Genomic DNA, 230,686 nt, shown 5'->3' on the forward strand with positions numbered 1-230,686 from the left:
TGAAAGCCGCAGCAAAATGGGCGATACGCTTAACTTAAACAGTGAGTTATCAGAGGCGATTACGGCGGTGAGTAAAGACATTCAAAAGCTTCGCGATATGTCGCATAGCATTAATACTGCCACCGAACAGCAGCGAGAAGGTGCTGCCAGTATCACTCAAGAAATGGGCTTACTGGCGCAGCAAGCTAAAGAAAATAGCTTAACTTTAGATACCCTTGCCGCGGAAGGGCAACGCTTAAATGCGCTGTCTAACCAGCAAGAAAGTAATGTAGGCAAGTTTAAACTGGTAGGCTAAAGCAGCCATATACTACAATCAGCAATCGTATCAATGTAGTAAAAAGAGCACTCGGCATTATTATCTTGTCGAGTGTTTTTCGTTTTCGGTAGCCAATTTCCAGTATGTTTGCCAATGCATAAGCGTGATGTGTTGCAGCTATGCTCTTAAACCCAGTAAATACGTGGGCCAAGTTAGATAAATACAAGCCACTTGAAATTGTTAGGGTATTGGCAGCTATGAACTCATTGACTGAATTAGTGACTTGATTCTGCGTGTGCAGGCATCAAAACGCTCAACAACGCTTGGCTATGGCGGCACTAGTTAAGCTAGTGGTTCGCACAGGAATTAGTATTCAAAAGAACGTCGGGAAGCTATTTGCCGATTGTTTCATTGTTGATAATTAGTTATAACCATTCTACGTAATTTGCAATAACGCATAGAAAATATGAAAAGCTCTCCAACACATAAGCCACGGCCCTTAGTTGATCTAGTTGTCAGTATCGTTTTACCGTCTTTTGTACTCATGAAATTAAGTGGCGAAGATGCCTTAGGTGCTAGTGGGGGTTTGATTGTAGCGCTTGCCTTTCCACTTGGATGGGGGCTTTTCGAGCTAATTAGATATAGGAAATTTAATTTCATTGCCTTACTTGGCTTGGTAAGTGTTTTGTTAACGGGTGGTATTGGTTTATTTGAGCTTGATACCAAATGGTTAGCCATTAAAGAAGCGGCCATTCCTGCTGTGATAGGCATTGCCGTTTTAGTGTCTACCTTTACTCCTTATCCTTTGGTTAAAGCTTTGCTGTTTAACCCAGACATTATGGATGTGGAAAAAATCCAACAACGTTTAGCAGAACATAACAGCGGTGCTGCCTTTGAAGTTCGCCTGTTAAAGGCTACCTATTTTATTGCTGGTTCCTTCGCCTTTTCAGCGACGATGAACTATATCCTTGCCAAATGGCTAGTCACTAGCCCTGCCGGAACGTCTGCATTTAACGAAGAGCTAGGTCAGTTAACCCTATATAGTTACCCGATGATTGCCTTGCCATCTATGGTGATGATGATGGCTGTTTTCTACTACTTGTGGCGTACTATTCATAGCCTAACTGGGCTTGAGCTAGAGGACGTTCTTGCTGCTAAGAAATAACTCGCTATCTAAGGTAGGTCGGGCTATTGGGCTCTACAATTAGAGCATGTTAAGGTTAGCAGTCGTTCAGAAAACTCATAAGAATGGGTGGGGTGCGTAGGCCTTAAGCATGACTAAAAGCTGGCTAAAATATCAAATTGAACGTTATTGTAATTTTTTGCACAGCTTGTAAAAGCATCGATATGTCATACAGTCGTAGTATACGAACCTCTTTTTTGGTGGCCAAAGGCAAGTCAAATGCTTAAAGCTCTATCCTTTGTTTTTTTAGTTCTGCTTCTTTATTCTGAGACGGTGTATGCCGAAAAAATTGTTCTTGCTGCCGCCGCTGACAGTATTCCTACCTCGTATATAGAGAACGGTGAGCAAACAGGTATTTTAGTTGATGTTATAAATGAAGCATTTGAAAGAGCGGGTTTCACCGTTGAAATAAAGTTAATGCCTTGGGCTAGATGCTTAAAGTCGGTTCAAGAAGGCACTGTCGATGGAATATTCTCAGTATATTTAACAAATGAACGGCAAACATTTTTGAGTTATACGAACGAAGTACTGATAACACAAATACAGGCATTTTTTGTTTCTGTTAATTCATCCATCACCTTTGATGGTGATATTCAACAATTGGCAGATAAATCAATCGGCGTCATCAATGAGACTAGCTATGGCCCAAGGCTTGACGCTGCTTTGGAGAAGCGGTTATTCAAGAACGTTGATGAAGCTCAAAGCTCTAAAAGTAATGTTCGAAAGCTGCTGGCTGGCCGCGTGGACTTAATACCTTCGTATCGGCATGTGGTTTTTAGTACAGCAAAATCGTTGGGGGCAGCCCATAAAATAAAGCAGTTATCCCCTCCTTTAGAAGCCATTCCTAGTTACTTGGCATTCACCAGAAAACGTGACTTTTCCACAGTTATTCGTGAATACAACAAAGCGCTTTCAGCCATGAAGGAAGATGGCACCTACGATATGATTTTTGATAAATATCTTCAATAGTCACCCTAGCATGTTGTATCCGCTAAGCCTTGTGTTAAGTGTCGCTCTAGATTGCTACGCCATACATCCCTGATATTACTTGAACACGCTTTGCTGCTATAGACTGTCTTGCAAAATGCAATACCCTCTAGATTTCAACTTGAAACTATCATTAAGTGCATGATAAATAGCAATTAAAAATGTTGGTACGGATTTCGCTATTCAAAGCTTGAATCAAGTGGAGAATACAATGGGCGAATTACTACCAAGAATATATTTAATTGTTGATGCCCTATGGCGTCGACGTTACTTAATTGCTCTACCTATTCTATTGATGCCGATTGTTGGGGCTGTTGTGTCACTAATGTCGGACAAACAATATGCGTCGCATACCAGTATGTTAGTGCAGGAAACTGCCAGCCTTAATCCATTTTTAGAAGATTTAGCCGTATCGGCCAATGTAGAAGGCCGAATGGAAGCGCTGACCACCTTGCTGCATAGTCGCCACGTATTGAGCGAAGTGGCTATTGAGCAAGGCTTGATGTTTGAAACCGACAGCCCACAGCGTAAAGAGCAGGTGATTGCGCGTTTATCGTCGGCCTTAACGGTTCGCCAAGTGGGTAAGGATTTGATTCGAATTGATTACAAATCAACCACTCCGCAGGGCATGAGTCAGTTATTAGAAACGGTGTCTAAACATTTTATTGAGCAGCTTTTAGCCCCTGAGCGCTCGTCTATTCAAGAGTCTGAACGCTTTCTTCGCGAGCACTTAAGTACCAGTAGTATAGAGCTTGAAGAAGCAGAGCAAGCGTTAGCGAATTATCGCACGCTACATTCTGATGGTTTGCCCGAGCAGCATGCTGCAAATACAGAGCGGCTATCGCGAGTGCGCCAGCGTCTAATTGAACGCGAGGCCGAATTGGCGGGCGCTAAGCAAAGCTTAGGCAGCATTGACCAACAGTTATCTCGCACTAATCCTGTGTTAACCCGCCTAGAAGAACAAATTGTGCTTAATCGTGCTGAGCTGGCCACCTTAATGTCTCGCTACACCGAGGGGCACTCTAAAGTTTTGGCGATTAAACGGGTACTGCGCCATTTGGAGCAAGAACGAGAAGAAGTGCTCGCTTTACCCGAATCTGCGGTAAGCAAAACCGACAGCTCTGCCTTACTGCAGCAGCAAATCTCAATTACTGAATCCAATGGTGAAATGCTAATTGTGCAAGTTGAGGCCTTAATGATTGCTCGCCAGCGAGTAGACGCCTTAGCAGCAGAGGTATCGCAATTAAAAAGTTTGGCAAATTCTATACAGCAACAAATTGGCTCGGTGGGTGAGCAAGAGAAACAACTCCGTATTCTAAATCGCAATTTGCGAGTGAAACGCAGCCTGTATGAAAACATGTTAACCCGCTACGAAATGGCACAAGTAACCGGTGCGTTAGGGGTGTTTGAGCAAGCTGACCGAATCAAAATTATTGACCGCGCTTATACACCTAGTGGCCCGTCTACCTTGCCATTATGGATGTTTGTTGTTGCTGGTTTTGTGGGTGGCGTTGCTATCGGTATCAGCTTAGCGGTGATGGCTGAGTTAACTGATTCAAGTTTACGCACCATTAAAGATATTGAAGATATAGCTGGAGTGTCGGTGTTAAGCCGTATTCCTCCGCTTAATGAATCGCATTAAAGAGGATTACATGATGAGTATTTGGATCCAAGTCGTACAGCACTTACAGCCCGGTGGTATAGAAACCATGGCCTTAGATTTACAACGCATGGAAGAGACGCATGAGCAGGGGGTAATTATCTCACTGGAAGGCAACAAAGAAGAAGCACTGGCGGCATGGCCGCGCCTTCGCCCCTTTGCTGACCGCTTGATGTTTTTAGATAAAAAGCCGGGTTTTCGACTTTCAACCTTGTGGAAGTTGGTTAACTTGTTTCGTCGCTGGGCAGTGCCAGTGGTGCATACCCACCATATTGGCCCGCTTATTTATGGTGGCATAGCCGCGCGTTTAGCTGGCGTGAAAGTAGTGATTCATACCGAGCATGATGCATGGCATTTACGCCAGCAACGCCGCCGCTTGGTACAAGCTGCCGCACTCAAATTTGTTAAACCTATGCTGGTCGCAGACGCCAACTTAGTGGCTGGTGAGTTAAAGGCTGCCTTAGGCTTTGATGATGAAAAAGTGCAGGTGATTAAAAATGGTGTAGATACCCGCAGCTTTGCACCAGGTAGCAAAGTAGTGGCTCGCCGTGAGCTGGGTTTGCCAGAGCATTTTCGTTTAATAGGTTGTGCTGGCCGCTTGGAATTAGAAAAAGGCCAAGCAGTATTGATCGAGTCATTGTCGTTTTTACCAGAAGATGTGCATTTAGCATTTGCAGGTGATGGCAGCCAACGTAAGCAATTAGAACAATTGGTTGAATCTTTACACTTACAAGAACGCGTGCACTTTTTAGGCTCCATTGAGTCAATGCCGCGCTTTTACCAAAGCTTAGATCTGTTTTGTTTGCCTTCTTATTTCGAAGGTTTGTCGTTAGTGATATTAGAAGCACAGTCTTGCGAGGTCCCCGCCGTTGTGACCAATGTAGGCGCATCTACCGAAGCCTTATGCCCGCGCACTGGCACATTAGTTGAGCCGGGTTCAGCGTTTGCTATGGCCCAAGCTTTAGAGCTTAAGCTAGAAAAGCCAGCTACTGGCAATCCGCGCCAGTTTGTTAAGCAATCTGGTGATTTACGCACCACCGCGCGTAACTACGCCGCACTTCGCCATCGTTACTTATAGGGGCATGATTATGAATACTCTTATTTACTTAACCCTGATCGCGATGTTTTTGGTGGTTTATCATCATGCACTTTATCCTTTGCTGCTTAAGCTTCTCAGCAAAGGGCATAAACAGCCAACGCAGGCGGTACCTGTTTCAGTGGTGCGCAAATATCACCATTGCGAAGACGATGATCAGTTACCGCTTATTGAGTTGTTGATTCCGGCTTACAACGAGCAAGATTACATTGCCGCTAAGTTAATTAACCTAGCCACGCTGGATTACCCAGACGACCGTTTAACGATTAAGATTATTTGCGATGGCTGCACAGATGATACCGCTGCAGAAGCGCGAGCGTGTTTGGAAGAACTCACTTTTTGCAGTTTTGAAATAGAAGTCTGTGAGCAGTTACAAAATCAAGGCAAGGTGGCGGTATTAAATCAGCACATCAGTCAAAGCAAAGCCGACATTGTGGCCTTGTCGGATGTATCAGCCCTTATCTCGGTAGATGCTATGCTCATTGCTGCGAGCCAATTCAAGCAAAACGATGTTGGTGTGGTATGTGGTTATTATCATTTGCTTAGCCCAGGTTCGGTGGGTGAGCAGGCATATTGGAACTATCAGCGCGAAGTGAAACGTTGTGAAGCTGAAATGGGCGCGCCACTAGGCGCGCACGGGGCTTTTTATCTAATTCGCAAATCGCTATTTAGACGTATGCCAGAAGACACCATTAACGATGATTTTGTTATTCCTATGGATATTGTAGCGCAAGGTTACCGCGCCATATACGAGCCCAATATTCGCGCCTTAGAGCTTGAGCATGCGGCCGATAGCCAAGATCGTAGTCGCAGAAAACGCATTGGTGCCGGTAACTTGCAGCAATTAATTCGCTTGCGTCATATGTTGTTACCGCGTTTTAAAGGTGTGGCTTTTACTTTCTTCTCGGGCAAGGCTTTACGCGTAACCATTCCTTTGTTTATGTTAACTAGCTTCTTTGGTGCAATGATATTAAGCACTCAATCTACCTTGTTCGCGGTACTCTTTACCTTGCAACTGTTAGGTTACAGCCTTGCCATGTTGCCAAGAATATTGCCTAAGCTGACGTTGCCTGGTGCCATAGGTAGCCTTAACTATTTAGTCGAAGGCCATTTTTCTAGCATGTTGGGCTGTGTGGATTATGTGGCTAAAAAGCTTAAGAAAAAGCGTTTAACGTGTTTTGTTAGTCCATGGGTTAGTGCAGGCAAGCGGTTTTTCGACATAGTGGGCGCCAGTGTATTACTGGTTGTGTTTAGTCCCTTATTTCCGCTAATGGCCTTAGCGATAAAGCTAGATTCAAAGGGGCCTGTGTTTTACCAGCAAACCCGAGTAGGGTTAATCACTAAAGACTATGTGCAGCTATTTGAAATTTATAAATTTAGAAGTATGCGCAGTGATGCTGAGCAAGTGAGTGGGGCGGTGTGGGCCACCAAGCAAGATAAGCGAATTACTTGCGTAGGTAAGTTTCTCCGTAAAACACGCATCGACGAATTGCCGCAGTTAATCAATGTACTTAAAGGTGAAATGTCTTTGGTAGGGCCGCGCCCAGAGCGCCCAGTGTTTTATCAAAGCTTGGAGCAAGCCATTCCTTTTTATAGCGAACGCACGGTAGGCATTAAGCCAGGGATCACCGGTCTAGCACAAGTGAATTTAGCTTATGACTCAAGCATTGAAGACGTAAAACAGAAGCTAGCTTATGACCATTGTTATGCCTTAAGCCTAAGCCAATGTGGTAGTTGGTTAATACAAGATATGGGAGTGTTAATAAAAACAGTATGGGTGGTAGTGGCTGGTAAAGGGCAGTGATAAGGGCTGTTTGTTCTACAAACCGATGTCGGCTGACCGTATCTCTGCTTTACGGGCTGAAAATGCCCGCGAACCAGATGCAGAATGTGTGTTGTAGTTGAAATATGTTTGTGAGACGTTAAAAGAAGGTATTTACTCTGCAGTCATAGAGTTTCATTTTGTTGAAGTGTTTAACATTAAGTGTCACTTAAAAGTAGTATTATTAAATATATAATATTACAAATGGTGAAAATGGATGAATCGCTTTGGCTTTAAATCAAGCTTGCTGTCGGCTATGACTTTTATGCTTGTTTTATCTTTATTAGTAACAGGTTACCTTTCTTACACTCTGCTAAAAGATCAGATTACCAATAGTTTGTTAAGGGATATTCATCATACTATTGAACAAAAAACTACAGAGATTAATACCTCGTTTCAGCGCACAACCGGCGCGGTTAATCAGCTCGCTAAGTTATACCAAGAGAAAAACATAAACAGTAACCACGTTGCTATGACCGAATATACCGCTCGCTTAGGTGGCGTGTATAAGGTGATTATTGGCTTTGACGATGGTTCTTCGTTTGTATCTAAAGCTTCTGAGTCTTTTCCAGAGGGCGTGGGGCGTTTAGATAAATACGATCCTCGTACTCGCCCGTGGTATAAAGCCGCTAAAAAGACCGCTACTTTGTCACTCAGCGATGTGTTTTTTACGCGCAGCGATGGCGTGCCAATGGTTGGCGTGATGCACCCAATCAAGCAAGGGGTGATTATGGCTGATTTGCGTTTTGACCATCTGCAAAAGCAGTTGAGTTCTTTAAGCGAAATTGCCGGTGCAACAGGTTTAGTGGTGGATAAAAGTGGCTTGGTATTAGCCTCTACTAACGAGTGGGTGAAGCAAAAAGACAATATTGCTGATCTGGATGTATTTAAGCAGGTTTATCGTGGCTTGATAGGACAAGATAAAGCGATTCAGTATGCCGATGTTAATCAGCAATCAACGTTGTTTGTCAGCCAGCGAGTGAGCTTACTAGGTGATAACGAATGGTATGTATTGATTGCGGTAGATGAATCAACAGCGTTTGCGCCCCTGCAAGCAACCACCTATAAAGTAGCAACCATTATTACTGTTGCAACCTTAGTGTCGGTTATTATTCTATTGTTTGTATTGAATCAGCTTTACCAGCCGATTATTAAGCTTAGAGATTTAGTGACCGAACTAGGCCAAGGTAGTGGTGATTTAACCCAGCGCTTAGAAGTGAAAACCGACGATGACATTGGCATCATTGCCCAAGGCATCAACGGTTTTATCGCACAGTTACAAACTATGCTATTAGAAATAAACAGTGCCCGCTCTAAGCTTTCTGACGGTATTGAAACGCTGGATAAATACAGCCAAAGCAGCAGTGAGATTCTTAATCAGCATACCAACGAAACTACCCAAATTGTGGCCGCTATTGAAGAGTTATCTAATACTGCTGAGCTAGTAGAGGGTAATACTTCAGCCGCAGCCAAATACGCCAATGACGCCAATCAAAGCGGTGAAGACTCGGTACAAACCATTAAAACTACTCAACAAAAGATTGAAGCCCTAGCCACTGAGATTCATGAAACTTCTAGCAACGTAGAGAATATGAATAATGAAACGGCGAGTATTCAAAATATTGTTGAAGTGATTGGCAGTATTGCCGAGCAAACCAACTTGTTAGCGCTTAATGCATCGATTGAAGCCGCGCGAGCAGGAGATCAAGGACGAGGGTTTGCAGTGGTGGCCGATGAGGTTAGAGCACTCGCCAGTCGCACTCAAACCAGTACTAGCGAGATCGGCTTGGCCTTAACCAAACTTAAGCAAGAAGCTAGCTTAGTGGTGTCGTCGATTGGCAGTACCGAACATACCTGCTCAGATACGGTAGAAGAGGCCGATAAAACTTCGGTCAGTTTGCAAAAGCTGGGTGACTTTATTCACCAAATTAACGAATTGAATAGCCAGGTATCTACCTCGGCCAGCGAGCAGAATATTGTTATTCAAGACATTAATAAAAGCATGCACCAAATCCACGGCATGGTAGAAAACCTAAACAACGAAGGGAAAAGCCAGCGTAGCGAAACCCAGCGTATTGCTGCCATCAATAATGAATTGGGTGACATGATTAATCAGTTTAAACTCTAAGCAACACCGCTTCGTTTACCAAGCCTGAGCCCAAAACGCTCGGGCTTTTTTATGGCCTAAATTGCTATTACCCACTAATTAAGCATTGGCTGTTAAAGCCTAAACTAGCCAAATTGCAATTTGCGAAAGCACTGTTAATCCCATCTGAAATTACTGTTCTACTTTGAGATTTCACATATAACCCATTGTTTATAAATACTAATTTGTAAGTGGCACAGAACTCGCTTTAACAGTCTTGAGAATCAAGAATTGTGGAGCGAATTATGAATATGCAACTAACTACTTCAGACCAAGGCGACGTAACAGCATCTATCAATGGTGCCTTTGATGCTAAGTCTTGTGCTCAGCACAAAAATCAGTTTGAAAACATTTGTCACCAAGCGGCCAGCAAGCTGGTTATCGTGAACTTGACGCATGTCGATTTTCTAGATGCTTCTGGTATTGGCGCGTTGGTATTTATGTTCAAACGCATAAATGCAGCGGGTGGTCGTCTTATTATTGTAGGCGCTCAACAACAGCCGCGGGATTTACTCGTGATGCTTCGTGTTAACCACATCATTACCATGTTAGACACGCTTCCTAGTAAACCAAACAGTGTTGACACCTTACCTTCTATCGCCGCTTAAGCAGGACTCAAGGAGCCTATCATGCGTAGCATTATTATCCCCGTATTGTTAACAATGACCTCAGCTTGTACCAGTTGGCCAGAACAAGGACGCGGTGGTTTTGCTGAGCATCAACACGCTATATTGGCTTGGATGGACGGCGACACTGGCACTACCGATCTTCGCGAATTAGGCCCAGAACACGGTCTACATTTTGAAGCGGTATTAGTTAAGCATCAGCTAGATTTGTTGGTGTTAGAAGGTGCCGAATTATGTTTCCCTGCTTCTGTCACTCAGGCTCGTTTGCAGCAGCAACGCATTGTTCGTGAATTAGAGGGTGGCTTAACCTTTGATGCTGCCAATGATATCGAAATTCAACAACACTTTGTGAACATGCTTGAGCAGCGCCTAGACCGAGTAACCGAAAGCGGTGCTTGCCAAACCGACCGCTTAGGCCACATTCAATCTTCACAATTAATGGTCAGCATTAGCGACGCGCTAAACAGCAATAATCAGTTTGCTTTTGATTCAAGCGAACTGACTCCAGCCTACAAAGACCAACTCACTAATCTCACGCCAATTATTGCTGCGAGCAAAGTAGCGTTAATTATTACCGGCCATAGCGACAGCAAAGGTGATGAGGCTTATAAGCAGCGTTTATCTTTAGCTCGCGCCCAAGCGGTGGCTGATTACATGGCTGAGATGGGTATGAACGAACAACAGATTAAGCTAGCAGCAGTGGCTGATTCACAACCTTATTCTGAAGGCGAAAGCGACGCGATTCGCCACTCTAACCGTCGAGTTACCATTAGCGTTATCGACGCCGACAATCACTTTTTCGCTCAACGTGGTCAATAAGGAGCACGCTCATGAATACTTCAAAAGTATGTAAAGGCATTGTGGCGGCATGGATGATTCTAGGTTTTGTTATGAGCATTGTGTTTAGTGCCAATGCATTAGCGGCTAGCCCTCAAGTACAGGCGGGTGACGTGGTACGCATTATTCTTCCTGGTGAAGCCTCGCTCGATAAAAGCTTTGAGGTAGACCGAAATGGCCGATTAATTCTGCCAGAAGTGGGTCCAATCATGGTATCGGGCTTTACCGAGCAGCAAATGCAAGAAAAGATTAAGCGTGAGTTATCTAAAGCTTATCGTGATTTAGCCGGTTTGCGTGTGTTACTCGAAGAGCGTCGTATCCGCATTAGTGTATTAGGTTTTGTTGGCCAGCCAGGCGAAGTGGTGTTAGCCGAAGGTGCTGGCATTCAAATGGCGATTCAAGCCGCTGGTGGTTTACGTTCTGGCGCGCAGTTAGACCGCATGCAACTGCGCCGCGACAGCTTTGAGCAAGCCAAAATATTTAACTACAAGCGTTACTTAGATTCTGGCGATTTGAGTGTATTGCCTGAGCTGGAATCTTTAGATGTATTGTTTGTGCCTGCATCGCCAAAAATTGGCAATGTCGCGGTGGATTTTGACCCTAAAACGCTTAACGACAAAGGCGACGCAGCAGAAGATCGTACCGCAGTTAAAGTATTTGGTGAGGTATATAACCCAGGCAGTTTTTCATATAAAGAATCAGCCTCGTTAGTGGATATGTTAATGCGTGCTGGTGGGGTGACTCGTTATGCCAGTGTGGAGCAAATTCGCGTCATCATTAATGGTGAGCCAAAGCTGTTTAACTTAAAGCGCTACTTAGATACTGGTGACAGCAACTTGCTGCCACAGTTAAGCGCCGGCACTACCGTGTTTGTGCCTAAGCAAGAAGAAGAGATTAAAGCCGGTGCAAATACGGTGTATGTAATGGGTGAAGTATTTAAGCCTGGTGCGTACGAGGGTAACAAGTCAGCTGGATTTTTAGATGTATTAGCTAACTCTGGCGGCCCAACGCGCTTTGCTGAAACCCGCCAAATTAGAGTGATTCGCAGCAACGGAACGGTTGAGCGTTTTGACTTGCAATCGTTCACCGAAGGGCGCACAGCCCAGCTGCCAAAAATCACACCTGGTGATGCGATATTTATTCCTGAGAAAACCGACTTAAATGAAAAGTCGTGGACCAAGGTATCACCAAACCGTGCAGTAAAAGTAATGGGTGAAGTAAACCGCCCAGGCCGCTTTGAGTGGGCCAACGAAATGAACTTAATGGACCTATTAGCGCATGCTGGCGGGCCTAAACCTAATGCCGATATGGCTAAAATCACGGTGTTGTTTAGCGATGCTAACGGCAATACACGCTCGGTTAACTTTGATTTAAATGCTTACCTAGCGGGTAAGATTAGCAATAAGCGTTTACCTCAGATTGTGGCGGGTACCACCATTATGGTGCCGCAGTTGCCAGATGACCCAAGTGACAATAAATCACAATGGGTGCGCCAAGCCAGCGAAGATTCAATCTACGTATTTGGTCAAGTGGTTGCCCCTGGTCGCTACCGTTTTGACCCAAGCATGCACTTTCTGGATATTCTTGCAGCGGCCGATGGCCCGTCGGAAAAAGCCGACATTAGCAATGTGCGAATTAGTCACCGCAACGGTAAACACTCACAAGTATCAAAGCTAGATTTAGCGATGTACTTCGAAACAGGTGATGAGTCTTTGCTACCAAACGTAGTACCGGGCGACTCAATCTACATTCCTGAAAAAGACCGCAACTGGTTGTCTGAAAAGAAAGAACGCACCGTGCGGGTATTGGGCTCGGTAAACAAACCTGGTCGCTACCGCTTTAACGATGATATGACCTTGTTGGACTTATTAGCCGAAGCGGGTGGTGTAGATAACGATGGTTTCCCTGAGAAAATCACCGTAGTAAACCTGTCTTGCTGTAAAGACCAAGCGCGTACCTTCAACCTATTAGAGTTTTCTAAAACCGGTGACTTTGGCATGTTGCCAGTGATTAGAGCCGGCGACACTGTTTACATTCCATCACGTGAAGAAAGTGGTTGGCACAAAGCTCGCCAGGGCATGGAAGATGTATTCCGTATTGTTACCATTAGCGCATTGTTGGGGTTCCTATGATTAATTTACCGTCAACTTATCAAGAGTTGGAGCGCATATATCAGCGCATACCGATTCAACAAAACACCTGTATTGGGGTGAGCTCAAGTCAACCAGAGGAAGGGGTTTCCACCTTGGTAGATGCCATTGCAAGGCGCGCAGCCGGAGCTGGGCGTAGCGTATTAGTGGTTGATTTTAACTTGCACCATCCCCGTCACTTTGACCAACCCGTGTTTGATTTAGGCTGGGACAGAGGCAAGGTACAAGGAATGATTAAAGACCCACAATCGGGCATTGATTACTTGCCAGTACCCTTAGACAAAGTATCGCTGTTGTCGTTAAAAGAACCAGGAGTGATTGAGCAATGGACAGAGCAGTGGAAACAAAGTTACCAGTTGGTGCTGATTGATACTTCAGCAGTTAACCAAAACAACTGTGGCAACGTATCAGCGCAACGCGCTCTTGCGGGTTGTGATGCCAGCATTATGACCATGATGGCTGGAGTGACTTCTCGCCCGGCGTTTGAAGCGGCCATTGCAGACCTACGAACCGAAGACATTCGTTTACTCGGAGTTGTGATGAACGATCGCTTTAATCCCAGCCTGCAATCTGAGTTAGTGAGAGAAACCTCACGAATTACCATTTTCTTTCCTCGTTTCCAGCGTGTGCTGCAAAGAATTCTTGTTAACTCTCAATTACTTTCGATAAGGGTATGATATGTTTTTTATATTACAAACCAACAATGGAACATCAGCCACATTGAGTAAGCAGAAACCAGATATAGCGTTTCTCGAGATTAAGAGTAAACAGTACAAAGCAAAGCGAAAAATGCAGATTAAAGTCACCGTGTTGTTAGTGGCTATTTTGCTGGTGATCTTGGCGATTATTAGCAGCAGTGCTGAAGCAAAAAGCTATACCTTTGGCATAGTGCCACAGCAATCGGCTACCCGTTTAGCACTGCAGTGGAGCCCCGTGTTAGATGCGGTTAGCGACACCAGTGGTTATCAAGTGGAGTTTAAAACCGCCCCCAGTATTCCTGAGTTTGAGAAGCGTTTAGCCAACGGCGAATATGACTTTGCCTACATGAATCCTTTTCATTACCAAGTGTTTTCTGCTTCGCCAGGATATAAAGCTTTTGCTAAAACTAAAGACAAAAAGCTAAATGGTATTATAGTGGTAAGGACTGATAGTGATATCAATATCACCGATGTTCAACAATTGAATGGTAAAACCTTAGTCTTTCCGGCTCCACGGGCTTTTGCAGCGAGTGTAGTCACTCGAGGATACTTAGAGCAACAGGGTGTTGAGTTTGTACCCAAGTATGTTGGTTCGCATGACTCGGTATATCGCGCGGTAGCGGCAGGCTTGTATCCAGCTGGTGGCGGAATACCGCGCACTTTTGCTAATGGTGACGCAGATGTCACCGACCAATTGAAAATACTGTGGGAGTCGCCAGATTATACACCTCATGCCATTGCTGCCCACCCAGAGGTGCCAGCAGAGGTGGTTAAAAAAATTCAGCAAGCTTTGGTTGAAATGGAGAATAAACCTGAGCAGCAAGCCTTATTGGATGGCCTTAAAATGAAAGGTTTTGTGGTCGCCAAAGACAAAGATTGGGACGATGTGCGCCAGCTCAGTATAGGTGATACACATCATTAACTAGCCTTAATGACAAGCATGGAAAGGCGCGATGAATCTAAGCTTTAAAGCGAAAACCGTTCTCGGCGTGGCCCTAATAGAAGCCGTATTATTAGGGGTATTGGTTTATAGCAGCATTGGATGGCTGTACGATTCAAATGAGTTACAAGTGGAACAGCATGGCAGAATGATGTCGTCGCTGTTTGCGTCTACCACTAAAAATGCCATTATCACCACCGACTTAGCCACACTTGATAGCCTAACTGAAGAATTTTCCTCGCAAAAAGATGTCGCCTATGTGGTGATTACAGACCAGAACAAACGCTTATTGTCTAAAGGTGGAATCGAACCACATCAGCATCCTTCGGTTGATCCCAATCTTGGTGACCATGAACACAAGATATTTGTTAATGAAAGTGATGTTGTTATCGGCAACAAACTCTATGGTCACATTCAAATTGGCATTTATGATCATGGCCTACACGGCTTAATTTCTGAAGCGAGTTCCTTTGGCGTAAGCATTGCGCTGTTAGAAATTAGCTTAGTGGCTTTGTTTTCGTTTTTGCTTGGCACTTACCTTACCCGCCAACTCGGTGGCCTGCGCGATGCTGCTAAAACCATTACCCAAATTGGACCGGGCATTCAGCTTGATGTGAAGGGTAAAGATGAGATCTCAGAAGTCTCGCGAGCCTTTAACAAAATGTCTGCTGCGTTGGAGCAATCACATTTAGAGTTTAAACAGGCCATAGAGGTACAAGAAAAATTAGCCTTAGAGCTAGAGCAAAACCAGTCGATATTAAAAGCAACCATTAGCTCGGCCATGGACGCGGTAATTACCACCGATCGCCATGGTTATGTGCTGGAGTTTAGCCAAAGTGCCGAGCGTATTTTTGGTTTTACTCACGATGAAGTGGTGGGCAAAGAACTGGCGAGCTTTATTGTGCCCGAGGCCTTTCGGGATGCTCACCGCAATGGCATGAAACACTTCAGAGAAACCGGCGAAGCCCCGGTGCTTAATCAACGTTTAGAGTTACCTGCATTGCATAAAGATGGCCGAGAGTTTCTCTCAGAGCTCACCATTAGCTCGGTTGAAGTGGGCGATGACACAATATTTACCGCGTTTATGCGAGATATCTCCGATAGAAAACGCACCGAGCAAGAGTTGCAGTTAGCCGCTGAAGCCTTTGACGCCAACGAAGCCATTTTTATCACTAATCAACACGCAGAAATTGTTCGAGTGAACCACGCTTTTAGCCGAATCACTGGCTATTCAGAAGAAGAAGCCATTGGCCAAACACCATCTATTTTAAGCTCCGGTGAGCATGATCAAGCCTTTTTCAACAACATGTGGTTGCATCTCAAACAGCAGGGCGAGTGGTCGGGTGAAATCGTAAATCTTCGTAAAAATGGTGAGCGACTGCCTGAGTGGTTAAGCATTTCTTCGGTTCAAGACAGCGAAGGCGAGGTGACGCATTACGTTGCGCACTTTACCGATTTAAGCGAGCAGAAAGCCGTTGAGCAATCCTTAGAGCGCGCCAGGCAAGACGCCGAAGCGGCCAGTTTAGCCAAGAGCCGTTTCCTTGCCAGTATGAGCCATGAAATTCGTACCCCGCTAAATGCCATTATTAATATGAATCAAATCCTTAAAGACACAGACTTAAGCTTAGAGCAGCAAGGCTTTGTTGATACCGGCAACGAAGCAGGCCATACCTTAATGGCCTTGGTAAACAACGTATTGGATTTTTCAAAAATTGAAGCCGGTCAGTTAGAGTTTAACAATGAGTGGTTTTCTGCAGCGGAGACCTTAAAAAGTATTGTTAGGCTATTTAATACCACCGCTCAGCAAAAAGCCTTGAAATTTGAATTGCAGATAGACGATGACATTTTCCCCGAGTACTTTGGTGAGCCGCTGCGCTTTAGGCAAATTGTATTTAATTTAATGGGCAACGCGATTAAATTTACTTCTGAGGGTGGGGTAACGTTGGCTCTAAAACCTATCCAGCCTTATGGCATGGAGCTAAAAGTAAAAGATACTGGTATAGGCATTGAGAAAGAAGATAAAGAACGTTTGTTTGAAGAGTTTTTCCAAGTAGAAAGCGGTGTCACTAAACGATACTCCGGCACCGGCTTAGGGTTGGCGATTACCCGTCAGTTAGTGGAGAAAATGGGGGGCGAAGTTGAAGTAGAGAGTGAAGTTGGCCGCGGCACAACCTTTACTGTTCGTTTGCCATTTAGAGGGCGACACGCGCCTACTATTCAACTAGACGATGCACTGGAGCAGAAAGAGCCTAATCCCGAATTAGCCAAACATGCGCGCATTTTATTGGTGGAAGATAGCGCCATGAATCGCGCTGTGGTGACTCAAGTGCTTAAAGACTTTATTAAAGAATTGAGCAGCGCTGAAAACGGCCAAATAGCCGTAGAAATGTGTCAGCATAATCATTACGACATTATCTTAATGGACATGGCCATGCCGGTGATGGATGGATTGGCTGCCACTAGAAAGATACGAGAAGCTGAGGGCCTTAATCAGCAAACGCCAATATTAGCCATGACCGCCAATGCCTTTGCCGAAGACAAACAAGCTTGTTTTGCAGCAGGTATGAATGATTTTATCACTAAGCCTATCGATATCCCCTTGCTTAGAGCTAAACTAGTGCAATGGTATAAGGAAAAAACACCAACACTAACCGTTTTTGAAGCTCCTTTAGTCAGTCATACGCTTGATCAAGTTGACGTTGATACAGAAGTAGCAAACGATGAACCCGAACAAGATCTTAGCTTACTGCTTAACCGACAAGTGCTTGAGCAGTTGGTAAAAGACGCAGGTTTAGACGCACTGCCAGTAATGCTTTCGTTGCTTTACCAAGAAACTGAGGCTCAATTGGCCACCATTACACTGGCTCATCAGCAGCAAGAGTTTGATGATGTGGCCTTAGCTGCCCACACCATGAAGGGGAATGTGGCAACATTTGGTGGCGAGCGCTTACGTAAGTTAGCGTTGGCTATTGAGGTAGCAGGTAAAGCTTCCGACATATCAGCGTTAGATGAACATGTGCCAACATTGGCGAACACCGTAGAACAAACGCTTACTGCAATTAAGCAGTATGAAAAAACAGTTATTGCCTAGGGAGATGCTATGGGAACTGAGCTTAAAGCCTCGGTATTGTTAGTAGAAGATAGCGAAACATTGGCTGCCACTTATCAAGCGTATCTTAGTAAAGAAAACCTTAAACTAGAGCGCGTAGCTACCGGCAGCGCAGCAATAGACTTCTTATCAAAACAATCGCCTCAGGTCATGTTACTTGATTTAAACCTACCCGATATGGGCGGTATGCAAGTGTTAGAGTGGATGGTTGAGCGCAGCTTACCGACCTCGGTGATTATTATTACCGCCTATGGTTCTGTGGATGTAGCGGTTGATTCAATGCGTTTAGGGGTGGTGGATTTTATAGAAAAACCCTTTGATGCCAGCCGCCTAAAAGTGACTGTGAACAATGCCGTTAACCTGCACAAACTAAAATCGTTAGTAGAAGACTACCAAGCCGATGCGGGGCGCGACAGCTTCCATGGCTTTATTGGTGGCAGCTTAAGCATGCAAAATGTGTATCGTATGATTGAAGCAGTAGCGCCCAGCAAAGCCACAGTGTTTATTACCGGAGAGAGTGGAACAGGTAAAGAAGTGTGTGCAGAGGCAATCCATAAACAAGGCGGCAGAGCCGACAAACCTTTTATTGCTATAAATTGTGGCGCCATTCCAAAAGACTTAATGGAAAGTGAAATATTTGGCCATGTAAAAGGTGCCTTTACCGGAGCATCATCCATGCGTTCTGGCGCGGCTTCGCAAGCTCATGGAGGCACCTTGTTCCTTGATGAAATTGGTGAAATGGACATGGACTTACAAACAAAGCTACTGCGCTTTGTGCAAACGGGGCGATTTCAAAAAGTAGGAGGCAGCCAAGAAGAGCAAGTTGATGTGCGTTTTTTGTGTGCCACTAACCGAGACCCATGGGAAGAAGTGCAAGCAGGGCGTTTTAGAGAAGACTTATACTACCGTTTGTACGTTGTGCCTATTCACCTACCACCACTGCGTGAACGTGGCTTAGATGTACCGGGCATTGCTCAAAAATTTCTGCGCCGTTATGCCAAAGAAGAGGGCAAACAATTCCGCCGTTTTTCTAGCCTAACTGCTACGGTAATGAGTAATTACGATTGGCCGGGCAATGTTCGCCAATTGCAAAATGTAATCCGCAATATTTGCGTTTTGCATGACGGTAAAGAGGTGTTAGCTAGCCAGCTTCCACCACCTATTAACACCCTAGTGCCTGAAGGAGCGATTGGTAAAGATGGTCGCCATCAGGAAGAAGTAGAGGCGGCTGAAATTAGCGCAAATGTAGTGGGTGGCAGCCAATACCAAATTCAACCTTTGTGGATCACCGAGAAAGAAGCCATTGAACATGCGATTGATCACTGCGATGGCAATATTCCAAAAGCCGCCGAGCTATTAGATGTAAGCCCTTCAACCATTTACCGCAAAAAACAATCATGGGAAGAGGCTGAGGCTATTTAGTTCACTTATTGCTTGCTGGTGATAAAAGCCCTGTTCGCAGGGCTTAGCGCCGGTAAACAATAAAGTTTGAGTATGCACAATAAGCTTGAATATTATTGCTTTAAAGAAACTGTTGGGCATTTGTGGTCTGTCTCATTTCAGCCCCAAAACATGTTGAGTTTTCTTACGACCATCTCTCCCATGAATGAGCGTTCCCGATTAAAACTAATGGCTTTGTTTTTGATTTACGAACCAAGTTTAATCGCCAACTAGAATGCATAATCGCTTTGAAGCGCTTTAAATAAATCATCTATTTTGCAGCTTGAACTAAGCACTCTAAAGGGCTTTTGACGCCCGTGGTATGACGACCGATAACATGTGTGTAAATTTCGGTTGTTGTTACATCTTGATGGCCAAGTAATTCTTGTATAGTTCTTAAATCAGTCCCTTGTTCTAAAAGGTGGGTGGCAAAGCTATGCCTAAAGGTATGACAACTTGCAGGCTTATTTATTCCAGCATTACGCACGGCTTTGGTGACAGCTTTCTGGAGCACACTATGGTGAATATGATGACGCTTGAGCTCACCTGTTCTAGCATCGATACACAGGCGAGTAGAAGGAAACAAAAACTGCCAAGAAAACGATCGTTGAGAATGTGGATACTTACGGGCTAACGCGTAAGGCATTGTTGCTCCGCCATAATGTAGACTCATATCGTGGGTAAAAACACTTTTGCTCAGGAGAATGTTATCGCGAAGCGTTGGGATCAAGTTAGGGGGTAATAGAGTCACGCGATCTTTATTACCTTTGCCTTGCCGTACGGTAATTGTATTTTGATCAAAATCTAAGTCCTTAATCCGTAATCTCAAACATTCACTGAGTCTTAATCCCGAACCGTATAGCAGTGAAGCCATGATCTGATAGTCCGCCGGTAAATTCGCAATTACCTGGCTCACTTCTCCTCGAGTAAAAACCACGGGAATGTTGACTCTTTTTTTCGCGCGTTTAGCCTGAATTCCAATCATTTCGATACGCAGTACTTTGTTATAGAGAAACATTAAGGCATTAAACGCGATGTTTTGAGTCGCTGGAGCAACTTGTCTATCGACCGCTAGGTGAGTGAGAAATCGCTCAATGTCAGCAGCTCCGAGTTTTTCCGGGTGTTGTTTGTGATTAAAATACAAAAAACGTTTTATCCAATGCCAATAGGTTTGCTCGGTGCGAATACTGTAATGGTGCTGATAAATCGTATTTCTAAATCGCTGCTGGAGCCGCAGTGGTGTGTTTGACATGTTGCGCACTTTTTAGCTGTATATTTATACAGTATTTGTAGTTTCATTTGCGTCTTTTGTCAAAGTAATCAATGATAGAAATGGATTGACGATTGATTGATTCCGAGTAAAAAACTAAGGTAGACAATGAGTTAATATCAAATCAAGAATTGATGAGCGAATGTGATTAAGATCATATTTTTTGTGATAGGCCGCGCGCTCATTGAATGGGATAGGTCGCACGTGCGGCCTACTTAGCGTTATATTTTTCTGGGGGATATGTGATATCCAAGTTAAAGTTGTTTTTTATCTGTACTTTAATGTTGATTGTTATTTTCAGTTTAATCAGCTTTATACATGTTCCTTATATACAAAGTGAACTAATTGAAAATATTGCATATTATGTAGTTTTACCAATTACCCTTGTGCCTATTTTAATATTGTTTGCTAAAGAGCAAGAAGAAGAGCTATTTAAGGTGGCTTTGGTTGGGTTGCTATTAGCAAGTGCTTTTATTACTTGGTTTAGTTTATATGCAATGGCTTGGCCTACATTTTGGTGGGCAAGTATTGAAAGTAATAATCTAGCAATTATTGGTAGTAATGTGAGCAATAGCAAGGGTGGTTATAACTACGATCTTCACCTGTCTAAATATGGAAACGACAAAAAACACGTTATTAGTACCACAGAGGACATTTACAACATATATAAAGAAAGGTGTGATAATTTCAATATGGTTCCAGTACAATCCAAAGAGTGGTGGGCTGGGAGTGTAGTCACTGATGAGACAATAAAAAAAGCTATCTTTAATTATTGCAGTTAAAAATATAACAAGGCACTTAAACGGAACTAAAACAGTGGGTTAGGTTTCGCTTCGCTACACATTATAACCCACTATTTTAGTCCGCTTAGTGCGGCGTTAGTAGGCCTTCATAGAGTGCGAATTTGGTTTACGTTATGCGTTTAAAATTCACTTTAAACTGAATCATGTGTAGTTTTTGTCGTTGCTTTGGTGTTTGTATTTATTTGTAATATCGAGTTGTGCGGAGTCTACGCAAAATTAATAGAATCGCTCGTCACATTGCGTCGCTAATCACCTGTTTTTAATATAACTATTTCAGTAATATCATGAAAGTGGTCTCAATTTGAGGCGTCAGTGTTGAATGGCCTACTAACAAGGGCATTCAAGTGGAAAAATAACAGTTGGCCATCGCTTCGCGATTATACGCCAACCATTATTTTCCACTTAATAGCAGCGTTAGGCTACTGGAGAATATGGTGTTAAATCTGATAATTTCGTTTTTACTATTATCGTTGTCCATTTCAGTTGTTGCCAACGAAGATAAATCAGAAGCACAGCTCACTATTGAGGTTTTGGATGCTTTTTGTATCCAAAATCAAACTGACTTTAGTAACATTACATTAATGGCTAAATCTTCAGGTGGTAAAGTATTACCTAATGAAATGGCAGATCCTGTAATGAGAGAGTTAGGTGGTAGTACTGTATATATTCCTTATCAAGGACGTAACTACCTAATAGCCTACGCTAATGGTGGTGGTTGCTCTGTTGGAACAAAATTCATTGATGAAGTTAACTTGAAAAACTTATTAAATAAGCATTTCACTCTATCGTTACTAGATACCCAACGCTCATTATCACAGGCAAATGAAATATTTGAGGTCAAGTCATCGGGTTTACTATTAGGTGCTATTTTTTCAATAACATACTCACTTGCAGATACTGGTTACAAAGACGGTTCTATATCTTTTATACCTGCAAATACAGTTAATAAGGCTACTGGCAATTAACGTAGCCTAACAAGAAAATTAAGCGGGACTGCTAACAGTTGGCTCGGTTTCGCTCCGCTTCACATTTTAGCCAACTATTAATCAGCCCCTTATTTGGGCGTTGGTATGACTCCCCATGTCAAGTTGAGCGCCTAAACCCCTAGCTCGTGTGAACCATTGCTCTTTGCCTAAAGGGCGAGTTAATGCATGAGCTTGAAGCAAGTAAGTTCGTCGGTTCTCATGCTGATATCCGTAGATTACCCAAACAGCGGGCAGCGCTAACCTTACTTATTCCGTCGTGGCACCTGTCTTCAGTCTATGCTCGTGGGTCAATTACTTTTCGATAACTGCCATCCTAACGCCGTCGGTGGTTGTGCCACAGCCGATGCTTAAGCTCATACATCAACTCTATTTTTGTCATTATGCGGGGACCCTAGCTAAACGATGTTTGGGGTTAACATTAATTAATACCACTTGTTTTGCTATGGCCCAGATATAGGCAATCATTTCACGTGCAATGGCGGTGACCACCACATTGTAATGTTTGCCTTTGTGCATTAAACGCTGATAACGACGGCATAAACGTAGTTGTGCTTGCCACGCCTTATCAACAACTGTTTTGGGTAAGCCCTCCTGCCTTAGCTGTAAATCTGTAGAGATGTTTGCGGGATAACGGTAGCTATGGGCCCCTTCAATAAGTAAACGCCTTGCTCTGCCATTACCACATTTGGTGATGGCGCCTATATGCCGTTTCCCTCCGCTAGAGTGCTCACTGGGCACTAAGCCTAAATAACTCATGAGCTTACGTGGGTGGTCAAAGCGGCGTATATCACCGAGCTCTGCTATCAAGCCAGTAGCCACCAATAATCGAACACCACGCATGGCTTGTACGGCTTTCACTACTGGGTAATAACGCCATGCTTGTACCTGATGCGCTAATTCATTATCAAGACGCTTTAGGCGAGCAATACGTTCATTAATGGTGTGTAAGTATTCTTGTAGCGCAATTTGTTGTGCTGGGTGGGGGAGCACTAACTCGGTGAGCCAGCGTAGGTGCTTAGCCGACCAATTGGCAGTGCCCGCATAGTTAATGTTATTACGTAGTAGCAAGGCTTTTAACTGATACTTGGCATCCTTTAAGTCTTTCATAGCGGTCTCACGCGCACGCGATAAATCCCGTACGGCTTCATCCTCAGGCTCTGGGACGTAAATAGGTGTTAGGTCTTCGGTTTTTAGCAGCTTGGCAAGTTTGAGTGCATCACGCTTATCGGTTTTTATCTTATCGCCTGGCTTTTTAGGGATAAGTGACGGGGCGACCACATAGCAACAATGGCCAAGGCTGGTGAGCAGGCGGTATATCCAGTAACCGCAAGGCCCCGCTTCATAGACAAAGTGTAAGGTGGCTCTTGGGTATTTAGAGTGAAGCTGTTTGGCCAGTTTAACAATGGCGGCTTTAGCGCTAGATATTCTGCCGAAGTGAACCGCTTGCGCCCCGCGTTGGTCTTCAATATAGGCGACTTCAACAAACTCTTTGTGAGTATCTAGGCCAATAAAAAGTATGTTATGTTTATTCATGCTGATCTCCAATCTAGTTTATTATCATTAACTATTATGGCTCTGGCTTTCAGCTAACCCACGAAGTTGGAGATCAGCACCTTCTTGGGGAGTCATTATGTCTAAATGTAATCAATGAATAAGATCGTAGATATAGTCAATTTAAGGTTGTTTTTAAATTCAGTGGCCTTGCTATGCTTCAGTACTTTGCTTACGTGGGGCGCGACGGTATATGCAGTAGCTGAATATATAGGTAAAACGGGAAGCAGCGTGAACGATCATGGTGGCTATACCAATATCGCGTATACAACAATCGATGCAACCGTAATTGTATTTGCTATTGGCCTGTTTTTAATCGCTGGCCTGCTTACGGGCTTCGTTGCTATATTTGCAAAAACAATTAAACAAACTCCCTATTTGCAGGTTTTCTGGGGGTTGTTAATAGTGCTAGGTGTGGTTGTTGCTAAAATCCTAGCGTAAAACATTTAACAAAGCGCTCTACCAACAGCAGCAAGCTGCTTGGACTCAAAAAAGCTGCGCTTTTTCTCGCCGGTAAGCGCGGCGTTAAATTTTCACAGGAGGTGAACTATGAAATCATGGATCATTATTTTGGCCGGTTTGTGGTCAACATGGCACTTCATGGACATTGAGTCTGATAGTGGGTTTTTCAGTGTGCTTCTTCCAATCATATTTGGTCTTTTTGTTCTTGCCTTAGTAATAAAACTTACTGGAGTTTCCGGTAAAAGTGGTGGCGGTTATTGCGGCGGTGGCTTTGGTGGTGGAGACTCAGGCGGCGACTCGGGTGGTTGTGGCGGTGGTGATTAACGCTACACGATTTAACAATCGTTTCTAGCGGAACAAATAGCGCCGCTTAGCAGCTAAATACAATTGTCTGCTAAAGGTGGCGTCAGCGACTATTATAGTTCACACACATTGTAAAGATTGAGGGATTTATGAAAGGTAAAGGAACGTGTCTATGTGGTTCGGTTAAGTTGGAAGTAGAGTACGTCAGTAACGAATTGGCCGCTTGTCATTGTAGTATGTGCAGAAATTGGTCTGGCGGCCCAATGTTAGCTATTGATTGTGCTGATTCAGTTAAAATATCAGGTGAATCAAACGTTGTTAGGTATCAGTCATCGGATTGGGCTGAAAGAGGTTTCTGCGGTAAATGTGGTACTCACTTGTTTTACTATTTAGTGCCAAGTAACCAGTATCACCTTCCTGTTGGGTTATTGATATCAGAGGATGATTACACGCTAACTCATCAAATATTCATTGATGAAAAGCCCGAATACTACGAATTTAAAAATGAAACACAAAATATGACGGGTGCGGAAGTTTTTGCCCACTTTGAAAGTGGAGAGTAAATGGCTAATTGGGCGTTAACCCCGCCTATTCAATGCTTCCGTTAATCTTAATCCCTTTTGAATAAGAGAATGCGCTAACGCATTTCTGTACCGAAACGCGTTTGAAATGACCAGTATTTATTGTCTTCCGGCACTTTGTTGTTTTACTTAAAGGCTATTGCCAATAACGCTTACTCGTCAAAACAAAGCAAGCAAATTCAAGTGGTAGCAGCAAGCGCTTGCAGAAATTTGTTCGATAACTTTTCCGTTTAATATTTTAACGTATCGTCTGTTGCAAGATGCAAAAGGCTTTAGTTTTTCTTTTATTTACCTCATTTAATTTCTTACTAATCATATTGTTACAAGTTTGGCTCGGCTCTTGCTGATAAGCAGTATCTGACCTAAATCAGTAAACGATAGGATTACTTATGAAACCATGGAAACCTTTAGCTTTTGCCTTACTCTGCTCACCCTTGAGTAGTTATGGTGCAGCATTTTCTAGTTGCCCTACACAGGCATTTCTCGTGCAACAGAACGTGGCGCAATTGTATGGCGTTAATCTCGCCACTGGCTATTACCAAACGCTATCTGAAGACATGGGAACCACCGGTAAACTCAATGCCATTGGCTTTAATCTGCATGACGATTATTTGTATGCTTGGAGTTACCAGCACAAGACGCTGGCGCGAATTGGCGACGACTACCAAGTAGAGCCTTTAGCGCTGAATTGGAATGGCTTTGCTAGCGATGTGAGCTTTTATGTTGGTGATGTGGCTGTAGAGAGCAATGCCCATTACCTTTACCGCAGCGGTTCGGCATATGGCTTGTTTAGAGTGTCGTTAGACTCAGCAGATGCAGATTATTTAAGCATGCAACGTGTGATTGATGGCAGTGCGCTTAATCTTAGAATTTTTGATATGGCGTTTCACCCTGATAACGGCATGCTTTATAGCGTAGATAACCAAGGGCGTTTATGGCGAATTAACCCAGAAACTGGCGCCAGCGAGAACCTTGCCAATGTTGGCCAAGTAGGTACGTTTGGTGCGGTGTATTTTGATGTGAGCGGTCATTTGTACATTAGCCGTAATTCAGACGGTTTAGTGTTCCAAATTGATATTGCGTCTAACTCTCCTGAGGCTCAGCTTTATGCTCAAGGACCTGCATCAAGCAATAATGACGGCGCACGTTGTGCTATTGCTCCTATAGTAGCCGCCGATGATGCCAATATTGACTTTGGTGATGCACCAGACAGCTTTGGCACTTCATTAATTAACAATGGTGCTCGCCACCAGTTAGTTGATGGGGGGATTCAGCTTGGTTCAAATGTTGATGGTGAAGCAGATGCTTATGTTTACCCTGCTAGTGATGATAGCTCACGCTTATTTGATGATGAAGATGGGATCGCATTTGTTACCGATGTGCAAGTAGGTTTGGACTCTGTTATTCAAGTGGACAGCTCGGCGAATGGCTTTTTAAGTGCTTGGTTCGACCTTAATGGCAATGGCACTTTTGATAACGAGGAGCAGTTGCTTACCGACCAAGCAGTGGTGGAAGGAGTGCAATCACTATTAGTATCGGTGCCCGAAGGCTACGAAAGTGGCGACCGTTGGGCGAGGTTCAGAATCAGCTCTGGCGGCGGAAACGCTGCTACAGGTGGTGCGCCAGACGGTGAGGTAGAAGATTATCAAATCTATGTGGGCGACTCTGCTACGCAAGTGAGTTACTACCCAAGTGCTGATGGTTATGCCACGGTAGCGTTTGAAGATAACTGGCCGGCTGCCGGTGATTACGACTTAAATGATTTAGTGGTTAATCTGCAAACCAAGGTACTGAGCTTTGCTAACGGCCATGTAGCCCGCATTGAGCTGCAAGGTGAAGTACGTGCAGTAGGTGCCAGCTTCCATAATGGTTTTGCTATACGCATACCGGGGATTGATAAGTCACTAGTTGATGTTGCCGCCATTCGTTATGAGATAAACGGTGAATTATTACAAGCCAGTGTATTGGACGAGAATACTAACGATATTACCGCCATTATTGCCGCTGACGTACGTGAATACATTAACAATCAAAATCAATGTGACTTTTATAAAACCCAAGCTGATTGTAGAGGGGCCGGGCAATTGCACTTTAAAGTGTTACTACCGATGCATGAGGGCTTAGCTAAAAATGCTTTACCGAGTGCGCCGTTCGACCCATTCATTTATGCCACAGAGCATTCTCGTAACCCTTATTTTGCCAGCTCGCCAGGGCGTGGTTTAGAGATTCATAGTAAAAATCAAAGCCCAAGTTCTGCTGTAGATAGCAGTTTATGGGGAAGCTTTGATGATGTATCAAATCCCTCTGCCAGCAGCTACTACCAAACAGGTAACGGCTTACCGTGGGCGATTATTGTGCCGTACAACTGGCAGTATCCATTCGAGCGTATCAGCGTGGCTGATGCTTATCCAAAATTCCTAGAGTACGCCCAAAGCGAAGGCCAACAAAGCAGTGATTGGTATCTGCTTGAAAATGCCCGCGGCGAACTTATTTATCAAGATTAGGAGCAAGATGATGACTCAGTTAATTAAGCTAAAACAGTGTGTAAGCAATAGCCTATTGGTATTAAGCGTTAGCGTATTGGTGGCCTGTGGTGGCGGAGGCGGGGGTGGAGAGAGCGCGACAGTTGTTGATACCACAGAGCCTAGCCCTGAGCCGGTAACAACAACGCCAACCGAGCCTACTACGCCAGAACCAAGCCCAGAGCCAGTGGCAACGAGCTTAGAAGAAGTACAAGTAGCAGAAAGTTTTACGTTTAGTAACCAGCAAGATGTGGCGGTAAATGTCTCTTACCCCTATCAAGAAAGTGAGCGTGCTTACTTAAACATTTGCACTCAATGGAAGGATCTTGCTAATAACAGTGTTGAATACAGCTCTTGTGTATGGCGTGGTCAAATTAGCCAAGCACAAATGGCAATCAACTTTACATTGCCTGCACATGCTTCAACCTTAGTTGCCGAAGTGTGGCAGCTATCTTCGGGCAATGTAACACGTATTCATCAAGAGCTAAGTATTGATGAGCTTAGTGCTGCTACACCTACGTTTAGTTTTTAATAGGTGACCACTATGCAAGCCTATATCACCAGCATCACTAAGCCTCGACAGGATGCTGTTTGGCTGTTTATCGACAGCCAAACAGTGGGGGGCATTGAGTCTCATGTGGCTAATTTAGCCATTGCGCTACACCAGCGAGGTCATAAGGTGTCGGTGGTGTTTTGGCGAGATTACGCCCAAACACACCCGATGTTGCAGCAGCTTAATCAGCAAAAAGTACCTTGGCTGATTTTAGATGGCAGCGTTGGCAGCTTATTGCATGCGGTGAACGACTTGTTACCTAGTGTGATACATAGCCATGGCTATAAAGCGGGTTTAATCAGCCGTATGTTACGACTCATCAAACCCATTAAGCTGGTCTCTAGCTTTCATGCTGGCGAAGTGAGCAAAGGGCGCTTAGCCTGGTATGACTGTATCGATCGTTATTCTGCGGGTCTGTCTCATGTAAGAATCGCAATAAGTGAAGACATTGCGAACCGTTTAGCGGCTAGCTCAGAGATCATCAATAACTTTGTTGAAGTGCCAAACCAAGTGCCTGCAATCGATAGCCAAGATAAACCCACCATAGGATTTGTTGGTCGTTTAACCCACGTTAAGGGGCCTGATCGTTTCTACCAGTTAGCGAAAGCCTTACCGCAGTTTAACTTTGTTGTGTTTGGCGAAGGTGAGCTTAAGCCCAGTAAATCATATGCTTTGCTGGAAAACTTACAATGTCGTGGAAAGCAAAATTGTATGGACGCCTGTTGGCAGGAGATTGATTTGTTGTGTATGCCTTCGCGAAACGAGGGATTACCCTTAGCGGCACTTGAAGCGATGGGGCGGGGTATTCCGGTAATAGCGAGTGATGTTGGCGCGTTGCCTACGCTAATTTCAGATCATAAAAATGGCTTTTTGTTAGCGGGCTTTGATTTACAGCAGTGGATCTCTTCTATTGTTGAGTGGTCTGAGAATGCAGCACTAAGGCAGTGTGTAGCCATTCAAGCCAGCAAAACGGTAGAGCAGCATTATTCTGCGCAAGCGGTACTGCCGCAATTTGAAAATATTTACCAATGTTTAAGTGATGCGTAGCAGGCGGTTGAGCTGAAGAGTATTGCCTTATAGTGGCTTAAATCATGTAAAAAAGCAGTGAATTCATCACTGCTTTTTTGTTTATGCTCGACGCTAGTTTTTCATTTTCATCTTGCAATCATCTATCACCGCTTTTGTGATAGGGCCACGAGACTGCTCGCTTTTAAGTACCTTAGTACAATCGAAATCTTGATTGAAAACGTAAATACCGACTGCTTGAGCAGAGCCCGCTGCAAAGGCAAGCGCTAAAAATAAACTTAATACTTTCATAGTTATCCCTTTTTCAAAGACCTCTTTTTGCACAACTACCAAGAGGTAAAACCGTTAAGTAGATTGAGAGGCCAATGCGTTCATTAACGATACTGCAATGATCCATCATGCAGTGTAAGTAATGAGTTAACTTACAGTTAAATGTTAGGTTAAAGATTCAAATTTGTGAAATAAAATAAAGGTTAAGTATTAGTCTTTTCTTTTGAGGTGGGTTGGTTTACTTTTTATTTTTATTAAACATGGGGTTGAGAGGTTTGGTCGATACTAATATTTTATATTGGTGGGTTTCAATAAACGATATTTCATAACTCGCTTTACTTTTTAGTCTTTACTTAAAAAGCAAAGCGAGTCATGCATGCTTCATTTTAATAGGAGTAAGTTGCGAGCATCTGCCAAAGTTTCGATGAAGCGGCGTTTATCTGGGGATAAACTTAAGGCTTTTATTCTCATCATCATCGCTGACATTCGTTGTTTCCTCTCATTGAATAACTCTGCTTCTGCAGTGGCTATTCTGGCTTTCGCTTGGGTGAGAGCGGCAGTGGATTGGCTGCTGATGTTTGTAGCATAGCGCTGATAAATAATATGCATTGCGTTAAGTCTCTGCTGACTTTTGCTGCTTTCAGAACCATCGCGCATTAGGTATTCGCAGTCACAATAGCTACCCACAGCCACCGGCCCGGTTAAGGCGAGTTTTAACCAAAGATCCCAGTCTTCTGCAGACGGCAGTTGTTCGTCAAAACCGAAGCATGATAACAAGGCCTCTCTAGACGCTAGCACGGTTGATGTGCCCACTACGTTTTCAGCAAATAACTTACCCGCTGCATTAGTTTGGAATTGGTATGATTTTTTTTGTTGGCTAAGGTGGCGGTAGCTGGGCCAAAACTCAAAGCAGGTTCCGCGGTCTTCGCCTTGTTCGCTTACGTGGCGATAGTCGGTAAAGCTAAAGCTAAGTTCGGGGTGTTGTTGATGGTAGTCAATTTGGCGCTGTAACTTACCTTCCAGCCAAATATCGTCGGCATCTAAAAAGGCAATGAGTGGGGCATTAGCTTGTTTTATCGCAGTGTTTCGCGCATAGGCTGGCCCATTGCCGCTTAATTTTATACTGCGTAGGTGAGGGTGGCTGTGTTGATACAGTTGTAGCCATTGCCAGGTTCCGTCACTGGAATTGTCGTCGACAACAATGATCTCTAAGTTGTCTACGCGTTGTTGCTCTACGCTCGCTAAAGCTTGCTTTAAATAGTTTAAGCAGTTGTAGCTAGGAATTATCACACTACAAACGGGGCTTGGCTTAGTGGGCTTCGACATATTGGTGTCCTTGGCATTGAGGTTGCTTATGTAGCTACATAAGCACGACTTATGCCAGAGAGATAGAAAGATGAATTTAAGCCTTAAGCAACATGCAAGCATTCCCCGTAGTTACTTAGCAGTAGTGAGCGCTTTGTTAGCGGTAGCCTTAATTAGCTTAGTGTGGCTTAAGGTCCCTAACTTACTGATTCCAATGGCTTTAGGGGTTATTCCTTTGTGTGTTGTGGTTGTATTTAAGCTGCCTTTTTGGGTTGTGTTAGGCTTTGTTTGCTTCTCATTTTTTCGTATTCACGAGGCTTTTCCGGCACTGTATGTATTACGAATTCCGCAGCTTTTGGCGCTAGGTTCGCTAGCCTGTTTAGCTTGGCATTTGTTTATCTCTCGCAAATTGCAAATCTTCTGGAGTAGAGAGTTAAGCTGGTTAATGGCTTTTTTTATTTTGTGTGCAATTGGGGTTGTTTTTGCAAGTAGCAGACCCGTAGCCATGGCTTACTTTAATGGTGTATTTAGTAAAATTGGTTTAATGACGGTAGCTATTGCATGGTTAATGCGTAAGCCGGAAGACTTTAGTAAAGCTGCAATCGCCTTTTTTATCTGCGGTTTAATGATTGCCATTGTGGCCTTGCAAAATGCTGCTGCTGGCAGGGAGATGGTAGAGGGGACTCGCGTTACTATTGGTCGATCTATGGGATCGGTACTGGGAGATCCTAATGACTTAGCCTTAACCTTATTGTTTCCTTTAGGTTTTGCCTTAGCATTTAGTTTGCAGCGAGGATCTTGGTTTATTCGGCTGTTAGCCGTTTGCAGTACCATTGCGATTATTGCGGCTATGTTAGCCACTCAGAGTCGCGGCGGATTGCTCGGCATTGCTACCATTAGCGCGGTATTGGCGTGGCGACGGGTTGAAAACAAAACCTTACTAATCAGTATTGGCGCCTTAGCTCTACCCATTTTGTTTGTGCTAGCCGGGGTGTCAGAGCGCAGCTCGGGTGGTGCCGGCGAAAGCGGTATTGACGAATCTTCAATGGGGCGTATTTATGCCTGGCAAGCGGCATTTAAAATGGCCCTGTATAACCCCTTAACCGGGGTAGGTTTAGATAATTTTTATGCCAATTACTATTTCTTTTCATCGCATTGGGATGGAAAAAACCATGCTGTTCATAGCACATGGTTTGGGGTATTGGCTGAAACAGGTTTTTTAGGGTTTACGGTCTTCTGCATCTTAGTATTTAAGGTGTGTCGCTTGGCTCATGGGAACCTGCATTTGTTAGCCAAACAGCAAGCCAATGCTAATCTAGGTTTGCTTGCATGCGCAGAAGGGGTGTTTGCTGGCTTACTCGGCACCATTGTATCTGGCACCTTTTTAACTCAAGGCTTTACTTGGCCAGTGTATATTTTTACCGCCTTAGTGGTGGCTATTGCTCAACTACTTCGTCAACCATTGCAGAATGCAAAACCCGCCATTTAGTGTAAATGTAATTTGCTATTTCCCTCCTTATCTTACTGAAATTATTAAACTTTAAATTAGTGGTCTAGCTCTTGCTGTATTGCTGTTATAGGCGCTGCTTTATTAAGTTTAACCATTATCGGCAGCATCATAACAATGAGGGCTATCCCATGTTTAATGTGTCGATAATCGTTCCGGTATATAAATCTGAACAATACCTAGCCAGCTGCTTAGATTCGCTAGCCAAACAAACCTTAGAAAACGTAGAAGTAATAGTAGTGATAGATGCTTCTCCAGATAGCTGTGCCGCTATTGCGGGAGAGTATTGCTTAAACTACCCGGAGCGTTTTCGAAAAATTGTTTTAGAGAAAAATGTCGGTGTATCAATGGCTCGTAATATTGCCATGCAATCAGCTCAAGGTGAGTACATTGGTTTTGTAGATAGTGATGACTACGCTGAAGCCAACATGTTTGAACTGATGTTTTCCGAAGCGCTAAATAGCAACGCTGACGTAGTGAGTTGCCAAATGCGTTCATTTGAAACACATGACTCTAGTGTTGAGTATCACAACCTTCCTACTAAAGAGTATTACGACGATACCTTTGTTACCAATAAGCTATTTCGTCGAGTGTATCTGCTGTCTAAGCAAATCAATTTTTACAGCAATGTGATTTTCGAAGATGAACCTTTTGCTTACACGGCGCGTTTCGCCACCGATAATCTCGCAGAGGTGAACCAGGTTCTTTACAACTACCGTATGAGCCCCGAAGGACTATGTAGGGGTGACAATCATGGCCGATTTAACCTTTACGACAAGCAATTAATGCTGGCGCGTTTTCTAGCTGACATGGAACGCCGAGGTGCGATTGATGCTCACGCTGAAGAGTTATTGCAGTGTTTAGCTAATCACGCTTTAAGCGCACTTTACTACCACATTTCTGCGATTGATTTGGTCGGCTTCTTTAGTTTTGTTGATCATTTAGTGATTAAGTATCAACTATTAGAGCGTGCTGGTGATTGCTCGCAGGACTATAAGGTGAGTCGCTACCTTAAGTTTAGAGGCTCTGCTCCCCGCATCATTTTGCTCAGCTATTTTGTGAAGGCTCGTCAAGCAAAGCAAAAATTCTTAGACAATATTGATCTTGCCAACCTCACCGCACAGGGAGCGAAGTAATGAGTGTGATTCTTAATCGTTCGCCTAGTGTTTCAATTGTGGTGCCGGTGTTTAATACCGAACAGTATCTGTGGCAATGCCTAGAAAGCCTAGCCGAACAAAGCTTAACGTCAATTGAAGTGATTGTGGTGATTGATGCTTCGCCAGACAATGCTTATCAGCTAGCTAAACAGTTTGCCGAGCAATCAAACTTGGCGATGAGAATAGTCAACCTTACTACCAACGTAGGATTAGCTCAGGCTCGCAATATTGGAATGAGTCACGCCAAAGGGCAGTACCTTGGTTTTGTGGATAGCGACGATTACGTAGATAACCAAATGTATAGCCATTTGTTTAACCAAGCGGTTGCTAACAATGCTGATTGGGTGAGTTGTGGTTTTAGTAAGTTCTCTGCTCAAGGGGTAGAGCAATACGCACATAGCAACATAAGTGAGAATACTTCGGTATGTAACAAGTTGTTTCGTCGTAGTTTTATTCATCAACACCAAATCTGTTTCCCTGCAGGGGAATTATTTGAAGATGAAATCTTCTCTTATATGGCGGAGCTATACGCCCAAACAATATTGCATATTGAAAACCCGTACTATTTTTATCGCCATAACGCCAACGGTATTTGCCGCAAACCGGGGGCTGACAAAAGCCGTTTGTATGCGCGTATGTGCTCAATTGGCGACTTTATGCAACGCATGGAACAAAGCGAGTTATTGCCAAGTGCAGCGCCATTATGCTTAGAAATGCTTTGTCGACATGCCTATTTGCAGTTACGTACCCAGGTGAGTTGGTTTGATTTACTATGCTATTGGCGCTTCACTCAACATTTGATCGAGAAGTATCAATTAGCTCAAAGCATCGACTTGGTGAAAGACAATTATTTTGTGAGCAGCTTTAACAAGTGGCAACATCGCGAATGGGCTTTATGGCTAATTCGCCTTCGAGCGGGGAGAGCCAATTATGCTGTGGAATAAGATACGCAACGCTCGCCAATCGCTGCAAGAAATGGGTGTGTATGGGCTACTAATGGTGCTGCAAAAAGGCATGGGGCTGATGATGCTGCCTGTCACTACGCGTTATCTGAGCTTGCATGAATATGGCCTGTTAGAAAGCTTAGTTGTGGTATTTTCTCTGTGTTCATTACTAGAAATTAGCGCGGGCGCTTTGCCGCGCTTTTATCCAGAATGCAAAACGGCAGCGGCAAAAAGTAATCTTATTTCGTCTTCATTATTACTCAGCCTCACTTATGGTTTATCACTGGCTGTTTTAGCCGCTGTTAGCTTGGCAATGTTGCCTTTTGATTTGTTCTCGGCTTTACACTTTTGGCAGTTTGCTGGGGTAGCTGCGGTGATTGCTTTTTCGATTGCCCTGCAGCCTTTAATGATGTGGTTGCGAATTGAGCGCCGAGCCGATTGTTACTTCTATTTGGTTGTTTGCCAGTGCCTTACCCAAGTAGGGCTTACTTTGTGGGGGCTGCAACAAGGCTGGGCTACGGACGCCGTTATCGTCGCCAGCGTTGCAGCAAATGCCGTGGGGCTAAGTTTAGGAATTTGGTTTTGTCGGCAACAACTCAAGCTTAAACTTGATTGGGCTTTAGCTAAATTAACCATGAGTTACCAACGCTGTTTAATTGGAGCGTCGTTAGCCTTGTTTGTTATGCACGGTCTTGACCGACTGTTATTAGCTGAATGGTTGGGCGCAGAAACGCTGGCGCAATATGCCATTATGATTAAAGTGGTAGAAGCAACCGCGATGGCATTTGGCGTATTAGAAAGCTGGTGGTTACCGCGCCGATTTGCGGTATTGCAGCAAGCCAATGGCCAAGCGGAAGTGGCCTTAACTCATCAGCGTTTAATGTTGGTGATTATGTTATTGCTATTAAGCGCTGCACTATTTGCCCCCTTACTGATTAAACAAGTGCTGCCGGTAGCTTATTTGGGCGGTATAGATTGGCTGCCACTAATGCTGCTAGCGCTAGGCTTTAAATTAGCGACAGCGGTAACAGACATTGGCTGTTATTTACCTAATAGCCCAGTATGGCTACCTAGAATTAATATTGCTTCTGCACTATTGGCGGTTGTGCTTTATTACAGCTTGATTCCTACTTGGGGAGTGTGGGGCTTAATTGTTGCCTCAAACATTGTCTTTGCGTTGCGCTTTGTATTGTTCACCACCATTAGTTTGGTTCTACAACCTTTGCGCTATCGCGTATCGACTTTGCTAAGTGCTTTTGTTCCTCCCTTGTCTGTGTTGCCTGCATTGGCCTGGTTAAATCACAGCATGTGGTTACACATTCTGCCCGCTTTGGCGTTATTGTGGCTGTTGGTGTGGGCTGTTTGGATCATAAAGCCTAGCCACGATGTACCCAATGCTGCCTTGGGCACCGTTGCTAATCAGTGATTTTATTTAAGGCTGCACCAATGGGCGCTTAGTCAGGTTTTAAGTGCTTTGTGTTTTGTCTGTGTCTTCTTTTTATCTTTGTGTAAGCACTGTGAGTGCTTACACGTTCCTTCCCCTTTCTCACTCCTCGTTTTAGCTAAAGCTCGCTCTAGGCGTAATGCGTTTGGTAGATAAAACTTGGTCATTTAGCCCTTATTGCGACCTTAACTTATCAGTTAGCCGCTGATTTTCATTTTGCAAAACCACTTTTAGAAAGGTTGTAAGTAATTGTTTTGACATTGATTTATTTGCTGGCACGGATGCTGCTAATACCTATTCACTAGCAACAATATGATGAATAGAGGAAAAGCGGATGAGCAGCCTTTTTTTGCACAATACCAAGTTATGGTTAAAACGTAGCGAATCGCCGTTAGCGAAAGCAGTGTTTTCATTCTTAAAAAACCTACGGCTTTTTCAATTACCTAAAATCCCCGTGTTTTTTAGCGGCTTGTATCGTTTACACAAACTGTTGAGTGGTGTGATGCAAAGTACGCTGAGGATCTTATGGTGGACTCCGCTATTTAGAAGCAAAACTCTGGGGCCGTCAAAACGCCTCTACTTATATGGTGGAATGCCGTTGCTCGGAGAAGGCTTGGTTGTTCACTTAGGCAACGATTGCCGTGTATCGGGCGCAACCACATTTAGTGGTCGCTGCAGTGCTACGCAGCAAGCGGTATTGCGCATTGGCAATAATGTTGATGTGGGTTGGCAAACAACTATCGCAGTGGGTAGCAAAGTAACGATTGGGAATAATGTACGTATTGCCGGACGCTGCTTTATTGCGGGTTATCCGGGCCATCCATTAAATGCCGAGCAGCGAGCGGCCGGATTACCAGAAAAAGACGAGCAGGTAGGGGATGTAATACTGGAAGATGATGTTTGGTTGGCTACGGGAGTGTCTATTATGGCCGGCGTCACTATCGGCAAGGGAACCGTTGTAGCGGCGGGCAGTGTAGTAACTAAAAGCCTGCCAAGTGGTGTTATGGCTGCTGGCGTTCCTGCCAAAGTAATAAAAGCGATTGAGGAGAAGTGATATGAAACGCGATCTCATTGTATTTGGTGAAGATTGGCAACGTCACCCTAGTAGTAGCCAACATGTAATTACCGAGTTGGCTAAAAACCATCGTATTCTTTGGGTTAATTCTATTGGTTTACGTCGTCCGCGTTTAAGTTTTCGCGATGCAAAGCGGGTTATAGAAAAAGCTAAGTCGATGTTAAGGACAACTAAAAAAGCATCTGGAGTAAAGGAACCGTTGACGGAGTTTTCGGGTAAGCCTTCAATTAAACCAAGCAGCATTCATGTGTTATCTCCGATTGCATTTCCCGCACCTCGTAGTCGCTTTTTTCGTTGGTTAAATCGATGTATTTTGAAAATGCAGGTTAACAAACAGGCAGAACAGTTGGGCATTAGTAAACCTGATCTTTGGATAGCGTTACCTACAGCAGTAGATATGCTGGGGCACCTTAACGAGCGCCAAGTGATTTATTATTGTGGCGATGATTTTAACGCTTTAGCGGGAGTGGATCATCAGCACGTGACCCATTGCGAACGAGAGCTTGTGAATAAAGTTGATCATGTACTAGTGGCTAGCGATATGCTGTTGCGTAAATTTAGTAAACAACCTGCGGTAGCAGCAAAAACCCGAGTACTACCTCATGGCGTTGATTACAATTTATTTGTACATCCATCAAGTCCTGCGCCTTCATTGTTGGAAGGTGGGCCTGTAGCAGGATTTTACGGCAGTATTGCTGCTTGGTTAGACATTCCGCTAATCGTAAAAGTAGCGAAAGCACTGCCAGAATGGCGCTTTGTATTTATTGGCGATGTACAAACCGATGTATCCGCGTTTAAAGCGGTGAGTAATATTGAAATTGTTCCAGCGATAGCGCACAACGAGTTACCTCGTTACGTACAACATTGGCAGGTCTCTTGGTTGCCGTTTAAAGCCTGTAAGCAAATTACGTCGTGCGACCCACTTAAGTTGCGCGAATATCTTGCAGCGGGTAGGCCGGTGGTGAGTACGCCATTTCCGGCGCTAAAACCTTATGCCGGAATGGTGACTCAAGTGAAAGAAGCTTATCAAATGGTACAGGCTCTAGAAGATAGTTTGAATACACCACAAGCCTTGCAGCATCGCAGAACCTCATTCCAACGGATGAGCGTGCGGTCTGAGAGTTGGTATGAACGGGCTAAGCAAGTGAATCAATTGCTATCTTGTTAGCTATAACATAGCCATATAAAAGGTGAGGCTTTGCAAATGAGCAAAGTCTTGGCTTTATTAAGCCACATTTTGCTGGTTCTTTTCATCGAGTGAGGAGGGGTTTATTAAGCTTTTCGAATCTTGTTGATTCTCCGCTTGCTGAGGAATAGCTTGGTTGTTTACTGTTGTGGTTGCCGGTCGAGCGATGAACTCGCCACCACAATTGGGATGAGTTAAACCGGTAGCAATGCTATGTGGTTCATGTTGTTGCCAAAACTGCTCGATGAGGTTGATTGACGAATTAATCACTGAAACCTCTAGAGAGCCACAGCTTATACATTTGGCTTTATTGGAACGCTGCCTAGCAACATCTAGCTCAGCTCCTAGCGTTAGTAATGTTTCCACCGAGCGGCGGCGCATACGGCGTAGCTTTCGGTTAAACAAGCGTTGCCAATAATTAGTTTTAAGGGTGCCCTCGTAAGCGGCAACCTGTTGTACCAATTCACCCATTTCTTTAATGATAAGGTTGAGGTCTCTCAATTCCTCTGCGCTAACCAGTTGTTCACACTGCTTACACCAGCCTAAGGTTCTACGTAACGGTAACGCCAAACCATGGTGTAAAAATACTCTCCAGCCATTCACTTGTTTAGTGGTGGTTTCACAATCACAGCGGTTACAAAGTATTTGGGTAAGCGGCTTCGGCATAGCGTCATCCTTTAGTGATACTGATTTAAGTGTGGCTTATGATTGATAGTTTTGAAACCGCTTACTGGTTTTAGGGGGGAGATTCAAAATATTATTTTTTGAATAAGCGCTTTTCGACCCGCCAGTGGTATAGTATTTGGCAAAAATAGCTGGAGATGAACATGGCTAATATTCCAAATAATTATGCAAGCTTAGAACAAGGGTATCGCGAGAAAGCGCTAAAGCTGTTTCCTTGGGTATGTGGGCGTTGTGCTCGTGAATTTCCTTATTCAAATTTACGCGAATTAACGGTTCACCACATTGACCATGACCATACCAACAACCCCAACGATGGCACTAACTGGGAGTTACTGTGTTTGTATTGTCACGATCACGAGCATTCTAAATATACCGAGGCGGCACAATATGGTTCAACGGTAGAAGCAGGGGCCGACTTAAAACAAGAACAAGCTACTTCTAATCCTTTTGCTGACCTTAAAGCAATGATGGCAAACAAGAAGTAAATACCTCTCTGTGCCTTTCATTTATGTTGAGTTGCGTTGCTGCTTAAGCCCACTATGCTATTTAGTGGGTAGGGGAGTCGTCCAATTATTGTTATGACAGATTGAAAAAAGGCTTTTTAGGCTAAAGTTTGCTAGTTATTGCGTTTTTAATTAACCAATTGCTGCAGTTTGAGATACTTTTTTTAAGAAAATTTGCAATAAATCGCTCAAATACAGTTCACCCTCTCGCCTTGTGCGACAGTAGTGGTATACTCCCCGCGAATTTGAAACAATTGATTAGAGTTGAACAATGGCTGATTTATCAAAATATAGAAATATTGGTATTTTTGCTCACGTTGATGCAGGTAAAACTACCACAACTGAGCGTATCCTAAAACTTACTGGTCAGATCCACAAAACTGGTGAAGTACATGACGGTGAGTCTACTACTGACTTCATGGAACAGGAAGCTGAGCGTGGTATTACTATTCAGTCTGCAGCAGTAAGCTGTTTCTGGGATGACCACCGCTTCAACGTTATTGACACTCCTGGACACGTTGACTTCACTGTTGAAGTATACCGTTCACTTAAAGTGCTTGATGGCGGTATTGGCGTATTCTGTGGTTCTGGTGGTGTTGAGCCTCAGTCAGAAACTAACTGGCGCTACGCGAACGAATCAGAAGTTGCACGTATTATCTTCGTTAACAAACTAGACCGTATGGGCGCTGACTTCTACCGTGTTGTTAAGCAAACTCAAGACGTACTAGCGGCTAACCCGTTAGTAATGGTTCTGCCTATCGGTATCGAAGACGATTTCGTTGGTGTTGTTGATCTACTAAGTGAAAAAGCGTACATCTGGGATGACACAGGTCTTCCAGAAAACTACGAAGTAACTGATATCCCTGCGGATATGGTAGAAAAAGCGGCTGAATACCGTGAAATGTTAGTAGAAACTGCCGTTGAGCAAGACGATGACCTAATGGAAGCTTACATGGATGGCGTAGAGCCAACTATTGAGCAACTTAAAGCGTGTATCCGTAAAGGTACGCGTACTATGGACTTCTTCCCAACTTACTGTGGTTCAGCGTTTAAGAACAAAGGTATTCAATTAGTACTTGATGCTGTTGTTGATTACCTACCAAGTCCAACAGAAGTTGATCCACAACCTCTTATGGACGAAGAAGGCGAAGAAACTGGCGAAAAAGCTATCGTTTCTACTGATGAAACATTCAAAGCATTGGCATTCAAAATTATGGATGACCGCTTTGGTGCATTAACCTTCGTACGTATCTACTCTGGTAAATTGAACAAGGGTGACACCATCCTTAACTCGTTTACTGGTAAAACAGAACGTATCGGCCGTATGGTTGAAATGCAAGCTGATGACCGTAACGAATTAACGAGTGCGCAAGCTGGTGACATTATCGCCATCGTGGGCATGAAGAACGTACAAACTGGTCACACCTTATGTGATCCTAAAGACCCTTGTACGCTAGAGCCTATGGTTTTCCCTGTTCCAGTAATTTCGATTGCTGTTGCGCCTAAAGATAAAGGTGGTTCAGAGAAAATGGGTATCGCAATTGGTAAAATGGTTGCTGAAGATCCATCTTTCCAAGTTGAAACTGACGAAGATTCAGGCGAAACCATTCTTAAAGGTATGGGTGAGCTTCACTTAGATATTAAAGTTGATATCTTGAAGCGTACATACGGCGTAGATCTTGTTGTTGGTCAACCACAGGTTGCTTACCGCGAAACTATTACTCAAGAAATTGAAGATAGCTACACGCACAAGAAACAATCTGGTGGTTCAGGTCAGTTCGGTAAAATTGATTACCGTATTAAGCCTGGTGAAGCAGGTTCTGGTTTCACTTTCACCTCTTCGGTTGTTGGTGGTAACGTACCTAAAGAATTCTGGCCTGCAGTACAAAAAGGCTTCAATTCAATGATGGAAAACGGTCCTCTAGCGGGCTTCCCATTATTGGATATGGAAGTTGAATTGTACGATGGTGCATTCCACGCAGTAGATTCATCAGCCATTGCTTTTGAAATTGCAGCTAAAGGCGCTTACCGTCAATCTGTTCCTAAGGCGGGACCTCAACTTCTTGAGCCAATCATGAAAGTTGACGTATTCTCTCCAGAAGATCACGTTGGTGATGTTATTGGTGACTTGAACCGTCGTCGTGGCATGATTAAAGACCAAGAAGCTGGCGTAACCGGTGTACGTATTAAAGCTGACGTACCACTAGCAGAAATGTTTGGTTACATTGGTTCTCTACGTACTATGACTTCTGGTCGTGGTCAGTTCTCTATGGAATTCTCGCACTACGCTGCTACTCCACAAAACGTGGCTGAGTCAGTAATTGCTGAAGAAAAAGAGAGACAAGCTAAAAAGTAACTTAACTTTTTAGTACGAAGCCGCTCCTAGAGCGGCTTTTTTTATGCCTAAAATAAGGTTCTATCTATTTAAGTTAGCGATTAAAAAAAGCAGCCACTGGCTGCTTTTTTTGAATTGATAAGGATGAAGGTTGCCGGTTAAAACTTGATGGAGTGGCGGCCGGTTTTTTGATTCTTTTTAGACGTATCTGCCGGTTGTTGACATGCTTTGGTTGATGGCTTTTTGCTCTTGGCTTGTTTGGTCGCTTTATTATTGGTTTTAGACGCGGCCTTTTTTGATGTTTTATCTTGGGGGAGCATCGCAGGCGTTTTTGTCTCTGTAACAGCTTGATCGCACACGACATACAAAAATTGGCCATTAAACTCAATGATGTCGCCAGCATAGATCTTCTTACGCTTTTGTTGCTCTAACTCACCATTTACACCAACGTAACCCTCGGCTATGGCCAGTTTAGCTTCGCCACCACCGTTCACTAAGTTACCAATTTTCAGTACCTTATAGAGCTCAATGGGCTGTTGTTCTACAAAGACTTCAAGTGCTTCTACTTCAATTTCTTCGGGAGAGTCTTCGTATTCGTTCATTGATTATTGGCCATTCTTTTAAAGTGCAGGGATTATCGCGAGCCGCTTTGCTGGGGTCAAGCGAGTAATCGCGTCATTAATGATGAAATAATAGTAGCCGTTTGGCTTTCTAGTGCGTTAAGGACTAATAATATGTTCAGCTAATAGTGTATCGAGGGCCAAGTAGAATGGGCGTACGCCACGGATTAAGCATACTCGTTTTGGGCGTTCTGACAGCTTGTAGTCCAATGCCTGAGGCGATTCAGCAGCAACAAGACTTTATTAAAACAAACTTGTTAAATAACCCTAGTGTTAACCATTACCAAGTAGTTGATGGTGAATTTTCTCTCAGCGCACACAGCAATGGGCGGGCTAAAAAAGCGGTGATGCTTTGGGTACATGGCACGCCAGGTTCTTGGCAAGATAGCGCTTATTTGATCACAGAACCGAGCTTGCTTGGTGAGGTATTAGTGGTCAGTATCGATAGGCCAGGCTGGGGGGAATCGCAATACACATCTGCTCCTCAACCTGTTGCGAGTATGTTTGACCAAGCGCGATTGATAAGCCCTTTTATTCAACAACTAAAACGGCAGCATCCTGATGTGCCGTTGATTGTTGTGGGCCACTCTTGGGGTGCGTCTTTAGCGCCTATTTTAGCCCAACAACATCCTAGTGAGATAGACGGCTTACTATTATTGGCCGGAGGTCAAAGCCCTGAGCTCACCGTGCCTCGCTGGTACAACAAATTTGCCGCTAGCGGTGTGGGCCACTTTTTGTTGTCTCTATCTGAAATGGGGAGGCAACTTAATCAAGCTAATTTAGATATGTACGCTTTACAAGATGGATTAGCAAACTCTGCTGAGCGTTTAGCATCGATAAGCATTCCGGTCGTTTTGGTGCAGGGCGGTGAAGACCATTTGGTTGATCCTAAAAATGCCGATTTTGCAGAGAAGTTTTTATCAACGGAACACAGCAAGGTGATTCGCTTACCCAAGCAAGGGCATTTTATGCAGGTTGAACAAGTTAGCTTAATTGTTAGCTGCACATTAGCATTAGCAGCCAATCAGCTTGACGATTGTAATCCCGTTTAGCCGCTATTTGTTAGCAAACTGCTTGACCTGAAAATTAGCAAAGTCGACATGCGTTTCTAGCTTGAGTTTGTGCGCTTCGACTGTTGAGCGGTAGATCCCCCATTTCGGGCGCACAAAGTGCTTGCTACTGTTACCACGCCACATATCAAGGTTTCTCTTGTGAAGATTTAAAATCTGATGGCCGTCGCTCAGTCGAGTGAGGGTTAAGCTAAACCAACCTTGGTCACTGTATTGAGCTTTTACCACCGCTTCTAGCCATTGACCTTGTACCAAATGCCAATCGTTACGGGCCAACATGTTGGTTTTTACTAAAGGGCTATGGCGAACCTCTATGCCTGCTTTACCATTTCGGGTACTGCCGGTGAGGGTAATAATTGGCATTGAATCCTCGCCCCCCACGGCTTTTAGCTGAAATATGTGCGTAAACTTGTTGGTTACTTGCATTTGCTCACTGATTCGAAACTTCCAAGAGTATTCGAAAACGCTATTTTCATAGCCTTTTAGCTTGTCTGGCGAGCCACCGTATATTTTGATCTCGTTGCGTTGACGGTCAATGAACTTACCTTTGTTACCATCTGCATCACGATGCAAGATAAAACGAAAGTAAGGACCTATTTCTGGGTCACTGTGTTCTTCAATGTGGGCTACACCTTGATGGTCGCCGCTAAATCTATCGGGAGATTCTGCGGCGTTGCTTCCAAACTGTGCTTGCACTAACTGGTAAGGTGTTAAACCGCTATTTTTGCCATCTGCGTTTAAACGAGCATTGGCTATAACTCTTTCACCAAGCACTTGGCTTGAGGACTCAAGCTTAAGCGCTGAGTGAGTAGGTATTGCGCTACTGCAAGCCAGTAGCGCAGGTACACTAACCAATACCAATAAATACCTAACGGTGTGTTTAGCCTGAACATTCATCCTGTTTACTCTTGTTTAAGTGTATGTGCTTAGGTGGTTAATGGTTGCTCAGAAGCTGCAATGCAGTCTTTAAGTTTAAAGATGGCTAGTTGGCCAAGCTGTTGCTCAGACTTAACCTTTAATGATTCACTGGCTTGCTCATTGTGCTCCGCGTCTTTATGAGCCGAATGACCGAGTTCTACTATTTTTTGTACATTGTTTGCAACTTGCGAAGCTACTGCCATTTTCTCTTCAGCAGTGCTGGCAATTTGTTGGCTATAGGCGCGAATTTGCTCCAGCATTACTGCAATATTCTCTAATTGCTGGTCACTTTGCTCGGCTTGGCTTAAGCATTCAGCCACCATTGACTCACCTTGTTTCATTAACATAACCGCAGCGTTTGCACCTTTTTGTAGTCCGTCTATCACACTGAAAATCTCGGTCGTTGAGTTTTGGGTTCGGCTAGCCAGATTGCGCACCTCGTCTGCAACGACCGCAAAACCGCGACCTTGTTCACCTGCACGGGCTGCTTCAATAGCTGCATTTAGCGCAAGTAGGTTAGTTTGCTCGGCGATGCCTTGAATAACATCAAGGATAGAGCCAATGTCGTCGGAATTCTGTTTTAAGGTATCTACTTTCTTGGCGGCATTTATGATGGTGGCTTTAAGTTGAGTGGTTGTATTGCGAGTAGTATGTGCGGCTTTTCGCCCTTGCTCAGTGAGTGCTGATACATCGCCAATATCATCGCGCGAGGTATTAGCTTGCTGGGAGACATCTTGTACGCCTTCTTCCATGGCTTTAACGGCATCGGCCACAATGTTGGTTTGAGCGCGTTGTTCGGAAATAATGGTGCGAGAATGTTGGCTAGCATTTAGGCCGGTTTCGGCACTGCTTTCTAGTTGCTTGGCACTGTTTACCATAGAGCTTATAACTTGGTTAAATTGCTCGGTGAGTAAGTTCAGTTGTTGGGCAATTTGGCCAAATTCATCATTCTTCTCAATAGTAATTTGCTCACTAAAGTCACCGTCGACTAACTTTTTCATTTGTGCCAAAGTGCGCTTTAGTGGCCCTTTGATGCTAGACGTTACGCTCCATGCTACCACCAGTGAGATAGTTAACGAGGCTAACACCACCGCTATCATGGTTGTTATGGCAGTTTGAGAGGTATAGCTTACTTGGGCTTTGGCCTTAACAATCATGGATGACACCGCATCGCTGGCGAGTGTTAGCTGTTCTAGGGCTTCTGCGGTTTGGGTATTAATTACCTCAAAGTTATTGCGTTGTTGTTGGCTCAAATGAGCTAGGCGATCAATTTCACTAAACAAACCATTTTTGTTAATGGATTCATTGAGTAACACAAAGTAGTTCACGACACTTTCAATATCATCTTCAATGTAGAATTCAAGCTCGTCGCGCTTTTCTATCATTTGTGCATAAAGCTTTTTAAGTTGAACCAATTGCTCGGTGGTTTGTTTGACCGTTTTGGCATAAAAGGCTTCGTCTAGCTGGCGTTCTAAAATGGCACCATCGGCTTGTAAAGCAATGGCTATCCATTGAGCGTCACCATCTACAGAGTCAGTAATAAACTGAAGATCCTCGTGGTAGCCACTCCATTGCTGCTTAAATTGGCGACGCAGGCTTTGAACGGCTTTGTTGGTTTTTACCCACTGTTGGTGATTGGCAAACTGGGTATTGGCTGTTGTAAAGGTTGTTTCAGCGTGGGCTTTAACGGGTTTAAGTATTTGGTTTAGCTCAGGGTAGCTTTTAGTGAGTGTAAGTAAATCTTGATAGGTGTTTTGATAAGTGAAGGTGAGGGAGGCTGCTTGGCCTTCTAACTGATTCATTTGCTCAAGAGATTCGGTGTTGCTATGTAAGCCAATCACCCAGGCTGAGTTAAGCAGCAAGCCCGATAAACGGTTGGATAGCTCTGCAGTGGGCGTTAGCCTGTCAACAGTCTCGTTGAGTTGAGACTCCAAACTTCTAATATTAAATTGGCCAATCAATGCGATGGCAATTAACAGCACCAGTAGAGTGGCAAAACCGATTAGCGTTCTCATCACAACAGAAATTTGCATGGGCCATCCTTAGCGTTCAGTCAATTTACAGCTTGTTTATTGCGCAATGTATTTTTGTTATTATGGTATTACAATTAAATTATTGCGCAGATGTGATTAAACCAACACTTATGCCATAAATGAAAAGCGTTAAAGAGAGCTAACGCAGGTGCTTTGAGAGCGATATGTTTAGAAGTGGGTCAAGAGAGCTTAGATAGAACTTGAAACAGTTTGAAACAGCAGACTTCATACAAAGTCTGCTTACAGTTTAGTTTACTTTGGGGTGTATTCTAGATAATCGTAGTAAGCCCAGTTGTTTTGATTGAAGTACTCTTGTGGAAAGTACTGTGCATCTGCTGAGTTATCACCATGCCAATGATTAATCATTATACGCGTGGGATCGACTGGCCAAGCATATTGTGGAACTTCATTTGCAGCGATATAACCATCTCCATTGTCTTTATACAAGCTGCGAATGATTCGCGTATTTCCTGAAGAGTCTATTAAGTACCAATCGATTTTCCAGCTCGACCAATCAAAGCCTATATGGACCATATCTTGGTGAATGTTGAGTCCGTATTGGCCTAAATCTATATCTTGCTCCCAACTCTGATATTGGCCTCCTTGGGGTTGGTAGATAAGATTAGTGTGCACCACGTTGCCAAGGCTAGGCAAAAACTCGATATCAATTTCTTGCCAAGCTCGGCCTGGAACATCGTGCCATGAGGTGTACGTAAAGATTGAAGATACGGTGCCGCGCGCGTTACCTGTTTTTAGGCTCGATTGCACTTTGCCATAACTTAGTAACGATTTTGTTCTAAGTTCGGCGCATTGGTTTGGCGCTACGTTAAGTGTAATTCCGTGTGAACTGGGTGAGATTTTGGATGGGGTAAACTTACAGCCAAAGGGGCTGCCGTTACTGCCATCGCGAGCTTGCCAAATGCCAGACTTGTACCCCCAGCTAAAATCATCTTTAAAATAATTAGCATGCGCTGGTGCGACCGTCACTACGGTTAATGCAATTGCAAATATAGAGGTAACTTTCATTTCTATCATTTTCCTTATGTAGAGTTTGTTGTTTTTTAATGGTGTTACTTTTGTCTAAACGTCACTAAACCCAATAAATACTGAGCTTGAGTAGCGTTTGGGACTCGATGCAGCCTTGCCTAACATAAGGTCAACAGCTCAACATTAACTGAAGAGGTATTGATTTAGGCACTGCTTTAAATGCGTTGTTGATAGCGATTAACCACTGACTGCGTAATGGCTTAAACCTTTGGTTATCGACACGTAAAATAGCTAGCCGAATGAGTGAAGCGGCTAGATAATCTATCCACTCAGTAGCGTTAAATTCTGTAAATGAGTTCATTAGTCGTTAATAGCGTTCATAAATTCTTAACAATTGGTTAATACTTTTATCTTGAACGCTTGGTAATACAATTGTTGTTTTATTAGGCTGTGACAGTTTTAACGATTAAGAGCGTTTGCCTGAAACACCATCAAGAAACGTAGCTTTTGCTGATCTTAAGAGTGCAATACTCTAGAAAATGCCCTGCCAATAGATTTAAGCAGTAGCGTGAGAACACTTGTCTCAGAGAAATTGTTGGAATGCCCAAATTTAGCTGGGCTAATATTCTTGGTATGTATGGTTTTTTAGATTTACTTACTATTTTTTTACCTAATTGATATAAATCAATTTTTGACTTGGGTGGTCGGAGTAGTCTGATAGTTGAGCTTAAACTGAAATTTTCATCCTTGGTTGAGCATAATAATTCTAATAAATTCAAACTAGTATTTGATACGCGTAACTAAACCTTGTCGATTGTTTTTGCAATTAGTTAAGGCTCCAGAATGCATTTATCTACTGCCCAGTTACTAGAAATCGTTTCAGCATTTCCTGATTCGACTCTCGTGTTCACTGAAGACGGCTATTGTATCGCTCACCTTGGCGATCAAGAAACGCACTCTTTTTCCTGTAGTCGCTTGTTAACCGGACGTTTTGTTGCGGACGTATTTTGTGAAGAAAAAGCTAAGTGGTTTATGCAGCAAATACGAATGAGTATCTTTGAGCAAAACTTACGCGTATCTGAATATTCCATCTCTCCCATGGATATGAGACTGCCTTGCAGCGAGAGCAGCAAACTACAGCGTGAAGAGTGGTTTGAAGCTCGAATTTTGCCATTACAGTCCTTTATTGATGGGCATCGCGCGGTGGTGTGGGCTGCACGCAACATCAATGAGCGCTATAAGTTGGAGCAGCAGTTGCGTTTTTTGAGCGAAACCGATGCGCTAACAGGCGCTTTTAATCGTCGTCGATTTTTCGAAAGCTTAGCGAATCATTTTCAAACCTATCATCGCCATTATTTGGATTGCAGTTTAATAATGATCGACATTGATCACTTTAAAGCAATTAACGATGAGCATGGTCACCCTTGCGGTGATCGTATTTTGAAGCAGTTATATGAGGTTATTAAATCTCAGTTAAGAGATGTAGACCTATGCTCACGTATGGGCGGAGAAGAGTTTGCGATTTTGTTACCGCATACTGAGGTTAACGACGCGTTCGTTAGCGCTGAGCGAATTAGAAAGGCCGTAGAACAGCAACTGTTTAGTTATCAGCAAGGTTGTTTACATGTCACCGTTAGTATTGGAGTTAGTAGTATTGAATCAAGTGATATTAGTCGTGATAGTGTTTTACAGCGGGCTGACGATGCCCTTTACCAAGCTAAAAAATCTGGTCGAAATCGTAGCTGCCAACATCGCCAATTAGTGAAGGTTTAACTATAACTTTCAATAGCTTGTTTATTATTTTAGCAATTTTAAATCTCCGCCAACATTATTAGTTTGTGGTTTTCCTTGATCTATTTCTTTGAGATAAATACTATCAATTTTTGCTGAATAAATGCTCATGGCCTTAGCCATTTCATACCCTTGTTACCTCGAGCATTTTTGTTTCAGATACTAAGGATAGTTTTAAAGACCAAGGAGTTGTCTTGTTGAAGCCTTCAACTAGTGCTTGTTTTTTGTTGTTTTGCGCAAGCAGTCTGGTCGCAGAAGAAAATAATCCTCTGTCGAGCTTAGAATTAGAATCGCTAATGGCCACCGATGTGCAAGCTACGTCGGCCATGAAGCGTGCCCAATCTGCGTTTACCACAGCCGCCTCTTTATATGTGTTAAGCAAAGAGGACATTAAAGCATCTGGTGCGGTTACCGTTGCGGAATCTTTAAAGCTGGTTCCTGGTTTAGAAGTGAGGCAGCTTGATAATAATCAGTGGGCTATAACAGCAAGAAGTGTGGCCGGCCGCTATACCAGCAAACTGTTAGTGATGGTAGACGGACAAAGTGTATATAACCCAGCTTTTGCCGGCGTCTACTGGGAAACCTTAGATGTGCCTTTATACGATATTGAACGTATTGAGGTGATCCGCGGACAAGGTGGCTTGTTATGGGGCAGCAATGCCACAAATGGGGTGATTAACATCATCACTAAAAGCAGCCTGGATACCCGAGATACATTGGTACAGGTGAGCAGCGGTGACCAGCTTAACTACGATGTGGATCTGCGTCATGGCGGCGATTTGGGTAATAACGGCAGTTATCGTGTATATGGTAGTGTACGTGATTCCGATGCGTCGAAACATGGCACTAAAGCAGAACCTAACGATGATGCTAAGCAAAAAAGCATCGGCTTTCGTTTAGATTTTGCGCCGAATGATGATTTGTCTATTCTTACTCAGCTGAACTATACCCATACCGACATGGGTCAGAATTTAAAAGCTTTATCAGTAGAAACTAATCAAAACACACTTCATCAAGACAGGTTTCAGCGCCAAGATGGGCGGGTAATGGCAAGAGCGGAACACCGCATGTCGAACTCCTCTAATCAAATGTTACAAGCTTCGTGGGCAATTCAAGATGGCGAGCAACTTTATTTAGATGAACGCTTTCAGTCATTAGACATCGATTATCAAATGAATACTTTATTTGGTCGTACTCAGTTTGATTGGGGGCTAAATTACCGTAATAGTGACCTACCTTTCGAAGAAAATGCGTTAATTAGCAGCGACGCAGACCTATCGCGTTTGCAACATTATGGCGCATTTGTTCAAGCTCAGTTTCCGCTTGTTCCGGAAACCTTAAATTTAATTGTGGGTAACAAGTCTGAGCACAATAGTTTTACTGGCTGGGAACACCAGCCAGTGGCACGATTGCTATGGCAACCAAGTAATAACCATGTAGTTTGGGGAGCCGTATCGCAAGGGGTGCGCATACCTTCGTTGGCCGAGTATGATTACGACTCGGCGCTCAACGGCACCCGCGTAGGGGAGTTTATACAAACCGGTATCGATGCTATTGATCAGTATCACTTGCGAACGGTTTTAAATGGTAACCAACAAGTCGAGCCCGAAAAGTCCCTGTCTTATGAATTAGGCTACCGTTTTAGCCAGTCTAACTGGTCTTTAGATGTGGCGCTGTTTCATACCCAATCTAAAGATGTATTTGCAGTACAGCCTAATACGTCTCCTGAAGGCGTTGATGAAATTTTTGCGTTGTTAGCGGCCGGCAAATACCAAGAGGCGCAGCAAGCGCTTACCGAAACGGTCGTAGAGTTTGATGTTGTATCTAATGCAGAACTCAATGTGAAAGGCGGCGAGGCCTTAATTGCTTGGCAGCCTAACCCTCGATTTACCAGTGAGTTGGGCTATAGCCAAATGTCGTATCGCTATAATTTACAGCCAGATACCCAACCGGCCATTGGTTACGATTCTGATTCAAAGCAATTGTTTGCTAAAGCAGGTTGGCAGGTATTTAAACAACATTCTTTATTTGCGCTATTCCGTTCAATCAACAGCGATGCCTATAGAGTGGATGACTATGATGTTTTAGATCTTAGTTGGAATTGGCAGTTCAAACCCAGCACCCAATTATCTCTTAGCGGTAAAAATCTGTTAGCTGGTAGCCATGTTGAGTATAACAATACCTCGGAAACATTTACTGTCCCAAACTATATTGAGCCCAGTGTAGTGATTCGTTTAATGGCTGAGTTTTAGGTTGTTTAATGCGATTAATTAAGCGCTTTTGCAAATCAATGGGTGTGCTATTACTGCTACACGTAGCGGCAGTAAACGCAGAACTCAATGATAAAGAAGCGGCGCTAAAAGCTGGCTTTTTGTTTAACTTTGCGCGTTATAGCGAGTGGCAAGTACCGGCGACTCCGGTGGGGTATTTTAAGTTATGTAGCCCCGATAGTGACTTTTTGGATACTGCGAGTTGGGTATTACACCAGCAAACTATTCATGGTTTAGACATTAAAGTCGCCCTTGTAGAGCTAGACTCATTAAGTATCAACCAATGTAACTTATTGTTTGTTACTCATCGTTATCGTGAGCAATGGTTCAACACCGATAAAAGTTTGCTGCTACATACTATGCTAGTGGGCGAAACCCCCGATTTTATTAAGCTTGGCGGTCATATACGATTTTTCTTAGCATCTGGGAAAATTCGCTTTGAGGTTGCTCCAGAGTCGTTGAGAAAGGCTGACATTGTTATGAGCTCCAAGGTATTAAGGCTGAGTAGAATTGTTAAAGGGGGCGAGCAATGAAATCCTTTTTTAGCATGAATACCATGAGCAAAAAATTGCTACTGATATTAATGAGCATGGCTATTTTTTCCAGTGCGATGGTGGCGGGTGTATTTAGTGCTTACGAAGTTGTCAGTGCCAAGCGCGATCAAACCGAAAGTCTGCAGAATATGGCTGACATTTTGTCACCCAATATAACCGCTGCCTTGTTGTTTGATGATCAAGAAGCGATGCAAGAGCTGGTTGAGTCTTTGTTGTTACGTGAAGACGTAATGAAAGCAGAAATAAGAAATACCGAACTAAAGGTACTCGCTAGCATTCAAAGTATGACTAACCATCACGAGTTTGGTGAAGAACCTAATGAGATTATTGAAATCATCAGTTTATTGATACTCGATGAGCAAGTGTATGGGCAGCTGATTGTTTGGGCTAACGATAGCTATATTGACCAGCGAATTGGCTTTTATAGCCAGTTTTTGGTCGTACTTTTATTGTTTACCTTTGGTTTGAGCCTGTTTTTGTCGCTGTTTCTGCAACGCGGTTTTTTACGTCCTTTATTACACCTTTCCCTGGTGGCAGAACGAGTAACGCGTAGCAGCGATTATAGCTTGCGCGCTCAACAATCTAGTGCCGATGAAGTGGCTGATCTCACCGAGTGCTTTAACAGCATGTTAGAAACCATTGAGTTACGTGAACGGATGTTAGAGAAGCAAGTGAGCGTGCGAACGCAAGAGCTTGAGAATGCCAATGAACAATTGTTGCAATACGCCTACACCGATGGGTTAACGGGTTTACCTAACCGTCATTATTTCTACGAAAAAATCCAAGAGTTAGTTAAGCAAAATAGTCACTTTGGTTTGATATTCATTGATTTAGACGGCTTCAAAGAGATTAACGATACCTTAGGCCACGATTATGGCGACATTTTGCTTAGCCAAGCTGGTCAGCGGATCCTTAGATGTGTACGAGAGCAAGATACGGTCGCGCGCTTGGGGGGCGATGAGTTCACCATTGTTATTGAAGGGGTGAGTGAACAACAACCATTGGCCAACATTGCAGAAACCGTGCTGCAAGGTTTAGCTAAGCGCTTCACGATTAAACAGGAAGATGCCTATGTTAGTGGTAGTATCGGCATCGCTTTTCATCCTCTAGATGGCACTAACGTAGAAGAGTTAGTGAAACATGCCGACCAAGCGATGTATGTTTCAAAGGACCGTGGGCGTAATTGTTATCAGTTTTTCTCATCTGCTATGCAGGTAGAAGCTCAACAAAAACGGCGCTTGGTTGAAGAGTTGCGTACCGCTTTGGTTGAGCAGCAATTTGAGTTGTATTTCCAACCCATTACCGCCCTTGAGTTCTCGGCAGAAACAAGCGCGGTGACTAAGGCTGAAGTACTCGTGCGCTGGAATCACCCACAACGTGGTTTAGTTTATCCAGGCGAGTTTATTGAGGCAGCTGAACAAGCCGGGCTAATCAGAGAGCTTAGCCAGTGGGTCATGCATCAAACCGTAGAAACGGTGGCCGAGTGGTATCGACAAGGGGAGTGCAATATTCAAGTGGCGGTTAATACCTCTCCCTCGCAGTTTAATGATGGCGGTAAATGGATTGATGATTGGTTGCATGCCATCGCAATGCATCAACTTCCTGCTCATAGCATTATGATTGAAATCACTGAAGACGTGTTAATGACTACCGATGCATCGATTAAAGATCAACTCGCGCGCTTACATCAACGGGGTATTGATGTTGCGATTGATGATTTTGGTGTGGGGTATTCATCGTTAGCTTACTTGCAACAACTCGATATCGATTTACTTAAAATTGATCGTTCGTTTATTCAGCACTTAACGACTGACAAAGATAGCGTGGCTTTAGTTAAAGCAATTGTAACGATGGCCCATCATTTGGGGTTGAAAGTTGTTGCGGAAGGGGTGGAAACTGAGCAGCAACGCCAACAGGTATTAAGCGTTGCTTGTGATTATGTGCAGGGTTATCTAGTCTCTAAGCCAATACCTAAAGACTTATTTAGTCAGCGCTATTTGTTCCAAACTACCGAATAGCTTTGTTAATTAAACTCACTTAACGCTCCCAGTAAGCCTCTTCTAGGCTTTCTTCTCGCTCTGGCAGACCACGTGATAAACGTGGACTGTGTTGGGCGAGTACTTCATAACTTACCCGGTTAGCGTATTTACAAATTTGTGCAAATGATGAATAGCTAAGTGCATCGAAGCGATGTTTGCTAGATTGCTCAACATTGCTACGGTGGAATACATTGGCTGCCATGTCGTGCAATAGTGCAGACAATGCGCCATCGCCCGCACCGTTGGTATTGGTGATTTTTTCAGGCCCACCCATAAATGGTGCAATATGCGAGTACACCTTAACTGCTTGTTTACAATCTTGTTTTAGCATGGGGCGAGAAAACTCATATTGATTGAATTCTGGTATCGCTCCTGGCAATAGTGTGTGGCTTGTTACGCGTTTATGGCTTTCATCGGTGTAACCTGCCATAAACAGCCCCCGAGAACCGGCAGTACAAAGGATTAAATCACACCATTCAAGTGCGGCTTCACAAGCCAGCAGTACATCACTATGTCCGGTTAGGGCTTCCGCCTCTTCTTCGTTCATTGCTAGCACAGTAACGTGCTCCGAGACAAACTGTTGCCACCACTTTGGGTCGTCTTCAATTAAGAAGCGAGTACCTAGTGTGAGAACAACAGGTACCTCTGCTTGCTTGGCGTAGTCAATCGCCTGCATGGCGGCTTGAGTAATAGGATCATTACCCGCTCGCATCAAGTAGGCGGTAAGCGCTAATGCTGCGCCAGATTTAACTAAGCTTTCATCAATGTATTCTGGGCTTAGTTTGTCCATATGCCCTTTAGAAATGGCAAAGGTACGCTCGCCGCACTCGGTAATTAATGTAAAACAGCGGCCAACGGGCCCGTCTACGGATTGCAGATGGTTTAAATCAACCCGAGATGAGGTATTGCAAAGATAGCGGTAGGCATAGTCACCTACAGTAATGTTTTGGCTCATCACGCCAAACATGACAGAACGGCCGTCAGCAAGGGTAGAATAATTGTGTAAAGTATTGCCAATAGTGCCGCCAGCAAATTCTGCTGCGATCAGTTGCTTGTCTTGCAGCTCTTGATACAAGGATTGAGCGGCTTGGTCGTCAATCAGTAACGAATTTCCTTTTACCAGTTTATGGCGCTGAATAAAGGCGTCATCTACGTGTGCCTCTATATCCACCAAGGTTTGGTCAATGCCAGTAATATGGGTGAGTTTTGGGCGTAAAACCGGGTTTAGCTCGTTCGTTAGTGGATCGCGAGACTCAACCGGGAAATAGTGCTTTGACTTACGTTGACCAGGAAATTTCATGTAAAAGATCGCTTGTTTTTATTTAGTCATATTTTAGCAGTGTAGTTGGCTCACTACTCAAGGGCGGCGATTCTAGCACACCCAATACAAAATGTTGCTTACTGTTTTATATGTAGATTTAAATATTTTATTTATTGAATATAAGTGATTGATTCGGCCTCTCACTGCCATTCGTTGAGTAGAGTTTGGTAGGCCAGTAATGCGGGGTGAGCATGGCTAACACTTATACGTTGGTAGTGAGCGATGGTTTTTTCTAAATACTGCTGATGTTCAGGGTTATTGGTCTGCCACATTTGGCTGCCGGTTAGGCTTATTGTTTGTGACACTTCAGTGCTAAAATGAAGAACTTCGTAATAGCGTTTGTTTTCAAGTACTAGATGTTCGCTAACTAATCCCAGTTTTTGTTGGCGCAAAAACTCACGAAGTTCGTACTGGTGATGTACTGGGCATAAAATCAACTCAAAGCGTTTACCGACATTTTGGGCAAATAACTTTTTCAAAATACTGATACACAACTCTCCACCAACGCCGGCGATAATTACTAGTTGCTTAGCGGTATCTTTAAGTGAAACCTCAGCAGAATCCATACAATAGACCTGCCACGAACTAGTGTTGGAATTAGCCGAGTAGGGCAGGTGCTTTGCTAGCTTTAGCTCAAGTTGCTGAGTGATCTTGGGGACGCAATCTACAAAGTGAACACGCTCGGCCGCCTTGCGCTGAACTAAGTGTGCGCCAAGCATTCCATGGTCGCAGCAGCAGTCCCAAATATCTTGATAAGAGTGTGTTATCAGTTGGTCGATACAGGCTAAACGGTGGCTGAGTTTCACAAAATACTCCTTAGTAAGGTTATGAATAGTAGTTATTTATTCAGTGGTGGCAAGAAACTTTGCCAGCTTGAATAGAAGTAAATAGCAAGAAAGAACACATACACGCTAAAAAACACTGATTCTTTGTTGATTATTAACAAACTTCACTAAGTTACTCATAAGCCTATCAATGTCAGCATTATCTTCTTACAACAGCCAGTTTGTTCATTTAAAGATTCGTTACTACGCTAAATTTTGGGGTGTTTAACTGTTAGCACAATTTCCCACCTCATTTGTGAAGAGTTTATGAAGAAAGCTCAAACCAAGGAGTGAACATGAATAAGTTAATTGCAGGGCTCGCACTTAGTGCGATGGCAAGTAGCGTCTCAGCCGCTACTATTTATGAAAATGGTAAAACAAACGTCAGCATAGGTGGCTATCTAGGTATAGAAGCCTTCTATCAGGCGGGATACGGAGATGGGGCTAATAAAGACAGCTCGTTTGAACTACAAAATAAGACCTCACGGATCCGGTTTGCCTTTGAGCATGAAATGGTCCAAAACTGGATAGCGGGTGCTCAGCTAGAGTGGGGGTTTAACCCTACAGAAGGCTCTAGTGCTAGTGACCCTCTGTTTAGTAATCGTTTAGGTAACATCTATTTTAATAACGATGGCTTTGGAGAATTGCGGGTTGGTAAGCAATGGTCTGCTTATTACGACATTGCAGTATGGACCGATCAATTCTGGAAGTTTGGTGGTGATGCCTCTGGCACCTATGACGGTCGTAACGGCGGCGATGAATCTGGTATGGGTCGTGCCGACGAAGCGATTGTTTACCGCAAGTCATTTGGTGGTTTTGGTATAGCCGCTCAATATCAATTTGAAAAAGATGATAGTGCTCGGGATTATGGTTATCAAATTAGCGGTAAGTATGATTTTGATTTTGGCTTGTCCTTTGGTGCAGCGTACGCGGCGAATGGATATGACAATACTAAAACGGGTTACGTAGGTGCTGCTGATCAAGATAAAGCCAAATCTTGGTTAGCGGGTGCTGTGTACGAAGACGATATGTTTTATGTGGCAGGCTCCTACGGTGAGTATGAAAACCTGAGTCGGAAGTTTAGTACCTTAGCTGATAAAGCTAATGGTGTAGAGCTAATAGGTTTCTACAAAATCGATGGCGGTCTCTATCACGTATATGCCGGTTATAACGGCTTAGAGGATAAAACTAGTGGTAGCCAAGGCGAGTTAAGTTACGCCGCGGCGGGTGTGGGTTGGAAGCCAGGGCAAGTACTGCTAGCGCTTGAGTACAAATTCGGTTTAGAAAATAAAGACGCAGCAGGCGCTGACAAAAAGCAAGATGAAATGTCGATTCAAGCGCGTTACTACTTCTAGCTAAACGTTAAGGCGCTAGGTCAGCTAGCGCCGCTTTTTAATCTGGGTCAACACGCTTCATTTGTAAAAGCTGATACAATTGCTTCTTTTTAGTTAGAGATTGAAAATGAAGTGGTTAACGGTGTCTTTTCTGGTGATTATTGCTTTGGTTAACTTTGGCCCTAGGGTAAGCGCTATGTTTTTTTCTAAACCTAATACCACGGTGTTGTTTCACAGCGGGTGTTTTCTTTACGGCGAATTACGGATTAACCCCGTTAACCTTTCTTACTTTATCGTGCTAGATGATGGCCAAGAGCTGTCTTTTGCTGATGATAGTTATGCGGAAATTTCTTCTGAAGATAACCCTATCGATATCTCTGATGTAGATTTTTGCGTATAGTTTGATTACAAAATATTTACATTTGTAAGCCTGAGTCCTCAGGCTTTATTCTTCTTCTCCAATGATTTTTCACCCACATAGCTGAAGTGGTTTGGTGTTCAGCTTATCCCTCAAAATAATTCCACTTATTTTTATAGCCTAGATCTCAGTTTTTGCCTATATCACTTGGGTTTAGACTAAAGATTAATACCTAGCCTGTTAATCGTTTGTTAACTTTTACTTCGATAGGCTTGAATTGAGTTTATATGTGTATCTATCTGAGTAGCTGCAGATAAAAACTCAATGATTTGTTCGGCCGTTAACATTTTGGTTACATTCTTAATACCATAACACTGCAGTATCCTTTGCGATCTGCTCGGAGAAATATCATGGAAGAACAGACTACATATTGGCAAGAAAACTTGCGTCTAATATTTACCTGTCTCGTCATATGGTTCGTGGTTTCATTTGGTTTTGGTTTGCTATTAGTAGAGCCGCTAAATGAAATTCGATTAGGTGGTTACAAGTTAGGTTTCTGGTTTGCACAACAGGGCTCAATTTACACCTTCGTAGCTTTAATATTTTGGTATACCGTCAAAATGAACAAGCTCGATAAAAAATACCATGTTGAGGAGTCTTAGATGGACGAGTTAAAACTCTATACATACATCGCCGTATTCGGTTCGTTTGGTTTGTATTTTGCTATTGCTTGGTGGGCGCGAGCGTCTTCTACTAGTGACTTTTATGTGGCTGGTGGGGGGGTTACACCTATTCAAAACGGTATGGCAATTGGTGCTGACTGGATGAGTGCAGCTTCGTTCATCTCTATGGCGGGATTAATTGCCTTCCTTGGATATGGTGGTTCTGTTTTTCTCATGGGCTGGACAGGTGGCTACGTTCTATTGGCCATGTTACTCGCCCCGTATATGCGTAAACACGGTAAGTTTACCGTCCCTGAGTTTATTTCCGACAGATATTACTCAAAAGGTGCGCGTATAGTTGCGGTGCTGTGTTTAATCATTGCATCTCTTACTTATATTATTGGCCAAATGAAAGGTGTAGGTGTTGCCTTCTCTCGCTTCTTAGAAGTTGAGTACGACATGGGCCTATACATAGGTATGTTTGTTGTTTGGGTTTACGCAGTACTAGGCGGCATGAAAGGAATTACCTATACCCAAATTGCCCAATATTGTGTGCTTATCTTTGCTTACACTATTCCTGCTGTGTTTATTTCATTGCAACTTACCGGTAACCCGATCCCTCAAATTGGCTTGGGTAGTACCTTGGCCGATGGCAGTGGTGTATATCTGCTAGACAAGCTGGATATGGTCGTTACCGATTTAGGGTTTAAGGAATACACCACCGACAACTTGGGTGGCACACTTAATATGTTTGCTTACACCATGTCGTTGATGATTGGTACTGCAGGCTTACCTCACGTAATTATGCGCTTCTTCACTGTTCCTACGGTACAAGCTGCGCGTTCTTCAGCGGGTTATGCCTTAGTATTTATTGCCTTGCTTTACACCGTTGCCCCTGCGGTAGGTGCTATGGCTCGCTTTAACTTAATGAATACTATTGTTCCAAGTGCCGGTGATAACCTAGTTTACAACGAGCGCCCTCAGTGGTTTAAAGATTGGGAAAAAACTGGCCTACTTCAATACGAAGATAAAAACGGCGATGGCAAGATCCAATATGTTGCGGATAAAGAAACCAATGAAATGGTGAAAGTAGACCGAGACATTATGGTATTGGCTAACCCAGCTATTGCTAACCTACCTAACTGGGTTATTGCCTTAGTGGCTGCTGGTGGCTTAGCCGCAGCATTGTCTACAGCTGCGGGTTTGTTGTTGGCTATTTCGTCCTCGATATCTCATGATTTGATGAAAGGGGTGCTTACGCCTAATCTCTCGGATAAAAATGAACTGTTAGCAGGGCGAATAGTGATGACCTTGGCCATTTTGGTATCCGGCTATCTCGGTTTAAATCCGCCTGGCTTTGCCGCAGGTACTGTAGCCTTGGCCTTTGGTCTTGCTGCATCCTCTATCTTCCCGGCATTGATGATGGGTATCTTTGCTAAGAAAATGAGTGGCACTGCGGCTGTAGCTGGTATGTGTTCAGGTATCGGTGTAACTATGCTGTATGTATTCCAGCATAAGGGCATTATGTTTATCCCTGGAACGTCATTCTTGGGTGATATGGGACCAAACTGGTTCTTAGGTATTTCTCCAAACGCCTTTGGTGTAGTGGGTGCCTTAGTGAACTTCGCTGTTGCCTTTGCAGTATGCAAAGTAACAGGGCCTGCGCCTCAGCATATTCAAGATATGGTAGATAACTTCCGCGTTCCACACGGTGCGGGCGCTGCTCACGACCATTAATTTTGAATGAATCTAATCCCTAGTAAGCAAAAGGCTCCCTAGTGGGGGCCTTTTTTTGTAAAAGTATTTGCAAAAGTTGTTACTATTCAAAGCGCTGCCTATTAGGTAAAGAGAACTAAATAATCGAATACAGGAAGTAGTAAGGATGAATAGACATACCAAGTTGGCTTTATTAGTAATGCCTTTTTTGGCGGTTGGTGGTTACATTGCATCCGACATTTATTTAGAGCATGACGCAGACAAAGACCGAATTTACCAACTGAGTACTTTTGGACATTGCGACATTATTAATCAAAAATGTATTCTCGAATCTGGTGAGTTTCAGTTAAACATTAGCGATGAAATGGGCACCACCATTGTAAATTCCACTTTCCCGCTCGACAGTGCCACGTTGTTTTTAGTGGACAGTTCTAACGAAGCCACTGCTTATCCGCTAGGCATGAGCGACAGTCCTTATTATTGGCAAAGTGAGACTCAACTACGACGTTTTATCCCAAACCAAGGGGATAGTTACAAGCTTAGGGTGATAGCAAATATTAAAGGCGGTAAATATATTAGTGAGTTTTATAGTCAAACGGTACGTTAATCTCCACGCGATGGGTAGGAAACTATGGTGGTCAGTGCTACAGTTTAACTAATAAAATCAATACTCTGATAGGTACCGCATGCACATTACTCCTGAACGTTTGATTTATTTGGTCACAGTTGCAGAAACACGTTCTTTTTCAGCTGCGGCGCGAAAACTTGGAGTGAGCCCGTCGGCAGTAAGCCAAGTTATTCAAAATATGGAGTTAGATTTAGGCGTTCGCTTGTTTAATCGTGTGTCAGGACAAGCACCTACTTTGTCGGATGTGGGGAAAACCTTGTATGTACAAGCTTTAGAAATTTTACCGCGTTTACGCGCGATGGAGCAAAAAGCACAGTCTTACTTAGATGGTGTGGAAGACAAGCTTACTATCGGAGTATCGGGCTATAGCTTTTTCCCGATTTACAGCGAAAAAATTAAAAGCTTAATGGCGAAGTTTCCCCAACTAACCCTAAATATTATCGATGTCGATGAGTTTGACTCAAGTAATTTTGGTATTGATACCGCAGCCGACATTCTGATTACTCCTGCAGAATTAATTCCTCGCAGAGGAGTTGAGAGTATCCTCATAGGCCGAATTAAATGGCTGTGCGTATGTGCGCCTAATCACCCCTTAGCCCAGGTTAAACATGCTTTATCGGTGCAAGATTTGTTGTCACATATTCAGATAACGCCTGCAGTTTCAAACTTTATTAGTGACGAGATGGCCGAGTCTGTGCGCTTAAGCTCGCAAGTGGTGAACTGTTCTAGAATGTATCAATTCAAGCAGTTGCTTTTAAGTGGTGTTGGTTTTGGTTTGTTTCCAGAGCCTTTGGCGAAAGAGTTGCTTGAAAGTAATCAACTGGTGGAGTTAGAACGTGATTTTATTATTGATGACTTTGAATGGCCGATTGAAGTGGTGTGGAGCCAAGCTATTGGCCCTGCAGGCGAATGGTTTATTGAACAGCTTACCCGCATTGATGAGTAAAGCTGTTATAATTGTCACTGGTCGGCGATGGTAAATCACTGGCTAGATCATTAATTGTTTAAATTGTTGTGATTAATGCAAGATGATCAAATACACTTAGTAATTATGTCTTTTCCCCTTGTTTGTATAGGAATGAGTAGTGAGCTCTAATCAAAAATGCCCATCTTGTGGCGGCCATAAACCAGCACTCATGGCATGTCGCGATTGCGGCTTTACATATACGGTAACTAGCCGTCCGCCTGCCGCTGCAAAACCAGTCACTCCCGTCGCTAAATCTGTACCGCGCAGTGAGTACCGCGCAGTAATGGAAGAAGGTGGTCCTAAATCGCAGGTAGTGATTAAAACCAAAAAACGTCGTACTTACACTATCCCTAGTGAAGAGTGAGCTCTAATCTAAACTAGATATTTCCCGCCAAATAGCGCTTATACCATTGTTTCTAGATTCACTTAAATGGTGAGCCAAACCTAGCTCTTGTAGGGTATGGTTAAAAAGCGCTTTAGCCTCTTTAGTTGGTTTGTTTAAGCAAGCGAGTACAATGACTAATAGGCCTTTTATGATGCGAGCATTGCTATCTACATAGAGCTTATTATCGTGAAGGTGGAGCCACACTTCGCTTTCACAGCCTTCAACTTGCTTCTCTTCTATTTTCAACGAAACATCCATGGGTTTAAGTTGTTTGGCTAATAGTAATAGCTGTCGGTAGCGTTCTTCCCATGCGCCACAGTCTGCGAAACGTTGTGTTATAGCCTCTAAATCAAGTTCTATTTGTGGAGTGTTAATCATCAAATAACTCCATAATTTTGTTGATGGCGTCTAAAGCTTGGTCAATGTCTGATTGTTCACTGTAAATACCTAGCGACAAGCGAATACTGCCTCGCGGAGATAAAGTATTGCTCAATGGCATGGCGCAGTGGTGCCCGCAACGCAAGGCGACATTATATTGGTCGAATAGCGTGGCAGCGTCTTGTGGGTGAACATTTCTTAGATTAAAAGCAATGATGCCCACACGCATCATTGGTTTGCCAACCAGTTCAACCTGAGGATGCTGCTCCAGTTTTTGCAAAGCATAGTTGAGCAGTGAGCGCTCAACACTAAGGCGTTCTTTAAGAGGGAATTGGTTCAAAAACTGGACCGCAGAAGCAAGACCAATTGCACCAATAATATTTGGAGTACCTGCTTCTAGCCGGTAGGGAAGAGTATTCCAAGTGCTTTGCTCAAACGACACCTTGCTGATCATTTCCCCGCCAAACACGCTGGGCTTTATTTGCTCAAGCGCTTGCTCGGTACCGTAAAGCACGCCAATGCCGGTTGGTCCGTATAGTTTGTGTCCGGAAAACAAATAGTAGTCACAGCCTAAACGGTTTACATCAATGTCTAAGTGAGCCACTGCTTGTGCGCCATCTACTACAATTTTAGCGCCTACTTGATGAGCGATACGAGAAAGCTCTGGTATTGGCTGCATTGCGCCTATGCTGTTTGAGACATGCGTAACGGCAACTATTTTACATTTATCACTGATGTGTTGACGAAAATACCCAAGGTCTATATCACCATTCTCTAATACCGGAATGACTTTTAGCTCGGCGTTGTTACGTTTAGCAAGCTGTTGCCAAGGAACTAAATTTGAATGGTGCTCCATTTCCGATAACCAAATGTGGTCACCTTCAGCGACTAGGTGTGCTAAGCCATCGGCGAGTAGATTTACCGCTTGGGTGGTTCCGCTAGTAAAAATGATGTTTTGCGCTTTGGCACCTATAAACTCTGCTATAGTTTTTCTTGCCAACTCAAAGGCGTTTGTCGCGTTGCGAGCAAAGCTATGGCTTGCGCGGTGTACATTTGCGTGACCTTGGCGGTAGTATTTTTCTATCTCTGACAATACCTGTTCAGGGACTTGAGTTGACGCGGCGCTATCAAGATAAGCAATTTGTTGATTGTTACCGTTTAGCGACGGGAAAAACTGGCGATAGCGAGTATGCTTAAGTGAAGTCACATTGATTCTTTATTTGGCAACTAAAACCGATATTGTAGCCTTAGGCGCTTAGCTAAACTAGCTTATATCGGTGTTCTCTTCGATTTAACATTAGGAGTTAAGGGTAAGATGCAACAGCCTCCCGTTTCGCAGGCATGGAAAAGTGTTTTTTTAGGTTTCCCCCTTCCTAGTCAAGAGCGGCAATTTAGTAATTTTCAATGGCAGCAACAACGGCGGTTTCTCGCTTGGGTACAGCTTGTTTATTGTGGCTGCATATTAGGTTTTTTACTTTTCACTGGTTTATTGCTCGAAGGGTGGCAGCAAGCTAATTGGCAAGCGTCTTTGGGTTTGGCGTGCTGGCTACTTTCACAGTTGATACTGACTTGGTGTAGCTTACAGATTGTAAAAGCGCGGGTCGCGCATTGTTTGTTTGCGGTACTGACACTGCAGCATTTTGTGTTAATGGCTGTATTAATGAGTTCGGAGAGTTTGCTTAGCATCAGTGCGCCTAGTTGGTTAGTGTTTAGCCTACCAGTATTACTGATGTTGTTTTACATGCCATTTTTCTTAGCATTGCTCGTGTTACTAGTCGCTAGCTCATATTCCTTTGTTGCAGCAAGTTCATTGCATATAGAGACTCAAAGCGATTGGTTTAATAGTGAGCTGGTAAATACTTCACTCATTTACGCTTTACTGGCCTTGCTTATTGGTTTGTCACATAACTTAAGGCGCTTCCGCTATACCTACGAACAAGGCATTGATTTATGTAACGATAAAGCAGAAGTGTCCGCGGGAGCTTCAAGCTTAGAGCACTCCTCGAGCGATACTGATGAGTTAACGGGCTATGCTAATTTTGTACGGTTTAGGCAGTTTTCTGAAATAGAAATTGAACGTAGCTCCCGTTATCAAAATGCCTATTCGATACTTTTGATTAACGTCAACCATTTCAGCGTGTATCGTGATAAGTTAGGCAGTGATGACGCTAATCAGTTGCTGGTGAAACTTGCCAATTTTTTACAGTCTAAAATTCGTAAAGTTGACCTGCTAGCTCGTTGCGATAATGACCAATTTGTTATTGGTTTACCTGAGTCGAGCCTCTATCAAGCGCTAGATACCGCCGAGCGGGTCCACGATGCGCTGAATAGTGAATTTTGGGAAATGTTTCCTGATGATTTAGATTTAGGATCGCGCTTAGGTGTTGCTTGTATAGACGGTACAACAAACACCATTGACCAGTTAATGGCCAAAGCTGAAAATGCAATGAACAATCATCGAAGTGCAAGTGCGCTAAGCTACGGGCGTTAGCACTAATTTCAAAAAACAATCGTTAAACAAAATCAGCATTCGCCTAAGGAGTGGGAATTGATGCGTATATTGTTGTCCTTACTATTGTTGTTATTCTCTTCCGCCAGTTATGCCTCTGAAGGACTCAACTTAGTGAACTCTTGGGTGGGTTATACCGCCTTGGTTATTTTTGCTTTTGCCTATCTACTGGTTATGAGCGAAGAAGTGATTCATTTAAGAAAATCTAAACCAGTACTAGTGGCCGCTGGCTTAATTTGGTTTTTGATTGCCATTTATTACCGGGGGTCTGGCCAAGAAGAGCTGGTTACCGCGGCCTTCAGGCATAATCTTCTCGAATTTTCTGAGTTAATGTTGTTCTTACTAGTGGCGATGACCTACATCAATGCCATGGAAGAGCGCCGTTTGTTTGATGCCTTACGGGCTTGGCTTGTGAGCAAAAAACTCAGCTATAGAAAATTGTTCTGGCTTACTGGTTGCCTCGCGTTTGTGATTTCTCCGGTCGCCGATAACCTCACTACAGCCTTGTTAATGTGTGCAGTTGTCACCAAGGTGGCTCACGGTAACAGCCGCTTTATTAACTTGGCTTGTATTAACATTGTGGTAGGTGCTAATGCCGGCGGAGCCTTTAGTCCGTTTGGTGATATCACTACCTTAATGGTTTGGCAAAAAGGTTTAGTTACTTTTGGTCAGTTCTTTGATTTGCTGGTTCCGTCTTTTGTTAACTTTGTAGTGCCTGCTTTCATTATGTCGTTTTTTGTTTCTGCAGAAAGAGTTGAGGCTGAAAACGAAACGGTTGAGTTAAAACGTGGTGCACGCCGTATTGTGGGTTTATTCCTAGTTACTATTGCTACCGCTGTTATGGGGCACAGTTTGTTCCATATGCCGCCAGTGATGGGCATGATGATGGGCTTAGGTTATTTGCAGTTCTTTGGTTATTTCCTACGTACAACATTGGCTAGCAGCTTACACAAAAAAGCAGTAAACGCGATTTCTCACCGCGATGATGCTCGTTTAAAAGCCCTAGGTAGCGTGGTGCCTTTCGATATCTTTAACCGGGTTGCGCGTGCCGAATGGGACACCTTGCTGTTCTTTTATGGTGTTGTTATTTGTGTGGGAGGCTTAGGTTTTATTGGTTACCTAGAAATGGCCTCTAATATGATGTACCTGAACTGGGATCCTACCTACGCCAATATTGCGGTAGGGGTATTAAGTGCCATTGTTGATAACATTCCAGTGATGTTTGCAGTGTTGACTATGGAGCCTAGCATGTCTTTAGGCCAGTGGTTGCTAGTGACCTTAACGGCTGGTGTTGGCGGCAGTATGCTATCTATTGGTTCTGCAGCGGGTGTGGCATTAATGGGGCAAGCTCGTGGTCACTATACCTTTATTAGCCACTTACGTTGGGCGCCGGTAATTGCAATTGGTTATGCAGCTTCTATTGTGTGTCACTTAGCCATTAACAAAGCCTTGTTTTAATCGTGGTGTATAATGACAATGTTTAGTTGAAGTAAAAGCCACCCTAGGGTGGCTTTTTTATTGGCTGAGTCACAATGCAACTATTCGGGCTTAGGGCAACGAGCTAGCTCTTGTATGCTGCCGTTGTCATCCACTTGTTCTAGTATCACATCAAAGCCCCATAAGCGGTGGAGGTGCTTTATTACCTCTTCTTTGCTTTTACCTAGGGGAATGTTTTGGTGGGGAACATAACGAAGTGTTAACGAACGATCGCCTCGTAAATTAACATTGTGTACCTGAATATTGGGTTCAATGTTACTTAGGTTGTATTGCGCGCTTAACGCCTCTCTTACTTGTTGATAGCCATGGTCATCATGAATCGCTTTCACTTTAAGATAAGGTTTGCTTTCGTTGTCATCAAGCGTAAATAGCTTTAAATCGCGAATGACTTTAGGGGATAAAAACTGACTAATAAAACTCTCATCCTTAAAGTTTTGCATGGCGAAATGTAAGGTTTTTAACCAATCACTACCGGCAATATCAGGAAACCATTGTCGGTCTTCATCGGTCGGATTTTCACAAATTCGACGAATATCAGTCATCATGGCAAACCCTAATGCGTAAGGATTGATGCCATTAAAGTATGGACTGTTATAAGCAGGCTGCATCACCACGCTGGTATGGCTATGCAAAATCTCCAGAATAAAACGCTCGCTTACTTGTCCATGGTCGAACATATGGTTAGTAATGGTGTAATGCCAAAAGGTGGCCCAGCCTTCATTCATGACTTGAGTTTGTTTCTGCGGATAAAAGTATTGACTAATTTTACGCACAATACGTACGACTTCGCGTTGCCACGTCTCAAGCAAAGGAGCGTGTTTTTCGATGAAATAAAGAATGTTTTCCTCAGGCGATGCAGGAAAGCGTTCGCGCTGTTCTACATCTGGGTTTTCTTTAGTGGGAATGGTTTTCCATAGCTCGTTAATTTGGCTTTGTAGGTACTCAGCTCGCGAATCTTGTCGGGATTTTTCTTCTTCCATAGAAATAGGGGAAGGGCGCTTGTAGCGATCGACACCGTAGTTCATTAAGGAATGGCAAGAATCGAGCAGATCTTCAACCGCTTGCACACCGTGGCGAGCCTCACACTTGCTGATATAGTTTTTAGCAAATACTAGGTAATCAATAATTGAACTGGCATCAGTCCATGTTTTAAATAAGTAATTGTTTTTAAAGAAACTGTTGTGGCCGAAACAAGCGTGGGCAATCACCAATGCCTGCATCGGCATGGTGTTTTCCTCCATTAAATAGGCAATACATGGATCTGAGTTAATCACTATTTCGTAGGCCAAGCCCATTTGACCGCGTTTATAGGTTTGCTCCGTTTGAATAAACTTTTTGCCGTAGGACCAGTGATGATAACCAATTGGCATACCTACACTGGAGTAAGCGTCCATCATTTGCTCTGCAGTTATCACCTCAATTTGGTTGGGGTAGGTATCTAACTGGTAATGCTGAGCTACCTTTTCAATTTCTTGATGGTATAGCTCTAACATTTCAAAGGTCCAGTCTGGTCCATCGGGCAACATTTTTGTTTTGCTCATGTGGGCCTCACGCAGTGGTTTTTTTGAAGAGGTCTCTAAAGGTCGGCAGAATTTCTTCAGCATTTTTCACATGACGAATAGAGAAGTTGGGGAAAATTTCACTGAGTTGTTCGTATTCGTGCCATAAGCTTTGGTGGGCTCGGCTGGTGATTTCTATATATGCGTAGTGACGGCTTAGCGGAAGTAAGGTTTTTTCTAACAAGGCGCGACATTTTGGGGAGTCGTCAGCCCAATTATCGCCGTCTGACGCTTGCGCGGCATAAATATTCCATTGGTTTTTGGGGTAACGCTCTTCAACGATTTTATCCATTAAGTTGAGCGCACTGGATACAATGGTTCCGCCCGTTTCTTGGGAATAGAAGAATTCGTGTTCGTCTACTTCTTTAGCTTGAGTGTGGTGGCGAATGAATACAACGTCAATTTTTTCGTAGCTGCGGGTTAAGAACAAATACAGTAATAAATAGAAACGTTTAGCGATATCTTTAGTCGCTTGATCCATCGAGCCTGATACATCCATTAAGCAAAACATGACCGCTTGGCTGCTGGGCACAGGATGTTTGGCAAAGTTATTAAACTTCAAATCAAAGGTATCTATAAATGGGATATTCTTGAGTTTTCTTTTTAGCTCAGTTATTTCGGCTTTTATCGCTTCAATTTCGCTGTGAGGAACGTGTGAGTCCTGTTTATTCTCTTCAAGCTGAGTCTCTAATGCCCGTAAACGCTTGCGTTTATCGCCACCCATGGCCATACGCCGCGCTAAAGAGTTTTGCAAAGAACGCACAATATTAATGTTGGCTGGCACACCATCGTTAGTAAAGCCAGCACGCGCAGTACGGTATTCAACAATACTGTCTACGTCGGTTTCCTGCAGGTTAGGTAGTTCTAAATCGTCAAACAGAATGTCTAGATATTCATCTTTTGAAATGTTGAATTGAAATTCTTCAGACCCTTCGCCTTGGTCACTAGCATCGCCATCACCAGGGCCTCCGCCGCCTTCTCCTTGAGGCGGCCGTTCTATTTTGTCGCCGGTGCCAAATTGGTCATTACCGGGTAGGGTACGTTGGCGATGTCCGCCTTCGCCCTGATGAAAAAACGGCTCGGTAATGTCTTTTTGCGGAATGCTAATGCTTTCGCTGTTTTCCAAATCTTGAATACTACGCTGATTAACCGCGTCGTTTACGGCGCGTTTGATTTGGCTTTTATAGCGGCGAATAAAGCGCTGGCGGTTAACCGCGCTTTTGTTCTTACCGTTTAAACGTCGATCGATAAAATGAGCCATAGGCGCCCTCCAACAAATCTATGAAGATTTACGAACGCGTAAATACCATTCCGATAACAAACGAACTTGTTTACGGGTATAGCCTTTTTCCATCATGCGAGACACAAAATCGTCGTGTTTTTGTTGGTCGTCGGCAGAGGTTTTGGTATTAAATGAAATAACCGGTAATAGATCTTCAGTATTTGAGAACATCTTTTTCTCAATCACGGTGCGAAGTTTTTCGTAACTGCTCCAGTTTGGATTTTCGCCTTCGTTTCCGGCGCGAGCGCGGAGCACAAAGTTGACTATCTCGTTACGGAAGTCTTTGGGATTGCTGATACCTGCTGGCTTCTCTATTTTTTCCAGCTCAGCATTTAAGGCTGCACGGTCAAATAGTTGACCTGTATCTGGGTCTCGATACTCTTGATCTTGAATCCAAAAATCAGCGTAGATTACGTAACGATCGAAGATGTTCTGCCCATATTCGGAGTAAGATTCTAAATAAGCGGTTTGAATTTCCTTGCCTATAAAGTCTACATACTTAGGAATTAAGTAGCCTTTGAGGTGCTCTAAGTAGCGGTCTGATACTTCTTGGCTGTACTGTTCGCGTTCAATTTGTTGCTCTAATACGTAGAAGAGATGCACCGCATTGGCGGCGACTTCGGTGGTATCAAAGTTAAACACTCGGGATAAAATCTTGAAAGCAAAGCGTGTAGACAAGCCTTCCATGCCCTCGTTTACTCCGGCAAAGTCTCGGTATTCCTGATAAGACTTCGCTTTAGGATCGGTATCTTTTAAGGTTTCACCGTCGTAAACCCGCATCTTAGAGTAGATACTTGAGTTTTCAGGGTCTTTGAGCCGAGATAACACAGAGAATTGAGCGAGAAGTTCTAAGGTGCTAGGCGCACATTTTGCTGTGTTTAGTTCGCTATTATCTAGTAGCTTCTGATAGATGTTTATTTCTTCGCTTACTCGTAAACAGTAGGGCACTTTTACAATGTAAACGCGGTCTAAAAAGGCTTCGTTATTTTTGTTATTTCTAAAGGTTTGCCACTCAGATTCGTTAGAGTGGGCCAAAATAATACCTTCAAATGGAATGGCTGATAAACCTTCGGTGCCGTTGAAGTTACCCTCTTGAGTGGCGGTAAGTAGCGGATGTAGCACCTTAATCGGGGCTTTAAACATCTCCACAAACTCCATCAAACCTTGGTTGGCCCTACATAACGCGCCAGAGTAGCTGTAGGCATCGGGGTCATTTTGAGCGAAATGCTCTAACTGGCGAATATCAACTTTACCCACTAAGGATGAGATATCTTGGTTATTTTCATCACCAGGTTCAGTTTTCGCGACAGCTATTTGATTCAGTATTGATGGGTAACACTTAACCACTTTAAACTTGGTAATGTCCCCGCCATACTCTTGCAAGCGTTTAGCGGCCCAAGGCGACATAATGGTCCTGAGGTGGCGCTTACTAATACCATATTCTTTTTCGAGTATGTGGCCATCTTCATTGGCGTCGAATAGGCAAAATGGGTGGTCATTAACAGGTGAGCCTTTAATGCGGTATATAGGTACTAGCTGCATTAGCGCTTTAAGTTTTTCGGCTAAAGATGATTTACCCCCGCCCACTGGGCCAAGTAAATACAATATCTGCTTACGCTCTTCTAGGCCTTGAGAGGAGTGTTTTAAGTAAGACACAATTTGCTCGATACTGTCTTCCATACCATAAAACTCTTTAAAGGCTGGGTAGCGGGCAATAACACGGTTGGAAAATAGTCGGCTTAAGCGGGGGTCTTTAGAAGTATCGACCATTTCTGGTTCGCCAATGGCCAACAACAAGCGTTCGGCGGCACTGGCATAAGTGCTAGGTTGTTCTTTACAAAGTGTTAAAAATTGATCGAGAGATAACTCTTCTTCTTGAGCTTGCTCATAACGCTGTTGATAGTGGTCAAAAATACTCATGGCCTAGGCCTCCTAAAACAAGCTATCTCTATAAAAGATAGAATTTGGAAACAAAAGATTTCATGAAGCGCTAAAATAAGCTTATACCATGGTCAAAATAAATTTATAAAAAATAAGCATTTTTTTGCAAAGTTAAAGTCATCAATTGTTGCCACGCGGTCAGATAAAATCAGATTGTTCAAAATTCGGTATATTCAAAAATTTTTTCTAAAAAACATGAGTTGTTATTAAGTAAAGTACGTTTGAAACCTTAAAAGAGATCGAAAAATGGTTCGTTTCTTCAGCATGTTAGCTTGTTCACATAAAGTTAATGAATTGTAAAATTTAAGGTTGACCTTCCAAATTAACATGCTAATTTAGATTGGTAGCTTGAACCTTCTAGCTTTGGTCGGCGAGCACTACATCGAGGGGAGTAGTGTTGAAGGTTTCCAAAAAGCACGTTTCCATTGGCTCTTGCTTTGCAAGAGCTCTTTTTTTGTCTTTTCCTATGTGTCCTACGTTTGTATCCGCTTGAATTATCCTCGTTAGACTAAAGGATAGCTTTTTAACCCTTGGTCTTTACTCTTTGTATTTCATGTTGTTATAGCTTCAATTAAATTGAGAGCTGGGTTTATCACTATTGAGTCACTCATCTATACCAAAGTCTAAGTTTCAAGCACTTAATAAACACCTAAGTTGATATGTAACAATTATTTAACCTTTGGGTTTTTGTGACAGATTTGTTCAGTGGGCAACTAGCACTATCTTTTAAAAAAGTAGCGCTGCATTAAATGGATATTCAAACTTGGACATCGATATTTATCGCTTCTAGCTTTACTCTGTATATGATTATTGCTGTATGGGCTAAGGCCAAGACTACCCACGACTTTTATCTCGCCAATGCACAAATTCATCCTCTTACAAATGGCCTCGCTAGTGCTGCTAATTGGATGTCGGCTGCTTCTTTTATTTCTTTGGCTGGACTGATTTCTTTTTTAGGCTACGACGCGGCGGTTTATCTCATGGGCTGGACCGGCGGATATGTGTTGCTCGCTTTATGTTTAGCCCCGTATTTAAAGCGCTTTGGTCAGGTAACCGTGGCAGACTTTATTGGCGAGCGCTATTACTCACAATCGGCGCGTTTATTGGCTGTAACCTGTACGGTGTTTATTAGCTTTATCTATGTTGCAGGCCAAATGCGCGGCGTAGGCGTAGTGTTTGCTCGATTTCTTGATGTAAATGTAAACCTTGGTGTCATGTTAGGCATGGCTATAGTGTTTGTTTACGCAGTATGGGGAGGAATGAAAGGCATCACCTATACGCAAGTGGCACAATATTGCGTATTAATTTTTGCCTTTTTAGTGCCGGCTATTTTTACCTCGTTCGCGCTTACCGGGCAAGTATTCCCACAAATAGGCCTCGGAGCCAGTTTAAGTGGCAGTTCTGAGGTGTATTTATTAGACCGCTTAGATGGTTTGTCACAACAGCTAGGTTTTAACTCTTTCACCAATGGCGCACGAAGTTTAGCCGATAAGTTCTTTATTACCGCTGCATTGATGATGGGAACAGCGGGCCTGCCGCATATTATTATTCGCTTTCAAACCGTTGCGAAAGTAAAAGATACCCGTTTATCGGTGGCTTACGCTTTGGTGTTTATCGCTATTTTGTATACCGCTGCACCTGCTGTGGCCGCTTTTGCCAAAGTGAATATTATTGAATCAATTAATGGCGCAAATATGCAGGGTGTTACTGAAGAGCAAAGCCCTGCCTGGTTGCGTAATTGGCAGCAAGCCGGCTTAGTAGAGTGGAGCGACAACAACGGTGATGGACGGTTGTTTTATTCAGGCGACCAGCGAAATGAGATTGGTATTAATCCCGATATTATAGTGTTAGCTTCCCCCGAATTAGCCCAGCTACCTAACTGGGTGGTCGCCCTAGTGGCGGCCGGTGGCTTAGCAGCCGCGTTGTCTACCGCTGCAGGTTTATTGCTGGTGATTTCTAGCTCAATTTCTCACGACATACTTAAGCAAACGCTGAACAAAAATCTGAGTGACCAACAAGAGCTAAAGTGGGCGCGAATAAGTGCGGTTTTAGCGATTATTGCTGCCGGCTATTTTGGTGCTAATCCCCCTGCGCTTGTGGCTGAAGTGGTTGCTATTGCTTTTGGTTTGGCGGCGAGTTCGTTGTTTCCGGCAATCATCTTAGGCATTTTTGTCCGTAAAATGAGTCGACAAGCCGCTATCGCAGGCATGCTTAGCGGAATGTTATTTACCCTTGGTTACATTGTATATTTTAAGTACCTGAATTCTCCTGCTAACAACGCCGATGGCTGGCTTTGGGGAATATCACCAGAGGGTATCGGCGCTTTAGGGATGGTGATTAACTTTTCCAGCGCATTTGTGATTCAATATTTTGTTAAACCTGCCCCTAAAGCTATCCAACAACTGGTTGTCAGCTTGCGCCAACCTTAGTCTATTGGCTATGTTTTTGTGGTTTAGCCTGCTCGTCACTGTTCATTATCTGCTACAGCCAAATCGGCAAATATTGGCTTTGCTGACAAGCTAATATCGCGAAACGTCAGGTTTCTTCTTAAGCTCATTATTAACGATAACAAAACTATCGTTGCTATTTGTTAACTATTGTTTAACATCTGACTTTTTATTGTAAAGTACTGAAATAAATCTACTAATTACATGGAAGTAATAAAATGAAGCTGATTTTTGTGCATGGTTGGAGCGTAACCAATACTTCTACCTACGGGGAGTTGCCGCAGTCCTTAGTGGCTAAGTCTGCTTCGGTAGGCCTTAGCATCGATATAGACCACATCTATTTGGGTAAATACATCAGCTTTCATGATGAAGTGTCGATGGATGATATTGCTCGCGCTATGGAACAAGCCTTAAAAGATCTTCCTGGTAATCAAGACCAGATTCAACCTTTCTCATGCATTACTCATTCTACCGGGGGGCCTGTTGTACGTGCCTGGGTTGATAAGTATTACGGCTCTGCGGGACTCGCCACATTACCATTGCAGCATTTAGTAATGTTGGCGCCGGCAAATCATGGCTCTACTCTGGCGGCTTTAGGTAAGCAGCGGGTAGGGCGAATTAAATCTTGGTTTGCTGGCGTTGAACCTGGTCAGCGAATACTTGATTGGCTTTGTTTGGGTAGCCAAGGGCAATGGCAGCTTAATGAAAACGGTATGGCTTATGATTACGCCAATAACAGCTTCTATCCTTTTGTGTTATCTGGCCAAGGAATTGATAGCAAATTCTATGATTTTTTAAATGGCTATCTGGTTGAATCAGGATCTGATGGCGTTGTAAGGGTAGCTGGCGCTAATATGAATTACCGATATTTAGCATTGGAGCAATCAGAAGAGCTGATTAATGGGGTGGCGGGCAAAGCTTACCGCTTAAAACCCAGTGACATTGAACCAATTCGTCGACCCGCTGCCGTGCCTATTGGCGTGTTAAGTGAGTTTAGCCACTCGGGTACCAAAATGGGTATTTTGGCAAACAAAGCCAACACCGCAAACCACTATATTGTGGTAGACCAAGTTCTTGCATGTTTAACAGTAAACTCAGCTGCGGATTATTCTCAGCGAAGCCAAGAGATGAAGCTGCTGACTCAATCTGAACAGGCCAAAGTGCCTATCGGTAAAAAGCAGCTTATTGGTAAGTATTGCATGTTGGTGGTGAGAGTACGTGACCAAAATGGCGAGCATATTCAAAATGAAGATTATGATATTTTGCTTCTGGCAGGCAAAGGTTATAAGCCTCACCAACTGCCCGAGGGCTTTTTTGTTGATAAGCAAATGAACACCGCAACTCATAGTTTGGTGTATTACATTGATGCCGACAAAATGTCGCAAATCAAAGATAACTGCTTTGGTTTGCAAGTGATGGCAAGGCCAAACAAAGGCTTCTCTTTTTACTGCAATACACAGTTTCGTTCAGAAGGTTTAGCCATAGACGAAGTGTGTGGTGCCAATCAAACCACTTACATTGATATCACTATTCACCGAGAGGTAGATAAGAATGTGTTTAGGTTTGATAAGGCCAGTAATCCTAGCGGTAGCTTTAAAAATGTAAAACCTTCAGGTGATGTTATCTCTTAAATGAACTTCGTTGCGGCGTAATGGTGAGTTGCTTACTGTTAAGCCCGCCTAATATCAAGTTACCGTAAGTTACTGCCTGTTGAGTCAAATTCCCGCTAAGTTGGCTCTTTCTTTACGGGAGTCCTTATGCAGTTATCTCAAGAGTTTCTTAAAACTATCAGTTTTGCCATTTTACTTTTTAGTGTGGCGTTCTCGGTGACCTATACCTTAACCGGAAGCGCTTTAATTGGTGGTGTGATTGCCCTTATTGAACCAGCGATAAACACAGTGGCTTTCTATTTTCATGAGAAGTTGTGGCAGTAATTTGACAAGAAGAAACTGACGCAAATAGATTAATAAAAGTGGTGTTGGTAAACGGCTCTTATTACACTCTGTTACCCGTTTGCAGAGTTGAGTCGCTTAGCTTGCAATTGTATAGGTGAGTGGGTATCGTCGCGTAGATTCAATCAATAACGTGGTGCTATGTTTACGCGCAGTATTCAAACTTGGCTAAGTTACTTTAGTTTGCTGGCATTTTTGCTAAGCGGCTTAAGTGCGAACGCAGCAATGCTTGAAATGTCCTTTATGCCTGCGCATAGCTCTCAGCAACAACTTGAATCCTCGACCCTTTCTCATCATTCAATGGTGGACTGCCATACTAGTCTTCTCAAAGGCTTTGACATTCGGCTGGGTGATAGTTCGACATCGTACACCATACCTAATAGCACCCATTGCTGCGGTGCTGCATGTGTTGTTCCGCCCTTAACTATCACTACCGCTTTACATGTTACCGAGTTAGCCAGTACTCGCTCGGTGCTACATTTGGAGCAACAACACGCTCCCTCAATAATTACCGACTCGCTCTACCGCCCTCCGATTCTATAAGTTTTGTTGTTTTTAAACACATCACCAACGCGGTGTTGTGGCTATCCCTATTGGGATCTTTTAAATAATAAATCGGAATAGATATGACAATTTTTGTGATTAGCTCAAGGCTAATTCAGGCATTGGCTAGAGGGTATAAACCCATCAACACAAAGCACCTACTAGTGCTACTTGTATCGTTTTGTCTAACGGCGATAGCTGACGAACATCTATACCAAACGGTAGGAGGCTATGGTTGCTCTGCTTGCCATGGTAAGTACGCAAATGGTGCTGGCAATGTGGGAGGCAATATTCGCGGGGCTAGTTTGCAACAACTCAATCAAGCTTTAGAGAATGAGCCCACTATGCAGTTGTTAGCCCGAGCGTTGAACGCGCAACAACGCGTTTCGTTGAGCGATTATCTGCAGGCTCTAAAAGAGATGACGCTGATCGAGTGGAATGTTGCCGAAGGGGCTAAGCCTAGCCAAGTTCATTTGTTGCCTAATACGTCCCATCAATTGGTGATTAAAAATGACACCTTTAGTGAACTATTGCTTGATGTGAGTCTGTTAGGTGAACCGCAAGCTTTAAAAATTGCTCCCCTCGATACCCAAGCAGTTAGCTTTGTAACGCCTAAGCAAGCCGTAACCCTAAATGCTTTAAACAATCAGCTAACCTTAACTAATAAAGAACAAGAGAACTAATGATGAGATTAACTAGAAACCTCAGCCTGGTGCTGGCATTGCTTTTTAGCAATGCACTATTTGCTGCAACAACTATCGAACTCTATAAATCGCCTACTTGCGGATGCTGTAAAGAATGGGCTGCGATTATGGAACAGAAAGGGTATACCGTAAACGTTCACCATCAAGGTGATTGGACACCTATTAAAAAACAGTACGCAATGCCGGCGCAGTTACAATCTTGCCACAGCGCGGTAATAGACGGGTATTTGATTGAAGGGCATGTACCAGAAGCGGATATTGCCCGTTTACTAAAAGAGCGCCCAGCTAACATAAAAGGCTTGGCTGCTCCGGGGATGCCACAACATTCACCGGGTATGGCTAAACCAGGGCAAGCATATAAAGATTTTAAGGTGATTAGTTTTTCAGAAGAGGGACTTGGCTTGTATCAACAATATTAACTTGTGCTCTCAGTGATTCGTAGTCACAGCTAAGCGAAAAACGCTTTGCTTAGGCAAAGCGTTTTTTATCGACAGTTAAACTGCTACCACGCGAAGGTTTGAATAATGTTTTGCTTAGTCACAGGGTTGTAGGCAATGTTGTCATTCACTTTATCTAAGAAAGGCTGGCGTACTCCGGGAAACATCCCCCGCATTGGCGAAATGTTATTGCCATGGTCGCCCCAGTAATAGCAATTGAAGTCAGCTAAGTTTTCTAAAAGGTATTTTTCTTCTTCTAAAATTTGCAAAGGCGTCGGCAATATAAACTCACCGCGCGCTACTTCACGCTCTAGTTCAGAGCCAGGTTGAATCGCCAAAGCCATTGGCGCGATGGCATCTGGCTGGATAATGTTAAGCAAACTCGTGGTATTGATGGCGTGCTCTTTTGAACGCTCTTTACCACCCAAGCCAAAATAAACGAGGCTAATACTTTAATGAATGATTCCCGCGCCAACCCCATACCCTCTATAGGATACTCGCGAGTCATTCTTATTGGTGCGAAGATGTACAAGCTAGCTAAGTTCAGCTAAACAAAGGCAGTTAAAAGCGTAGCCATCCTATGTATTCAAGAACACTTTTGTTGGTGAATTTGTTTATGATGAGTGAATGGTAGCGGCGCTTGAAATAAGCTTCTCATTGAAACTAACAGCCATAGATTGAAGCAAAAAAGGCCGCATTAGCGGCCTTGAAGCAATGTTTGAGATTGATTTAGCTCAGTATCTCAGTGTTTGGAAAAAACTGTGTCCAAATACCGTAGTGAACACCGTTATGGGTAGCCACTTGTTCACCTTGTTCATTGAGCAACTTAACAATCTCGCCATCACTAAATATCTGCAGGGTTTCACCACCTAACTCAAAAGTGAAGCCATTATTTTCATGGGCAAAGTTTGGGTCAATTGCAATTTGCTCTTGGCCGTTGTCGTATCCAAATATTTCTTGTTTCGGGTTGATTCGAGTATCGTCTAAATTCAAGGTATCAAAGATAAAGTCTGGGTTATCAATGTTACGTTGGTCTTTAAGTGGCTGCTCAAATAAGCCTAGCAATACTTGGTCTAGTAAACGCTCCATACCATAAACGTATACTTGCGCATCTGGGTATAAGGTTTTAGCCGTTTCCCATTCCATTTGGGTATTTGGGTGTACCGTAGTTTGATGTTCGGTAAATTCAGACTGCATAGTAATTTGCTGAATCGCGGTACCGTTATTAGTGTCTTTGAATACTAGGTTGTTATGCACTTGCCCTAATACTTGTAAGTTAGATTTACCCAAGCCGTAGTCTGTTTCTACTACCATTGGTAAGTTAGATAATCCACAATAGGTTACTGCGTACTCAACACCGTCTTGTTCAAAACCAGCAACATGCGGTACTTGTAGGTGGTAGCGAGGGAAGATAAAGGTTTCGCCTTTTAGCTCAACCACATAAACCCGTGAGTCTTCTTCTGGAATGAACATATCCGCTTCTTCGGTTGAGAAGTACTGTGCGTTAAACTGCTCAGTAGGGAAAGCGGTAGGCATTGCATAAGACTGCGCCCAGAAAGTAAGCGCTACACCTGCAGTGGATAACCCCATCCATACTGGTTTCCAAAACTTCCCTTTACTATTTACCAACCAAAGTAGGGCTAAAGCGAACGCTTGTGCTGTCCAGTAATAAGGCATATAGCGGAAATAGTGCAGCACTAAGTCTCTTGGTACGCCAATGGTTTGACCTGGTTCCGTCATTAATACCGCACAAAAAATAGCGAAACTTGCGAGAATTAGTGCATATACATTGAATAGTATTTTCATCGTTATCTCCTCAGAGCACCCAGTATATTTGGTGCTATTAGCTTTAGTGATTAACACAATCTAAAAGTTGTTAGGGCTAACCACGTTGTCGCTGTTTTCACTGTGTTTGAGAGCGATGACGCTAACTAAGTGGCTATAAGTTGAGTGAATTTTGTCATGAAGGTGATGAGAGAGTAAGCCGAGTGGCTGGAAAGCATTGTTCCACTAAATGGTTCAATAATGCAGACTCGTTATTTAAGTTTGTTCGCCGTTCAGGCTTAGTTAGCGGTGTTTAGGTAAGTTCTTTGGGTTATAAAAGCACGGCAAACGCCGTGCTTTTTACTTTTAAACTGCGGCTTTTGCTTTTGGCTGAATGAGCACTTCTGGGCTCGATAGTCCCCAATCTACAATGGCTTCTTGCTGGTCTATTTCATAAAGGTTTTTGCCGCTGGCATGGTTAATAATTTTTGCAGCTCGCCAGGTGGCTAAACTGAGTTGCGGCTCGGCAATACCGTGGCTATGAATGCCGGCATTCACCATGTAAATACGGTTGTTGTTAGCTGCTGGCCATTTCACGCTAAAGTCAGGACAAAGCTCTGGCAAGCCTTGTGAGTTTAGAGGGATTTGCGAAGCTAGTTTGGTTAAACAACTCGGCAGTGCACGGCGGTAACCGGTACATAATATCACTACGTCGGCGTTGATTTGAGTATTGTCGTGGGTGAGACCATGCTCCAAGTGTAATTTGTAGCCATTTTCGTTATGCGCCAGCGAAATCAGTGTTCGATTGGGCTGAATAGACCACCAGTTTGGATTATGTAGTACATAACGGTCGTGATAAAGGCGCTGGTAAATGCCTTGTAAGCAGTCGTTTGTAATTCCGTCACTGGTGAGTTTTTGGCGAGACACTTCACTGTTTTTGGTAGTTTGCGCTAGGTGATAAAATCCATCCACGTAATCAGGCATAAAATACTGATCGGTAAAGCAGCTTTCATCTAATGCCTCAATATTTGAGCGGCGCGATATCCAGTTTATATCTGCTACTTCGCCGAAGGTTTTGTCGAACAAGTGCTGGAATACATCGGCACCGGTTTGCCCTCCACCAATAATTGCCACACGTTTGCCCGTTAAATTAGGTTTTCTCAAGCCTAATTCGCTGGCATGAAAACAGGTATTGCTAATGTGAGGTTCACAAAAAGTAGGTACTTGTGGTTGCATGCCTGTACCAACTACTAAGTGTTTACTTTGGTAACTGTGTTCACTGGTTTCAACGGTAAATACGTCGCCATTAAACTCAACCGACTGAACATCTTGATTAAAGCGAGTATTATTTAAGCTGTGTGCTGCCCAGCTTAGGTAATGGGAAAATTCGATGCGTGAAATTACCGACTGGCCTGAGGCAATAAAGGGGTAGAGCTTTTGTTGTTCTACCAAGTAATTTAAAAAACTATAGGGATTGGTGGGGTCAATGCCTGTCACCAAATCCTTCAAGTAGGAGGTTTGCATTTTTGCATCATTTAGTAGCAGCCCAGGATGCCAAGCAAAAGCCTTTTTACGTTCTAAAAAAAGCGTTGAAAGATCAGGCTTTGTGCTGGCTAAGGCTGCAATACTCAAGTTAAAAGGGCCAATACCAACGCCGAGTAAATCTACTGTTTGTGTGTTCATATTCAGTCCCTAAATGGCAAATTGATTAAAGAATCGCTGGCGGCTACATTGCAGTAATGCCGCCCGTTTGTGTGGAAAATCGAACTCAAATTGTTTTTCTAAACCCAGTCGTTCGGTAATGCTTACCACCCGGTGATTGTCGGCCCTTGGTTCGCCCATTACGTTGTTGGTTTTAGCTTCATCTAAAAAGCAGTACTGCAATATTGCGCAGCCCCAAGTGTCAAAATACACGCCGCCCCTAAAGTTGAAGTTGCCCACTAAAATATGCACGCCACGGTCGTAATCTTGATAGCTATAATGAGGACCTAAGCGATCTTCTGCTGTCCAATACACTTCAAAATAGCCAAACGGTACCCCATCAAATTCGCCAATGACGGCATATTGGTGTGGGTCTTTTTCCATTTTGCTTAAATACTCGTTATGGCTTTGTTTATCGCCTTCTAGCTCCCAAACCGGAAATATTTTGGGGTGGTTATGCCAACGATTAAAGCAGGCTAAATCTCGCTCTTTATCAATGACCCGAAAGGTGAGCTGGCGTTTTAAGTGGTAAAAATAGCGGCTATATACCTGGCCACGAGGCCTTGCTGGACGAACCGGGTGCTTATTACCATTGTCGGCGCATATTAGCTCGTCACTTTTTGCGGCAGTTTGTTGTTCTCGCCATAGCGGCGCTAGCTGCAAAAATTGCTGCAACGTTAAGGCATTCAATTCGGATTGATTAACCGCGTGTTTGGCAGAGGCTGGGTAGTAGTCACACTTTAGGGCGTCGAGCTTAAGCTTGAATAGGCCATGCTCCGCAATACTCCACCATAACAAGTCGTCTGTTTTGTATAGTGCGTTTAATGTGGCATCATCGCCATCAAAGCGCAGCTGGCAACAGTGTTGATGGTTTTCTATGGTGCCTCTCACCAGCGTTTCGCCATTTTCTCTTACCGCAAACTTTATTGCGTAGTCTGAGGATTGTTCATCTTCGAAACATAGCGTTCTGCCACCTGCGAGCTTTTTAAAGGTGAGCAACGGTGCCTTAGTTTGTTTAAAAGGGTTGTCGATAGAACAGTAGATTTTGCTAGGATCTTCTAGCGTGGCTTCATTGTGATTCGCCAAGAAGCAATAGAAATTACGTTTCCAATGTAAGTTTGGAGAGCTAAGTAAATACGTATAAAAAGAACCATCTTGAGGGTGGCTTGCTTGCAACTCACTAATTTTATCTCGGCACAAATCCCATAATTTAGTTTCGCTGATCAAACCCGCGGCACCAATAGCGGCAAGGGTATTTAGTAGGCTGTTGCCGATTAAATAGTAAGCATGGTAGGGGTTTACCTGCTCAGCCTCCATAAAGTACTCGGGCGTTTCGTCGCCAAGCTGCTGTTTAAACAAACTCATCGCTTGGCTGGTTAAACCAATACCTTGGCAATCTCTATACGCTGCGCCGCCGGGTAGGTTGTTTTCAATTTTAACAAGAATATTTTGTTGGTGGGCTAACAGTACAAAACCGTAATCGGCGCGCGCTATACATAGCGGTTTAATCACCTTGTCCCAAAACGCCGATACCCATTTAAGTGAAGCGTGTTGGTAACATAATTGGTGTTGTTGTGCGTAGTTCTTAATCCAGTTAACCAATTTGGCATCTTTTTGCGCGCTGTTAACTTGGTTTACACTTGCCAAGCAAAACATGTTTTCAGTATTTAATTTACTGTTAGCAGCATGTGATTGATGGAATGGGTTTTCTCTAAAGCTAATCAGTGGTAGGTCTAATACTTCGCCGTTTATGCCAGTAACACTTGCCCATAAGGGTTCTTCTATAAAGTAGCTATCAGGCAAGCGCTGACGCAGCTCTTCACCCGCGGGGCTATTAAGTAAGCGACTGAACTGAATACCTCGTTTGGCTTCTTTACTGGTGAGTAAGCGTAAGGAGTTGGTGAGTTTGACTGGTAGCGAGACCTTTAGCATCCAAGCTTGCTGGGGATGGTAAATAGCCCGACTAGACGATGTGGCTGTCCAGCCTGCAGATTCTATTCCTAGGTCTTTTACCACTTCGGCAAGGCTTAGCGTCTGTTCACTTGCACGCCAGGCTTTGGCTTGTAAAGGGTGCATAGGGAAGGGCACCCATTGTTTATCTTCTAGCTGCTCTGCAGTGAATGTAGCGCCATTAGCTTGATTGGTCTGTTTTTCACAATTGCTGTAAAGCTGTTTTAGTTTGTCTGCTAAGTCTCCAACAAGGCTTTCGCCGACCAAGTGAGAGGAGTGAACCGCAAACCATTCAATGGCAAAATTGCGGGCAAACTCCGGCAAATATTTGGCTTGTTGTTGTTCACTTAGGGGCTCACAACTTTTTCCTGCAGGGTGCATGCTATGGCCGCCAGTCAAACTTTGCTCAGACAAAATAAACTGGTCTAAAGTAAGCTTAGAACGCTGGCTTAAAGCTTGTTCGGCTCGAGTAATATAATGATTAGAATCTTCGACACGCTGACGAAATAGCGCTTTTTCTTCTTTGCTTAGCTGAGGGTACAAACCCTCGACGATTAATTTTAATGCCACTTCAAATAAGATTCTTGTTTGTTGTTGAGCTTGATGTAACACCAGTTCACCGCTGTAGCGGTGCCGCCAACTGGGCGATACATAACTCAACTTAATCTCTAGGCTAGAGCTTACTGATAAGGGCAAAAATACTGAATTGCCTTCTAAATGCTTGTTAGCGGTTTCGGCCAGCAAACTGTTGAAAAATGACTGATGGCAAAGTGCGTGAGTCTTCATTACTGCTGTTCCTGTTTAACTGATTGATTTGTTCCCCAAGGGCTTACACTAGCCGCGCCTTGCCACTCAACACTGAGCTCGGCCACGTTACTACGTGATTTAGTTCGTTTGGTGATTGGACTACCGATGACTAAAAATCCCACCGGGTGGTGCCTGTCCTGTAAACCTAACAAGTGCCTAACATTAGGGAGTTCAACGGCGTCGGTGCTATACCATACGCTGCCGAACCCCAGCGCATCTGCCGACAGCAAAATCATTTGGCAGGCTGCTGCAGCCGAAAATATTTGGTCTTGTTTAGAAATGTGACTGTCTTCGGCAAGTTCGGCTGAAACCAACACTATGCTGGGGGCTTGTTTTAAATAACTGGCTAAGCGTTTGGCTCGTTGTGGCTCTAAGCTCGCGTTGGCAGTTTGCCAGGCGGTTTGCAACAGTGAGATAAGCGCCTCAATATTTTGTTGATTAACCACTAAAAAATGCCAAGGCTTTAATTTTCCATGATCGGGTGTGCTCATAGCCGCTTGCAGTATCTCTGTCATTTGTTGTGGCTTGGGCGCTGGTTGTTGCAGCTCATGAACGTGGTAAGACACTCGTTCATTTAAAAATTGGCTAATGGCATTCATGTCCGTTTCCTGTAGCTAATCAGAAGTAGCAAAATAAAGTAGATAGACCCGATTACCGACACCATAAGGCCGGCAGGGATTTCGTTGGGCGCCATGAGTCCTCGGCCTAAGCTGTCGGCCCATATCAGCAATATTGCTCCAGTAATGCCCGAAGCAGGGATAAGGTGTTTATGGCGGTATAAACCTAAAAGGCGCGCGCAGTGCGGGGCAAGTAAACCTACAAAGCTAATGGAGCCAATGCTTGAAACACAAATGGCAGTGAGAAGGGCAGAAATAGCCAATAACAGTAGCCGTTGCTTTTGCAGCGCTACGCCTAAGGTTTTTGGCAATATTTCGCCCAATGGCATTAAGTCTAACTGTCGCAAAAGGGGCACAATGGCCAATAAACTAAGGGTAGTAATGCTGGCGATGGGGATGATGCGTTCAAAAGTTGCCCCATAGGTGGTACCCGCTAACCACATCATAGTGACCGACGCGGTGGAGCTGCCAAAAGTGAGTAATATTTGGGTCGCAGTTCCAGCAAAGGCGGTAATCACAATGCCAAACAAGGCTAATTGAGATACGCTGAGTTGTTGTTTTAGCCCCCATGACAGTAAGGCCATTACCGCACTACCGCCTACTAACGCTGCTAGAGTAAGCTGCAATTGATTGGCGGCGGGGAAATATACCAATACGCAAGCAATCAGCAATACAGCCACAGCACTTACCCCAGATATATCGGGGCTCGCCATGGGATTTTTAAACAGGGTTTGCAGCAAAGTGCCAGCACACGCTAGACCAAAACCACCAAAACCTGCCAACAATACCCGTTGGTTAATCCATACCGCGCCTATGTCTTGTGGCTTGGCTAAGCAAAAGTACAAACTAACAACTAACAAGCCACTGAGGGCGCCAATAACAAGGGCGGGGCTGGCGTGAATAAAGGGCTTTAAACCTAAGTGTTGAGTTTCTACCGCGGCTAAGGCCTTGCCAGAGCGTTGAAACAATAAAAACACAAAGTAAGGTGCACCTAACAGCGCTGTAAATGCACCAGTGGGTAAGCGATAGCCCAAGAACAACAAACTTCGTGAACACCACTCGGCGGCTAATACCAGCGCTGCACCAATAACAATGGTGATAAACCACTGCAGGGCGATATTGTTGGCCCCTTTGCTAAGCCTTAATACCAAACGTGTGAGATGCGGAGCCATTAAACCCACAAAACCTATCATGCCAACAATAGACGTGGCCAAAGCTGCTTGGCTAATGGCTAGCAGCAATATTGTCCAACGCCAAGGTTTTATGGCAAGGCCTAAAGCGGCTGCATGAGTATCACCCAATAAGAATAACGCTAGCTTAGGCAGTACCACTACACTCAGTAATAAACACACCAACATCGGTAGGGCCGTTTGTTCTAACACCAGAGTATTGGTTTGTAATACCTGGCCACTTCCCCAAAGAAATAATCCGTCGGTTTGGTTTTCAAAGTAGAGCATAAACAACGACGATAGCGCTCCGGCACTTAAGCCTAAGGCCATGCCAATTAAAACTACTGGTAGCTTACCGCCGCCAATCAGTTGGCTAACTGCTAGCACTGCTAACGAGAGCACAAATCCGCCGATTAACGCACCTAACCATACTAAATTAAGACTTGCCTCGGGCAATAATACGCGGGTTAGCACCGCGCCGAGCAGCGCGCCAGCGGCTATGCCCAAGGTAGAGGGAGAGGCAAAATCATTATCTAAGCTGGTTTGAATTAGAAAGCCTGAGCTGGCGAGCAGGGCGCCGGTAAATAAAGACATAATGGCGGTAGGTAGCCAAATATTGTTTAGCATGGCTTGCGCCAATTCTTGGTTGGCTATCTCTGGCCTACTTAAGTAATAAGCAGCCATTAGCAACAGTAAGACCATTAGGCTAGAAGAGATGGATTTAACCACGGTTACTCTCCTGCCAGTTGAGTAATGACTGGGCGAATGCTTCGGCCATTTTGAGTGAAGAAAGCGGGCCGCCAAAACTAAACAAAGGCTCAACGTCAGAGAATTGCTTCTGCGCAACAAATGGCAATAGAGGCCATACCGGAGATAACATCATTCGTTCACCGTCGACTTGATTGCCGGCCAACAATAAATGGCTGTTGCTAAGCCTTGGCAGTTGCTCTAGTTGTAAGTGAATAAAATCTTTACCAGGTAAGCCTTGTTGCCATGCGTAGCGCAGCCCTAGCTCGTGGCTAATCGCGCCAGCTAAGCTCTTATCGGTAAACACGCGCAAGCCATATCCCATGCCCACAAACTTGGCATAGGCCACGGCTTTATTGCTTAAACCCTGGGCGGCAATGCGTTGTTTTAACTCGGCTAATCGCTTATTTAAGCGCGCTAATACAGCACTTGCTTGATCCGTTCTATTTACTGCTTTAGCAATGCCACTGAATACCCGCTGGGATTGCTTAAAGTAACTAAAGGTTTGTTGGTCAGCGCTAGGGAATTGCTGATACAACAAAGTGGGGGCAATTTGCTCTAAGGCGTCTAATATTCGGCGGTGGCGAAACTCGTAACCAATAATTAAATCTGGCTTTAAGCGCGCAATAGTTGCGAGATCAGGTTCTTGGCGACGACCAATTTCAGTGACCGATTCGGGCAACCTTGGGTGGTTAGTTTGCCACTTTTGGTAGCCCTTGGTGAGGGTTAAACCAACCGGCACGACGTCGAGCGTTAGCAACATTTCTGCGGCAGACCAGTTCAGTGCGATAACCCGTTGAGCAGGCTGCATTAAACTTACGCAATTGCTTAAACACACCTCAGTAACTTGGGCAAAGCTTGGTGGAGAAAGAATCAGCATGAGCATAGCCGCTAAAGCTTTTGGAAAACGTCTCATTGCTGTTGCTCCGGCCACAAAACCTGTTGTGAGCCAATTTGGTGGGAAGTTACCGGGGTCTGATACACCTCGCTAACGTCTTTGGCATTGATCACTGAACGGGCGTCACCACTGCTCACAATGTGCCCGTGATTAATCAACATAGCTTGGTCACTAAATTGGGCGGCCTGGTTTAAGTCATGCAATACCCACACTATGGTTTTGTTGTATTGTTGATTTAAGCGCTGAACGATCTTTAGCAAACCTAGCTGATGAGAAATGTCTAGCCACGAAGTGGGTTCATCGAGCATTAACACCTCGGTATCTTGGGCAAGAACCATCGCCAGCCAAGTGCGTTGTAACTCTCCTCCTGATAGATCAGTAAGCAACTGCGACGCATACTGTTTTACGCCTGTTTCCTGCATCGCCCAGTCGATAATCTGCTTATCGTCATTTGAGATGTTTTTATACCAAGGTCGATGAGGGTGGCGCCCAAAACAAACCAAGTCAGCCACATTCAAAGTGGCGGGCACTGGGTTTCGTTGCGGTAGCAAAGCAAGCTGTTTGGCCAGCTGTGCACGACTAATGCTTGAGAGCGGCTGTTGCGCAAAACTTATGTCTCCAGCGCTGGGCTTTACCAAGCCAGCCAATACCGACAACAAGCTGCTTTTGCCCGAACCGTTAGGGCCAATCAGCGCGGTAACCGCGCCTTTGGCAATCTTTCCGCTCATATCATTGAGGATGGTATTTCCCCCCAATTGGAGGGAAATATGATTAAAAGTAAACAAAGACTATCCTCTAGAATTCAGCGTTGTAGCTAAGTGCGTAGGTTCGGCCTTGGCCTTTAAAGCTAAACAATTCAGGGGCTGAAATGCTGCTATAAAGGATCTGCGCACGTTGCGACCAAAGGGTTTCATAATCTTTGTTAAACAGGTTTTGAATACCAAAGTTAACTCGGCCAATTGGCAGTGCGTAGTAGGCGCTGAGGTTAGCCAGTGAATAGCCCTTAAGCTCGCCGCCATTGTCGTCACTGTAGTCAGCCAATGTTTGCCATTGCAGTTCGGCGCCGTAGTTCAAATTGTCGTAGCCACCCCGTAGCACCGCATTTGAGGGGCTAGTTTCTTCTGCCGCTAACGCAGACCAAGAACCATCGGATTTAGTTTGGCTTTTAATTAGATGGGCTTGAACGCCACCGTACCAGTCTTCGGTAAACGAATAATTGGCTTGTCCTTCTAAGCCATAAATTCGGCGTTCATCGTCATTCACCACTACTGCTAAATTGCTTCGGTCGTAGGAGGTGGTTTTATCTGATAGCGAGTAATAGGCGGCTAATTGAACGTCGTAATCGGCTTGTGCAATTCGCCAACCAAACTCTAGCGAGTTAGTTTTTACTCCTTCCAAGCGATTGTCGGCAACGTTAATGCTGTCTACTAAGGTTGGGCCATCTCCATAAGTGCCATTGTAAGTGCCGTTACCGTAATATTTGGCGGGGTCGGGTAGGTTAAAACCTTGGCTAAAGTTGGCCCACAATTGTTGTTGCTCGGTAATTCGGTAAATAGCACCTAGGTTGAACAGCAATTCGCTGTAGTCTGTTTTGCCGCCTTCAATGGCATCTGGCGAAGCACCACCATAAGCACCAATGCCAGCAAGGTGCTGCTGCAATACACCAACGTTGTCGCCGACTTCGTGTTCAATGTATTGGTAGCGCAAGCCACCAGATATCGCCCAATCTTGGTTTATCTCCCAGTTGGCTTGACCAAAAGCTGACAGCTTTTGGGTATCAATATCTGGGTAGCGTTGCAGGGTTTGCACTTGTTTAAAGTTCATGCCGCCAGAGGATAGGGCGGTATTGGTGTCGTAGACTTTTTGCTTGGCAGAAAACGATTCTGATTCGGCATCTATACCGTAATTTATTTCTAAGCTATCTATGTTCTTAATGAACAGAATTTTGCCGCCAAATACATCGGTTTCTTGTAACGATGCGCCGTATAGCGGGTAGCTATTGCCGGGAAGCGGAGACCCTGTTACACGATAAATTGATGGGAAAGGGTAAAACTGCATCGACTCACTACGGTAATAGGCCTGTGCTAACATGGTTTGGTTTAGCAAGTTGTCATGACGATATTGAGCGTTGACCAATACGCGCTCGGTGGCTGGTTGTTCTTCTAATTGCAGGCCCTTTTGAATGCTAATGAGTTCAGGAGCACCAAAAATACCCGCTAAGTTAGGTCCTAGATAAGTACCGTATTCGGTATCTTGCTCGCTGTTGTAATATTGCCCCGTTAGCGATAAAAGTTGCTCATTGGTAGGTTCAAATTCAACATTACCCATAATGTCGATACTTTGATTAAACTGTAAATCGGTTTGGGTGATATCAGGCAAAATCATTTGCCCATCGGCATCATAAGCTGCGCCGCGACCTTCATAGGCGGCCGATAAGCGGCCACGTAGTTTGTCACTGCCACCAGATACCGCTAACGCGACATTCTTATTAAGATCGTCACTGCTGTTAAAGCCAGAAGAAGCACCTACTTTTAGTTCTACCTTGGTCTCGTTTGCAGTGGCCTTTTTGGTGATGATGTTAATGATGCCGCCCGCCGCGCCAGCACCATAAATAGAGGTAGCGCCAGATAACACTTCAACATGGGCAATGTTGAAAGGATTAATACTGTCTAGCTGGCGGCTAATAGCGCGAGTAGAGTTTAACGATACGCCATCAATCATTACTAAGGCCGAACGACCACGAAGGTTTTGGCCAAAGTTAGTCCGACCTTCATTACCAAAATCAAAACTAGGGATTAAACGGCCTAGTGCCGTTTTTAAATCTGCACCGGTGTTAATTTCACGTTCGATTTGTTCTGGATCTATTACCCACATAGTGGCGGCAATATCTGAAATAGTGGTATCTACCCGGTTTGCTGTAACCACTACCGTATCTAAAGTAGTGTTGGCGTAGCTAAAGCCAGCAAATAACACCAAAGCTATGGGCGTTAGTGTTGTGTTTAAAGTGCTAAGTTTGTTCATTATCTTCCTTGAACCGTAGTGATTATTATTAATTTGGGGCTGGCTGTAATCGCGCATGCTGGTTGACGACCAACACCAGCGCGACCATCGCCAAACTAAAGACCCAAATAGGAGTGAGTAGGGGAATACCCAGCATTAAGCTAGCGCTAGCTACCGCTGTACCTATTAAGTAACCGGCGGTATGCGCTCTTGCTAAAAAGGCACTTCGTTTTGCTCTAAACGAAATCGAAGGATTGTTTGCGTAGGCCTGTTGGCTGTACCAACTGGGTAAGCCTGAAATAGCAAATGCCATTACCGCTAAAGCCAACAATACAAATGACCAGTTTGAGAGAGGCACGCTGAGTAGCAGGGCTCCGACGATTAGCGACCCGATTAATGCTGCGGGTAAGCGTGCTTGGCTGCGAGCAAACAAAGGGAGCAACACAAACTGGTACACGATGATGATTGCACTTAAATAAAGCAGTAATGAGGCGTAAATTTTGGTCGCCTGAGCACCTTGGTAACCAAAGCTAATTAGTAGCGGTAGTATGTGATACTGCACCATACTAACCAGTGAAGTGGTTAGCACTGCCAGTAGTAAAATATGTTTGAAGGCGAGCGTTTCAGCGCTGGAATAAGGACTGTGTATAGGCGTGGCAAGCTCGGAGTCTGTTGGCCAACTAGCTTTGTTGACTAAGCAATAAACCAGAACCAACAGCGCCATTAATACTGGGCTAATCAGTACCCATTGCCCCACCAAAGGGAGTAAGGCTAAGCTAGGGCCTAATAACCTGCCAATAGTAATAGAACCATTGGTTTTGGCGAGTTGCCCTAGGTTACTTTTGTTCACAATGGCCAAGTGACTATGGGCAAGAATGATAAAGGCGCTACTAAATAAGCCCAGTAATAGTCTACTCGCAGAAACCAGAAGAACTGACGGCTGATCGCTGACAAAAATACTTAAGCAAAAAACCAGGTTAGCCACTAAAAAACCGCTAACGGCGAGTACCGTGCTACGCCATAAACCGCGTTTATTGAGTTTATCTCCCCAAAATTTAACGCCAAACCAGTAACTGATCAGGTTTAGATTTAGGACTACCGCCACGATACCAAGGTCTTTGTTTGAGTGATTAAAACCTAGCTGCAGGGATAACTCTGGCAAAAAAGCCAACACTAAGGTTTGGTTTAATCCTAAAAGCACTAACAAGCTGCGATACAACAAGAATTCACTCGAATACAAATGATAATAGTTTGCATTATCATTGTGTATTTTTGTGGCCTATGTCAATATCTTCATAACAAAAATAGCAATAAAAAATAAACCTGCTTTTACAAAGGATTAGGAGAAGTGATGTTTAACGAAGCGCATTGGCATGCCGCAAACGTAAATTTAGTAGCAAAAATTCTAAGTGAGTTGCATTTCGAAGAACGGCTTCAGTTTGAGACTGACCATGAACATGAGAATGACGGCGGACCTCACCTGTTGCGCTCTTATTTGCTTGTGGGTGCCCAACAACGCTGGGCTTTCAAAGCGAAGAAAACTATTTGGGGCATGTTGCTTATAGACCCAAGAAGCATTGAAGTGAATGACCAATGTGTACCTTTAGCGGCTGAATTACTGCTCGACATTCAAGTATTAATAGATATTAACGATATTAATTTGGCAGGCCTGCTGGAGGAGATTCAACAGACCTTGTATAGCGATACGGTTCGCTGGAAACAGCAACAAAACGTCAACGCACCAGATTTGGTATTGTTAGACGAAGCGTCTCGCCAAGCGTATTTAGATGCCCATCCTAAAGCCATCGCCAATAAAGGACGCTTGGGGTGGGGAAGCGATGAGCTAGCTAAATATGCGCCAGAATCAGCCAAAGGCATTCAACTTAGCTATCTAGCGATTAAAAAAGAACTGTGTAAGGTAGGGTTTAAGCAAGGCTTAGAACAATCCACTTTACTCCGCGACACCTTAGGCGAGGCAGCATTAGCAGCCTTAGTGAAACCATTGCCTAGTAATTGGCAGGATGGTTTTTACATTTTTGCCGTTCACCCCTGGCAATATGAGCGTTTTATTCAAATTCAGTACGCCCAATATTTAGCGCAGGGAGAAGCGATTTATTTAGGCTGCATCACAGGTGATTGGTTGGCACAGCAATCAATTAGAACCTTAAGCTCTGCTGACCAAACGCAGCCTTATGATCTGAAAACAGCATTAACCATTCTCAATACATCTTGTTTTCGTGGGATCCCGGGACAGTTTATTGCGCAAGGGCCGCGGTTATCCAGTTGGTTGGCGAACTTAGCTGTGCAAGATCCCTTATTTAGGGAACGAGGGCTACATGTTCAACAAGAGGTAGCTGGCGTGTTTTGTGCCCATCCCCAGCAGCAAAAAATAGCTGCTGGTGCTTATCGTTATAACGAAATGCTAGGGTGCATTTGGCGAGAACGTGCTGAATCACTAATCCCCAAACATCAGCGAGTCATGTCGATGGCAACCCTTATGCAAGAAGATAGCAACGGCGAAGCTGCCATTGTGGCTTTAATTAGTCTGTCTGAAATTAGCGCTGAAGCTTGGTTAAGAAAACTGTTTAAACATGTAGTGGTGCCGCTGTATCACTTAATGTGTCGATATGGTGTTGCTTTAGTGGCGCATGGGCAAAACATTACCCTAGTATTGGATAATCATCAGCCTGCTGGCTGTACCATTAAGGACTTTCATGGTGATTTACGCTTGATTGATCAAGCATTCCCTGAGCTAGAAAGTTTAGATAAAGAGGTGGCAGATACCTTAACGCGCTTACCAGCCCACTATTTAATTCATGATTTAGTGACAGGGCACTTTGTTACGGTGTTACGTTTTGTTTCTCCCAAACTACAACGAATTGCGGTGTCTGAGCAGCAGTTTTATCGCTGGTTAGCTGAAGAAATCTGCGATTATCAAGCCAGCCACCCTGAGCTAAAGCCTCGTTTCGAGCTATTTGATTTGTTTAAACCAGAAATTGAAAAGATTTGTGTTAACCGAGTACGGTTTAAAATTGGTTACGGAGATAGCGAAGAGCGTCCTTTGCCGGAGATTGGCAAGCCAATATCTAACCCTTTATGTTGTTAAAAGGAAGATTGGAGCATGCCGTTAGTAAGATCAACGATGAGAAGCCAAACAGATAGGTTTATAAACTCAAATTTGCTTAATCTTCATCAACGCTAACGTAAACAATAAGGGCAAGCTCAGCTTACCCTTATTGTTTTTCGATTTACGCGTTTAACTTAGTCAAAGGCATTTTTTCTTCACATCAGAAAGGTAAGGGTACAGAAACACAAAGCGACCTACATAGAACATGATAAAAGCGAACCATAAGCCGCTATTCCCCCATGGTTCTAATGCAAAGTGCACCACCAGCAAAAAGACAATTAAAGTAAATACGCTCGAATTTCTCACCGGTTTTGTGGTACCAGTGCCGGTAAAAATACCGTAAATAGTTAGTCCGTAGCCGGCAACTAGTGGAAATACTAACAGCCAAGCCGACATGTCCTGATACAGCGTGACTAACTCGGGAATTTGCGTGAAGATTAACACTAAGTCATGCTGGGTTAAGGCGATTAGCGCGGTTAACAGTGCAACAAAAATGCTGGTCCATTGCCAGTTTAAGCTTAAGGTGCGTTTAAGCAGGGCAGGGTTCTTTTGGCCAACAGCTTTACCGGCAAATACACTAGACGCATTGGCAATACCATCGAACATATAACTGACTAAAAATGTTACCTGCATCATAATTGCGTTGGTGGCGAGTACCTCTGCGCCTAGCTTAGAGCCGCTTCTTGCCATTACGTTGAAGAACACCAAAATACATATTGTTCTTAGCATTAAATCGGTATTGGAGGAGATAATGGTGGCGAGATCTTGCTTACTCATTCGCATATAGCCAATGTATTGGAGAAGTGAGAAATGACTGCTCTTGATCACCAATATAAAACCTATCGCAAAAGTTGCGGCTTGGGCGATTAAACTGGCGTAGGCAACACCTACTACCCCAAGATCAAAACCTAATACAAACACCGCATCAAGGATGATGTTAAGTACGTTGCCAAATACTTGAGTAAACAGGGTTTCTTTTACTTTGGCTTGACCCATCAACCAACCAATAATGGTGTAATTGAGAAGCACGAGCGGTGCGCCCCAAATGAGTATGTCGAAGTAACTTTTAGCGTGAACAGCAACATCATGTTGGGGTTCTATTACCGCCAGTGCACCTTGCCAAATGAAACTTTGAATGACAACAAACAAGAGCCCTACACACCCTGAAAGCATAAGGGGCCTAATTAAACTACTTGCGCGGTCTTGATTGCTATTTTTCCCCATAGCAATGGCACTTTGGCCGGTAGTACTCACCCTAAAAAAGCCAAATAGCCAATATAGGGTATTCATAATTACTGTACCAATGGCTACGCCGCCAATTAACTCGGTTACTCCTAGTTGGCCAATTACTGCTGTGTCAACAGCCCCTAAAAGGGGTTGACTTAAGGTGGCAATAATAAAAGGTATGGCGATTTTGTAATAATCGTTATGGCTTAAGGTCATTTATCTACATCATTAATATCAAAGGGGATTTCTAGGTAACTGGCGGCATTTAATAAGTTTTTTGTATACTCGTTAGTCACCAGTGGCAGGGCTGTAATATTGTTCACTTGCTCTACAATCTTACCGTCTTTAAAAAACATCAAGCGATCACACAGGTAACTCGCCACCGCGATATCATGCGTGATGAACAAGTAAGCGATGTTGCGTGATTGCTTCAGTTCAAGCAGTAAATCCAAGATTTGCACTTGAATAGAGACATCCAGCGAGCTGACAGCTTCGTCGAGCAAAATAAATCTAGGATTGGCTGCGATGGCGCGAGCAATGCAAACTCGCTGTAACTGCCCACCACTTAATTGGTGCGGATACCTTGCTCGCATACTGTCTTCAAGGCCTACTTCAATCAGCAGTTTACTGATTTGCGCTTTTAATTGTGATTTCTCAAGGCCTTCATTGATCAGTGGTTCGGCAATAATTTGGGCAATGTTAAGTCGTGGGTTGACCGAGGTATTATAGTCTTGAAACACTACGCTAACGGCTTTGTGCCGAGGCAACTGAGAGCATTCTTGGCTGAATGTGACCGAACCACTATCTTGTGTTTCTAAGCCCAAAATAACTTTGCCTAAGGTACTTTTACCGCTGCCAGATTCCCCTACAATGCCTATGCATTCACCTTCATTTAAACTAAGAGAGACACCTTTTAAAACATCTTGGTAGCGTTTAAAAAACCAGCTGTCGTCTTTAGCAAAAGACTTAGTAATGTCTTTAAGTTCAAGCAGCATTTATACGCCTCCCATAACGTGTTTAAAGCGATTGATTAACTTCAGTCGGGTATCAATCAGGTAACGGGTATGCTGGCTGGAAGGCGCGTTAAACACTTGCTGAGTGCTACCGTAATCAACCATTTTTCCTTGATGCATGACTAACACTGAATCGGCGATGTGCGATACCAAACTGAGATCGTGACTAACAAAAATAATGCTCGTACCAAAGTGTTCTCTCACCATTTGTAGCTCATTGATGACTTCGCGCTGGCTAATATAGTCAATGGCAGTGGTGGGTTCATCTGCAATAATTAGCTTTGGTTTTAGTACTAAGGCTAAAGCCACCATGATGCGCTGCAGCATGCCTCCGCTTAATTCATGAGGGTATTTGCTTAACAGATATTGCGGATTTTTAAGGTTTACTTTGCTGAGTATCTCGCAAAAAAGCTTTTTAGCATCACGTGTTGAATGAGGCTGATGTTGCTTGATGGTTTCAACTGCTTGGTTGCCTATGGTAAACAGCGGGTTAAACGCTGTCATTGGGCTTTGCATTATCATGGCTATTTGCTGTCCACGCATGTCTTGGCGCTGTTTACTCGGCATTGTTAACAAGTTTTCACCGTCAAATATGGCTTGCCCACTCACGCTAAATTGCTCGCCAAGTAAGCCGTTAATTGCGGAGCAGCTGACGCTTTTACCACTGCCAGATTCTCCTAATATGCCTAAGCATTGGTCTTCTTTAAGAGTAAAGCTCACGTCACTAACTAAATGAGATTGGGTGTTTCCTGTTGCTACCGATACGTTTAGCTCTCTAACCTCTAGCATTGTTTATGCTCCGTTCTTGGGTCAAGCACATCGCGTAAGGCATCGCCTAACAAATTGCAGCAAGCCACTACAACCATAATGGCTAATCCCGGTACTATCATTTGTTCTGGGTTGGAAAACAGGACTTCTTTGGCATCGTTTAGCATGGCTCCCCATTCCGCCGTTGGCGGCTGTACCCCAAGGCCAAGAAACGACAGGGTAGAGATACTTAAGATAATCCAACCTAAATCAAGTGTGGCTAAAATGATCACTTCAGCGGTGATATTTGGCGCCAGGTGTTTAGCAAAGATAAAGCGCTGCGGAGACTTCACTGTTTTCGAGTACAACATGTAGTTTTTGTGATTAAACGAAATCACCGAGCCACGCACAATACGCACGTACCAGGCTATTTTTGCGATGAAATTGGCCAAAATAATGTTGCCGATCCCCGGCCCTAGAATGCCAACAATACTTAGAACAATGATTTCATAAGGAAACGACAGCATGACTTCGCAGGCACGCATAATTAAGGCATCCACCTTGCCTCGTAAATAACCCGAAATAATGCCAATTAACGCGCCTACCGCTGCGGTAATCACCATCGTGATGAGCGAATAGTAGAGGGTAGTGCGGACACCAAACAGTAGTCGAGAGTAAATACACCTTCCCAGATAATCAGTGCCTAAAGGATACTCTCCAGACATGGGTAATAAGGTGTTAATCACGTCGGCTAAGTTTGGGTCGTGAGGCGCTAAAAACGGTGCAAAAGCCCCCATTAAACAAATAATGGACAATAGGATTAAACAAATTAGTGCGGTTTTATTATTGAGTAGGCGCTGGGTCATTGGTATTCGCCTTCTGATTTAAGGCGTGGATCGATCACCGTTTGCAGGATATCAATAATCAAGTTCGACAGAACAAACAAGCAACCCATCACCAAAATATAAGCTTGAATCACCGGGTAATCGCGATTAAAAATTGCCGATAGCGCTAGCCGGCCAAGCCCAGGAATGGCAAAAATACTTTCAATAACCACTGTGCCGGCAATTAAGCGAACCACACCAATACCCAATGCTGTCATTGAGGTTTGTAATGAGTTTTTGAGTAAGTGCTTCCAGATAACTTGGTATTCAGATAAGCCTCTAGCCCGAGCATAACTTACGTAATTATCTTGCATGGTGTCGAGCATTGAGTTGCGAATTAAACGTATATACGTGGCAATGTATGCCATACAAAGTGTAATTGAGGGCAATACGTAGTGGCTCCAACTGGTTGCGCCGCTGCTTGGTAGCCAATACAATTTGATAGAGAAAAACCAAATCAGAATAAAGGCTAACCAGAAATTGGGCATGGCGGTACTAGCAAAAATAAAGGTTCGAACGATTTTGTCTAGCCAATGGTCTTTGTACACCGCGCTCAATACGCCTAGAGGAATACTCACTGCAATGAGCAGAACTAATGAGATGCCAGCCAAGGTTAAAGTGTAAGGAAAGCTCCTCGCTAGTTCGTCAAATACAGAGCGATTAGCGTTAGTAAACGAGGTGCCAAAATCGCCTTGTAGCGAAGCACTTAGCCAGTGGGTATAACGCACCAAAAAAGGTTGGTCTAAGCCCAGCTTTATACGGATCTCTTCAATGGCTTCTTCGCTGGGTGTTGTGTCGTTTACCCTTAAGGCGACTTCGGCTGGATCTGCCGGAATTAAGTTAACCATGGTAAAGGCGATGAAAGACACCAGTAGTAAGGTGATGCAGGCGCCAAGCATTCGCTTAAAGATGTATTTTGCCATTATTAATTTTTACCAAAAATAGAAAAACTGACGCTCACCTCTGAGCGCCAGTTTATTACAGCAACAGTAGCGTGTTATTTAATAGACATACGCTGCAGCGGAATTTCGAATTGAGAAGGATTAAAACCTACGCCTTCGAGTTTTTTATTGAAAATTGCACGGTTTTGCTCATAGGTTAGCGGTATATAGATGGCTTGATTGTGCAGCGTTTCTAATACATAGCTGTAGTGAGCTTGGCGTTCTTGTTCGTTGGTGGCTTCTAGGGCATCCAATATATGCTGGTCTAACTGAGCTTTTTCAGGAATGCCTTGCTGCGCAGCGTAATCGCCATAAACGGGTTTACGCATGCCACCCAAAAATGATTGAGGATCATAAGGAGTACCCCAAGAAATATTGAATGAAAGGTCAAATTCGCCGTGCTTTAAGCGGTCGCGGTGGGCTTGTTCTTCTTCACCTACAAGATTTAAGGTTAGCCCCAGCTTCGACCATTCACTTTGTAAGTACTGGGCAATGGTGCGCTCAACTACCTTGTCACTGTCGTAAGACAAGGTGATCTCAAAGGGCTTTCCGTCTTTCTTGCGCACCTTTCCATCTAATGTCCAACCGGCAGCATTAAGCAATTGCTCGGCTGTTTCAACATTGTATTGATAGGGTGTTAGTTCTATATCAGCATATGGTACGTTGCGGGCTAGCAAAGTATCAGCGGGTTTTTCAAGGCCCAACAAAATGCGCTCGGCAATAACCGCTTTATTGGTGAGGTGGCTTAAGGCTTGACGTACTCTGGTGTCATTTAGGTTGTCGCTTTTTGAATTCAAGATCAGCATTCGAGTAGATACTGGCTCAGACAAAATTGTATTAAAGCGAGGGTCAGTTTCAAACTGTTTAAATGCGCGTGCGGTTATCAGTTGTAAACCGTACACCATATCTACATCACCACTGCGCAGAGCTAACAGTCTCGCTTGGTTATCAGGGATAACCTTAGCAACAATCTTTTCTATTTGTGGCTTTTTACCCCAGTAACTGGCGTATTGTTCAAAGGTAGCTTGTTGGTCAACAGTGTTGCTGCTTAATTGATAACTTCCAGTTCCTACATAACAAAGAGTGCCGTCTTTGGTGGTTCCCTCTTTAAAACATTTAGGTGATAAAAAGCGAAACGGCCTGGTTACACCTAACTCTACCAAGAATGGGTAGTATGAATTAGCAAACTCCACCTCAACAGTGTAGTTATCTACAACTCGAACGCTCTGCTTGCCAGTTTCCTCTACTTCTAACATCAAGCGAATCGACTCAAGCCAAGTATGGCGATTACCATTGTCTAGTAGGGCATCAAAGTTTTGCTTTACGACGTCGGCATTAAATGGTGAACCATCAGAGAAAGTTACACCTTCACGTAGTGTGAATGTATATAGCTTACCGTCTTCAGAAACCGACCAATTAGTAGCAAGCCATGGCTCAAGCTTGCCGTTTTCACCTAAATGAATCAGACCTTCAAATAATAGGTTTTGAGCAAAAATTTCCCCCCCATAAAGATGAGGGTTCAAATCGCGAATATCACGGTAATTAGCAAAGGTTAATGTTGAGTCGTTAGCCAATGTAGCTGGGCTGGTTATTAAGGCACTCGCGAAGCATGTAGCAAGAGTAAGCAGTTTCTTTAGCGTCATAGATTTCTCTCATATGAAAATGGGAATCATTATCATTTGGTGATATAAGGATGATAATAATTATTATTTAGCTTGGCAACCATGATTTGAATCAACTTGTTATTACAAGGCTGGGGAAAAAATGAATTTGTTGTCTACATACTGTAAACACTGACATTAAACGGCCTTTATCGCTGCAATTTAAGATGAAGTAGAGGCGGGTTTTTTAGCCAACAGTGATCGGTGTTATGTGTTCACCATCATTCTTTTTAGCGCTTTATCTAAAAAGATGTTCTTGAGTACAGCTGAAGTCTACAAGTGACAATGGTTAATTCGACAAATGAAAGTGTGGGATATAAACAGTGATTTGATTACTAGCACTGGTAAGTGCCTTGTTGTAGCTCTGCTTCACATTAAGAAGCTTTCGGCTGCAGATGATAAGTCATATTAATGAAGATTTAGGCTTAATGAGTGGCAAATAAAGACGCAGTACCTAGCAGATAAACTAGCTATAACTATAGCTTGCTAGCCACTATCGGTACTTTTCTTGAGTAAAAATTTAGTTTTTTATAGCCTAGTTATCACTTTTAACAGAAAAGCTTGTTAATGATTGCCTAAATTGATAGGCGGGTATATCATGGTCTTATTGTAATACAATTGATTATTTTAGGAGTTTGAAATGACAAAACCTGTCATCGGTTTCATCGGTCTTGGCCTTATGGGCGGCAACATGGTTGAGAACCTACAAAAACGTGGTTATCAAGTAAACGTGATGGATCTTAGCGCTGACGCCGTTGCTCGCGTTATTGATCGTGGTAATGCTACTGCATTTACGTCGGCTAAAGAACTAGCTGCTGCAAGTGACATCGTTCAGTTTTGTCTTACAACTTCAGCTGTTGTTGAAAAAATTGTTTACGGCGAAGATGGCGTATTAGCTGGTATTAAAGAAGGTGCAGTATTAGTTGACTTTGGTACGTCTATCCCTGCTTCTACTATCAAAATTGGCGCAGCTCTTGCTGAGAAAGGCGCTGGCATGATCGATGCGCCTTTAGGCCGTACTCCTGCTCACGCTAAAGATGGTTTGTTAAACATCATGGCTGCTGGTGACCAAGCGACTTTTGATAAAGTAAAACCTGTTCTAGAAGAGCAAGGTGAGAATGTATTCCACCTAGGTAAACTTGGTGCGGGTCATACTACTAAGCTAATCAATAACTTCATGGGCATGACTACCGTTACTGCTATGTCTCAAGCATTTGCTGTAGCAAAACTTGCGGGTGTTGATGGCCAACAGTTGTTCGACATTATGTCGGCTGGTCCTTCTAACTCGCCGTTTATGGCTTTTTGTAAAAACTACGCTGTAGACAGCAACCCTAACCTAGGTTTCTCAATTGCTAACGCAAATAAAGATCTTGGTTACTTTAATGAGATGGTTAAAGACTTAGGTAGCGAGTCTCTTATTGCTCAAGGTACTTCTACTAACTTGCAAGCCGCTGTTGATGCTGGCCTTGGTCAAAGTGACGTACCTGTAATCTTCGACTACTTCACTAAACTAGAGAAGTAATTCGAAGACCACCTTACTACTGCATATTGGCTACTTGCTTAGCTACGCAGTAGTAGGGTTCAATCTTCACCTTATCGTTACTAAAACTGCTTTCCAAGCCTAAATTCAAACTACTTTTTTTTAGCGGGGAAAATTGTTTTCCAATCCTGCTTCATGTCTACCACTGTCCAGCCTTTTTCTTTGGCTTCATCAAGTCCCTTATCAAAACGCCCAATACTAGACTCTCTATCATAGGCCCATTCACGCTTGTCATCGGTATGGTGGACGTATAATGCAAACCTTGCACCATCGCCGGCCGTTGTCCATTGCAGCATTTGTAAGTCGCCATCAGAATTGCCAAAGGCTGCGATAGGTCGGCGGCCTATTTGCTGATGAATAGCCACCACTTTTCCTTCTTTATCATCGTAAAAATCCAGCTCAGGCTGGCGAATTAGAGTAGGGGAGCCATCCAGCATTTCCAATTCCACTTTAATGCTGCTACCGATTACTTGGTTAGGTGGAATGCCATAAACTTGCTCGGTCCAAGGGCGCATAAATTCGATACCGCCGCCGGAAACAATAAAGGTTTTAAAGTTGTTTTCTCGAAGATAATGCAGCAGTTCTAACATCGGCTGGTAGACCATTTCGGTGTAGGGTCTGCCTGAATCTGGATGAATGGCCTTAGCTAGCCATTCGTTAACGATAACTTCAAACTCAGTGGTGCTCATCCCGGCATGGCTGGCCATAACTAACTCCAAAATAGCATGCTCGCCACCGGCCAAAACACTTTCCATATCGCCTTTTAACACAGAGGCGAAGGGTTCTTTGGTTTTCCACTCTGGGTGCTCAGATGCTAAAGCTTTGATACGATCGATGGCAAAAAACAACTGGAAATACATCGGTTGTTCGGCCCACAAGGTTCCATCGTTATCAAACACCGCTATGCGTTCTGAGGGCGGGACAAAATCAGCTGAATCAGCGCTTACTACATTTTCTACAAAGGCCATAACTGATTGTTTAGCCTTGCCCTCATTCCAGGAGGCTAGTGGAGTGTTTGTCTCGGCTGTTACTTTACCTACAAAGCACAAGATAAATAATAGCGGCAGCATGGTTAACCTAATGTTGTTCATCGTATCCCTTCCCTGAAGCGTCAAAATATGCAGAAAAAATCAAACAACAGGACTATGGAAGTAAATCTTTAAATACGCCAATAAATATCCTAAATAGTCTCAAAGTAAGGCAGCTCGTCGGCTCCTTCAATAGGATTAACTGTTTGCTCTGCGCTATTGGGCGCTAATGGTTCAGGGAACAGATTGCTTTTATTTATTTAAATGATTTTGACGCTTCAAAGTTTCCAGACTGCTGCTACGCTTTTAGTGACTTTTCTAACAGGGAGCGTTTAGCAGATGCTTAAACTTTTAAAAGATAGTATGACTTTATTGTCTGCTGGAGCACTAGGTTTGGCGTCTGCCAGCTTAATGGCTGCAGAAAAACCCAATATCTTGGTGATTTGGGGAGACGACATTGGCCAATCTAACGTAAGTGCTTATACCTTTGGCTTAATGGGTTATAAAACCGCCAATATCGACAGCATTGCCAAAGAAGGAATGATGTTTACCGACTATTATGCCGAGCAATCTTGTACTGCGGGGCGCTCTACCTTTATTACCGGTCAGAGTGTGTTGCGCACCGGCCTAAGCAAAGTAGGGTTCCCTGGCGCAGATTTAGGTTTACGAGCCGAAGACATCACCATTGCTGAAGTACTAAAACCAATGGGTTATGCGACCGGACAATTTGGTAAAAATCACTTAGGTGATAAAGATGAATTTTTACCAACGGCTCACGGCTTTGATGAGTTTCTAGGTAATTTGTACCACTTAAATGCGGAAGAAGAACCTGAGAATGTCGATTATCCAAAGGATCCTGAGTTCCGCAAAAAATTTGGTCCTCGTGGTGTGATTAAGTCGTCTGCCGACGGAAAAATTGAAGACACCGGGCCATTAACCAGAAAGCGCATGGAAACTATCGACGACGAAACGGTAGAAGCTGCTATGGCATTTATGGAGAAAACCGTAAAAGCGGATAAGCCATTTTTTGTATGGTGGAATGGTACTCGAATGCATTTTCGTACGCATATAAAGCCTGATTTACAAGGCAGCTCTGGGGTGAGTAATTATGCAGACGGTATGCTAGAACATGACCGGCACGTAGGTTTATTGCTTAAAAAAGTGGATGATTTAGGCATAAAGGACAACACCATTGTGTTTTACTCTACCGATAATGGCCCACATATGAATAGCTGGCCTGACGCCGGTTTAACGCCGTTCCGCGGCGAAAAAAATACCAACTGGGAAGGGGCTTACCGCGTACCTGCTATGGTACGTTGGCCGGGTAAAATTAAGGCGGGTGAGGTATCAAATGAAATCATGCACCACATGGATTGGTTGCCAACCTTTGCTGCAATTGCCGGAGATGACAAAGTAAAAGACAAACTGCTCAAAGGCCACAGTGCCAATGGTAAAGATTTCAAAAATCACTTAGATGGTTATAACTTCCTCCCATATTTAATGGGGAAAGAGGAAGTAGGACCGCGGGATGAAATGTTCTATTTTTCTGACGATGGTGATCTCACAGGGCTCCGTTATAAAAATTGGAAGATAGTCTTTATGGAGCAGCGAGCTCAAGGCACTTTGCAGATTTGGGCTGAACCTTTTGTTGAGCTGAGGGTGCCTAAAATCTTTAATTTAAGAATGGACCCTTATGAAACCGCAGATCGGACATCTAATACTTACTGGGATTGGGTGATTGATCGAGTGTATTTGCTGGTACCGGCGCAAACTTATGTTGCTAAGTACCTAGCTAGCTTTGAAGAGTTTCCACCTCGTCAAAAAGCAGCAAGTTTTAATGTCTCCCAAGTGATGGAGAAATTACAACAGCCTGCGTCTAAATAATTTATATTAATATCAAAAAAGGGCGCAACTCGCCCTTTTTTAGCGTTTTTTTGTTGTTAGACTAATTGTATTAAGCCCCGATTGATTGTATTGCCCATTGAGATTTCCATGTGTTTTCTAAAGCAATGTTTTAAATTTTTCTTCATTCTTATCAGTCCTATTGTGCTAGCTCAGGAATACGTAGGTAATCAAAGTTGTGCTGCTTGCCATAAAACAGAAGTGGAAAACTGGTTGCCTTCTCATCACGCAAAAGCGATGCAGCTTGCTACCGATGAAACAGTATTAGGCAATTTTGATAATGTGCGATTTGAGACAAATGACGGCTGGACAAAGTTTTTTCGGGATGAGCAAGGTTTCTATATAGAGACAGGAAAAACCGACGAAGTAGGCAAGCGTTACTCAGTGCCTTATGTGTTTGGCTACATGCCACTGCAACAGATTTTGGTTGATATTGGTAGTGGCCGTTTACAAGCTTATACTGTGGCTTGGGATTCAAGAACTAAAGCACAGGGAGGGCAACGTTGGTATAGCCTTTATCAGCAAACCCATATTCCTGATACCCCGTTTTATTGGAAGAGCCAATTTAATAACTGGAACGCGCGCTGTGCCGAATGCCACTCTACAGATCTAAAACGTGGCTACGATGCCGCAAAAGATGAATATGACACCACTTGGAGCGAAGTCAATGTTAGTTGTGAAGCTTGCCATGGTGCAGCAGCTAAACATGTAGCCTTAAAAAGTGCTGATAACGCTGAGAATACCGATGAACCAAGCGCTAACTCAGGTTTTGATAAAACCTTGCTCAAACGCAGCAATTGGATATTCAAGCCAGAGCAAGCTAGCGCCGAGCGTTTAGACAATGGACTTGTATCTTTAGACCATGGCCAAGTAGATCAATGTGCTGCATGCCATAGTCGACGAACAGCGCTTACTGACGGGGCAGGACCGCACAATTTCTCACAACATTTTATTCCTAGGCTGGCAGTACCTGACCTGTACCATGCTGATGGCCAAATTCTTGATGAAGTCTATGTTTACGGCTCGTACAGCCAAAGTAAAATGGCCGCGGCAGGCGTGGTTTGTAGTAATTGCCATGAGCCGCATAGTGGCAAAGTGTTAAGTACGGATAATAGTTTGTGTGCCCAGTGCCATTTATCTAACCAGTTCGATACTCCTGAGCATACTTTGCATGAAACGGGTTCTGAGGGGGCCTTGTGTATCGATTGTCACATGCCTTCGCAGCGTTACATGGGGGTGGACGATAGAAGAGACCATAGTTACCGGATTCCCAACCCATGGGTAAGCGAAGCCTTAGCCTCGCCAGACGTGTGTTTAAATTGTCATCAAGATAAAAATACCGAGTGGTCTCAACAGCAACTGGAACATAAAAAAGCCAAAGTATTTGGTGCTTATGATGATATAGGCACTGCTTTATACCTAAACTCGCAAGACCCAACACTTGGCCAACAGCAAATTGCTTCATTGATATTAGATGAAGAACAACCTGCAATGCGCCGAGCGGTATTGCTTAATCATCTAGATGTAAATATTAGCAGTAATCTTGAGCTGCTAAACTCGGCTGCTAATAGCCCGCAAAGTGTCGTTAAATTAGGCGTATTAAATGCCCTTGAATCAGCGCCTTACGCCATGCAGCTACAAATAGGTTTTGGTTTACTTTATGACGAACATAAAAATGTTCGACTACAAGCTATTCGACTATTAGCTCCTGCATTTAGGCAAGCATTGCCTGAAAAGGCTCAACAGCCCATGCAAGATGCTTTAATGGAAGCTGTGCTGACTTATCAAGGGCAACAAGACTTACTTTCAGCGCAACTCGCTTTAGCTGATTTAGCTTACAAAGTTGGGGATCTTGAACAAGCAAGCATCCAGTATTTAAATGCGATTGATCTTCAACCTAGCTTTTTGCCTGCCAAGTTAAATTTAGCTAGTGTGTACCGGGAGAGTAATCAGCTAGAAAAAGCCCAAGTGTTGCTACAAGAAATTTTGAAGGTAGAGTCCAATCATCCAATGGCTTTACATAACCTTGGCTTAATTTATGTGGTAAAAAGACAGTGGGCTAAGGCGCTACAAGCCTTACAAAAAGCGGCAGGCTTAGAGCCCGATAATCACCGTTTCGCCTATGTGTATTTACTAGCCTTGGAAGCCAGTGGTAATTTAGAACAAGCAAAAAAACAGCTAGCTAAGCTAGAGGTGATGACGCCTGGTGACCCGGCATTATCTGAAATTCGCCAGCGCTTAAAGTAGTGATAGGGCACTACCGTGATGTTGGCTGTAGTCGGCGTATTCCTCGCTGAAAAAACACCTAAATTCGCCTAGAAGTTTTAGCGTTTAGTTTAGGTGTTTAGCTCAGTTAGCAATTTGAAAGTGTGTAACCCTTCAGAACACCCTCTTCGGGAATTATGACTTAATTAAATTGTTGTTTATCTTTACTGCCGTTTTAACGGCGCTTTTCAAGTATTGCATCATCACTGGGCCTAGTAAGGGGAGGGCTGCAGCTACTTTGACTGCAATGGATTCATTTAGGTTAATGCCGTTTCCATTCTTACGCCAATAATTTAGCTACGTTTGTTTTCTGCGGTTTTGGAGAAAGCTTCTCAACCCCCTTTAGTGATTATGGCCATGCTAATACCTCCAAAACCTATCGATATGGTTGTATTTGCAGCCACTTTACATGGCTGATTGTCTTTACCATTTATGATGATGAGAGCTGATAGTCAAGAGTGTTCTACTTCATTGTTTGAAAGCGGAATGTGTTTACAAAAGTACTGAGTGTACTAAGGGTGTAGCTATTGCCGGAATATACAAGAGAACAAATGTTGGAACTCATCAACAAAAAAGCCCGTAGCTCATCGAGCTACGGGCTTATATATGGTCGGAACGAGAGGATTTGAACCTCCGACCCCCGACACCCCATGACGGTGCGCTACCAAGCTGCGCTACGTTCCGAATTGAATCTGAATTTACTTATCAAACCGCTTAGTGTCAATACACGGCTGGTGTTTATACGCTTAAGTGCTCAGCGATTGTACAAATTACTGTTCTGGCTGATAAAAACGTTTTAAGTCGTTTAAGACTTGTACCAGCATTGGCACCGAGACTCGGGCATTACTAGGGTTTAAGTCACGATCAAGTACCTGGTAGCTGCCAGATTGGTTAAATAAGGTAATTTGATTACCCTGTAATACGGCTTGCTGTTCTTGGTTACCGATTAATAACCAATCTCGCTTACGTTTGGCATAGATATTTTGTCCATTGCTATAGTCGGCACTGTTTGATGTAACACCTAACATTCCTTCCAAAATAGTAGGAATAATGTCGTTATGGCTCGTCTCGTCGTGCATAAGCGTGGGGAGACGATCTGGCCAAGATATAAACAAAGGAACCTGAGTTTGGTAGCGACTAAAGTTACTGGCGTTACCCCAGTAGTTGCTGTTGTTATCGTTTAGCTCGTTACCGTAGTCGGACGTTACCACTAAGATAGTATTTTCTATCTGACCCGTATTAGCGAGCTCTTGGTAGACTTTTTTAAGTTGTTTATCTACTTCCTGAGCGGCTTCGAAATAATGCTGCTTGATTAACTCCGGCGTGACTTTTTCCATACCTTCGCCACTAGCGTTATCGTATGCTGCTACGCCATTTAAATACAAAAAGTTGAACCAAGGCAGCTGAGAATATTGACTGTGTTGCCACATTAACCATTTTTGCAGCGCTTGCTCATCGCCTGCCGCACCACCGGGCCACTTGGTCATATCTAGATTTTTAAGAGCACTAAAGCTGGAGCCTGCGATTTCTGGGGTGTTTAATCCTTTGCTGCTAAACAACTCTATTTGGTAGTTATTGTCTTGCAGAGCAGAGACTAAAACTGGGCTTTGTCGGCCTGCTTTTATACTTGGCCAATAGCTAGTGGGTAAGCCATAAAGCAGGCTTAGCATACCTTCTGGTGATTTATTACTACCACTAAAATGACTGAAGAATTGGCTAGAATTTTTAGCTTGTCGCCAGCTGTGGGGCATTGCTTCTTTTGTCAGCATGTCCCAGCGTAAACCTTCTACAACCACTAGCATCAAATTATAGCGTTGTTCTACATGGCCATACTTGATAGGCGATATCGGGTATCGCATGTTGCCTTGTTGCTTTTTCTCTTGAGCTTTAATGCCTTGATAATAAGCATCAACATCAAATATACCTTGTTCTTGTAAGAAGCTACGGGCAGTTAACGGATAGAATAACGGGTAGTTATTCTTTTGCTGGGTAATTGTTCGGTAGTTGGTCGCGTCAGCCCAAGCATGCACAAAGTGGGTTAATACAAAACAAACAAATAGAATCGCAGCTAGCGGCACACCCAAGCGTTTGTGTTCTAATCGGCGCAAATACTTCCAACACAAACGGGCTAGCCACAACTCCAGCAAGAAGATAAAAGGGACTGAAACAAACAGTAAATTAAGTGTATTTGCTTGGCTGTTTTGGTCTTCATCTAAGAGCAGCTTTAACAACTCAGGATTAAGGTGAAGGTTAAACGTTGCAAATACTTCGGTATCTACAATTAGTAAGCTGATCCCCACGGTAGCAAATAAAGCACCCACAAATCGCATTGACCGATTGCTAGGGATAACAAAGCTAAGAGGGAATAAGGTGAGTAGGAAAATCACAAAGGCGATAAATGAAAACTGCCCTAACCAGCTTACTAATAAATAGCTTTGCCCCAAAAACGTTTCTGGCGGCGCAGCTAACACTAAATAGCGTAAGCCAACAATTAAGGCCAAAATAATGTTAGATAAACAAAACCAATGCCCCCAGCTAATTAACTGAGACACTTTGTCACGGTACTGTTTTGAGCTATTTACCATTGCGGGCTTTACGGTCCTTTGCTTTATTCTTATTTTTCGTCAATTGAGCTTTGAAGGGCTTTTGCAAATCCTTCGCTTAGCTTTTTACGTTGCTCTGGCGCAACCCGTTGATTGATCAAACAGGTGGTAGCATTACCGAGTACCATAAGGGCTAAATCGGTAGTTACATTATGATTATCGACTACTTTGAGTACGTCATTAAGTAATTGTTCCACTTGCTCTGTGGAATATTTTGAAACTATTGCCATTACTTCTCTGCAAATTTGCTGGTAAAGACGCGTATAATAACCCACCTTGTCAGCAAACACTAACAGTAAGAGACTATGAGCATTTCCCTAAAACACCTTATTTTACATTCGCTAGAACTGACTGAAGACGGCACTATTGCTCTGCAAGCTAGGAGCGAAGAGATGGCTCATAGCGAAGAAGCGCTTAGTCTTATAGAAGGCCTACATCTCAACTATAGTGGGCGCGCTGCCAAAGGTTTTGGTTTCTATAATGAAGAGAACAATAGTCCTTTTAAGCTTCAGTTAGATGCTTTACTAAGTGAAGAAATCGATTTTCACCGCTACAGTGTAGATAGCGGCACTGTATTAGTAGAGGAGCTCAAAAAGTATGAGTTTATCGATCAAGGTGTATTGTTACTGGCCAACTACGAGCATGTAGCGGGTGAATACCTGTTAATCATGTTGTTGGAGAATAAGATCTCTCCAGCAGTTGATGACAGCTTAGAGCTAACCGCTAGTCGCTATTTAGAAACAAGTTCTGTGCAGTTAGCGGCGCGTATTGATATTACCGATATGCAGCGTAATCCTGAGTCTCAACGTTATGTTTCTTATGTAAAGGGAAGGGCTGGACGAAAAATTTCTGATTTCTTTGTGGAATTCTTGGGTTGCGATGATGGTTTAGACATAAAGGTGCAAAATGCGGTCTTAATGCAAGCCGTTGACGACTACTGCCAAGCGACCCAATTAGATAAAGAAGAAAAGCTTGCTTATAAAGGTGAAGTAAAATCTTATTGTGAACAGCAACTTAAAGATGGTGAAGAAATCGTAGTAGGGGAGTTAGCTAAAGCCCTACCCACTGCCGAAGACACCGTAGACTTTTACCAGTTTGCCGCCGAAAACTACCCTTTGGAGGATCAATTCCCTGCCGATCGTACAGCGCTTAAGAAATTGGCCAAATGCTTTGGCCAAGGTAAAGGTGTGTCTGTAAGTTTCGAACAAAAATTGTTAGGTGATCGCGTTTTTTACGATGAATCAACCGATACATTGACGATTGTAGGTGTGCCGCCTAACTTAAGAGAGCAGTTAAAAAATAACAAATAACTTAATTAACAAGCATGAAAAGGTTATCAGTTTCAAATGTGTTGTAAAATTACCACATGGAAAGGTTTTCATAGGCTTGGCGGGTTATTTTTGTTGTTTTATTACCACTGTTAGGTGATAAAACAACCGCTCAGGGCACGCGGAGCCTTGCTCTAGTGCTTTGTAGTATAATTTCAAAAGTGCGAGCTAAGTCATGTGCTCGCGTAGGCAATTGGGCTAGAATCAAGCGCAGCAAGTAACATTGCGACCCAAAATTATAATCATAACGACAGTTAAGGAAAGGCTAATGAAAAAGACAATTCTTGCATCTGCTATAGCGGTTGCTTCTTTAGGCATGGCATCTAATGCTTTTGCTGCGATTGAAGAAGGCCAGTTAACCATTTGGGTAAATGGTGATAAAGGCTACAACGGTTTAGCTGAAGTAGGTAAACGCTTTGAAGCTGATACTGGTGTTAAAGTAAGTGTTGCTCACCCTGATGATGCCCCTGGTAAATTCCAGCAAGCTGCTTCTACAGGCTCTGGTCCAGACATCTTTTTATGGGCACACGACCGTTTCGGCGACTGGGTTGACGCTGGTTTATTAACAGAGCTTAAGCCAAGTGCTGAAAAGAAAGCAGCAGTTGAAGACTTCGCTTGGAACGCTGTTACTATCGACGGTAAAGTTTACGGTTACCCTATTGCTATCGAAGCTGTAGGTCTTATCTACAACAAAGACCTAGTACCTACTCCTCCTAAAACATGGGAAGAGATTCCAGCACTAGACGCTAAACTTCAAGAGTCTGGTAAGCACGCAATTCTTTGGGATTACAACAACACTTACTTCTCATGGCCACTATTGGCTGCGAACGGTGGTTACATCTTCAAATATGAAAACGGATCTTACGATGTTAAAGATACCGGTGTAGCTACAGATGGCGCGAAAATGGGCGCTAAAGTAATTAAAGACCTAATCGAAAATGGTCACATGCCTAAAGGTGCTGACTACGGTGTAATGGACTCTGCCTTTAACAAAGGCGAAGTAGCCATGGTTATCAACGGTCCATGGGCTTGGGATAACATGGAAAAAAGTGGCATCAACTACGGTGTGACTTACATTCCAACTATCAACGGTAACAAAGCTAAGCCAATGGTTGGTGTTTTAGCAGGTGCAGTTAACTCTGCGTCACCAAACGCTGATTTAGCGGTAGAGTTCTTAGAAAACTACCTTGTTACTAATGAAGGCTTGAAGTCTGTAAATGACGATGTACCACTAGGTGCTGTTGCACTTAAATCGTACATGGAAGAACTTTCAAGTGACCCTCGCATCGCTGCAACTTTCGCAAACGCTCAAGATGGTGAGCCAATGCCTAACGTAGCTGCTATGGGTAAATTCTGGTCTGCGATGGCAACATCACTAACCAACATCACTAGTGGTCGTCAACCTCTAGAGAAAGCTCTAGACGCCGCTGCGCGTCGCATAGCGAAATAATACGGTCATATTATTTCGGTCAGGAGGAGGATATTGGTCTATCCTCCTCTTTATTAATTTCGGTCAAATACAAAGGTTGTACATAAGATGGGTCTTTCTGCGTCTCCAGGTTTTATGCAGGGCAAGTATGCCTGGCTAAAACTGCTGCTGATCACAGCGATTGTGTTGCTTAACGGCTATGCAATTGTTTTGATGTATGCAGGTGGTGAATATGCATTTGCATTGCTCACCCTTGTTGTTGTTTCTACCGGTGTGTATGTTTTTACTACTAAAAAAATGTATGCCCACCGATATATCTTCCCTGGTATTGCTGGGATGGTGGTCTTCATCATTTTCCCTCTGGCTTATACGATAGGCATTGCGTTTACTAACTACAGCGGAACAAACTTGTTATCGCTAGAGCGTGTAGAGCAGTTGCATACCCAGAAGACTTACATGGCTAAAGGCGGTTCATTTGGCTTCCAGTTGCATCAAGCAGCAGAAGGTAAATACGTATTAGCACTTTCTCAAGACGATAAGTTATTTGTGACTCGTCCTGTTGAAGTTGTTTCTAACGCCGATGTTCGCGCTAGAAAGCTTACTCTTGAAACTAAACGGATTAAGTTGCAAGCAGTAGACGCTTTACCTACTAGTGAAAAAGCCCCGATTAAAGAAATCATTGCTCATCGCCAATTCTTCAACAACATCGTGCTAGTCACGCCTGAAGCTGATGAATTAGTCATGAACGGTCTACGCAAGTTCTCAGCAATGAAACCACTATATTCTCGCTTAGCCGATGGTGTAGTACTTAAAGAAAGTGGTGCCATTTTACCTGGTCCTTCTATTCTCCGTAACAACCAAACTGGCGAGCTTATGCTGCCGAACATGGAAACAGGTTACTTCCAATACATCGATGGTGATGGTGAGTTTGTTGGTAGTCGTTTAGCACCTGGTTTCACTGTAGGTGTTGGTTGGAAAAACTTTGAACGTGTTGCTACCGATAAAGGTATTAAAGAACCGTTTATTGAAATCTTCATTTGGACGGTTATTTTTGCCGGTGTTTCAGTAGCTCTAACGTTAGCTATTGGCATGGTGTTAGCCTGTCTAATTCAATGGGAAGAGCTTAAAGGTCGCGCTTTTTATCGCGTGGTGCTTATTCTCCCCTATGCAATTCCTGCGTTTATCTCAATCTTGGTATTTAAAGGTTTGTTCAACCAAAACTTTGGTGAGATTAACGGTATTTTAGAGTCACTATTTGGCGTTAAGCCGGATTGGTTCACCGATCCTATCATGGCTAAGTCAATGATTTTGATTGTGAACACTTGGCTAGGTTACCCATACATGATGATCTTATGTTTAGGTATGCTTAAATCTATTCCTGAAGACCTGTATGAAGCGTCTTCAATGGATGGTGCAGGCCCAATCAGTAACTTCTTCAACATTACTGTTCCACTATTGATGAAACCACTAACGCCATTGTTGGTTGCATCATTCGCCTTCAACTTTAACAACTTTGTATTGATTCAGTTGTTAACAAATGGTGGCCCAGACATTATCGGTGCTTCAACACCAGCTGGTACAACCGACTTGCTCGTAAGCTACACCTACCGAATTGCCTTCCAAGGTGATGGTGGTCAGGATTATGGTCTAGCCAGTGCGATTGCGACATTAATCTTTATTGTGGTTGGTGCACTAGCATTGATTAACTTGAAACTAACTAAAGCTGATAAGACGGCATAAGGAGAAGCTACTATGGCAATGGTTCAACCTAAATCATTGAAATATAGAAAACTAGCTACTCACGTAGTGCTATGTTTGTTTCTATGTTTAATTATTTTTCCATTATTAATGGTAATCACTATTTCTTTCCGTACGGGTAACTTTGCGGTAGGTGAATTGATTCCTTCAAACCCAACTTTGGATCACTGGCGTTTGGCTTTAGGGATTACTGTTGTAAACCCTGATGGCTCTCTAACTCCGCCTCCATTCCCAGTTCTTACCTGGTTATGGAACTCGATTAAAGTTGCGGGTATTTCAGCCTTATTAATTGTTGCTCTTTCTACCACAAGTGCTTACGCGTTTGCTCGTATGCGTTTTAGAGGTAAGGCAACCATTCTTAACGGTATGTTGATTTTCCAAATGTTCCCATCTGTTTTGGCCTTGGTGGCAATTTACGCTTTGTTCAATAAGATTGGTGAATATATTCCTTGGTTGGGTCTAAACACTCACGGAGGTTTAATCTTCGCTTACCTTGGTGGTATTGCACTTCACGTGTGGACTATTAAAGGCTACTTCGAAACGATTGACCCAGCGCTAGAAGAGTCTGCAGCGATTGACGGTGCAACTCCATGGCAAGCGTTTAGATTGGTATTGTTACCGCTTTCTGTGCCTATTTTGGCGGTTGTGTTTATTCTTGCATTTATCGGTGTTATTACCGAGGTTCCAATGGCCTCAGTACTGATGCAAGACGTTGATAAACTCACACTCGCTGTAGGTGCTCAACAATATCTCTATCCGCAAAACTACTTGTGGGGCGATTTCGCCGCTGCAGCTGTTTTGTCTGGATTCCCTATCACCCTGGTGTTCCTCATGGCTCAACGTTGGTTGGTCGGCGGGTTAACAGCTGGCGGTGTTAAAGGTTAAATTATTTGGGCGTAGCTGCGAATGCAGCTACGCAAAACAAGATTGATTGCGAGTAAAGCGACGCTTTATTCAGTTTGGAGCTAATAATGGCTGATGTAATTCTAAAAAATGTACGTAAAAACTACGACCCGGCAATTCACCAAGATACCTTGCGTGATATTAACTTAGACATTCAAGATGGCGAGTTTGTAGTATTCGTTGGTCCATCAGGTTGTGGTAAATCAACGCTGTTACGTATGATTGCTGGCTTAGAAGATATTACAAGCGGTGAGCTTAATATCGGCGGCAACTTCATGAATGACGTGCCACCAGTTGAACGTAACGTAGGTATGGTATTCCAATCTTACGCTTTATACCCACACATGGACCTACGCGAGAACATGTCGTTTGGTCTTAAGCTGAAGAAAGTAGAAAAAAGTATCATTGAAAAGCGTGTTAATAACGCTTCAGATATTTTAGGCCTAGATCCTTTACTTGACCGTAAGCCAAAAGAGCTAAGTGGTGGTCAGCGCCAACGTGTTGCAATTGGTCGTTGTATCGTACAACAACCAGGTGTTTTCTTGTTCGATGAGCCGTTATCAAACTTAGATGCTGCACTTCGTGTGAAAATGCGTATTGAGATTGCCAAGCTTCATAAAGAACTACAATCAACCATCATCTACGTTACTCACGACCAAGTGGAAGCGATGACCTTGGCGGATAAAATTGTAGTACTAAGCCCATTAGATCCAAATGCTGCTACAAACTTAGAGCAATATGGTTCACCGCTTGATCTATACCATAACCCAGCAAACAAATTTGTTGCTGGGTTTATTGGTTCACCGAAAATGAACTTCATTGAAGGTGAAATTGTGGAAGTAGGCGAGCAAGAAAGTAAAATTAAACTGGTAACTGGCGATATTGTTAGCGCTGCGGTAGATACAAGCCGTGCAAGCGTTGGTGATGCTGTTGAGTTTGGTTGCCGCCCTGAGCATTTGGTTGAAGATACCCATGCTCACGCAGAGAACTTTATTACAGGTACTGTAGTAGTTGCCGAGCACCTAGGTGCAGAGTCTTACGTTTACATGGACGTTAAAGGCTTTGATTTCACCTTTAAAGCGCGTAGCGAATTCCCAACGAACAATGGTGATGAGTTACGTGTTGGCTTACCAACTAAAGCTAGCTACTTGTTTGACAGTAATGGCATTGCGTTCCCACGTACTGCCAAGTACAACAAAGACTAGAAGTTGACCGTTAATTCAAAGCGACCTTCGGGTCGCTTTTTTTTTGCTTAAAATAAACTTAGCTCTGGGGAAAAGAATAAGATTTAATTTGGGGTTTTGTTTTCGCGTTGAACAATCTCTAGCAGGGCCGTTTGGATAAATTTTTGTTTTACCGACTCATCTGCATCAAAGCTCAGCCCGTAATGAACCCGTTCAGGGGATCGTTGTTCTAAGTGTTGGTTACAAATACTTGCCTTTATGCTTAATGTTTCATATTCATCTATAGGCAGGTGTAAATTAAAGCTTCGTTTTGTTAAGGGTAATGGTATTGGAGCGCTTATAAAGCCACCACCATTTAGCGATAAGTCTTTGAGTAAGCCTTTAAAAGATTCATTGCTGTCGCTTTCACTTTGCATTTTACAGGGTAACGACACCGGTAAACGGCTATGTTGCCGCAAACTAATTTTTTGGATATTTCGGGGATAATCTAATACCACCCAGCGTCCTACACTGCTCATTAACTTTGAAATTGAGCCGCGGTAAGCAAAAATAGTAGCGTTTGGATCGCCTTCATTAACGATTCTCACCACAATAGATTGACCTTCGCGAATTAAGTCTCTGGCCGCTTCCCATTGCTGGTCCATGCCTCTAGATAGAATCACGCACATACCTGGTTCAATACCAATCAAGCGACTACGTAAGCGCAAAGGGTTAGTTGGGGTAGGGATCTGCAAGTGCACTTCGGTTTGGCAGGGAAGGGCATTAAACTCATTGAGTAACTCAGGCGCTATCGGGTCCACGGCGTTATCTAGTTATTATTCAACATGGTTAAACCTTATCACAGTTAGTTGAATTTTGGTTTTTCCGCTTGTTGAGATTGAGAAGCAACTGCCTAAATGGTGGCGTTGTGGCTATAATGTGCCGCATTAGCGATAACGGACTGCAATATGAAACTATTTGTAAAAGACTTAACAGTGATTGACTCAACCTACTTATGTCCAGACCGAGGTTTAGTGGGGGAAAGTTGGTTAGTGGATATTGAATTGGGCGGATCGTTAAATGATATGGATATGCTGCTTGACTTTGGCCAGGTTAAAAAACTGATTAAACGGTTAATCGACGATAAAGTTGACCACAAACTATTGGTTCCTCGTCGCTCTCCATTGTGTAAGGTAAGCAACAGCGAAGGCTACATGCAATTAGACTTCCAACGTCCACATGGTAAAAGTATTCACTTACGCTGCCCCGATGAAGCCTATACATTTATTGACTCGGTTGAAGTGAGCAATGAAGCCTTAACTGCTTACGTAAAAGCGGTGGTGCTAGAACAATTACCCAATAATATTCAAGACATAAGCATTAACTTACGTCATGAAGCGATCGACGGTCCGTATTACCACTACAGTCATGGATTGAAGAAACACGATGGTAATTGTCAGCGAATTGCTCATGGTCATCGCTCAACGATAGAAATTTTAGTGGATGCAGAGAGTGATGTTGATCTAGCCACTAGTTGGGCAATGAAATGGCGTAACATTTATCTCGGTAGCGCCAATGATGAGATATCAGTAAATGATATTAGCTTTTATCAGCAACAGGAATGGCAGCAGCATTACGCCTTTGCCTACCAATCCCCTCAGGGCTTTTTTGAGTTAGTGGTGCCTAAGCAAGAAACCGATATTTTGCCCTGTGAGACAACGGTAGAGAACTTAGCTGCTTATATTGCGCAAACCTTATCTAAAGCGATGGATGGGCATACGTTAAAAGTGATTGCTTACGAAGGGGTAGGTAAAGGCGCAATTTCAGAAGTTTATCGATAAAAAAAGGCTCCTAGCTAGGAGCCTTTTGGGTGCTATTTCTGTGCTTACAAGGTAAAACGTTTTACCAATGAGTCTTGTTGTTGTGCCAGCCCACCCAGTTCTTCACTGGTGCTGGTGACAATTTCAATGCTTTGGTAGTTTTCGTCACTAATATCGGAAATGCGATTTAAGTTATTCGATATTTCCGCGCCAGTGGCTTGCTGCTGTTCTGCTGCTGCGGCAATTTGGCTACTCATATCCGAAATTTGGGTAATAATTCCCTGAATTTCTTCCATTGCGCCGTTGGCATCTGATGATTGTGAGATGCTCGCCTGCATTTCTGATGAACATTCTGACATTACCGATACTGCACGTTGGGCACTTTTCTGCAGGTTTTCAATCATTGATTGAATCTCTGTTGTTGAGTTAGTGGTTTTCTGTGCCAGCACTCTTACTTCGTCGGCAACAACCGCAAATCCTCTACCTTGCTCACCCGCACGTGCGGCTTCAATGGCGGCGTTTAATGCAAGTAGGTTGGTTTGGTCTGCGATACCGCGAATCACATCCAAGATAGAACCAATGCTATTGCTCATGCTATCTACTTCGCCGATTACTGAGCTACTATGCCCCAGTTTTTCAGACAGTTGATGGGTAGTCGTGATGTTATTGCTCATAATCTGACGACCAGAGTTAGAGGCCTCTTCCACTTCCATTACTTTTTCCAAAGTAATGTTCGCGCTCTTGGCTACTTCTCTTACCGATTGTTCCATCTCGGTCATGGCGGCGGCAACAGAGGCGGTTTCTTGACGTTGATTATTTAGCTCTTCTTTAGCGGTATTTAGGGTCGTGGAGTTACCCTGAGATACATTCGACAGGCTTTCTGCCGCTTGGCTTATGTCATTTAGCACCGAGCGCATCTGCTCCATCATACTGTTGGCTGAATCTGCAAGTTGTCCAAACTCATTAGTACTTTGGTAGTTTACCGTTTCCGTCATGTCACCCGCTGCAGCTGCCTTAAGCGTTTTAAGTAACTGATTTAGCGGTTGTTTGATTGAACCCGCTACGTTCCAAGCAACGAGTAACGCTAAAGGAATGGCAATAATCATCGCGGTTATTAGCTGAATACGGCTTGATTCAAGCATCTTGTTTGCATTAGACGCCGCCATATCGACTTGAGCATTTGCAATATCATTGATTGCTGAAAGCTGGCTAATGGCATCGGTAATTTGCACTGCAGTGTCGGCTACTCGTAGTGAGATAGCTTCTTTAACTTTGGCGACTTCTAAATGATTGGCAAGTACGCCATCATCTTTGGTTGAGTCTTTTACAAACTGGTCAATTTGGTGACCCATGTCGTTGCGCAACTCTGGAATTTCGTCTTCTAAATCAGAAGTGGCGCTCATGAAGTTTTTAATAAGCTTGTTATTTCGCTTCAAAATCACTGCAATTTTTTTAGACTCTACAGTGTTTAAACCTTCCAAAGTGTTTAGCTCAATTACCGCCATTGCATTCAGAAAGCTTTCGGCTGCCCAACGAATGTAGTCATCGTTTAGCTCTACCACTTTGTCTGACAGGTTCTTTTTAAGCTGTGGCAACATGACCGTGAGTTGGTTGGAGCTACGCTTTACTGATTTCAGTTCTGACAAGTAATTTAAGTTGTCGTCCATCACTTGTTTAGCAACTTGAAAGTAGTTCTGATCTAGGCTGTTTAGCGTGTCTAAACGAGCTTCTAGCTCAGCGTTGCCTTCGGCCATCGAACGCAAGGTGCCTAAAGATGAAATGAACACTAATTCACTTTGCTCAAACGACTCGCTGCTTGCTTTGATAACTTTAGTATCAGCAGAGGTTAATGCATCTTTAAAGTATTTGTCTGCGGTCAGCAAATCTACGGCAAACTCACTACTTTGAATAACCAAAGGTGTGGCTTCTTCGGTCACCACGTCAAGCTGTTGGTTAAACTGACTGCCCGTTTGTAGTGACAATACATTAGTTAACACCATCATTAGAACCAAAAAACCAAATCCGATGTTTACTCGATGAACAATAGAAATGTTTTTAAAAAATTGGAGCGATGAGGCTACGTTTAGTGACTTTTTTTTCATAATTCCTCGACCAACCGATCTGTTAGCTATTTATAGTTTTTATATTATTTTATTTAGTAAAAAGTATGCCTTTAGTTGGCTATTCTTACTATGCAAGAGATCACAACTCTAGACGCTGGAAGCCCTTTTATACTGATAATAGCGGCCAACTTAACAAAGACTTTACCTTTTAAAATATAAAGCAAAATAAATTGTACAAATATAGAACAATCACAAGCAATTTGTAGAAATACTTCGCGCTAGATTAGGTCTAGCTCGTAAAATAGTTTATAAATAGACTTCTCCCGAACATCTGGTTTTTGGAACGCATTAATGGCTGATTCATCGCCCATCAAGTGGCGCGTTTTACATACTCGTAACACTGCGTTCTTTAGCAAGATGAACAAACAAGCTATCGCTTTCGCTTTATTTACCAGCTTATTGCTAGTTGGTTGTAGTAGCGCAGTTTTTAGTGATCTTTTTGTGAGTTACGACGAGCAACTTAATGCTAGTCGTTATCAAATGGGGTCTGGGCAGTTCGAGTTAGCCTCGGACCTTATTTCTGAAGGCAGTAAAAGCGATAATAACTACTATCTTAAGCAGTTGGAAAAAGGCCGCTTATCTTATCTAGCGGGTGACTTTTCTGGCAGTCAGGCTCATTTTACCCACGTTGATGAGCAGCTTACTTGGCTGTCTCGCCAAGCTGAGTATCGTTTATCTACCGGCTTACAAAATGTTTCAGCCTTAGCAACCAACGACAATTTTATTGAGTATCACGTGCCGGTTTACGAGCAAGTGATGTTACATCATTATCAAGCCATCAATTACTTGCACAGCGATGGTTTGGAGTCTGCATTGATTGAAATCCGCCGCGCCGGATTGATTCAACAGCAAGCTATGCAAGAAGTGCCGGTGACTTTAGAAGAGCAACTACGTGATTATAAGTCGCAGTATGATGACCTAATGACGGATTACCCGCAGCTAAAAACTCAAGACAAAGCCTTAGCGAACGCCTTTCAAAACGGCTTGAGTTTTACGCTATCAGCCGCTTTATATTTGGCCGCAGGGCAAGAAGATGATGCTTACATTGATTACCGCAAAGCGCTAGCACTAGCGCCAAACAACGGTTATTTGCAAGCAGAAGTCGCTCGTTTGGGACAAAAGCTAGCCATGAGTGATTATCGAGAATACACACCAGCCAAAGCTAAAGCCTTAACCAAGCAGCAGGGGTTATTGGTTGTGTTGCACGAACAATCAATTGTGGCAGCGCGCCAAGAGGCTCGCTTTACTTTACCCCTATATAATCATAATCGCTGGGAAACCTACACAGTCGCTCTACCCGTTATTTCAGGGAATGCGCAAATAGCTATACCGCAATGGATGAAAGTGGGTAACGAGCGATTCTCCAGTGAGCGCTTAGTGCAGTTTGATGAGCTAGCAGCTAAGCAGTTACAACAAGATTTACCCGCAATATTACTGCGGCAAATTTTGCGTGTGATAACCAAAGATCAATTTCGTCGTGAAGTGAATAAAGATAAAGCAGATGACGAAGAAAACTGGGCGAACGCGTTGGTGAATGTGTACAACATTGCGTCGGAGCGGGCAGATACACGCAATTGGCAAACCTTACCAGCCTTGGCGCAAGTGGCGATTAAGCCTCTTCCAGCTGGCGAACATACTCTAGAATTTGAAGGCTTGTTGCAAAACCAAGCAGCAATTAATATAACTGCAGGTAGAGTAACCTTAATACTGACTAATGATTTGGGCTCTCCAGCTCAAATATTTAATTTATAAAGAGGGTAAAGCTATGAAATATTTGCTGTTATTAATTGCACTGCTTGTCGTAGGCTGTACCACCGACACCTCTGGCATTTCGGCAGATTCAGATAAGCCCGATGGGAAGCAATGGCTAATTGTAGACAATATTAGCTTAGGTCGAAAACTCACCGTTTTAGATGCTGCTACTCACCAAGGAATGGACCGCTTGCGCGGTGTGGCAACAATACAATCTTTATTCAAAGGTGACTTAAATTTGCAGTATCGCTTTTACTGGTATGACAGTAACAACATGCAAATTAATAGTGCAACTACCGCATGGACGCCTCTAAGCTTACACGGCAAGCAACAAATTCAAGTGCAATCAGTTGCCTTGGTAAATACCGCGAGCCATTTCAAAATTTATGTTAGAGAAGTTAAATAACAGAGAGATATCCCATGAAAAAACTCGTACTCGCTGCATCTGTACTAGCCCTTACCTTAAGTGGTTGTTCTACCCATGTAAGCTACGGCGACCCGCAAGAAGTTGAAACAGTAGATGTTGCTTTTGGCTCAACTGACTTACAAAAAATTGCCGTTGAAATGACAGATTCGATGATTTCGTCTCCATTGCTAACCGACATTACCAATAACAATCGCCCGATTGTGTTTGTTGAACGCATTAAAAACAAAACTACCGAGCATATTGATACTGAGTCAGTGACTGATTCAATTAGCACAAAATTACTGCAATCTGGCAAATTCCGCTTTGTTGATATGACACGCGTAACGGCGGTACGTGAACAGCTTGATTTTCAAAACGACGGCGGGTTAGTTGACCCATCTAAAGCGATTGCTTTTGGTCAGCAAGTGGGTGCTGAGTATATGCTTTATGGCAACCTTTCAAGCATTGTAAAAACTAACAAGAAAACCAAAGACGTTTATTACAAAATGACTATGCGATTAATGGACTTAAAAACTGGCTTAGTTGAATGGGCTGACGAAACTGAGATTCGCAAGGGCGAAACTAAATCTACTTTTGGTTGGTAGTTAGTACATGGGACCTCTGTTTTTAGATTTACTCGGTACGGAGCTGAGCGCTGAAGAGCGCGAGATGCTCCAGCATCCTCTTGTGGCTGGCGTTATTTTGTTCAGCCGTAATTATCAAGATCGAGCTCAGTTGTTAGAGTTAGTTCGTACCATTCGCTCTGCGAGTAAACAGCGCTTATTAATTGCTGTTGATCACGAAGGGGGCCGAGTACAGCGCTTTAGAGAGCAATTTTCAGCTATTCCTGCGATGGGCTTGATGGCGAAAGGCGCAGACACTCTTCATATTTCTCACCAAGACTGGGCTAAGCAACTGGGTTGGTTAATGGCTGCAGAGTTACGGGCTTGCGACATTGATATTAGCTTTGCACCCGTTTTAGACATTGATGGTGTTAGTGATGTAATAGGGCAACGCGCTTTTAGCAATAGTCCTAGCGAGATTATACGTTGCGCAAGTGCGTTTATTGATGGAATGAACTTAGCCGGTATGAAAGCTACAGGTAAACACTTTCCTGGCCATGGCAATGTAAAAGCGGATACTCACCATTTAGAGGCTCGTGATCCGCGCCCATACGCAGAAATTAAGCAGCAAGACATGCAAGTATTTGCCGCGCTTATTGCTCAGAACAAACTCGATGCGGTAATGCCTGCCCATGTTATTTACAGTGACATAGATGACAAGCCTGCAGGGTTCTCGCAGATATGGCTGCAAAAAATACTACGTAAAGAGTTATCGTTTAACGGGCTTATTTTTAGTGATGACCTAAGCATGAAGGGCGCTGCAGTTGCGGGTAATCATATAGATCGTGCTCAGCAAGCCTTAGCGGCAGGTTGTGATTTATTGCTAGCCTGTAATGATAGAGAAGCTAGCATTAGTTTATTAGATGGCTTAGATCAAAGCTGTGTTGCGAATGCCGAAACCTTAGTGGGTAAAGCGTTTGCGCATAGTTGGTCAGAGCTTGAATCGCAAGCTCAGTATCGAGAAATTGCCGCTCGTGCTGCACAAATAGTGCAAATGAGTAGTGAATGGTAACAATTATAAATACACTTAGTTTTAGTGTGTGAATGTAAGGAAGGTATTGCAGGATGATTATTTATCTACACGGCTTCGATTCAACAAGTCCGGGTAACCATGAAAAAGTGCTTCAGTTGCAATTTGTAGATCCCGATGTGCGGCCGATCAGCTACAGCACCATTCATCCGCGGCATGATATGAGTCACTTACTGAAAGAAGTGCATAAACAGCTCATGTTAAGTGCCGAAGAAGAAGTTGTGATTTGTGGTGTGGGCTTGGGGGGCTATTGGAGCGAGCGCATTGGTTATTTATGCGGGATCCCATCAGTGATTTTCAATCCTAACTTACACCCAGAAAAGAACATGCAAGACCGAATTGAACGCCCAGAAGAGTACATTGATATTGCATCAAAGTGTGTTACTGAGTTTAGAACTAAGAACAAAGGTAATTGTACTGTGGTGCTCTCAGAGAACGATGAAGTGTTGGACAATTCTCATTCTGAGCAAGAGCTTAAAGCCTATTACGATGTTATTTGGGACAAAGAACAAAGTCACAAATTTAAAGACATCAGCCATCACCTGCAGTTGATAAAGTCTTTAAAACGCCTGCCAAGTTTATAGAATCTTAAATTTTCATAAAAAGAGGGAATTAATCCCTCTTTTTTATTGGGCGCTTTTTGTGATCTTAATCAAGTTACGTATAATGAGCCCACCTTAGCTAGTTGTTAAAGGCATAACAAAAATAAAGCCTTTGTAGTAGAGCTAAACACTTCAAGTTGTTACAAGGAAATATTCAAGCATGACTAGAATCGTTGTAGTTGGTGGTGGGGCCGGTGGTTTAGAACTGGCGACGCGCTTAGGCCGTAAACTCGGTAAACACGGAAAAGCTAACGTAGTGCTGGTAGATAAAAACCGCACCCATTTATGGAAGCCGCTATTACATGAAGTGGCTACCGGCTCTTTAGATGCAGGCATTGACGCCTTGAGCTATCGCTCACATGCTGCTAATCATGGCTTTGAATTTCAACTTGGTGAAGTGGCTGATGTAAATCGTGAAGATCAATTGGTGACTTTAAAGGCTATGGTCGAAGAGGGTAAAGAAGTTCTTCCGGCGCGCCAGCTAAATTATGATTACCTAATCATGGCCATAGGCTCTGTTTCGAACGACTTTAATACCAAAGGTGTTAAAGACAATTGTATTTTCCTCGACAACCCAAGCCGCGCTGATTTATTCCACCGCCGCATGCTTAATCGCTTTTTACAGTATTCGCAAAATGACGAAGCGCAAAAGGGCGAAAAAGTACGTGTTGCTATTGTTGGGGCTGGCGCAACTGGCGTAGAGCTTTCTGCTGAGCTGCATAACGCCTTAGACCAACTACGCGCTTATGGCGTGCCAAACCTAAGCCATTCAAGCCTAGCGGTAACCTTAGTAGAAGCGGGTGAGAAAATTCTCCCGGCATTACCTGTGCGCATATCTAGCTCAGCCCATTCAGAGTTACAGAAAATGGGTGTAGATGTACGTACCAAAACGATGGTGACGGAAGCGACTGAAGAGGGCTTAACGACTAAAGGCGGTGAACTGATTAAAGCTGACTTAATGGTGTGGGCGGCAGGCATTAAGTGCCCTGATTTTATGAAAGAACTCGGCGGCTTAGAAACCAACCGGATTAACCAGTTAGTGGTTCGCCCAACCTTGCAAACCTCGCGCGATAGTAATATTTATGCGATTGGCGATTGTGCGAGTTGTGCCATGGGAGAAACCGGTTTTGTACCACCACGGGCTCAATCGGCTCATCAAATGGCGACCTTAGTATTTAAAAATATTGTGCGCCAAATTGAAGAAAAACCACTGCAAGAGTTTGAATACAAAGACCATGGTTCCCTAGTATCACTCAGCCGTTACTCAACAGTTGGTTCGCTAATGGGTAATCTTATGCAAGGTTCAATGATGATTGAAGGGCGCATTGCACGAGTAATGTATATCTCGCTTTATCGGATGCATCAAATCGCCTTACATGGCTACATGAAAACTGGCTTAATGATGTTAGTAGGGCGAATTAACCAAGTATTGAGGCCTAAGCTTAAGTTGCACTAAGTTTATTAGTTAAAAGCAGCTCAAGGGCTGCTTTTTTGTGCAAGTGTAAGCTGAAAGAATAGGCTACTAGTATCGTCGTATTAAACAATACACTTGCAAATCAGCGCCTTCCCTCCGATGATAGCCAAGATATCATTTACAACGTTCACTTACTCTATGTCTCAGTCTAGTCAGTTTGATCTCAATCTTTTACGTGTATTTAAGTCAGCTTGTGAGCATGAATCAGTCACTCGAGCCGCAGAACAGCTTGACCTGACTCAATAGACAGTAAGCAATGCACTTTCCCGGTTAGAAACAATTGGCCAAGAGCTGCTTACCCGCATTGTTCGAGACATAACACCAATGTCATTAGCACAAGGCTTTTATTCTAGCCGGCAAGTTGCTTTGCTTAACATTGAAGGGTTTATTGCCAAGGGGTGATGCTCCATAAGCTACGATAAAAGCTCGCTATAGCACTTAAGGATAGTGCGATAGATGTGATGTTGATTGAATTGTCCAGCGATGAGCAAGAAACCTACGAGGATATGAGCAGTGAAAGTATCGATGTTGTTATTGATGTATGTGCACCAGAGAGTGTAACCTTTAACTCTCTGGTCATTCAGCGAGATAAATTGTGTTGCATTGCTAATCGATCGCTCCCTCGCTTACGAATCGGAGATCTTACCCGGGCTGCTTATTTAGCCGAGCTGAATGTAATGTTCGATATACGCAGCTTTACCTTAGCAGCCTTGCTTGAATCAGGTAAAGCTGGTATCGAAGGTGATAGTTCAGTAATGAAAAAATGACAGAGGTATCAATACACTCTGATGGTTCTTTTGAAATCCTACCTTGCCCGTCGAAGGGCCAAGAAGTAGATGCTTACACATACAACTAGCTAACACAGAATATGGGTACCTATTAATGTGGTCATTTTTACTATTCTGTGGCGTGAATAATCGCGGACACATGGTTTTCAACCACTGTAAAAGCCACTTTATCTCCTACTTTAAAATCGTGACCATGCACTAAGCAGTTATATTCTTTTCCTTGTTTGTCTTTCAGTATTAGGCGGTCAATATACTCGCCAAATTTTTCGTTAGTAATGTCTTGGCCTATGAAAGCGCCTGCGGTACCTATAATGGCGTTAGCGCTTCCACCACCAATTTGTCCGCCGACTAAAGCACCAATAAACGAGCCGCCAAATTGTTTACCTAACGAGGCATCTTTCTTTACTTCGCGAATATTTGATACCTCACCGACATGCCGAACTATATTGGGAGAGTTATCAAGCTGATCGGTCGGCACTTCTTTTTGGGGGGAAGTGCAGCCTTGAATCGTTAAAACTAGAGTGGCCAATAGGTAAGTCCGTAGCATATTCATGTCATTTCCTTATCGGTGCTTTATGATCTTGGCTTAGCGGTAGAAAGTGCTCAGGAAAAGTATAATCCAATAAGGTGTTTTAGTTGGCGAAACTAAGTAAGCACCAAGAATTTTATTCATGAAAGAAAAGAGAGGGTAACCATTGAGGGCCGAATACCCAGTTTTTTTAGAGGCTTAGGTAAGGAGAGAAATTAAGGGTTATGGCTTGTCTAACGCAGACTTAAACACGATAAAACTCATCATCAAGCTAATCCACAAGGTGACTGCATTCAGCGCTTCAAAACGCCAAAAATTGAGATTTATGGAATGAACTTGAATCGCTATATCAGCAAGGAGTAAAACTAAGATCCCCCATAACTGCCAGCGTATCGAAAGTTTCTGCCATAGCTTAGGGAAGATTAAACGAGTGAGTGGCAGGGCGCCCATCGCAAGCCCAAAATAGAACCAGAAATGGTCGGGGTAAAGCAGCCCCAGTATTTTATCACCAGTTTGGCGAGAGCTGGCGGCAATCGCCAGCAATAACCACGTTCTGCTTAACAGCGCACAGGCAAACAGTACGCTGGGTTGATTTGCTAATAACACCGTTTAATTAAGATGCTGGCGTAGCGCTAGCGCTTGGTTCAGGCGAGTTATCCTCGGTTAGCTGTGCTTGTTCATTCTCCCCTGGGCTTTCTTCAACATTATCTGCAACGGGCAACGACTCAACACTGTTGGTTAGGTTTGTTTGCTCTTCTGGGCTGCGGCGGATTTGAATCAGCATTCCCATTAGCGGATGATCAAAATAGTGAATTTCGCTGGAGCGAACTCGACGTTTTTGATCAAATTTAAAGCTCTGTAGTTGCTCTTCTGTTTGATACTCAGTGACTAAACTACCAGCTTCAACATTGTTAGCATCAGCGCTTAATAACACCACTTGTTGCTGCTCTTCTTCATCAGAAAGAGGGGCTTCTACCACCACTGTACTGAGTTCAGTTTCGGTAGTTAACGGTTCTTCGCTAGCATTAATATCAAGCAACTCTTGCTCGGGTTCGTTAATTAACAGCTCTACATCTTCAGGGCGCTTAAGCAGCAGCTCTGTTTCAATGTATAAGTAGTGTTGAAGGTACACACGAATGCCGCCTTCTAATTCCCAAATCGCAGCAGCAGCTTCAGGCTCTATATCAAACGCTCCAACGGCAGTATCGGGGGCGTCAAACAGCGAAATGTTTTCAGCAGCTAAATCAAAGCCTTGGCTTTCCTCAATTATTGCATCGTCAGAGAAATTTAATGAGCCAAGTAAACGTCCATTTTCGTTAAAACGGGTCGAGAAATCTTCGCCAGCTTGAATTTGGTAGTGTTTAGCGCGATTACGCGGGGCAACAATTTCACGCCAACCTAGGTGAAGTAAGGGCGTAAAAGCAGCATGCTGTTTAAGCTTATTAAACTCGTCATTTAGTTCTAGCTGCTGTTTGCTCAGCATTTGGCGTTTTGTTGAGCCAGTGACAGGCCAGCCTCTACCGTCTATGCTCACCGGTAACTTATCAAATCGGGGGGCAATGCAGGGCTCTAACTCATCATTACAACCAAACAGCGGCGCGAGCAATGGTTCGCTGGTATTTACGCCTAGCGTTTGTGGCTGCGGCCAATATTCTTGGCTACTTTCCACACTTACATTTCGCTTAAAAAAGATAACTTCTATGTCAAACCAGCGAGGTTCTTGAGCAACACTCGGTAAGCTGGTTAGTGTTACTGCTGCTAACGTGGTTAGCTGCAGGGCATTTTTAAGAGTTTGTCGCATTGGCAGTAAATTGCTCCAATAATGATTCGATCAAGCTTAATCGTTGTTCTGGGCTGTCGCTAGGTACCGCAAATTTAAGTTTATTTGCGCCTTCTAGGCGATAAATTGCTGGTTGTGATTGTAACAGGCTTACTAGAAAAGCGGCATTAACTTTTGTTGATTCGCCGAACTCTACTACACCACCTTTTGGTCCTGCTTCTACCCGTTTGATACCGAGTTGTTCGGCTTCAATTTTTAGCTTTTGTACTTCAAATAGGTTTTTTGCTTGCTCTGGCAGTAAACCAAAGCGGTCGATGAGTTCAACTTGTAATTCACGCATTTCTGGTTGGTCTGCACAATTGGCAATGCGTTTGTACATGGTTAGGCGAGTAGTAACATCAAAAATATAGTCGTCAGGCAGCAATGCTGGCACGCGCAATTCAATCTCGCATTGGTCTGTTTGGCTTAAGTCCCAATTCAAGTCTTGGCCGTTTTTAAGAGCCGTCACGGCTCTATCAAGCATTTCCATATACAAGGTGAAACCTACCGCTTCAATTTGTCCGCTTTGGTCATCACCTAATAGCTCGCCAGCTCCCCGAATTTCTAAATCGTGAGTGGCAAGCGTAAAGCCTGCGCCTAAGTCTTCTAACTGGGCAATAGCATCCAAACGTTTAATCGCGTCTTTGGTGATAAGCTTTGGCGGTGGCGTAAGTAAATACGCATATGCTTGGTGATGTGAGCGACCAACTCGACCACGTAACTGGTGCAACTGGGCTAATCCAAAGTTGTCGGCGCGGTTAATAATAATGGTGTTGGCGCTAGGGATGTCGATACCGGTTTCGATAATGGTGGTACACACCAAAACGTTAAAACGCTGATGGTGGAAATCACTCATTATTCGTTCTAACTCACGCTCGCGCATTTGTCCGTGAGCCACGGTTATACGGGCTTGCGGTAACCATTCACGTAGTTCTTGGGCCACGCGGTCAATGGTGTCTACTTTATTATGTAGGAAGTAAACTTGGCCACCACGCATCACTTCACGGCTTATCGCTTCTTTAATTAAAGCTGAGTCGTGTTCGCGAACAAAGGTTTTTACTGCTAAACGCTTAGCTGGCGGTGTGGCAATAATCGATAAATCTCGCATGCCGCTCATCGCCATATTCAAAGTACGCGGAATTGGCGTAGCGGTTAGTGTCAGAATATCGATATTAGCCCGCATGGCTTTGATTTGTTCTTTTTGCCTTACTCCAAAACGGTGTTCTTCATCTATCACCAACAAACCTAAATCGGAATACTTCACGTCTTTACTAAGTAGCTTATGGGTACCAATAATAATGTCGACTTTGCCGGCGGCTAAGTCTTTAAGTACTAGGTTTTGTTCTTTGGTGGTTTTAAAGCGCGATAGCGAGGCGACTTCGATTGGCCAATTAGCAAAGCGGTCGCTAAAGTTATCGAAATGCTGCTGGGCTAATAGGGTGGTTGGCACTAATACTGCGACTTGCTTACCGGCATTCACCGCCACAAACGCTGCACGCATTGCCACTTCGGTTTTACCAAAGCCTACATCGCCACATACTAGGCGGTCCATTGCATTTGGCGTTTGCATGTCTTGCAGTGTGGCCCCAATTGCTTGTTGCTGATCATCGGTTTCTTCAAAGGGGAAGTCTGCCGAAAACTGCTGATAAGCTGCATCGTCTAATTCATAGCCAAAACCAGGTTTGGCGGCGCGCTTGGCGTACACTTCCAGCAACTCGGCGGCAACATCGCGAATTTTCTCTGCTGCTTTTTGTTTGGCTTTTTGCCACTGGTCGTTGCCCAATTTATGTAGCGGAGCGGTTTCGTCGTTTGCACCTGAATAGCGACTAATTAAATGCAATGCATTAACGGGAACATAAAGCTTGGCTTGATTAGCATATTCAAGCGTTAAAAATTCAGTTTTTATGCCGCCATTTTCAAAGCTGGTTAAACCGAAATAACGACCCACACCATGCTCAATGTGAACCACTGGCTGACCAATAGTTAGCTCAGCCAAGTTGCGAATAAGTACATCGGGATTTAGCGTTTTGCTAGAGGCCTTGCGCTGTTTAGCGCGAACCTTATCGCCCAGTAAATCTACTTCGCTAATGATTTGTATGTTTGGTTCATTGAGTTCAAAGCCTTTGTCTAGCGGCGCTACCACCATGGCTAAGCTATCTTTGCTGGCAATAAAATCGGCAATGCTGCTGTAGTCTTTTAAACGCAGCTTTAGTGGGCTTAGCAGGTTTTTAAGGGCTTCGCGGCGGCCTTCTGTTTCTGCAATAAAGCAGGTCTTTGGCTGCGGGTGATGCTCTAAATAATGACTAAGCGCTTGTAAGGGAAGATTTAAGCGATGATTAACACTTAAATCGGGCAGGGTATGCGCGTCTAAATTTAGTTTGCCTTGGCTGCTACGTGCAGGGCCTTTATGTAGTTTTACTCCAGCAAACAGTTTTAATTCTTTAAAGCACTGCTCGGTACTTTGATAAAGCTCATCGGGCGGCAAGATTGGGCGCGCTTTATCGTAGCGGCGGTTTTCGTAGCGCTCACCTAATTCGCTCCAAAACTGTTTGCCCGCATGATCTAAATCGCCCACCTTTAAAATAACGGTATTTGCTGCAAGTTGATCAGTTAGACTTTCGGTGTGCGCATGAAACAGCGGTAAGTAGTATTCGATACCAGCCGGCATGATGCCTTTAGATACTTGCTGGTATATAGAACCTGCATCACGGCTGGGTTCAAAACGGTCTCGCCATTGCTGGCGGAAGGTTTCAATACCGCTATTATCCGTTGGGAACTCATGAGCGGGCAGCAAGGTGATGCTTTTGTGCTGTTCTGCACTGCGCTGGGTGTCGGGGTCAAATTCACGAATACTGTCGAGTTCGTCATCGAAAAAGTCTAAACGAAAAGGAAAGTTGCTCCCCATGGGATATAAATCGAGCAAGCTGCCGCGTAGTGCAAATTCGCCATGCTCCATAACTTGGTCAACATGCTGATAACCAGCACTCACTAAACGTTCTTTAAATGCCGCCAAATTTAGCTGCTGGCCTACCTTGAGCTGTAAGCTGTGTTTAGCTAAAAACTCTGCGGGGGCACAGCGTTGCAACCAAGTGGCAATAGGCGCTATAAGCACACTATTTTTATCGTGACTTAACTGATTAAGGCTTAATATTCGCTGCGAAACAATGTCTTGGTGAGGTGAGAAGGTATCGTAGGGGAGTGTTTCCCAGTCGGGTAATAAATGCAGGGCACGCTGTGGCTGCAAGCCATTTACTTCTCGCTCGATTTGAAGCGCACTGCGAGTATCTTCAGTAAGAATAACAATTGGGGCGTCAAGTTGGGCAATATATTCTTGAATAACAAACGCTAATGCGCTGCCTGGGAGGTTGCTAACTTGTTTTTGATCGCCTGCTGATTCAGGACACGGTAAATTTAGTAACACAGAAAACTCTTATTTGTCGGCTTGCTGGCGAGCATCGGCTCGGGCTTTTAGTTGTTGGCTTTGCACGTGTAAGCTTGCTCGTACTAAGGCTTCTACGTCTTCATCACGAATAAGTTTGTAGCTTATTTCAATAAGGTGTTCACTGCGATGGGCAATCGCCTTTGATTGCAATACTTCACCATAACAAAATACTGCGGTAGACTCTTCTGGTAGAAAAATCTTTAACTTGAGTAATTGGCCTTTCGGTAGTGCTTCTTTCCAAAAGCAGTGTATTTCAGAACCACCAAACTGTTGGCTTAATGTTCGCTGTGCTGGGCTGTCTTGTTGTACTAATACATAACTGAGCACGCGGTTCAGCTTTTGTTCTTGCGCATGTAAATAGCTTAATAATTGCTCACCGGCTTCGCCCAATTGTTTAATGGCCCGTAAACCTAATAATGATTGATGTTGACCAGGGTTAGCTAAAATAAATGGTTCGGGAATGCTAGCTTCAAATTCTGCAGTTGACTGAGGTAGCGCGCTGTTATCAATAGTTTCTAGATTAACGTTGAGCTGATGGGTAACACTAAAATACTGTTGATCCTGCATATTTCCCTACAAGCGCCGAGCGGCGAGTTATCAAATAGACCATGCTTAAAAGCGTAGTTGAAGGCGAAATTACAACAAGTTGTGTAACGGATTGCAAATAAACTGAATATCTTTGTTTTTTATGTGATTAAGCTAAGGATCTGACTTGTTGGGCTAACTGGCGCGCGGTATGATTAGCGCGATTTTTTACAACGCCTAGGGATGTCTGCCGCTTCGATGAAATTGATTGGCTTTATAGCATGGCGGTTCTCGCGAGGAGCCAAACAACAACGCTTCGCTTCATTTGTAAGTTGGTTCTCTACCTTGGGTATTACCCTTGGTGTGGCAGCACTCATTACGGTGATCTCGGTAATGAATGGTTTTGAACACCAGCTCAAACAACGTATTTTGAACTTAGTTCCTCATCTCACGTTATCTTCTCAACAACTCGCGCCAAGTGCCTTAAGCAACGTAGCAAATGCTCCTTTGGTATTAAGCGAAGTAGTCTTGCAAAGCAGTACTAATTTGCATGCCGCAATGATGCAAGGCATTGATGTGACTCAGCAAGCTGATGCAGCGTTGTTACGTAAAAAAATGCTAATTGGTGACTTGGATAGCTTACAGGCCGGCAGCTATAACGCGGTTATTGGTATTGGTGTAGCAAACGCGTTAGGTGTGCGCCTTGGCGATACTATTCGTTTATTGGCCACCGATAGGCTGGTGTATACACCGTTAGGGGAAATGCCTTCACAACGTAACTTTGTGGTATCGGGGGTGTTTGAGTTTGCCGCAGAGGTAGATAAACAGTTCATCTTGGTGAATATTGAAGACAGCGCTCGCTTGCTTCGCTCACCTGTGGATGCGGTAAGCCAACAGCGCTATTTCTTAGACGATCCTTTTCAAATTGAAACCCTCTCTAAACAGTTAGATGCCGCCTCGATTGAATATCAAGATTGGCGAAGATTTTACGGTGAACTATTTGCTGCAGTAAAAATGGAAAAAAACATGATGGGTATGCTGTTCTGTTTAATTATTGCTGTAGCTGCCTTTAACATTCTTTCTAGTCTAGTGATGATGGTAGGCGAAAAACGCAGTGATGTTGCCATTTTGCAAACACTGGGTTTATCTCGCGACAAAGTTGTGATGGTGTTTGTTATGCAAGGTGCTTGGAGTGGCTGCATAGGCGCGGGGGTAGGGGCGCTAAGTGGTTGGTGGCTGAGCAATAACATTAACATGGTTATGTCGGGAATCGGTTTGAACTTTGCGGCTAATTTAGGCGGCGCAGGTTTACCTGTATTACAACGTAGCGACCAAATTATCTTTATTACGGTTGCTGCCATGCTGTTAAGCATTGTAGCTACCATCTATCCCGCTTGGCGAGCCAGCAAAATTCACCCTGCAGAGGCACTTCGTTATGAGTGAGCTTAATGCTCAGCCCGTTTTAGTGGCAAAAAATATTTGTAAAACTTACCAAGATGGTAGCCAGTTTACCGAAGTACTGCATGGCGTAGATTTTAGTGTTTACCCAGGAGAAGCGGTTGCTATTGTTGGAAGTTCTGGCTCTGGTAAAAGTACCTTATTGCATATACTCGGTGGGCTCGATGAGGCCAACGAAGGCGAAGTAAGCATTGATAAACAACGTATCGATGGGCTAACGAGCAAGCAACTTGCAAAACTGCGTAATCAAAAGCTAGGTTTCATCTACCAATTTCACCACCTGTTGGGTGAATTTTCGGCAATAGAGAACGTAGCAATGCCGCTATTAATAGCTGGTAAGCCTAAAAAAGTAGCCTATGGCAAAGCAAAGAGTTTGTTAGAACGTGTAGGTTTAGGACATCGCTTAACGCATCGACCTGCCGAGCTATCTGGGGGGGAACGGCAACGTACCGCTATTGCCAGAGCCTTAGTGAATGAGCCGAGTTTAGTGCTAGCCGATGAACCTACTGGTAATCTTGATAGCCACAGTACAGAGTCCATCTACCAACTAATTTTAGAGCTTAACCGCGACTTAAATACAGCTTTTGTGGTGGTGACTCACGACTTAGCATTAGCGGCTAAGTTTAGCCGTCAGGCGTATATGCAAGATGGCAACTTTGTTGCCAAAGGCGAATAGCATGCGGCTGCCTTTATCTTTTTTTATTGGTTTACGTTACCACCGCGCTAAAAACAGTAATGGCTTTATTTCGTTTATTTCAGCGTCTTCTACCCTAGGTATTGTATTAGGTGTGGCGGTGTTAATTATTGGCTTGTCGGTAATGAATGGTTTTGAAAGGGAGTTGCGTGACCGTTTTTTAGCCATTGTAAGCCATGGGGAATTAGAGGCTGTAAATCCTCCCCTTAGTGACCATGAGCAACTATTAAGCTCGGCTACCAATAACAGTCAAGTATTAGGTGCCGCCCCTTACATCAGCTTTAGTGCTTTGGTACAAAAAGGCAAAATCATGAAAGCCTTGGCTCTTAAAGGTATTGACCCTGAGCTAGAAAAAAACGTGACTAATCTGCATCAATACGTGGGTGACGACGCTTGGCATGCCTTAGCCGAGAACCAAGCTCAACTGGTGTTAGGTGCGGGTATCGCTGATTTGCTGGGCGTATCGGTAGGCGAGCAAGTGACCTTGTTGCTACCCAAGGCTAATCAGCAAAATAGGCTCAGTTCGCCACAGCGTATTAAAGTAAAAGTGGTGGGCTTAATGAACGCTGGCGGCCAGTTGGACAACCAGCTAGCATTTATTAATTTGGCTTATGCTCAAAAGCTTATGCAGTGGCAAGAGGGCGTATCTGGAATTAGTTTAAGGGTTGTCGACCCACTGAAAGCAGATAAAGTGGTGCGTTCGGTAGCCAAAACCTATCCGCAGTTAGTGTATATCAAAAGCTGGATCCGCCAACATGGGTACTTGTATCAAGATATCCAATTAGTCCGCACCATTATGTATGCCATCATGTTGTTAATTGTTGCAGTTGCTAGCTTTAACATTGTTTCCACCCTTATTTTAGCTGTGAGTGAAAAACGCGGAGATATTGCGATTCTTAAAACCATGGGGGCCAGTGATGCCAGCTTGCTGCGCAGCTTTGTGGTTTACGGTTCTTACAACGGTGTATTAGGTTGCGCTTGGGGAGCCGTTTTAGGTATTGCCGGTAGCTTTGGTTTACCTAAATTAGTCGGGTTAATTGAGAGTTTAATGGGGCATACTTTATTATCTGCCGATATCTACTTTATCGATTTCTTACCCGTTAAACTAATTTGGACAGATGTATTAGCGGTGGTTGGGGCGGCATTATTATTGAGTATGTTGGCCACCATTTGGCCTGCTTGGCAAGCCACCAGAGTGAAGCCTGCTCAAGAACTGGGTTAAGGCAATGCAGATGCAAAAAAGGAGCGATTAAGCTCCTTTTTTATTAACGACGTTTACGGTAACGGCGCCGTACGGAGTATCGCCACAGTGCGTTTATTGAAAAGTAACCAAGTATTGAAAAGATAATGCCGCAGACCAAACTACCTAACAAGAACGCCGGACCTATGGTCGCTATTAAATGTTCTAAGCCATGCCATGATAATTCTAAATGATAATCAGCAACGGGTTGTCCCAATATGCCAGTGCCTACGATATAACAAAAATAGAAAATAGCGGGAATAGTAAAAGGATTCGAAATCCATACCAATGCTACTGAAAGCGGCAAATTTACTTTAAACATTATTGCTAAAGCTGCCGCAATAATCATTTGCGACGGTAAGGGTATAAAAGCAACAAATAGCCCAATTGCAAAGGCACCAGCCGCAGAGCGTCGATTAAGGTGCCACAAATTAGGGTTGTGCAACCAGTCACCAAAAAACTTAAGGTGTTTGTTAGCTTTTAGCTCTTCTGTTTTAGGAATAAATCGTTGTATCGTCTTTTTTGGCATATAGTTTGTTATTGATAATAAACTTCTTATGACATATGAACGTCTTTTTACTAGCAAGTTTGCTAGCAATGACATCATCGTTAATCTGGCCTAGTTTACTGAGCCTACCTTTACTATATGTTAGCTACGTTGCACTAGCGGCTTTACTTTGGAAAAGAAAGCTCTGGGCTGCTGGCTTCATATTTGGCGTGTGTTGGATAAACAGCCATGCGCTGTATTATCAGTCATGGATTGTTGATATCCAACAAAAAGCGGCCAACTTTAGCATACATGGCGTGGTCTTGGCAGTTGATAATAATCAATACTGGCAAAAAGTTACGCTGCAAGTTGACCAACTCGATACTAGATCAAGTTTAGCATGGTGGAAGCCTAAGCTAAGTTTGTACCATTCGCCTCAGAATAATCAAAGCCAAATCTTACAGCCTGGTCAATCGATTCAAGCTATCGCTAAACTTAAACCCGTATTTGCCAGTATTAACCCTGCGGGATTCAATTACGCTCGTTGGCTCGTTTCAAAGTCAATGGTGGGACGGGGTAGTTTGGTTTCGCACCAAGTCTTAGGTGAACAGGTGTCGTTTCGTGAGCGCTGGGTGGCGAACCTAGCGGGGCAATTAAGTGGCTATAAATATGGTGGAGAGCTACTTGCCTTAATGGTTGGTGATAAACGCTTATTGAATTCTGAGCGGCGAACGCTGTACCAACAATCTGGTTTAGGTCATTTATTTGTTCTATCAGGTTTGCATTTAGGCATTGCAGCAATGTGGTCTTGGTGGCTGTTTCGTTTAATAGGGCTAGTTATTCGAATGCCTCACGCTAGTGGTCCGTTGATCGCGAGTTTTGGGTGTTGCCTGATTTATTGCTGGTTGGCAAATTGGCAGCTATCAATGATGCGAGCTTTGTTGATGTATGGCTGTTTATTGGTGTTTGGTTTAACTACCCAAAGGCGTAACTTAGCCTCTGGTATTGTTGTTAGCGCTTTTATCATTCTGTTGCTTTGGCCGTTTAGTTTGTATAGCAACGGTTTTTGGCTGTCATATACAGCGGTATCAGTGGTTTTACTTTGTTTATGGCTAGGCCCTAGTAACAAGCTACTGATGCTTGTTCTTATTCAAGCGATGATTGGTATTGCTATGTTACCGATTCAAGTGGCTATGTTTGGTCAGTTACCGAGTGGCGCTTTATTGCTAAACCTCGTCGCTGTTCCGTTATTTAGTATAATTTTGGTGCCGCTTAACTTGTTGTTAATGTTAGGGCTCTCTTTTGATTTTCCGGGTGTGGAGAATTTGGCCGAGTTACTCAATAACTTGTTTGCGGTGTCGTTTCGAGGTTTAGACTTTTTGGCTAGCCTACAACCGGTGAGCTTTAAAACGCCAATGGCCTTATTAGGCTTATGTGTATTGTTGTTTAGTGTGTTGTTAACTGCGAGCGCAATAGGCCGGCGTGTTGCCATTGCTTATCTAAGCGTTTTGCTGCTAGTTCCTTTGCTCAGTTCATTTTGGTCTAGAAGCCTCAATTGGCAAGTATATGTACTGGATGTTGGGCAAGGCTTGGCTGTTGTTATTGAGCATAATAACCAAGCCCTAGTTTTTGATAGTGGCCCGCGTTTTAGAAGTGGTTTCTCCTATGCGGAAAGCGTGATTCTGCCACTATTGGTAGATTTACGTGTTGAGCACGTGACAGCTATTGTGACCAGCCACGGCGATAACGACCACGCAGGAGGAAGGAGTGTACTTGAAGAGGCTTTTCCTAAAGCGTTACGGTTTTATGGCCGCGATAAACGATTACCTGCTGAACGATGTAATGAGCAAATCCATTGGGGAGAGTTAGCGCTGACATTTCGTATGGCGAATTTAGGTGAGGGAAACAATGGCTCATGCACTTTGCGGGTTTTCGATGGTAACTACAGTTTGTTACTGACAGGAGACATAGAACAAATGGCTGAACAACAATTGTTAGCGGAAGGCTTGAGTAAAGTGAGCTTTTTACTGAGCCCGCATCATGGTAGTAACAGCTCATCTTCTAACGAGTTTATTAAGGTATTACAGCCCGAAATAGTGATGCATAGCAGCGGTGCTTATAATCGTTTTGGTTTTCCTCACGCATCAGTTACCGAGCGATATTCTGCTAGTGAGCAGTTTGTTACAGGAAAGGGCGGCGCTATTCATCTTGAAATTGGTGACCGTTCATACCAAGTCACTCAGCAGCGCTATCTCACTTCAAGCCCATGGTACCAACAAATCATCAGTTGGTGATTTCTCTATAAACCGCTAAACTAAGGCAATTTTTCCGATGGAATAACTCTGTTCTTATGATTCCAGAAACAGCTACTGATACAAAAGCGAACTATATCCGCTTATTAAGCTACGTAAAAGATCGCAAAATTGGCCTGATTGTCGCAATTATAGGCATGATTGGTTACGGTGCGGTTGATACGCTATTTGTGTATTCAATTAAGCCTCTTATCGATGAAGGCTTGTCGGGAAAAAACCCAGACATTATGACTTACATGCCGATCTTCATCTTGGGGATTGTGTTATTGCGCGGTATATGCGGATTTGCCAGTAGTTATGGCATGTCTTGGGTTGGTGGTCACCTTGTGATGAAAATCCAACGGCAAATTTTTAACCACCTGATGTTAATGCCTGTGTCGTTTTTTGATAAAAACCCAACCGGCACTTTATTGTCAAAGATCACCTATGACTCTAACCAAGTGAGTACTGCAGCTACCGCTAGTTTAGTGAACTTAGTTCGTGAGAGCGCCACTATCATTGGCTTGCTTTGCTTGATGTTCTATAACAGCTGGCAATTGTCATTGATCTTCTTTGTTATTGGCCCTCCGGTTGGTTTTGCTATTAGCTTGGTGAGCCGCCGTTTCCGTAAAATTAGTACTCATTTGCAACATGCGGTAGGGAATGTCACTACAACTAGTGAACAAATGTTGAACGGACATCGTGAAATTCTATCTTTTGGTGGTCAGCCAAAAGAAGAAGAGCGCTTTAACAGCGCCAGTAATATGATTCGACGCCAGCAGATGAAAATGGCAACGGTAAGTGCAATTGCTAACCCTGCAGTGCAATTTATTGCGTCTATTGGCTTATCTGTAGTGTTGTTTGCAGCATCTTCTCCAGAGCTAGTACAAGAGCTTACGCCGGGTACTTTTACCATTATTGTTACGTCAATGATGATGTTACTAAAACCGCTTCGCGTGATTACTCAACTAAATAACGATGTACAACGCGCAATGGCCGCTTGTACAAGCTTGTTCTCAGTGCTGGACATGGATCCTGAAAATGATAAAGGCACCTTCGAAACGCCGAGAGCTAAAGGTAAAGTGGTTCTAAAAGATGTGCAGTTTACCTACCCAACCAAAAATGAATTAGTGCTTAAAGGCATTAATTTAACCATTGAAGAGGGGCAAACGGTGGCGTTAGTGGGGCGCTCAGGTAGTGGTAAAACCACTATTGCCAGCTTGTTACCCAAGTTTTATGAAGTTCAGCAAGGCTCTGTGTTGTTAGACGACAGACCCATTCAAGACTACAAACTCGCTAATTTGCGTGAGCAGTTTGCCCAAGTGTCTCAAACGGTACACTTGTTCAGTGGCACTATCGCCGACAATATTGGCTATGCCAAAGAAGACGCAAGCCGTGAAGACATTGAGCGAGTTGCTGAAATGGCTAACGTGACCAGTTTTGTTGATAAGTTTGAAGACGGCTTTGATACTATTATTGGTGAGAAAGGTGTGATGTTATCGGGTGGTCAGAGACAACGGATCGCCATTGCACGCGCATTGTTAAAAGATTCACCTGTGCTGATTTTAGATGAAGCGACTTCAGCCTTGGATACGGAATCAGAACGTAAAATTCAAGAAGCGATAGATAGAGTATGTTCAGACAGAACGGCAATTGTGATTGCTCATCGACTTTCAACCATTGAAAGTGCAGACGTTATCGTTGTACTGGATGAAGGTGTGATTGTAGAGCAAGGTAGCCATGCTGAGCTAATGGCTCACAAAGGAACTTATCACCAATTACACCAAATTCAATTTGGCGAAAAATAGTGACCTTTTGGTATCAACACGCGCGGCAGCATAAAGGAAAATTGCTTTTATTACTGCCGCTTAGTTATCTGTTTCGTTTAGTAACGATTGTTCGGCGTTTAGCCTTTAATCGAGGCTGGGTGGCGAGTTACAGACCGCCTGTACCCGTGGCGATAGTGGGTAATATTAGTGTTGGCGGAAATGGTAAAACACCGGTTGTTCTAGCCTTAGTCAAAGCAGCTCAAGAACGTGGGTTTAAGCCCGGCGTAGTGAGCCGTGGATATGGTGGTACTGCCAAAAGTTACCCCTACAATGTGACTGAATTTAGCGCAGCGGCAGAATGCGGTGATGAACCTTTACTGATTCACCTACGTACTCAATGCCCTGTTGTGGTGGATCCTAATCGTAGCCAAGCCTGTAAAAGTATTGTTGAACAAGGTGTCGACCTCATCATTTGTGATGATGGCATGCAACATTATGCTTTACAGCGCGATATAGAAATTGCCGTGATCGACTCGCAACGCCGCCTCGGAAATGGCTTTTGTTTACCGGCTGGACCGCTGAGAGAGCCCGCATCTCGTTTAGTTGATGTAGATTTAATCGTGAGTAATGGGCAACCTAGTTATTCAACTGAAAGCCATCTATTGCAATTGCAACCTAGTGCGCTGAAAGCCGTTAAGGGCAGTAGCAATATTCAAAGTGATAAACATTTTGATGCAGCCTTTGCAGGGATAGGTAATCCTGAGCGCTTTTTTGATTCTCTTGAATACTTGGGTTTTTCAGTTAAACAACGAATCAATTTAGAAGATCACCGGCCCCTAAGCCAAGAACAACATAAAGAATTGCTTGATAAAAGCGTGATTATGACAGAGAAAGATGCCATAAAATATCGCGATAGTGCCGGCACTAATTGGTATTATTTACCCGTAGATAGCGTGTTGCCAGAGCAGTTTTATCAACAGTTCTTCTCTTTATTACAGGAAAAATCTCATGTCAGTAGAACATAACCTATTAGAAATTGTGGCTTGCCCTCTATGTAAAGGTAAGTTGCATTTCGATAAACCTAACAACGAACTGGTGTGTAAATTTGACCGTTTAGCTTATCCAGTGAAAGATGCTATTCCTGTTTTGTTGGTCAACGAAGCACGTGAAATGTCAGCCAATGAGTTACCGCAATGAAGTTTGTGGTAGTTATACCGGCGCGTTATCAATCTACGCGTTTACCTGCAAAGCCCTTACAAGATATTGCAGGTAAAACCATGATTGAAAGGGTGTACCAACAAGCGTGTAAGTCGGGGGCTGAACGAGTAGTGATTGCTACTGATGATCAACGCATTGTTGAGGTTGCTAACAGCTTTAACGCAGAGGTGATTTTAACCGCTGATACTCATGAGTCCGGCACTGAACGTTTGGCTGAAGTATGTGAGCGGCTAAATTTTGCCGACGATACCATTGTGGTAAACGTACAAGGCGATGAACCGCTTATTCCTCCAGCGGTGATTAGTCAGGTTGCAGGTTTATTAGATAAAGCGCCAGAAGTGAAGATGGCGAGTTTATCGGTGCCTATTACCGATGATACAGATATTCATGATCCTAACGTGGTGAAAGTGGTGTGTGATAAAGATGACCACGCCTTGTATTTTAGTCGCTCGGCCGTGCCACACGAGCGGGATGGTGATTGGCGCAGTGAGCTTTACTCTCGCCATATCGGTATTTACGCATACCGTTGTCATTTTGTCGGCGAATATTTGCAGTTAAGTCCTTCTCCTATTGAAAAAATAGAGAAGCTAGAGCAACTGCGAGTGCTTTGGCATGGATACAAAATAAAAATGGCTCAAGCGATAGAAACACCTGCGCATGGCGTGGATACACCCGAAGATCTAGAGAAAATCAGAGCCCTTTTTAATTAGCCTTTTTATAATGGTAAGTAACCAGAGAACGTATGAATTACATTCCTTTAAGTGAGCATAAAAAAGCATGGATCTTTAAACGTGCTGATTTACCCGTGAGTGAGGCAGACTCCAGCCTAATAAAACCAATGACTGACACTCGCGCTACGTTACTTTGGAAAGAATCCGTCAGCAAACAAGTAGATCACCCAGACTTTTTTAGAAAAGGAGATTGGGCTTTTAATATGGATACTTGGACTGAGCAAGGTAATTGGGAAGATGTTTGGGATAGCGATCAACTTACCTTGCCGGAAGAACTGTTAGAACACCTACAGTGGCAAGACAATACGGTGGTTTATTACTGTAACGACCAACACAATGTAATTGAAACGACCTGGGCGGTGTTTAAGCGATGCTGGAAGAACTTTCTGTTTATGGACGATGGTGCATTGTTGATGGCTAAAAAGCGTAGTGAAGTCGCGCAATTTCTTGCCAATGGCAGTTATCAATACGGTAACAAGCCTAGTTAACTAAATCGAAAGATAAAAAAATCCGAAACCTAAGTTTCGGATTTTTTGTTTAGCGCTCAGCAAATAAGATTTACTTGAACGGGCGGTGTGGTTCACCAGTGTAAAGCTGACGTGGACGACCAATTCGCTGAGTCGACTCTTCCATCATTTCTTTCCAGTGAGCAATCCAACCTACTGTGCGAGATAGCGCGAAGATTACCGTGAACATACTTACTGGGATACCGATAGCTTTAAGCACGATACCAGAGTAGAAATCTACGTTAGGGAACAATTTCTTCTCTTTAAAGTACGGGTCAGAAAGGGCTATACGTTCTAGTTCCATTGCAACATCCAATAATGGATCGTCAATGTTTAGCTCGTTGAGTACTTCATGACAGCTTTCACGCATTACAGTAGCGCGTGGATCGTAGTTTTTGTAAACGCGATGTCCAAAGCCCATTAGGCGGAATGGGTCATCTTTGTCTTTAGCGCGTTCAATAAACTCTGGAATACGGTCTACCGAGCCAATTTCTTCTAACATAGTTAGACATGCTTCGTTGGCACCACCGTGAGCAGGACCCCACAAACAGGCAATACCAGCAGCGATACACGCAAATGGGTTAGCACCTGATGAACCTGCTAAGCGTACTGTAGAAGTAGAAGCGTTCTGCTCGTGGTCTGCATGCAAAGTAAAGATGCGATCCATAGCGCGTTCTACAACTGGGCTTACCTTATATTCTTCAGTAGGTACCGAGAACATCATATTCAAGAAGTTTGCTGCATAGCTTAAATCGTTACGAGGGTAAACGAACGGTTGGCCAGCAGAATACTTGTAGCTCATGGCTGCAAGCGTTGGCATCTTGGAGATTAAGCGGTAAGCCGCTATTTCGCGGTGACGCTCGTTAGAAATATCCATCGAGTCGTGGTAGAAAGCAGACAAAGCACCAACTACACCCACCATGATCGCCATAGGGTGCGAATCACGACGGAAACCTTGGAAAAAGTGGATTAACTGTTCGTGCACCATAGTGTGGCGTGTAACAGTTGTTTTAAATTTCTCGTATTGTTCAACGTTTGGTCGCTCGCCGAACAAAAGAATATAACAAACTTCAAGGTAATCAGCATGTTTTGCTAGGTCCTCAATTGAGTAACCTCGGTGTAACAAAATACCTTGTTCACCATCAATATAGGTGATTTTTGATTCACATGAAGCGGTCGCTAAGAAACCTGGATCAAAGGTAAAATACCCTTTTTTACCTAGAGTTCGAACATCAATTACGTCATGTCCCGCTGTACCAGACATTATAGGCAAATCATATGCCTCTTGGCCTGGCAGCGTTAGGGTGGCTTTATTGTCAGCCATAGCACGTCTCCCTTGCTTGTTCTAATTGTATTGTTATTTTGGATACAAAGCGCAGCACATTCTGACCCAACATTAGACCAAATGTCAATTAGCCTTGGTTGTGATTTATGGTGACTTATAGCGTTAATGTTAATTTTTCGATTTAAGTTGGCTGTTTCGTTGCGCTAAATTAGCTAAATGAAGGAAATGTTAATTGTATTTGTATAATGTGGGCGTTATACTTTGCTCGAAGTATAGCGCTAGTCCGAGCATTTTTTGCGCAATATAAATGGTAGTTTTTAGACTTTAGTCTAGTTTATGGCCTTAAGTTCACAAAATTAACATTATCGCAACTCGATGCCCTGTCCAGAGCTTCACTTTATAATCATAATAATACTCAAGGACCTGAGTGGGCAGAGAATCGTGAAAACAAAACAAAGACCAGTAAACCTCGACCTACAAACCATCAGATTTCCCATTACCGCTATTGCATCCATCTTGCATCGTGTTTCCGGTGTGATTACATTTTTCGCCTTGGCTATTTTGCTTGGCCTACTTGCTGAATCCCTTCAATCAGCAGAAGGTTTTGCAAATGTGCAGTCTATTATGGATAACTTCTTGGTTAAGTTAATCATTTGGGCCAGCCTTACTGCGTTGATGTATCACATAGTTGGCGGAATACGTCACTTGATTCAGGACATGGGCTATTGGGAAGAGCTAGATAGTGCCTCATCTAGCGCTAAAATCTCATTCATTATCACTGCTGTACTCGCAGTACTAATGGGAGTAATCGTATGGTAACTAATGCTGCAACTTTTGGCCGTAGCGGCGTACATGACTATTTGCTCATTCGCGCAACCGCCATTATCTTAACTTTATATACAATCTACTTGTTAGGCTTCTTCGCATTTAACGATGTGACATATCAGTCTTGGAGTGGATTCTTCGCTTGGCTTCCAACCAAAGTGTTTACCTTGCTTGCGCTGTTCTCGATGTTGATACACGCATGGATTGGCTTATGGCAGGTATTAACCGACTACGTTAAATGCACGTCATTGCGTTTAGGTTTACAGTTTTCTTTAACAGTTCTAGCGCTTGTATATGTCGCTAGTGGCTTGTTTATTATTTGGGGGTAAGTCGAGTGGCAATTTCTATTCGAGAATTCGATGCCGTAGTTATCGGCGCAGGCGGTGCGGGTATGCGCGCTGCTCTACAAATTTCTGAAGAGGGCAAGTCTTGTGCCCTTATATCTAAAGTGTTTCCTACTCGCTCTCACACCGTATCTGCCCAGGGTGGTATTACGGTTGCTTTAGGTAACTCTCACAAAGATAACTGGCAATGGCACATGTACGATACCGTTAAAGGGTCTGACTACATTGGTGACCAAGATGCCATTGAATATATGTGTAATGTAGGCCCAGAGGTCATTATTGAGCTAGAGAAGATGGGATTACCCTTTTCTCGATTCGAAGACGGTTCTATCTACCAACGACCATTTGGTGGTCAATCTAAAGAGTTTGGCGGCGAGCAGGCAGCACGTACTGCGGCTGCAGCCGACCGAACCGGTCATGCTTTGTTACATACGCTTTATCAACAAAACGTTAAGAAAAAGACCACCATTTTCTCTGAATGGTATGCCTTAGACTTAGTGAAAAATGCTGAAGGTGAAGTGGTTGGTTGTACCGCCATGGATATCGATAGCGGCGAAGTGGTTTATTTCAAAGCAAAAGCGACGGTTTTAGCAACGGGTGGAGCAGGGCGTATTTTTGCTTCTACTACCAATGCACACATTAACACTGGCGACGGTGTTGGCATGGCGTTACGTGCTGGCGTACCAATCCAAGATATGGAGATGTGGCAATTCCACCCAACGGGTATTGCTGGTGCTGGAGTACTGGTTACCGAAGGTTGTCGTGGTGAAGGTGGTTACCTTCTTAATAAAGACGGTGAACGCTTTATGGAGCGTTACGCGCCAAATGCTAAAGACTTAGCCGGCCGTGATGTTGTTGCGCGCTCGATGATGACAGAAATTCGTGAAGGCCGAGGCTGTGACGGCCCATGGGGTCCACACCTTAAACTAAAACTTGATCACCTTGGTGAAGAAGTATTAGAAAGCCGTTTACCGGGTATTTGTGAATTATCTCGTACCTTTGCTCACGTTGATCCAGTAAAAGAGCCTATTCCGGTGATTCCTACTTGTCACTACCAAATGGGTGGCGTGCCTTGTAATGTAAATGGCCAAGCTATTACTAAAGACGAGAACGGTGAAGATAAAATCATCAATGGCTTGTTTGCGGTAGGTGAAATTGCCTGTGTATCGGTACACGGCGCCAACCGCTTAGGTGGTAACTCACTGCTTGATTTGGTGGTGTTTGGCCGCGCAGCAGGTAAGTTCTTAGGTGAATACTTAAGCGATGACATCAACATGGCAGACGCTACCGAAGAAGAGTTAGCAGCAGCGATGGCGCGATACAATCGTTGGGAAAATTCAACGTCTGACGGTGAAGACCCAGTGCAAATCCGTAAAGACTTGCAGCAGTGTATGCAACTTAACTTCTCAGTATTCCGCGAAGGCGAGTCTATGGCTCAAGGCTTAGAAGAGTTACAGGTTATTCGTAAGCGCTTAGAAAATGCTCGTCTTGATGACAAATCAACTGACTTTAATACACAGCGTGTTGAATGCCTCGAGTTAGATAACTTAATGGCTACCGCTATTGCAACGGCTCACGCTGCAAACTTCAGAACTGAAAGCCGTGGTGCGCATAGCCGCTTCGACTTCCCAGAGCGCGACGATGCACAGTGGTTATGCCACTCGCTATTCGATCCAGCTACTGAAACCATGGGACGTCGTGAGGTGAACATGTCACCAAACCTGCGTGAAGCTTTTGAACCTAAAGTTCGTACATATTAAGGAGGCGGCAAATGAACGTTAATTTTTCTTTGTACCGCTACAACCCGGATACTGATACCAAACCAAATATGAAGTCATATCAACTTGAGGTCCCTGAGGGCTCTGATATGATGGTGCTAGATGCATTAATTTTGCTTAAAGAACAAGACCCTAGCATCGCTTTCCGCCGCTCTTGCCGCGAAGGGGTTTGTGGTTCAGACGGTATTAACATGAACGGTAAAAATGGTCTGGCATGTGTTACACCTTTGTCAGACTTATTGGGTAAAGGCGATATTGTTATCCGCCCGTTACCTGGTCTTCCTGTGGTTCGCGACTTGGTTGTGGACATGGGACAGTTCTATGATAACTATGCTCGCATTAAGCCATTTTTGATTAATGATGAGCAGATTCCGCCAGCTCGCGAAAACTTGCAGAGCCCAGAAGAGCGTGAAAAGTTAGACGGTATGTACGAATGTATCTTATGTGCATGTTGTTCAACTTCTTGTCCTTCATTCTGGTGGAATCCTGAGAAATTTGTTGGTCCTGCCGGTCTACTTGCAGCATACCGCTGGCTTGCAGACAGCCGTGATACAGCAACTGACGAACGATTATCAGAATTAGATGATGCTTTCAGCGTTTTTCGTTGCCATGGCATTATGAATTGTGTAAGTGTTTGTCCTAAAGGATTAAACCCGACAAAAGCAATCGGCCATATTAAGTCGATGCTGATAAAACGGGCTGTTTAGCAAAAGTTAATTTTTATAATTAGCTTGGTTCTAAATAGCCATTTTACTTCGGTAGAATGGCTATTTTTTTATCAAACCCTATAAAGTCATACAGTGACGTAGAAAATAAAGGGATAGCGTTTAAATGCAAAATGGCGTAATGAAAGCCTGGCTAGAGTCCTCGCATTTAGCTGGTGCCAATTCGACCTATGTGGAAGACCTCTATGAGGCGTTTTTAGAAGATCCTTCATCTGTATCTGAAGAATGGCAGGAAGTATTCACTGAACTCCCTGCTGTAGAAGGTACATCTGAAGATACCCCGCACGCTCCAATTCGTGATTACTTTCGCCGTTTAGCGAAAGATACCTCTCGTTTTAGTTCTCCGGTTGAAGATCCTCAACATGGTGCCAAACAAGTTAAAGTGCTGCAGTTAATTAATGCTTACCGCTTCCGTGGTCATCAGCATGCGCAACTGGATCCTTTAGGTTTATGGCAGCAAGAACGTGTAGCCGACCTCACTCCTGAGTTTCATGCTTTAGATAGCGCAGACTTTGAAGAAACCTTTAATGTAGGTTCTTACGCCATTGGTAAAGACACCATGGCGCTTAAAGATTTGCACAAATCTTTGCTTAAAACCTACTGTGGGTCAATCGGTGCTGAGTATATGCACATCACCGATACCGACGAAAAACGCTGGATTCAAAGCCGTTTAGAGTCTGTAGAAGGCCAAGGTGAGTTTACTCAAGAAGATCGGGTTCGTTTTCTTAAAAGCTTAACCGCAGCAGAGGGTTTAGAAAAATACCTAGGGGCTAAGTTCCCTGGTGCTAAGCGTTTCTCGCTAGAAGGCGGTGACAGCTTACTGGTTATGCTAAAAGAGATTGTTCGCTCTGCCGGTATCCAAGGTACTAAAGAAGTTGTAGTGGGCATGGCTCACCGCGGACGCCTAAACGTATTGGTGAATGTGTTAGGTAAAAATCCATCAGAATTGTTTGATGAGTTTGCCGGTAAACACGACGATACTTGGGGCACTGGTGATGTAAAATATCACCAAGGTTTTAGTTCAGACTTTGCCACTCCGGGTGGTAATGTGCACATGTCATTAGCGTTTAACCCGTCTCACTTAGAGATTGTTAATCCAGTAGTCATGGGCTCGGTACGTGCCAGGCAAGATCGACGTGCAGGTGAGAATTGTCTGCCTATTACTATTCATGGTGATTCGGCGATTGCCGGGCAGGGCGTAGTCCAAGAAACTTTTAATATGTCACAAGCGCGTGGCTTTAAAGTGGGCGGTACGGTGCGCATTGTAGTAAACAACCAGGTTGGTTTTACTACCTCTAATCCTCGCGATACTCGCTCAACACAATATTGTACCGATATTGCGAAAATGGTTCAGGCGCCGATTTTCCACGTTAATGGCGATGACCCAGAGGCTGTCGCTTTCGTTAGCCGCATGGCCCTAGATTACCGCAATACCTTTAAGCGTGATGTCGTGATTGATTTGGTATGTTATCGCCGCCATGGGCATAACGAAGCCGATGAGCCAAATGCTACACAGCCTTTGATGTACCAAAAAATCAAAAAACACCCAACGCCGCGTAAGTTTTACGCCGACGTATTGGTAGAACGTGGCCAGTTAGATAGTGCCGAAGTCACTGCGCTAGTTAATGGTTACCGTGACCAACTGGATAACGGTGATTGTGTTGTCGACGAATGGCGACCGATGACCGAACACAGTGTTGATTGGCGTCCGTACCTTGGTCACGAGTGGGATATGGAGTACAGTTCTTCATTGCCAATCGAAGCCGTTAAAGATTTAGGTGAGCGTTTAACCAAACTGCCGGAAGAGCACAAGCTTCACCCACGAGTTAAGAAAATTAACGACGATCGTATGTTAATGACTCGTGGAGAAAAACCGGTTGATTGGGGCTTTGCAGAGAACTTGGCGTATGCGAGCTTGCTTGATGAAAAGCAAAATATTCGTATCACTGGTCAGGATTCTGGTCGTGGAACATTCTTCCACCGTCATGCTGTATTACACAATCAAACTGATGCCTCTACCTATGTACCGCTTAAGAACTTAGCTGAAGACCAAGGCCATTTAGCCCTATTTGACTCAGTATTGTCAGAAGAAGCTGTGTTAGCGTTTGAATATGGTTACACCACTGCAGAGCCTTCTACCTTAGTGATTTGGGAAGCGCAGTTTGGTGACTTTGCTAACGGCGCTCAAGTGGTTATTGATCAATTCTTATCCTCAGGCGAGCAAAAATGGGGCCGTATGTGTGGCTTGGTTATGTTGCTTCCTCATGGTTACGAAGGTCAAGGCCCAGAGCACTCATCAGCGCGTTTAGAACGCTACCTTCAGCTATGTGCTGAGCACAACATGCAAGTGTGTGTGCCATCTACGCCAGCTCAGGTTTACCATATGTTGCGTCGTCAACAGGTGCGTCCAATGCGTCGTCCACTGGTGGTTATGTCGCCTAAGTCGTTGTTACGCCATCCTTTGGCGGTATCTAGTTTAGAAGAGTTGGCCGATGGTCAGTTTCAAAATGCGATACCAGAAATTGATGATTTAGATCCAGAGCAAGTGCGCCAAGTGGTGATGTGTTCGGGTAAAGTGTATTACGACTTGCTAGAGCAGCGCCGTAAGAACGAGCAAACTGACGTAGCGATTATTCGCGTAGAGCAGTTGTACCCGTTCCCAGACCAAGACGTGCAACAGATTTTTGAGCAATACAAACACGTAGAAAGATTTGTTTGGTGTCAGGAAGAACCACTAAATCAGGGTGCTTGGTATAGTAGCCAGCATCACTTTAAATCGGTAATCCCTGCCGGAGCAGATTTACGTTATGCTGGCCGACCAGCATCAGCATCACCTGCGGTTGGGTATATGTCTCTTCACTTAAAACAACAACGCGCCCTCGTTACTGATGCGTTGACAGTTGAATAAAAAAGAATAAAGGAAGCCTTAATGAGCATTGAAATTAAAGTGCCAGACCTACCCGAATCAGTAGCTGATGCATCGATTGCAACATGGCATAAACAGCCGGGTGATGCGGTTGAGCGTGATGAAGTCATTGTAGATATTGAAACCGATAAAGTTGTTCTAGAAGTGCCAGCAATGGAAGCCGGTGTTCTGGAAGAGATTATTGAAGCTGAAGGCGCTACCGTTCTTGGTCAGCAGCTTATCGGCCGGATGAAAGCTGGCGCAGTTGCCGGTGAAGAAGTAAGCGCCAAAGCGTCTGACGCTGATAACGAAAAAGCCGACAGTGCTGATGAGTTATCACCTTCTGTACGCCGCCTAGTGGCAGAGAAGGGCATTGATGCTTCTGCAATTAAAGGCACAGGCCCTAATGGCCGAGTGACTAAAGAAGATGTTGAAGCGCATATTGCTAAGCCAGCTGCTAGCGCTGCACCTAAAGCAGAAGCTGCTCCACAAGCACCATTATCTTCACGTAGCGAAAAGCGTGTAGCAATGACTCGTTTACGTAAGCGCGTAGCTGAGCGTTTGCTTGAAGCGAAAAACACCACGGCGATGTTAACGACTTTTAATGAAGTAAACATGAAGCCAATCATGACATTGCGTAAACAATATCAAGAAGTGTTCGAAAAGCGTCACGACATTCGCCTTGGTTTTATGTCGTTCTACGTAAAAGCGGTAGTAGAAGCGTTAAAACGTTTCCCTGAAGTGAACGCTTCTATTGATGGTGACGAAATTGTTTATCACAATTACTTCGACGTAAGCATTGCCGTATCAACTCCGCGAGGCTTGGTTACGCCAGTATTACGCGACTGTGATTTGCTAAGTGTTGCCGACATCGAAAAAGGCATTCGTGCCTTAGCGATTAAAGGCCGTGACGGTAAGTTAACCGTAGATGAATTAACCGGCGGTAACTTTACGATTACTAATGGTGGTGTATTTGGCTCGCTAATGTCTACGCCAATTATTAACCCGCCGCAAAGTGCCATTTTAGGCATGCATAAAATTCAAGATCGTCCAATGGCTGTAAACGGCCAAGTGGAGATACTACCAATGATGTACTTAGCATTGTCTTACGACCATCGCTTGGTAGATGGAAAAGAGTCTGTTGGTTTCTTAGTAACCATTAAAGAGTTACTCGAAGATCCAACACGCTTATTGCTCGACGTGTAATAAAACTTTGTATTGGGCCTGAGTTTCAGGCCCTTATTCGGAAAGGTGTTCAGCACCTCTAATGTATCCCCTAACACTATGGATAGAACATCATGAATTTGCATGAATATCAGGCCAAGCAATTATTTGCCGACTATGGCTTGCCAGTGCCAGAAGGTTACGCCTGTGATACCCCACAAGAAGCAGCTGAAGCTGCGGGTAAAATCCCTGGCTCTACCTGGGTAGTTAAAACTCAAGTTCACGCAGGTGGACGTGGTAAAGCCGGTGGCGTAAAAGTCACCTCTGATAAAGAAGAAATTAAAGCCTTTGCTCAGCAATGGTTAGGTAAGAACTTAGTCACTTACCAAACGGATGCTAACGGCCAACCAGTATCAAAAATCTTGGTTGAAGAAGCATCAGATATAGCTAACGAGCTTTATTTAGGTGCGGTAGTAGACCGTGCTTCTCGTCGCGTTGTATTTATGGCTTCAATTGAAGGCGGAGTGGAGATCGAAAAGGTCGCCGAAGAAACGCCTGAGCTGATTCATCAAATGGAAATTGATCCATTAGTGGGTCCACAGCCATACCAAGCGCGTGAGCTTGCGTTTAAATTAGGCCTAGAAGGCACTCAAATCCGTCAATTCACCAAAATCTTTGTTGGTTTGGCTGAAATGTTCACTGACCATGATTTAGCCTTACTAGAAATTAACCCTCTAGTAGTTACCGGTAGCGGCGATTTAGTGTGTTTAGATGGTAAAATCACCATCGACTCAAATGCCATGTACCGTCAGCCTAAGCTACGTGAAATGCATGATCCTTCGCAAGAAGATGAGCGCGAAGCACATGCCGCTCAATGGGAACTAAACTATGTAGCCCTAGATGGCAGCATTGGTTGTATGGTAAACGGTGCTGGTTTAGCAATGGGAACCATGGATATCGTGCAATTGCACGGAGGTTCTCCGGCTAACTTTTTAGATGTTGGCGGCGGCGCAACTAAAGAACGTGTAACCGAAGCATTTAAAATTATTCTGTCAGACGACAAAGTAAAAGCGGTATTAGTAAACATCTTCGGCGGAATCGTTCGTTGTGACTTAATTGCAGACGGTATTATCGGCGCAGTTGAAGAAGTTGGCGTAAGCGTACCAGTAGTTGTTCGCCTAGAAGGTAACAATGCTGAATTAGGCACCCAACGTTTGGCTGAGTCTGGCCTTAACATTATTGCAGCTACCAGCTTAACAGATGCTGCAGAGCAAGTAGTTAAAGCTGCGGAGGCCAAATAATGAGCATTTTAATCGATAAAAATACCAAAGTGATTTGCCAAGGTTTCACTGGCGGACAAGGTACCTTCCACTCAGAGCAAGCGATTGAGTACGGAACGCAAATGGTAGGTGGAGTATCACCTGGTAAAGGCGGTCAAACTCACTTAGGTCTTCCTGTATTTAACACGGTAAGAGAAGCAGTAGAAGCCACTGGCGCAGACGCAACAGTGATTTACGTTCCTGCTCCTTTCTGTAAAGACGCTATTTTAGAAGCAATCTCTGCAGGCATTAAAATCATCATCACCATTACTGAAGGTATTCCAACATTGGATATGCTAGACGTAAAAGTGAAGCTAGATGAAGCTGGCGCGCGTATGATTGGTCCTAACTGCCCAGGCGTAATTACTCCTGATGAATGTAAGATTGGTATTATGCCTGGTCACATTCACAAAGCCGGTAAAGTAGGTATTGTATCGCGTTCAGGTACTTTAACTTATGAAGCGGTTAAGCAAACTACCGACGAAGGTTTTGGTCAGTCTAGTTGTGTTGGTATTGGTGGTGACCCAATTCCTGGTTCAAACTTCATTGATATTTTGGAGATGTTCCAAAATGATCCGCAAACAGAAGCCATTGTAATGATTGGTGAAATTGGCGGTAGTGCTGAAGAAGAAGCTGCAGCTTACATTAAAGCTAATGTCACTAAGCCGGTAGTCTCTTACATTGCAGGTGTTACTGCTCCTCCTGGTAAGCGCATGGGCCATGCTGGCGCTATTATCGCAGGCGGTAAAGGTACCGCAGCAGATAAATTTGCTGCTTTGGAAGACGCTGGTGTTAAAACAGTACGTAGTCTTGCTGATATTGGTAAAGCATTACGCGAAGTAACGGGCTGGTAAGCTTTTTACGTTTAATATTAAGGCGCCGTAGGGCGCCTTTTTTATGACTATTGTTTTAGCTAGAACAATTGGCTCTTAACATTTTGGTAAACTCAACTAACTACAATCACAATAAACAGCGCGAGAAGCCTGAATTACTTGATTTTGTGAGGGGAATGAACAAGGATGGAGGTATAAAAAATAAAATTAAAACTAGACTAACAACAAGGATGAACTATGAAGGATTCACCTCCTATAGAACACTTGTATTACACCGAACCTAGCCTAGATAAAATTCTAGGTAATCTTGATAAGGTGAGACAAAACATTTTCCCTAACTTATCTGAAGAAAAAGATCTGTTAGAGCAAAGTTTTCCATCGGTTTGTTTAATTGGCCTTGGCCGATGTGGTTCGAATATAGCACTCGATGTAGCCACCTTGGTTTACAACTCCCGCACACATTACCTCAACGAAATTGAATACCAAGATCAAATCGCACAAGAGCGTGAATTTAAGCCAATGCGTTGGATTAAAAATCATTTGCCACTGGATAACGGTAACGGTGACAACCCAGTATTTTTAATCGAGCCTGTGGTGTTGGTGGGGGACTTAGATAAAGACATCGCGGGTCGTATCAAGTACTCCTCGCAAGCTGGGCGTCAAAAATTCTTAGAAGAATACAAAAAACTCCAGCTAATGGATTTGTCTGAAGTACATGCCGGCGGTGCGGGTAACGCACCTATCTTAGGCCAGTACTTAGCCAAAATTATTCTTAATAAAGAAACCGGCAGTTTTAGAAATGAAGACTGGCGACATATTCATTCTTACTTGGTTGACTCTTGCGGCATTAAAGCTAACCAATCGCGCTTGTATTTTTATATTTTCAGCGCGGGTGGTGGTACTGGCTCTGGTATGGCATCAGAGTTTGGTTTAGCGCAACAGTTTTCCTACCTCAGCAAAACCTTCGATTACCAAGTATCGCCGTCTAATCAGCCAGATAAACGCGACTCATTTGTTTTCGAGCCTATCTTTACGTCGGGTATTTGTATCCTGCCAAATATTTCTGGCAGCAGTATTGAAGTGTCTGAAGCACTGCACATCAACGCCGGGCGTTTGCTATGTAAATATCTTTCTGAGGAGTGGGATTTCTCCTACAACGTTGAGCGCGAAAGCAATGACGCACCAGAAGATGTAATGAAGCGTATTCGCCCTTGGAACTCAATGATGCTGATCTCTAACGACATCATGCGTTATGTAGAGCAAGAGGAGAGCGAAAACGGCAAAGATATTGATGTAAACACCATGGAGAAATACGCTAACCAGTACATTTCTCAGCAAATATTCAATATCCTAACGGCTCAAGCCGTTACTACCGATTACGACGAGAACTACTTCCGCCGCGCGGGTATCGATATCTCTGAAACAGTGCGTTTAGACGCCAACGATTTGTTTATGAGCATGGCTGGCCCAGTAGCGGTTGCTTATGCCGAAAGTGTTGTGAATAAGTCGGTGAATGATGATGTGGACATTGACGAGCTATTCTTCCGCTCTATTGATTTGCCGCACTTTAACCGCGATACCCAAGCGATTGAAGGTATTAGTATTCTACCTATCGAGTCTCAGCGCTATAAGCAGTCTTTGAAGAAGTATCAAGAAAGCAAATATGATGCTGAACAGTTAAACGATTTACACTTCTTTAAGCATTGTTCATCGGTAATTTCGATTATTTCGCTGCCTAAAGATTACAAGTTGTCGTTTATGGACTTGAATAAACTCAAGGTTCATATCAACAAACTGTTCCCAAATACCACGCTTAAACGTTACGCGTTGGTCATTGGCGCGTCAGCAAATTTATCGTTAACCACCTTAGTGGCCAAAAGCCCTTGTTTAAGTGACGACTTCTTAACCTTAGTCGTGGCTTACATTAAGCGCTGTTTTGCCAAAGAAGAGTACCGCTATAACGACGATATCGACCAAGCTATTTTGCGCTTTATTACTCAAGATGAGTTTGATCCTGAAGAGCTGCAAAAGTTTTTGTGGGATTTTGAAAACCCAGCCAAGATTTTAGATACAAACTGGTACGCCATTAAACCAATGTACGAGAAGAAGTACCGTGAGTTAATTGGCGAGCCAGACAAGTTTGTTTCTATTAATGATATCCGTTTAGACTTTAAAAATGTTGAAAATGCGATTAAATATCTACGCGAAATTTATCGTCATAGAATCAGCAAAACCAATATTTTGTCTTTAGATAATCAAGCTGAGGGGGTGATTCATTTATCACCAGGTTTACATTCTATTGAACCTGTTCCAGACGCTAAATAGTAAACACTAAAAAAGGGGCTTTAGCCCCTTTTTTGTTGAGTAAACGGTAACAACTAATTGTTGCTTAAGTACTCGCTGTTCAATACTAAGTGCTGTTCTTCAGCGTCTAGGTTTTGCTCTTGTTGACGCAATAAATTGTAGTTTTCTACAGCTCTGCGGTTGGTCGCAACATTTCGTTCGATGGCATATTGAAGATCAGACTTCATGGGATTCCCTTTAAATACATGATCAAACTTATTGACCTCATGGTCGGCACAAGTTTGCAGACGGTATGTTACATTTATGTGAATGAAAAGTGAAGTCTTAACTTGCGTTTTAAACAGACCCTGCTGCTTAAATGTGCAAATTTAGCAGAAAGCTTAAATCCATCTATAATCCGATGCATGCCTCGTGATTAAACTTGGACAAGGGTGAAAATTTGTTTCAAAATGTGGGTGTTATCTGATTAGGGTCATAAAAATTTTACCCATGGCGTGGCACAATGCGCGCACTTAAAAACAGTTCGATGAAAACGCGGCAACGCAGGCTTCGACGCTGTTAACAGAAAATATTTATTGCCCCCGATTGTTCTCGTTAAGCAAATAAAACCAATAAGCATTAACAGGGTAGTGGGGGGAATCGTTGAATTATTACGTAAGTTTTGGTCAGTTCAGCTTGGTGAGGGAATGATGGTTAAGAAAATTGGTGTTTTAACGAGTGGCGGCGACGCTCCTGGTATGAATGCAGCAGTGCGCGCAGTTGTGCGTAGTGCTTTATCTAAAGGTATTGAAGTATACGGCGTATACGACGGTTACATGGGGCTACATGACGATAACATTAAAAAGTTAGACCGTTATAGTGTGTCTGATGTTATCAATCGGGGTGGTACGTTCTTGGGCTCAGCACGTTTTCCTGAGTTTAAAGAACTTGCAGTGCGTGAAGTTGCCGTAGAAAACATGAAGAAACATGGCATCGAAGCGCTAGTAGTAGTGGGCGGCGACGGTTCTTACATGGGCGCTAAAAAGCTAACTGAAATGGGCTTCCCATGTATTGGTCTACCAGGCACTATCGATAATGATATTGCGGGTACCGATTACACGATTGGCTTCGACACCGCATTAAATGTAGTGATTGACGCTATCGACCGTATTCGTGATACGTCTTCTTCCCATAACCGTATTTCTGTTATCGAAATCATGGGCCGTTACTGTGGTGACTTAGCCATGCAAGCAAGTATTGCTGGCGGCGCAGAGTACGTGATTATTCCTGAGAAAGGTTTTGATCGTGAAGGCTTGTTACAAAGCCTTCAAGATGGTCAGAAAAAAGGTAAAAAGCACGCCATTGTTGCTATTACCGAACACATTACTAATGTGAACGAATTAGCTGCTGGTATCGAGATGGCCACTGGCCGTGAAACTCGCGCAACCATTCTTGGTCACATTCAGCGTGGTGGTACACCAACTGGTCGTGACCGCGTAATGGCTAGCCGTATGGGCGCTTATGCCGTAGAGCTGTTGCTTGAAGGCGAAGGTGGCCGTTGTATCGGTATTCAAAACAACACCATGGTTCATCACGACATCATTGATTGTATTGAAAACATGAAACGTCCATTCAACGAAGAGCTATACGACTTATCTACAAGCTTGTTCTAAGCTTTTAGCGTTGAATAAAAAAGCCCGCTACAGCGGGCTTTTTTATACCTATGTTTTAGCTTAATCGCGCTAGCTAGCGGTAATCATTTAGCGACCAATCGTAATCTAAATAGCTAATTTTTGCCGCTTTCACTTGCTCTGGTGTCATCCTTAAATCAACGGCATAGTCACTAAGGTAGTTATTTAGGCTCTTACCAAAGTCACCTTTGTACCACTTAAAAATAGACGACAGCTTTAAGCGATTGCTCTCTTTGTCATAGTGGTTTTTGTTACTTTGTAAAAATTCTCTAAAAGCCTGTTTAAGCTGTTGTTCAACAGCATCGCCGGTATAAGCAACACTTTGCAAAGGAGGGCAGCTAATAGCAGCACACACCACAGCAGCATGAATATGTGGGTTATTGTAGCCTGGGCGAATAAGCTCGTGCTCGATATGGTCAAGACTCACTTTTTCGCCAAACAGCATAAAGCGTTTTTTCTTCCAAGGGGATTGAAACAAGTTACCTAAATCGCGAATAGAAGTAATGTTAGGGTAGGCACTAAGAATGTACTGCACGGTGTAAGCGTTGTAGGCATTGATCAGAAATGCCAGTTGCTCGTTATCAGACCAAGCATCAAATTCGCTCTGTGTAATGCTTGCCAATTTGTCTAAATAAGCCTGCAATTCTTGTCGATCAAAGTTGGCGTAGTCTACACGACTTTCTTGATTAGCCACTGGCCAATGAACATATTCTTTAAGCAAACCATCCCATTGCGAGTGATCAAAAGATTCTGCTATGGCTAATGGTGATGCAATTAAACTAATAAGGATTAAAACTTGAGCAAACAAACGCTTTGCAGGGTTAAAAAGCGTTTTTAGCGTTTGCAAAACCGTAAGGCTTAAGCGAGAATAGCCTCGCTTCTTAGGAAGCTCATCTATGGTGGCCCTATTGGTCCTCCCGCATTGATACTCTGTGAACTCGGCCAGGCCCGGAAGGGAGCAACCGCAGCAGACGACTCGAGTGCCGGGATGTGGCTGGTAGGGTTGCCACCCAATCTTATAAGTTACTAATTTAATAAGATTTCTCACATTTTTTCCTCTTTTATGCTAAACCTAAGCTAATTATCAAATAAGCTTAGTTTATAAACACTTACCAGAACATCTTACAGATTATAAGACAGGCTATTGTCATTATTTCTTTCAGCGCATGCTAAGAACGCGCGTTTTGCTGTTTACGATTGATTTATTTACGTAAATGTTGAAGCTGAAGAGTAAGGCAGTTTGGGGGTTTAAGGCTTTACTCACTAATTGTTGTTGGCTTTTGTTAGTGAGTAAAACAAGCAAGTCGTTGACTAGGTTAGTTTAGCAGGCTGGTAGTAGCCTTGCTTGTTTAGTTTAACAGTGTAAAAGGCAGCAAAAGCAAGGAATAAAAACTCTATTAATACCATTGCCCATTGCTGTATGCCTAAGTGTGCAAGTGCTGAGCGCATGTTAATGATGCTATGTAGGTCCATCACAAGGCTGTAGCCGAAAATGGCAAAAATAAGCAAGCGGCTAATGCCTATTCTAAGTATTAAGGTGAACGCTGCCCCTAAGTAAAGAGCAGTAAAGCCTATATGGGGTAATAATAAGGGGATAGGTGCATAATCTAAGCCTGTTACAACATAAAACAGCTGTATTGCGCCTTGGTAAATAAAATAAGCGGCGATTAGCCAAACAAGTAACGGTTTTTTATTAGTCATTACTTGATTATTCCTTGATATCTATTTTGAGTTGCACGCTAAAGCAGCGAAGCGAATATCCACCCGCTATTTCTGCGAGTAATGTTTAGACGCTTCTAAGGCGCTTTAACTTTCTCTTCGTGTTCTAGGTTTTGAAAAAGGTTTTGTCGCCAATCAAACTCTAAGCTGCGGTCGTTGGGGGTAGGGTTGTAGTAGTAGGTGAATTCTACAAAACCTACATTTTTGCGTTTGGTGGTGCCGGTGTAAGATGAGCCGAGGAATTCACCTGCTATTTTTCCATAATTGGCATGTATAACCTCACCTTCACTGTTTAGTTTAGTATTAATGCGAAAAATGTAGCCTAAAGCAGAATTGTCGTAGGTGGTAAAGCTCTGGCTGCTGGAGGATGTGTGGTATTTTAATGTGAGGCTATTTGTGTAAGCTAATTGAGGTGCTAGATAGGGGAACTGATACTCGGAGTTAGTTGTAGCTCTATTTAATTTAACTAATCCATCACCTGCACTAGCAAAAGAGATTTGCAGTTCGTTGTTGTTGTTCTGTACATCAGTATACTCACCATCTAGATAAAAGAAAATATGGGCAATATTCCCTTTGCCATAAGGGCTAACCCAATCAGCTTGCTCGAAGTCGAAGCCGATTGCTTCTCGTTTCTTGGGTACCGGTAGAAGAAGCTTCTTGGCATACATTGCGGTGGTTTTTTTCTTTTTGCGCAGCTCGATAATGAGGTTTTGGAGGTTCTTATTAGTTCTTAGTTTAGTTTGGTAGTAGCCTTCTTTATTTACCCTGAAAACTACAGCAAGATTTTTTCGGCCGATAGTTTGGAAAACTCCCTCTTTATCTGTTAAATCTTTAATGTTTTCGCCATCAATACCTAACCGACCGCCAGCAAATACTTCAGCACCTTCAACTGCTAGCCCGTCTTGGTCGACTACTTTGACTTTTACCGTGGTAAAGTTTCCGGTGCAAGCGCTGAGGTTAATAATGAACAGGCTGAAGATTAGGCTTTTTGTTATTTTCATTAGCAGCGTCCTTGCTGTTAAGCACTGTAAATAGCGATTAGAAGTATTGAATAAACTAATGAGCCATCGCTTCATCAACGATATTTGGTTCGTTAACATGTTTCGTGCCCATCATCTGCGTAATTGTCTTTTATGTCAAAATGAATTTTTATTAAATGCTAATAATAACAATATGTTAAAGGGTGAACCGGTTTAAATAAGCTTGGCCTTAGAGACAATGTGAGTCCTTTTACTATTTAAGGACTCTTGTTCTGTGTTGAAACGCTAATTCACAGAATGATGCTTGGTGGTAATAATGCTTGAGCACAGTGTGTTACTTCTTGTCACCGGGTTACTCCAGTAACTTACTTCTTTCTGTTTGCCTAAAAATCCACAATGGCTCCGTCAAAACAAGCAGCGCCAAGTTATAGGCTTAGCGGCTGATTTAAACCGGAGACTAAAACAATGACTACAGCTACTTTTAAAAAACATCCGCCAATTCCTGCTGAGCGTTTGGCAAAGCCAGTCTGTAATGAATGAGACGACAGTAATGTCGCCTTTTTGTTTTTGTCGCTTAGGAGTTATTTATGAAAATACCACGTAAGTGGGGTTTAGAAGGCTGGTACACCGCGCATTTATTTCAGTTGGTGTTTATCCAGATCCTCGTCGCTACTTTTATTTATGAGCACCCTGGCAGCGCTACGCAAGTAGGCTTAGCTATGGGAATTTGGGGTTTATCGGGTTTATTGGCGTCGTTTTCTAAAGATATCGCCTTAAGTGAAATCAATTTCTGTGTTTGTCACGTATTAGCTATGTATAAGCAAACTTTTTGCCTGGTTTAAGAATTACTCTTTAACAAAGTATTAACTTCAATAGAGGTTGAATTATGTGGTCACATTTAGTTCGAATTTTTAACGAGCATCCCAGTAGTGTTAACGAGAGTTATTTTCAGCACTTAATGGCTGCAGGGCGTTTTTCTTTGCGGCTATTTTTTGCAGCAATTGTGTGTTTAGTACACGCTGTATTGCCCTTTGCTTTTGTTAAAACGGGCAGCCAACAGATTCAGGCTTTACACGACAGCATGCTAAAAAACCGCCAAGCGAACGCATCAAGTCACACACCTGACAGTGAAACTCAGGTAAACAGCTTCAATTTCGAAATCTAGCCCGTTGAGTAAACTTTACTTCTCGCTTTCCACCTGTTTAATGCAGGCTACCTCTGCTGAGCTTAGCTCTCGCCAACTGGCAGGCTCAACGTTAAGGCAAATATCAGCAATTTGTTGTCGGTGTAAGGCGGTCACGCGGTTGCCAACTGCTGCAAGCATTCGTTTCACCTGATGAAACTTGCCCTCGCTAATACTCAGTAAGATTTGTTTATCCGAAATCAGCTTAACCACCGCAGGGCGAGTGGGTTGTGGTTCACCTTGCAGTTGTAGGCCAGTTTCTAAGGCTTGAATGGCTTGTGGAGTTAGCGGTTTACTTAGGTTTACCCGATAAACCTTAAGACAGTGTTGCTCTGGCCGAGTGATAGAAAATGACCAACGGCCATCGTCGGTGGCTAATACCAAACCAGTAGTGTCGGCGTCTAATCTTCCTGCTATATGTAATTGCTCATCTAAGGGGAGGTCCACCGCGGTGAAAACTGAGGGGTAAGCTTCATCAACATTAGAGCATACACATCCGGCCGGTTTGTTAATCATTATATAGCGAGAAGGGCGAGCAAAGAGTTGCTTGCCAGCCAAACTAATATGTTTGTTTTCATGTACTTGTGTATTTACATGCAAAACACATTGCTGGTTTACGTGTACTTGGCCGTTTTCTATCGCTTCCCTCGCTTGTAGCAGGCTTAGCGAAGTGCTTTTACAAATAAACTTATCCAGGCGCATAAATAGATAGAGGGTGAGTTGAAGAAATAGCTCGCGAGTGTAACCAAATACACTGCTTATGAATACCATTAAGCCCAGCAAAGCTGGGCTTAACTGCGATTGAAACTGGTTTTACTTAAGCTTATAAACGGTCTAATGAAGCAAGGGCAATTTCGGGTTCTTGTTGGGTGGCTTGTTGCCGCTCTGCTAAAGCGGGCTGATAGTGCTCTTTGTTCAGCGTCATTAAATAATGTCGGTAACACAAGGTGGCTTCGTAAGAGGATAATTGCTCAACTTTTTTATGGTTGTAGCTTTGGTAAATCTTGCGATGAATAATGCCAAAACTAGAGGCGAGTTCTGCCACTATCTCGGCTATAAATTGGTCCTGTGCGTCAAACAAATCTTGAGTAGACATATCACAGGTGTATTTTTCAGCCTAAATTTGTTGGCTAGTGTCTGCGCGATACAAACGAGCGTGGATGCGCATTTTATCGTTTAGCGCGCACATTGTGCCGGTGGTAATAAAAGATACGTTTAGCTTTTTCCCTAGTTGGCTAATGCCGGCAGCAGTTTTTATGGCGAAGTTGGTATCGTCCATAGCATACATAGACACCACGTTTAAGCTATTGAAACGAGACAGGTCAGTGGCAAGCTCCTCACCAAAGCCGTCGGTAAAAAACTGTTGCTGATCATCGGCTGCTAAAGACAAAAATGGCAACACCGTTAGGCTAGGGCTGAAGCTCTCTGCCTTATTCGTAACAGGCGTTTGTGCAGCTGGTTTAGGGAAAGGTCTTCTTCACTGCGTAGTTTAAAGCTTGGAGCATAACGGCCTTTAGGGATATTGATGTACAGGGCATCGTTAACACCTTCGGTAAAATAGTAGGTATCTAAAGAGCGACACACTCGACCCGCTTGAATACGTATAATGGGGTCTGATTGGCGATCAAAATCAACGCCTCGGTCAAAGATCTCAATGGCAATGGTGAACTGCTTGAGGCGGTCGCCATTACCCTGCAAGGTTTGCTCAACCAAAAAGCTGAGCAACTCTTTCATTTTGGACTTTGCTCAAATACGCTGCTTTCAATAATTCGTTCTAGCTGCCCGCGTATTAGTATCTGATGCTGCTGATTCGCTAGATCTAAACTTTGCCGTTTGCCACTGTCTATCACCTGTTTCTTATTATGCTGAGTTCATTCTGCCATTAATAGGCGCCTAGAAAGTAGCAACTTGCTTAGCAAAGCGTTTGCTAACAATAGCGTAGTTGCTGTTTAGGGAGTCGTTGTCTGCTGTTACTTATTGTTACCTAAAAATACCTTTAAATGTTCACTTTTAAGTATTTGTTTATACGTAGTTTTTAATCTATTTCGGCTTGGGGCCATTGAGTAAACTGGCTTCCGTCAAACAAATACACATTGTTTTTAGCTAATAGAGAGACAGATTATGAACACACAAGTTCAAACCAAATCAGTTAATGCGGGTTTCATGGCGTTTTCTTTAAAGCGCGTATGGCAAGCAACGGGTGCCAGTGAGGAACACGCAAACGCTGTGGCTAGAGTTATGTAACGGGGGTAGCGATGCCGGTTGGTGGCGGAATGTTACCGGGTTTGTAGTTAGCCATTTAAGGCCGTAAATAGAAGCGAAGTATCGATTAAGAGCTTCGCTTTTTTGGTTATTTAGTCCAAGCTCTTTTATTGCTTTGCTTGTAAATTTTGCACCAAGGGCTCGCAGGGTAGCGGTTTTACTTTTAACGGCTTTGGTTTTTTAGCGGGCTTAAGAGTAGGGGCCTTACTGAGTTGGGTTTTCCACCAATCTAATTCGTCACAGCCATGACCTTTGGCAATCGGCTTTTGGTTTTTGCACTGTTTATCGCCAGCTGGACACACTAATCGCACATGCATATGCGAGGTATGCCCCCACCAAGGACGAATTTTTTGCAGCCAATCGTCTTGCTCGGTACGCTGATTACAGAGCTGCTCTTTAATCACAGGGCTGACAAAAATACGCGCAACGCGCTCATCTTGAGCGGCAACTTTAAGCATGGTTCTATGCTCACCCTTCCAGTTGCTTTTATTAATGGTTAGCTGTTTTTTGTCTACTACGCTTACCGCATATGGTTTAGCCAGTTGCTTAGCGCTGAGTGTATCGTTTTCAAGTTTGAGCCAAATATCTACGTCTAAGCCTATTTGATGGCTGCTATGGCCAAAATTAAACTGGCCGCCGCGTGGCATAGACATATCACCCACCAAAATATTGTTGATACCTTGTTGTTTCAGTTGTTTGGCGTAATCACTGATGAAGTTCACCAAATTGGGATGCCCATAGTAGCGCTGGCGTTGGCTACGAATAACTTGATAACCTTCGCCCTCAAGCGGTAACGCTTGTGCACCAGCTAAGCAACCATTTGCATAAGAACCAATCGCAGCAGCGGGCGCTTTATAGGTGCTGGTGGCCGCTTCCCATGGGTTGTTTTGCGCAAATGTTTGTTTGCAAGTTAGCAATATGAGTAGTGAAACAATCACCTTTAACAATTTCATTTAGCGCCTTTATTCCTTAACATTGATAGCAACTATTCGCTTAAACAAATCTATCACTTAGTGTAGCGGGCATGGCGTTGGTCGGGGGAGAATATTCAATGAAGTGCTTGTACAAAACAGCAGTAAAGATTATTAGGAGTGTGTTGTGAGCAATGCGCCTATACCAAACTTGAGTATTTACAGTACCAAGCGACTCTATGTGGAAGCTGCTGATGCCGCTTACATTGCAACAAACAAACCTTTGCTTATGTTGCGCGCTGTGGAGTTACTCACTCCAGCAGTAACCAGTGAGTTGCCGCCTTATTTCCAGAACGTAACCGACTTAGGTAAGGCTGAGCAATGGTTAACACAGGTGCGCCAAGGCAGTCGCTTGTTTGTGGTAACGAAAATGAGTGACCAACAGGTGATTGGTTTTATGTTTGTTTACCCTGATGACCAAAACCGCGCGCATTTAGGGTACTTACTGGGTGAAAATTATTGGCGGCAAGGTTTTGCGCTAGAGCTGCTAAAGGATTTTATTACTTGGGCAGAGCAGGAGCGAGAATTTACTACTGTTATTGCAGGCGTAAGCCAAGATAATACTCCCTCTCAAAAGTTATTAAATAAGCTAGGATTTTCCACGCAAGGCGGCGCAGATAACACTGCTCAGTTTTATCACTATCGTTTAAAAAATAGCGAAAATAGAGAATAAAACGGTTCGGGTCACTACGATCTTCGCCAAAATGTACTGAACATGGCTTAAAAGCGCCTGTTTTCTATTCATTCGGTCGTTTTGCTGATAAAACTTTGATTAATAGGTTAGGCTAGCTCTACGCTAAATAGCAGCTAAGCTGCTGTTTTATACATTTATTTAAGTATTTACTAAACTTTAAAGCCGATGCCTATCTATTCTGTTCGATCTCTTATTCAATCAACCATCACTGTTCGTTGTTTATTGCTAAGCCTTAGTGCTTTAGTCACTATTGCTCCGGTTAGCGCAAAAACCTTGCTTAAGCCCAGTGCAGATAGTTACTTCTCTATTACTGGTGGCAGTGGTGTTACCCATCTAGATGACGGCGCAACAGAAGAACAAGAGAAGCAACAATTTCGCTCCTTTGATATTCGTTTTGGCCAGCATTTTCATCGCAATTGGCGGGTCGATTTAATTCACGCCAATGAAGGTCACCCATATAACCATCATCGAGATGGGTTTTCTGCTCACGCTACCTATGTGTATGTGCCTTCAGATGCTTTTCGTTTAGAAGTTGGTGCTGGCCCGTATATGTCTTTCGATACAACAGTGGATGAAACAGGCTTAGAGTTAAACGAAAAAAGGGTGGGGGCGATGAGTACATTGGCCTTTATCTATCCCTTAAAGCGCTTTAGCGAAAGCGCGCATTTGCGCTTGCAGTTAAACAGCTATCTTATGTCTGCACGACCAAACGGCAACTCCCTACTGATTGGTGTGGGTTGGGATATTGATAACTCAGATTACCAGCCAAGAGAAGCACGCTATCGCTGGGTTGATGACGTTTGGGCCTCAGTGATGAATGTAAAAATTAATCATGGCGGGCCTGAAACCAAGGTGGGTTATAGCGTAGATATGGCCAAGCGCTTCCATAACAACCTTGCCTTATCACTGGGTTACATTGATGAGGGTGGCTACAACGGCGCAACAGACCGTAGCGGATTTACCACGCAGCTATGGAAAATTATTCCTCTGGGTAACAACTTTGAAGGCAGAATGGGCGGTGGTGGTTACTTTGTCGTAGACAAGGTTGAACACACCAGCGCTTATGATTTGAAAGGCATTGTGAGCTTTGGTGCTAATTACTACCCGCATTGGTCATTTTTCGATGATGGTTACTTTGGGGTAAGTATTAGTCGGGTGATTGACCGTAAAGGCCACCAAGATGATGCCGACTTATTCCGCTTTAGTGTGGGTAAACGTTTCTAGCGCTCATTATGGCTGAATAGAAAAAAGCGCATTGAACGTTTAACTTCAACGCGCTTTTTTATTGGTTGTATAGCTACAATGGCTTGTGTTTATTTAGCCGCGCCGTGAGTGACGTCTAAGCTGTAAAACGTTGCTTGAACGTAGTCTTCTGGGTCACCAGAGCGGTTTTGATTGTATACACCCGCTTTGAAATACATCCATTGGTCTTTTAAGCCGTAGCCAGAATTTTGCATATCTACTTTTTGCACCACATCGGCTTTGCCTTCACGGCTAATCGTTACTGTCATATCAGCGCCATTAATGTCAATTTCGTAAGAGAACTTCTCGCCTAAAGCGATACCGTCATCATATGACTTAGCGATGTCTTTATCTTTTTGTTTCCAGTAATTTGGTTTAGTTGGGCCAATCATTGGGAAGGTAATATCATCGCCACCATTTGGCTCGTGGCTTATCCATACCGAACCCGTTTCATGGTTAGGCAGTTTACGGTAGTAAATTTTAACTGGCTCATCATCGGGTGCATGAATTTGACCAATAATAACGCGGCCTTGTTGCCAAATTTCACCGGTAGAGGTTACGTGGTCAACAGACAGAGTCGCTTTTAAGTTACCATCCACACCCGCTGCATTTTTCAATGAATCTGCTGACTCGTTATGACCAAATACCCAGTTGTTACCGTTAACGCCTTTAGTTTTGTGGCTGGTGTTGCCGCAACGCATCATTTCTCGAAGCTCTGAGCGAACATACTTCGTGTTTTTAGAGGTTTTTATCCCTTGAACAGGAGAACGGAAAACAACGCCGTCTTTTGCTTCATTTACGTAAAAGTAATCAGCGTGCATCGCGCCTTTAGCGATCTCTTTTTCACTGAATTCAGTAGGGCGATCGCCATTGTCTAAAGACACTGGCAACGTTACTTTCCAACAAGATAGGTCTAGCACCTCTGCTGGCGTGGTATTGGCAGCGGATACACTAGTGCTTAAAGCTCCTAGCATCATAACAGCAAGAGTTTTTACTTTCATAAGCTCACCTTCAACTACTTAGATTGATATTTTGTACTACAATAACACCAAGATACCTCTGGTTAAAAACCAAGGTCAATTAGAGCTTGTGCTAAATGAGACATCAAACTGTCTTCACTCAAATTATCAGCGTTTAATTGAGCTGATGTATCAAACTCAAAGCAAGGTTCCAGGCTTGGAACAACGTTGTTAAGCCCATTATTAAAACACCATTAGCTGCATTTTTTAGTGCCATAGCGTCTTTCAACTAAGGTATTTTAAGTTTTTTGGGAGAAGCATATAGTCACTGCTGCCTCAGTAATACTCGCTACACTTAAGTTGTTCAGTAAGCAAGGAAACCAAGGGGGGGATGTATGCAAGAAGTCGATATAGAGGGGAGCTGTTTATGTGGAGAGGTGCACTACCAAATAAACGGCAATTTAGGCATTTTTCAATATTGTCATTGCTCTCGATGTCGTAAATTTACTGGTAGTGCCCATGCTGCTAATTTGTTTGTATTGCCCAGCCAGTTTAGGTGGTTGGCCGGTGAAGACAAGGTTCAGCAGTATCAACCTGAGCACACTAAGTACTTTGCTACTGCCTTTTGTCGCACTTTTGGTTCGTCTTTGCCTTGGCTAGCGAAAACGGGCAAAACTATGGTGATCCCAGCCGGTACCTTAGACCAGCACCCCAATATAGAACCGATTCAGAATATTTTTTGTGCCGACAAGGCACCTTGGTTTGTCGACAACCAGCAGCTTCCGCAATTCGCTGCATTACCACCGCGTAAACCCAAAGCATGAATGGATATTGGCTTATCTAACTTAAGTGATCGAAGTGATAGTTTGTAAAGTAATACTAAGTACTTTTAATTGAGCTAAAGTAATACATTAAACCAAAAGGTAGGAGCAAGTGATGGAAACACCAATGACAGGACCGCAACACAGCAAACCACAGTATGCCATTCCTCAAGAGGCCTTTGATTGGTACGACGAGTATGCTCATGGCCTTATTGACCGCCGTACTTTTTTAGCGCGCTTATCTAAATTAGCGGCTGTGGGGTTTTCCATGGCGGTGCTGTCGTCTGCCTTGTTACCTAATTATGCCTTGGCAGAACAAGTGTCGTTTAACGACCCAGAAATAAAAGCGCAGTTTGCGACTTTTGATTCCCCCAAAGGGTATGGAGAAGGGCGTGGCTATTTAGTGATGCCTACCAATTTGCAAGGAAGCGCTCCTGTGGTCTTGGTTATTCATGAAAACCGAGGGCTTAATCCTTATGTTAAAGATGTCGCGCGACGTTTAGCGAAAGATGGCTTTATCGCCTTTGCACCAGACGCGTTACATAGTTTAGGCGGCTACCCTGGCAATGATGATGAAGGCCGCAGTATGCAAAAATCTTTAGACCGCGCCAAAATTGAACAAGACTTTTTAGCTGCCGCTAGTTTTTTAAAAAGCCACTCTGCCAGCAACGGTAAGTTAGGTGCAGTTGGTTTTTGTTTTGGTGGTTATGTGGTGAACATGCTGGCTGCGCGCATGGGCACAGAGCTTAATGCAGGCGTACCGTTTTACGGCACCCCTGCTGCAAAAGAGTTAAGAGCCAACATTAAAGCGCCGTTGCAGATTCAGTTAGCTGAGTTAGATAAACGGGTAAACGCTACTTGGCCTGAGTACGAGCAAGACTTAAGGGCCAATAACGTCGACTTTGACATGCATATGTACGCGCAAGCCAATCATGGATTTCATAATGACTCCACAGGCCGTTATGACAAAGACAACGCTGAGCTAGCGTGGAACAGAACCATCGCTTTCTTTAAGCAGCATTTAGCTTAATTAATCCCATCTAGGGCTTTGCTTATTGGTGTTAGCAAAGCCCTTTTTATTTTAGATTTGTCTGCCACGGTAGCTGCCCACTTCATTTTCCCGTTTAATCAATAGATTACTGATGAATAAGTTATTTGTTAGTGGTTTAATTGATCTCTACTTTTAGCGTTAGCTACCACTCGCGAGTTTACCTAATATGACCAAACGCTTTGACATCATCGGTGCTCCCTTCAATCATTTAGGTTGCGTGACCACTAAGCAAAATACCGTAGATGGTCTTAGGCAAGCTAGCCAAAATACTTGGGTAGGGCTATCGAATTGGATTGATGTTAGAAATAGCTGCTGGAATGCGGACATTAAAGATTGCGGTGATGTGAGCCCTTCTTGTGAGGTATTACGCTTGCTTGAGGCAGAACAAAACGTAAGCGCCTTAGCGGATTACGGAGGCGCGCTTTGCGCTGCCGTACTCAATAGTTTTGACCAAGGGCGCACTCCCATCACTATTGGTGGGGACCATTCTATCGCGGTGGGCACACTGCAGGCGGTAATGACCTTTTGTCAGAAACAACGGGACAAAAAGGTAGCGGTTATCTGGGTGGACGCACATGCAGATTGTAACGATAAGCTAGATGGCAATTTGCATGGTAAACCTTTAGCGATGCTCATGGATAAATACCCTGATAAAGCGTGGGAAATTGATCCAGAACGAGTGCTTAAGCCTCAAGATATTTATTACATTGGGGTGCGAGATGTGATGCCTAACGAGCAACGGTTGATTAGCGAACTTGGTATTCGCCATTACGGTATGCCAAGCATAGATAGCTTAGGAATAAACGGCGTTATTTCTAGTTTGATGACTGAGCTAAATGACAACTACGATCATATTTATTTGTCTTTTGATTACGACGCGCTAGATGGCAGTATTTATAGAGCGTGCGCTACGCCTAATGTAGGTGGCTTAAGCGCCAGAGAGGCAATCCACTTGGTCTATTCGGTTGCATCTAGCCCTAAATTTGTCGGCGCTGACTTTGTAGAATATATGCCAGAACTGGATGACAATGGAGTATCCAAAGAACTAATGATTAAGCTGATAGATGCAGTGTGGGGGTTTAGAACCTAATGGTTAAGCTAAGGGCAATTACCGCTAAGGAGTTTGCAGACTACTGCGAGTATTTTGTTGATGATTACAGCCGCGATATCGCAGCGAATCAAGGGCACTCTAAAGAAAGGGCGTTAGAGTTAGCCCAACAAACACTAGAACAAAGCTTTCCGCAAGGGGCAGAAAGCCAAGGCCACCAACTGTTGTGTATCGAGCAGCAATCAGAGTTGATTGGTTATTTATGGCACTCTATTCAAGCCTGTGACCAATCCACTTACATTTATGATTTTTATGTTTTCCCCAAGCAGCGCAACAAAGGGTTTGGGAAACTGGCGATGAAGGCGCTTGAACAGCAGTTGACGGGGTTTGGTATTAACCAAATCAAGCTTAGAGTCGCATTTAGTAATCAGCGCGCGTTAGCATTGTACCAAGAGATTGGCTTTGTGGTTACCGGCTACAACATGTCTAAAACCATTACCCAGTAGCGTAAACTTAGTTGGCTTTTGGCGCCGTTATTTAGCGGATTGCCTAACAACGGGCCGGAGAAAAAATACTTGTTCATTTTTCGGTAGCCGTTAAATCTACACTGAGTTATTTTGGTTTTATCTACTCTTATTAAGCAGTAAAGGTTTATGGAACCACTAAGCTTTCAGCAAAAGTATGACGCAATGAGCCGCAAGGATGCTCAGTACGAAGGGGTGTTTTACACCGCAGTAAAAACCACCGGTATTTTTTGTCGGCCAAGCTGTCGAGCGCGCAAACCTAAAATTGAAAACGTCACCTTTTACAACAGCGCGCAAGAAGCTCTGCAACACGGCTATAGAGCCTGTAAAGTATGCAAACCGATGCAAGCTTTAGACGAAGCCCCAGATTATATAAAAGCGCTGTTAGATGATATTCAGCAAGATAATTTCACGCGGATAAAAGACGGTGATTTGCGCGCCCGTAACCTAGACCCGGCTCAAGTTCGCCGCTGGTTTAAGAAGCATCATGGGATTACTTTTCATGCCTATCAACGCATGGTGCGAATTAACTCGGCCTTTAGCCAAATTCAACAAGGCGACAGCATTAGTAATTCAGCCTTTGATTCAGGCTACGAATCGCTAAGTGGGTTTAACGAAGGCTTTAAAAAAGTGTTTGGTGGCGCGCCAACTGGCAAAACCAGCAACGTGATTAATATTGTGCGTTTTACCACGCCAATTGGGCCCATGTATGCCTGCGCCACTCAGCAGGGGATCTGTTTGTTGGAGTTTACCGACCGCCGAATGTTGGAGACCGAATTTAACGATCTCACTAAACGTTTAAAAGCCGTTATTCTGCCAGGAGATAACCCTCATCTGGATCAAGTTCAGACAGAAATTGCTGAATACTTTGCTGGAACCCGCAAACAGTTTGACGTAGCACTAGACACTCCAAGCACCGAATTTAGGCAATTGGTATGGCGTGGGCTAATGGATATTCCCTATGGCGAAACACGAAGTTACGGCCAACAAGCAGAATACTTAGAGGTACCTAATGCCGTGCGCGCGGTAGCCTCGGCAAATGGCCAAAATCGTATTAGCATTATTATTCCCTGTCACAGAGTGATTAGCGCTAACGGCCAGCTAACAGGCTATGGTGGTGGTATTCATCGCAAAGACTGGTTGCTGAAACATGAAGCGGGTTTGCACAATGGCTAAACAAGAAAACTCAGAGCAAATTGCCGCTTTACAGCAGCAGGTAAAGCATTCTTACTCGCCACTAAAACAGCAACTGCATACTTGGCTGCTAGCGCAAGCGGGTATTAGCGAGACGTTTTGGTCAAACGACAGTGGAGGCTTTTACGGCTTTGTTTACAAGGGCAAAGAGTTTGCTCACTTTCATCAAGGTAATGAATTAGATTTAAAACTAGGGCGAACAAGCATTGCTGAACAAGGCTTGCAGCATCCTGCATTCTCTTTATCCCATCCTAAACGCAGCCCACGTTCGGCCTGGATAGAGCTTGGTTTTTCTGACCAAGGCTCTTTGCAACAGATACAAGTTTTGGTCCTATTGGCTATTTCGCCTCTATAGTTGTCACTGTTCTATTGTTGATAAGTGGCTAAATGGGCGCCAAATTCGAGTTAGCTCATAGTAATTACACGCAATAACAATATAATAATACTATTACTGCAAATAGGTTATTACCATGCCGCAAACACTGTTGCCGAACATTATCGAATTTTTGTCGCAGATTTATCCATTTAATTTATTGCCGCCAGCCTTGCAGCGGCAAATTGGAGAGTCGGTAACCATTAGTTATTTGGCGCGAGGCGAGCAAATTCGTTTCGGTTCAGATAAATCAGAGTGTTTCCTATACATTATTCGCACCGGGGTAATGGAGCAGCGTAAACCTGATGGGGTGTTACGCTCAAAACTCGGCGAAGAAGACTTATTTGGTTTTACTTTTTTAGAGCCACTAAAAGACGCGCTAGATGGCTATAGTGCAACAGCGATAGAAAATACCTTGCTGTACATGGTGCCGCATACCGAGTTAACCCAACTGCTTGAGCAACACCCAGAATACGCCGACAGCTTTGCTTCTAAAGCGCGAGTACGCTTGCAGTCGGCGCTTAACGTGGTGTGGTCTGACAACGAGAAAGGCTTATTCTTTAAAAAGGTGTCGGAAGTTGCTAGCGGAACGGTTGCAGTGGTCACTGCTGATATGTCGATACAAGCGGTGGCGAACGAAATGCGAGTGCAGTGCCGCTCGTCTACCGCGGTGATTAAAAAAGACGGTGTTATATGCGGTTTAATCTCAGACCGTGATATGACCAAACGGGTGATTGCCGAAGGCTACGATATCACTCGCCCGATTAGTGACGTAATGACCTCGCCAGCTGTCACCACTAAACCGAACGATCTTATTCTTACTGCCGCCTCACTGATGATGGAACACAACATTCGCAGCTTACCAGTGGTGGAGAACAATCAGGTATTGGGCTTGCTCACTACTTCACATTTAGTGCAAAAGCACCGCGTACAGGCGATCTTCCTGATTGAAAAAATCAAGTACACCGAAACTGTAGAAGGGCTAGCAAAACTTACTTCAGAGCGCCAAGCCATATTTGAAGCACTGGTCGAAGGCAAGGTGAGGGTAGAGGTAATAGGCCGAGTTATGGCCATGATAATGGATGCCTATAATCGCCGACTGATTCAAATGGCCGAAGCCAAACTAGGCGATCCACCTTGTGCATATACCTGGGTAGTAGCGGGCTCTCACGCTCGTAACGAAGTACACATGTTGTCTGATCAAGACAGTGCTATTATTTTGCCAGAGAATGTTAGTAAGTCTGACCGCATGTACTTTACCCATTTAGCCATGTACGTGTGTAATGCCATGGACACCTGTGGTTACCCCTTATGTACCGGCAAGTTTATGGCAGCGACACCAAAGTGGTGTCAGCCGATTAATGTATGGAAAGAGTATTACCGTAAATGGGTGTCTAACCCTGAATACAGCATGTTGTTAAACGCCACGGTGTTTATGGAAGTTCGCAGTATATATGGCGACGCCAGTTTGTCGGAGCAGCTTCAGCAGCATTTGTACGCCCTGCTTAATAACAATAAAACCTTCTTAAACTCACTGGTCACAGACTCTGTATCGGTACAACCACCCCTAGGTATTTTTAACAACCTAGTGTTGGAGAAGGGCGGCGAACACAGTGAAATGCTCGATATTAAAAAGTACGCCTTATTGCTTATTGTCGACTTAGGCCGCATTTACGGTTTAGCGGTTAATAGTGACGATACCGGCACCGAGCAACGCTTCACCAGTGCTGCAAAGAAAAAAATACTCAGTGAAGACGCCCTAAAAGACGTACTAGGCGCTTATCGGTTTATTACACAACTTAGATTCCGCCATCAACTTAAAGCATTAAAAGAAGGTTCTGCGCCAGATAACTATATTGCCCCTAAAAGTTTTGGTAACTTTGAACGAGAGCACTTAAAAGACGCATTTCGTATCATTAACAACCTACAAGATGCTGCTAAGCTGCGTTTTAGCGAAAAATAGGGTAAGCAATGTTCACACGTTTTAAACCACTGGCGAAGCTAGGCCGCGCCCGCGCAAAGGTGATAGCTAGTGGCGGTTTACCTAAAAAGTTTATTGGGCTGTTAGAAGCCACGCTTCCCAGTGAAAGCTCCAATATTAAAGACCTCGAGTTTCTCGCCTTCGATCTTGAAACCACCGGCTTGCACCCAGAAAACGATCATATTCTTAGTATTGGCTACACCGTGATGAAGAATTTGAGCATAGACCTAAACAGCGCCTCGCATTGTTACATCAACAGTGGCAACAAAGTTAAAGCAGAAACCGCGGTTATTAATCAGATTGTGCCAGAAATGCTCGCGCAAGGGATTAGCCTAGACCAAGCTATGGATCAGCTTTTTGAAGCGATGCAGGGCCGAGTATTACTGGTGCATGGCTGTTGTGTAGAGCAGCAATTTATTGATTATTACCTAAAGCAGCGATACCAGTTGAATACCTTGCCTTTGGTTTGGGTAGATACCCTAAGCTTAGAGAAATCTTTAATTGCCAATGCCAATCATCAAAAAACCGGGGATTTTCGATTGTCGGCCATTCGCCAACGTTATGGCTTGCCCGAATACCATGGTCACAACGCACTGATGGATGCCGTAGCCACTGGCGAGTTATTTCTCGCCCAAACTAAGCGCATTTTTGCAAAATCTCCGCAAGTGATTGGATCACTGATTAAGAAATAAAGGCAGCTATTCAAGTTGCTTTTTTCTACATTCGATTAAGTTTCGCTTTTTCCAACAAGGCTTGCATTTCTTTATTTTGAGTTTTTTGTCAACTTATTGATTTACCCACGGAAAATCAAATGTTTAATAGGTACGCTTGAGGGTATGAAGTGAGTGATGAAATTGAAAGGTGTATTGTATTAAATAATGCTCCCTCCATATTACTAAGCTGTTAGATTTAAAAGTTTGGAATCATTAAGTATAGGATTAACTTATGTCTGATAATTTCTATGTTTACGTTTACATAGACCCAAGAAACTATGAAGAATTCTACTTTGGTAAAGGAAAGGGCTCGAGAAAAGAAGAGCACCTTTCCGAGAAAAATGATTCGCTAAAAGTTAAGAGAATTAATGAAATTAAAGCTGCCGGTTTAAAGCCAACCATAAGAGTTATTGCGAAAAATTTAACAGAAAAAGAAGCATTGTTTGTTGAAAAAACACTCCTTTGGAAACTAGGGAATCTAACTACAAATGTAGCCTCAGGACACTTTAGTGACAAATTTCGCCCTCATAATACCATGCATATGGAGTTGTCTGGCTTTGATTTCCAAAATGGAATTTACTATTACAATGTTGGTGAGTGTGAATATCGATCTTGGGATGACTTTAAAAACTATGGCTTTATCTCAGCAGGTCAAGGTATTCGATGGAAAGACTCGCTGAAAGGTTTTCAAAAAGGAGATATTTTCTCTGCTTATCTTAAATCCCACGGCTTCGTCGGAGTTGGACGCATTAAACAAATAGCCAAGCCAATCAGAGAGGTATCAATTCAGGGTAAACCGTTACTATCCTATGAATTGAGCTGTCAAAATATGAGCGAGAATATAGATTCAGATGACCTTTGTGAGTATGTCTGCCTAGTTGAGTGGTTATCATCAGTGGAGAGAAATCAAGCTAAGTGGTTAAAAAAATCTGGTTTATACACAACTACCCATGTTCGTGCCTCGCTGGATGGTCAGCCTGATACAGTTGCGTTTCTAGAAAAAGAATTTGACCTAGATATTCGTGCGCTAATGATGTAGATCTAACAACATGTTCTAGTGTTTTCTCTAGCGCCTGTCACTTTAAGGGGATTTTTGTTTTAGTGTTTACCGCAAAACTTCTTAAGTTGGGTGGTAACGCTGCTCAACACTTAATTATGTGTTGGGCTCTCACTTGCATTGATAAGTTAGTTCGGGAATTTAAGATTTGAGTATCGAGTTTTTAGAAAGTGATTTTGATAAAGTTAGCTATATAGCGAGTGTTTTGACTGCTAGAGCAACTGGTATGGCGTTCGATCCAAGAGAGTATGAAGTTCTACGGAAAGAATTGCTCAATGCCCCCGGTATCGCACCGCATTTACCATCTTTGGTAAGGCAGCATAGGAGTCTAGATTCTTTTTGGGGATTCATTCAACCGAAGTTTTCTACTTATGCAGAGCGCAGAACCTATTTATCAGAGCAGTTTACTCAGTTACTTGATGCACTAGAATTTGGCACTCTAGTTCAGTCTACTTCGATGTCTTCCCCTGCAATTCAACCACCTAGTAGCTCTGTATCAAAACTACCGTCGGTAACGCGGAACAAAAGAAAAGTTTTTATAGTTCATGGAAGGGATAACGAAGCAAAGCAAGAAGTAAGTAGATTTATTGAGAGTTTAGGGCTCGAAGCGATCGTCTTACATGAACAAGCAAGTTCAGGGATGACAATTATAGAAAAGATAGAGCATTACTCAAATGATGCTGACTTTGCTCTAGTGTTATACACCGCGTGTGATAAAGGTCGAGGAGCATCTGAGACGACAGTTCCAGCGAGAGACCGCGCTAGGCAAAATGTTGTCTTTGAGCATGGCTATTTGATGGCTAAACTTGGGCGGGAAAATGTTTGCTCCCTAGTAAAGGGGCAAATTGAAACTCCGAATGATATAAGTGGAGTCGTCTACATAGAGCTCGATGGCTTCGGTGCTTGGAAAAATGACGTTTCCAAAGAGTTAAAAGCTTGTGGCTACAAAATTTCTCAAGTTTTTTAAGGAAGTTGATAGTGAAAACACCTAATAGGAAACGACTTTTTCTAATGAAAATTTTTTGCGCCACTTGTTCATTAACGTTTCTCGGCGCTGCTTTTTATTTGGTTCGAATTTCTAACAAGGTAAGCCTTTAGTATGAATACTTATCCTATCATCAATTGACAACTTCCTGCTCATAGTTAAGGATAAGGCTATGAATACTTATCTTACGCAAACAACGCTACGAATTATCATCATTCCTTGGGAATGGTGGGATTGTTAATGCGCTGTTGATGTGTAAAACCCACCCAAAGAGGTGGGTTTTTTGTATCTGCCTCATGGGGATGATTACTACAAGGAGTTCACATGAAGAAAATAGCGGTTTTTGGTAAGCCGGGCAGTGGTAAATCCACCTTAAGCAAGGCATTGGCCTCTGCTGTAGATATTCCTTTATATCAACTCGATTCGCTGGTGTTTAAGAAAAATGGCCAAAGGGTAGCGCGTGAGATATATGACCAAACACATCAGGACATCATGTCTCGCGAGCAGTGGATCATCGACGGCTTTGGTCCGCTAGCTTCCTTCAATCAGCGTTTAGCAGCGGCAGACACCTTAATTTACATCGACCTGCCTTATCCAACCAGTTATTGGCTTGCGACTAAACGAATGCTTAAAGGCTTGTGGGTAAAGCCTGAGGGTTGGCCAGATGGTAGTTCGGTGCTAAAAGGCACGCTGCAGAGCTATAAAATGCTCAAGCTAAGTCCAACATTCTGGAATGATGATTTTGTAAAAGGCTTAACAGAGCGGTCTCAAGATAAAGAGTTGCATCATATTAAGAGTGTTGCTGAGCTAAATGGTTTTGTTAGGTATGTGACTAAGTAGTGGCGTATACACTGGCAAATGGCGGCTTACTTTAAGCGAGAGCCTAGCAAACTCGTGTTGTTCGGCTCTTTAGAAAAAGCAAAAAGAAAAGCTAAGCGGCTTACGCTTAGCTTTTTATCTACTAGAAGAGACCCAGCTTTGACGTTTTTACCAAGGCCTAGAACCAAAAAGGCAGTGTTTAGGCCAACACCCTAAACACTGCAAAAGAAGGAATGGTCAGTTCCTATATACTACAGGTCTTACTATGATTCTGATTCTACTGCTGGTTGGCTAGTAGGAGGTGTTTTGTTACTGGTGTTCGCTTTAATCAGTAGCACACCAACACAAAGAATAATGGCTCCACATAAGATAAACACTAAACGGTCACCCATGCTGTTTGGCAATACCACTAACAGCATAACAAAGGCACCTGCTGCGGCGATTAATTTACCTAACATGCTACGTTGTTTATTATCTAGCACTTCTTGTTCTGCAGACTCGTTCACTAATGGTGTATGTAAGTTGTTAAAGAACTTGTCTACATCTTTAGAGCGCTCTTCGCTCAAGCCTTTGTAGAACAATTGAGACATTACAAAGAAACCACCGGTTAGAGTAATGTGGCCAATTAGAGCAATGGCTACTTTAAGGTCTTTCCACTCACGGTTGGTTAAGTCTTGGTCTAGGTTGAAGATATCTTGGATATGCTCTGGACCAATCACAAAACCTACTACGTAAGATACACAAGCGCCTACTAGTAGTGTTCCCCAGCCAGCCCAATCAGGTGTCTTCTTAATGAAGAAGCCAAGGAAGGCAGGAATGGTCATTGGGAAGCCAAGCATGGCACCGGCAAACATCATTGCGTCGAACAGGCTTAACCCTTTGAGCGAGTTAATGAATAGGGCGAATAAGATAATTAGTACACCAAACACTGTTGAGGTGATTTTAGAAACGGCGACTAACTCCTTTTCTGATGCGTCAGGGCGTAGTACTGGTTCGTAGAAGTTTTTAACAAAGATACCAGAGTTACGGTTAAGGCCTGAATCCATTGAGCTCATTGTTGCGGCAAACATTGCAGCGATAAGCAAACCTACCATACCTGCAGGCATGTAAAGCTCAACAAAGGCTAGGTATGCTGCGTCGGCAGCTTTGCTGCCCATTTCTGGGTGCATGGCGGCTAGATCTACGCCTTGGCCTGCTAAGAACCATGGTGGAATAAACCAAATCACCGGGCCTAAGGTCATTAAACAACAGGCTAACAAAGCCGCTTTTTTAGCATTTTTTGAATCTTTAGCCGCTAGGTAACGGTAAGAGTTAAGCATGTTATTGGTAATGCTGAACTGTTTAACAAAGATGAAGAATGCCCAAATGGTTAAGATGCTTACGTAGTTAAGGTTGTCACCAATAACGAAGTCACGTGGGAAGTCATCTAGAATGTTACCTACACCGCCAGAGTGGATAATGGCAACTATACAACAGGTTACTGTTACGGCCATAATCACCACCATCTGCATAAAGTCAGATGCGATTACCGCCCAAGAGCCACCCGTTACAGACATAATAAGTACGACTAAACCGGTTAGTACAATGGTCCAGGTCATGTCGAAGCCAAAAATACCAGAGGCAATAATGGCCAAACCATTTAGCCAAATACCGGCAGATACCACACTGTTTGGCATACCAGACCAAGTAAATACTTGCTCGTTATATTTACCAAAACGCATGCGGATTGCTTGAATTACCGTTACAACACGAAGTTGACGGAATTTAGGTGCGAAGTAGGCGTAGTTCATAAAGTAACCAAAGGCATTGGCTACGAAGATAATGGCAACGGCTAGGCCGTCGGTGTAGGCTTTACCTGCGGCACCGGTAAATGTCCAAGCACTAAACTGTGTCATGAAGGCGGTTGCACCTACCATCCACCACAACATCTTGCCGCCCCCGCGGAAATAGTCACTGGTATTATTGGTAAATGTACGGAACATCCAACCGATTGCGATTAGAAAACAAAAATAAATGAGTACGATAAGGACGTTTAAATCCATGTCTGTAATTCCTCTTCCATAGTAGATAACCTTACCTTAACAAGCACTATGGCATTATTGTATTACATAAGGGGCTAAGTGAGATTATGATCTCACTTTTATATCTTGTCAGATTGAAAACGTTATCTAGATCCCATCAAAATAGTCTCAAGCTTCTTATTTAATTTTTAGTTATCGGTGACTCTCTCGCACAAACAGTGTTTAGCTATTACGTTTAGGGGGAAGAGAAAATAACATTAATTGTAATACATATATGGTGGTTTTTTAAGCGATACTGTCGGGAATAGGCAACACATTTAGTCATTTTTGGTAGTGACTGTATTGAAAAAAGTACAGTAATATCAAAATCCTATGTGCAGTTAGCTAGTGTAAATGTTGAAATCTGTTAACGTAGACACACTTTAGTTGAGCGGTATTGAATATGCTGCACTAAATTAATATGTATGGTTGATTTCATAGGATAGCAAAAGGACACCTATGGCTAACGAATTTGCAATGATTGAAGGCGCATCGCGCAGCTTACACTTACAGGTAGCAAGGGAAATAGCTAAAAGCATTTTGTCTGGCGCGCTTCCTCAAGACAGTATTATTCCTTCAGAGATGGAATTGTGTGAGCAGTTTGGCGTAAGCAGAACTGCGTTGCGTGAAGCAATTAAACACCTCAGCTCTAAAGGCTTGTTAGAATCGCGCCCCAAAATTGGCACCCGAGTGAAAACTAGGGACCATTGGAATATGCTGGATTCTCAGTTGTTAAGTTGGATGGCAGGGATAGGCGAAACCCAAGACCTGCTAACCGAGTTTTTAGCACTGCGACGTGCCATTGAGCCAGAGGCCGCAGCGCTAGCGGCAAAGAACGCTTCGGCTGAACAACGGGTATTGTTGTCTGAATGCTTTCAGCAGATGGTAGCCATTGCTAATGGCGATGAAGATGCCTCTGGTTGGGTACAGGCTGATTTACAGTTCCACCGTTTGGTTTACTTAGCAACCGCGAATAATTTCTATATTCCATTTGCTAACGTGCTGCAGGTAATGTTTGTGGGTTTCTTCAAACACTCTTCAAAAGAAGGGGGCACATGTATGGCCGAGCATACTGCTATTTATCAAGCCATTATGGCAGGTGACTCTGAAAAAGCCCGAGCAGCTAATTTAGAGCTCTTAAATAACAGTAAGCACCGCCTTCCAGAGGAAGATGTGGCTTAAAACGGTTAGTAATGAAAAAAGCCTCGCGTCGCGAGGCTTTTTTATTTCATTTAGTTAGCTTACACCTTATATGCCATACAATTGGTAGCGTATTACCTCATTATATTTTGTCTTGAAAAATCACTAAATCCTCATTCATTACCGCTTTTGCACAAAAACATCCTGCCAACTTATTTCGTCCATTGGTTAAATTGACGGCTTACTCTGTAAATTCAGTGATATTTACATTAAATCACTATTCTTCGTTTAATTTACTGATTTTATTGCACTTATGTAATTGAAGTTAATTAACCAGGCTTAGTGAGCTGCCTCAAGTTTTTGGCAGAGAATTAGCTCGGTGGTCAGAAATGTGATCATCACAAAGGTGGTATTGTATGATTTATTGTTAAGGTTTGTTTAACATTTCTAAGCAGTAGTGAATAGGAAATTACCGCAATGTGGTATAGCGGCTAGCCTGTTAGCGCATGGATGTGTAAGCGATGCCAACGACGAGAGCGAGGGCACGAAATGGACAGCCTTTAGTGGGCGCATATACATAGGACATATAATAATGAAACTGACGCGAAATCACATCACTGCTGGGCTAGGTGCCTTAGTATTGTTGCAATCTCCTGTATTGCTAGCAGAAACAATTTCTCTTACTAACCCCGGATTTGAAAGTAGCAGCCAATTTGATGGCTGGACAGATACCGATCCTTCTTCTTTGTCTGGTGTTGCTCAAACCGGCAGTAAATCAGTAAAAATTAACGGCAGTGGTGGAAGTGTAGAGCAAACGCTTAACATTGCGGCTAATACTTCCTATACGCTAACGGCCTTTGTTAAAGGCTCTGGCACTATTGGTTTGCGTTTTGGTTCGCAAGAATATACTAAGAAAATTAGTGCTAGCAGTGATTGGACGGAAGTGAGCGTAACCGCCAGTGCTGGCTCTGCTAACCAAGTGACGGTATTCGCAGAATACAATGGCGCTGAAGGCCGTTTTGATGATTTCTCTTTGAGCAGCAGTTCTGAACCTAGCTCTGTTACTCCCCCTGTCAGTGCTGGTTCATGCTCTTCGCCAGCTAACCTTACTATTGCGTCTGCCAGTGATAATGGCAGTAATGATGGTCATGGCCCAGAAAACGCTATAGACGGCAACCTAGGCACTGAGTCTCGTTGGTCATCTCAAGGAATTGGCAAACAGATAGTGTTTGATTTACAAGCTAACGCCAATGTGACGAGTATGGATGTGGTGTTTTTAAAAGGCGACCAGCGTTCGAGTTACTTCGATGTGGCTACCTCTAGTGATAACAGTAATTGGACACCGGTATTAACGGGTGCGATGTCGAGTGGTATTGAAAGCGGTTATGAAAGTTTTGATATTAGCGACAGTGACGCTCGTTATGTAAGAGTTACCGGGCAAGGGAATTCTGCCAATAACTGGAATAGCATTATTGAAGCGAAAGTATTTGGCTGTATTGATGGAAGTGCTCCCGTTGACCCTGTCGATCCGGTTGACCCAGATCCCGTAGACCCAGTAGATCCTGCACCGGTTGATCCTAACCTTAATCCGTCTTTACCCCCATCGGGTAACTTTGATTTGTTAGATTGGACCTTAAGTGTTCCAGTAGATGATAACGGTGACGGTAAAGCCGATACGATTAAAGAGCAAGCCTTATCAAGCGGTTATCAAAGCAGCGAGTTTTTCTATACAACGACAGACGGAGGCATGGTATTTAAAGCGCCGATTAGTGGTGCTAAAACATCCTCGAGCACCTCTTACACTCGCTCTGAATTACGTGAAATGTTGCGTCGTGGCGATACCAGCCATAGCACGAAAGGGGTTGGCAAAAACAATTGGGTATTCTCAAGCGCTCCTTCGTCGGCTCAAAATGCAGCGGGTGGGGTAAACGGGGTATTAGACGCAACCTTGGCAGTAAACCATGTAACAACCAGTGGTGATAGTGGTCAAGTAGGCCGAGTGATTATTGGTCAGATCCATGCAAATGATGACGAACCAGTGCGTATTTACTTCCGTAAGTTAAAAGACAATGTACGTGGTTCAATCTACATTGCTCATGAGCCACGCAGTGGCAGTGAACAATACTACGAGATGATTGGTAGCCGAGACAATAGTGCCAATGACCCTGCAGACGGTATTAAATTGAATGAGCGTTTTTCATATCAGATTAAAGTGGTTGCTAATACCTTAACGGTAACTATTCGTCGCCCTGGTAAGAGTGATGTTGTTCAAGTGGTTGATATGAGTAATAGCGGTTACGATATCTCTAGTCAATATATGTATTTTAAAGCTGGGGTTTATAACCAAAATAAAAGTGGTAATGGCTCAGACTATGTTCAAGCAACTTTTTATTCTTTGAGTAATACCCACAATGGTTATTCTTACTAAGTTAACCGTTGAATAAATAAAAGCGGCAGCCTATGGCTGTCGCTTTCTATTTTAATGCGATGTATATATACGACGGCTGTATGATACGTTCTTAGGTCTAGTTAAATCGTTTACCTTGATGTAGCTATCTACTGTCGAATACTGTTTTATCGACGGCGCTGTGTACATGTTGCGCTGCATGTCCTCAGTTTTTTCCCACATGCTAATGGTAGAGTAATGCTTATTACAGCAAGAGCCGCTGGCCATACCTAGGCTAGAATAAAACATTCCCATAAATAAACTTAATGCGATTAGTATTTTATTCATTGTTCTTTCCTCTTATTGATTACACTTAAATAGAACGTTTGTTTTTGTGTTTATGTTCACGTTTATTTTAATTATTTTGTTTTTACTGCTTCTGAATCTTCGATGTTCTATTTAAATCATTTACTTAGCGCCTTTGGCTGTTTAATTCGTTTTTAGTCTTTTAAATGCATTGAGCAAGTCACTGCTTGGTGATTTTCTAGGTAACTTACCTTGTCCCTCCGGTTTGTAACTCTGTTACTCGCGCCGTAAGCGTTAACTTAGCGTCATTCCAGAGCAGCAAGTGGCTGCACAAACAGAGTAGGGGTAAGCAATGAATCACTTTTTTAATTTAAATGAAAAGGTAGCGGTAATTACTGGCGGTACGTCTGGCATTGGTGCTGCCACTGCTGAGCGCTTAGCTAATGCAGGCGCTACTGTTGTAGTTGCGGGTCGTAAAAATGCTCAAGAGTTTGCCGAGCGCTTAGGCGGAAGTTTTGTTAAAATCGACGTCTCTGATGAAACGTCGGTTAAAAACCTAATGGCAGTCGCCCATGATCTCTATGGAAAATCGATATTTTGGTTAACTGTGCTGGTGTAAATCGTGGTTACAACACGCTATTGGAGTCAGAGCAAGAAGATTTCGACTTCAACTTTAAGGTTAATACCATGGGGTGGTGTTTGGAATTAAACATGCGACTCCTCATATGCCAACAGGCGGTAGCATTGTGAATGTCGCCTCAGCCGCAGGTATGCAAGGGGTGCCATATTTAGCTCCCTATGTTAGCTCTAAGTGGGCAGTGTTGGGTATAACTAGAACTGCCGCCTTAGAGCTTGGTGAGCAAAACATTCGGGTTAATACCATTTGTCGGAGGCGGAGAGCCGCAACTGCGTATGGAGCAAAAAGCTGTGCCGCTTGGCCGAATCGCAGAACCAGAAGAAGTTGCGGCTATCATTCATTTTTTATCTGCGCCTGATTGCGTCTTTGTTAATGGCCAAACTATTGGTGTAGACGGTGGTTTTGCTGCAGGTATGAGCATGAATGCTTATAACTGCTTAGCCGAGAGTTAAGTTTACATAAACCGATAAGTATCTGGTGAGTGGTAATCACTGCCTGTTGCCACTTTGGTGCTTATTCATAGCTTTATTAGCCACCGGTAATACGCGGTATTACCGGTTTTTTTAGGTTCTAAAAACGCTTTGTTAGTCGCACTCTTTGGGGCTGGCGTCGATAAAAGTAGCTTTGGCCGCCAATATTCGAGTGACAGTGGTAATGCTGCACAATGCTGCAAAGGTAAACGCCAAAACGGCAAAGTACTGCGGAAACAAACAAAACAATACAAAGGTGGCAATGGTTTCGGTTCCCTCAGTTAACCCTCCCAGATAGTACAACGACTTATGCGGGTACACGGTATTATCTATGTCGCGTTTAGCGGCCATAATGGCAAAGGTTAAAAAGCTAGACCCGGTGCCCATAAATGTCCAAATAAGCACATTGGCTGCGATGGCATTTTGCTCTGGCGCGGCGAGGGCGAATCCCAATACAATGCCGGAGTAGAAAATAAAGTCACAGACAATATCTAAATATCCGCCAAAATCGCTACAGCCTTGTCGTCTTGCCAATGCGCCGTCTAAGCCATCAAAGATCCGATTGAGGATTATCAATAACAGAGCTATTTGATATTGTTGAAAGGCTAAAAATGGAATGGCACTTAAGCCAATAAAAAAGCCAATAATGGTGACTTGATTAGCACTAAGGCCTGCTTTGTCGAGGATTTGTGCGCTTAAATCTAATGGCGTCTTTATGATTTTTATGGCGTAGCGGTCTAACATTGTTGTCCTATTTACTTGCTGCTTAACTGTACATTGTCGTTGCTTAGTTCAGTGAAAATCGCGTGAACGCACTGAAAGATCGGCTAATAACCACGAACAGTCTTCTAGCTTCCCTGCAATAATGTGTATTACCTCATCGCAGCGCTCTAAACGACCATGAACCTTAAGTAAACGAGATGAGATAAGGGCTTGGCGCTGCGCTTTAGCGGTTGCTGACCAGACTATCACATTGCTGTTGCCTGTTTCATCTTCTAAGGTAACGAAGGTGACATCTGCCGAAGAACCAGGTCGTTGTCGACCCACGACTAAACCTGCCACCTTAACCAACTGACCGTGCTTACACTGATGTAATTGCGTTTGCGAGTAACAATTTTTTAGTGCTTGATGTTCGCGCAATAAATGCATGGGGTGGCGCCGTAAACTCAAGCGTGTAGCGAGGTAATCTTGTTTAATATCTTCAATTTCGCTAGGGGCTGTGAGGTTTACCTCGGCTTCATTGGGCATATCAAATAATGGCAGTGGCGCTTCTGTGCCACTCATTTGCCAGCGAGTTTGATGGCGATGACCCGCTAGGCAAGCAAAAGCATCGGCGGTAGCTAAAGACTCTAGGCTGGTTTTATCTAACTGTTGGGTGAGTTGATTTAAGTGGCTAAACCCTTGGCTAGGGCGGTTTGCTAATAGATGAGCAAATTTGCCTTTATTTAAGCCCTTAATTTGTTTTAAACCCAGCCTAATCGCCCCTTTAGCATGTTGACTGTAATCAAGGCTATGCTCCCAATCACTTTGGTTTATATCGATAGGTAGAATGGTTACGCCATGGCGCTGAATATCTTGAATTAGCTGGCTAGGGCTATAAAAACCCATGGGTTGGCTATTGAGTAAGGCACAGCAAAACGCGGCGGGCTCATGACATTTTAACCAAGACGATATATACACCAATAATGCAAAGCTGGCGGAATGCGATTCTGGAAAACCATATTCGCCAAAGCCTTGAATTTGTGAAAACACGCGCTCGGCAAAATCTGCAGGGTAGCCACGTGCTTGCATACCGTTAATCAGTTTGTCTTTAAAGTAAGCCAGTTTGCCGTTACGTTTCCAGCTGGCCATTGCGCGGCGTAACTGATCGGCTTCGCCGCCACTAAACCCTGCGGCCACCATCGCGAGTTTAATCACTTGTTCTTGAAAAATAGGCACGCCTAGGGTTCTGGCTAATACCGACTCTACTTCGGGGCTAGGGTAGTCTACAGTTTCTTCACCATTACGCCTGCGTAGATAGGGATGCACCATGTCTCCTTGAATGGGGCCTGGGCGAACAATGGCCACTTCAATGACTAGGTCATAATAGTTACGCGGTTTTAGCCGCGGTAGCATGCTCATTTGCGCCCGCGATTCCACCTGAAAAATTCCTACACTGTCACCTTGGCAGAGCATGTCGTAGGTGGCCTTATCATCTTGAGGAATATCGCTAAGGCTAATGGTGCGTTGTTCTCGCTGGCTTAAACTGGCTAAACAGCGGCGAATAGCACTTAACATGCCAAGGGCGAGCACATCTACTTTCATTAAATGCAGTGCTTCTAAGTCGTCTTTATCCCATTGAATTATGGTTCGGTCAGGCATGGCGGCATTTTCTATCGGCACTAAATCGCAGAGCTTATCCTGCGCAATCACAAAGCCGCCAACATGCTGCGATAAGTGCCGAGGAAAACCACGTAATTGCGATACTAACTCTGCAAAGCTGCGGGCATTATTTTCGGGTAACAAACCCGCCTGCACGATCTTATTCACCGTATTGCTGTTGCCATCGCGCCAATCAATATTGTGGTTTAGCCCATGTAAAATGTGCGCGGGGATCGCCAAGGCTTTACCTATTTCGTTAATTGCACTGCGAGTGCGATAGGTGACAATACTGGCTGCCAACGCTGCACGGTCACGGCCATATTTGTTGTAGATATATTGAATGACTTCTTCGCGGCGTTGATGCTCAAAATCAACATCAATATCAGGTGGCTCATCGCGTTCTTTTGAAATAAAACGCTCAAACAATAAACCCACTTGCTGGGGGTTAACTTCGGTTATGTTTAAGCAGTAACAGACCACCGAGTTAGCAGCCGAACCGCGCCCTTGGCAGAGTATTTTTTGGTGCCTTGCATACGCCACAATGTCGTAGATAGTGAGAAAGTAGTGCTCGTAATGTAGCTCACTAATTAACGCCAGCTCATGTTCTATTTGTGTGCGTAACTCTGTCGATAGGTTATCTTCAAAACGTTGCTTAATGCCTGCTTCTACTAGTTGACGCAAATATTGCTGGGCGCTGTAGCCTTTAGGGACATTGTCTTTGGGGTATTGGTAGCGTATTTCGTTTAGGCCAAAGCTGCACTGTGCTGCCAGTGTTGCACTGCGTGTTAGCTCTTCGGCCAAATAGCGCTGTTGTAAATGCGACCACTGTAATAAACGCCGCTCGGCATTGCTGCTAAGTAAAAAACCTGCCTGCTGTACCGTGCTGTGTTGGCGAATGGCATCGAGTATATCGGCTAGTTTTTTTCTATTAGCAAGGTGCATGCGGGGATTGATAGACGCTACGCAATCTATTTGTTGTTGTTTAGCAAGCTGGCGAAAGTTATCGAGCAGGCTAACAGGTTGCGATAAATCGTTATGCAGTAGTAAATAAATAGGCTGCTTCAGCTGCTGTTTAAGTTGACTAAGTTGAGTGGCTTGCAGATTTTTATTGGCTTTTACCAGCACCAAACACTGATCTAAGCCTTGATCAAACTGCGCCAAACTTAGTTGATAGCTGCCTTTTTTACTATGTTTTCTGGCCTGAGTAATAAATCGGCAAAGTTGCTGATAAGCATTAAGGTTTTTAGCCAATACCACTAATTGGCATTGCTCATCGGTAGTGAATTGGCTGCCAATGATCAAGTTAATATTGAGTTGCTCGGCCGCTTGATGAGCTCGAACGACACCACTTAACGAGCAATCATCGGTAATTGCGATGGCTTGGTAGCCATAGCGTTCAGCTTGTTCCACCATTTCTTCTGGGTGAGACGCGCCATACAAAAAACTGAAGTTACTTTGTGCGTTAAGTTCGGCAAAAGGGAGAGTACTCATTAGGCAAACCAGCCATGTAAAAACCACTGTTTATTTTCTTGGCAAATCCACGCTATGCCTTGCTGCGGGCATTGCGCCATATAGTAATCTCGATTAATGCTTTGTTCGTCCCACCAACCACTGGCGATACGCTCTGGTGGCGAAAGCAAAGTGAAGTGCCGAATATTAATAGGTTTTAACTGAGGCAATAGCCAGCAGGGCCGAGGAAATAGGCTCGGGTAGCTAAGCGTGTCTTGCTGTTGCAGAGGTAAATACTGGCTGGCACGCTCGGGGCGATAATCGGCTTGGCAACTTAAGCGGCTGATGGTGTGCTCGCCTAAACGTACGCTGAGCTGATCAAACAATAAGTTGTCATCGCTGGATTGCTGCTGTTCAAATAGGCTACTCACCTCACTACCTAATGGATAAAGCGCCTGACAATATAGGGAAAACTCAAGCACCGCCGCAGGCAGGCGTAGCGTGTCTAGTTTTAGCCTAAATAGGGCTAACCAATCTTGGCTGGTTTGTAATAAGCGAGCGCTTTTAAGGCTTACTTGCTCACTGGGTTTATCGCGAAAAGATAAAGTAAGCAGTAAGGTGTTACTGCTTAACTGGCGCTGCCTTAACCACTGCTGTAAATGCTGGCAGGCTTGCTTGAGGGGAAAGCTTAAACCTTGAATAGTGTGAGTTTCACTTAATAAGGGGAAACGTTGTTGATAGCAGGCCTTTGTTTGAATAAATGTAAACGGCGTATTTTGCAACCCCAGCGCTTGGTCTAGAGCACCTAAGCTCTCTTCACCAAGGCGTTTACGCAATTCGGGACGCGGCAGGTTGCTAAGTTGTTTGATGGTATATAAACCCATAGCCTGCAAGCTAGTGACTTGGGCACTAGGAAGATCGCTATAACTTAAAGCGAGGTCGGGCAAATGCTTGGTACCTGTTTCAGGGTGCTTTATATCTTGCGAGCGCACTAACCAACGCGCGGCTATGGCTGTTTCTGCGTAAGCGATGCGAAAACTAACTTGCTGGCGCTGATAATGCTCTGCTAGTTGTTTTAGGTGCTTTTCTGGTTGCTGGTAAATACTCAGCATGCCAGCCCCGCTAATGTATAAACCTTGCTCTTCATGTAAAGCCACTTGAGCACAATACTGTAAAGCTTGTTGAGCCAAACTGTCGAAATAGGCCTCGCACGATAAATCTGCTTGTTGGTACAAATGTAATTGTGGCGCTAGTTGGTAGGCTGTGTTCAGAGAGCTACCTAAATATACACCTAGCTGATAAGCGACTTGGTTAAGTTGAATGATCTGTTTGTTGTGATGAATCGCCAAGGCGTGCTCAGCGGGGTGCTCGCGCTGTAGTAAGTCCAGCGCGAGCTGAGGAAAATCAAGGTAAATCCAGTACATGTGTTGCTTGCATCATTAGCACCGGCTTAATTAAGTCGTGGCATGCTTTGCTCGTAGAGCGGCGCGCCACCACGGCGTTTTAGCAGGTGGTAGTTAATTTGGTTAGGCGCCTTACTAGGGTGTAGGGCCATTCGTACACTGGCGCTAGAGCTTTGCTGTTGTTGCTGTAGCGGTCTAAATAAATAACTTAGGCTGTCGCCTTGTTCTGCAGCCAGTTGTAAACGGCGACTGGCTTTTAAATCTAAGCCATCTACCCAACCTAATACCGCACTGCATGAGCCACTTTTTAAGGCTTGCTCAATGGTCCACGTTATATCGCAACATTGCTCTGGGCGAATAACAATGACTTTGCTTATGTCTACGCCATGTTGTTGTAGGGCAGGCGCGTTAGGCATAAATGGCGGTGCTACCCAAATGATCCAGCGAGATTGTTGGCTCAATTTTGCCAGAGCAGGAAGCAGCAACTGTAATTCGCCAATACCGTGTTGCTGATAAAGCACCTCGGTAATACCGCCTTGTGACCAGCCATGGTTAGGTAGCTGTTGGTCAAGCTGTTCAAAGCCACTTGAATGAACGTCAAGATGACTGTGTTGCCATTGGCTGCCTTGCCATACCTTGTTGCTTTGTAGCAGTTGTTCAATTTGTTGTGCCATTGTTCGCTCCATGCTCTAAGTCAATGTCGAAGTTTAACTGTGTTTATATACAGTGTATGGATATACAGTATTACCTGTTCAAAGAATTTGCAAATATTTTTTTCAACTATATGTATGACAATTAGTCCTCGGCGCTAGTAATTTTTCGTAAATACTTGCAAAATAACATTGAGGACTGAAAAGGTTTTCATTAGGAAGCGTGCTAATAAATAGGGATAAAAATGATAACTCTTGGTGAATACATAATAGAAAAACAACACCAGTTTCCCGATGCAACAGGGGAGCTAACCCAGCTGTTGGGGGCTATTCGTTTAGCTTCTAAAGTCGTTAACCGTGAAATCAACAAAGCCGGCCTGGTTGATATTATTGGTGCCACGGGCATTGAAAACGTTCAAGGAGAGGTACAACAAAAGCTAGATTTGTATGCGAACGAGAAATTTAAAGCGGCCTTAGAAGCCCGTGGTGAGGTATGTGGTGTAGCCTCTGAAGAAGAAGATGAGTTTGTGAGTTTTGATAGCTCGCGCTCCATAGACAGTAAATACGTCGTATTGATGGATCCTTTAGATGGTTCGTCGAATATTGATGTAAATGTATCAGTAGGCACTATTTTTTCTATCTATAAGCGTATCAGTCCCTGTGGTACGCCTGCAGTATTAGAAGATTTTTTACAGCCGGGTAACCAGCAAGTGGCAGCAGGTTATGTGGTATACGGCTCCTCAACCATGTTGGTATATACCACGGGTCATGGGGTTCACGGTTTTACTTGCGACCCATCGCTAGGGGTGTTTTATTTATCTCACGAGAATATGTCCATTCCAGAAGATGGTGTGATTTATTCGATTAACGAAGGTAACTATCTTAAGTTTCCAACGGGCGTGAAAAAATACCTTAAGTACTGCCAAGAAATAGAACCGGACACTAAGCGCCCATATACCTCGCGCTATATTGGCTCGTTGGTCTCTGATTTTCACCGTAATTTATTAAAAGGCGGGATTTATATATATCCTTCTACGGCTTCGGCACCAGAGGGTAAGTTACGCTTATTATATGAATGTAACCCAATGGCTTTTTTGATTGAGCAGGCAGGTGGTAAAGCCAGTGATGGCTTTGATCGGATTATGGATATTGTACCTAGCGAGCTTCATCAGCGTATTCCGTTTTTCTGCGGCAGTACCCAGATGGTAGAAACCGTAGAAGGCATGATGCGTGAATATTCCTCTGAAGAGCGAAAGCGCTAAATTTACCGGCTATGTTGCTTAGCATTTGCCCTAACGAGCCAATCGTTAGGGCAAATGAATATTCGTTTAGCAGATTGTTGGCCATTTTTAGGTAGATACAACTGTACTGGTCCTTTACTGAGGTCTAAGTCTTGTTCACATTCGCTGAGATGATAAGCCGCTGGATTTAACCATTGCTGCTTAGTTAAACGCTTCCACTGGCTTTGCTGCATGTGTTGCCAGTGCTGAAGGTCATACCAATGAAGATCTTGTGGTTGAGTGTGATTAGGATCAGCAAGTTTAAATAAATAACCCGGTAATAAGATTCGTTGTTTAAATGTGTAATTAGTGTAGGGGCTGCGCAGTTTTTGAATCTGCGGATGACGGCCAAGCGGCACCTGCTTTAGCAATAGTTTACTGAGCTTACTGTTGAGCCGATCCTGCTGGTTGGGCCCTAAATAATGTTCACTCTGCGGAGGTGATTGAGTAGCTAGGTAAAACTTTACCGCCAGTTCCCAATGTTCTATCTGTTGCTGCGAATGATTAAGCAATAGAAAATCGATAGCTCCTTGAGTGCGACCATCTTGTTGCACTGCTACATTGTCGGCCAATAATTGCCAATCGGGGTGAAGCGCAATTAAACTGCGCCACAGTTGCTCAAAGTACAAACCTAAGCGAGGATTAACATCAACTTGCTCGGCTAATGCTAAATGCTGCTCTACTGCTTGTTGCCAGCTTTTCTGCCAACCCTTATCTACGGTAAAAGGAAGCGGGTGAATACCTAGCAGAGCAGGGGCGTGTAAACACCAACGTAAATCCTCAATGAAACTCTGCCTATCCAAAAATGTTACTCCTTTGTTATTTTTTTACATCTTTTTAAAGCAATAGCTTTTTATTTCGACGTTTTCCACGGTTTTTGTAGTTTTATTACTAAATGTTGGCTACTATTTAGTGGTCAAACCAGTCGAGGTGTTCGAAATGAGTAAGCAATTTTCTACCAGCATTATCATCGTTCGTCGTATCGCGTTATTTCTAGTTGGCCTCGTGTCTTTCCCTTTTGTAGCAATGGCTGGTGTTAGAGCGCCATTTTACAGCGCGTTACATCGCCAGTGGATCAAACGTAACGATCGTCCAAGCTGGATGCAACAAGCAGAGCAAAACAGCCAGTTTGTATTGTTTTAAGTAAAGCCTACCAGCTAAAGCTTGTTTCTGATCGGGTCTGCTACTTACAATGTGCCAAACCATTGTGAGTTAATGTAATGAAAAATACCCGATTAGAAAACATATTAAACCAGCATTTAGAAAGCGTTAAGTTTAAAGACTATTGCCCTAATGGTCTGCAAGTAGAAGGCCGTGAGCAGGTTAAGCGAGTGGTTACAGGTGTTACTGCCTGCCAAGCCTTAATTGACCAAGCTATTGAAGTAAACGCCGATGCTATATTGGTTCATCATGGTTTTTTCTGGAAAAACGAAGCTGCAGTCGTTACCGGTATGAAGCGCCGTCGTCTACAAGCGTTGTTAAATCACGATATCAACCTTTATGCTTATCACCTCCCATTAGATGTTCATCCCGAACTAGGCAATAACGCACAGTTAGCCAAGCGTTTGGGGATTACTTTAAAACGCGGTTTAGAGCCGTGGGATCCACGCAGTGTGGCAATGGTAGGCAAGCTCGCCGAACCTGTCTCAGGTGAAGCTTTTGCTGAGCGTATTGAACAAGTATTACAGCGTAAGCCTTTACACATCTCCAATCAGAAAAGTATTCAGAAAGTCGGTATTTGTACTGGTGGTGGTCAATCATATTTAACATTGGCCGCAGAGCAGGGCTTAGATGCCTTTATTAGCGGTGAGATATCGGAAAATACCGTACATACCGCCAGAGAGATGGGCATTGACTACTTTGCGGCGGGTCACCATGCTACCGAGCGCTACGGCGCACAAGCATTAGGTGAGTGGTTGGCTGCAGAGCATGGTCTTGATGTCAGCTTTATTGATATAGATAATCCAGTATAAACTGAAAAAGATATTGCGAATGATAATGGTTCGCAATATAATTGCTGTATTGTTATTAGTGAGGTGCAGCAATGTTTGTATGTTTATGCCACGGAGTTACCGACAAGCAAATTAAAGAAGCGGTGCAGCAAGGCTGCGAAAGCTTAGCCGATGTACGAGAAAAGCACGGTGTTGCGTCGCAATGTGGTAAATGTGCCAGAATGGCTAAAACCATCATTGATAAAGAATTAGAAATAACCCCAAAATACTACGAAGTAGCCTAACGTATTGGGCTACTTACTCCGCATCATCGCGGTGGATCAGCAAGTCAAAACCTTTATCCCGCCAATATTGAATCAATTCAGATTGTACTCCTAGGATCGCCAGCGACACTTGCTGATCTTGGCAGCGTTGTTTTACGCTTTGCCAAAAAGCGCGGTTATCATTATTCACGTTTAGCAAAATCCACATATCCAGTGAAATCACTAATACATCTACTAAATCTAATACCGTAGGGTGGTTTTTGAGTTGAGCTACTAAGTTAGGCTGCCAAGCTAATTTTACTTGTTGTTGCTTAATTCTTATCAGGCTCGACAAATTATCCATGGGAAATTCAGGGCTAAAGGCCAGCATGATGTTGCTATAGTGCTTGGCAATACACGTTAGCTCTATGTTGTTTTTTAACAGCTCATATTTGAAGTGATGCCAATACACCGCGTTAACCGGTTCACTAAATTCGAGTGTTTCGTCGCTTTGGCGCTGCGTTTCTGGCCAGTCCCAATATCCTATTAGTTCATTTTCATAGGTACAATGAATTAAGTAGTGGCTATGTTTAGTAGTATGGCTGAGCTGATTAAGTTTATGTCGATAAAGCCGGAAAAATTGACGGCTAAGGTAGGCAACTTGATGCGTAAACTGGTTATAAAGCAAAGACGTATAAAGGTTTAAACCATAGTGTTTAGTGAGCAAGGTAATGCTGTTTTTAAGGGTAGATTGTTCTTGAAACAATAAAAACAAGCCAGGACGGTGTAACACTGAGGCGAGACTTTCTATCACGTCGATGATTTCTGGGTCATCATCAAATACCGATACCACTACCAAATTTGCCTGCTGCAATAGCATTTGCACATTGTCTTGTTTAGCTTGCCAGGTATGGGTTTCGCCAAACCCTAGGTTTTTCATCTGCTGTTGTAAATCTTGGTCTGCCACTGGGCTATAAATGTAGACCGATTTGTTCGCTGCCCACTCACGATATTGCGCATTAATTGAATTACACCAATGGGTAAACTGCTCAATCAACTCTTGTTGGCTTTCGCAGTAAGTAAAGTCCGGTAAATTAAAGGCCATATTGGGCATTTGCCCTACCAAAAATACCGAAATCTGCGATTGTTCTTCTAATAAACCCGCTAATAACGTGAGTTGGTTGCTATCAAGCTGAGCGCAGTTAAATACAATGGCATCAAATTCATTAGACTGCTGCAGTTGTAACTGCAATTCGTCAATTTGCGTGACTTCTACATTTTCTAAGGGATAGTGAGATGGGATGGCAGTTTGCTGAAACCACAATATTCTGAGTAATTTTGAGGAGACAGGGGTGGTACTTGGCGCCAGTAATAGCGCCAATTCATCGTCATTTATGGAAAATGACCCCGAGGTCATGCTTAGTAAGTGACCTTAACCTTAGCGGCTACGTGCTTAGCGTTAGTTACCGCTTGCTCGATGCTGTCGCTAAGATTTAGCGCTACGCCTAAACGGCGCTGGCCATTAATATCTGGCTTGGAGAATAAACGCAATTGGCTGTCGGGGAAATCTAAAGCCTCGGCTAAACCACTATAGCGAATATTTTCTGAGTTACCGTCGCCCATAATGACAGCAGAGGCGCTGGCGCCAAACTGGCGAACTTGTTTAATCGGTAAACCCAATATGGCTTTTGCATGTAAGGCAAACTCAGATAAGTCCTGAGAAATTAGGGTAACCATACCGGTATCATGGGGCCGCGGTGATACTTCACTAAAGAACACTTCGTCACCTTTAATGAATAGCTCTACACCAAATAAACCATAACCACCAAGTTCGGTGACAATTTTACGCGCTACATCTTGAGATTTAGCTAATGCTTGCTCAGACATGGCTTGAGGCTGCCATGACTCACGGTAGTCGCCGTCTTCTTGGCGATGACCAATGGGTGCACAAAAATGAATACCGTCTACTGCACTAACGGTGAGCAGGGTAATTTCGTAATCAAAATCAACAAAGCCTTCTACGATAATTCGGCCCGCGCCAGTACGGCCGCCTTCCTGTGAGTAATCCCAAGCGGCGTTGATTTGGCTGTTATCACGTAGCGTCGATTGGCCTTTACCCGATGAACTCATTACCGGTTTAAGTACGCAGGGCAAACCTACATTGGCAACGGCCTGTTGGCATTCTTTTAAGCTATCGGCAAATTGATAAGCAGAGGTCGGCAAGCCTAGTGTTTCTGCTGCTAAACGGCGAATACCTTCGCGGTTCATGGTGAGTTGCGTAGCGCGAGCGCTAGGGGTAACAGCAAAGCCTTGCTGCTCCAACTCAACTAAAGTTTGGGTTGCTATGGCTTCAATTTCTGGAACAATGTGCTGCGGTTGTTCTTTTAATATCAGCGCCTTAAGCGCTTCGCCATCAAGCATATCAATCACATAACTGCGGTGAGCTACGTGCATTGCAGGAGCATTGGGGTAGCGATCTACCGCGATAATCTCAACGCCGTAACGTTGTAATTCAATGGCAACTTCCTTGCCGAGTTCGCCAGCTCCGAGCAATAACACTTTCGTTCCAGAAACGCTTAGCGCAGTTCCTAACATTTAAATACTCCTACGTTGAAGGGTAGCTATGGTGGACCATAGGTTTTTGAGAATGTTCCGCAAAATTCTGTAATTCTTGCTTAAAGCTGAATTGATTGTCCTTATGTTCCCATAATTCGAAACGTTCTACTTTGTCTAAGCTCAGATGATTTAGCGTTAGCTGTGATAATAAAGTGAGAAGCGGCGAGAGAGAAGGGTTAAACGCAACGTTTTCTAGGTAACAGCTCCAAGCGAGCACTTTGTCGCCAGCGTAAGCAAACATCGCACTTTGTACTTGGGTGTAGGGCGCGTAGCTGGCTTTTGCAAAATCGGGCGCTTTTGAGGCGGTGCTTAACGCTAAACGGGCTAGCGGAGTAGTAACACCTAAATCTTCAGGACCAAAGGATTGTGGTAACAACTCTGGAAAATTATAGCTCTGCTGATTAAAGCGAACACTTAGCTGATTGGCATTGGCTAATTCATTAATGAACTGGCGGCAATAACCACAGGGCGCAGCGTTAATCACTAAGTGAGTGAGTTCGCTGGCTTGGTGGCTTAAGGCATTAAAAATCGCGCTTTGTTCGGCGTGCAAGCTGCCTGTGAGCGGGCCATAGGCTAATTCGTAATTAGCGCCTAAAAACAGTTGTTGCTGTTTATCTACTGCTACAGCACCAACATTAAAATTAGACTTGGGTGCAAAAGAGAAGCTCGCGGCTAACGGTAATAGTCGCTCGGCTAATTCAATTGTCGTGCAGTTTAACCTTTGGCAAAGTGCAGCAGTTTGTTTGCTATTTAAGCGACTTGGTATTAGTTCACTATTAACAACCGTTTTTAGCGCATTGAGCAGAGATAGATCTTGTGGGGTGGTTTCAGACATATTATCGTTCCCTTTATTTTGTCGAAGCTAGCAAGAAATCATGATTTAGTCATGATTAGTTTGCTAAGGCTTCGATTATAATCTGCCGCAATCGTGTTTACTGAAGATAGATCACTAATATCTAAGGTAGAGACTAGCGTGTAATTTATTGTAACTAAAGGTGTTGATAAGTGTTTTCTAACTTAGACTCTGTTCTTCAATTGGTTCGCCAGTGGCAACTGCCTTCGCCACAACATCAAATCTTATACACCCCGCAGTGGGACAAGCAACAATGTGTGGTACGAATCGACAACTTGTCTGCGAATAGTTTGCAATTGGGTCCAATTGATTTGTTTTCAGGACAATTACCTGAGAACGCCCAATTTCATGGTGAAGGGTTTCAAATGCTGGCGCAAAATTATGGTAGCGCCCAGAACATTACTGCCATTGGTCGTTGCCCTGATGCTGGTGAGTATCGCTTAAGTGAAGACCGCGATCATTTCACCGCTTACAATCAGTTACTTATTGAGTGTGACGGGCAATATACCCTTTTAGGTTTTAGTTCCTGCGAGCGTTTTAATGGCTACTTTAAAGTGTACCCTGATGGTCGATTGATCATTGGTATTGATACCGATACCTTAGCTGTAGCTGCTCGTCACCATATAACGAGTGAAAGCTTGTTTGTGGGCCACAATGCTAGCCGCGAAGTACTGCTTGAAGAATTTGCGGAGGCTATTGAGCAGCAGCACCCACGCCTACAGTGGCCGAGTAAACCAAACGGTTGGTGTTCTTGGTATCACTATTACGCCGATATTAGCGCCGCTGATATTGAAGAGAATTTACAGCAATTAATTAGCCCTCATGATCAACTTGAGTACTTATTAATTGACGACGGTTACCAAGAGTTTATGGGGGATTGGTTATACCCTTCGGAGCGTTTCAGTGGCGGGGTAGAAAGCCTATGCAAGCGGATTCGTGAAAAAGGTAAAGAGCCTGCCATTTGGGTGGCACCGTTTATTGCCCAAGCTGAATCTCGTTTGTTCCAACAACACCCAGAGTGGTTTGTAAAAAATCAATTTGGCCAACCCTTAGCGGCTGAAGAAGTTACTTATGGCGGCTGGCGCTGTACACCTTGGTATGTGTTAGATACCACTCAGCCAGAAGTGAACCGTTACCTACATGATGTATTTAGCCATATGTACCACCATTGGGGCGTGCGTTACTTTAAATTGGATGCCATTTACTGGGGTACTCTGGCTAAAGGTTATCGAGCCGATCCCAATAAAACACGTATTGAAGCCTATCGTATGGGTATGGAAACGATTAATAAAGCGTGCAATGGTGATGCATATATCTTGGGCTGTAATGCGCCAATGTGGCCGTCGTTAGGTTTAGTTCACGGTATGCGTATCGCCGATGATGTTGATCGAAACATTGGCCGCTTTAAGCAAATTGCTAAAGAAACGTTTTTCCGCAATTGGCAAGACCAACGTTTATGGCATAACGACCCAGATTGTGTGACTTTAAATAATATTCCACATCAGCAAACTAACGCCGCCGCTTACAATTGGCACCGTATAAGTGTGTTGGCCAGCAGCGGGTTAGTATTTTCTGGTGACCGCCTAAATCAGCTAAATGCTCAACAGCGCGACGTGCTAACAGTACTAGAGCAAAATAGTGCAGACGCCGCACGTTTTGACGATTTTTCTTTGCAACACGCAAAGCAATATCAACAACAGCAGTTAGTGCGCCAATACTGGTTTAACTGGAGCGAGCAACAAAGCTTACATATAGAGATTGAGCTTGATAGTGAGCAGTGGCAAGTTCTATGGGCAGATGCTGACTTCACGGTGCAAGGCAAGGGTAATAAACAAACTATTGTTTTAGTGCCAAACAGTGCAGTGGTATTTGAAAGAAAAGCGTAGTTGCAGCTGAAAGTGGGTTTAGTACTTAAATTCTAAGCCCACAGAGAAGTTACTGTCGCCGTAACCTGGTATGTCGTGACTTGAAACAATGGTTTTCATTGACACCTTGTCATTGAGTGGCGCAACAAAACCTAAACCTACGGCAATATCAGTTTTGTCTACCAAATAAGACATTTGACGTTGTCCTAGGCTGTGGTAAATCGAGTCTTCATGAAGTTGGTTATATACCGAATACTTAGGGTCGTAAATGTGACTAAATAACTCTACGCGAAAAGAATTAAAAGGGGTTTGAATTACCGGTACCGCCACCATGTCGTAAAGCTCTGATTTAGAGAAATAACTATTAGTGAGAGTGGGGGAGAAATCGGTATCTTCGTAAGTCTTTTCGAAAATATCGCCTAATAGAGCAAATTGCTCAGCACTTAAACGAAGTAAAGAAGACGGGCGTAAGGATAAATGTTCGTCGGAAGAGAAGCACGGGGAGGAAAAACATAAAGTCATAGCGACAGCAATACTTGCTGTTGATGCTACCGACAATTTTACCTTCTGAGCCATTTCCATTGAATTTTCTTGTTCATCCCTAATGCGCCGCCAATTATAACCTAGTCGGCGGAATAAAGTAGCATTTTGCTCACGTTTTAAAGGTTTTCTATATAGTTATGCAGACTTTTTAACACATTTATCTTATTAGTATCATTTTGATACTCGTTCATTAGCATTTCCAACTCTGGATAAACCACCGCAATTTGCTCGGCCAGTGTGGCTTGGCGATGGGCTTGCCATTGCTGTAATTCGTTTTCGCTTAAGTATTCGGGGTAATTACGCCCTTTAAAACGTAAAATCAAACGGTTCAAGCGAGGGTCACTAAACTGAAACTGCTGTTTAGTAATTAGCTGCGGATCACTCGATCTTAATACCTGCATCAGGTTTTTATCTGCATTGCCCACAAAGCCTTTATATAAAGAGGTATCTGGGTTGTCGTCTTCGGCAAACTCGCGCTCAATGGCGAATACTTGATTAAGTTTTGTTTCTATTTGCGGCTTGTTTCGTACCATTAAGTCTAAGCTTTGACGGCACTGGCTGCGATTAAGGCCAAGCTCTTCGGCGCGTTCAGGTGTTAGTGTACTGGCGGGGGCTAACACTGGGCACTTGTTGGTATGAATTAGCTTCACCGGAATGGGAAGCTCACCATCGGCCAAATTAGCGTGTGAAGTATAAAGGCGTTGGTGAATTTGCTCCGCGCTTAACTCAAGCAATACACTGGCATCTTTATTTAAATCGACCACTATCATGGCGTTTTTATTTACTGGATGCCAGGCAACTGGCAATACCCATGAAGCACAGCCTTGAGCGGCGCCAAACATACCTGATATATGCACCAGTGGTTTGTTATTAAGTAAATCAAACTGCTGAGCCACTGCTTTTTTGTTACGAAGGTTAAGCAAATAGCTAAATAGTTTAGGTTGTTTGTCTTTAATCAACTTAGCCATAGCGATGGTGGCGTACACGTCTGATACCGCATCGTGTGCATTGGCATGGCTTAGGCCATTTGCTGCTGTTAGCAACTCTAAGCGAAAGCTCACTAGGCCTTCATCGTTAGTTGGCCATTCAATGCCTTCTGGTCGAAGCGCATAACATGCCCGCACCATGTCTATTAAATCCCAGCGCGAATTGCCATTTTTCCATTCACGCTCATAAGGGTCTAAAAAGTTACGAAATAGAGTGTAACGCGTAACTTCATCATCAAAGCGAATACTGTTATAGCCAACACCACAGGTGCCAGGAACGCTGAACTCTTGATTTATACGCGCAATAAAATCACTTTCAACCAGGCCTTTTTTTTGCGCCAACTGTGGGGTGATACCTGTTACTAAACACGCTTGAGGGTGAGGTACATAGTCATTTGGCGGCTGACAAAACCATTCGATAGGTTTACCGATAGGATTAAGATCCCAATCTGTTCGAATTGCAGCAAACTGACAAGGGCGATCTTTGCCCGGATGAATACCAAAGGTTTCGTAATCGTGGAACAGAAAAGTGTTGTCGCTCATGAACTGTTTTTAATCTTGTCGCTGTAAGTAAAAGCTATATCGCTAACCATAACACAAATCTGTTTGAGGTCGCTTGAACGGTGCAATAAACGCTTAGTTTGCTTAGCTTTTCGCCAAAAGTTTTTGATTTATCCGCCACAGAAAACTTTTCTACTACACTGTGCGTATTGTTAGAGCAAACTACACAACTCAGGGATATGCAATGAAAACGCTCACTCTACTCGGTGGCATCATGCTCGCTTCAAGTGCTAACGCAACCATGGTTAGCCAAACGGTAACCCATACTATTGGTGATAAAAGTTTCGAATCTACCTTAGTATTTGATGATGCGAAGAAGGATCTACCGGCTATTCTGATGGTTCCAAATTGGATGGGCCCCACCGAAGGCTCGTTAACTAAGGCAAAAAAAATAGCAGAAATGGGCTATGCGGTAATGATGGCCGATGTCTATGGTACTGATGTAAGACCCTCTAATGCAGATGAAGCAAAAGTGGCGGCAACAGCGCTTCGCAGCGATAGACCCTTACTACGTGCTAGAACTAAGGCTGCGCTAGATGCGATGAAAGCCAATTTGCCCAGTGCAAATACAGACGCCGATAGAGTCGGTGCAATCGGTTTTTGCTTTGGCGGTGGCGCGGTGCTTGAATTAGCGCGTGCGGGCGAAGCCATCAATGGTGTGGTGTCTTTTCACGGTAACTTAGATACCCCGAATCCTATAGACGCTAACAACATCACTTCGCCTGTATTAGTGCTGCATGGCGCTATAGACCCTTTTGTTCCGGCAAAACAAGTGGCCGATTTTGAGCAAGAAATGAGCGCAGCAAAAGTTGATTGGCAGTTTGTGGCCTACGGCGGTGCAGTTCACTCTTTTACTAATCCAGCTGCTGCAATGACCGGGAAAGCGGAATATCACCCTAAAGCAGCAGCGCGCTCATTTATTGCCATGGATAACTTTTTTGCTGAATCTTTCAATTAGAGTTGAGAGAGTTTTAGTTAAACGCCCTTAATTAATAAGGGCGTTTTTATTTAGCTAAAGTAGTAAGCTTATCTTTTGAATTTAATTGATTTTTAGCTTTATGGCCTAAGCATTGTATTTAGTTTTGATTGGGGATTATAGTTAAGTGATTGACCCTAAAAGATGGGGTGACTAAATGCGAGCGACAAGGAAAGTATATGCAAGTTGAGCAATTGTTATGGGTACTGTTTGCCTTACTCATTTTAATCGTGATGCTTTTGAACAGGTTGCGTAAATCAACCATTGAAAATGTCAGCTTATTACTTAGCTCGCGTAAAAGTATTTTAGTGATTGTTGCCATATGTACGGCAGCTATTGCTTTTATCGCTGCGGTAACCAGTATTGGCCTGCAACAACTAAAACATCATCAGTTCTCCCAGTTAGAAGATGTTATTGAATCAGTGCTTGATACTTCTGATGCTGGCTTGGACGAATGGAAGCAAGGCTGGCAATCTAAAGTTGATGCGATTGCCTTAGATCCCACCTTTAAGCATTTTTCTACAGTGCTAATTGAAGCAGAACATTCAAAAGACAGTTTAATTGATGACCCCGCATTAGAAGGCTTGCGTCAGTCTGTTGAAAATTATCGTGCGATTTTTGATGATTTAGGTTTTTTCATCATTTCTAGAGACCGCATAAATATTGCCTCAATGCGAGATGAAAACCTCGGCGAAATCAACGTTATTACTCGTTACTACCCACATTTGCTGAATCGCGCGTTTAACGGTGAAACGGTGATTATTCCGCCTATTCGCCCTGAGATTAATTTAGACGGCATGTTGCAAGGTAAAGTGCAAAATGTGCATTCCACCATGTTTATTGCCGCACCGATAAAAAATCGAGATGGTAAGGTTGTGGCATTGTTGACGCTGCGCATGGATCCGCAGACCGAGTTCTCGCAACTATTAAAAGGTGCTCGTATTGGTAAAACCGGCGAAACCTATTTGGTTAGCCGTTCAGGTTATATGATTTCACCCAGTAAATTTGAAGATGAGTTGACCGCTTTAGGTTTACTTAATGACAAGCAATCTTCAGTACTTAACATTAAGCTTCAAGTCCCGAATCGTAAAGGCGGTGATCCAGTCTGGACGGAGAGCGGCTATTCAATTATTGCCAAGCAAGACGGCGGCAATTTTATTGGCTACAAAGATTATCGAGGAGTAGCCGTTGTTGGTGCATGGCGCTGGGATCCGGAGCTAGAAATTGGCTTAGTATCCGAGATTGATCATGAAGAAGTGATGCAGGGTTACTTACGTTTTCGTAATATTGTGTTGTTGGTACTGGGTTCGGCCCTCGCATTTTGCATTCTATTGTTTGTTTTGGTGTTTGCCTTAGTTCGCAAAATAAACCTGCGTTTAGAGCGCTCTAAAGCAGAATTAGAGCAAGAAGTAGAAGACCGCACAGCAGAGTTACAGGTACGCGAAAAAACTTTGTGGGATCTCTACGAAAATGCCCCTATTGCTTATGCTTCGTTAAATGAAGACGGTAAGTTTTTAAAACATAATCTTAGTCTTGCTGAGTTAATCGATCAGCAGAGAGATCAATTTAAACATCTACATTGGCACCAATTAGGTGTAGATGATGCGAACCAGCAGTGGGCTAAACAGCTGCTGCAAAGTGCGCTACAAGGAAAAAGCTTTAACGATGAAACATTGAGCATTATTTGCGCTGATGGCCAGCAAAAAAATGTCAGTGTTAATATTGCGCCAGGTGTTGTGGAAAACGACAAAATCGTTGAAGTAAAAGTCTCACTTATTGATATGACCGAGCGCTACCAAGCGCGTTTGGCCTTGGCCGATAATGAAGAAAGGATCCGCACCATTGTGGATACCATTGCCGACGGTATTGTGCTGATAGAGCAATCTGGCATTGTGCGTAGTTTTAGCCCTGCTGCTCAGCAAATATTTGGCTACACCGAGCAAGAAGTTGTAGGTAATAACGTTAAAATGCTCATGCCAAAGTCTATTGCCGACCATCACGATCAAACCTTAGCTGATTATCAACCAAAACCAAACTCGGTCGTTATTGGTAACGAGCGCGCAGTATTTGGTTTACGTAAAAGCGGTGAAGAGTTTCCCATGGAACTGGCAGTTAAAGAGGTGTTCCTAAAAGGAAAACGCCACTTCACCGGTATCATTCGCGATATTACTGAACGTAAAAAAGCGCAGCAAAAATTGGCCGACAGCGAACGTCAATTTAGAACCCTGACCAACAACTTACAATGCGTAATTTATCGGGTAAAACTGGTAGAAGGTGAAGCACCAGAGTGGTTGTATGTTAGCGAGCAAGTGCTTGAGCAAACGGGTTACCCAGTCGAAGACTTTGTAGGGCCTAATGCGCCCCGGCGTTATAAAGATCTTGTTCACCCTGATGATTATCAAGAAAGCATTGACCGTTCGAAAGATCTCAATCAAAAAGGCGGCGCTATTTCTCAAGAGTTTAGAATTATTGATGCTCACGGCCGCGAAAAACACGTGCTGCAAAAAGCTTTTGTTTCCCTAGGTGAAGAGGGGCAAGCTACTTTTTCTGATGGCGCTATCTTCGATATTTCTGAAATTAAACAAGTAGAGGCGCAATTACGCGAAAGTGAAGAGCGATTAGATTCTGCGGCGTCTGGCGCAGGCTTAGGGATGTGGGATTACTATCCGCAAGAAGACCGGATAGAAGTGAATGCTATTTACGAGAGTATGCTTGGCTACGCTGCTGGCGAATTACGTGCGGGTGATGGATTGTGGGCACGTTTAAAAGGGGATACCGAAGCGTGGCTTAAGTTAATTCATCCTACAGATGCAATTCGTAACAATGACAAGCTAGAAGAGCACTTAGCCGGGGAAACGGATTTATTACGTAACGAAATACGTTTGCGCTGTAAAAACGGCCAATACCGCTGGATATTAAGCATTGGCCGCGTGTCCGAGCTCGATGATGAGGGACGACCAATACGAATTAACGGTATTCATGTTGATATTAACGAGATTAAACAACTGGAAGACCAGTTAAATGACGCTCGCGCTCAAGCAGACAGTGCTAACCAAGCTAAGAGTGACTTTTTAGCCAATATGTCGCATGAAATAAGAACACCAATGAACGCGATTATTGGTATGTCTTACTTAGCGTTAGAAACTGAACTAGACAATAAACAGCGAAATTACATTGATAAGGTACACCGCTCGGCAGAGGCTTTGTTAGGCATCATTAACGATATTCTCGACTTCTCCAAAATAGAAGCTGGCAAGCTAGACATCGAAGCGATTGAGTTTCGTTTAGAAGATATTCTGGACAATTTAGCTAATTTAGTAGGCTTACGTGCCGAACAAAAAAACCTAGAGTTACTATTTGATATAGACCCTAACATGCCAACAGCACTGTTAGGAGATCCACTTAGATTGACACAAATACTCGTGAACTTGTGTAACAACGCGGTGAAGTTTACCGAGCAAGGCGTTGTAGTGGTAAAAATAGAGGCTAAAGAAACCACAGACGCTCAAGTACAAATGTATTTCTCGGTAAGTGATACCGGTATAGGTATGACACCTGAGCAGCAAGCCAAGTTATTTAAACCTTTTTCACAAGCCGATAGTTCGACCACACGTAAACATGGCGGTACAGGATTAGGGTTAGCGATTTGTTTAAAACTAACTGAAATAATGGGCGGGAAAATTGCGTTAAGCAGTCAGCTAGGTAAGGGCAGTTGTTTCTATTTCGACTTACCGATGGCGATTCAGAAAAACGCCAAGGCCTTACGCGATACAAACAATTCGCAGCTATCTAACTTAAAAGCTCTGGTGGTTGACGACAATCCAAGTGCCAAAGAAATCAATGTTCAGGTACTACAGGGCTTTGGAATTTCGGTAGAGTCTGCTGCTAGTGGTAAAGAGGCTTTAGTCGTGCTGCAAGAGCCTGATGTACAGCCTTTTGACATGGTGTTTATGGATTGGAAAATGCCAGAAATGGATGGCATTGAAACTGTACGTAAGATTGAAGCGCTAGGTATCGATTTAGATGTAGTGATGATCACTGCATTTGGTCGCGATGAATTAAGTAAAGAAGCCAAAGATATTAAAATAGACGCCATTCTTACCAAGCCAGTGACCCCTTCTCATTTATTCGATACAGTTATTGACGTAAGGCGTATAGAAGTGTTTGAGCAAACTAGACGAGAAGCTCAACAGCATGGAGCAAACCAAGATATAGCTCATTTAGGTGGCGCAAATATACTGGTGGCCGAAGACAATGAAATTAACCAAGAGTTGATTACTGAGCTGCTTAAAACCAATGGTATTTCCTGCGTTGTTTGTGGGGATGGAATGCAAGCGGCCGAGTATCTAAAAACGCATCAAGTAGACGGTGTATTAATGGATTGCCAAATGCCAGTAATGGATGGGTACACCGCCACCAAAGTGATACGTCATCAGTTGGCCTTAAAAGACCTGCCGATCATTGCGCTTACGGCAAATGCATTAGCGGGCGACAGAGAAAAAGCTATAGAAGCGGGCATGAATGATCACATACCCAAACCCATTAATGTAAATAGCTTGTTTAGCGTGATGGCTAAATGGATTACGCCTAGTGCGCCAGCACTTGAGTCTGCAGCTGACCCGGCGATTACCGCTAGTGACAACGGATACCAAGCACTGCCAGTTGTTAAAGGCTTGGATACTGCGGTTGGTCTAGCCAATGCAGCTGAAAACAAAACCCTATATTTGAAATTGATAGCCAAATTTGCCAGTGTTAATAATACGTCTTTGGTTGATTTACAGCAGGCATTTCAGCAACACCAAACAGCCGATGTCCAACGTATTGCACATACCATAAAAGGCGTGGCAGCAACTTTAGGTGCGCAAGTTGTTTCAGATTTAGCCGCAGTGATAGAACTGGCAGCAGAGCAGGGCGAAGTATTAAGTGAACAACTAGACGAACTGGCGAGTCACTTGCAACCACTACAAGCAGCCTTACAACAATTTGAGCTTAGTAGTGAGCGGCAAGCTCAACCTGAATCGGCTGTTCAATCGAATGTTAGCGATGAAGAAATACTCTCTGATTTACAAACTTTGTCACAATTGCTGGATGACTTTGATAGCGAAAGTAATGATTTTCTTGATCAACATGAGGCTATTTTGCAGCGGTTCCCGTCTCAGGCAAAACGCTTGCAGCAGTTGATAGAAGAATATGATTACGAAGCTGCCGAGACCATTGTTAATGAAATGCAGCAATTAGTTGCAAATAATTCATAGGCATAGCCAAGGCTCACAAGACTTGTTTAGTCACTTGGGGTAGACTTCCCGCGAATTGTTAATATCGACTCAGGGGATTGTTGTGACTCAAACACTTACTATTACTAGACCAGACGATTGGCACTTACATTTACGTGACGGAGCAATGCTTAATGTTGCAGCAAATGCGACCGCTAAGCATTTTTCGCGCGCGATTATTATGCCAAACCTTACTCCGCCGGTTACCCAAGTCAGTGATGCTAAAGCTTATTATCAGCGTATTAAACAATCCCTGCCTGAGCAATGTCAGTTTGAACCGTTAATGACTTTATATTTAACCGACGCCACGAGTCCTGAAATGATCGCCGAGGCAGCAGCCAGCGGCATTGTTAAAGCTTGTAAGCTGTACCCAGCAAACGCAACAACAAATTCTGCCCACGGCGTAACCAATGTAAGTGCTTTACGTCCAGTTTTCCAAGCAATGGCTGAGCACGGTTTATTGCTGTTAGTGCATGGCGAAGTAACGCATTCAGATATCGACATTTTTGATAGAGAAGCTGCGTTTATTGACGCACACATGCGCGACTTAGTCGCTTCTTTGCCAGACCTTAAAATAGTGTTTGAGCACATTACTACTGCAGAGGCCGCCGAGTTTGTGATGAGTGCGCCAGATAATGTCGCAGCAACTATTACTCCGCAGCATTTAATGTACAACCGAAATCATTTGTTAGCGGGAGGTTTACGCCCTCACAACTATTGTTTACCCGTATTAAAGCGTCAAACTCACCAACAGGCGTTGCAAAAAGCAGTGGCTACTGGCACTAAGAAGATATTTTTGGGAACTGATTCTGCACCTCACGTGCAAGGAGCCAAAGAAAGTGCTTGTGGTTGTGCGGGTTGTTACAGTGCGCCGGCTGCCATTGAACTATATGCAGAAATTTTTGACCAGCTAGGCATACTGGATAAGTTAGAAGGGTTTGCAAGTTTTAATGGCCCTGACTTTTACGGTTTACCACGTAACAGCGAAACGATTACGTTAAGCAAGCAAGCATGGCAAGTGCCAGAAAGTGTAATGGTTGAAGATGAGACCTTAGTACCGTTTTTTGCTGGTGAAAACCTACAGTGGCAAGTTAAGTAGGCAAAAAAAAGCCCTTTGCTATAGCAGCAAAGGGCTTGCGTAATTGTGTAAAGGTGTACACAGCAATAGGTAACTAAACGCGTGACTGAGTTAGCTACTCAGTCGCGATAAATATTATCCTCAGCGGCTTTAGTTCACCATTCCCCAAATGGGTGAAATTGCTCCTTTAGCTATTTATTTATTGATATTCAATAGCTTGCATAAACTTTTTGCTTGTTAAACAAGCAAAAAAAAGCCCTTTGTTTATAAAAACAAAGGGCCTGCATAATTTGTGTAAAAGGTGTACACAGCAATAGGTAACTAAACGCGATGACTGAGTTAGCGACTCAGTCGATATAAATACTACTCCGCTAAGCTGTCCTCTACTATTACCCAAATGGGTGAAATTGCCTAACATCCCTAAAATAGTGGTTCCCAGCAGAGTTGATTGGCTTGCTGGTGTAATTGTCTCTGGACAACTAAGCTCAAAGTAACAGCACTTATTAGGAGTATTGGTTATGCCAGAGAATCTTAAAGTTCGCGATTACATGCTGACTCGTCCGGTGTGCTTTACCTCTAAGCAGCCGATTGCCGAAGTGGTGCATAGTTTATTGGAACACAAGCAGCTAGGCGCGCCAGTGATTGATGAACAAAAACATGTCATTGGTTGGATATCAGAACAAGACTGTTTAAAGAGTTTGTTAGAGGCCACCTACCATTGCGAAACCGTATCTTTAGTGGAAGACGTGATGCGTAGCGATGTACTTATTGTAGGCCCAGACACTAGCATACTAGAACTTGCTCAAAGCATGCTTCAGCAAAAGCCCAAAATGTACCCAGTTATCGAGCGGGGCAAACTTTTGGGCATTATCACGCGCGAAGAAGTGCTTGGTGGTATCGATAAACATTTGCATAGTTGCTACAAACAAGTGAGTTAGACTTGTTTTCTCAGTGATTATTGTTAGCATTTGCGCCTCGTATGCAACCCTACGAGGCGTTAATTCTTGCAGTCGGCTTTTTCAAATCTAAAACAACAAATTTCTCTCGCGCTAGCCAAAGACCGTTATCGTCTGCAGCGGCAGCTTGCTCAGCTAAAATCAGAAGATCAGGCCAAGCAAAGTGCCGCTTTTGAAAAATTCAGTTCAAGCTTAGCTAAATCTCTAGATTTAGCTAAGCGCCGTCGTAGTGCTATTCCACGTATTGAATACCCACCACAGCTGCCGGTTGCTGAACAAAAGCAAACTATTTATGAGGCGATTCGCGACAATCAAGTGGTGATCATTGCCGGTGAAACAGGCTCCGGTAAAACCACTCAAATTCCTAAGATTTGTTTAGAGCTTGGCTTGGGTAGTCGAGGTTACATTGGCCATACTCAACCTCGTCGATTAGCCGCCAGAACAGTCGCTGCGCGAATAGCCGAAGAAATAGATACACCGATTGGTGAATTAGTGGGTTATAAAATCCGCTTCAACGACAAAATTAAAAACGATAGCTTAATCAAATTAATGACCGACGGTATGCTACTGGCAGAAATGCAGCAAGATCGGTTTTTATCGCAGTACGAAGTACTGATTATTGATGAAGCACACGAACGAAGCTTAAACATTGATTTCATTTTGGGCGTATTAAGGCAATTGCTGCTTAGACGTCCAGATTTAAAAGTAATTATTACTTCGGCGACGATCGACCCGCAGCGTTTCTCCAAGCATTTTAACAATGCTCCAGTGATTGAAGTATCTGGGCGAACTTACCCCGTAGAAACTCGTTATCGCCCGTTGAATGAAGGCGAACAGACTAAAGATGTATTAGAAGGATTAGCGGAAGCGGTTGAAGAACTATATCGCGAGAAGCCGGGTGATATTCTTATCTTTATGAATGGTGAACGAGAAATTCGCGATGCAACTGATTATCTGCAAAAACGAAATTTCCGTGATACCGAAGTACTGCCGCTTTATTCCCGTTTGTCTAATGCAGAGCAAAACAAAATTTTCTCTTCGCATCGGGGAAGGCGCATTGTATTAGCGACCAACGTTGCTGAAACCAGTTTAACGGTTCCGGGTATTCGTTATGTGATTGACCCTGGTACTGCTCGTATTAGCCGCTATAGTTATCGTTCTAAAGTACAGCGATTACCTATCGAAGCCATCTCTCAAGCCAGTGCCAATCAGCGTAAAGGCCGTTGTGGGCGGGTTGCCGAAGGTATTTGTATTCGTTTATATAGCGAAGAAGACTTTGAAGGCCGCGCAGAATTTACTGATCCAGAGATTCTGCGGACCAATTTAGCCTCGGTTATTTTGCAAATGCTTGGTCTAAAATTGGGTAAATTGGAAGATTTCCCATTTATTGATATGCCCGATCAGCGCAATATTAAAGATGGTTTAAATTTACTTGAAGAAATTGGCGCGTTAAAAGATGGCTTAAGTAAACCGAGCTTGAGCCCGCTTGGGCGCGAAGTGATTAAGTTTCCCATTGATCCTCGTTTAGCGCGAATGATGGTGGCAGCTAAGCAGTTTGGCTGTGTTCAGGAAATGATGGTGATTTGTGCTGCGCTATCCATTCAAGACCCAAGAGAACGGCCCAACGATCGCAAACAAGCGGCGGACCAAAAACATTCTCGTTTTGTAGATAAAGATTCAGACTTTTCTAGTTACCTATTGTTGTGGCGCTATCTACAAGAACAGCAAAAAGCCTTGTCGGGTAATCAATTTCGCAAACAATGTAAGCAAGAGTTTCTAGCCTATATGCGAATTCGCGAATGGCAAGACTTAGTCTTTCAACTGTCCACGGTAGTTAAAGAGCTCGATTATTCAGTTAATCAAGAAGAAGCTAATTACGACGCGATTCACCAAGCCATCACCGCGGGTTTGTTAAGCCATTTAGGCTTTAAAGATAAAGACCGTGAATTTTTAGGTGCACGTAATGCTCGTTTTGTGGTGTTCCCTGGTTCTAGCCAAGCTAAAAAGCCACCTAAATGGGTAGTGGCGGCTGAACTAGTGGAAACCTCTCGCTTGTTTGCTCGGGGTGTCGCTAAGATTCAACCCGCTTGGTTAGAAGAACAAGCTAAGCACCTGATAAAAAAATCATACAGCGAGCCACATTGGTCAACTAAACAACAGGCTGTAATGGCTTACGAAAGTGTTCGTTTATACGGCGTAAGCTTGGTGAACAAACGTTTGGTTAACTACGGGCGTATCGACCCGGTGGTTGCGCGTGAAGTGTTTATTCGTTCAGCATTGGTAGAAGCCCAATGGCCTGCTAAGCATGATTTCTTTAAACAGAACCAGCAATTGCTTGATGACGCTGAAGCGCTAGAGCAAAAGCAGCGTCGTCGTGATGTGCGAGTTGATGATCAAGTGCTATTCGATTTCTATGCTGAGCGAATTCCCGAAGACGTAGTATCGGCTAGCCATTTTAATCGCTGGTGGAAAAAAGCCAGCGCGCAGCAAGCTGACTTACTGAGTTTTTCTAAGCAAATGCTCTATCAGCATGATGCTAGCCATGTAACAGAACAACAATATCCAGAGCAATGGCAGTTTGAACAAGTATCGGTGGCCTTGAGTTATGTATTTGAGCCGGCCGAGATCGATGATGGTGTTAGTGCGCATATTCCTTTGGCACTATTAAACCAATTAGACTTCTCGCGTTTTGATTGGCAAATCCCTGCGTTTAGGGAAGAGCTGATTAGCGGTTTAATTAAATCTCTGCCAAAGCCGATTCGACGCAATTTTGTGCCGGTGCCTAACTACGTAAAAGCGTTTTTGCAAGCAGTGCCAAATGCAGAAGGGCAGCTGTTTGAAGTATTAACTAAGCAACTGCTTAGAATGACAGGAATGAAGATCCCCGAAGATGCTTGGAATATGGATTCGGTGGCCGATCACCTAAAAGTTAACTTTAAGGTGATTGATGATAAAGGCAAAGTAGTGGCGCAAGGACGAAGCTATCAAGCTCTGCAAAATAAGTTACAAGATCAAGTTGAACAAAGTATTGCTGAAATTGCCCCTAGTTCTTTTGCTGAGCAAGCTAAGGTAACAGAATGGAGTTTTGGTGAGCTGCCTTCAATGATTGAAGAGCAGCGTCAGGGCTATCAAATCACTGCGTTTCCCGCGCTAGTGGATCAAGGTAAAACCGTTGCGTTGAAGTTATTTGATAAACAAGAGGAAGCCAGCTGGAGCCAAACACGCGGTTTAAGTAAGTTATTGCAGCTTAATATTCCTTCGCCATTGAGTTATTTACAACAGCATTTGCCAAATAAAGCCAAACTGGGTTTGTATTTTAATCCTTTCGGCCGAGTGGATGTATTGCTTGATGATTGTTGTTTGGCTGTAATAGATAAATACTCCCAGCTGCATCAAGTCGATAACCCTGAAGACTTCACATCCTTGTGTGACACTGTGCGTGCAGAATTAGCCACTGAAACCTTAGAAGCAGTGGTACAGGTAGAGCAAATATTAAGTTTGCACTACCAAATTAACAAGCAGCTAAAAGGCAAAGTAGGCTTTGACCGTGTATTGGCACATGCCGATATAAAAGCACAATTGGCGGCATTGGTGCATAAAGGTTTTGTTCGAGAGGTTGGCTTACAGCGTTTAGCCGATGTGCAACGTTATCTTAAAGCCATAGAGCGCCGTTTGGAAAAGCTAGCGATTGATTCTCATAAAGATCGCTTAGCAATGCAGCAAATTGATACCGCTATCGAAAGAGAGAAAGAACTGGCGTTGCCGATATACAGTAAAGAGGGTGAAGAACTGCGTTGGATGATAGAAGAGTTACGCGTATCTTTATTTGCTCAGCAGTTAGGGACTAAATATCCGGTTTCTTTAAAGCGGGTGCTTAACCACATTACTGATTTACAGAAAAGGAAATAAGCATGTCGGTAGAGCAAGATGTCGCCTTACCTAAAGTAGCAATATATTACTGCAGTTTATGCGGCTGGTTATTAAGAGCTTCGTGGTTAAGCCAAGAGTTGCTGACTACTTTTTCTCAAGAGCTCGGCGAAGTTGCGCTGCGTCCGGCCAGCAAAGGGCGCTTTCAAATATATGTTAACGACCAATTGATTTGGTGTCGTGTTGCAGATGAAGGCTTTCCTGAAGCTAAGATCCTTAAGCAGCGAGTAAGAGATGTGATTGCTCCAGATATGAGCTTGGGTCATAGCGATCGCAAATAAGCGGCAGGTAAAAGTTAGATAACAAAAAGGGCGCTACTAATAGCGCCCTTTTTTATTGCCTTGCTAGGTATTTAGCTTATGCGAAGTTTGCAGCAGCAAATTCCCAGTTAGCTAAAGCCCAAAAAGCGTTTAAGTAATCAGGGCGAACGTTACGGTAATCAATGTAGTATGCGTGTTCCCACAAATCACAGGTGAATAGTGGTGTAACGCCTTCATCAGTTAACGGTGTAGCAGCGTTGCTAGTATTTACGATGGCTAAACTACCGTCAGCATTTTTAACTAACCAAGTCCAGCTAGAACCAAAGTTGTTAATTGCACTATCAGTAAATTTTGCTTTGAACTCATCGAAAGAACCGAAGCTTGCGTCAATTGCTGCTGCCAAAGCACCAGTAGGCTGACCGCCAGCGTTTGGCGCTAAACAGTTCCAGTAGAAGGTGTGGTTCCATATTTGAGCAGCGTTATTGAATACACCACCGGTAGAAGTTTTAATAATCTCTTCTAGGCTTTTTTCAGCTAAATCGGTGCCTTCAACTAAGCCGTTTAACTTTACTACGTATGTGTTGTGGTGCTTGCCGTAGTGGAAAGACAAAGTCTCTGCTGAGATGTGTGGCTCAAGCGCGTCTTGTGCGTACGGTAAAGCAGGTAATGTAAATGCCATTGTTTTTTCTCTCCTTGTTATAATTGGCTGAATCAGCGCAATCTTTTATATAGTAAAAACTTTACAAACGAGTTTAGCACTAGTGCTTTATGTGGCAAAGCAAAAACACTAAAAAAAATTGATCTAGCGCAAAGTGGTGAAATCGGCGACTATTTTTGCTAGGGTACGCCCAACACCTAGAATAGACTTAGTGTAAAAATTAGAGAAGTTTAAAATGGAAACGATTGACAAAATCAAACAGCAAATTGCTGAAAACCCAATTCTACTTTACATGAAAGGTTCGCCTAAGTTCCCAAGCTGTGGTTTTTCTGCGCAAACTGTAGAAGCCGTTATGCAATGTGGTGAACGTTTCGCGTATGTAGATATTCTACAAAATCCAGACATTCGTGCAGAGCTACCAAATTACGCTGATTGGCCAACCTTCCCACAACTTTGGGTTGAAGGTGAGCTAGTGGGCGGTTGTGACATCATCATGGAAATGTTCCGCACTGGTGAGCTACAACCTCTTATCAAGGAAACTGCTGAAAAGTACCCAGCAGCGGAAGAAGAATAGAAAGATAGCCTATACTAAAAGCTACTAACCGCTCACTAGAGCGGTTTTTTATTGTCGCCTATCAAGACGGCTAATGTTTTTCCATAAAAATGTAAAATCAATGAGACTTTTTGTGATCAAAAGCGTATAGTGCGCATCCTTTAAATAATTGTGGGCCAAATATGACCGAATCCAGCAGTTCAAGTTTTGAGCAATTCGCTCTACCTGAAACCATTTTAAAAGCTATTTCCGAGATTGGATTCGAGACGCCGTCTCCTATTCAGGAAAAAACCATTCCATTGCTGCTGGAAGGACATGATGTACTTGGCTTAGCACAAACAGGTACCGGTAAAACCGCTGCTTTCTCTTTGCCGTTAATTGCAAAGTTAGACCCTAAGCTAAACGCGCCACAAATGTTGGTTCTTGCTCCTACGCGTGAACTAGCTAACCAAGTAGCCGATGCCATTAAAGACTTTAGTCGTCATATTCCTGGTTTACGCGTGCTGCCTATTTATGGTGGTGCAGATTACGGACAACAAATTAAGGAGCTACGTCGTGGCCCACAAATTGTTGTTGGTACGCCTGGACGTACTATCGATCACCTAGATCGTGGCAAGCTTAAGCTTGACCAACTAAAAGCCCTAGTATTAGACGAAGCAGATGAAATGCTACGTATGGGCTTTATTGATGATGTTGAACGCATTATGCGCGACATGCCTAAAGAGCGACAAACAGCGTTGTTCTCGGCAACGATGCCGCCGGCAATCAAAAACATCACTAAAAATTACATGTCTGAGCCAAAAGAAGTAAAAATTGCGGCTAAGACTCAAACTGTTTCAAATATTGAGCAGTTCTATTGGCACGTTGCTGGTTTAAACAAAATAGAAGCGTTGGCCCGTATTCTAGAAGTTAACAGCGACAGCGCTTCAATTATTTTTGCCCGCACAAAAACCTCAACAACTGATATTGCTGAGCGTTTGGAAGCGAAAGGTTTCAGTGTTGCTGCACTAAACGGCGACATGAACCAAAGCATGCGTGAGCGCACGATTACTCGTTTGAAATCTGGCAAGCTAGACATCGTAGTAGCAACTGATGTTGCAGCGCGTGGTTTAGATGTAGAACGCATTGGCTTAGTGGTTAACTTTGACATTCCATATGACGCTGAAGCTTACGTTCACCGTATTGGCCGTACTGGTCGTGCTGGACGTAGCGGTAAAGCAGTAATGTTTGTTGGTTACCGTGAGCAGCGTTTGTTGCGCAACATTGAACGCGTAACACGTCAAAAAATTGAGCAAATGCAGCTACCTACTCGTGAAGAGATTGAGAAGAAACGTGTTTCTAGCTTCCAAGAAAAGCTGGCTGCAGCAGTAGAAAATGCACAATTAGAAGATTACCAAACGATTGCTTCTGAACTTGCGACCAACCTTGGCATGAGCGAACTTGAACTCGCTACCGCTTTGTTGTTCCAAGCGCAAACAGCACGTCCGTTTAAGCTGCCTACCGACCCAGAACCTCGTTCTTCACGCTTCAGCAATGAACGCGGACAACGTGGCGAACGTGGTGAGCGTAATCATCGCGGTCAACGTGGTGGAGAGCGCGGTGAGCGCCCAAGTCGTAACGAAGCCGGCGCAGCTAAACGTAAACGTCGCACTGCAGATGTTGAAATGAACACTTACCGCGTAGATGCTGGTAAAGAACATGGTGTTCAAACTAAGCACATTGTAGGTGCCATTGCCAACGAAGCGAATATCAGTAGCGATTACATTGGTAGCGTAAAATTGTTTGATAGCTACTCAACGGTAGAGCTACCAAGCGGTATGCCGGAGAAAACATTCAATCATCTAAAACGTAGTTTTGTTCGCCAACGTGCGATGCGTTTAGAGTTGATAGCTCAATAGGCAGTTAAAATAACAAGCAAAAGGTGAACTTCGGTTCACCTTTTTTATATACTCTCGGTACTGATTTTATGAATGCCGATTAACATGCCCCTGTTTATTAAAATTTCCCTTCTCTGGTTTTGTTTTTTCTCAGTGGCTAGTCAAGCTGAACTAGTTTCGCCTCCTGGAACCATTGTTAGCTTTGTTGGACCTAATGGTTCTCAAAACAGTCAATTGTTGCTTACCCCGGCTAGTACCTTAAAGGTGATTACCGCCACTGCTGCCATTAAACAACTTGGTGCAGATTATCGCTTTAATACTCAAGTGAGTGTGAAACCTAGTCCCAAAGGTTCGCATCTTCGCTTACATATGCGTGGAGACCCCAGTTTTAGCTCTCAAGATCTTAAATCTCTATTAGCTCAAGTCACTAAAAGTTTTGGAAAAGAAGTGGCTTCAATAACTATAGATGAGGGGGTTTTTAGTGGTCATACCCGTAGCCAAGGCCAAGTTTGGAATGATATAGGCATTTGTTTTGCCTCACCTGTGAGTGCGCTGAACATCGATAGCAATTGTGTCAATGGCAACTTAAAGCCAGGAGAATTAGGCCAGTTAAGCAAACTTCATGTGAGTGATACTCAGTTATTGAGCATTGATAACCAGATAACCACGGTGAGTAGAGAGCATCAAGATTGTGAACAAAGCTTGATAGTGGGGGATAACAACCAGTATCAACTCAAAGGTTGTATTGACCAGAACGCTAGGATGATGCCGTTACGTTTTTCAATTAATGATGAACAGCAATATTTCACACTTAAGTTACGTAGAGTATTACGCCAACTTGGGGTGACTTACCAAGGTAAAATACGTTATCGCACCCAGTTATCTGAATATAATTCAACATTCAGTCACCGCTCGGTTCCGCTCATCGATTTAGTAGAATTCATGCTGGTGGAATCGGACAACCTCACTGCCGATAGTTTGTTTAAGACGATTGCCGTGGAGCAACAACGGGCGGGCAGTTATCAAGCCGCTAGCGAGTTGGTTAAGCAACAATTAACCGAGCTAGGTCTAGATCTTAGCTATACGGCTTTAAGAGATGGCTCAGGTTTATCTCGAGAAAACTTGGTCAGCGCCGAGTTGCTCTACAATCTGCTTGAGCTTTGGTTAAAAGATCCTGATTTAACCCCGCTTATTGATAAGTTGCCGGTAGCTGGGGTAAGTGGCACTTTAAAGTATCGACGCAGTGTAACGCGCCCACCGTTGAAAGCACATATTCATGCTAAAAGTGGCTATGTAAACGGCGTAATAAACCTAGTGGGTTTTATTGAAAAACAGGGACAAATGACGCCCTTTGTATTTATGACAAATGGGGTATCGTTAAATGAACAACAAACTAAGGCCCTAAGGCAACGACAAATAATTCATCCAGTACTAGGCTATGAAAGGGACTGGCTTAAACAACAGTTAGCTGCAATAAAATAGCAATTTATGCATTGTTGAAGAATTATTATTCGGCATATTAAACTGACTATTGAGTGTTATATAGATTACTTGCAATGACGGATCGCATAAATTCAGCATAAAGATTCATTTTTTCTGTAATTCTCATTCTGTTTATGCTTAGATCGGCGGCCTAAAACACGGACGCAATTAGCAAACACAATATAAAAAGAGAAAATCATGAGTAATAACACTTCAGTGAGTAATCGCTGGTCGAGTAACTTTGCTTACATTTTAGCGGCTACCGGTGCTGCTGTAGGTTTAGGTAATATTTGGAAATTCCCTTACATTATGGGCGAAAATGGCGGTGGTGCCTTCGTTCTAGTGTATCTATTATGTATTCTTTTCATTGGTATTCCGGTGATGATGGCCGAGGTTTATTTAGGTAAACAAGGCCGTTCGACACCGGCGAACGCTGTCGCAAAAGTCGCCTTAGAAAATGGTCGCTCTAAAAACTGGGCCTTCATTGGCGGCATGGGCGTACTTGCAGGTTTCTTAGTGTTGAGCTTTTACATCGTTATTGCCGGTTGGGCGGTTGCGTATGTATTCAAATCTGCTGGTGGTGACATTTCTGCTGCAGCAGGCGATGCGAAACAAATTGGCGCGCTATTTGGCGACTTAACCTCTGATCCAAAGCAACTTATTCTTTGGGCTACGTTGGTAATAGTTGGCACTGTAGTTGTTTTGGCTAAGGGTGTTACTAAAGGCCTAGAACGTATCGTTACCTTGTTAATGCCTGCGCTATTTGTATTGCTTACCATTATCATGATCTATGCAGCTATAACCGGTGATTTTGCCGCCGCAGTTAGCTTCATGTTTAGTCCTGATTTTTCTAAACTGACCATAAATGGCGTGCTTATGGCTCTTGGCCATGCCTTCTTCACGCTAAGTTTGTCTTCGGGCATTATGATGGTTTATGGCGCTTACCTGCCTGAAGGTGCGTCTATTGCTAAAACCTCTATCTACATTGCTATCGCCGATACCGTTGTTGCACTAATGGCTGGTTTAGCCATTTACCCAATTGTATTTGCCAATGGCATTGAGCCAAGTGCGGGCCCAGGTTTACTGTTTGTATCGTTACCTATTGCCTTTGGTACTATGCCGCTAGGTGGAGTGGTATCAACAATATTTTTTGTAATGGTTACGGTAGCGGCATTTACGTCGGCATTAGCATTGCTTGAGTCTACTTCAGCATACCTTGTTGAGCGTAAAGGTTTCCGCCGTAATATTGCTGCTATTGTATCTGGTGGCGCGGTTTGGTTATTAAGCCTAGGTACGATTGGTTCATTTGCAGGTTGGGAGATATTCCAATTTGAAGAAAGCCCAATGGGTAAAAACTTCTTTGAAGTTTTAGATTACATTACCGCGAACATACTTCTACCACTTGGTGGCTTATTCATTGCCGTATTTGTCGGTTGGATTGTTCAAGCTGACAACGTTAAGAAAGGAATGGGTTTAGAAAGCCAAGCTTTTCAAATGTTCTCTAAAAGCGTGCGCTTCATATCGCCTATCGCTATTGCAGTAGTATTTTTGAATGCGGTGGGTTTACTGTCGTTCTAAGTTTATTGCTATTAAAAAGTCGGCTTAGGCCGACTTTTTTGTTTTTAGCCTTAAGCTGAAAAGGTTAGCTGCACTAACTAATATCTTTTACAATAACTTCATCTTAATTCGTGTATTTTCGACATTCTATATAAGGACGTTTCATGGCCGACTCTTCAGCTCAACCTACAGCCAAATTCCGCTCAGACTACCAAGCACCTACTTACACAATCGATAGTGTGGCCTTAGAGTTTGATTTAGAACCTCAATCTACTCGAGTTACTGCGGTGTCATCCGTCGTGCGTAAAGCTGAACACGCTTGTGACTTGATATTAGATGGCGAAAAGCTTGAGTTAGTTAGTTTACGAGTTAATGGTGAGACACACCACGATTATCAAATGAGTGATTCTCAACTGGTCATTCGAAACCTTCCAGAGCAGTTTGAACTAGCCATTGTTACTCAAATTAATCCAGCAGAAAATAAAGCCTTTGAAGGCTTATATCAATCGGGTGATGCGTTTTGTACGCAATGTGAAGCAGAAGGTTTTCGCCGCATTACTTATTTCTTAGATCGTCCCGATGTACTGGCGACGTATTCTACTAAGATTATTGCTGACCAAGCTCAATATCCATTTTTGCTATCCAATGGTAATAAGGTTGACCAAGGCGAATTAGAAAATGGCAAACACTGGGTAAGCTGGCAAGACCCGTTTCCAAAACCTTGTTATTTGTTTGCTTTAGTCGCAGGTGACTTTGATCTACTCGAAGACAGCTTTGTGACTCAGTCTGGTCGAACGATTGCATTAGAATTATTTGTTGATAAGGGCAATCTGAACCGAACCGAGCATGCAATGGCGTCTTTAAAAGCCTCTATGAAATGGGATGAAGAGCGCTTTAATCTTGAATACGACCTAGACATTTACATGATTGTGGCCGTTGATTTTTTCAACATGGGTGCCATGGAGAATAAGGGCTTAAACGTATTTAACTCAAAGTATGTATTGGCCAACAAAGAAAGTGCTACAGATAACGACTTTTTAGGCATTGAAGCCGTGATTGGTCATGAGTATTTTCACAACTGGACGGGTAACCGCATTACTTGTCGAGATTGGTTTCAACTGTCTTTAAAAGAAGGATTAACCGTATTTCGTGATCAAGAGTTTAGCTCTGATTTAGGCTCGCGCGCGGTAAACCGTATTAAGAATGTTCGAGTACTGCGTAGCCACCAATTTGCTGAAGACGCAGGCCCAATGGCGCATCCAATCCGCCCCGATAAAGTGATTGAGATGAACAACTTTTACACCCTTACGGTGTATGAGAAAGGCGCAGAAGTGATTCGTATGTTACATACCTTATTGGGCGAAGAGGGCTTTCAGGCTGGTATGCAAACATATGTAGAACGCCATGATGGCCAAGCAGCCACCTGCGATGACTTTGTTAGCGCAATGCAAGATGCCAGTGGAAAAGATTTAACGGTGTTTAAACGCTGGTATAGCCAATCGGGTACACCGATACTTAATGTTGAAAGTACTTACGATGAAGTAAACAAGCAATTCAGTTTAAGTATTCGCCAACATACTCCTGCAACGGCCGAGCAAACCAACAAACAAGCGCTGCATATTCCGGTATCTATTGAGCTATTGGCTAACAGTGGACAGGCTTTTGCGCTAGAAATTAATGGTTTAGCTGTGTCAGAGGTGCTGGAGTTAACTGAAGATAAGCAAACGTGGTTGTTTGATAACATTAGCGAACAACCTACTTTGGTCATGCTGCAAGAATTCTCTGCGCCGGTTAAGTTAGATCTGTCTTATTCTACCGAGCAGCTATTGCTGATTATTAATCATGCTTCAAATACCTTCGCCCGTTGGGACGGTATGCAAAAATTAGTGACTGGGTGGATGGTTCAAGCGGTGAGCGCTATTCAGCAAGATAAAGCCCTAGAAATTGATCAAGCAATTGTGGCTACGTTCCGCCAGTTACTGGAAGATCAAAATATCGATAAAGGTTTATTGGCAGAGTTGCTAACGATTAGTGGTGAAAATGAAATCGCCGATAGTTTTGAGCGAGTAGATATTGATGCTATCGCTAAGGCGCGTGATTTCTTTATCGATAAATTGGCAGAGCACTTAGCCGAGCAGTTCTTGTTGCTAGAACAACGCTGCGCTGAACAAGACCAACAAAGCTTAGCCCATTCAGATATTGCCTTGCGCTCATTACGCGCGGCTTGTTTACAGTACTTGGCCTATAGCAAACCTAGTCTAGTGGCAGACGCTTATTTTGAAAGCCCATTAATGACCAATAAACTTGCTGCCATGTCTGCTGCAAATAATGCTGCTATCGAACAGCGTGCAGCCATGTTTAACGATTATGAAAAAAACTGGCAGCACGATGGTTTGGTGATGGATAAGTGGTTAGCATTACAAGCGAGCTTTTCAGAGGATGGCGCATTAGAACGGGTTAAGGGTCTAAGCCAACACCCAAGCTTTACCATGGAAAACCCAAATCGAGTTCGTTCCTTAATTGGTAGCTTTGCTAATAACAATGCTCGTCATTTCCATGCTAAAGATGGTTCTGGTTACCGCTACTTAACAGATATTCTGTGTATTCTTAATACTCAAAACCCACAGGTAGCGTCTCGTTTAATCACACCATTAATTCAAACGGTGAAACTTGACGATGAACGCAAAGGACTGATAATTAAGCAATTAGAACGATTAGCTAGCTTGGACGATCTTAGTAAAGATTTATTTGAAAAAGTCACTAATGGTTTACAGCAACTAAAGGCTTAATTAACCAAGTATCCGATGAAGCAGTACATTTTTAATTTACACATTTCTTACTTGGAATTTGAACGGGTCTACAAAGGTAGCGCCCGTTCAGTTATCGCTACCGACCAAACCGGTAAGCGGATCCAAATTCCTGCACTTCGCTTTTTACCTTTTTTAAATTCTGGTGGAGTGAGCGGTCGTTTTGTCTTATCTACCGATAACGAAAATAAATTCCTATCGCTTCAAAAAATCTAGTCAACAATGTTGTAAAAATGTAAAAGCATGGTCTAATTGTTTGTAAGGTTTAGCGTATATCTTATCGATTATTCTCTAAACCGAACTACACTAAAATAAACAATAAGCCGTTGTTTTAAACAATAATAATTTTACTCTACTAGGATAAGGAATGCGTTATGACAAGAGCGCAGCAACACGCCTCCGTACTGCTTAAAAAAGTCTACCAAATTGTTAATCAGAAACTTGATTCAAAGGCTGCGCCATTAGCCGAGGAGTTTCTCTCTCGGCTGTTTTCTGGCATGGGCAGCGACGATCTCGCCAATCGCAGCGACAGCGATTTATATGGGGTAGGGGTGGGCTTATGGAATGCCCTCAATCTTACTCAAACCTGCGACCGTCATATCAATGTTTATAACCCTGAACTAAGCCGCCATGGCTGGCAATCTACTCATACTATTATCGAGATTGTGGTTCCAGATTCCCCTTTTTTGGTGGACTCTATGCGGATGGCGTTAGGGCGTAGTGGCATAAATACCCATCTGCTAATGCATCAGCCAATGCGTTTAGATAGAGATGCGAACAATCAAATCACCTCAGTGCATGATGTGCAGCATGCTGAGTTGGGCAATCAAACCGTATTCATGATTGAGATTGATCGCCAAAGTGACGAAAAAGCGCTGCGTCGTTTAAGCAAAGAATTAAATACCGTATTAGACGAAGTCAATGTAGTGGTAAATGACTGGGCTTTGATGTTAGAAAAGCTGAAAACGGTTAGTAATGAATTGGCTAAGAGTAAAGGTTTAGCGGGTGAAGAATCGTTGAGCCAAAGTACCGCCTTTTTGGCCTGGATGGCAGATAATAATTTCACTTTGATGGGCTACCGCCACTACAGTTTGAAAAAGATAAAAGGTGATTTACAACTGATTCCGGACGAAAGCGGCAGCTTAGGTTTGTACCGAGAATATGTCACCAGTCAAGTGGTGACCCTATCGAGTTACACAAGTGCCGGACGAGATCTCGCCACTAATCAAACGCCCTTGGTGCTTAATAAAAGCAATCACAAGTCACGAGTACATCGTCCCGCCTATATCGACCACGTTGGCGTGAAGATTTTCGATAGTAAAGGCACAGTAATTGGTGAACATCGCTTTATCGGTTTATATGCTTCATCCATTTATAACCGCAGTGCCTTAGAGATCCCGTTAATCAATCAAAAGCTTGCCAGAATTATGGTGAACTCCGATTTGCCGGCCGGCTCCCACGCTTACAAGTCTTTGCTGAATATTATGGAGACTTATCCGCGCGATGAGTTAATTCAAGCCACCGAAGATGAGTTGCTCGATATTGGCTTGGGTGTCGAACAGATTCAAGAACGCGATTTAGTGAAGCTGTTTGTACGCAAAGACATCTATGGTCGTTTCTATTCTTGTTTGGTATACACCACCAAAGAGCGCTACAACACGGCTTTACGTATTCATAGCCAGCAGATTCTAAAGCAACATTTTAAATCTAAAGAAGATGTGGAGTTTTCTACCTATTTCACCGAAGGGTCAATGGCACGAACTCATTACCTTGTGAGAGTAGATAATAATCAGGAGTTCGACTTGAGCGAGTTACAAACCAACCTCATTGAAGCGGCTAGAACTTGGGAAGATAGGCTAGTTGACTCACTGATTTCTAATTTTGGCGAAGAACGCGCGATTCAGTTAAGCAACAAGTACCAAACAGCCTTTCCACGTTCTTATAAAGAAAACGTGCTACCAGGCTCTGCAGTGGCAGACATTATTCAGTTTGAAGACTTAAGTGATGAAAACCAACTCGGTATGTTGTTTTATCGCCCACAGGAAGAAAAGCTCAATACCAACCATGTACGCTTAAAGCTATTTCACTTAAATGAGCCTTTGCACTTATCCGACATTCTCCCGATGTTAGAAAATATGGGGCTTCGCGTTATTGGTGAAACACCTTATCGGCTAACTACTAGCGACGACAAAGTGTATTGGGTACTAGATTTCGCGATGTTGTTTGTTGGTGCACAAGACTTAGATATTGAACAAAATCGAGATAACTTCCAGCATGCCTTAGCCGAGATTTGGTCTGGCCAACTTGAAGATGATGGCTTTAACCGTTTGGTATTAGCTGCACAAGCCTCAGGGAGAGATGTGGCGTTATTGCGCGCTTACGCTAAATATATGCGCCAAATAGGTAGCAATTTTAGTCAAAGTTATATTGAAGAAACCTTTGCTAATTACCCTGATATCTCAATGCTACTCATGGAGTTGTTCCGTCGCCGTTTTAATCCGGGTTTAAAACGTTCAGATAAAACGGAAGAGAAAATAGAAGCCAAGCTAATTAGCTTGTTAGATGGTGTAGAGAACCTTGATGACGATCGAATCATTCGTCGTTATTTGGAAATGATTAAAGCAACGTTACGTACCAATTTTTATCAGCTTAACCAAGAAAAAGGCATTAAAGATTATATCTCATTTAAGATGAATCCAAGCCTGATCTCCGACATGCCACAACCTGTTCCGATGTTTGAAATCTTTGTCTATTCTCCTCGAGTAGAAGGGGTGCACTTACGCGGCGGTAAAGTAGCTCGTGGCGGATTACGTTGGTCTGATCGCCGAGAAGACTTCAGAACTGAAGTGTTGGGTTTAGTTAAAGCACAACAAGTAAAAAATACGGTGATTGTTCCGGTTGGCGCAAAAGGTGGTTTTGTTTGTAAACGCCTACCAAGCGCCAGTGATAGAGACGCGTGGCTAACGGAAGGTAAAGAGTGCTATCGCATCTTTATTCGTGGTTTGCTAGACATTACCGACAACAATGTAAAAGGTGAAATAGTCCCGCCTAAGCAGGTGGTACGCCGAGATGAAGACGACCCTTATTTGGTAGTAGCCGCCGATAAAGGCACGGCAACCTTTTCAGATATTGCTAACCAATTAAGCCACGAGTATCAATTTTGGATGGGAGACGCATTTGCTTCTGGTGGCAGCAATGGCTACGACCACAAAGGCATGGGCATCACCGCTCGTGGTGCTTGGGAATCGGTAAAACGTCACTTTCGAGAAATTGGTGTTGATTGCCAAACCACAGACTTTAGCTGTGTTGCAGTAGGCGATATGGCTGGAGATGTATTTGGTAATGGTATGTTGTTATCTGAACATACTTGTTTAGTGGCTGCATTTAACCATATGCACATTATTATTGATCCAACGCCTGATGCTGCGAGTTCATTTGTAGAGCGTAAACGCTTATTTGAGTTACCTCGCTCATCTTGGCAAGACTACAACACCAGCCTAATTAGCGAAGGCGGTGGCATTTTCTTGCGTAGTGCTAAATCAATTAAGTTGAGCCCACAAATTCAACAACTGCTAGCAACCAAAGAAACTAATGTAACGCCTAACGCGTTAATCAAACTTATTTTGTGTTCACCCGTCGATCTGTTCTGGAATGGCGGTATTGGAACTTATATTAAATCTACCAGCGAATCAGACTCCGATGTGGGAGATCGCGCCAACGACAGCCTACGGATTAATGGTAATCAGTTAGGCGCTAAAATTGTTGGCGAAGGCGGAAACCTTGGAATTACACAGCTGGGTAGAATTGAGATTGCAGCCAATGGCGGACGTATAAACACCGATTTTACTGACAACGTAGGTGGCGTAGATTGCTCTGATAACGAAGTAAATATCAAAATTCTGCTAAATGGTTTAGTCACGAACGGGGATCTTACCGAGAAACAACGTAACAAGTTGTTGGTGGATATGACCGAAAACGTTTCAGAAATAGTGCTCGAAAATGCCTATCGCCAAGGGCAGTCGATTAGTATTACTGAGCAATTAGGGGCCAGCACGGTTAAAGAAATCATTCGCTTTATGCACGCGCTAGAGCGGGATGGTTTACTCAACAGAAGCCTGGAGTTTTTACCTACAGACGAAGAATTAATAGAGCGCCAATCTAATGGTTTAGGGTTAACCCGCCCAGAATTATCTGTGTTGGTGGCTTACGGGAAAATGGTACTCAAAGAGTGGTTCAATGTTGAAGAAGTCACTGAAGATCCATATTTGAGTCAAACCCTAGTTAAATCTTTTCCAGTATTGCTACAAGAGCGCTATGTAGAGCAAATGCATAGCCATCCTTTACGTCACGAAATTGTGGCGACTCGATTGGCAAACAAAGTGGTAGACGACGTTGGTTTTAACTTTGTAACGCGCTTAGTCGAAGAAACTGGTGCTCATCCAGCAGAAATTTGTACTTGTTATGTGATTGCCTGCCAAGTATTTGGTGTGTGGGAGTTGTTTGACAAGATTGAGAGCCTCGATAATAAAGTTAACGCACAGTTGCAGCTTAAGATGATGGATAACATGCGTCGAATTATTCGTCGCGCTACACGTCGTTTCTTAACGCTACGCGATCGTTCGTTAAGTATTGCCCAACAAATAGATCGTTACCGACCTAGTTACTTACAGTTACAGCAAAGCTTAATGGAAGTTCTTGCTCCAGAAGAAGTAAAACTAGTAAACGCCGAATCGAAAGAATTGCAAGACCAACATGTACCTGCGGATATCGCTTGTGCAATGGCTAAAATGAATTCGATTTATTCGGTACTAGATCTTACTGAAGTCGCAGAGCAGGCTGAGCAAGATATTGTAGCGGTAGCTAAGCTTTACTTTAACTTGGGCGCAAACATTGGTTTGCACTGGTTCTTAGCGCAAATTAATCTGCAAAGTGTTGATAATCATTGGCAGGCATTGGCAAGATCCTCGTTTAGAGAAGATCTGGATTGGCAACAACGTCAACTTACCGTGAGTGCACTTAAGTGGGCCGCTAAAATGGAAAGTAGCGATGCGCTAGATGATTGGTTAGCTGCTCATGAAGGTCTGTTAGACCGTTGGAACCACATGTTAGCGGACTTTAAGACCGGCAATACCCATGAGTTTGCTAAATTTTCAGTTTTATTGAGGGAATTGAACCTTTTAAATTTAAACTGCTCCGTAAATTAGTATAAAATACTGCCCCCGAAGCCCTGCATCTTCGGGGGTCTTATACTAGGAGTTTAAATGTATTACCCACTTGCTCGAAAACTAATTTTCCAACTTGATCCAGAACGCGCTCACGATCTTACTATCGAGATGTTTAAACGCACTGGTGGAACACTGTTAGATCGTGTTTATCGCCAACATGTACCTTCTAACCCGGTAGAGTTAATGGGGCTTACATTCCCTAACCCGGTGGGTTTAGCCGCTGGTCTAGATAAAAACGGTGAGTGTATTCAAGCGTTTGACGCAATGGGCTTTGGTTTTGTTGAAGTAGGTACGGTTACACCACGTGCACAGTCGGGTAATGACAAACCGCGTATCTTTAGGGTATTAGAAGCCGACGGTTTAATTAATCGTATGGGCTTTAATAATTTAGGGATCGATAACTTAATAAATAATGTAGAACAAAGTCAGTTCAAAGGGATCCTTGGGATCAATATTGGCAAAAACTTTGATACTCCTGTTGAGAAAGGAAAAGATGATTATTTAATAGGCATGAATAAAGCATTTCCACATGCTTCATACATTGCTGTTAATATATCTAGTCCAAATACTCCTGGTTTACGATCTTTACAATATGGTGAAGCATTAGAAGATCTATTAAAGGATCTGACTGAGCGTAAAGATCAATTAACTCAGCAATATAATAAACACGTTCCTTTATTGATCAAAATTGCACCAGATTTATCTGAAGATGAAATAGAACAGATAAGTGACTCTTTACTCAAATATAAACTTGATGGCGTCATCGCCACCAATACCACCCTTGAGCGCTCTATGATTGAGGGTATGCCGCACGCAGCTGAAGCCGGTGGCTTGAGTGGTCGTCCTTTGCAATTAAAGTCTACCGAAGTGATTCGAAAATTAGATCATTATTTGAAATCTGAGATCCCAATTATCGGGGTAGGTGGAATAGATTCAGCCATGGCTGCAAAAGAAAAAATGGATGCAGGCGCTAAATTAGTTCAGGTTTATAGTGGATTTATTTACAAAGGCCCGGAATTAATTAAACAAATATCGAATGCTGTATAAAAAATAGTAAATATATTTGTTTTTGTTGGGCTCACGTAGTACATTTGTTTATTAAGTGAGCTCAACACGGATAGTTCTGTTTTTAAATAATGTTAATTCAACCTAATAAACAATGGCACTGGGTATTTGATTCTAATAAGGGAGTAATGACTCTTGAGTTAGGACCGAATATGTTGTTTGTGTCTAAGTTGTGTAAAAAGCGTTGTGTTCAACATGCCCAAGAAGACAGCCCATTTACTGCCGAGCACACTCAGCTTTATTATCAATTTCTAGAGCAATTAGAATCCTTTAATTGGTCAGATCCCATCAAAGTTCAAATTTGCCTGAATGCTGTTGCCTCAGCGCAATTTCTAAAGCCTTTAATGCCGCAAAGTTGGTTCTTCAAAAGTATCGCGACTTCTTCGCAAAATCTGCTGGAACTGGGTAGCTTGGCTGTTTTACAAACCGAGCATTCGCAAACGCGTTGTGTAGTGGTTGAGGTTAGCGAGCAAACGTATACGCTAATGGCGATAGAAGCGGGCATGGTGTTAGACGAACGTAAAACACTGAATCAGTTTGAGGCCATTAAGGTGATGCAAGATCGCGTAGCGTCTTTGTCACAACTACTACAAGACCAAAATGGCTTTGCTCAAACGGGCTAACTAGTTGTAAAGCAAATCGAGTAATTGCTGCTGCATTTGCTCGCTAATCATTGGCTGTGCCTGTTGATTCGGGTGAATTCCATCGTTTTGCATCAAATGTGTCTGAGTCGCTATATCTTCAATAAAAAAGGGCAGGTAGGCAACTTGCTGCTGTTCAGCAATTTTTGGGTAAAGTCCTTCAAAGGCTTGGCGGTATCGCTTTCCATAGTTAGGGGGAATACGGATCTGCATTAACGCCA

195 protein-coding genes, 1 tRNA gene, 1 other RNA gene and 1 pseudogene (2 of these 198 cut by a window edge) are annotated in these 230,686 nt (G+C 43.5%); 129 read left to right on the forward strand and 69 right to left on the reverse strand.

The features are described 5' to 3' along the window. The 14 genes from ACLD71_RS14475 to ACLD71_RS14540 form a co-directional block, all read left to right on the forward strand. Positions 1 to 295: the 3' end of a methyl-accepting chemotaxis protein gene (locus ACLD71_RS14475; RefSeq protein ID WP_411991129.1), read on the forward strand. The gene continues 1,763 nt to the left of window position 1, outside the view; the window shows 295 of its 2,058 coding nt (coding positions 1,764–2,058); the start codon falls outside the window, past its left edge; the stop codon is at positions 293 to 295. A 427-nt stretch (positions 296 to 722) separates the two neighbouring features. Further along, complete coding sequence (locus ACLD71_RS14480; RefSeq protein ID WP_411991130.1) at positions 723 to 1,421, forward strand: VC0807 family protein; 699 nt, start codon at positions 723 to 725, stop codon at positions 1,419 to 1,421. A 237-nt stretch (positions 1,422 to 1,658) separates the two neighbouring features. After that, positions 1,659 to 2,408, forward strand: coding sequence for a substrate-binding periplasmic protein (locus ACLD71_RS14485; protein ID WP_411991131.1), 750 nt, complete (start codon positions 1,659 to 1,661; stop codon positions 2,406 to 2,408). Positions 2,409 to 2,637: 229 nt separating this feature from the next. Continuing rightward, positions 2,638 to 4,068, forward strand: a complete 1,431-nt coding sequence (locus ACLD71_RS14490) for a Wzz/FepE/Etk N-terminal domain-containing protein (RefSeq protein ID WP_411991132.1) — start codon at positions 2,638 to 2,640, stop codon at positions 4,066 to 4,068. A 10-nt stretch (positions 4,069 to 4,078) separates the two neighbouring features. Beyond that, positions 4,079 to 5,164, forward strand: coding sequence for a glycosyltransferase (locus tag ACLD71_RS14495; protein WP_235836266.1), 1,086 nt, complete (start codon positions 4,079 to 4,081; stop codon positions 5,162 to 5,164). Between the two features lie 10 nt (positions 5,165 to 5,174). Next, entirely contained in the window at positions 5,175 to 6,986 is a 1,812-nt protein-coding gene (locus ACLD71_RS14500) for a sugar transferase (protein ID WP_411991133.1), read from the forward strand. 235 nt (positions 6,987 to 7,221) lie between these two features. Beyond that, positions 7,222 to 9,132, forward strand: coding sequence for a methyl-accepting chemotaxis protein (locus ACLD71_RS14505; protein ID WP_411991134.1), 1,911 nt, complete (start codon positions 7,222 to 7,224; stop codon positions 9,130 to 9,132). 263 nt (positions 9,133 to 9,395) lie between these two features. Further along, positions 9,396 to 9,758: an STAS domain-containing protein gene (locus tag ACLD71_RS14510; RefSeq protein ID WP_411991135.1), complete on the forward strand. Its 363-nt coding sequence runs from the start codon at positions 9,396 to 9,398 to the stop codon at positions 9,756 to 9,758. Positions 9,759 to 9,779: 21 nt separating this feature from the next. After that, positions 9,780 to 10,595 carry an OmpA family protein gene (locus tag ACLD71_RS14515; RefSeq protein WP_137675087.1) on the forward strand — a complete coding sequence of 272 codons (816 nt, stop codon included), beginning with the start codon at positions 9,780 to 9,782 and terminating at the stop codon, positions 10,593 to 10,595. Between the two features lie 11 nt (positions 10,596 to 10,606). Further along, entirely contained in the window at positions 10,607 to 12,745 is a 2,139-nt protein-coding gene (locus ACLD71_RS14520; protein ID WP_411991136.1) for an SLBB domain-containing protein, read from the forward strand. Further along, positions 12,742 to 13,440: a hypothetical protein gene (locus ACLD71_RS14525; RefSeq protein WP_411991137.1), complete on the forward strand. Its 699-nt coding sequence runs from the start codon at positions 12,742 to 12,744 to the stop codon at positions 13,438 to 13,440. The genes ACLD71_RS14520 and ACLD71_RS14525 overlap by 4 nt, the downstream gene beginning before the upstream one ends. A 1-nt stretch (position 13,441) precedes the next feature. Next, on the forward strand, positions 13,442 to 14,383 hold the full coding sequence (locus ACLD71_RS14530; protein WP_411991138.1) for a phosphate/phosphite/phosphonate ABC transporter substrate-binding protein: 942 nt from the start codon (positions 13,442 to 13,444) through the stop codon (positions 14,381 to 14,383). Between the two features lie 31 nt (positions 14,384 to 14,414). Continuing rightward, positions 14,415 to 17,492, forward strand: a complete 3,078-nt coding sequence (locus ACLD71_RS14535) for a PAS domain S-box protein (RefSeq protein WP_411991139.1) — start codon at positions 14,415 to 14,417, stop codon at positions 17,490 to 17,492. A 9-nt stretch (positions 17,493 to 17,501) separates the two neighbouring features. Then, complete coding sequence (locus ACLD71_RS14540) at positions 17,502 to 18,932, forward strand: sigma-54-dependent transcriptional regulator (RefSeq protein ID WP_411991140.1); 1,431 nt, start codon at positions 17,502 to 17,504, stop codon at positions 18,930 to 18,932. Positions 18,933 to 19,221: 289 nt separating this feature from the next. Here ACLD71_RS14540 and ACLD71_RS14545 read toward each other — a convergent pair whose 3' ends face one another. Next, entirely contained in the window at positions 19,222 to 20,202 is a 981-nt protein-coding gene (locus ACLD71_RS14545; protein WP_411991141.1) for an integron integrase, read from the reverse strand. 299 nt (positions 20,203 to 20,501) lie between these two features. Between ACLD71_RS14545 and ACLD71_RS14550 the strand changes: the two genes are divergently transcribed. Both ACLD71_RS14550 and ACLD71_RS14555 read left to right on the forward strand, forming a co-directional pair. Next, positions 20,502 to 21,002 (forward strand): hypothetical protein, encoded by a 501-nt coding sequence (locus ACLD71_RS14550; protein WP_411991142.1) that lies wholly within the window; start codon positions 20,502 to 20,504, stop codon positions 21,000 to 21,002. A gap of 452 nt (positions 21,003 to 21,454) precedes the next feature. Continuing rightward, complete coding sequence (locus ACLD71_RS14555) at positions 21,455 to 21,988, forward strand: hypothetical protein (protein WP_411991143.1); 534 nt, start codon at positions 21,455 to 21,457, stop codon at positions 21,986 to 21,988. A gap of 399 nt (positions 21,989 to 22,387) precedes the next feature. On the opposite strand, the gene ACLD71_RS14560 is transcribed toward ACLD71_RS14555, so the two are convergent. Continuing rightward, positions 22,388 to 23,542, reverse strand: coding sequence for an IS110 family transposase (locus ACLD71_RS14560; RefSeq protein WP_411991144.1), 1,155 nt, complete (start codon positions 23,540 to 23,542; stop codon positions 22,388 to 22,390). Between the two features lie 114 nt (positions 23,543 to 23,656). On the opposite strand from ACLD71_RS14560, the gene ACLD71_RS14565 reads away from it, so the two are divergent. The 6 genes from ACLD71_RS14565 (at position 23,657) to ACLD71_RS14590 (ending at position 29,028) form a co-directional block, all read left to right on the forward strand. Next, positions 23,657 to 24,001, forward strand: coding sequence for a hypothetical protein (locus tag ACLD71_RS14565; protein ID WP_411991145.1), 345 nt, complete (start codon positions 23,657 to 23,659; stop codon positions 23,999 to 24,001). Between the two features lie 108 nt (positions 24,002 to 24,109). Continuing rightward, positions 24,110 to 24,346, forward strand: a complete 237-nt coding sequence (locus ACLD71_RS14570) for a hypothetical protein (RefSeq protein ID WP_411991146.1) — start codon at positions 24,110 to 24,112, stop codon at positions 24,344 to 24,346. Positions 24,347 to 24,474: 128 nt separating this feature from the next. Continuing rightward, positions 24,475 to 24,888 carry a GFA family protein gene (locus ACLD71_RS14575; protein WP_137673108.1) on the forward strand — a complete coding sequence of 138 codons (414 nt, stop codon included), beginning with the start codon at positions 24,475 to 24,477 and terminating at the stop codon, positions 24,886 to 24,888. A 407-nt stretch (positions 24,889 to 25,295) separates the two neighbouring features. Further along, a complete protein-coding gene (locus tag ACLD71_RS14580; RefSeq protein WP_411991147.1) occupies positions 25,296 to 27,410 on the forward strand; it encodes an LruC domain-containing protein in 2,115 nt (704 codons plus the stop codon). 7 nt (positions 27,411 to 27,417) lie between these two features. Continuing rightward, positions 27,418 to 27,960, forward strand: a complete 543-nt coding sequence (locus ACLD71_RS14585; RefSeq protein WP_137673106.1) for a hypothetical protein — start codon at positions 27,418 to 27,420, stop codon at positions 27,958 to 27,960. A gap of 12 nt (positions 27,961 to 27,972) precedes the next feature. Further along, on the forward strand, positions 27,973 to 29,028 hold the full coding sequence (locus tag ACLD71_RS14590) for a glycosyltransferase family 4 protein (RefSeq protein ID WP_411991148.1): 1,056 nt from the start codon (positions 27,973 to 27,975) through the stop codon (positions 29,026 to 29,028). A 93-nt stretch (positions 29,029 to 29,121) separates the two neighbouring features. Here ACLD71_RS14590 and ACLD71_RS14595 read toward each other — a convergent pair whose 3' ends face one another. Continuing rightward, complete coding sequence (locus tag ACLD71_RS14595; RefSeq protein ID WP_154675871.1) at positions 29,122 to 29,298, reverse strand: hypothetical protein; 177 nt, start codon at positions 29,296 to 29,298, stop codon at positions 29,122 to 29,124. Positions 29,299 to 29,658: 360 nt separating this feature from the next. Beyond that, positions 29,659 to 30,603, reverse strand: coding sequence for a glycosyltransferase family 2 protein (locus tag ACLD71_RS14600; RefSeq protein ID WP_411991149.1), 945 nt, complete (start codon positions 30,601 to 30,603; stop codon positions 29,659 to 29,661). Positions 30,604 to 30,673: 70 nt separating this feature from the next. On the opposite strand from ACLD71_RS14600, the gene ACLD71_RS14605 reads away from it, so the two are divergent. The 6 genes from ACLD71_RS14605 (at position 30,674) to ACLD71_RS14630 (ending at position 37,877) form a co-directional block, all read left to right on the forward strand. After that, positions 30,674 to 32,071, forward strand: coding sequence for an O-antigen ligase family protein (locus ACLD71_RS14605; protein WP_411991150.1), 1,398 nt, complete (start codon positions 30,674 to 30,676; stop codon positions 32,069 to 32,071). Positions 32,072 to 32,220: 149 nt separating this feature from the next. After that, entirely contained in the window at positions 32,221 to 33,225 is a 1,005-nt protein-coding gene (locus ACLD71_RS14610) for a glycosyltransferase family 2 protein (protein WP_411991151.1), read from the forward strand. Next, entirely contained in the window at positions 33,225 to 34,190 is a 966-nt protein-coding gene (locus ACLD71_RS14615) for a glycosyltransferase family 2 protein (RefSeq protein ID WP_137673101.1), read from the forward strand. Before ACLD71_RS14610 ends, ACLD71_RS14615 begins: the two co-directional genes overlap by 1 nt. Next, positions 34,177 to 35,616, forward strand: a complete 1,440-nt coding sequence (locus ACLD71_RS14620) for a lipopolysaccharide biosynthesis protein (protein ID WP_411991152.1) — start codon at positions 34,177 to 34,179, stop codon at positions 35,614 to 35,616. The genes ACLD71_RS14615 and ACLD71_RS14620 overlap by 14 nt, the downstream gene beginning before the upstream one ends. A 352-nt stretch (positions 35,617 to 35,968) precedes the next feature. Then, on the forward strand, positions 35,969 to 36,688 hold the full coding sequence (locus tag ACLD71_RS14625; protein WP_411991153.1) for an acyltransferase: 720 nt from the start codon (positions 35,969 to 35,971) through the stop codon (positions 36,686 to 36,688). A gap of 1 nt (position 36,689) precedes the next feature. Further along, complete coding sequence (locus ACLD71_RS14630; RefSeq protein ID WP_137673098.1) at positions 36,690 to 37,877, forward strand: glycosyltransferase; 1,188 nt, start codon at positions 36,690 to 36,692, stop codon at positions 37,875 to 37,877. Positions 37,878 to 37,934: 57 nt separating this feature from the next. On the opposite strand, the gene ACLD71_RS14635 is transcribed toward ACLD71_RS14630, so the two are convergent. Beyond that, positions 37,935 to 38,561, reverse strand: coding sequence for a hypothetical protein (locus tag ACLD71_RS14635; protein ID WP_411991154.1), 627 nt, complete (start codon positions 38,559 to 38,561; stop codon positions 37,935 to 37,937). 161 nt (positions 38,562 to 38,722) lie between these two features. Here ACLD71_RS14635 and ACLD71_RS14640 point away from each other — a divergent pair, with 161 nt between their 5' ends. Then, positions 38,723 to 39,064 carry a YajD family HNH nuclease gene (locus ACLD71_RS14640; RefSeq protein ID WP_137673096.1) on the forward strand — a complete coding sequence of 114 codons (342 nt, stop codon included), beginning with the start codon at positions 38,723 to 38,725 and terminating at the stop codon, positions 39,062 to 39,064. A 289-nt stretch (positions 39,065 to 39,353) separates the two neighbouring features. Further along, positions 39,354 to 41,438 carry an elongation factor G gene (gene fusA / locus ACLD71_RS14645; protein ID WP_137673095.1) on the forward strand — a complete coding sequence of 695 codons (2,085 nt, stop codon included), beginning with the start codon at positions 39,354 to 39,356 and terminating at the stop codon, positions 41,436 to 41,438. Positions 41,439 to 41,575: 137 nt separating this feature from the next. Here fusA and ACLD71_RS14650 read toward each other — a convergent pair whose 3' ends face one another. Then, positions 41,576 to 42,019 (reverse strand): RNA-binding S4 domain-containing protein, encoded by a 444-nt coding sequence (locus tag ACLD71_RS14650; RefSeq protein WP_411991155.1) that lies wholly within the window; start codon positions 42,017 to 42,019, stop codon positions 41,576 to 41,578. Between the two features lie 167 nt (positions 42,020 to 42,186). Here ACLD71_RS14650 and ACLD71_RS14655 point away from each other — a divergent pair, with 167 nt between their 5' ends. Continuing rightward, positions 42,187 to 43,089: an alpha/beta fold hydrolase gene (locus ACLD71_RS14655; protein ID WP_411991156.1), complete on the forward strand. Its 903-nt coding sequence runs from the start codon at positions 42,187 to 42,189 to the stop codon at positions 43,087 to 43,089. A gap of 3 nt (positions 43,090 to 43,092) precedes the next feature. Here the strand turns inward: ACLD71_RS14655 and ACLD71_RS14660 are convergent, their stop codons facing one another. The 3 genes from ACLD71_RS14660 to ACLD71_RS14670 form a co-directional block, all read right to left on the reverse strand. Continuing rightward, positions 43,093 to 44,004 (reverse strand): heparin lyase I family protein, encoded by a 912-nt coding sequence (locus tag ACLD71_RS14660; RefSeq protein ID WP_411991157.1) that lies wholly within the window; start codon positions 44,002 to 44,004, stop codon positions 43,093 to 43,095. Between the two features lie 29 nt (positions 44,005 to 44,033). Beyond that, positions 44,034 to 46,058, reverse strand: a complete 2,025-nt coding sequence (locus ACLD71_RS14665) for a methyl-accepting chemotaxis protein (RefSeq protein ID WP_411991158.1) — start codon at positions 46,056 to 46,058, stop codon at positions 44,034 to 44,036. Positions 46,059 to 46,310: 252 nt separating this feature from the next. Continuing rightward, complete coding sequence (locus tag ACLD71_RS14670) at positions 46,311 to 47,084, reverse strand: family 16 glycosylhydrolase (protein WP_411991159.1); 774 nt, start codon at positions 47,082 to 47,084, stop codon at positions 46,311 to 46,313. 804 nt (positions 47,085 to 47,888) lie between these two features. On the opposite strand from ACLD71_RS14670, the gene ACLD71_RS14675 reads away from it, so the two are divergent. The 4 genes from ACLD71_RS14675 (at position 47,889) to ACLD71_RS14690 (ending at position 53,678) form a co-directional block, all read left to right on the forward strand. Then, complete coding sequence (locus tag ACLD71_RS14675; RefSeq protein WP_137673089.1) at positions 47,889 to 48,818, forward strand: GGDEF domain-containing protein; 930 nt, start codon at positions 47,889 to 47,891, stop codon at positions 48,816 to 48,818. A gap of 212 nt (positions 48,819 to 49,030) precedes the next feature. Then, a complete protein-coding gene (locus ACLD71_RS14680) occupies positions 49,031 to 51,088 on the forward strand; it encodes a TonB-dependent receptor plug domain-containing protein (protein ID WP_411991160.1) in 2,058 nt (685 codons plus the stop codon). A gap of 8 nt (positions 51,089 to 51,096) precedes the next feature. After that, complete coding sequence (locus ACLD71_RS14685; protein WP_411991161.1) at positions 51,097 to 51,639, forward strand: YfiR family protein; 543 nt, start codon at positions 51,097 to 51,099, stop codon at positions 51,637 to 51,639. Next, the gene (locus ACLD71_RS14690) at positions 51,636 to 53,678 is read left to right on the forward strand and encodes a putative bifunctional diguanylate cyclase/phosphodiesterase (RefSeq protein ID WP_411991162.1); all 2,043 of its coding nucleotides are present in this window, start codon (positions 51,636 to 51,638) and stop codon (positions 53,676 to 53,678) included. The genes ACLD71_RS14685 and ACLD71_RS14690 overlap by 4 nt, the downstream gene beginning before the upstream one ends. A gap of 19 nt (positions 53,679 to 53,697) precedes the next feature. Here the strand turns inward: ACLD71_RS14690 and ACLD71_RS14695 are convergent, their stop codons facing one another. Both ACLD71_RS14695 and ACLD71_RS14700 read right to left on the reverse strand, forming a co-directional pair. Continuing rightward, on the reverse strand, positions 53,698 to 54,999 hold the full coding sequence (locus tag ACLD71_RS14695) for an inosine/guanosine kinase (protein ID WP_411991163.1): 1,302 nt from the start codon (positions 54,997 to 54,999) through the stop codon (positions 53,698 to 53,700). 161 nt (positions 55,000 to 55,160) lie between these two features. Then, on the reverse strand, positions 55,161 to 55,826 hold the full coding sequence (locus ACLD71_RS14700) for a tRNA (adenine(22)-N(1))-methyltransferase (RefSeq protein WP_411991164.1): 666 nt from the start codon (positions 55,824 to 55,826) through the stop codon (positions 55,161 to 55,163). Positions 55,827 to 56,140: 314 nt separating this feature from the next. Between ACLD71_RS14700 and ACLD71_RS14705 the strand changes: the two genes are divergently transcribed. The 7 genes from ACLD71_RS14705 to ACLD71_RS14735 all read left to right on the forward strand — a co-directional run bounded on the left by ACLD71_RS14705 (position 56,141) and on the right by ACLD71_RS14735 (position 61,873). After that, positions 56,141 to 57,199 (forward strand): porin, encoded by a 1,059-nt coding sequence (locus ACLD71_RS14705; protein ID WP_303508279.1) that lies wholly within the window; start codon positions 56,141 to 56,143, stop codon positions 57,197 to 57,199. A 106-nt stretch (positions 57,200 to 57,305) separates the two neighbouring features. After that, on the forward strand, positions 57,306 to 57,578 hold the full coding sequence (locus ACLD71_RS14710) for a hypothetical protein (protein WP_411991165.1): 273 nt from the start codon (positions 57,306 to 57,308) through the stop codon (positions 57,576 to 57,578). Positions 57,579 to 57,946: 368 nt separating this feature from the next. Continuing rightward, the gene (locus ACLD71_RS14715) at positions 57,947 to 58,198 is read left to right on the forward strand and encodes a DUF4212 domain-containing protein (RefSeq protein ID WP_137673083.1); all 252 of its coding nucleotides are present in this window, start codon (positions 57,947 to 57,949) and stop codon (positions 58,196 to 58,198) included. Continuing rightward, positions 58,199 to 59,935, forward strand: a complete 1,737-nt coding sequence (locus ACLD71_RS14720; protein WP_137673082.1) for a sodium:solute symporter family protein — start codon at positions 58,199 to 58,201, stop codon at positions 59,933 to 59,935. It abuts the gene before it with no gap. Between the two features lie 145 nt (positions 59,936 to 60,080). Further along, on the forward strand, positions 60,081 to 60,521 hold the full coding sequence (locus ACLD71_RS14725) for a hypothetical protein (RefSeq protein WP_137673081.1): 441 nt from the start codon (positions 60,081 to 60,083) through the stop codon (positions 60,519 to 60,521). Positions 60,522 to 60,600: 79 nt separating this feature from the next. Next, positions 60,601 to 61,488: a LysR family transcriptional regulator gene (locus tag ACLD71_RS14730; RefSeq protein ID WP_411991166.1), complete on the forward strand. Its 888-nt coding sequence runs from the start codon at positions 60,601 to 60,603 to the stop codon at positions 61,486 to 61,488. Between the two features lie 139 nt (positions 61,489 to 61,627). Beyond that, positions 61,628 to 61,873 carry a hypothetical protein gene (locus ACLD71_RS14735; protein WP_137673079.1) on the forward strand — a complete coding sequence of 82 codons (246 nt, stop codon included), beginning with the start codon at positions 61,628 to 61,630 and terminating at the stop codon, positions 61,871 to 61,873. A 3-nt stretch (positions 61,874 to 61,876) separates the two neighbouring features. Here the strand turns inward: ACLD71_RS14735 and ACLD71_RS14740 are convergent, their stop codons facing one another. Both ACLD71_RS14740 and ACLD71_RS14745 read right to left on the reverse strand, forming a co-directional pair. Then, positions 61,877 to 62,272 carry a SufE family protein gene (locus tag ACLD71_RS14740; protein ID WP_411991167.1) on the reverse strand — a complete coding sequence of 132 codons (396 nt, stop codon included), beginning with the start codon at positions 62,270 to 62,272 and terminating at the stop codon, positions 61,877 to 61,879. Continuing rightward, a complete protein-coding gene (locus ACLD71_RS14745) occupies positions 62,265 to 63,479 on the reverse strand; it encodes an aminotransferase class V-fold PLP-dependent enzyme (protein ID WP_411991168.1) in 1,215 nt (404 codons plus the stop codon). The genes ACLD71_RS14740 and ACLD71_RS14745 overlap by 8 nt, the downstream gene beginning before the upstream one ends. Positions 63,480 to 63,587: 108 nt before the next feature. Here ACLD71_RS14745 and ACLD71_RS14750 point away from each other — a divergent pair, with 108 nt between their 5' ends. Together ACLD71_RS14750 and nhaD are read left to right on the forward strand one after the other, a co-directional pair. Then, a complete protein-coding gene (locus tag ACLD71_RS14750) occupies positions 63,588 to 64,763 on the forward strand; it encodes a GGDEF domain-containing protein (RefSeq protein WP_137673076.1) in 1,176 nt (391 codons plus the stop codon). A 60-nt stretch (positions 64,764 to 64,823) separates the two neighbouring features. Continuing rightward, positions 64,824 to 66,239: a sodium:proton antiporter NhaD gene (nhaD, locus tag ACLD71_RS14755; RefSeq protein WP_137673075.1), complete on the forward strand. Its 1,416-nt coding sequence runs from the start codon at positions 64,824 to 64,826 to the stop codon at positions 66,237 to 66,239. 80 nt (positions 66,240 to 66,319) lie between these two features. Here the strand turns inward: nhaD and ACLD71_RS14760 are convergent, their stop codons facing one another. Genes ACLD71_RS14760 through ACLD71_RS14770 form a run of 3 tightly spaced genes read right to left on the reverse strand, consistent with a single transcriptional unit; the run spans position 66,320 to position 71,039 of the window. Beyond that, positions 66,320 to 67,819, reverse strand: a complete 1,500-nt coding sequence (locus ACLD71_RS14760; RefSeq protein ID WP_411991169.1) for a SpoVR family protein — start codon at positions 67,817 to 67,819, stop codon at positions 66,320 to 66,322. Positions 67,820 to 67,826: 7 nt separating this feature from the next. Then, positions 67,827 to 69,098: a YeaH/YhbH family protein gene (locus tag ACLD71_RS14765; protein ID WP_411991170.1), complete on the reverse strand. Its 1,272-nt coding sequence runs from the start codon at positions 69,096 to 69,098 to the stop codon at positions 67,827 to 67,829. A gap of 18 nt (positions 69,099 to 69,116) precedes the next feature. After that, positions 69,117 to 71,039, reverse strand: a complete 1,923-nt coding sequence (locus ACLD71_RS14770; RefSeq protein ID WP_137673072.1) for a PrkA family serine protein kinase — start codon at positions 71,037 to 71,039, stop codon at positions 69,117 to 69,119. Positions 71,040 to 71,809: 770 nt separating this feature from the next. Here ACLD71_RS14770 and ACLD71_RS14775 point away from each other — a divergent pair. The 6 genes from ACLD71_RS14775 to ACLD71_RS14800 all read left to right on the forward strand — a co-directional run bounded on the left by ACLD71_RS14775 (position 71,810) and on the right by ACLD71_RS14800 (position 77,125). Next, on the forward strand, positions 71,810 to 73,489 hold the full coding sequence (locus ACLD71_RS14775; RefSeq protein ID WP_411991171.1) for a sodium:solute symporter family protein: 1,680 nt from the start codon (positions 71,810 to 71,812) through the stop codon (positions 73,487 to 73,489). A gap of 236 nt (positions 73,490 to 73,725) precedes the next feature. Continuing rightward, complete coding sequence (locus ACLD71_RS14780; RefSeq protein WP_411991172.1) at positions 73,726 to 75,138, forward strand: esterase/lipase family protein; 1,413 nt, start codon at positions 73,726 to 73,728, stop codon at positions 75,136 to 75,138. 126 nt (positions 75,139 to 75,264) lie between these two features. After that, positions 75,265 to 75,441 carry a DUF2061 domain-containing protein gene (locus ACLD71_RS14785; RefSeq protein WP_411991173.1) on the forward strand — a complete coding sequence of 59 codons (177 nt, stop codon included), beginning with the start codon at positions 75,265 to 75,267 and terminating at the stop codon, positions 75,439 to 75,441. Between the two features lie 159 nt (positions 75,442 to 75,600). Continuing rightward, a complete protein-coding gene (locus ACLD71_RS14790) occupies positions 75,601 to 76,002 on the forward strand; it encodes a hypothetical protein (protein WP_137673069.1) in 402 nt (133 codons plus the stop codon). An 83-nt stretch (positions 76,003 to 76,085) separates the two neighbouring features. Beyond that, the gene (locus ACLD71_RS14795) at positions 76,086 to 76,685 is read left to right on the forward strand and encodes a c-type cytochrome (RefSeq protein ID WP_411991174.1); all 600 of its coding nucleotides are present in this window, start codon (positions 76,086 to 76,088) and stop codon (positions 76,683 to 76,685) included. Beyond that, entirely contained in the window at positions 76,685 to 77,125 is a 441-nt protein-coding gene (locus tag ACLD71_RS14800; protein WP_411991175.1) for a DUF411 domain-containing protein, read from the forward strand. The genes ACLD71_RS14795 and ACLD71_RS14800 overlap by 1 nt, the downstream gene beginning before the upstream one ends. An 83-nt stretch (positions 77,126 to 77,208) precedes the next feature. Here the strand turns inward: ACLD71_RS14800 and ACLD71_RS14805 are convergent, their stop codons facing one another. The 10 genes from ACLD71_RS14805 to ACLD71_RS14850 form a co-directional block, all read right to left on the reverse strand. After that, entirely contained in the window at positions 77,209 to 77,571 is a 363-nt protein-coding gene (locus ACLD71_RS14805) for a hypothetical protein (RefSeq protein WP_411991176.1), read from the reverse strand. 301 nt (positions 77,572 to 77,872) lie between these two features. Continuing rightward, positions 77,873 to 78,949, reverse strand: coding sequence for a DUF3179 domain-containing (seleno)protein (locus tag ACLD71_RS14810; RefSeq protein WP_411991177.1), 1,077 nt, complete (start codon positions 78,947 to 78,949; stop codon positions 77,873 to 77,875). A gap of 324 nt (positions 78,950 to 79,273) precedes the next feature. Next, positions 79,274 to 80,590 (reverse strand): lysine N(6)-hydroxylase/L-ornithine N(5)-oxygenase family protein, encoded by a 1,317-nt coding sequence (locus ACLD71_RS14815; RefSeq protein ID WP_411991178.1) that lies wholly within the window; start codon positions 80,588 to 80,590, stop codon positions 79,274 to 79,276. Positions 80,591 to 80,599: 9 nt separating this feature from the next. Beyond that, complete coding sequence (locus ACLD71_RS14820) at positions 80,600 to 83,344, reverse strand: GNAT family N-acetyltransferase (protein WP_411991179.1); 2,745 nt, start codon at positions 83,342 to 83,344, stop codon at positions 80,600 to 80,602. Beyond that, positions 83,344 to 83,964 carry a nitroreductase gene (locus tag ACLD71_RS14825; RefSeq protein WP_411991180.1) on the reverse strand — a complete coding sequence of 207 codons (621 nt, stop codon included), beginning with the start codon at positions 83,962 to 83,964 and terminating at the stop codon, positions 83,344 to 83,346. The genes ACLD71_RS14820 and ACLD71_RS14825 overlap by 1 nt, the downstream gene beginning before the upstream one ends. Further along, positions 83,961 to 85,880, reverse strand: a complete 1,920-nt coding sequence (locus tag ACLD71_RS14830; RefSeq protein ID WP_411991181.1) for an iron ABC transporter permease — start codon at positions 85,878 to 85,880, stop codon at positions 83,961 to 83,963. The genes ACLD71_RS14825 and ACLD71_RS14830 overlap by 4 nt, the downstream gene beginning before the upstream one ends. Beyond that, a complete protein-coding gene (locus tag ACLD71_RS14835; RefSeq protein ID WP_411991182.1) occupies positions 85,873 to 86,814 on the reverse strand; it encodes an ABC transporter substrate-binding protein in 942 nt (313 codons plus the stop codon). The genes ACLD71_RS14830 and ACLD71_RS14835 overlap by 8 nt, the downstream gene beginning before the upstream one ends. After that, positions 86,811 to 87,581, reverse strand: a complete 771-nt coding sequence (locus tag ACLD71_RS14840) for an ABC transporter ATP-binding protein (protein ID WP_411991183.1) — start codon at positions 87,579 to 87,581, stop codon at positions 86,811 to 86,813. Before ACLD71_RS14840 ends, ACLD71_RS14835 begins: the two co-directional genes overlap by 4 nt. A 10-nt stretch (positions 87,582 to 87,591) precedes the next feature. Then, complete coding sequence (locus tag ACLD71_RS14845) at positions 87,592 to 89,817, reverse strand: TonB-dependent receptor (protein WP_411991184.1); 2,226 nt, start codon at positions 89,815 to 89,817, stop codon at positions 87,592 to 87,594. Between the two features lie 28 nt (positions 89,818 to 89,845). Continuing rightward, complete coding sequence (locus ACLD71_RS14850) at positions 89,846 to 90,997, reverse strand: MFS transporter (protein WP_411991185.1); 1,152 nt, start codon at positions 90,995 to 90,997, stop codon at positions 89,846 to 89,848. Positions 90,998 to 91,147: 150 nt separating this feature from the next. On the opposite strand from ACLD71_RS14850, the gene ACLD71_RS14855 reads away from it, so the two are divergent. After that, positions 91,148 to 92,902 (forward strand): IucA/IucC family protein, encoded by a 1,755-nt coding sequence (locus ACLD71_RS14855; protein ID WP_411991186.1) that lies wholly within the window; start codon positions 91,148 to 91,150, stop codon positions 92,900 to 92,902. Positions 92,903 to 93,061: 159 nt separating this feature from the next. Here ACLD71_RS14855 and ACLD71_RS14860 read toward each other — a convergent pair whose 3' ends face one another. The 6 genes from ACLD71_RS14860 to nikA form a co-directional block, all read right to left on the reverse strand. Next, complete coding sequence (locus ACLD71_RS14860; protein ID WP_411991187.1) at positions 93,062 to 94,366, reverse strand: MATE family efflux transporter; 1,305 nt, start codon at positions 94,364 to 94,366, stop codon at positions 93,062 to 93,064. Then, positions 94,363 to 95,145 carry an ABC transporter ATP-binding protein gene (locus ACLD71_RS14865; protein ID WP_411991188.1) on the reverse strand — a complete coding sequence of 261 codons (783 nt, stop codon included), beginning with the start codon at positions 95,143 to 95,145 and terminating at the stop codon, positions 94,363 to 94,365. Before ACLD71_RS14865 ends, ACLD71_RS14860 begins: the two co-directional genes overlap by 4 nt. Continuing rightward, positions 95,146 to 95,952: an ABC transporter ATP-binding protein gene (locus ACLD71_RS14870; RefSeq protein ID WP_411991189.1), complete on the reverse strand. Its 807-nt coding sequence runs from the start codon at positions 95,950 to 95,952 to the stop codon at positions 95,146 to 95,148. Further along, complete coding sequence (gene opp1C / locus ACLD71_RS14875; RefSeq protein ID WP_137673046.1) at positions 95,946 to 96,776, reverse strand: nickel/cobalt ABC transporter permease; 831 nt, start codon at positions 96,774 to 96,776, stop codon at positions 95,946 to 95,948. Before opp1C ends, ACLD71_RS14870 begins: the two co-directional genes overlap by 7 nt. Further along, positions 96,773 to 97,717: a nickel/cobalt ABC transporter permease gene (opp1B, locus tag ACLD71_RS14880; RefSeq protein ID WP_303508383.1), complete on the reverse strand. Its 945-nt coding sequence runs from the start codon at positions 97,715 to 97,717 to the stop codon at positions 96,773 to 96,775. The genes opp1C and opp1B overlap by 4 nt, the downstream gene beginning before the upstream one ends. A 74-nt stretch (positions 97,718 to 97,791) precedes the next feature. Continuing rightward, positions 97,792 to 99,378 (reverse strand): nickel ABC transporter substrate-binding protein, encoded by a 1,587-nt coding sequence (gene nikA, locus ACLD71_RS14885; RefSeq protein WP_411991190.1) that lies wholly within the window; start codon positions 99,376 to 99,378, stop codon positions 97,792 to 97,794. A gap of 658 nt (positions 99,379 to 100,036) precedes the next feature. Here nikA and ACLD71_RS14890 point away from each other — a divergent pair. After that, positions 100,037 to 100,918, forward strand: a complete 882-nt coding sequence (locus tag ACLD71_RS14890) for an NAD(P)-dependent oxidoreductase (RefSeq protein WP_137673043.1) — start codon at positions 100,037 to 100,039, stop codon at positions 100,916 to 100,918. A 110-nt stretch (positions 100,919 to 101,028) separates the two neighbouring features. Here the strand turns inward: ACLD71_RS14890 and ACLD71_RS14895 are convergent, their stop codons facing one another. Further along, positions 101,029 to 102,027 (reverse strand): HAD family hydrolase, encoded by a 999-nt coding sequence (locus tag ACLD71_RS14895; protein ID WP_411991191.1) that lies wholly within the window; start codon positions 102,025 to 102,027, stop codon positions 101,029 to 101,031. Positions 102,028 to 102,303: 276 nt separating this feature from the next. Here ACLD71_RS14895 and ACLD71_RS14900 point away from each other — a divergent pair, with 276 nt between their 5' ends. Together ACLD71_RS14900 and ACLD71_RS14905 are read left to right on the forward strand one after the other, a co-directional pair. Continuing rightward, positions 102,304 to 103,848: an arylsulfatase gene (locus tag ACLD71_RS14900; RefSeq protein WP_303553078.1), complete on the forward strand. Its 1,545-nt coding sequence runs from the start codon at positions 102,304 to 102,306 to the stop codon at positions 103,846 to 103,848. A gap of 108 nt (positions 103,849 to 103,956) precedes the next feature. Then, positions 103,957 to 106,113: an ammonia-forming cytochrome c nitrite reductase subunit c552 gene (locus ACLD71_RS14905; protein ID WP_411991192.1), complete on the forward strand. Its 2,157-nt coding sequence runs from the start codon at positions 103,957 to 103,959 to the stop codon at positions 106,111 to 106,113. Positions 106,114 to 106,738: 625 nt separating this feature from the next. Here ACLD71_RS14905 and ACLD71_RS14910 read toward each other — a convergent pair. From ACLD71_RS14910 to ACLD71_RS14920, 3 genes are all read right to left on the reverse strand, one after another. Further along, positions 106,739 to 106,815 (reverse strand) — tRNA-Pro (locus tag ACLD71_RS14910). Positions 106,816 to 106,901: 86 nt separating this feature from the next. Next, positions 106,902 to 108,716, reverse strand: a complete 1,815-nt coding sequence (locus ACLD71_RS14915; RefSeq protein ID WP_411991193.1) for a DUF3413 domain-containing protein — start codon at positions 108,714 to 108,716, stop codon at positions 106,902 to 106,904. Between the two features lie 29 nt (positions 108,717 to 108,745). Then, positions 108,746 to 108,964 carry a DUF1414 domain-containing protein gene (locus ACLD71_RS14920; protein WP_137673038.1) on the reverse strand — a complete coding sequence of 73 codons (219 nt, stop codon included), beginning with the start codon at positions 108,962 to 108,964 and terminating at the stop codon, positions 108,746 to 108,748. A gap of 75 nt (positions 108,965 to 109,039) precedes the next feature. Here ACLD71_RS14920 and yejK point away from each other — a divergent pair, with 75 nt between their 5' ends. From yejK to ACLD71_RS14945, 5 genes are all read left to right on the forward strand, one after another. After that, the gene (gene yejK / locus ACLD71_RS14925; protein WP_411991194.1) at positions 109,040 to 110,044 is read left to right on the forward strand and encodes a nucleoid-associated protein YejK; all 1,005 of its coding nucleotides are present in this window, start codon (positions 109,040 to 109,042) and stop codon (positions 110,042 to 110,044) included. Between the two features lie 286 nt (positions 110,045 to 110,330). Then, positions 110,331 to 111,512 (forward strand): maltose/maltodextrin ABC transporter substrate-binding protein MalE, encoded by a 1,182-nt coding sequence (gene malE, locus ACLD71_RS14930; protein WP_137673036.1) that lies wholly within the window; start codon positions 110,331 to 110,333, stop codon positions 111,510 to 111,512. A gap of 87 nt (positions 111,513 to 111,599) precedes the next feature. Beyond that, complete coding sequence (gene malF, locus ACLD71_RS14935) at positions 111,600 to 113,231, forward strand: maltose ABC transporter permease MalF (RefSeq protein WP_137673035.1); 1,632 nt, start codon at positions 111,600 to 111,602, stop codon at positions 113,229 to 113,231. A 12-nt stretch (positions 113,232 to 113,243) separates the two neighbouring features. Further along, the gene (gene malG, locus ACLD71_RS14940) at positions 113,244 to 114,134 is read left to right on the forward strand and encodes a maltose ABC transporter permease MalG (RefSeq protein ID WP_016402572.1); all 891 of its coding nucleotides are present in this window, start codon (positions 113,244 to 113,246) and stop codon (positions 114,132 to 114,134) included. Positions 114,135 to 114,220: 86 nt separating this feature from the next. Then, positions 114,221 to 115,357 carry an ABC transporter ATP-binding protein gene (locus ACLD71_RS14945; protein WP_137673034.1) on the forward strand — a complete coding sequence of 379 codons (1,137 nt, stop codon included), beginning with the start codon at positions 114,221 to 114,223 and terminating at the stop codon, positions 115,355 to 115,357. A gap of 83 nt (positions 115,358 to 115,440) precedes the next feature. Here the strand turns inward: ACLD71_RS14945 and ACLD71_RS14950 are convergent, their stop codons facing one another. Continuing rightward, complete coding sequence (locus ACLD71_RS14950; protein WP_303553084.1) at positions 115,441 to 116,136, reverse strand: flagellar brake protein; 696 nt, start codon at positions 116,134 to 116,136, stop codon at positions 115,441 to 115,443. Between the two features lie 147 nt (positions 116,137 to 116,283). On the opposite strand from ACLD71_RS14950, the gene ACLD71_RS14955 reads away from it, so the two are divergent. Further along, complete coding sequence (locus ACLD71_RS14955; RefSeq protein ID WP_411991195.1) at positions 116,284 to 117,156, forward strand: 6-carboxytetrahydropterin synthase; 873 nt, start codon at positions 116,284 to 116,286, stop codon at positions 117,154 to 117,156. Between the two features lie 44 nt (positions 117,157 to 117,200). On the opposite strand, the gene ACLD71_RS14960 is transcribed toward ACLD71_RS14955, so the two are convergent. After that, the gene (locus ACLD71_RS14960; protein ID WP_137673031.1) at positions 117,201 to 119,237 is read right to left on the reverse strand and encodes a methyl-accepting chemotaxis protein; all 2,037 of its coding nucleotides are present in this window, start codon (positions 119,235 to 119,237) and stop codon (positions 117,201 to 117,203) included. A 312-nt stretch (positions 119,238 to 119,549) separates the two neighbouring features. On the opposite strand from ACLD71_RS14960, the gene ACLD71_RS14965 reads away from it, so the two are divergent. From ACLD71_RS14965 to ACLD71_RS15000, 8 genes are all read left to right on the forward strand, one after another. Next, positions 119,550 to 121,010 (forward strand): COG3014 family protein, encoded by a 1,461-nt coding sequence (locus tag ACLD71_RS14965; RefSeq protein ID WP_411991196.1) that lies wholly within the window; start codon positions 119,550 to 119,552, stop codon positions 121,008 to 121,010. A gap of 13 nt (positions 121,011 to 121,023) precedes the next feature. After that, complete coding sequence (locus tag ACLD71_RS14970) at positions 121,024 to 121,416, forward strand: YcfL family protein (RefSeq protein WP_411991197.1); 393 nt, start codon at positions 121,024 to 121,026, stop codon at positions 121,414 to 121,416. Between the two features lie 14 nt (positions 121,417 to 121,430). Continuing rightward, entirely contained in the window at positions 121,431 to 122,021 is a 591-nt protein-coding gene (lpoB, locus tag ACLD71_RS14975; RefSeq protein ID WP_411991198.1) for a penicillin-binding protein activator LpoB, read from the forward strand. Positions 122,022 to 122,028: 7 nt separating this feature from the next. After that, positions 122,029 to 123,051: a beta-N-acetylhexosaminidase gene (gene nagZ / locus ACLD71_RS14980; RefSeq protein WP_411991199.1), complete on the forward strand. Its 1,023-nt coding sequence runs from the start codon at positions 122,029 to 122,031 to the stop codon at positions 123,049 to 123,051. Positions 123,052 to 123,104: 53 nt separating this feature from the next. Further along, on the forward strand, positions 123,105 to 123,653 hold the full coding sequence (gene ycfP / locus ACLD71_RS14985; RefSeq protein WP_137673026.1) for an alpha/beta hydrolase YcfP: 549 nt from the start codon (positions 123,105 to 123,107) through the stop codon (positions 123,651 to 123,653). 178 nt (positions 123,654 to 123,831) lie between these two features. Then, on the forward strand, positions 123,832 to 125,127 hold the full coding sequence (locus ACLD71_RS14990; RefSeq protein ID WP_411991200.1) for an NAD(P)/FAD-dependent oxidoreductase: 1,296 nt from the start codon (positions 123,832 to 123,834) through the stop codon (positions 125,125 to 125,127). 156 nt (positions 125,128 to 125,283) lie between these two features. Further along, positions 125,284 to 125,391 (forward strand): LysR family transcriptional regulator, encoded by a 108-nt coding sequence (locus ACLD71_RS14995; RefSeq protein ID WP_411991201.1) that lies wholly within the window; start codon positions 125,284 to 125,286, stop codon positions 125,389 to 125,391. A gap of 212 nt (positions 125,392 to 125,603) precedes the next feature. Then, entirely contained in the window at positions 125,604 to 125,912 is a 309-nt protein-coding gene (locus ACLD71_RS15000) for a hypothetical protein (RefSeq protein ID WP_411991202.1), read from the forward strand. A 130-nt stretch (positions 125,913 to 126,042) separates the two neighbouring features. Here ACLD71_RS15000 and ACLD71_RS15005 read toward each other — a convergent pair whose 3' ends face one another. The 5 genes from ACLD71_RS15005 to ACLD71_RS15025 all read right to left on the reverse strand — a co-directional run bounded on the left by ACLD71_RS15005 (position 126,043) and on the right by ACLD71_RS15025 (position 132,290). Next, positions 126,043 to 126,486: a hypothetical protein gene (locus ACLD71_RS15005; RefSeq protein ID WP_411991203.1), complete on the reverse strand. Its 444-nt coding sequence runs from the start codon at positions 126,484 to 126,486 to the stop codon at positions 126,043 to 126,045. A gap of 198 nt (positions 126,487 to 126,684) precedes the next feature. Beyond that, positions 126,685 to 127,068, reverse strand: coding sequence for a DUF2919 family protein (locus ACLD71_RS15010; protein ID WP_303508454.1), 384 nt, complete (start codon positions 127,066 to 127,068; stop codon positions 126,685 to 126,687). 7 nt (positions 127,069 to 127,075) lie between these two features. Continuing rightward, entirely contained in the window at positions 127,076 to 128,263 is a 1,188-nt protein-coding gene (locus tag ACLD71_RS15015; protein WP_411991204.1) for a peptidoglycan binding protein CsiV, read from the reverse strand. Continuing rightward, positions 128,247 to 131,702: a transcription-repair coupling factor gene (gene mfd / locus ACLD71_RS15020; RefSeq protein ID WP_411991205.1), complete on the reverse strand. Its 3,456-nt coding sequence runs from the start codon at positions 131,700 to 131,702 to the stop codon at positions 128,247 to 128,249. Before mfd ends, ACLD71_RS15015 begins: the two co-directional genes overlap by 17 nt. A gap of 9 nt (positions 131,703 to 131,711) precedes the next feature. Beyond that, positions 131,712 to 132,290 (reverse strand): hypothetical protein, encoded by a 579-nt coding sequence (locus tag ACLD71_RS15025; protein ID WP_303508460.1) that lies wholly within the window; start codon positions 132,288 to 132,290, stop codon positions 131,712 to 131,714. Between the two features lie 216 nt (positions 132,291 to 132,506). Here ACLD71_RS15025 and ACLD71_RS15030 point away from each other — a divergent pair, with 216 nt between their 5' ends. The 3 genes from ACLD71_RS15030 to lolE are packed head-to-tail and all read left to right on the forward strand — an operon-like array spanning position 132,507 to position 135,622. Continuing rightward, on the forward strand, positions 132,507 to 133,691 hold the full coding sequence (locus tag ACLD71_RS15030; protein WP_411991206.1) for a lipoprotein-releasing ABC transporter permease subunit: 1,185 nt from the start codon (positions 132,507 to 132,509) through the stop codon (positions 133,689 to 133,691). Then, positions 133,684 to 134,382 (forward strand): lipoprotein-releasing ABC transporter ATP-binding protein LolD, encoded by a 699-nt coding sequence (gene lolD, locus ACLD71_RS15035; RefSeq protein WP_137673017.1) that lies wholly within the window; start codon positions 133,684 to 133,686, stop codon positions 134,380 to 134,382. The genes ACLD71_RS15030 and lolD overlap by 8 nt, the downstream gene beginning before the upstream one ends. Position 134,383: 1 nt before the next feature. Beyond that, entirely contained in the window at positions 134,384 to 135,622 is a 1,239-nt protein-coding gene (gene lolE, locus ACLD71_RS15040) for a lipoprotein-releasing ABC transporter permease subunit LolE (RefSeq protein WP_411991207.1), read from the forward strand. A 43-nt stretch (positions 135,623 to 135,665) separates the two neighbouring features. On the opposite strand, the gene ACLD71_RS15045 is transcribed toward lolE, so the two are convergent. Beyond that, a complete protein-coding gene (locus ACLD71_RS15045) occupies positions 135,666 to 136,169 on the reverse strand; it encodes a DUF2062 domain-containing protein (RefSeq protein WP_137673015.1) in 504 nt (167 codons plus the stop codon). A 68-nt stretch (positions 136,170 to 136,237) separates the two neighbouring features. On the opposite strand from ACLD71_RS15045, the gene ACLD71_RS15050 reads away from it, so the two are divergent. The 6 genes from ACLD71_RS15050 to ACLD71_RS15075 are packed head-to-tail and all read left to right on the forward strand — an operon-like array spanning position 136,238 to position 142,624. Next, positions 136,238 to 138,421: a DNA internalization-related competence protein ComEC/Rec2 gene (locus ACLD71_RS15050; protein ID WP_411991208.1), complete on the forward strand. Its 2,184-nt coding sequence runs from the start codon at positions 136,238 to 136,240 to the stop codon at positions 138,419 to 138,421. Positions 138,422 to 138,477: 56 nt separating this feature from the next. Beyond that, complete coding sequence (gene msbA / locus ACLD71_RS15055) at positions 138,478 to 140,226, forward strand: lipid A export permease/ATP-binding protein MsbA (RefSeq protein ID WP_303553099.1); 1,749 nt, start codon at positions 138,478 to 138,480, stop codon at positions 140,224 to 140,226. Beyond that, positions 140,226 to 141,212: a tetraacyldisaccharide 4'-kinase gene (gene lpxK, locus ACLD71_RS15060; protein WP_411991209.1), complete on the forward strand. Its 987-nt coding sequence runs from the start codon at positions 140,226 to 140,228 to the stop codon at positions 141,210 to 141,212. Before msbA ends, lpxK begins: the two co-directional genes overlap by 1 nt. Further along, positions 141,196 to 141,384: a Trm112 family protein gene (locus tag ACLD71_RS15065; protein WP_137673012.1), complete on the forward strand. Its 189-nt coding sequence runs from the start codon at positions 141,196 to 141,198 to the stop codon at positions 141,382 to 141,384. The genes lpxK and ACLD71_RS15065 overlap by 17 nt, the downstream gene beginning before the upstream one ends. Next, on the forward strand, positions 141,381 to 142,115 hold the full coding sequence (kdsB, locus tag ACLD71_RS15070; protein ID WP_411991210.1) for a 3-deoxy-manno-octulosonate cytidylyltransferase: 735 nt from the start codon (positions 141,381 to 141,383) through the stop codon (positions 142,113 to 142,115). Before ACLD71_RS15065 ends, kdsB begins: the two co-directional genes overlap by 4 nt. A 32-nt stretch (positions 142,116 to 142,147) precedes the next feature. Continuing rightward, positions 142,148 to 142,624 (forward strand): DUF2947 domain-containing protein, encoded by a 477-nt coding sequence (locus ACLD71_RS15075; protein WP_137673010.1) that lies wholly within the window; start codon positions 142,148 to 142,150, stop codon positions 142,622 to 142,624. Between the two features lie 70 nt (positions 142,625 to 142,694). Here the strand turns inward: ACLD71_RS15075 and gltA are convergent, their stop codons facing one another. Then, complete coding sequence (gene gltA, locus ACLD71_RS15080) at positions 142,695 to 143,966, reverse strand: citrate synthase (protein ID WP_137673009.1); 1,272 nt, start codon at positions 143,964 to 143,966, stop codon at positions 142,695 to 142,697. A 336-nt stretch (positions 143,967 to 144,302) separates the two neighbouring features. On the opposite strand from gltA, the gene sdhC reads away from it, so the two are divergent. The 9 genes from sdhC to ACLD71_RS15125 all read left to right on the forward strand — a co-directional run bounded on the left by sdhC (position 144,303) and on the right by ACLD71_RS15125 (position 156,145). Further along, a complete protein-coding gene (gene sdhC, locus ACLD71_RS15085; protein ID WP_137673008.1) occupies positions 144,303 to 144,746 on the forward strand; it encodes a succinate dehydrogenase cytochrome b556 subunit in 444 nt (147 codons plus the stop codon). After that, positions 144,740 to 145,081 (forward strand): succinate dehydrogenase, hydrophobic membrane anchor protein, encoded by a 342-nt coding sequence (gene sdhD / locus ACLD71_RS15090; protein WP_137673007.1) that lies wholly within the window; start codon positions 144,740 to 144,742, stop codon positions 145,079 to 145,081. The genes sdhC and sdhD overlap by 7 nt, the downstream gene beginning before the upstream one ends. A gap of 5 nt (positions 145,082 to 145,086) precedes the next feature. Beyond that, positions 145,087 to 146,856: a succinate dehydrogenase flavoprotein subunit gene (sdhA, locus tag ACLD71_RS15095; protein WP_137673006.1), complete on the forward strand. Its 1,770-nt coding sequence runs from the start codon at positions 145,087 to 145,089 to the stop codon at positions 146,854 to 146,856. A gap of 11 nt (positions 146,857 to 146,867) precedes the next feature. After that, positions 146,868 to 147,581 carry a succinate dehydrogenase iron-sulfur subunit gene (locus tag ACLD71_RS15100; RefSeq protein WP_137673005.1) on the forward strand — a complete coding sequence of 238 codons (714 nt, stop codon included), beginning with the start codon at positions 146,868 to 146,870 and terminating at the stop codon, positions 147,579 to 147,581. A gap of 124 nt (positions 147,582 to 147,705) precedes the next feature. Continuing rightward, positions 147,706 to 150,507 (forward strand): 2-oxoglutarate dehydrogenase E1 component, encoded by a 2,802-nt coding sequence (sucA, locus tag ACLD71_RS15105; RefSeq protein WP_411991211.1) that lies wholly within the window; start codon positions 147,706 to 147,708, stop codon positions 150,505 to 150,507. Positions 150,508 to 150,528: 21 nt separating this feature from the next. Further along, the gene (odhB, locus tag ACLD71_RS15110; RefSeq protein WP_411991212.1) at positions 150,529 to 151,710 is read left to right on the forward strand and encodes a 2-oxoglutarate dehydrogenase complex dihydrolipoyllysine-residue succinyltransferase; all 1,182 of its coding nucleotides are present in this window, start codon (positions 150,529 to 150,531) and stop codon (positions 151,708 to 151,710) included. 92 nt (positions 151,711 to 151,802) lie between these two features. Next, entirely contained in the window at positions 151,803 to 152,969 is a 1,167-nt protein-coding gene (gene sucC / locus ACLD71_RS15115) for an ADP-forming succinate--CoA ligase subunit beta (RefSeq protein WP_303508495.1), read from the forward strand. After that, positions 152,969 to 153,841, forward strand: coding sequence for a succinate--CoA ligase subunit alpha (gene sucD / locus ACLD71_RS15120; RefSeq protein WP_137673001.1), 873 nt, complete (start codon positions 152,969 to 152,971; stop codon positions 153,839 to 153,841). The genes sucC and sucD overlap by 1 nt, the downstream gene beginning before the upstream one ends. 216 nt (positions 153,842 to 154,057) lie before the next feature. Next, on the forward strand, positions 154,058 to 156,145 hold the full coding sequence (locus ACLD71_RS15125; RefSeq protein WP_411991213.1) for a hypothetical protein: 2,088 nt from the start codon (positions 154,058 to 154,060) through the stop codon (positions 156,143 to 156,145). Positions 156,146 to 156,198: 53 nt separating this feature from the next. On the opposite strand, the gene ACLD71_RS15130 is transcribed toward ACLD71_RS15125, so the two are convergent. Continuing rightward, positions 156,199 to 156,351, reverse strand: coding sequence for a hypothetical protein (locus ACLD71_RS15130; protein WP_411991214.1), 153 nt, complete (start codon positions 156,349 to 156,351; stop codon positions 156,199 to 156,201). Positions 156,352 to 156,813: 462 nt separating this feature from the next. Here ACLD71_RS15130 and pfkA point away from each other — a divergent pair, with 462 nt between their 5' ends. Continuing rightward, the gene (pfkA, locus tag ACLD71_RS15135) at positions 156,814 to 157,776 is read left to right on the forward strand and encodes a 6-phosphofructokinase (protein ID WP_137673120.1); all 963 of its coding nucleotides are present in this window, start codon (positions 156,814 to 156,816) and stop codon (positions 157,774 to 157,776) included. 73 nt (positions 157,777 to 157,849) lie between these two features. Here pfkA and ACLD71_RS15140 read toward each other — a convergent pair whose 3' ends face one another. Then, a complete protein-coding gene (locus ACLD71_RS15140; RefSeq protein ID WP_411991215.1) occupies positions 157,850 to 158,641 on the reverse strand; it encodes a DUF547 domain-containing protein in 792 nt (263 codons plus the stop codon). A 59-nt stretch (positions 158,642 to 158,700) separates the two neighbouring features. Here ACLD71_RS15140 and ffs point away from each other — a divergent pair. After that, an RNA gene (ffs, locus tag ACLD71_RS15145) (signal recognition particle sRNA small type) lies at positions 158,701 to 158,797 on the forward strand. A gap of 308 nt (positions 158,798 to 159,105) precedes the next feature. On the opposite strand, the gene ACLD71_RS15150 is transcribed toward ffs, so the two are convergent. Together ACLD71_RS15150 and ACLD71_RS15155 are read right to left on the reverse strand one after the other, a co-directional pair. Then, the gene (locus ACLD71_RS15150; RefSeq protein WP_411991216.1) at positions 159,106 to 159,495 is read right to left on the reverse strand and encodes a hypothetical protein; all 390 of its coding nucleotides are present in this window, start codon (positions 159,493 to 159,495) and stop codon (positions 159,106 to 159,108) included. 95 nt (positions 159,496 to 159,590) lie between these two features. Further along, the gene (locus tag ACLD71_RS15155; protein ID WP_411991217.1) at positions 159,591 to 160,514 is read right to left on the reverse strand and encodes a hypothetical protein; all 924 of its coding nucleotides are present in this window, start codon (positions 160,512 to 160,514) and stop codon (positions 159,591 to 159,593) included. Positions 160,515 to 161,080: 566 nt separating this feature from the next. On the opposite strand from ACLD71_RS15155, the gene ACLD71_RS15160 reads away from it, so the two are divergent. Next, on the forward strand, positions 161,081 to 161,335 hold the full coding sequence (locus ACLD71_RS15160) for a hypothetical protein (protein ID WP_137672991.1): 255 nt from the start codon (positions 161,081 to 161,083) through the stop codon (positions 161,333 to 161,335). A 44-nt stretch (positions 161,336 to 161,379) separates the two neighbouring features. Continuing rightward, the gene (locus tag ACLD71_RS15165; RefSeq protein ID WP_411991218.1) at positions 161,380 to 161,658 is read left to right on the forward strand and encodes a DUF6356 family protein; all 279 of its coding nucleotides are present in this window, start codon (positions 161,380 to 161,382) and stop codon (positions 161,656 to 161,658) included. A gap of 15 nt (positions 161,659 to 161,673) precedes the next feature. Here ACLD71_RS15165 and ACLD71_RS15170 read toward each other — a convergent pair whose 3' ends face one another. The 4 genes from ACLD71_RS15170 to ACLD71_RS15185 are packed head-to-tail and all read right to left on the reverse strand — an operon-like array spanning position 161,674 to position 163,410. Continuing rightward, the gene (locus ACLD71_RS15170) at positions 161,674 to 162,447 is read right to left on the reverse strand and encodes a pseudouridine synthase (RefSeq protein WP_411991219.1); all 774 of its coding nucleotides are present in this window, start codon (positions 162,445 to 162,447) and stop codon (positions 161,674 to 161,676) included. 52 nt (positions 162,448 to 162,499) lie between these two features. Next, positions 162,500 to 162,772, reverse strand: a complete 273-nt coding sequence (locus tag ACLD71_RS15175) for a hypothetical protein (RefSeq protein WP_411991220.1) — start codon at positions 162,770 to 162,772, stop codon at positions 162,500 to 162,502. Between the two features lie 21 nt (positions 162,773 to 162,793). Then, positions 162,794 to 163,066, reverse strand: coding sequence for a hypothetical protein (locus ACLD71_RS15180; RefSeq protein WP_411991221.1), 273 nt, complete (start codon positions 163,064 to 163,066; stop codon positions 162,794 to 162,796). 14 nt (positions 163,067 to 163,080) lie between these two features. After that, positions 163,081 to 163,410 (reverse strand): hypothetical protein, encoded by a 330-nt coding sequence (locus ACLD71_RS15185; protein WP_411991222.1) that lies wholly within the window; start codon positions 163,408 to 163,410, stop codon positions 163,081 to 163,083. A gap of 387 nt (positions 163,411 to 163,797) precedes the next feature. On the opposite strand from ACLD71_RS15185, the gene ACLD71_RS15190 reads away from it, so the two are divergent. Beyond that, on the forward strand, positions 163,798 to 163,920 hold the full coding sequence (locus ACLD71_RS15190; RefSeq protein WP_411991223.1) for a hypothetical protein: 123 nt from the start codon (positions 163,798 to 163,800) through the stop codon (positions 163,918 to 163,920). A 125-nt stretch (positions 163,921 to 164,045) separates the two neighbouring features. On the opposite strand, the gene mepA is transcribed toward ACLD71_RS15190, so the two are convergent. Next, complete coding sequence (mepA, locus tag ACLD71_RS15195) at positions 164,046 to 164,891, reverse strand: penicillin-insensitive murein endopeptidase (protein ID WP_137672985.1); 846 nt, start codon at positions 164,889 to 164,891, stop codon at positions 164,046 to 164,048. Between the two features lie 145 nt (positions 164,892 to 165,036). Here mepA and ACLD71_RS15200 point away from each other — a divergent pair, with 145 nt between their 5' ends. Together ACLD71_RS15200 and ACLD71_RS15205 are read left to right on the forward strand one after the other, a co-directional pair. Beyond that, positions 165,037 to 165,582 carry a GNAT family N-acetyltransferase gene (locus ACLD71_RS15200; RefSeq protein WP_411991224.1) on the forward strand — a complete coding sequence of 182 codons (546 nt, stop codon included), beginning with the start codon at positions 165,037 to 165,039 and terminating at the stop codon, positions 165,580 to 165,582. 186 nt (positions 165,583 to 165,768) lie between these two features. Next, on the forward strand, positions 165,769 to 166,827 hold the full coding sequence (locus ACLD71_RS15205; protein ID WP_235836187.1) for a hypothetical protein: 1,059 nt from the start codon (positions 165,769 to 165,771) through the stop codon (positions 166,825 to 166,827). A gap of 89 nt (positions 166,828 to 166,916) precedes the next feature. Here the strand turns inward: ACLD71_RS15205 and ACLD71_RS15210 are convergent, their stop codons facing one another. Next, on the reverse strand, positions 166,917 to 167,846 hold the full coding sequence (locus ACLD71_RS15210; protein WP_411991225.1) for a polysaccharide lyase family 7 protein: 930 nt from the start codon (positions 167,844 to 167,846) through the stop codon (positions 166,917 to 166,919). Between the two features lie 353 nt (positions 167,847 to 168,199). Between ACLD71_RS15210 and ACLD71_RS15215 the strand changes: the two genes are divergently transcribed. The 11 genes from ACLD71_RS15215 (at position 168,200) to ACLD71_RS15265 (ending at position 178,391) form a co-directional block, all read left to right on the forward strand. Continuing rightward, complete coding sequence (locus tag ACLD71_RS15215) at positions 168,200 to 168,628, forward strand: GFA family protein (RefSeq protein ID WP_411991226.1); 429 nt, start codon at positions 168,200 to 168,202, stop codon at positions 168,626 to 168,628. Positions 168,629 to 168,752: 124 nt separating this feature from the next. Beyond that, complete coding sequence (locus ACLD71_RS15220; RefSeq protein ID WP_137672981.1) at positions 168,753 to 169,655, forward strand: dienelactone hydrolase family protein; 903 nt, start codon at positions 168,753 to 168,755, stop codon at positions 169,653 to 169,655. Positions 169,656 to 169,842: 187 nt separating this feature from the next. Continuing rightward, complete coding sequence (locus tag ACLD71_RS15225; protein ID WP_411991227.1) at positions 169,843 to 170,766, forward strand: arginase family protein; 924 nt, start codon at positions 169,843 to 169,845, stop codon at positions 170,764 to 170,766. Beyond that, on the forward strand, positions 170,766 to 171,230 hold the full coding sequence (locus tag ACLD71_RS15230) for a GNAT family N-acetyltransferase (protein ID WP_411991228.1): 465 nt from the start codon (positions 170,766 to 170,768) through the stop codon (positions 171,228 to 171,230). Before ACLD71_RS15225 ends, ACLD71_RS15230 begins: the two co-directional genes overlap by 1 nt. A 147-nt stretch (positions 171,231 to 171,377) precedes the next feature. Beyond that, positions 171,378 to 172,424, forward strand: coding sequence for a bifunctional transcriptional activator/DNA repair enzyme AdaA (locus ACLD71_RS15235; RefSeq protein ID WP_411991229.1), 1,047 nt, complete (start codon positions 171,378 to 171,380; stop codon positions 172,422 to 172,424). Then, a complete protein-coding gene (locus tag ACLD71_RS15240) occupies positions 172,417 to 172,797 on the forward strand; it encodes a luciferase family protein (RefSeq protein ID WP_411991230.1) in 381 nt (126 codons plus the stop codon). The genes ACLD71_RS15235 and ACLD71_RS15240 overlap by 8 nt, the downstream gene beginning before the upstream one ends. Positions 172,798 to 172,912: 115 nt before the next feature. Beyond that, a complete protein-coding gene (locus ACLD71_RS15245) occupies positions 172,913 to 174,778 on the forward strand; it encodes a putative nucleotidyltransferase substrate binding domain-containing protein (RefSeq protein ID WP_411991231.1) in 1,866 nt (621 codons plus the stop codon). Between the two features lie 8 nt (positions 174,779 to 174,786). Further along, entirely contained in the window at positions 174,787 to 175,488 is a 702-nt protein-coding gene (locus ACLD71_RS15250; RefSeq protein ID WP_137672976.1) for a 3'-5' exonuclease, read from the forward strand. A 253-nt stretch (positions 175,489 to 175,741) separates the two neighbouring features. Beyond that, positions 175,742 to 176,548, forward strand: a complete 807-nt coding sequence (locus tag ACLD71_RS15255) for an LEM-3-like GIY-YIG domain-containing protein (RefSeq protein WP_411991232.1) — start codon at positions 175,742 to 175,744, stop codon at positions 176,546 to 176,548. 166 nt (positions 176,549 to 176,714) lie between these two features. Next, positions 176,715 to 177,533: a TIR domain-containing protein gene (locus tag ACLD71_RS15260; protein WP_411991233.1), complete on the forward strand. Its 819-nt coding sequence runs from the start codon at positions 176,715 to 176,717 to the stop codon at positions 177,531 to 177,533. A 342-nt stretch (positions 177,534 to 177,875) separates the two neighbouring features. Beyond that, on the forward strand, positions 177,876 to 178,391 hold the full coding sequence (locus ACLD71_RS15265; RefSeq protein WP_411991234.1) for a shikimate kinase: 516 nt from the start codon (positions 177,876 to 177,878) through the stop codon (positions 178,389 to 178,391). A 242-nt stretch (positions 178,392 to 178,633) separates the two neighbouring features. Here the strand turns inward: ACLD71_RS15265 and ACLD71_RS15270 are convergent, their stop codons facing one another. Continuing rightward, complete coding sequence (locus ACLD71_RS15270; protein WP_411991235.1) at positions 178,634 to 180,412, reverse strand: sodium:solute symporter family protein; 1,779 nt, start codon at positions 180,410 to 180,412, stop codon at positions 178,634 to 178,636. Between the two features lie 477 nt (positions 180,413 to 180,889). Between ACLD71_RS15270 and ACLD71_RS15275 the strand changes: the two genes are divergently transcribed. Both ACLD71_RS15275 and ACLD71_RS15280 read left to right on the forward strand, forming a co-directional pair. Continuing rightward, the gene (locus tag ACLD71_RS15275; protein WP_137672971.1) at positions 180,890 to 181,612 is read left to right on the forward strand and encodes a FadR/GntR family transcriptional regulator; all 723 of its coding nucleotides are present in this window, start codon (positions 180,890 to 180,892) and stop codon (positions 181,610 to 181,612) included. 550 nt (positions 181,613 to 182,162) lie between these two features. Next, positions 182,163 to 183,998 carry a polysaccharide lyase family 7 protein gene (locus ACLD71_RS15280; RefSeq protein WP_411991236.1) on the forward strand — a complete coding sequence of 612 codons (1,836 nt, stop codon included), beginning with the start codon at positions 182,163 to 182,165 and terminating at the stop codon, positions 183,996 to 183,998. Positions 183,999 to 184,049: 51 nt separating this feature from the next. Here ACLD71_RS15280 and ACLD71_RS15285 read toward each other — a convergent pair whose 3' ends face one another. After that, the gene (locus tag ACLD71_RS15285; RefSeq protein ID WP_411991237.1) at positions 184,050 to 184,304 is read right to left on the reverse strand and encodes a hypothetical protein; all 255 of its coding nucleotides are present in this window, start codon (positions 184,302 to 184,304) and stop codon (positions 184,050 to 184,052) included. 310 nt (positions 184,305 to 184,614) lie between these two features. Here ACLD71_RS15285 and ACLD71_RS15290 point away from each other — a divergent pair, with 310 nt between their 5' ends. From ACLD71_RS15290 to ACLD71_RS15300, 3 genes and pseudogenes are all read left to right on the forward strand, one after another. Then, complete coding sequence (locus ACLD71_RS15290; RefSeq protein ID WP_411991238.1) at positions 184,615 to 184,881, forward strand: SDR family NAD(P)-dependent oxidoreductase; 267 nt, start codon at positions 184,615 to 184,617, stop codon at positions 184,879 to 184,881. A 106-nt stretch (positions 184,882 to 184,987) separates the two neighbouring features. Further along, positions 184,988 to 185,089: pseudogene (locus ACLD71_RS15295) on the forward strand (SDR family NAD(P)-dependent oxidoreductase); the annotation flags it as partial. Between the two features lie 28 nt (positions 185,090 to 185,117). Then, positions 185,118 to 185,351: an SDR family oxidoreductase gene (locus ACLD71_RS15300; protein ID WP_411991239.1), complete on the forward strand. Its 234-nt coding sequence runs from the start codon at positions 185,118 to 185,120 to the stop codon at positions 185,349 to 185,351. 132 nt (positions 185,352 to 185,483) lie between these two features. Here ACLD71_RS15300 and ACLD71_RS15305 read toward each other — a convergent pair whose 3' ends face one another. The 4 genes from ACLD71_RS15305 to imuA are packed head-to-tail and all read right to left on the reverse strand — an operon-like array spanning position 185,484 to position 191,256. Beyond that, positions 185,484 to 186,113: a CDP-alcohol phosphatidyltransferase family protein gene (locus ACLD71_RS15305; protein ID WP_137672968.1), complete on the reverse strand. Its 630-nt coding sequence runs from the start codon at positions 186,111 to 186,113 to the stop codon at positions 185,484 to 185,486. A gap of 48 nt (positions 186,114 to 186,161) precedes the next feature. Next, the gene (locus ACLD71_RS15310) at positions 186,162 to 189,221 is read right to left on the reverse strand and encodes an error-prone DNA polymerase (RefSeq protein WP_411991240.1); all 3,060 of its coding nucleotides are present in this window, start codon (positions 189,219 to 189,221) and stop codon (positions 186,162 to 186,164) included. Beyond that, positions 189,221 to 190,603 carry a Y-family DNA polymerase gene (locus tag ACLD71_RS15315; protein ID WP_411991241.1) on the reverse strand — a complete coding sequence of 461 codons (1,383 nt, stop codon included), beginning with the start codon at positions 190,601 to 190,603 and terminating at the stop codon, positions 189,221 to 189,223. Before ACLD71_RS15315 ends, ACLD71_RS15310 begins: the two co-directional genes overlap by 1 nt. Before the next feature lie 26 nt (positions 190,604 to 190,629). Then, on the reverse strand, positions 190,630 to 191,256 hold the full coding sequence (gene imuA / locus ACLD71_RS15320) for a translesion DNA synthesis-associated protein ImuA (RefSeq protein ID WP_411991242.1): 627 nt from the start codon (positions 191,254 to 191,256) through the stop codon (positions 190,630 to 190,632). Between the two features lie 221 nt (positions 191,257 to 191,477). On the opposite strand from imuA, the gene fbp reads away from it, so the two are divergent. Next, positions 191,478 to 192,494: a class 1 fructose-bisphosphatase gene (gene fbp / locus ACLD71_RS15325; protein ID WP_137672964.1), complete on the forward strand. Its 1,017-nt coding sequence runs from the start codon at positions 191,478 to 191,480 to the stop codon at positions 192,492 to 192,494. Positions 192,495 to 192,496: 2 nt separating this feature from the next. On the opposite strand, the gene ACLD71_RS15330 is transcribed toward fbp, so the two are convergent. Then, positions 192,497 to 193,315 (reverse strand): DUF1853 family protein, encoded by an 819-nt coding sequence (locus ACLD71_RS15330; protein WP_411991243.1) that lies wholly within the window; start codon positions 193,313 to 193,315, stop codon positions 192,497 to 192,499. A gap of 136 nt (positions 193,316 to 193,451) precedes the next feature. Here ACLD71_RS15330 and ACLD71_RS15335 point away from each other — a divergent pair, with 136 nt between their 5' ends. The 3 genes from ACLD71_RS15335 (at position 193,452) to ACLD71_RS15345 (ending at position 194,748) form a co-directional block, all read left to right on the forward strand. Beyond that, positions 193,452 to 193,655 carry a DUF2517 family protein gene (locus tag ACLD71_RS15335; protein ID WP_137672962.1) on the forward strand — a complete coding sequence of 68 codons (204 nt, stop codon included), beginning with the start codon at positions 193,452 to 193,454 and terminating at the stop codon, positions 193,653 to 193,655. Between the two features lie 77 nt (positions 193,656 to 193,732). Beyond that, complete coding sequence (locus ACLD71_RS15340; RefSeq protein WP_411991244.1) at positions 193,733 to 194,485, forward strand: Nif3-like dinuclear metal center hexameric protein; 753 nt, start codon at positions 193,733 to 193,735, stop codon at positions 194,483 to 194,485. Between the two features lie 71 nt (positions 194,486 to 194,556). After that, positions 194,557 to 194,748: a bacterioferritin-associated ferredoxin gene (locus tag ACLD71_RS15345; protein WP_137672960.1), complete on the forward strand. Its 192-nt coding sequence runs from the start codon at positions 194,557 to 194,559 to the stop codon at positions 194,746 to 194,748. Positions 194,749 to 194,761: 13 nt separating this feature from the next. Here ACLD71_RS15345 and ACLD71_RS15350 read toward each other — a convergent pair whose 3' ends face one another. From ACLD71_RS15350 to cdd, 3 genes are read right to left on the reverse strand one after another with little or no spacing between them, the layout of a single operon-like run. Further along, entirely contained in the window at positions 194,762 to 196,123 is a 1,362-nt protein-coding gene (locus ACLD71_RS15350; protein ID WP_137672959.1) for a hypothetical protein, read from the reverse strand. A gap of 2 nt (positions 196,124 to 196,125) precedes the next feature. Next, positions 196,126 to 197,301, reverse strand: a complete 1,176-nt coding sequence (gene purT / locus ACLD71_RS15355; protein WP_137672958.1) for a formate-dependent phosphoribosylglycinamide formyltransferase — start codon at positions 197,299 to 197,301, stop codon at positions 196,126 to 196,128. A 10-nt stretch (positions 197,302 to 197,311) separates the two neighbouring features. Continuing rightward, positions 197,312 to 198,157: a cytidine deaminase gene (cdd, locus tag ACLD71_RS15360; protein WP_411991245.1), complete on the reverse strand. Its 846-nt coding sequence runs from the start codon at positions 198,155 to 198,157 to the stop codon at positions 197,312 to 197,314. Positions 198,158 to 198,327: 170 nt separating this feature from the next. Here cdd and ACLD71_RS15365 point away from each other — a divergent pair, with 170 nt between their 5' ends. After that, on the forward strand, positions 198,328 to 200,061 hold the full coding sequence (locus tag ACLD71_RS15365; RefSeq protein ID WP_411991246.1) for a glycoside hydrolase family 36 protein: 1,734 nt from the start codon (positions 198,328 to 198,330) through the stop codon (positions 200,059 to 200,061). A gap of 18 nt (positions 200,062 to 200,079) precedes the next feature. On the opposite strand, the gene ACLD71_RS15370 is transcribed toward ACLD71_RS15365, so the two are convergent. Together ACLD71_RS15370 and sbcB are read right to left on the reverse strand one after the other, a co-directional pair. After that, complete coding sequence (locus ACLD71_RS15370; RefSeq protein WP_137672955.1) at positions 200,080 to 200,622, reverse strand: hypothetical protein; 543 nt, start codon at positions 200,620 to 200,622, stop codon at positions 200,080 to 200,082. Between the two features lie 77 nt (positions 200,623 to 200,699). Then, positions 200,700 to 202,112 carry an exodeoxyribonuclease I gene (gene sbcB, locus ACLD71_RS15375; protein ID WP_411991247.1) on the reverse strand — a complete coding sequence of 471 codons (1,413 nt, stop codon included), beginning with the start codon at positions 202,110 to 202,112 and terminating at the stop codon, positions 200,700 to 200,702. Positions 202,113 to 202,314: 202 nt separating this feature from the next. Between sbcB and ACLD71_RS15380 the strand changes: the two genes are divergently transcribed. From ACLD71_RS15380 to ACLD71_RS15405, 6 genes are all read left to right on the forward strand, one after another. After that, the gene (locus ACLD71_RS15380; protein WP_411991248.1) at positions 202,315 to 203,088 is read left to right on the forward strand and encodes a dienelactone hydrolase family protein; all 774 of its coding nucleotides are present in this window, start codon (positions 202,315 to 202,317) and stop codon (positions 203,086 to 203,088) included. A gap of 197 nt (positions 203,089 to 203,285) precedes the next feature. Continuing rightward, entirely contained in the window at positions 203,286 to 208,361 is a 5,076-nt protein-coding gene (locus ACLD71_RS15385) for a PAS domain S-box protein (protein ID WP_411991249.1), read from the forward strand. Between the two features lie 82 nt (positions 208,362 to 208,443). Next, on the forward strand, positions 208,444 to 209,478 hold the full coding sequence (gene pyrC, locus ACLD71_RS15390; protein ID WP_411991250.1) for a dihydroorotase: 1,035 nt from the start codon (positions 208,444 to 208,446) through the stop codon (positions 209,476 to 209,478). Between the two features lie 497 nt (positions 209,479 to 209,975). Beyond that, positions 209,976 to 210,395, forward strand: a complete 420-nt coding sequence (locus ACLD71_RS15395; protein WP_137672950.1) for a CBS domain-containing protein — start codon at positions 209,976 to 209,978, stop codon at positions 210,393 to 210,395. A 66-nt stretch (positions 210,396 to 210,461) separates the two neighbouring features. Next, positions 210,462 to 214,322: an ATP-dependent RNA helicase HrpA gene (hrpA, locus tag ACLD71_RS15400; protein ID WP_411991251.1), complete on the forward strand. Its 3,861-nt coding sequence runs from the start codon at positions 210,462 to 210,464 to the stop codon at positions 214,320 to 214,322. Positions 214,323 to 214,324: 2 nt separating this feature from the next. Further along, positions 214,325 to 214,621, forward strand: a complete 297-nt coding sequence (locus tag ACLD71_RS15405; RefSeq protein WP_137672948.1) for a SelT/SelW/SelH family protein — start codon at positions 214,325 to 214,327, stop codon at positions 214,619 to 214,621. Between the two features lie 76 nt (positions 214,622 to 214,697). On the opposite strand, the gene sodB is transcribed toward ACLD71_RS15405, so the two are convergent. Beyond that, positions 214,698 to 215,279: a superoxide dismutase [Fe] gene (sodB, locus tag ACLD71_RS15410; protein ID WP_137672947.1), complete on the reverse strand. Its 582-nt coding sequence runs from the start codon at positions 215,277 to 215,279 to the stop codon at positions 214,698 to 214,700. Positions 215,280 to 215,493: 214 nt separating this feature from the next. Between sodB and ACLD71_RS15415 the strand changes: the two genes are divergently transcribed. From ACLD71_RS15415 to ACLD71_RS15455, 9 genes are all read left to right on the forward strand, one after another. Continuing rightward, a complete protein-coding gene (locus tag ACLD71_RS15415; RefSeq protein WP_137672946.1) occupies positions 215,494 to 215,832 on the forward strand; it encodes a Grx4 family monothiol glutaredoxin in 339 nt (112 codons plus the stop codon). Positions 215,833 to 215,993: 161 nt separating this feature from the next. Continuing rightward, entirely contained in the window at positions 215,994 to 217,709 is a 1,716-nt protein-coding gene (locus ACLD71_RS15420; RefSeq protein ID WP_411991252.1) for a DEAD/DEAH box helicase, read from the forward strand. Positions 217,710 to 217,841: 132 nt separating this feature from the next. Further along, complete coding sequence (dacB, locus tag ACLD71_RS15425; protein ID WP_411991253.1) at positions 217,842 to 219,170, forward strand: D-alanyl-D-alanine carboxypeptidase/D-alanyl-D-alanine-endopeptidase; 1,329 nt, start codon at positions 217,842 to 217,844, stop codon at positions 219,168 to 219,170. Positions 219,171 to 219,368: 198 nt separating this feature from the next. After that, positions 219,369 to 220,748 (forward strand): sodium-dependent transporter, encoded by a 1,380-nt coding sequence (locus ACLD71_RS15430; RefSeq protein ID WP_137672944.1) that lies wholly within the window; start codon positions 219,369 to 219,371, stop codon positions 220,746 to 220,748. Positions 220,749 to 220,891: 143 nt separating this feature from the next. Beyond that, positions 220,892 to 223,516: an aminopeptidase N gene (gene pepN, locus ACLD71_RS15435; RefSeq protein WP_411991254.1), complete on the forward strand. Its 2,625-nt coding sequence runs from the start codon at positions 220,892 to 220,894 to the stop codon at positions 223,514 to 223,516. A 15-nt stretch (positions 223,517 to 223,531) separates the two neighbouring features. After that, the gene (locus ACLD71_RS15440; RefSeq protein WP_303553150.1) at positions 223,532 to 223,750 is read left to right on the forward strand and encodes a DUF2835 family protein; all 219 of its coding nucleotides are present in this window, start codon (positions 223,532 to 223,534) and stop codon (positions 223,748 to 223,750) included. 158 nt (positions 223,751 to 223,908) lie between these two features. Next, positions 223,909 to 228,738, forward strand: a complete 4,830-nt coding sequence (locus tag ACLD71_RS15445) for an NAD-glutamate dehydrogenase (protein WP_411991255.1) — start codon at positions 223,909 to 223,911, stop codon at positions 228,736 to 228,738. A 57-nt stretch (positions 228,739 to 228,795) separates the two neighbouring features. After that, on the forward strand, positions 228,796 to 229,806 hold the full coding sequence (gene pyrD, locus ACLD71_RS15450; protein ID WP_303553152.1) for a quinone-dependent dihydroorotate dehydrogenase: 1,011 nt from the start codon (positions 228,796 to 228,798) through the stop codon (positions 229,804 to 229,806). 89 nt (positions 229,807 to 229,895) lie between these two features. Continuing rightward, positions 229,896 to 230,447, forward strand: a complete 552-nt coding sequence (locus ACLD71_RS15455; RefSeq protein ID WP_411991256.1) for a cell division protein ZapC domain-containing protein — start codon at positions 229,896 to 229,898, stop codon at positions 230,445 to 230,447. Here the strand turns inward: ACLD71_RS15455 and ACLD71_RS15460 are convergent, their stop codons facing one another. Beyond that, on the reverse strand, positions 230,448 to 230,686 hold the 3' end of the coding sequence (locus ACLD71_RS15460) for an arylesterase (RefSeq protein ID WP_411991257.1). Its footprint extends 403 nt past the window's final position; 239 of the gene's 642 nt are visible here — the last part of the coding sequence; its start codon lies off the right edge, out of view; the stop codon is at positions 230,448 to 230,450.

It is taken from the genome of Agarivorans sp. DSG3-1 (genome assembly GCF_046774965.1).
In the GTDB taxonomy this organism is placed as follows: domain Bacteria; phylum Pseudomonadota; class Gammaproteobacteria; order Enterobacterales; family Celerinatantimonadaceae; genus Agarivorans.

What these genes read in the sequence shown, in the direction of transcription:
- ACLD71_RS14480 (WP_411991130.1), top strand. Translation starts at nt 723, where the DNA reads ATGAAAAGCTCTCCAACACATAAGCCACGGCCCTTAGTTGATCTAGTT.
- ACLD71_RS14485 (WP_411991131.1), top strand. Translation starts at nt 1,659, where the DNA reads ATGCTTAAAGCTCTATCCTTTGTTTTTTTAGTTCTGCTTCTTTATTCT.
- ACLD71_RS14490 (WP_411991132.1), top strand. Translation starts at nt 2,638, where the DNA reads ATGGGCGAATTACTACCAAGAATATATTTAATTGTTGATGCCCTATGG.
- ACLD71_RS14495 (WP_235836266.1), top strand. Translation starts at nt 4,079, where the DNA reads ATGATGAGTATTTGGATCCAAGTCGTACAGCACTTACAGCCCGGTGGT.
- ACLD71_RS14500 (WP_411991133.1), top strand. Translation starts at nt 5,175, where the DNA reads ATGAATACTCTTATTTACTTAACCCTGATCGCGATGTTTTTGGTGGTT.
- ACLD71_RS14505 (WP_411991134.1), top strand. Translation starts at nt 7,222, where the DNA reads ATGAATCGCTTTGGCTTTAAATCAAGCTTGCTGTCGGCTATGACTTTT.
- ACLD71_RS14510 (WP_411991135.1), top strand. Translation starts at nt 9,396, where the DNA reads ATGAATATGCAACTAACTACTTCAGACCAAGGCGACGTAACAGCATCT.
- ACLD71_RS14515 (WP_137675087.1), top strand. Translation starts at nt 9,780, where the DNA reads ATGCGTAGCATTATTATCCCCGTATTGTTAACAATGACCTCAGCTTGT.
- ACLD71_RS14520 (WP_411991136.1), top strand. Translation starts at nt 10,607, where the DNA reads ATGAATACTTCAAAAGTATGTAAAGGCATTGTGGCGGCATGGATGATT.
- ACLD71_RS14525 (WP_411991137.1), top strand. Translation starts at nt 12,742, where the DNA reads ATGATTAATTTACCGTCAACTTATCAAGAGTTGGAGCGCATATATCAG.
- ACLD71_RS14530 (WP_411991138.1), top strand. Translation starts at nt 13,442, where the DNA reads ATGTTTTTTATATTACAAACCAACAATGGAACATCAGCCACATTGAGT.
- ACLD71_RS14535 (WP_411991139.1), top strand. Translation starts at nt 14,415, where the DNA reads ATGAATCTAAGCTTTAAAGCGAAAACCGTTCTCGGCGTGGCCCTAATA.
- ACLD71_RS14540 (WP_411991140.1), top strand. Translation starts at nt 17,502, where the DNA reads ATGGGAACTGAGCTTAAAGCCTCGGTATTGTTAGTAGAAGATAGCGAA.
- ACLD71_RS14545 (WP_411991141.1), bottom strand. Translation starts at nt 20,202, where the DNA reads ATGTCAAACACACCACTGCGGCTCCAGCAGCGATTTAGAAATACGATT.
- ACLD71_RS14550 (WP_411991142.1), top strand. Translation starts at nt 20,502, where the DNA reads ATGTTGATTGTTATTTTCAGTTTAATCAGCTTTATACATGTTCCTTAT.
- ACLD71_RS14555 (WP_411991143.1), top strand. Translation starts at nt 21,455, where the DNA reads ATGGTGTTAAATCTGATAATTTCGTTTTTACTATTATCGTTGTCCATT.
- ACLD71_RS14560 (WP_411991144.1), bottom strand. Translation starts at nt 23,542, where the DNA reads ATGAATAAACATAACATACTTTTTATTGGCCTAGATACTCACAAAGAG.
- ACLD71_RS14565 (WP_411991145.1), top strand. Translation starts at nt 23,657, where the DNA reads ATGAATAAGATCGTAGATATAGTCAATTTAAGGTTGTTTTTAAATTCA.
- ACLD71_RS14570 (WP_411991146.1), top strand. Translation starts at nt 24,110, where the DNA reads ATGAAATCATGGATCATTATTTTGGCCGGTTTGTGGTCAACATGGCAC.
- ACLD71_RS14575 (WP_137673108.1), top strand. Translation starts at nt 24,475, where the DNA reads ATGAAAGGTAAAGGAACGTGTCTATGTGGTTCGGTTAAGTTGGAAGTA.
- ACLD71_RS14580 (WP_411991147.1), top strand. Translation starts at nt 25,296, where the DNA reads ATGAAACCATGGAAACCTTTAGCTTTTGCCTTACTCTGCTCACCCTTG.
- ACLD71_RS14585 (WP_137673106.1), top strand. Translation starts at nt 27,418, where the DNA reads ATGATGACTCAGTTAATTAAGCTAAAACAGTGTGTAAGCAATAGCCTA.
- ACLD71_RS14590 (WP_411991148.1), top strand. Translation starts at nt 27,973, where the DNA reads ATGCAAGCCTATATCACCAGCATCACTAAGCCTCGACAGGATGCTGTT.
- ACLD71_RS14595 (WP_154675871.1), bottom strand. Translation starts at nt 29,298, where the DNA reads ATGAAAGTATTAAGTTTATTTTTAGCGCTTGCCTTTGCAGCGGGCTCT.
- ACLD71_RS14600 (WP_411991149.1), bottom strand. Translation starts at nt 30,603, where the DNA reads ATGTCGAAGCCCACTAAGCCAAGCCCCGTTTGTAGTGTGATAATTCCT.
- ACLD71_RS14605 (WP_411991150.1), top strand. Translation starts at nt 30,674, where the DNA reads ATGAATTTAAGCCTTAAGCAACATGCAAGCATTCCCCGTAGTTACTTA.
- ACLD71_RS14610 (WP_411991151.1), top strand. Translation starts at nt 32,221, where the DNA reads ATGTTTAATGTGTCGATAATCGTTCCGGTATATAAATCTGAACAATAC.
- ACLD71_RS14615 (WP_137673101.1), top strand. Translation starts at nt 33,225, where the DNA reads ATGAGTGTGATTCTTAATCGTTCGCCTAGTGTTTCAATTGTGGTGCCG.
- ACLD71_RS14620 (WP_411991152.1), top strand. Translation starts at nt 34,177, where the DNA reads ATGCTGTGGAATAAGATACGCAACGCTCGCCAATCGCTGCAAGAAATG.
- ACLD71_RS14625 (WP_411991153.1), top strand. Translation starts at nt 35,969, where the DNA reads ATGAGCAGCCTTTTTTTGCACAATACCAAGTTATGGTTAAAACGTAGC.
- ACLD71_RS14630 (WP_137673098.1), top strand. Translation starts at nt 36,690, where the DNA reads ATGAAACGCGATCTCATTGTATTTGGTGAAGATTGGCAACGTCACCCT.
- ACLD71_RS14635 (WP_411991154.1), bottom strand. Translation starts at nt 38,561, where the DNA reads ATGCCGAAGCCGCTTACCCAAATACTTTGTAACCGCTGTGATTGTGAA.
- ACLD71_RS14640 (WP_137673096.1), top strand. Translation starts at nt 38,723, where the DNA reads ATGGCTAATATTCCAAATAATTATGCAAGCTTAGAACAAGGGTATCGC.
- fusA (WP_137673095.1), top strand. Translation starts at nt 39,354, where the DNA reads ATGGCTGATTTATCAAAATATAGAAATATTGGTATTTTTGCTCACGTT.
- ACLD71_RS14650 (WP_411991155.1), bottom strand. Translation starts at nt 42,019, where the DNA reads ATGAACGAATACGAAGACTCTCCCGAAGAAATTGAAGTAGAAGCACTT.
- ACLD71_RS14655 (WP_411991156.1), top strand. Translation starts at nt 42,187, where the DNA reads ATGGGCGTACGCCACGGATTAAGCATACTCGTTTTGGGCGTTCTGACA.
- ACLD71_RS14660 (WP_411991157.1), bottom strand. Translation starts at nt 44,004, where the DNA reads ATGAATGTTCAGGCTAAACACACCGTTAGGTATTTATTGGTATTGGTT.
- ACLD71_RS14665 (WP_411991158.1), bottom strand. Translation starts at nt 46,058, where the DNA reads ATGCAAATTTCTGTTGTGATGAGAACGCTAATCGGTTTTGCCACTCTA.
- ACLD71_RS14670 (WP_411991159.1), bottom strand. Translation starts at nt 47,084, where the DNA reads ATGAAAGTTACCTCTATATTTGCAATTGCATTAACCGTAGTGACGGTC.
- ACLD71_RS14675 (WP_137673089.1), top strand. Translation starts at nt 47,889, where the DNA reads ATGCATTTATCTACTGCCCAGTTACTAGAAATCGTTTCAGCATTTCCT.
- ACLD71_RS14685 (WP_411991161.1), top strand. Translation starts at nt 51,097, where the DNA reads ATGCGATTAATTAAGCGCTTTTGCAAATCAATGGGTGTGCTATTACTG.
- ACLD71_RS14690 (WP_411991162.1), top strand. Translation starts at nt 51,636, where the DNA reads ATGAAATCCTTTTTTAGCATGAATACCATGAGCAAAAAATTGCTACTG.
- ACLD71_RS14695 (WP_411991163.1), bottom strand. Translation starts at nt 54,999, where the DNA reads ATGAAATTTCCTGGTCAACGTAAGTCAAAGCACTATTTCCCGGTTGAG.
- ACLD71_RS14705 (WP_303508279.1), top strand. Translation starts at nt 56,141, where the DNA reads ATGAATAAGTTAATTGCAGGGCTCGCACTTAGTGCGATGGCAAGTAGC.
- ACLD71_RS14710 (WP_411991165.1), top strand. Translation starts at nt 57,306, where the DNA reads ATGAAGTGGTTAACGGTGTCTTTTCTGGTGATTATTGCTTTGGTTAAC.
- ACLD71_RS14715 (WP_137673083.1), top strand. Translation starts at nt 57,947, where the DNA reads ATGGAAGAACAGACTACATATTGGCAAGAAAACTTGCGTCTAATATTT.
- ACLD71_RS14720 (WP_137673082.1), top strand. Translation starts at nt 58,199, where the DNA reads ATGGACGAGTTAAAACTCTATACATACATCGCCGTATTCGGTTCGTTT.
- ACLD71_RS14725 (WP_137673081.1), top strand. Translation starts at nt 60,081, where the DNA reads ATGAATAGACATACCAAGTTGGCTTTATTAGTAATGCCTTTTTTGGCG.
- ACLD71_RS14730 (WP_411991166.1), top strand. Translation starts at nt 60,601, where the DNA reads ATGCACATTACTCCTGAACGTTTGATTTATTTGGTCACAGTTGCAGAA.
- ACLD71_RS14740 (WP_411991167.1), bottom strand. Translation starts at nt 62,272, where the DNA reads ATGATTAACACTCCACAAATAGAACTTGATTTAGAGGCTATAACACAA.
- ACLD71_RS14750 (WP_137673076.1), top strand. Translation starts at nt 63,588, where the DNA reads ATGCAACAGCCTCCCGTTTCGCAGGCATGGAAAAGTGTTTTTTTAGGT.
- nhaD (WP_137673075.1), top strand. Translation starts at nt 64,824, where the DNA reads ATGCGTATATTGTTGTCCTTACTATTGTTGTTATTCTCTTCCGCCAGT.
- ACLD71_RS14760 (WP_411991169.1), bottom strand. Translation starts at nt 67,819, where the DNA reads ATGAGCAAAACAAAAATGTTGCCCGATGGACCAGACTGGACCTTTGAA.
- ACLD71_RS14765 (WP_411991170.1), bottom strand. Translation starts at nt 69,098, where the DNA reads ATGGCTCATTTTATCGATCGACGTTTAAACGGTAAGAACAAAAGCGCG.
- ACLD71_RS14770 (WP_137673072.1), bottom strand. Translation starts at nt 71,039, where the DNA reads ATGAGTATTTTTGACCACTATCAACAGCGTTATGAGCAAGCTCAAGAA.
- ACLD71_RS14775 (WP_411991171.1), top strand. Translation starts at nt 71,810, where the DNA reads ATGGATATTCAAACTTGGACATCGATATTTATCGCTTCTAGCTTTACT.
- ACLD71_RS14780 (WP_411991172.1), top strand. Translation starts at nt 73,726, where the DNA reads ATGAAGCTGATTTTTGTGCATGGTTGGAGCGTAACCAATACTTCTACC.
- ACLD71_RS14785 (WP_411991173.1), top strand. Translation starts at nt 75,265, where the DNA reads ATGCAGTTATCTCAAGAGTTTCTTAAAACTATCAGTTTTGCCATTTTA.
- ACLD71_RS14790 (WP_137673069.1), top strand. Translation starts at nt 75,601, where the DNA reads ATGTTTACGCGCAGTATTCAAACTTGGCTAAGTTACTTTAGTTTGCTG.
- ACLD71_RS14795 (WP_411991174.1), top strand. Translation starts at nt 76,086, where the DNA reads ATGACAATTTTTGTGATTAGCTCAAGGCTAATTCAGGCATTGGCTAGA.
- ACLD71_RS14800 (WP_411991175.1), top strand. Translation starts at nt 76,685, where the DNA reads ATGATGAGATTAACTAGAAACCTCAGCCTGGTGCTGGCATTGCTTTTT.
- ACLD71_RS14810 (WP_411991177.1), bottom strand. Translation starts at nt 78,949, where the DNA reads ATGAAAATACTATTCAATGTATATGCACTAATTCTCGCAAGTTTCGCT.
- ACLD71_RS14815 (WP_411991178.1), bottom strand. Translation starts at nt 80,590, where the DNA reads ATGAACACACAAACAGTAGATTTACTCGGCGTTGGTATTGGCCCTTTT.
- ACLD71_RS14820 (WP_411991179.1), bottom strand. Translation starts at nt 83,344, where the DNA reads ATGAAGACTCACGCACTTTGCCATCAGTCATTTTTCAACAGTTTGCTG.
- ACLD71_RS14825 (WP_411991180.1), bottom strand. Translation starts at nt 83,964, where the DNA reads ATGAATGCCATTAGCCAATTTTTAAATGAACGAGTGTCTTACCACGTT.
- ACLD71_RS14835 (WP_411991182.1), bottom strand. Translation starts at nt 86,814, where the DNA reads ATGAGACGTTTTCCAAAAGCTTTAGCGGCTATGCTCATGCTGATTCTT.
- ACLD71_RS14845 (WP_411991184.1), bottom strand. Translation starts at nt 89,817, where the DNA reads ATGAACAAACTTAGCACTTTAAACACAACACTAACGCCCATAGCTTTG.
- ACLD71_RS14855 (WP_411991186.1), top strand. Translation starts at nt 91,148, where the DNA reads ATGTTTAACGAAGCGCATTGGCATGCCGCAAACGTAAATTTAGTAGCA.
- ACLD71_RS14860 (WP_411991187.1), bottom strand. Translation starts at nt 94,366, where the DNA reads ATGACCTTAAGCCATAACGATTATTACAAAATCGCCATACCTTTTATT.
- ACLD71_RS14865 (WP_411991188.1), bottom strand. Translation starts at nt 95,145, where the DNA reads ATGCTGCTTGAACTTAAAGACATTACTAAGTCTTTTGCTAAAGACGAC.
- ACLD71_RS14870 (WP_411991189.1), bottom strand. Translation starts at nt 95,952, where the DNA reads ATGCTAGAGGTTAGAGAGCTAAACGTATCGGTAGCAACAGGAAACACC.
- opp1C (WP_137673046.1), bottom strand. Translation starts at nt 96,776, where the DNA reads ATGACCCAGCGCCTACTCAATAATAAAACCGCACTAATTTGTTTAATC.
- opp1B (WP_303508383.1), bottom strand. Translation starts at nt 97,717, where the DNA reads ATGGCAAAATACATCTTTAAGCGAATGCTTGGCGCCTGCATCACCTTA.
- nikA (WP_411991190.1), bottom strand. Translation starts at nt 99,378, where the DNA reads ATGACGCTAAAGAAACTGCTTACTCTTGCTACATGCTTCGCGAGTGCC.
- ACLD71_RS14890 (WP_137673043.1), top strand. Translation starts at nt 100,037, where the DNA reads ATGACAAAACCTGTCATCGGTTTCATCGGTCTTGGCCTTATGGGCGGC.
- ACLD71_RS14895 (WP_411991191.1), bottom strand. Translation starts at nt 102,027, where the DNA reads ATGAACAACATTAGGTTAACCATGCTGCCGCTATTATTTATCTTGTGC.
- ACLD71_RS14900 (WP_303553078.1), top strand. Translation starts at nt 102,304, where the DNA reads ATGCTTAAACTTTTAAAAGATAGTATGACTTTATTGTCTGCTGGAGCA.
- ACLD71_RS14905 (WP_411991192.1), top strand. Translation starts at nt 103,957, where the DNA reads ATGTGTTTTCTAAAGCAATGTTTTAAATTTTTCTTCATTCTTATCAGT.
- ACLD71_RS14915 (WP_411991193.1), bottom strand. Translation starts at nt 108,716, where the DNA reads ATGGTAAATAGCTCAAAACAGTACCGTGACAAAGTGTCTCAGTTAATT.
- ACLD71_RS14920 (WP_137673038.1), bottom strand. Translation starts at nt 108,964, where the DNA reads ATGGCAATAGTTTCAAAATATTCCACAGAGCAAGTGGAACAATTACTT.
- yejK (WP_411991194.1), top strand. Translation starts at nt 109,040, where the DNA reads ATGAGCATTTCCCTAAAACACCTTATTTTACATTCGCTAGAACTGACT.
- malE (WP_137673036.1), top strand. Translation starts at nt 110,331, where the DNA reads ATGAAAAAGACAATTCTTGCATCTGCTATAGCGGTTGCTTCTTTAGGC.
- malF (WP_137673035.1), top strand. Translation starts at nt 111,600, where the DNA reads ATGGGTCTTTCTGCGTCTCCAGGTTTTATGCAGGGCAAGTATGCCTGG.
- malG (WP_016402572.1), top strand. Translation starts at nt 113,244, where the DNA reads ATGGCAATGGTTCAACCTAAATCATTGAAATATAGAAAACTAGCTACT.
- ACLD71_RS14945 (WP_137673034.1), top strand. Translation starts at nt 114,221, where the DNA reads ATGGCTGATGTAATTCTAAAAAATGTACGTAAAAACTACGACCCGGCA.
- ACLD71_RS14955 (WP_411991195.1), top strand. Translation starts at nt 116,284, where the DNA reads ATGAAACTATTTGTAAAAGACTTAACAGTGATTGACTCAACCTACTTA.
- ACLD71_RS14960 (WP_137673031.1), bottom strand. Translation starts at nt 119,237, where the DNA reads ATGAAAAAAAAGTCACTAAACGTAGCCTCATCGCTCCAATTTTTTAAA.
- ACLD71_RS14965 (WP_411991196.1), top strand. Translation starts at nt 119,550, where the DNA reads ATGGCTGATTCATCGCCCATCAAGTGGCGCGTTTTACATACTCGTAAC.
- ACLD71_RS14970 (WP_411991197.1), top strand. Translation starts at nt 121,024, where the DNA reads ATGAAATATTTGCTGTTATTAATTGCACTGCTTGTCGTAGGCTGTACC.
- lpoB (WP_411991198.1), top strand. Translation starts at nt 121,431, where the DNA reads ATGAAAAAACTCGTACTCGCTGCATCTGTACTAGCCCTTACCTTAAGT.
- nagZ (WP_411991199.1), top strand. Translation starts at nt 122,029, where the DNA reads ATGGGACCTCTGTTTTTAGATTTACTCGGTACGGAGCTGAGCGCTGAA.
- ycfP (WP_137673026.1), top strand. Translation starts at nt 123,105, where the DNA reads ATGATTATTTATCTACACGGCTTCGATTCAACAAGTCCGGGTAACCAT.
- ACLD71_RS14990 (WP_411991200.1), top strand. Translation starts at nt 123,832, where the DNA reads ATGACTAGAATCGTTGTAGTTGGTGGTGGGGCCGGTGGTTTAGAACTG.
- ACLD71_RS14995 (WP_411991201.1), top strand. Translation starts at nt 125,284, where the DNA reads ATGTCTCAGTCTAGTCAGTTTGATCTCAATCTTTTACGTGTATTTAAG.
- ACLD71_RS15005 (WP_411991203.1), bottom strand. Translation starts at nt 126,486, where the DNA reads ATGAATATGCTACGGACTTACCTATTGGCCACTCTAGTTTTAACGATT.
- ACLD71_RS15015 (WP_411991204.1), bottom strand. Translation starts at nt 128,263, where the DNA reads ATGCGACAAACTCTTAAAAATGCCCTGCAGCTAACCACGTTAGCAGCA.
- ACLD71_RS15025 (WP_303508460.1), bottom strand. Translation starts at nt 132,290, where the DNA reads ATGCAGGATCAACAGTATTTTAGTGTTACCCATCAGCTCAACGTTAAT.
- ACLD71_RS15030 (WP_411991206.1), top strand. Translation starts at nt 132,507, where the DNA reads ATGAAATTGATTGGCTTTATAGCATGGCGGTTCTCGCGAGGAGCCAAA.
- lolD (WP_137673017.1), top strand. Translation starts at nt 133,684, where the DNA reads ATGAGTGAGCTTAATGCTCAGCCCGTTTTAGTGGCAAAAAATATTTGT.
- lolE (WP_411991207.1), top strand. Translation starts at nt 134,384, where the DNA reads ATGCGGCTGCCTTTATCTTTTTTTATTGGTTTACGTTACCACCGCGCT.
- ACLD71_RS15045 (WP_137673015.1), bottom strand. Translation starts at nt 136,169, where the DNA reads ATGCCAAAAAAGACGATACAACGATTTATTCCTAAAACAGAAGAGCTA.
- ACLD71_RS15050 (WP_411991208.1), top strand. Translation starts at nt 136,238, where the DNA reads ATGACATCATCGTTAATCTGGCCTAGTTTACTGAGCCTACCTTTACTA.
- msbA (WP_303553099.1), top strand. Translation starts at nt 138,478, where the DNA reads ATGATTCCAGAAACAGCTACTGATACAAAAGCGAACTATATCCGCTTA.
- ACLD71_RS15065 (WP_137673012.1), top strand. Translation starts at nt 141,196, where the DNA reads ATGTCAGTAGAACATAACCTATTAGAAATTGTGGCTTGCCCTCTATGT.
- kdsB (WP_411991210.1), top strand. Translation starts at nt 141,381, where the DNA reads ATGAAGTTTGTGGTAGTTATACCGGCGCGTTATCAATCTACGCGTTTA.
- ACLD71_RS15075 (WP_137673010.1), top strand. Translation starts at nt 142,148, where the DNA reads ATGAATTACATTCCTTTAAGTGAGCATAAAAAAGCATGGATCTTTAAA.
- gltA (WP_137673009.1), bottom strand. Translation starts at nt 143,966, where the DNA reads ATGGCTGACAATAAAGCCACCCTAACGCTGCCAGGCCAAGAGGCATAT.
- sdhC (WP_137673008.1), top strand. Translation starts at nt 144,303, where the DNA reads ATGCCCTGTCCAGAGCTTCACTTTATAATCATAATAATACTCAAGGAC.
- sdhD (WP_137673007.1), top strand. Translation starts at nt 144,740, where the DNA reads ATGGTAACTAATGCTGCAACTTTTGGCCGTAGCGGCGTACATGACTAT.
- ACLD71_RS15100 (WP_137673005.1), top strand. Translation starts at nt 146,868, where the DNA reads ATGAACGTTAATTTTTCTTTGTACCGCTACAACCCGGATACTGATACC.
- sucA (WP_411991211.1), top strand. Translation starts at nt 147,706, where the DNA reads ATGCAAAATGGCGTAATGAAAGCCTGGCTAGAGTCCTCGCATTTAGCT.
- odhB (WP_411991212.1), top strand. Translation starts at nt 150,529, where the DNA reads ATGAGCATTGAAATTAAAGTGCCAGACCTACCCGAATCAGTAGCTGAT.
- sucC (WP_303508495.1), top strand. Translation starts at nt 151,803, where the DNA reads ATGAATTTGCATGAATATCAGGCCAAGCAATTATTTGCCGACTATGGC.
- sucD (WP_137673001.1), top strand. Translation starts at nt 152,969, where the DNA reads ATGAGCATTTTAATCGATAAAAATACCAAAGTGATTTGCCAAGGTTTC.
- ACLD71_RS15125 (WP_411991213.1), top strand. Translation starts at nt 154,058, where the DNA reads ATGAAGGATTCACCTCCTATAGAACACTTGTATTACACCGAACCTAGC.
- ACLD71_RS15130 (WP_411991214.1), bottom strand. Translation starts at nt 156,351, where the DNA reads ATGAAGTCTGATCTTCAATATGCCATCGAACGAAATGTTGCGACCAAC.
- pfkA (WP_137673120.1), top strand. Translation starts at nt 156,814, where the DNA reads ATGGTTAAGAAAATTGGTGTTTTAACGAGTGGCGGCGACGCTCCTGGT.
- ACLD71_RS15150 (WP_411991216.1), bottom strand. Translation starts at nt 159,495, where the DNA reads ATGACTAATAAAAAACCGTTACTTGTTTGGCTAATCGCCGCTTATTTT.
- ACLD71_RS15155 (WP_411991217.1), bottom strand. Translation starts at nt 160,514, where the DNA reads ATGAAAATAACAAAAAGCCTAATCTTCAGCCTGTTCATTATTAACCTC.
- ACLD71_RS15160 (WP_137672991.1), top strand. Translation starts at nt 161,081, where the DNA reads ATGAAAATACCACGTAAGTGGGGTTTAGAAGGCTGGTACACCGCGCAT.
- ACLD71_RS15165 (WP_411991218.1), top strand. Translation starts at nt 161,380, where the DNA reads ATGTGGTCACATTTAGTTCGAATTTTTAACGAGCATCCCAGTAGTGTT.
- ACLD71_RS15170 (WP_411991219.1), bottom strand. Translation starts at nt 162,447, where the DNA reads ATGGTATTCATAAGCAGTGTATTTGGTTACACTCGCGAGCTATTTCTT.
- ACLD71_RS15175 (WP_411991220.1), bottom strand. Translation starts at nt 162,772, where the DNA reads ATGTCTACTCAAGATTTGTTTGACGCACAGGACCAATTTATAGCCGAG.
- ACLD71_RS15185 (WP_411991222.1), bottom strand. Translation starts at nt 163,410, where the DNA reads ATGAAAGAGTTGCTCAGCTTTTTGGTTGAGCAAACCTTGCAGGGTAAT.
- ACLD71_RS15190 (WP_411991223.1), top strand. Translation starts at nt 163,798, where the DNA reads ATGAACACACAAGTTCAAACCAAATCAGTTAATGCGGGTTTCATGGCG.
- mepA (WP_137672985.1), bottom strand. Translation starts at nt 164,891, where the DNA reads ATGAAATTGTTAAAGGTGATTGTTTCACTACTCATATTGCTAACTTGC.
- ACLD71_RS15205 (WP_235836187.1), top strand. Translation starts at nt 165,769, where the DNA reads ATGCCTATCTATTCTGTTCGATCTCTTATTCAATCAACCATCACTGTT.
- ACLD71_RS15210 (WP_411991225.1), bottom strand. Translation starts at nt 167,846, where the DNA reads ATGAAAGTAAAAACTCTTGCTGTTATGATGCTAGGAGCTTTAAGCACT.
- ACLD71_RS15215 (WP_411991226.1), top strand. Translation starts at nt 168,200, where the DNA reads ATGCAAGAAGTCGATATAGAGGGGAGCTGTTTATGTGGAGAGGTGCAC.
- ACLD71_RS15220 (WP_137672981.1), top strand. Translation starts at nt 168,753, where the DNA reads ATGACAGGACCGCAACACAGCAAACCACAGTATGCCATTCCTCAAGAG.
- ACLD71_RS15225 (WP_411991227.1), top strand. Translation starts at nt 169,843, where the DNA reads ATGACCAAACGCTTTGACATCATCGGTGCTCCCTTCAATCATTTAGGT.
- ACLD71_RS15230 (WP_411991228.1), top strand. Translation starts at nt 170,766, where the DNA reads ATGGTTAAGCTAAGGGCAATTACCGCTAAGGAGTTTGCAGACTACTGC.
- ACLD71_RS15235 (WP_411991229.1), top strand. Translation starts at nt 171,378, where the DNA reads ATGGAACCACTAAGCTTTCAGCAAAAGTATGACGCAATGAGCCGCAAG.
- ACLD71_RS15240 (WP_411991230.1), top strand. Translation starts at nt 172,417, where the DNA reads ATGGCTAAACAAGAAAACTCAGAGCAAATTGCCGCTTTACAGCAGCAG.
- ACLD71_RS15245 (WP_411991231.1), top strand. Translation starts at nt 172,913, where the DNA reads ATGCCGCAAACACTGTTGCCGAACATTATCGAATTTTTGTCGCAGATT.
- ACLD71_RS15250 (WP_137672976.1), top strand. Translation starts at nt 174,787, where the DNA reads ATGTTCACACGTTTTAAACCACTGGCGAAGCTAGGCCGCGCCCGCGCA.
- ACLD71_RS15255 (WP_411991232.1), top strand. Translation starts at nt 175,742, where the DNA reads ATGTCTGATAATTTCTATGTTTACGTTTACATAGACCCAAGAAACTAT.
- ACLD71_RS15265 (WP_411991234.1), top strand. Translation starts at nt 177,876, where the DNA reads ATGAAGAAAATAGCGGTTTTTGGTAAGCCGGGCAGTGGTAAATCCACC.
- ACLD71_RS15270 (WP_411991235.1), bottom strand. Translation starts at nt 180,412, where the DNA reads ATGGATTTAAACGTCCTTATCGTACTCATTTATTTTTGTTTTCTAATC.
- ACLD71_RS15275 (WP_137672971.1), top strand. Translation starts at nt 180,890, where the DNA reads ATGGCTAACGAATTTGCAATGATTGAAGGCGCATCGCGCAGCTTACAC.
- ACLD71_RS15280 (WP_411991236.1), top strand. Translation starts at nt 182,163, where the DNA reads ATGAAACTGACGCGAAATCACATCACTGCTGGGCTAGGTGCCTTAGTA.
- ACLD71_RS15285 (WP_411991237.1), bottom strand. Translation starts at nt 184,304, where the DNA reads ATGAATAAAATACTAATCGCATTAAGTTTATTTATGGGAATGTTTTAT.
- ACLD71_RS15290 (WP_411991238.1), top strand. Translation starts at nt 184,615, where the DNA reads ATGAATCACTTTTTTAATTTAAATGAAAAGGTAGCGGTAATTACTGGC.
- ACLD71_RS15305 (WP_137672968.1), bottom strand. Translation starts at nt 186,113, where the DNA reads ATGTTAGACCGCTACGCCATAAAAATCATAAAGACGCCATTAGATTTA.
- ACLD71_RS15310 (WP_411991240.1), bottom strand. Translation starts at nt 189,221, where the DNA reads ATGAGTACTCTCCCTTTTGCCGAACTTAACGCACAAAGTAACTTCAGT.
- ACLD71_RS15315 (WP_411991241.1), bottom strand. Translation starts at nt 190,603, where the DNA reads ATGTACTGGATTTACCTTGATTTTCCTCAGCTCGCGCTGGACTTACTA.
- imuA (WP_411991242.1), bottom strand. Translation starts at nt 191,256, where the DNA reads ATGGCACAACAAATTGAACAACTGCTACAAAGCAACAAGGTATGGCAA.
- fbp (WP_137672964.1), top strand. Translation starts at nt 191,478, where the DNA reads ATGATAACTCTTGGTGAATACATAATAGAAAAACAACACCAGTTTCCC.
- ACLD71_RS15335 (WP_137672962.1), top strand. Translation starts at nt 193,452, where the DNA reads ATGAGTAAGCAATTTTCTACCAGCATTATCATCGTTCGTCGTATCGCG.
- ACLD71_RS15340 (WP_411991244.1), top strand. Translation starts at nt 193,733, where the DNA reads ATGAAAAATACCCGATTAGAAAACATATTAAACCAGCATTTAGAAAGC.
- ACLD71_RS15345 (WP_137672960.1), top strand. Translation starts at nt 194,557, where the DNA reads ATGTTTGTATGTTTATGCCACGGAGTTACCGACAAGCAAATTAAAGAA.
- ACLD71_RS15350 (WP_137672959.1), bottom strand. Translation starts at nt 196,123, where the DNA reads ATGACCTCGGGGTCATTTTCCATAAATGACGATGAATTGGCGCTATTA.
- purT (WP_137672958.1), bottom strand. Translation starts at nt 197,301, where the DNA reads ATGTTAGGAACTGCGCTAAGCGTTTCTGGAACGAAAGTGTTATTGCTC.
- cdd (WP_411991245.1), bottom strand. Translation starts at nt 198,157, where the DNA reads ATGTCTGAAACCACCCCACAAGATCTATCTCTGCTCAATGCGCTAAAA.
- ACLD71_RS15370 (WP_137672955.1), bottom strand. Translation starts at nt 200,622, where the DNA reads ATGGAAATGGCTCAGAAGGTAAAATTGTCGGTAGCATCAACAGCAAGT.
- sbcB (WP_411991247.1), bottom strand. Translation starts at nt 202,112, where the DNA reads ATGAGCGACAACACTTTTCTGTTCCACGATTACGAAACCTTTGGTATT.
- ACLD71_RS15380 (WP_411991248.1), top strand. Translation starts at nt 202,315, where the DNA reads ATGAAAACGCTCACTCTACTCGGTGGCATCATGCTCGCTTCAAGTGCT.
- ACLD71_RS15385 (WP_411991249.1), top strand. Translation starts at nt 203,286, where the DNA reads ATGCAAGTTGAGCAATTGTTATGGGTACTGTTTGCCTTACTCATTTTA.
- ACLD71_RS15395 (WP_137672950.1), top strand. Translation starts at nt 209,976, where the DNA reads ATGCCAGAGAATCTTAAAGTTCGCGATTACATGCTGACTCGTCCGGTG.
- ACLD71_RS15405 (WP_137672948.1), top strand. Translation starts at nt 214,325, where the DNA reads ATGTCGGTAGAGCAAGATGTCGCCTTACCTAAAGTAGCAATATATTAC.
- sodB (WP_137672947.1), bottom strand. Translation starts at nt 215,279, where the DNA reads ATGGCATTTACATTACCTGCTTTACCGTACGCACAAGACGCGCTTGAG.
- ACLD71_RS15415 (WP_137672946.1), top strand. Translation starts at nt 215,494, where the DNA reads ATGGAAACGATTGACAAAATCAAACAGCAAATTGCTGAAAACCCAATT.
- ACLD71_RS15420 (WP_411991252.1), top strand. Translation starts at nt 215,994, where the DNA reads ATGACCGAATCCAGCAGTTCAAGTTTTGAGCAATTCGCTCTACCTGAA.
- ACLD71_RS15430 (WP_137672944.1), top strand. Translation starts at nt 219,369, where the DNA reads ATGAGTAATAACACTTCAGTGAGTAATCGCTGGTCGAGTAACTTTGCT.
- pepN (WP_411991254.1), top strand. Translation starts at nt 220,892, where the DNA reads ATGGCCGACTCTTCAGCTCAACCTACAGCCAAATTCCGCTCAGACTAC.
- ACLD71_RS15440 (WP_303553150.1), top strand. Translation starts at nt 223,532, where the DNA reads ATGAAGCAGTACATTTTTAATTTACACATTTCTTACTTGGAATTTGAA.
- ACLD71_RS15445 (WP_411991255.1), top strand. Translation starts at nt 223,909, where the DNA reads ATGACAAGAGCGCAGCAACACGCCTCCGTACTGCTTAAAAAAGTCTAC.
- pyrD (WP_303553152.1), top strand. Translation starts at nt 228,796, where the DNA reads ATGTATTACCCACTTGCTCGAAAACTAATTTTCCAACTTGATCCAGAA.
- ACLD71_RS15455 (WP_411991256.1), top strand. Translation starts at nt 229,896, where the DNA reads ATGTTAATTCAACCTAATAAACAATGGCACTGGGTATTTGATTCTAAT.